This is a genomic window from Nitratireductor sp. PBL-C9, from assembly GCF_050877045.1.
GTDB lineage: Bacteria > Pseudomonadota > Alphaproteobacteria > Rhizobiales > Rhizobiaceae > Nitratireductor > Nitratireductor aquimarinus.
In genome coordinates this window covers 331,241-540,779 of the sequence record NZ_JBPAXW010000003.1, presented here as the reverse complement: position 1 = coordinate 540,779, position 209,539 = coordinate 331,241, and the positions used below count along the sequence as shown (strand labels likewise).

Below are 209,539 nucleotides of genomic sequence, written 5' to 3'. Positions count from 1 at the left end.
GGCTCATAACCTGAAGGTCGCAGGTTCAAATCCTGCCCCCGCAACCAAATCAACGAACAAACCCCGCTGCACACGCCGCGGGGTTTTTTGCGTTCTAACGCTCCAGAAAACCGACCAGATTCCCAGAAACCCAAAGGCACGGGCACAGCTGACATGCGTTGCCCCGTCGCTCAGAGACGCTCCCGGGACGCTGAACCGCGCCTGTCCTCACCAAGCCCCGGACCACCCCGGTAAAGACGCTGAAGCGTCGAAACCATCTCCTCGAAACTCTTGTCCAGCTCAACGCAGCTCCGGCGCGTCGGGACAAGATGCGTCGAACGCCCGCTGCGCACTCGCTCCAGAAATCCAGAAGCCTCAAGCTCAAGGATCTTCCGGTGCGTCGTCGAAAGCGGAAGACCCAACGTCATCGAAAGCGAAGATAGATCGTAAAATCGACCCTCAATCTTCCCCGTGATGATCGTACGAACAATCAAAGCATCCAAAGGACCGCCCCACAAACCAGTCTCAATCGCATAAAAACGGTAGCTGGTGTGCTTTATCTGTCCATCCTTTCGGGCGGGGCGCGTTGGCGCTCAGGGAAGGGGGCGGTTCCCCAGATCGGTTCCGGCGTTCTCAACCGCCGAAAATTGTAAGACAGCCGCACTTGATAGGTGTTCTTGGTCGATACGCATTGCTTCGTGATAGAGGTGAAACGGATATCTGCTCGAAGCGGTGCGGGGCGAAGCTCCGTTGTCCGCAGTAAACTGGTTTGGACAAGCCGCGTTCGGTTCGCCTGAGTTTGATGACGATGCGGGCGCTCTGATCTCCTTGCCGGTTTCCCGCGAGGACGTCGCCATCGTTATTTCGCCCGATCACCTTGCCGCCCTTGCCGAACAAGAGTGCAAAGGCGGGCGTCCGCATATCCGGCTCACAAAGGCCGCGTCTCCCGATCGTCGGGCCCTGCAGACGGCGCGCATGTTTCGGGTTGAGCTGGCGGGCGGCGATGGCGTTAACGACTCTATGTCGATGCACTGCTCACCATGTGCGGCGTCCACGTGTTGCGGAGATACGACGATGCCGCGCGCCCGAAGAAGAGCGCGACCGGCGGGCTTTCGTTTCGCAATGAGAAAAGGATACGGGAGCACCTGGCCGAGAATTTCAGACGCAAGCTCAGTGTAGCTGACCCGGCCGGCGTCTGCGACCTGTCACCGGGGCATTACATCGTCGCGTTCACAAACACGTCTGGTGAGCGCCCGCATCGGCACCTGATCAACCTTCGGCTCGATTATGCCCGGTGTCTTCTCACCGAAGGAGACATGCAGATACCCGGGCAGATACGCGAGATCGCCCGTCTTCCGGGTTTTCATGCCAGAAGCATCTGGCGACGTCGCTCAGAACACACCGGGGCGTGCCCCCCAGGAAACCCAGGTCCGAGCGGTAGCTGTCTTCAGGAACCGTCAGGGTCCTTGCCGGAAATTTTGCTGATGTCGGGCATGTAGCGTTCTGCCAGGCGGAGCTGAACGTCCGCGCCGTCCGTGCTCTGATTGGCGATTGCCGCCACGAGCGCGTCGACAAGCGCGAAGGCTGATGTGGCTGAGTTGGGGAGCAGGCGTCTCTTTGCCTCGGCGAACAGAACCACGTCTGCGTCGCGTGCGACCGGGCTGGTCGGGCTGTCGGTGATGCACAGAATGCGCGCGCCGCGGCGCTTGGCAACACCACACAGCTCCACCGTGTTGGGAGAATAGCGCGGGAACGAGATGAACACGGCGAGATCGTTTTCATTGCAGTGAACCAGCCGCCGATAGGCTGAATTGGCGCCGCCCGTTGCGCCCATCATCGTGACATTGCCGCGGCAGAAGGGCTCCAGCCCGTGTGTCAGCATGCCGGCGATGTAGTAGCTGATGCCGGAACCGAAGGTGAAAATGCGCTGCGCGTTGAGAATAAGCTCGACCGCGTGGCTGCAGCTGGCCTCATCGAGACCGTCGAGCGTGTTCTGCAGATTGTCCAGATCCTGCGTGAGCCCGTTGCGCATGATGTCGATATTGCTCGCATCATCGTCGATTTCTGTGCGCAGTTTCTCCACGGCTGCCATATCCATGCGCAGCGCGTCCATCTGGCTTGCGCGAAACTCGGGAAACCCCTTGAAACCTATGGCCTTGGCGAAGCGATTCGCGGTCGCGTTGGAGACATTGCAGCGCGATGCCAGTTCCACATTGGTCATCATCGCCGCTTCGGCCGGGGAGCGTAGGATAAAGTCCGCAATCCGGCGGTGGCCAAGGCTCAGATCCTGATACGCCCTGCCGATGCGACTGGCCACTTCCGAGTGGTACATCGTGTCCATGTCAGCCCCCTTGACCCTAATGAATTTTCATGTTTTTCATTTCGATGAAAATTTTCTTTCATCGTTTCAGCATATCAGATGCAGAAATTCAATGGAGCGCTTTTGCGCGCATGAACCGGGAGGGTGAACTGGTGAAAATGAAGTCGTTTCTCTTTGCAGGCACGGCAGCCATTCTGGCGTCGGCAACAATGTCGAGCCACGCTGAAGAACTGAAGATCGCGTTGTCCTCGGAGCCCACGGCTGCCGATCCGCACTACCACAATCTGTCGACCAACAACGCGTTCGTTCAGCACATTTTCGAAGCGCTGACGGCGACCGACGCCAACCAGAATGTCGGGCCTTCGCTCGCTGAATCCTGGGAAGGCGTGGACGACAACACCTGGGTTTTCAAGCTGCGTGAGGGTGTGAAGTTCTCCGATGGAAGCGACTTCAATGCCGATGACGTCCTCTTCACCTTCTGCCGCGTTCTGAACAATGAGAACAACGTTTCGGGCTCGTTTGCGCCGGACGTTGAAAACTTCGCCAGCGTCGAGGTCAGCGATCCCTACACGGTGAAGATCACCACCAAGCAGGTCGAGCCGCTTCTGCCGGAACTCCTGTCGCAGATCTACATTCTCAGCGACGGCATTCTCGAGCATGGCGACCTGTCCTTCGACCCGGCCAATGGCTGCGGCGTCACCGGCGAATGGCCGAGCGTCGACAGCTTCAACAATGGTTCCATGACCATCGGCACCGGCCCCTTCGTCCTTGATGATTTCACCAAGGGGTCGAAGATCAAGATGAGCCGCAACGACGCCTATTGGGGTGAGGCTCCGGCCTGGGAAAAGGTCGAGCTCGTGCCCGTTCCCTCCGCAGGTCCGCGTCTGGCAGGCCTTCTCGCCGGCGATTACGACTTCATCGAAAGCCCGGCTGCCCGCGACGTGAAGCAGCTTGGCGAAGAGTTCGGCTACACGGCCAAGCCGTCGAGCCGCGTCATCTTCCTGCAGATGGACGTTGCCCGCGATGACAGCCCGTTCATTGAGGCTGAAGGCGGCAAGAACCCGTTCCAGGACGAGCGCGTTCGCCGCGCCGTTGCGCACGCCATCAACCGCGAAGCGATCGTCGAGCGCATCATGGACGGTTTCGCAGAGCCGGCCAGCCAGTTTGTTCCGTCCGAAATGTTCGGCGCACAGACGGACCCGGTTCCGCTGACCTATGACCCGGAGAAGGCGAAGGCGCTGCTTGCAGAGGCCGGCTATCCCGATGGCTTCAAGGTCACGCTTTCTGCGACCAACGACCGCTACATCAACGACTCGCAGGTGGCTCAGGCCATCGCGCAGTTCCTGACGCGCGTTGGCATCGAGACCGACCTCGACGCGATGACCCGCTCAATCTTCTTCTCCCGCCGCAGCAAGCGTGAGTTCAGCTTCTCCATGGGCGGCTGGGGCTCCACCTCCGGCGGCGCGGCATCCTTCCTGCGCCAGTATGTGACGACCGGCGACAAGGAGCGTGGTGTTGGCGGTTCGAACTATGGCGGCTGGTCCGATCCCGAGTTCGATGCAGTCATTCTCGAAGCCATCGAGACCGTCGATGCCGGGAAGCGCGCAGAGATGCTGCAGCAGGCAGGCCAGATGGCGCTCGACAAGCTGGGCCTGATCCCCGTGCATTTCGAGAGCACGCTGTGGGCCTACCGCGATGGTCTGGCGTTCGATGGCCGCATGGACCAGTACACCATGGCCAAGGACATCCGCCTGGCCAAGTAGCCACTTCACACAGTCTGAACCATCCATCGGCGCGTCTTCGCGCCGATGGTCATTAACGGGCGGGAGCGCTTCCGGTGCTATTGTTTACCCTGCAAAGGATGCTGCAAAGCATCGCTGTTCTTCTTGCCGTGTCGGTTGCGGTGTTTCTTGCCGTCTACGCGGTCGGCGATCCCGTCGAGCTTCTGGTAAATCCCGAAGCCACGCAGCTTGAGCGTGAGGCGATGGTTTCCCGGCTGGGCCTCGATCAGCCCGTCTGGATGCAATATTTCACCTTTCTGTCCAACGCCGTTCAGGGCGATATGGGCACCTCCTTCGTGCATGCCGAACCAGCGCTTCAGCTCATTCTGAGCCGCATGCCGGCAACCTTCGAGCTGGTGTTTCTCGCCATGCTCGTCGCCAGCATCATCGGCATTCCGCTCGGTCTCTATGTGGGGCTGAAAGAGGAAAACCGCATCGCCCGCGCGATCATGACCGGCTCCATTTTCGGCTACTCGATCCCGAGTTTCTGGAAGGGCATGGTCCTCATTCTTTTCTTTGCCGTCTGGCTTCAGTGGCTGCCGGCTTCCGGTCGTGGCGAAACGGTTTCCGTCTTCGGCATTCCGTTCAGCTTCCTCACCGTTGACGGCCTGCGCCATCTGGCCATGCCGGTCATCAACCTGGCCATTCCCAACATCGCGCTGATCACAAGGCTGACGGCCGCCGGCGCTTCCGAAGCGCGCATGCAGGATTACGTGAAATTCGCCCGCGCCAAGGGCGTGCGCGAAAAGCGCATCGTGCGCCGTCACATCCTGCGCAACATTCTCATTCCCATCATCACGGTGCTGGGCGTCGAGTTCGGCTCGCTGATCGCCTTCTCCACGATCACGGAAACCGTGTTCGCATGGCCGGGCATGGGCAAGCTGCTCATCACCAGCATCTACCAGCTCGACCGCCCGGTCGTGGTTGCCTACGTGATGCTCGTCACCTTCATCTTCGTCGTCGTCAATCTGCTGGTCGACTTCACCTACGCGCTGCTCGATCCGCGCGTCAGCCTGTCGGAGCGCATGTCATGAGCGAGATGCAGAACATGTCTTCTCAAACGCGCCCGCCTCTGGCCGACACACCGCAGCGCGCGGCCAATCTGCGCCGCATCAAGCGCCGGCCGAGCGTCAGGAAGGCGCTCCTCCTTCTGGGCATCGTGGTGGCGACGGGGCTTCTCCTGCCCTTCTTCGCGCCGCAGAACCCTTATGACCTCGCGTCGTTCAGCGTCATGGACAACCGCCTGCCGCCCGGCAGCGAGGGCATGAATGGCGAGATCTTCTGGCTGGGCACCGATTCCCAGGGGCGCGACATGCTCTCGGCCATCTTCTATGGCCTGCGCATCAGTCTTCTGGTCGGTCTTGTCGCCACGGCCATCGCGCTCATCATCGGCGTCACGGTGGGTCTTGCGGCCGCTGTGTTCGGCGGTCGGGTCGAAACGCTGCTCATGCGGCTGGTCGACTTCATTCTCGGCTTTCCCACCATTCTGGTGGCGCTGGTGATGCTCGCTGTCATCGGGCGCGGCGTCGACAAGGTCATTCTGGCCATCGTCGTGGTGCAATGGGCGAACTACGCGCGCATCATGCGGTCAGCCGCGCTGGTCGAGCGCAAGAAGGAATATGTCGAGGCTGCCTACAATCTCGGCTATTCGCGCCTGCGCATCATGTTCCGCCACATCATGCCCAACAGCCTGAGCGCCGTGCTCGTCGTGGCGACCATTCAGGTTGCCTCCGCCATCACGCTTGAAGCGACGCTCTCCTTCCTGGGTGTCGGCGTGCCGGTCACCGAGCCTTCGCTCGGGCTTCTGGTCGCCAATGGCTTCGACTTCCTGATGAGCGGCGATTACTGGATCAGCTTCTTTCCGGGCCTTGCCCTTCTGGTGTTGATCTTTTCCCTCAACCTGGCCGGCGACCGCCTGCGCACGGCCCTCGATCCAAAGCGTTCATGATGTCTGATCAGTCTTCATCTCCGTTGCTCGCGGTCGAGAATCTGCGCACCGTGTTTCACTTCGCCGATGGCGCCTATCCCGCCATCGACAGTCTTTCCTTCGAACTCAGGGCCGGTGAGGTTCTGGGGCTTGTGGGCGAATCCGGCTCCGGCAAGTCCGTCGCCGGGTTCTCCCTGATCGGTCTGGTGGATGCGCCCGGCGAGATCGTCTCCGGCGAGGTCCGCTTCAAGGGACGTGATCTGCGCAAGCTGAGCGACGAGGAGCTGCGCCGCGTGCGTGGCAAATCCGTCTCCATGATCTTTCAGGATCCGCTGACCACGCTCAATCCCGTGCTCACCATCGGCGAGCAGATGATGGAGGCGATCAGCGAGCACGAAACCGTCGATCCGGCCGCCGCGCGCCAGCGCTGCATCGATACGCTCACCAAGGTGGGCATCACCTCGCCGCAAACGCGTGTCGACCAGTTTCCGCACGAGCTTTCCGGCGGCATGCGCCAGCGCGTCGCCATCGCCACGGCGTTGCTCAACCAGCCCGAACTGATCATCGCGGACGAGCCGACCACCGCGCTCGACGTCACCATTCAGGGCCAGATCCTGGCCGAGATGCAGACGCTGCAGAAGGAAACCGGGACGGCGCTCATCTGGATCACGCATGATCTGGGCGTGGTTTCGGAACTGGCTGACCGCATTGCCGTGATGTATGCGGGCGGCATTGTCGAGATCGGGCAGGTGGATGACGTGCTCGATACGCCCCGCCATCCCTATACGCTTGGCCTGCTCAACTCCGTTCCCGGCGACACGCCACGCGGCGAGGCGCTGCGCCAGATCGAGGGCGCGGCCCCGTCGCTCACGGCAAGGCCGCTCGGCTGTCCCTTCCATCCCCGCTGTTTCCGCGCCAGCGATCTGTGTCGCACCGAGGAGCCGCCGCTGGCGGAGGCCGGCGATCACAGCTGGCGCTGTCACCATCCGCTTGATCCGGAGAAGACGCCATGAGCCCGCGCAACGACATCACGAGCGCTCCGGACAGGGACGAAGACGCGATCCTCGAGGTTCGCAGGCTCTCCCGCCGCTTTTCGCGCAAGCCCGTACTGGCCGAGCAGCTTCTCGGTCTGGTTGGAAAAGCGCCGGAAATTCCGGTTCTCACGGCCGTCAAGTCGCTCGATCTGACCGTGCGGCGTGGTGAGGTTCTGGGCCTTGTCGGCGAGTCCGGCTGCGGCAAGTCCACGCTTGGCCGCATGATGACGGGCATCAACCCGCCATCGGAAGGCGAGATCCTCTACAATGGCAAGGGCACGGATGAGATGAGCCGTCAGGAACGGCTCGCCTATACGCTCGCCGTGCAGATGGTCTTTCAGGACCCGTATGCGTCGCTCAACCCGCGACAGACGGTCGGCGAGATCCTTTCCGAGCCGCTGCGCGTGCACAATCGATGCAAGAACCGGGCGGAAATCAGCGAACGTGTCGATGCGGCGCTCAATGAGGTTGGGCTCGACCCGTCCTATAGGGATCGCTATCCGCATCAGTTCTCCGGTGGTCAGCGTCAGCGCATCGGCATTGCACGCGCCCTGATTGTCGATCCCGAATTTCTGGTCTGCGACGAGCCCATTGCCGCGCTCGACGTGTCCATTCAGGCGCAGGTCATCAACCTGTTCCTGGAGCTGCGGGCGCAGCGTGCGCTGACCTATCTCTTCATCAGCCATGACCTGTCGGTCGTCTGGCACATCGCCGACCGGGTTGCGATCATGTATCTGGGCGAGATCGTCGAACTCGCGCCGACAACGGAGCTGTTCGACAGCCCGGCCCATCCCTACACACAGACGCTGCTAGCCGAGATCCCCTCGGTGAAGCGCCGTCGCCGCGCCTTCCAGCCGGTCAAGGGCGAGCTGCCTTCGCCGCTCAACCCGCCATCCGGCTGCACCTTCCATCCCCGCTGCCCCATGGCCACCGAACGGTGCCGCAGCGAACGCCCGATCAGCCGGACGATCGCGCCGGGCCGCACGGTCGCCTGTCATCTGCACGAACCTTCTTGAGGACTTCATGGAACTGCAACGCCTGCTCGACGGCAATGGCTCCAACGCCCTGCCTTTCATCTTCTCTGGTCAGCCGGAAAAGACCGTCATCCTGAACACCTACAAGGCTGCCGGATATGAGCCGGGAAAGCCGGTCGTGTTCGTCCAGCACGGCATGCTGCGCAATGGTGACGACTATCGCGATTTCTGGATTGCGGCTGCCGACAGGCATGATCTCCTGATCGTTGCTCCGACCTTCCCGAATGGCGATTTTCCCGAGCCGGAAAACTACAACAACGGCATGGTTCTCGATGCCGAGGGAAAGCCGACCCCGCGTGAAAGCTGGATCTACCGCGCTCCGGCGCTGATCGCCGAGGCCCTTGAAGAGGCCGGCGTCATGAAGGGCGTGAAGCCGAAGATTTTCGGTCACTCCGCCGGTGGTCAGTTCCTGCACCGCATGGTGTCTCTGTTCGGCATGGGGCCGTTCGAGGCCGTCGGCGCGGCCAATGCCGGCTGGTATTCTCTCCCCGATCTGGAAGCGAATTTCCCCGCCGGTCTTGGCGGTCTGGGCTACGGGCAGCAGGATCTGGTGGCGCTGCTCGCCACGCCGCTGCACATCATGGCCGGTCTGAACGACTGCGAGTCCAACGCCGACAACCTGCCGACCCAGCCCGAGGCCATCGCCCAGGGGCCGGGACGTCTTCACCGCGCCCGCAATTACTTTGCCAGGGGCAAGGCGAAGGCTGAAGAGCTGGGCGTCCCGTTCAACTGGCAGATGACCGAGGTTCCCGGCGTCGCTCACGATGGCTGCGCCATGTCGGTTGCCGCTGCCGGTCTCTGGTTCGAAGGCGCTCTGCCGGCCGGCGACCAGCTCGGCGCTGGCACCGGTGGCTTCAACGCCTGACGCATATGTGGCCCATCCCGGCCACGACCATCATTCGACGCACGATCATTCATCCCACAAGGAGAGCCAAAAATGAAGAACAGCGATGAGATCTGGGATCTCGTTGATGCAAAGAAGGCCGGTTTCGAGGCGTTGAGCGATCGTGTCTGGGGCATGCCGGAAATCGCCTACACCGAGTACCGCTCCTGCGCCGAGCACACCGCCATGCTGCGCGAGCAGGGGTTCCGGGTGGTTGAGGACGTTGCCGGCATTCCCACCGCCGTCATGGGCGAGGCAGGCGAGGGCGGTCCGGTCATCGCCATCCTCGGCGAATATGATGCGCTTCCGGGCCTGAGCCAGGAGGCCGGCATCGCCGAGCCGCGTCCCCTGCCGGGCAGTGGCCATGGCCACGGTTGTGGTCACAACCTGCTTGGCAGCGCCGCACTTCTGGCCGCCACGGCAATCAAGGACTGGCTGGAAGAGACCGGCCGTCCGGGCCGCGTGCGCTATTATGGCTGCCCGGCGGAAGAGGGGGGCGCTGCGAAGAGCTTCATGGCGCGCGCCGGCGCGTTCGAAGATGTCGATGCGGCCATCACCTGGCACCCGGCGTCCTTCACCCGTGTTGACGAGGCCATGTCGCTGGCCAACACGCGCATGGACTTCGCGTTCACGGGCCGTTCGTCCCACGCTGCCGCCGCACCGCATCTGGGCCGCAGCGCGCTCGATGCCGTCGAGCTCATGAGCGTCGGCGTCAATTACCTGCGTGAGCATGTGCCGGCCGACAGCCGCATCCACTACGCGCTGCTCGATGCCGGCGGCATCGCGCCCAACGTGGTGCAGGCAAAAGCCAAGGTTCGTTATGCGATCCGGTCCACCAGCCTGCCGGGCATGTTCGCTCTCAATGAGCGCGTGCAGAAGGTGGCGCGCGGCGCGGCGATGATGACCGAAACGAAGGTCGACATCTCCATCATGAGTGCGGTGGCCAATCTGCTTGGCAACACGCCGCTCGAAGAAGCCATGCAGCGTCAGATGGACCGTCTCGGGCCCGTCGCCTTTGACGATGAGGATCGCGCTTTTGCCGCCAAGATTCAGGACACGCTGTCGGACGAGGATATTCACAACGACTATCTTCGCATCGGCCTGCCGGTGAAAGAGAACACGCCGCTGTGCGATTGCGTGGTGCCGCGCGATCTCGAGGGCGTGCCGATGATCGGCTCCACCGATGTGGGCGATGTGAGCTGGGTGGTTCCCACCGTTCAGGCGCGTGTCGCGACCCATGCCATCGGCACGCCGGGGCACTCCTGGCAGATCACCGCGCAGGGCAAAATGCCCGCAGCCCACAAGGGCATGGTCTACGCCGCAAAGGTGATGGCGGGAACCGCGCTCGATTTGATCGGCGACGCCGATCTGCTGGCAAAGGCCAGGGAAGACCACGCCGCCCGCACGGCCGCGACGCCCTACACCTGTCCGATCCCGGAAGATGTGCAGCCGCCGCTGCAACCGCGCCCGGCGGATATCTGATCGTGAAACTGAAACGGGCGGCGCGAGCCGCCCGTTTTCATTTCCGGGTGTCTAACGGCTGAGTGGCGGAACGCTTGTCTGTCCGCTCAGGCGCTGCGAGGCGCGCTTGAGGCAGAGCAGATATTCTTCCCTGTTCTCGATCCCGTCTTCCCGTGGCGCGACAAGGCAGAGCGTCGCCACGCAGCGACGGTTCGCATCGAGAACGGGAACCGCGAAGCAGTGGGTGAAGCTGTCCACGATGCTGTCGAAGGTGAACTCGCCCTTGAGCCATGCTTCGCGCACTTCGCGAATGAAGACCGCCGGTTCCAGCCATTCGCCATTGGGCAGCTGAAAGTCCTGCGGCGGGATGAAGTCGATGATTTCCTGATCCGAAAGATGCGCGACCAGCAGGCGGCCGGACGCCGTCCACGGGATCGGCACCGACTGTCCAACATCCGATGAGATGCGGAACGGGCGCGCGCCCTCCTTCATGCGAACGACGATGTATTTGTTGCCGTCCAGCATGCAGAACTGCGAGGTCTCGCGCGTTTCATGCGCGATCATCTCAAGGGCGGCTTCGCACTCGCGGGTGAAATCGAACTGCTCCTCATAGGCCGCGCCCAGGAAATAGAGCTTGCGTCCGAGGAAAACCCGCCCGTCGCCGCCGGCGAGTTCAAGGATCTCGTTGCGCAGGAGGAGGTTCACCAGCTCGTAGACCGAAGAGCGCGGCGCGCCGATCTGGACCGCGATCTCGTTGGGGCGCATCGGGCTTTTCTGATCACGCAGAAAATCCAGAATCTCGAATGCGCGGTCGAGACCACGTGCGCGCTTGGCAGTGCTGGTCGGTGCGGCGGTATCCAACGGCCTCGTCTCCATCGCTTCTGGCTCTGTCCTTCTTCTGAACTCGTTGCAGCCTGTCAATGCTCTTGGCGTCACACCCGGAGTCGAAGGGCTGTTCGCCGTGATTTTTCGACCGCCACTTGCAGGGGCGTCAAAACCGGATAATATGCACTTCCACTATAAAGATCACTTGTACATTATAGCGGACATTGATTGGCGGCAAGCCTTTTGGGGCGCCGCATCTTGTTGAGGGAGGAAGACATGCATTTATCGGGTTCTGAAAATTCCAGGCGTCGTCGCGGCCTGCTCATGGGCGTTGCGGCGGCATCCATGCTGGTTGCCGGCAGCGGAGCGGCTTCGGCTGCGGCCAACTGCATCCAGGGAGACCGCGAAGCGCCCTATACGATCGGTTGGGCGAACATCTATTCCGTACCGACCTGGATGAAGCAGACCGAAGGCACCATCGCTGCCGAGGTCGAAGAGCTGAAGAAGGCCGGTCTGGTCGACGATCTCATGATCACCGACGCCCAGGGCAATGCCCAGACGCAGATCCAGCACATCCAGTCCATGATCGACGCCAATGTCGACGCCATCGTCGTCATCGCCGGTTCGTCCAACGCGCTCGACCGCGTGATCTCGGACGCCTGTGACAAGGGCATCGCCGTCGTCAACTTCGACAGCCTGGTCAACACCGACAAGGTGACCGCGAAGATCAACACCGATTCCGGTGAATGGGGTGCGGCTGCCGCACAGTGGATGGTCGATCAGCTCGGCGGTGAAGGCAAGATCATCGTCATGAACGGCCCGGCAGGTATTTCCGTCAGCGATGACCGCCGCAAGGGCGCGCAGCCGGTTCTGGACGCCAATCCCGGCATCGAGATCCTGACCGAGACCAACACCGAATACAATGTCGCGCCCGCGCAGGAGGCCATGACCAGCCTTCTGTTCGCCAACCCGGAAATCGACGGCGTTCTTTCGCTCGGCGGCGCGCTTTCGGCCGGTTCCGTTCTCGCCTTCGACCGTCAGGGCCGCGAGCAGGTTCCGACCACCGGTGAAAACGCACGTCAGTTCCTTGAGCTCTGGAAAGAGAAGGGTCTGGAAGGCTGGGCAACCATGCAGCCGAACTGGCTGGGCGCCCTGTCTGTCTACGCGGCGGTTCAGGCGCTTGAGGGCAAGGACGTTCCGGCTTTCATCAAGGTGCCGCTGCCGGTCATAGGCGACGACACGATCGACGGCTATCTCGCGCGCGCCGATCAGTTCCCGGCCGACGGATATATCTACTCCGACTACGACCGCGCGCTCTTCGACAAGCTGCTGGCGCAGTAAGACACGAAGACGAAAAGGCCGGTTCCTGATGACGAAAACCAAGCCCCTGCTCGAAGCCAGGCAGGTGTTCAAGGGGTTTTTCGGCAACCCGGTGCTCAAGGGCGTGGACATCGCCCTTGAGCCCGGACGCGTTCACGCTCTTCTGGGTGAGAACGGTGCTGGAAAATCGACACTGATCAATCTGCTCTCGGGCGCTTTGCAGCCCGACAAGGGCGACATTGTCGTGGACGGCAAGCCCGTCTCGCGTTTCAGCCCTGCTGCTGCGCGAGAGGCGGGCATTGCCGTCGTTCAACAGGAGCTGAGCCTTGCCGCCGAGCTGTCCATTGCCGAGAATATCGGCCTTGGCGCTCTGCCACGGCGCTTTGGTCTCATCGACTACAAGGCGCTTTCCGCCTCCGTCGCGGAGGTCTGCGAGCGGGTCGGCCTGACCGAACCGCTCGACATGCCCGTTGGCGATCTCTCGCTTGGCCGCCGGCAGATGGTGGAAATTGCCAAGGCGCTTTTCCGCAAGCCGCGTGTGCTTATTCTGGACGAGCCGACATCCTCCCTGTCCGCGCATGAGGCGGGCATTCTGGCAGGCCTCATCCGCAAGCTGCGTGATGAAGGCATCGCGCTTCTCTACATCTCCCATCGCCTCAACGAGGTTCAGGCGCTGTGCTCGCATGTCACGGTGCTGAAAGATGGCGTGGTGACCGCCGACCAGCCGCTGGCCGGCGTCGATGATGAAGGTCTCGTGCGCCTGATGGTGGGCCGCGATGCGGGCGACCTGTTCCCCGCCTGGCAGGACCATCCCGCCGGCGCCGAACTCATCCATCTGAAGAAATTTTCCGCAGGCATGGCCCTTGATGTCGATTTCCAGGCATCCGCCGGCGAGATTATTGGCATCGGCGGTCTGGTGGGGCAGGGACAGGAGGATTTCCTGCTCGGCCTGTACGGCGCAATTCCCGCTTCCGCAGAGAAGGCGGAAATCTCGGGAAGTCACCGCCCGCTGAAAAGCGTCGAGGCGGCCAATCAGGCCGGCCTCGCCTATGTGCCGGCTGACCGCAAGCATGAGGGGCTCGTTCTGCCGCATTCCATTGCGTCGAACCTCCTTCTGCCCTCGCTTGGCAATCTGGTGAAACATGGTCTGCGCGACCGCGCGGCCGAGCGCAATCTGGTTGCCGACCTCGCCAAGCGCCTGACGATCAAGGGCGATGTGACCCGTCCGGTTCAGGCGCTTTCCGGTGGCAATCAGCAGAAGGTGGCGCTGGCCAAATGGCTGCCGCTCGATCCTTCGGTACTGCTCCTCAACGACCCCACGCGCGGCGTCGATATCGAGACCAAGCGGGAAATCTATCTGATGCTGCAATCCTTCGCGCGCGAGGGAAAGCTGGTCATTCTTCTGAGTTCCGACACACCTGAACTCGTCCATCTTTGTGATCGTGTCGCCGTGTTCCGCGAGGGGCGCGTCGTGGCCACGCTGCCGCGCGCAGACATCTCCGAAGAAGCGATCGTCGGCGCCGCCATGGGCGTCTCAGCGAAGGGAGCTGCGGCATGAGTGCCACCACCGTTCCGGCAAATCTCTATGCCGCCGTCCAGAAGCGCCGCAATCGCGGCCTGACGGGCCTTTATCTGGTCGTCGCCGCGTTTCTCGTGGTCTACGCCATTCTGTTTCCGGGCCTTCTCAGCGTTGGCGGTTTTTCCAAGTTCACGCAGAACTGGTTCCCGTTGGCGCTCGTCACCATGGCGCAGGCCCTGATGATGCTGAATGGCGGCATCTCGCTTGCCATCGGTCCGATGGTCAGCCTCGGCGCGGTCATTGCCGCCGTCACCATGGGCGGTCCGCTGGGTGTTCTGGGCGGGCTGATCGCCGTCTCGGTCGCCGGCCTCTTCATCGGCGCGGTAACGGGCGGCATCGTCGCCTATCTGCGCCTGCCGGCCATCATCGTCACGCTGGCCGGATCGTTCATCATCACCGGCATCGCGCTCATTCTCCTGCCGCGTCCCGGCGGCTACATCCCCGACTGGTTTTCCGACCTGCTTGCCGGTCATACGCCGGTTGCCTTCGGCCTTCTGGTCCTGCTTCTGATCGGCTGGAAACTCTATCTGGCAACGCCGCACGGCCTTGGCATCTATGCCGCCGGAAACAATCCCGTCGGCGCGTTCCGCTCGGGCGTTCCCGTCGAGCGCGTCAAGGTGTTCGCCTTCGCGCTGTCGGGTCTGCTTGCAGCCCTTGCCGGCCTTTTCGTTGCAGCCCAGACCGGCTCTGGCGATCCGGTCATCGGCACGCCCTTCACGCTCAACTCCATCGCCGGCGCAGTGCTTGGCGGCGTCGCCTTTCTCGGCGGCAAGGGCACGATGCGCGGCGTCATCTGCGGCAGCCTGCTTCTCTCGGTCATGATCAACGTCATGTTCTTCCTCGGCTTCCCGCCGGTCGCTCAATATGTGGCGCAGGGCCTCATCATCGTCGGCGCCGTCGCGATCCCGCAATTGACCAGCCAGTGGAGGGCAAAGCCATGAACGCTCTCAAGTCGGCCTTCCGCAATCCGCCGCTTCTGACGCTGATCCTGGTGATCCTCGTCTGGATCGTCGCCAGCCTCACGCTGCGTGGCTTCGGGGCCTTTGGCCACCTGCGCTACCTGCTGGAACTCTCCGCAGTCATCGGCATCGTCGCCGCCGGCCAGACGCTCGTGATCCTGATGGGCGGCATCGACCTTTCGGTCGGCGCGGTCATCACGGTCACGGCCATTCTCCTGCCGCTCATCTCGCCCGACATCGATCCCACCGGCCTCGTGGGCATCGTGCTTGCGCTGGGCATCGCGTCCAGCATCGGCTTTCTCAATGGCGTTGGCGCGGCCTATCTCAGAGTGCCGCCCATCATCATGACGCTGGCCATGGCGACCTTCCTGCAGGGCATGCTGGTCATCGTTGCCGGCGGCAGCGCCGTCTCCGTGACGAACGCAACCGTCATCTGGCTCGGCCAGGCGCGGCCCTTCGGAATTCCCGCCGGGGTTCTCCTGTGGGTGGCCGTGTCGATCGTGGTGCTGCTCATCATTCACCGCATGCCGGCCGGCGCGCGTTTTCTGGCGCTGGGGGCCAACCCGCTGGCAACCGAGCTTTCGGGCGTCAGCGTCAAACGCAACACGCTGCTCCTGTTCACGCTTTCGGGCTTCTTTGCCGGTCTTGCCGGCATCCTGATCCTCGGCATGAACCGTCAGGGCTATGTGGGCATCGGCGATCCCTATCTTCTGACGTCCATCGCCGCCGTGGTTCTGGGGGGCACCTCCATTCTGGGCGGGCGCGGCACCTATGCCGGCACCATTCCCGGCGCGATCCTTCTCGTCACCACCACGGCGCTGATCACCGTGGTCAACGCGTCGCCCGGCTGGCGGTCCATTATGTTCGGATCGCTCATTCTGGCGCTGCTCCTGATCTCGGGGCGTGAGGCGCGACGATGAGTTTTGCCTATGTGGGTCCGGTCATCGACCCGCACCACCATCTGTGGGACCTGTCGCTTGGCAGGCACCCCTGGCTTGCGCCGCCTGAAGCCGCTGATGAGGAGATGGTGTTCGGCAGCATCGCGCCGATCCGTCGCGACTATGGCGTGGGCGAATATCTGTGGGACGCGGCCCGCCAGAACATCGTCGCCACCGTCCATGTCGAGGCCGGCTGGTCGGATGATTTCCCGCTGGAGGAAACGCGCTGGCTCGACAGTCTCGACAGGCGTTTTGGCGTTGCCGCGCGCTATGTGGCGCGCGTGCCGCTTGCCGGTGCGGATGCGCAGCGTCTCGTTGAGCGCGAGGCTGCAAATCCCGCTGTGGTCGGCATTCGCGATATCGTCAGCTGGCATCCCGACCCGGCAAAGAGCTTCGCCTCCCGCGAAGGCATGATGAGCGACCCGCGCTGGCGCGAGGGGCTTTCGCGCGCCACCGAACTCGGCCTCAGCTTCGATCTCATGCTCTTTCCCTGGCAGATGGGGGAGGCGGCGCGCCTTGTCGCCGATCATCCCGACACCCAGTTCGTGCTCAACCATTGCGGCAGCCCGGTTGACCGCAGCGAGGAAGGCTTGGCGCTTTGGCGCAACGGGCTTTCGGAGCTTTCCAGTGCGCCCAACATCGCCATCAAGATCTCCGATCCCGTGGCCTATGATCACCACTGGACAGTCGACAGTCTGCGCATGGTGATCGACCACTGCATCGCCTGTTTCGGGCCGCAGCGCGCCATGTTCGCCAGTGATTTTCCCGTTGCCGGTCTGCACGCGGATTTCGATGCGCTTTATGGCGCGTTCAGAACCATAGCCGCCAGCCATTCGCATGATGAGCAGGAGGCCCTGTTCTTCTCGACGGCGAACCGCATTTACCGCCTTGGCCTGTCGCCTTCGCAAACATCACAGGATGCTTCCCATGTCTGACGCCACGCTCACCACTGCGAGCGATCCCGTCATCGATGACCGCGTTCGCGGTTTTCCCGCAGGCCATGCAGCCCTTGGCCTCGGCGCCATTGGCGATCAGGGGTGGAAGCCCTTTGATGGCGCCATGTCCCTGCCATTGATCTCGCTCGATGAAACGGCGTTCGCCAACAATGTCGATCTGATGATGACCTATGTGCGCGAGCAGGGCGTCGAGATCGCACCACACGCCAAGACGCCGATGTCGCCGGCCATCGCCGCCCGTCTCGTCGAGGCCGGGGCATGGGGCGTCACGGTGGCCGACATTCGTCAGGCTTCCGTCATGCTGCGCGCGGGCTTCCGCCGCCTGATCCTCGCCAACGAGATCGGTGGCCCGGCGGCAGCGAGGCGGCTTGCCCGCCTGGTCTCCGCCTATCCCGATGCCGATCTCTCGATCTTCGTCGATTCACGCGAGATGATGGAGTCGCTCGCTTCCGCGTGGTCTGCTTCCGCTGATCTGCCGCCGCTCGGGCTTCTGGTCGAGCTTGGCGCTGCCCGTGGCGGGCTCCGCTCCGGTGAAGCCGCGTTACAGCTCGCCGACGCCATTCTTGAACGCGAGACCGACACTTTCCGGCTCGCCGGCGTCGCGGCTTACGAAGGTGCAGCCGCAACGCCCGATGCGGCTGAGACGGCGCTGCGCATTTCTGCTCTGGTCGAACGCACGGCAACGCTTTTCTCTGCGCTGCGCCAGCGGCTTGGGCCGGAGCGTCCGATGATCGTCACCGCCGGCGGTTCGGTTTATTTCGACATGGTGGTTCGCGGTCTGAAGGCGGTGGTCGCGGCAGATCAAAACGCGGTTCTGGTCCTGCGCAGCGGCGCGATCTTCTTTCATGATCACGGCATCTATGAGCGCGGTCTCACCGGCCTCGACAACCGTTCCGGTTTCGTGATCGGCGGCAAAGCGGTTTCGGCAGCCACCGGTTTCCGCCCCGCGCTTCGCGTCTGGGCCGAGGTTCTTTCGAGGCCGGAGCCGGGGCTTGCCGTTTGCGGCATGGGCCTGCGCGATGTGGCGGCCGATCAGGGCCTGCCGCGCCCACTGGCGTTCTATCGTGATGGCGTGCGCACCGCTCTTTCTAAGACGGTTCGCGTCACCGCGTTGAACGATCAGCATGCCTTCGTCTCACTGGGCGAGGGCGTCGATCTGCGCGTCGGCGATGTGGTGGAGTTCGGCATCTCGCACCCCTGCACCTGCCTCGACCGGCACGCGATCCTCTACGGTCTGGACGACGATCATCGCGTTGTCTCGGCCTATCTCACCAGCTTCGGCTGAAACTGTTCCAACCCCACCCCACCCCCTACCCAAGCAAAAGGAATTTTGGAAAATGATCATGCGCTACCAGAAAGGTTCCCGAATGAGCCAGGCCGTCGTCTATGGCGGTCTCGTCCACATTGCGGGGCAGGTTCCCGATGACCGCAAGGCGAGCATCGAGGATCAGACGGCAGATGTTCTGCGCAAGATCGACGCGCTCCTGGCCGAAGCCGGCACCGACCGCTCCAAGCTCGTGGCCGTCAACGTCTTCCTGCCGGCCATCATCGATTTCGACGCGATGAACAGCGTCTATGATGCCTGGATCGACCCGGAGAACCCGCCGGCCCGCGCCTGCGTCGAGGCGCGCCTTGCCGATCCGGACCTGCGCGTCGAAATGACGGCTGTTGCCGCAGTCTGACACCTGGCCGGTGCCCCGCGCACCGGCTCTTCTTCTGGCGACCGGAGTTCTGCCATGCATACGGGCATTGTTCATTCCATTGATTTCGAGGCCGGGGGCGTCCAGTCCGGCTTCCTGGCAATTCCCTATTCGGTGGACCGGTCGCCCTATTACCAGATCCGCATCCCCTGGCTGCGGGTCCGCAATGGCGAGGGGCCGAGCCTGCTTCTGATGGCAGGCAATCACGGCGACGAGTATGAGGGCGAACTTCAGCTTGCCCGGCTCATGCGCCGCCTGAAGACGCTCGACATCAGCGGAACGGTGACGGTTTTGCCCATCGTGAACCAGCCGGCAGTCATGGCGGCCCGCCGCTGCTCCCCCTTCGATGGTGGAAATCTCAACCGCGCCTTCCCCGGCAACCCTGCCGGAACGCCAACCGAGCGCATCGCGCATTTTCTGGAACATGAGCTGTTCCCGCGCCACGATGTGGTGCTCGACCTTCATTCCGGCGGCACCTCCATGGCGCATTTGCCCTGCACGCTGATCGAGCGGCAGGCGGATCCGGCGCGCTTCGAGCGCACACTTGATCTCATGCGCCAGATGGGCGCCGCCCACGCCTTCATCGCCGACAATGGGCCGGCAGCGCCGACCTCGATGGGCGCTGCCGGCCGCGCTGGCGCAATCGGTCTTTCCGGCGAGTTCGGTGGCGGCGGCATGGTCACGCCCGACAGCATGGCCTTCACGGCGGGCGCAATCGATCGCCTGCTTGTTGCGCTGGGCATCGTGTCCGCACCGGTGCTCTCCGCCGCGCTTGATGACAAGGCTCCGCCGCTCCAGCTTCTTTCGCTGTCGCGCCACAGTCAGGGCATCTACGCCACCCGGCGCGGCTGGTTCGAGCCCGCCGCCCGTCTGGGCGACCGCGTTGCCGCTGGCGATCTCGCCGGCTGGTATCACGATCTTGAACGCATCGACGCGCCCGAGGAAGCACTGCACTTCGCCGAGGGTGGCATCGTCATCTCGCATCGCCTTCATTGCGACAGCCAGTCCGGCGATTGCCTGATACAAGTGGCCGAGCCGATTGAAGCCTGAGAGGATCTGAATGACCGACACGCTCATCCGCGGGGCGCGCATCATCGATGGAACCGGTGCGCCCTGGTATCGCGGCGATATTCTCTTATCCGGCGGGCGCATCGCCCGCATCGGGCGCGATCTGCCCGTTTCCGGCGCGCATGTGGTGGATGCCGAAGAGCGCTACGCCGCACCCGGCTTCATCGATGCGCATTGTCATGATGACCTGATCTTCCTGCGCGAACGCGGACGTCCGGAAAAGGCGTTTCAGGGCGTCACCAGCATTGTTGTCGGAAACTGTTCTTTCTCGCTGTATCCCGCCACGCCCGGATCCCACGAGGATCTGCGCCGGCACTTTTCCGGCCTTCTCGGCGAAACGGCGCATGAAGAAATCTTCGCCGATCTCGATGGCTACCGTCACGCACTGTGCGGGGCAGAGGGCGCTGGCATCGCGCTCAATCTCGTGTCGCTCGTAGGGCATGCCGCACTTCGCCTTGCCGTCATGGGGCATGACGACCGCCCGGCCACGCCGGAAGAAACGCAGGCCATGTGCGACCTTCTGGAAGCCCAGCTTGTGCAGGGCGCCGCAGGCCTGTCGCTCGGCCTTGTCTATCCGCCAAGCGCCTTTGCCGACGAGGCGGAGCTGATTGCGCTCGGGCGTGTCGTCGGGCGTCACGGTCGGGTGCTCGCCGCGCATATCCGTTCCTATGAGGCAGGGCTGATCGACGCCACCGAGGAGTTCGGGCGTGTGCTTGGGGCGTCAGGTGCAGCAGGCCTGCTCTCGCATCTTCAGTCTGCCGGCCGTCCCAATTGGGGCCGCATTCCCGATGCCATCGCGCTTCTGGAGACGATGCGCCGGGACGGCATCGATGTCAGCTTCGACATGTACCCCTATCCCGCCGGCAGCACATGGATACTCCAGCTCCTGCCCGCCGCTGTCATGGAAGGCGGGCTTGCCGGGCTGCGCCGGCGTCTGGCCGATCCCGCCCAGCAGGCGCTCCTGCGTCGCTGGGTCAATGAGGGTGGCCCGGAATTCCCCGGCCAGAGCAAGGTGTCGCTCATCGGCTGGGAGAATGTTCGTCTCTCCGCCGTGGGCGTTGATGCGCTCAAGCATCTTGAAGGGCTCGACATGCAGGCCGCGGCAGCGAAACTGGCTGTCGATCCGTTCGATCTCATGCTGCGCTTCATTGAAGAAGATGACGGCCAGACCGGCATCATCCTGTTCCAGCTTGCAGAAGAAGATTTGCACGCCGCCTGTTGCAACCGCCTCTACATGGCCGGGTCCGATGGGCTTCCGCGACCGGGCTCCAAGCCGCATCCGCGCGCCTTCGGCACCTTTCCGCGCATCGCCGGACCGCTTGTCCGCGACCAGAACTGGTTCTCGCTGGAAGATGCCGTGCGCCGCATGACGTCCATGGCCGCGCAGCGCTTTTCGCTCACGGATCGCGGGCTTCTGCGCCCCGGCATGGCCGGCGATGTCGTGCTCTTCGAGGAGAGCATCACAGACCGCGCGACCTTCGACGATTCATCGCAACTGCCCTCCGGTGTCAGCCACCTGTTCGTCAATGGGGGCATGGTCATCGAGGATGGCCGCGAGACGGGCGCGCGTCCCGGTCGCGTTCTCTAGCCAATTCCGCCGCCCCCGGCGGCCCGATAATGTTCGAATTTAAAGGAGTGCCCGCCATGCATCTGTCGATGTGGACTTACCCCTGGGATGTTCAGGATCAGGGGCTGGAGCGGCTTGTCGCCGATCTGCGCGACCGCGCCGGGCTCAACACGGTCAGCCTTGCCACGTCCTATCACGCCGGTCGCTTTCTCCAGCCGCGCAGCCCGCATCAGAAAGCCTATTTCCCCGAGGATGGAACGGTCTATTTCGAGCCGGACGAAGCGCTCTGGGCGGATCGGGAGATCAAGCCGCTCAAGGCGCGCAATGTTGCCGAGCGTGGCGACATGCTGAAGGCGCTCACAGACGCGCGCGCACAGACCGGCATGAAAGTCTCCTGCTGGACCGTCTGCCTGCACAACACGCGTCTGGGTATGGAGCATCCAGACCACGTCACCCGCAACGCGTTCGGCAATCCGAACTATTACAATCTCTGCCCGTCCAGCCCGGCTGCCCGCGCCTATGTCACGACGCTCGTTCAGGATGTGAGCACCCGCTACCGGCCGGACATGATCGAGCTTGAAAGCCCCAACTTCATGGGGTTCGCGCACGAATATCACCACGAGAAGGACGGCGTCGGCCTCAATGCGGAGGATGATTTCCTCCTGTCGCTCTGCTTCTGCGACCATTGCATGGCGCGTGCCGGGGCGGCTGGCGTCAATGCAAAGGGCGCGCGCGAGACGGTTGGCCGCTTCATCGCAGAAATGTGCGCGCGTGAAATTCCGGAAAAGCAGTTCCCGGATTTCCCGGAAGCGGGCCTCGATGCGTTCAACGCTCATGAAGACCTGCGCGCCTACCTTGCCTGGCGCAGCGAGCCGGTCACGTCGCTGATTGCCGAGATCCGTGAGGCCGCACATCCTGAAACAAAGGTGGTCCTGATCGACCTTGCCGACGGATGGCTGGGCGGCGTCGAACTGGAAGAAGCGGCAGGGGCCTGCGATGGCGTGATCCTCTGCTGCTACTGCATGGAGCCGCAGGCCGTGAGTGCGCTTTTCCAAAAAGCGCGTGGCATCGTCGGACCAGAAAAATTCCTGGGCGTCGGGCTGCGCGTCTTCTACCCGGAGATGGAAAACGGCGACGACCTTGCCGAGCGGGCGCAGGCCGCCATCGCCGCCGGTGCTGATGGTGTGAATTTCTACAATTACGGCCTGATCCCGGAAAAGCGCCTCGACTGGGTGCGCACCGCCACCGACCGCCTGTCGTAAGACAGCGCCATTTCGCGAGGTGTCAGACGCCGCCACATGTCTGTGCGCGGCGCCCGCTGGCATGCGGGTTTTCCGCATTGCCCGGGCCTGTGCAGTTTCAAAAAAGCGCTGGCGGCATTCCTTGACAACAAGCCGGCTATACGGCTTGATGTGGAAATCCACTAATATGGATATGTGTCCATAATAGTGGAACTGACAAATTTGGGAAAGGGGAACTCAGCATGGCTATTCCGTTTCGCGCACATGCGCTTCTGCTCACCACCGCAATGATGGTCGCGGCCGCACCGGCGGTCGCGCAGGAGAAGAGCAAGCTCGACGAGGTTCTGGAACGCGGTCACCTCGTTCTTGGCACCGGCAGCACCAACGCGCCCTGGCACTTCAAGAGCGTCGACGACAAGCTTCAGGGCTTCGATGTCGACATGGGCCGCATCATTGCCAAGTCGCTGTTCGGTGATCCCGACAAGATCGAATATGTGACGCAGTCCTCGGATGCGCGCATTCCGAACATCACCACCGGCAAGGTCGATGTCACCTGCCAGTTCATGACCGTCACCGGTGAGCGCGCCCAGCAGGTTGCCTTCACCATTCCGTATTACCGCGAGGGCGTTGGCCTCATGCTGAAGGCCGATGGCGATTATGCGGATTACGAGGCGCTCAAGGAGGCTGGTTCCTCCGTCACCGTGTCCGTTCTGCAGAACGTCTATGCGGAAGACATGGTGCATGCGGCTCTGCCCGAGGCGAGCGTCGACCAGTACGAGTCTGTCGATCTCATCTATCAGGCGCTGGAATCCGGCCGCTCTGACGCCGTCGCCACCGACCAGTCGTCGCTTGCCTGGTACATGACGCAGAACCCCGACCGTTACCGCGATGCCGGTTATGGCTGGAACCCGCAGTCCTATTCCTGCGCCGTGGCGCGGGGCGATCAGGACTGGCTCAACTTCGTCAACACCGCCCTGCATGAGGCGATGACGGGCGTTGAGTTCAACTTCTATGCGGACTCGTTCAAGACCTGGTTCGGCAAGGATCTGCAGCCGCCGCAGATCGGCTTCCCGGTCGAATACAAGTAAGCATTGCATCTGCATGAGGGCGGCGGGTGACCGGGTGCGTCATCCGCCGGCCTTCCTGCATGGCTGGGACCCGATATGGGCTATACACTCAATTTTTCCGCCGTCTGGCGCAGCTTCGACCAGCTTCTCTGGGGGCTGCTGCTCAGCCTTGAACTGGCGATTGGCGCGATCCTGATCGGCGCCGTCATCGGCCTCGTAACCGCCTTTGGCCTCATCTCCAAAAGCGGCTGGGCGCGCCGTCCGGCAGCGCTTTACGTCACGGTGATCCGCAATCTGCCGATTCTCGTTCTGATCCTGTTTTCCTATTTCGCGCTGCCGCAGATGGGTGTCCGTCTGGGCAAGATCGAGAGCTTCGTGGCAACGCTCGCCATCTATTCCGGCGCCTATCTGGCGGAGGTGTTTCGCGCGGGCCTTCTGTCCATCCCCAACGGTCTGAAGGAGGCGGGCCTCGCCATCGGTCTGACGCCGATGCAGATCCGCACCTCCATCGTCATACCGCTGATGTTCAGAAACGTGCTGCCGTCGCTTTCTTCCACGCTGATCTCGCTTTTCAAGGACACGTCTCTGGCCGCAGCCATCGCCGTGCCGGAACTCACCTTCGAGGCGCGCAAGATCAATGTCGAAACCTTCCGTGTGGTCGAGACCTGGATCGTCGCTTCCTGTCTCTATGTCGCCACCTGCACGGTGCTGGCCGCGCTTATGCGCATGGTCGAGCGTCGTCTTGTGATTTCGAGGTGAGCCGATGAACGAGTTTCTCGCATTTCTCGATCAGGTCTGGCTTGCCCGTTTCGTGATCCTGCGCGGCCTTGGCCTGACCGTTTCAATCTCGCTTCTGGCCATCGCCCTGGGCTCCGTGCTGGGCGTTATGGTCGGGCTTGCGCTGACCTATGGAAACAGGCCGCTGCGTTTTGTCGTGCGCGCCTATACGGATTTCATTCGTGGCACGCCCGTGCTCGTTCTGGTGCTCGCCAGCTTCTACATCCTGTCCACGATCGGCATTGAGCTGAACGCGTTTCAGGCGGGTGTGTTTGCGCTGGCGGTCTTCTGCTCCTCGCATGTGGGTGAAATCGTGCGCGGCGCGCTGCAGGCCATTCCGCCCGGGCAGACAGAAGCGGCCAAGGCCATCGGCCTCACCTTCAGCCAGACCTTCACTTCGGTTCTGTGGCCGCAGGCGCTGCGCCAGATGCTGCCCACCTGGGTGAACACGGCTGCGGAGATGGTCAAGGCGTCCACGCTTCTGTCCGTCATCGGCGTGGCCGAGCTTCTGCTCCGCACGCAGGAGATCATCTCCCGCAATTTCATGAGCCTGGAGTTCTATTTCCTGGCCGGCCTTCTCTACTTCGCCATCAATTACGCCATCGAGCGCTTCGGCAAATATGTCGAGCGCAAGGTGTCTGTTCCATCCTGAGAGTACCCGACATGACGAAGAACCTTCTTGAAATTCAGGCCCTGCGCAAGCGCTACGGTTCGGTGGAGGTGCTCAAGGGCGTCGACTGCACCATGCAGCAGGGCGAGGTGATCTCGATCATCGGTTCGTCGGGCTCCGGCAAGACAACCATGCTGCGCTGCATAAACATGCTGGAGGATTTTCAGGGCGGCCGCATCCTCATCGATGGCGAACCCATCGGCTATGAAGAGCGCAACGGCGTGCGCGTTCGCAAGAGCGAGAAGGAAATCGCCCGCCAGCGCGCGCTGACGGGCATGGCCTTCCAGCAGTTCAACCTGTTCCCGCACATGACGGCTGCATCCAATGTCATGCTCGGCCTGATCAAGGTGAAGAAGATGGCGCGCGACGAGGCGCGCAGTGTCGCGGAAAAATGGCTCGAGCGCGTCGGTCTCGGCCAGCGCGCGGATCACTACCCCGGCCAGCTGTCCGGCGGTCAGCAGCAGCGCGTGGCCATCGCCCGCGCCATCGCCATGAACCCGCGCCTCATGCTCTTTGATGAGGTAACGTCTGCGCTTGATCCCGAACTGGTGGGCGAAGTGCTTCAGGTGATCAAGGATCTGGCTGCCGATGGCATGAGCATGCTTCTGGTCACCCACGAAATGCGCTTCGCTTTCGAGGTTTCCTCCCGCGTCATCTTCATGAACCAGGGGGTAATCGGCGAGGAGGGGGATCCGAAGGTGATGTTCCTGAAGCCGCAGACCGAACGCCTTGCCGAATTCCTCAAGACGTCGAGCTTCGCCTGAGATCTTGACCAACTGCCGCCGGCGCGCCTGAGCGCCCGGCGGAAAATCTGGCGCCTGCCACGCACAGAATGATGGCGGCAGTGACCGACGGGCTGGATGCGGCCACGCTTGCCCGCCATGCGCTTGAGAGGGACGTGGTGCTCGCGCCAGGAAACGCCTTCAGCCTGTCAGGCTCCGCCTGCGGGTTCCTGCGTTTCAACGTTGCTCAATGCGACGATGAACGGATTTTTTCCGTTCTGGAGGAGATCACACGCGCGCCGTAGAGCCATGCCCAAAGCGGCGTTGCGAATAATCCAGCAGTTTGTTTCTGCTTTCCCCGGAAACAATATATTGACTTCATATATCCAGAAGATACCAACTGTAGGGGTTATGGTTCTTTCGATTCCCCGCGGGATCGGAAGTGAAAAGGGAAGCCGGTGCGCCTCTGGGCAAGGCCGGCGCTGCCCCCGCAACTGTAAGCAGCGAGCCGCTTTCACTCTGTGTCACTGATGCCCCAGCGCATCGGGAAGGCCGGAAAGCGGTGATGACCTGCGAGCCAGGAGACCTGCCATGACGAAATAAACGTCCACGGGCGGGGTGTCCCGGTGGTGCGTGTGTCGCCACGGCAATGCCGTCGCGCCGCATGTCTCCGCGCCCCCGTCCAACCGCCACGGGGGTCTACATGCCGGCGACTGAAGCACAACACACCACTGAAGCACAAAACACCAACGGCACCGCCACGGTTCCGCATTCCACTGCCAACACCGAAACCGCATCGTCTGAACCGGGGTATCGCGTCATCCGCCGTAGTGGCGGCGTCACACCGTTCGATCCGGCAAAGATCGCGGTGGCGCTGACCAAGGCGTTTCTGGCGGTTGAGGGTTCCACCGCCGCTGGCTCGCGCCGTGTCCATGAAATTGTCGAGGAGCTTGCCGTACAGGTCGTGTCCGCGCTCACGCGCCGGGCCGATGCCGACCGTCTGTTCCACATCGAGGAAATTCAGGATCAGGTGGAACTCGCCCTCATGCGCGGCGAGCATCATCGGGTTGCCCGCGCCTATGTGCTCTATCGCGAGGAGCGCGCCCGCGAACGCGCCGCCGGGACGGCCAGTGTGGAAGCCCCGCAATCCGCCCTGCAGATGACGGCGGATGACGGAACGCTGGTTCCGCTGGACGAGGCGCGGCTTGCCGCAATCGTCGAGGAAGCCTGTGCCGGCCTCAAGACCGTTTCCGCCGAACCGATCCTCACGGAAACCCGCCGCAATCTCTATGACGGCATCCGTCAGGACGAGCTGTCGCTTGCGCCCATCCTTGCCGCCCGCACGCTGGTGGAGCAGGAGCCTGACTATGCGTTCGTCTCCGCGCGTCTTCTGCTCGACAAATTGCGGCGCGAGGCTTTGACCTTTGTGGCCGGCAGGTCCGAGCAGGCGACGCAGGCCGAAATGGCGGAGCGCTATGCAAGCTATTTCCCTGACTTTATCGCGAGCGGCATTGCCAGCGAGCTCATCGACCCCGAGCTTGCCCGTTTCGATCTGGCGCGCCTTGGCGCGGCGCTCAGGCCCGAGCGTGATCTGAACTTCCAGTTCCTTGGCCTCCAGACGCTCTACGACCGCTATTTCCTTCATGCCGGGGGCATTCGGTTCGAGTTGCCGCAGGCGTTCTTCATGCGTGTCGCCATGGGGCTTGCCGTGCGTGAGATCGATCGCGAGGCGCGCGCCATCGAATTCTACGACCTTCTGTCGTCCTTCGACTTCATGGCCTCCACGCCCACCCTGTTCAATTCCGGCACGCTGCGCCCGCAGCTTTCTTCCTGCTTCCTCACCACGGTGGCTGACGATCTCGACGGCATCTTCAAGGCGGTGAAGGACAATGCGCTGCTTGCCAAATATTCCGGCGGTCTCGGCAATGACTGGACGCCGGTGCGCGGTCTCGGCGCGCATATCAAGGGCACCAATGGCGAGAGCCAGGGCGTCGTGCCGTTCCTCAAGGTCGCCAATGACACGGCCATCGCCGTCAACCAGGGCGGCAAGCGCAAGGGGGCGGTCTGCGCCTATCTGGAGAGCTGGCACATCGACATCGAGGAGTTCCTCGACCTGCGCAAGAACACGGGCGACGACCGTCGCCGCACGCACGACATGAACACGGCCAACTGGGTGCCGGACCTGTTCATGGAACGCGTCGAGGCGGACGGTTCGTGGACGCTGTTTTCGCCTGACGAGACGCCCGACCTGCACGACCTTTATGGCAAGGCGTTTCGCGCTGCCTACGAGGCCTATGAGGCAAAGGCGGAAGCCGGTGAGCTGCGTGTCTTCAAGACCGTGCGCGCGGTCGATCTGTGGCGGCGCATGCTCACCATGCTGTTCGAGACCGGGCATCCCTGGGTCACCTTCAAGGACCCGTGCAACATCCGCTCGCCGCAGGGCCATGTGGGTGTCGTTCATTCGTCCAATCTGTGCACGGAAATCACGCTCAATACGTCCAGGGACGAGGTGGCCGTCTGCAATCTGGGTTCGGTGAACCTCGTCAATCACATTGCCGATGGCGCGCTCGATCTGGCGCGGCTGGCGCGCACTGTCGGCACCGCCATGCGCATGCTCGACAATGTCATCGACATCAATTTCTACACCATTCCCGAGGCTCGCCATTCCAATCTGCGCCATCGCCCGGTCGGTCTCGGCCTGATGGGCTTTCAGGATGCCCTGCAAAAGCTGCGCATTCCCTATCAGAGTGAACAGGCCGTGGCCTTTGCCGATATGAGCATGGAGGCAATCGGCTATCATGCGATTGCGGCTTCGGTGGAACTTGCCGCCGAGCGTGGGCGCTATGCCAGCTTTGACGGTTCGCTCTGGTCGAAGGGCGTTCTGCCGATCGATTCCATCCGGCTTCTGGAAGAGGCGCGACCGGGTGTTGAGATGGACAGTGCGGCAACGCTTGACTGGGAGAGCCTGCGCAAGCGGGTGAAGAAAACCGGCATGCGCAATTCCAACTGCATGGCCATCGCGCCCACCGCCACCATCTCAAACATCTGCGGCGTGTCCCAGTCCATCGAGCCCGCCTACCAGAACCTGTTCGTCAAATCGAACATGTCGGGCGATTTCACCGTGGTGAACGCGGCGCTGATCCACGATCTGAAAGAGCGCGGCCTGTGGGATGAGGTCATGATGTCGGATCTCAAATATTTCGATGGGTCCGTCGGTCAGATCGACCGCGTGCCGGATGATCTGAAGGCGCTTTACGCGACCGCTTTCGAGATCGCACCCGCCTGGCTGATCGAAGCCGCCTCGCGCCGCCAGAAATGGATCGATCAGGCCCAGTCGCTCAATCTCTACATCGCCAATCCGAGCGGAAAGAAGCTGGATGAACTCTACCGGCTGGCATGGCGTAAGGGCCTGAAGACGACCTATTACCTGCGCTCGCGCTCGGCCACCCATGTGGAGAAATCCACGCTCAAGGGAACCGACGGCAAGCTCAACGCCGTCTCCGCCACGAGCGTTCCTGCTGCGCCCATCGCCATCGATCCGAACGCCGCATGGGGCAGGGCCTGCGCCATCGACGATCCCGAGTGCGAAGCCTGCCAGTAGCCCGGCCTTCGTGCCCACCTTCATCCTGAGCCTGTCGAAGGACGAAGGTGGGTACGTAGCGCCCAAACCCAATCGGAAGACAAAAAAATGCTGAACTGGAACGAACAATCGCAGCCCGCCACTGCCGCGAACCCTGCCGCTGACGAGGCCGACGCCACGGGCCTCGGCGAGATCGAGCGCGGGGCGGCCCGCGTCTCGGTGGATGACAAGCGCATGATCAACGCGCGCGCCGACGTCAACCAGCTCCTGCCGCTCAAATATCGCTGGGCCTGGGAGAAATATCTCGCCGGCTGCAACAATCACTGGATGCCCACCGAGGTCTCCATGCAGGCCGACATTGCGCTCTGGAAATCGCGCGATGGCCTGACCGAAGACGAGCGGCGCATGATCAAGCGCAATCTCGGCTTCTTCGCCGCCTCCGAATCCCTTGTCGCCAACAACATCGTTCTGGCGATCTACCGGCACCTCACCAATCCCGAATGCCGGCAATATCTGCTGCGTCAGGCCTTCGAGGAGGCGATCCACACGCACACTTTCCAGTACATCGTGGAAAGCCTGTCGCTGGACGAGGGCGAGCTGTTCAACATGTATCGCGAAGTGCCCTCCATCACCGACAAGGCGGCGTGGGCGCTCGACTTCACGCAGCATCTGGACGATCCCGAATTCAGGACCGGCACGCCGGAGGCCGATCAGGCGTTCCTGCGTGACCTCGTGGCCTTCTATGTCATCTTCGAGGGCATGTGGTTCTACACCGGCTTCGCACAGATCCTGTCGCTTGGCCGCCGCAACAAGATGGTCGGCATCGCCGAGCAGTATCAATACATCCTGCGCGATGAATCGATCCATCTGAACTTCGGCATCGACGTCATCAACCAGATCCGCATCGAGAACCCGCATCTTTGGACGCCCGCCTTTCAGGACGAGGTGCGGGGCATGATCGCGCATGCCGCCGAGCTGGAAGCATCCTACGGGCGGGATACGATGCCGCGCGGCTTTCTCGGTCTCAACGCGGCGCTGTGCGAACAGTACATGCACTTCATCGCAAACCGCCGCTGCGCCCAGCTCGGTCTGGCTCCGGTCTTCGCCGAAACCGAAAACCCGTTCCCGTGGATGAGCGAGGCGATGGACCTGAAGAAGGAGAAGAACTTCTTCGAGACCCGCGTCATCGAATATCAGAACGGCGGCGCGCTGAGCTGGGACTGATTGATGGCGTATGACGCAACCAGAATGAAGCTGTTGCGCGCGGGTTCGATCCCCGCGCAGCAGCGCGCTTTCATGGAGTGGCTTTTGAGCCTCCCGCCCCATGCCGATATCGAATATGCGGCGCGCCGCCAGCTTGCCGAGATCGACCGGCGGCTGCCGAACCACCCGGAAGTGCAGTATCTGCGCCTGCTTCTGAGCGCCTTTTCCGGCTCCGACACGATGCAGTGATTTTCTCGCTTGACCTTCCATTGACTGGAAGGTTTAGAAGCGCAATCCTGAACAATAGTCATTCAGGGTGAAAGCGATGAATACCCTTCCTGCCGGCACGTCTTCGGCCAATGTAAAACGCTTCCGCATCGAGGGGCTGAGCTGCGCTTCCTGCGTCAAACGCGCGGAGAAGGCGATTGCCGCCGTCGATGGCGTTGAAAGCGCCTCGGTCAATCTGGCGACCGAGACGGCCGATGTGGCGGTGCAGCCCGGCGTTGATTTTTCCAGCATCGTCAGTGCGGTGGAACGTGCCGGCTATGGCGTGCCGGAGAGCCATCTCGATATCGGCATCGAGGGCATGACCTGCGCATCCTGCGTGCGGCGTGTGGAGCAGGCGATTGCCGCCGTGCCCGGCGTTTCAAAGGTCGCGGTGAACCTCGCCACCGAAAGCGCATCCGTCGAACTTCTGAACGATGAAGCGCGCCGCGGCGTTGAAGAGGCGATCCGCAAGTCCGGTTACACGCCGGTTGCCCGTTCCGATGGCGCTGCCGCCCGTGATGCGCATGAGGAGGCCAAGGCCGCCGAGTTTCGCTCGCTCAAGCGCGATTTCACGCTGGCTGCAATCTTCACCCTTCCGATCTTCATTCTCGAGATGGGCAGCCATTTCATACCGGGCATGCATGCCTGGCTGATGGGGATCGCCGACCGCAAGACGCTTTACCTCCTCTATTTCGTGCTGGCGACCATCGTGCAGTTCGGGCCGGGCCTGCGCTTTTATCGCAAGGGCTTCCCCGCGCTGATGCGCTTTGCGCCGGACATGAACTCGCTTGTCATGCTCGGTTCCACCGCCGCCTGGGCCTATTCGGTCGTGGCCACTTTCGCGCCCGGCGTTCTCCCGTCCGGCACGGTCAACGTCTATTTCGAGGCCTCCGCCGTCATCGTCACGCTCATCCTGCTCGGCCGGCTTCTGGAGGCGCGCGCCAAGGGCCGCACCGGCGAGGCCATCAAGCGGCTGATGGGCCTGCGCGCCAAGAGCGCGCGTGTTCTCCGCGATGATGCCTTTGTCGAGCTGCCGCTTGAGGACGTGGTTGTGGGCGACCGGCTTCAGGTGCGCCCCGGCGACAAGGTGCCGGTCGACGGTCTGGTCGAAAGCGGTTCTTCCTATGTCGATGAAGCCATGATCTCCGGCGAGCCGGTGCCTGTCTCCAAGGCCGAAGGCGACGAGGTGATCGGCGGAACGATCAACAAGACCGGCAGCTTCGTCTACCGCGCCACCAAGGTCGGCTCCGACACGGTGCTGGCGCAGATCATCCGCATGGTCGAAAACGCGCAAGGGGCCAAGCTGCCCATTCAGGCGGTGGTCGACCGGGTCACGGCCTGGTTTGTGCCGGCCGTGATGCTTGCCGCCGCACTCACCTTTGTTGTGTGGATGGTGTTCGGTCCCGATCCCGCATTCGCCTTCGCGCTGGTCAATGCGGTCGCGGTGCTCATCATCGCCTGCCCGTGCGCCATGGGGCTCGCCACGCCCACCTCCATCATGGTCGGCACCGGCCGCGCTGCACAGCTTGGCGTTCTGTTCCGCAATGGCGAGGCGCTGCAGAGCCTGCGCAACACAAGTGTCGTCGCCTTCGACAAGACCGGCACGCTGACGCTCGGTCGCCCCGCACTCACCGATTTCGTGATGCAGAATGGGTTCGAGCGCGCCGATATCCTTTCGCTCGTAGCATCGGCGGAAGCCATGTCCGAACACCCGGTGGCAGAAGCCATTGTCGAGGCCGCACGCGCCGAAGGGCTCACCCTCAAGCCGGTCGCCGCGTTCGATGCGGTTCCGGGCTTCGGCATCGCAGCCACCGTTGACGGCCGCAAACTCCACATCGGTGCGGACCGCTACATGCGCCAGCAGGGTGTCGAGATCGGCAGCGCATCCACCGATGCCGACAGGCTCGCAACCGACGCCAAGACGCCGCTTTATGCGGCGGTCGATGGCCGGCTTGCCGCCGTGGTCGCCGTTGCCGATCCGGTGAAGGAATCGACGCCGCGTGCCATCGCTGCACTGCATGCGCTGGGGCTCGAAGTGGCCATGATCACCGGCGACAACCGCCACACCGCCGAAGCCATTGCCGCAAAGCTGGGCATCGACCGGGTCGAGGCGGAGGTTCTTCCCGAGGGCAAGGTCGAGGCGCTCAAGCGCCTGCGCAGTCTGGCAGGTCCGGTCTCCTTCGTCGGTGACGGCATCAACGATGCTCCTGCACTGGCAGAAGCCGATGTCGGCATCGCCATCGGCACCGGAACGGATGTCGCCATCGAAAGCGCCGACGTGGTTCTCATGGCGGGCGATGTGACCGGTGTTGCCAATGCAATCGGCCTCTCGCAGGCGACCATGACCAACATCAGGCAGAACCTGTTCTGGGCCTTCGCCTACAATGTGAGTCTCATTCCGGTTGCTGCCGGCGTCCTCTATCCGGCCACGGGCACGCTCCTGTCGCCCATGCTCGCTGCCGGTGCGATGGCGCTCTCCAGTGTCTTCGTGCTGGGCAATGCCCTGCGCCTCAAGCGCTTTCAGGCGCCGCTTCCTGCCCGGTCCGCCGGGCAGGAGGGAGCGCAGGTCGGCGAGGCGAGGGCGGTCACGGCGTCCGCCTGATCGCCATAGCGGTCATGATACTGATATGTCCTGACCGCTATTTCTGGGGATTTTCAAAATCCGATTCGACATGATGGTTCTTGCCGGGCATAATGCTTAAACGCTTAACCTTCATTTGAATCGGGCTTTGATGGCTTCTCGCGCCAATCTATCCGATATTGCCAAAGCTCTTGGCGTATCGGTTGCGACCGTTTCAAACGCGATGTCCGGAAAGGGCCGCGTGTCGAAGGAGCTCGGCCGGGCGATCCGCGAAAAGGCAAAAGAGCTGGGCTATGTGCCCAGCCTCGCAGGCCGGGCGCTGAGCACCGGGCGCAGCCATGTGCTCGGCCTCGTTCTGGCCGATATCGGTCACCCGCTCTTTCCCCAGTTCGCGCAGGCCATCGAGCATGCCGCCTCCGAGGCCGGCTATGGCGTTCTCATCGGCGACAGTCGCGGCGATATCGAAGCCCAGTCCCGCGCCATCAACCGGCTGATCGAGCGCGGCGCGGATGGCATCGTCGTCGTCCCGCGCCACGGCACCTGCATTGCCGATATTGGCCGTCCCGTTGCGGTCATCGATTCCCCTTCCACGCCGGGCAACACGGTCGCCGCAGATCACCGCAATGGCGGCCTCGAAATGGGCCGGCATCTGCTGGAGCTCGGCCATCGCTCCGTGGCGATCATCGGCCTTCATTCCGATTCCAACGTTCAGAACGACCGCATTGCCGGCATTCGCGAAGCCTTCGCCGGCAAGGGCGAAGCCCGCCTGATCTGGATCGGCGAAATGGAGCGCAGCCATGGTTCCGGCTGCCCGCTCGGTCTTGTGGGTCTGGTGGAGGAGGGCGTTACGGCTTTCGCCGCCGTGTCCGATCTTCATGCCCTGCGCGCCATCACCGAGCTGCAGCAGGGCGGCGTCTCCATTCCCGACGATGTTAGCGTCACCGGTTTTGACGATCTCATCTGGGCCGGTGTCATCGCGCCGAGCCTCACCACCATGCGGATGGATATGGAGCGCATTGCCGAGATCGCCATTGCCGACCTCATTTCCCAGATCGACCAAGGCGGCGCGCGCGATGCGTCGTCCGATCTGCCGGCCCTCAAGGGCCAGAGTTCCATCCCGATGGAGCTCATCATACGCCAGTCAAGCGGCCCGGTGTTGGGTCGGGCCGCTCCTGGTGACAGGACGTCGGTCCATCGCTGGCCCGCGTCATCATCCGCCACGGACCCAGTCTAGAAAAGCACCACCAGAGAAGGAAGCGATTAGACATGTTCAAGAAACTCATGGCCTCCGGCGTTGCGCTGGCCGCACTCAGCGGCGCAGCACAGGCAGCCGACAAGACCCTCGTCATCTCCGTCTATGGTTTCGCCCAGGACGCCTTCAAGGAGATCGTCTACGATCCGTTCGAGGCCCAGTGCGGCTGTGAACTGGTGGTCGAGACCGGCAACTCCGTGGAGCGTCTCGCAAAGCTGGAAGCCCGCAAGGACGATCCGGAAATCGACATGGCCGTCATGTCCACGCACGACGCGCTTTCGGCATCGCGCAAGGGCATCACCCAGTCCATCGACGTCAGCCGCCTGTCGAACTACGACAAGCTCTATGACATCGCCAAGGACCCGCTCGGCGACAATCTGGCTGTCGGCTACACCTTCTACGCCACCTCCATCGCCTACCGCGCCGACGAGGTGACGATTGAAAGCTGGGCCGACCTGTTCCAGGACAAGCTGAAGGGCCGCGTTGCGTTCCCGAATGTCAGCACCAATCAGGGCCCGCCCGCGCTCTACATGGTCGGCAAGGCCATCGGTGACGATTCCGCAGACCTGAAGGCCGCCATTGCCGAAGTCGCCAAGAACAAGGACGACATCGTCACCTTCTACGAGCGTTCCTCGCAGGTCGCACAGCTCATGCAGCAGGAAGAGATCCTGGCAGCACCCATTGGCCGTTTTGCCTGGGGCGCATACGCCAAGATGGGCTTCGACATGGCCTGGGCCACCCCGAAGGAAGGCCAGACCGGCGGCATGAACGTCATGATCCTGACCAAGGGCGCGAAGAACGAAGATCTCGCCTATGAGTTCATGGATTTCTGGCTCTCCACCGAGGTCCAGACCAAGCTTGCCGAGGCGCTGGTGGACAGCCCCGCCAATTCGGAAGTGAAGGTCTCCGAGGAGATCGCCGAAAACCTCACCTATGGCGCCGAGACCGTTGAGAGCCTTCAGCTGCTCGACCCGGCTGTCATCCTCGACAACCGCGAGACCTGGCTCTCGGAGTGGAATGCTCAGATCGGCCAGTAAGCCGATACGCTGATGCGATGGTCCGGGGGCGGGTGGAGGACCCGCCCCTGAACCCAACACAAGGTTCCAACACATGTTTCAGAATCGGATGGAAGGACTGGCGCTGGCGTTGCCTGCGGCGGTCTTCGCGGCGATCGTTTTTCTCGTTCCCGTGGGCATCCTGCTTTCCGAGGGCTTTCGCGCCGAGGGAAGCTGGACCCTGGCGTCCTATGCCAGCTTCTTTGAAAGCGACCTGAACCGCACCGTCTTCTGGCGCACGCTGAAGCTCGGCGCGATCGTGACTGCCGTGTCGGCGGTCATCGGCTATGCCACGGCCTATTCCATCGTCACGCTGCCGCCCACCGCGCGTGGCCGCATGATCGGCCTCGTCGTCATGCCGCTGATGATTTCGCCCGTCGCCCGCACCTATGCCTGGATCGTCATTCTGGGCCGCACCGGCTTCGTCAACGAAACCATTGTCTGGCTCGGTCTTTCCGACACGCCCATCCGGTTCCTGTTCACCGAGACGGCCGTCTTCATCGGTCTTCTGCAGCTCTTCCTGCCGCTCATGATCCTGTCGCTCATCAGTGCGCTGGAAAACATGCCCAAGGATGCCGTGCCCGCCGCGCGCGTTCTGGGGGCAAACTGGCTGCAGGTCTTCGTCAAGGTCATCCTTCCGCTGACCAAGGAAGGGCTCGTCATCGGCGGCACGCTGGTCTTCACCGGCTCGCTCACGGCCTACATCACCCCCGCCATTCTCGGTGGCTCCAAGGTCTTGATGCTGGAAACGCTGCTCTATCAGCGCGTCACCGTCGCCAATGACTTCGCCTCGGCAAGCATCATCGCCATGATCCTCATGGTCATGAGCTTTTCCGCCAACCTGCTTCTGAAACGCCTGGCCACCGCGAGGAACAAGCGATGACCTCCCGCCTTCTGTCCTACGTCACGCTGACGCTCGTCCTCATCTTCCTGCTCGGGCCGTTCGTCATCATCGTCGCGGCGGCCCTTTCGGGCGGCGAAACGCTCGCCTTCCCGCCGCAGGGCCTGTCGCTCAAATGGGTGATGAAAGTGTTCGAGGTGGAGAGTTTCAGGGCAAGCTTTGCGCTTTCCATGTTCCTCGCCATCTTTGGCACGCTCGCTGCACTCGTGCTTGGCGTGCCGGTGGCCTATGCCGCCTCGCGCTATCGTCTGCCTTTCGGCGAGACCATCCGCACCATCGTCTCCGCGCCGATCATCGTGCCGGGCATCATCGTCGGTCTGGCGCTGCTGCGCTATCTGGTGATCCCGCTTGATGTCAGCGTCGGCGTGGCGCTGTTCATCGCCCACACGGCGCTGATCCTGCCCTATGCGGTGCGCGTGGTTTCGGCCTCGCTCGACAATCTGCGCAGCGACATCGAGGAGGCTGCGGTCATCCTCGGCTCTTCGCGGGTCGCCACTTTCTTCCGGATCGTGCTGCCCAACATTCAGAGCGGCATTCTGGCGGCCTTCATTCTGGGCTTCGTCACCAGCTTCAATCAGGTGCCGGTGTCGCTCTTCCTTTCAGGACCGGGCGTGCGCACGCTGCCCATCGACATGATCTGGTACATGGAAATCACCTATGATCCGTCGGTGGCCGCTCTTGCCGCGCTGCTCGCCTTCCTCTCCATTTCCATCGTTTTCCTCGCGGAACGTTTCCTGGGGTTCTCCCGCTATGTCTGATGAAACCTATCTCGATCTGAGCAATCTGACGCTCGCCTACGGCAAGACCGTCGCGGTCGAAAGCCTCAACCTGTCCATCCGCAAGGGCGAGCTGATTGCGCTGCTCGGCCCCTCCGGTTGCGGCAAGACCACCACCATGCGCGCCATCACCGGCCTTCTGCGTCCGGCGTCCGGCAAGATCACGCTGGATGGCGCGGACATCACCTATGTGCCGGCCAACAAGCGTCATGTCGGTCTGGTGTTCCAGTCCTACGCGCTGTTCCCGCACCTGACCGTGTTCGAGAACGTCGCCTTCGGCCTGCGCCTGAAAAAGCTTCCCACGGTGGAGATCAACCAGCGGGTCGAGGCCGGCCTCGCCATGGTCGGGCTTTCCAGGTTTCACAGCCGCAAGCCGGCGGAACTCTCAGGCGGTCAGCAGCAGCGCGTTGCGCTTGCCCGCTCGCTGGTCATGGAGCCCAAGGTTCTGCTGCTCGATGAGCCGCTGTCCAACCTTGATGCGCGTCTGCGTCTGGAAATGCGCACCGAGCTGCAGCGCGTTCAGCGCGAGAGCGGCGTCACCATGGTCTTCGTCACGCATGACCAGAACGAGGCGCTGGCGCTGGCCGACCGCATCGTCGTCATGAAGGAAGGCGCAATCGAGCAGGTCGGTTCGCCCGAGGATGTCTACAACCGGCCGCAGTCCCGCTTCGTCGCGGACTTCGTCGGCTTCGAGAACATCTTCCCGGTGGAAGGCGACGGCATTCGCACCGAAGCCGGCGCGATGCAGCTTTCCGCAAAGCCCGCCGCCGGCGCATCCGGTCTTGCCTGGCGTCCCAACATGGTGACCCTCGGCGAGGGGCGCTTTGAGGGCGAGGTGCTTGGCGCTGCCTTTGCCGGCGGCTCGCGCGAATACCTTCTGAAGAGCCCGCTCGGCCCCATCAAGGCCGAGATGGATGCCGCCGCACCCGCTTTCGAGCCGGGCAGCCGGGTCGCCTTCGACCTGCCGCCGGAACGCGCTGCCGTTCTCGAACGCATGTAGAAAGGGAGTGTCCGCCTTGGTCTGGATCGACACGGATATGGGCTTCGACGACATTCTGGCGGTGATGATGGTCGCCGCCTCGTCGAAGCCGGTCGCTGGCGTCTCGCTGGTGTTCGGCAACGCGCCGATGGACGCGGTGCGCGCCAATGCCGCCGGAGCCGCATCGCTGCTTGGCTGGCGGTTCCCGATCCACACCGGCGCGGAACGGGCGATCCTGGGCGGGGTGGAAACACCCGCCCATGTTCTCGGCCCCACCGGCATTCCCACCCGTGGGCGCAGCCTTCCTCAAGCCGACGCGCTGCCGCGCACCGATGCGCTTGCGGCCCTGACCGCATGGCTTGAAGGGCTTGATGCGCCGGGCGAAATCCTGGCGCTCGGGCCGCTCACCAACATCGCGATCCTGTCGCTCGCCCGCCCGGATCTGCTTTCAAAGATCGATAGCGTGACCTGGATGGGCGGTGGCGCAACCCGCGGCAATCACACGGCGTCCGCCGAGTTCAACGCCTTCGCTGATCCCGAGGCCGTCGCCATCGTTCTCGCAAGCGGCATTTCGCTGCGCGTCGCCGATCTCGACCTGTGCCGCCAGGTACTCGTCGGTCCCGAAGATGTCGATGTCGTGCGCGCCGCCGGCACGCCGCGCGGCGAAATTCTGGCCGATCTTCTGGGCGCTTATGTCGACATCGCGCTCACGCGCGGCCGTCCCGCCATGGCGCTTTACGATCCCACCGCCGCCGCCGCCTTTGTCGCGCCTGACGCCTTCGTCTTCGAAGAAGCGGAGGTGACGATGGAGCTTGCCGGCGCGCACACGCGCGGCCGCACCATTGTCGACCAGCGCCCGCATGTGAAACCCAACGCCCTGTGGGGCATGCGCGCCGATGCCGCCCGCGTTCGCGCGCTGGCGCTCGATGCCCTCGTGGAGGCTGCCCGCTCATGACCGTCGAACCCCGCGATCTCGACAATGCCGCCCTGCGCGACCGCGCCGTTGCAGCCGCACGCGGCGATGCGCGTTTTGATCTTCTCATTCGCGGCGGCACGCTGCTCGATGCGGTGACTGGCGAACTGCGCCCCGCCGATATCGGCATTGTCGGCGCGCTCATCGCCAGCGTCCACGAACGGGGCGCGCGCGAAGACGCAGCCGAGATCATCGAGGCGGAAGGGCTCACCATCACGCCCGGCCTGATCGACATGCACATGCATGTGGAAAGCTCCATGATCACGCCTGCCGCTTATGCAGAGGCCGTCCTGCCGCGCGGCGTCACCACCGTTCAGTGGGACCCGCACGAATTCGCCAATGTGCACGGGCTCGACGGCGTTTCATGGGCGCTGGAGGCGGCAGCCGGTCTGCCGCTGCGCATGATCGTGCTCGCGCCGTCCTGCGTTCCCGCAGCCCCCGGTCTTGAAATGTCCGCCGCCGATTTCGGCGGAGCCGAGCTTGCCGACATGCTGGCGCGTCCCGGCATTGGCGGCGTTGCCGAGGTCATGAACATGCGCGGCGTCATCGACCGCACCGCGCCCATGCGCGATGTGGTGCAGGCCGGCCTTGAAAGCGGCAAGCCCGTCTTCGGCCATGCCCGCAGCCTCGCAGGCGCAGACCTCAACGCCTTCATGGCCGCCGGCGTCAGCTCCGATCACGAACTCGTCTCCGGCGATGATCTGATGGCCAAGCTGCGTGCCGGCCTCGCCATCGAGATGCGCGGTTCGCACGACCACCTACTGCCGGAATTCGTCGAAGCGCTGAACGCGCTCGGGCGGCTGCCTTCCACGGTCACGCTGTGCACCGACGACGTTTTTCCCGACTCGCTTCTGAACGAAGGCGGGCTTGACGATGTGGTGCGCCGCCTGGTGCGCTACGGCATGCCGGCGAGCTGGGCCATTCAGGCCGCAACGCTCAATGCCGCGCACCGGCTCGCGCGCCCCGATCTTGGCCTTGTCGCCGCCGGTCGCCGCGCCGACATCGCGCTGTTTGACGATCTGGAGAATTTCCGCGCCGCCGCCGTCATCGCCAATGGCGTTGTGGTCGCGCGCGATGGCGCTTTGACCGCCCCGGTGAAGGCGCATTCCACCGCGCCGCTCAAAGGCTCGATCAAATGCCCCGCCTTCACGCCCGATGATTTTCGCGTCCGGGCGGAAGGGGAGCGTGTCCGCGTCGCCACCATTCACCGGCCCCGCTTCACCGAGTGGGGCGAGGCCGAAACAACGGTGCGCGATGGCTTCGTCGTGCCGCCCGAGGGCGCGACGCTGATCAGCGTCATCCACCGTCATGGCCGCGCGCCGGCCATTCCCCGTGTGGGCTATCTCACCGGCTGGGGCGCGTGGCGCGGCGCATTCTGCACCACGGTTTCCCATGACAGCCACAACGTCACGGTCTTCGGCGGCAATGAGGAAGATGTGGCGGCGGCGGCCAACTGGGTGATCGAGGCTGGCGGCGGCATGGCCGTTGCGCAGGGCGGTCGCATCGTCGCCTCTCTGGCGCTGCCCCTGTCGGGCCTCGTTTCCGATGAGCCGCTGGCCGATGTGGCGGCGGGCTTTGCGGCTCTGCGGTCCGCCATGGACGACATTGTCGACTGGGAGCCGCCCTATCTGGTGTTCAAGGCCTGTTTCGGCGCGACGCTCGCCTGCAATGCCGGCCCGCACCAGACCGATCTCGGCATTGCCGACAATGCCCGCCCCGCCGTTCTGGAAACACCGGTTCTCGAGGTTCTGGGATAGGTTTTAGAAGTCGGCGCTCGCCCCTCATCCTCACCTTCTCCCCGTTAACGGGGAGAAGGGGGCTTTGAAGTTGCATCTTGGTTTTTGAGCGAGAGAAAATCCGCGCTTTCCTTCTCCCCGCAGGCGGGGAGAAGGTGCCGGCAGGCGGATGAGGGGCGCGCGCCCCTCATCAAAAATCAGGCGGCCAGTTCCTGCTCCACCAGCGTCGTCCAGAACTTCACGCCGGTGCCGATTGCCCCGTCATTGAAGTCATAAGCCGTGTTGTGGTGCAGCGCGCCATCCACTGCCGGTCCATTGCCGAGCCACACATAGGCTCCCGGCACGTCCTGCGAGAAGAACGCGAAGTCGTCGCCCGCCGTCGAGGGCGGAAAGTCGGTGCGCACCTTGTCGCCGCACACGGCCTGCGCCGCCGCCAGCGCGCGCGCCGTCGCATCCGCATTGTTCACCACGGGCGGAATGCGGCGGATGAAGCGGTATTCGGCCTCGATGCCGAACATCGCAGCAACACCATTCGCCAGTCGGCCGATCTCTTCTTCCAGCTGGTCGCGCACACGCGGCGTGTAGGCGCGGGCGGTTCCTGCGATGTCGATGAAATCGGGGATCACGTTGAGCGCGTTGGGATCGCCCGCCTGCACCGAGCAGGCGCTCACCACGGCTGGCTGCAACGGGTCCACCACGCGGCCGACAATCGTCTGCAGGCTTGCGAGAAAATGTCCGCCCGCCGTCACCGGGTCCTTGCCCAGATGCGGTTTTGCGCCATGGGTGCCGACGCCGCGAAAACGCACCTGCCAGCTGTCGGAGGAGGCGAGCTGCGGGCCGGCCACCACGGCCATCTCGTCGGTGTCGAGGCCGGGCATGTTGTGCAGGCCATAGACCGCATCGCAGGGAAACATCTCGAACAGGCCGTCTTCCACCATGCGCTTTGCGCCACCACGGCCTTCTTCCGCCGGCTGAAAGATGAAGTGCACCGTGCCGGAGAAATTGCGTGTCCGCGCCAGTTCGCGCGCCGCGCCCAGAAGCAGCGTCGTGTGTCCGTCATGCCCGCAGGCATGCATCTTGCCGGGCACGGTCGATTTGTAGGGGCGGTCGGCGGTTTCGGGCATGGCGAGCGCGTCCATGTCCGCGCGCAGGCCGATCGTGCGCGGGCCATTGCCCACCGTCAGCGTGCCCACCACGCCGGTGCCGCCAAGGCCGCGATGCACCTTCATGCCGGTCTCTGTCAGATGCTCGGCGACAATCTGGCTGGTCCGCTCTTCCTCGAAGCCCAGCTCGGGATGTGCGTGCAGATCGCGCCGCAATGCGACGAGAAAATCCATCTCCGCGCGAACATCCTCGTTAACAGCCATCAATACGCCCTTTCCATTTATGCGTCTGCCCGGATAAAAGGTGCCTTCCGCAACAAGGCGGCCGGCGTGGAGATATACGCTCTGTCCGGGAACAGAAATCCAGGTGAAAACAGCTCATTCTTAACGCGGGGCCTTTCGGCAGACAATGACGCATTCCGATTTCCAGATCGATCCCCAGGCATTCTGGCAGGAGCTCGAACCGGCAGGAACCTACGAGCGCGCCCCGCGCGGCGGCCATAAGGGGTTCTTCCCCGCAGAGCTGCCCGATGGGCGTCAGCTCGGCCTCCCGATCCGCGTTCTTTCAGGCGGGGAGCGGGCGCTGGCTTCGCTCATCGTCAACCAGGCGAGCTTCTCCGTTTCCGACGCGCTGGCGAAGGCGCTCGCTGAAAAGGCGTCCGCCTTCAGACCGGATGTTGTCGTCGGTCTACCGACGCTGGGTCTGACGCTCGCCTCGCAGGTCGCCCGCGCGCTCGGTCACAGCCGCTATGTGCCGCTCAGCACGTCGCGCAAGTTCTGGTACGAGGAAGAGCGCTCGGTTCCGCTGCGCTCCGTCACCAGCCCCGATCAGCAGAAGCGCCTTTATGTGGACCCCCGCATGCTGCCCCTCATCGAAGGGCGCCGCGTGCTTCTGGTGGATGATGTCATCAGCACCGGCAGCTCCATTCTCGCCGGTCTGAAACTCCTCAAACTGTGCAATATCGAGCCCGTCGCCGTCGGTGCGGCCATGTTGCAGACGCGCCGCTGGCGCGAGGCGCTTTCGGCCGAGAGCGATGGCATCTGCGACCGCGTTGTCGGTGTGTTCGAAACGCCGGCCCTTGCGCCAACGCCCGAAGGCGGGTGGCTGCCGGAACAACCGGCTGCGACCGAATAGCGGGTTGATTTATTTCTGGACTGGTCGTTTGGTCCAGAAGCTTTTCGCGGTTGTATTATTCTCGTAGCGTTGTCCGAGGCGTTATGAGCCTCGCCGCTATTTGCCGTTTTCCAGTTCCCGAAAGGAAGAAATTCATGTCCGCTTTGCCTGTCATCGGCGTCATCGCCTGCACCCGCGCGGTGGAGGGAGAGAATGCCCAGATCGTCAAGGAGCGTTACCTGAACGCCGTGCGGCAGCACGCGGACGCGCTGCCTCTCATCCTTCCCAGCAATCTCGATGCGGATGATGTTGCAGCACTCCTGCCCAGAATGGATGCCCTGCTTCTGACTGGCAGCAATTCCAACATCTCGCCCGCACGCTATCGCTCGCCCCATGCGCAGCGCGGCATGCTGGATGCTGCGCGTGACAGCGCAACCGCGCGTCTCATCGATGCAGCGGTAGAAGGCGGCACGCCGCTGTTCGGCATCTGCCGTGGCCTTCAGGAAATCAATGTCGCTTTTGGCGGCACGCTTGTCGACGAGCGTGATGCCGGCACGCCGGAGTTCTCGCACCATGCGCCCGATGGCGTCGATCTCGATGCCATGTTCGCCTATGGGCATGACGCCGAGGTGGTTCCGGGTGCGGCCTATGAGAAGGCGCTCGCCGTCTCCGGTCCCCTGAAGATCAACAGCGTTCACTATCAGCGCATTGGCGAGCTGGGCGAGGGGCTTTCCGCCGCCGTTCGTTCACATGACGGTGTTGTCGAGGCTGTCGCAGCCGCCGGGACAAAGGCTCCGGTCTTCGCCGTGCAGTGGCATCCCGAGTGGGAAGCGGAAAAACGGCCGCATGACCTGGCGTTTTGGCGTTACGTCGGAGAGGCGGCGCGTCGTGCGGCGGGATTGTCACAGGCGTAAGCGCGCTCTGATCTGACTGGCGATAAAATTTCTTTATAGGCAGAATTCCGCATTGCGATTGGACATGCACCCGACCTTGCCTTGAAATATGGGCGTAACAAACGGGTTTAGGTTCATGACTGACAAGAATATCTATCTGAAATTCGTCGAGGCAGACGTAAAGGGTATCATTTCTCTTTATTGGGATACCGCGCCCAAGACCTGCGAAGCGATCTGGGGTGCACTGGAGAAGCCGATTCAGGTTCCTGCCAGCCATGCCATCTTCTCCGGCCCGGAAATCATGATGGGTCTGCCGGAAGAGGCCCGCAACTTCGATCCGACCAGCCTGCCGCCGGAAAACCAGACGGTTCTCCCGGAGCCTGGTGATATGCTTTGGTTCTATCAGCCGAAGAACTTCTTCAAGATCGATCCGGACGAGTTCTGGGAGATCGGCATGTTCTACGGTGTTGGTGGCCGCACGTTCGGCCCGACCGGCTGGATCCCGTGCACCTACTTCGGAAACATGTCCGAAGGGCTCGACGCAATCGCCGAGCAGTGCCGCCTGATCCGCAAGGAAGGCCTGAAGACGGTCGAGATCGGCCGCATCGTTTGATGATCCGGCAGCCGGCCCTTCTCGGGGCCGGCTGCCCAATTTCCAGAAGATCAAACATAAAGACAGCAAGGGAACAGCCATGAAGACGATTTCCAAGATCACGGTCGCCGGCGTTGGCGCTCTGATGGCAGGCACGGCGCTTGCCCAGGCCGAAACGCTCACGATCAACTCCTTCGGCGGTGCTTACGAAGAAGCGCATCGTGAGTGCATTCTCACCCCGTTCGAGAAAAAGACCGGCGCTCAGGTGCGCGTGGTGACGGCCTATTCCGCCGACGCTTTCGCCCAGCTTCGCGCGCAGAAGAACGCTCCGCAGTTCGATGTCATCCACTTCTCCGGTGGTCAGGAAATCGTGGCTGCCGAAGAAGGCCTCCTGTCGCCCATCGACGAAGCCAAGCTGACCAACGCCGCCGATGTCTATGACTTCGCGCGCGCCAACCTCGCCAAGGGTGAAGGTCCGGCCTACTCGATCGCTGCGATCGGCCTTCTCTACAACGACGAAGCTGCCGATCCCAAGCCGACTGCCTGGAAGGATCTTTCCAACGAGGCCTATGCCGACCACATCGTCCTGACCGACATTTCCAACGGTTACGGCATGCTCGGCTTCCTCATGATCAACCAGGTCAATGGTGGCGATCTCGACAACATTCAGCCGGGTCTCGATGCAGTCACCAAGCTGCTCGAAAATGGCGCAATCGTTGTTTCCACCTCGCCGGAAATCCAGCAGGAGTTTGCCCAGAACGACGCCTGGATCGCGGCCTACGCTTCCGATTACGCCTACACGCTGCGCAAGGCCGGTCTGCCGACCGCCTTCACCCAGGGTGCAGAAGGCACGCCGGCAAGCTTCATCACGGCAAACCTCGTAGCAGGCCGTCCGAACCAGGATCTCGCCGTCCAGCTGATCGACATGTCGATCTCGCCGGAGGCGCAGGCCTGCTTCGCAGAGAAGCTGCGCTACTCGCCGACCAACGCGAAGACCGAGCTTGCCGGTGAAGTCGCCGCCGACGTCGCCTATGGCGAAGAGGGCGTGAAGGGCCTCATCCGTTTTGACCCGGTCAAGATCGAGGCCAACCGTTCGGCCTGGGTCGATGCCTGGAACCGCACCATCGCCCGCTAAGGCGAAACCTTGAATTGCGGCGTCGCATCCCCTTGCGGCGCCGCGCCTTGCGCCTGCACATTCGCGCGGCCAAACCCGCTGGGCCTTCACCGGTCCAATGCAAGCTGAAACAAGGACGACCATGACAGACCGCGCGGAAAACTCGCTTCTGATCCTGCCGGGCCTCTTGCTCCTGGTGCTCGCCTTCTTCGTGCCGATTGCACAGATGCTGATGCTGTCTGTCTCGGGCGAGAACGGGCTGACCCTGGCCCATTTCACCCGCTTCCTGAGCGACCCCTATTATCTCAATGTGCTGTGGCGCACCGTGCGCCTGTCGGCGATCATCACGCTCATCTGCGCGCTGATCGGTTTCCCGATGGCCTATATCATGGCGCATGTCAGCCCGAAGCTGCGGCTCTGGCTGGTCATCATGGTGATCCTGCCGCTGATGACCTCCGTTGTCGTGCGTACCTTCGGCTGGATGGTGCTTCTGAGCCGCAGCGGCCTCGTGCCCGAGGTCCTGCGTGACCTTGGCCTCGTCGGGCGCAATTTCAGCCTGATGCAGACCGAGACCGCCATCGTCATCGGCATGGTGCAGGTGCTTCTGCCCTTCATGACCCTGTCGATCCTCGGCGTCATCACCCGCATCGACAGCCGGCTTGAAGAGGCGGCGCGCACCATGGGCTGTTCCTTCCTGAAGACCCTGCGCACGGTCGTCCTGCCGCTTTCGGTGCCGGGCATCGTCGCCGGTTCGCTTCTGGTTTTCACGCTTTCGGCAAGTTCGTTCGTCACGCCGAACCTTCTGGGCGGCGCCCGCATTCAGGTTCTGGCCGCGTCCATCTACCGTTCGGTCACGCAGACGCTCGACTGGCCCTTCGCCGCAGCCCAGGCTGTCATCCTGTTCCTCGGCATCATCGTTCTCCTGATGCCCTATGCCAGACTTTCGGGGCGCTCCAATGGTTAGAGCCGTTTCCACTCCGCTGCGCATCGGCGCTGTCGCCTTCGTCGTCCTGACGGGCATCTTCCTCCTCGCGCCGCTGGTCGTGATCGTTGGTGTGTCCGTTTCGGAAAGCCAGTTCATCTCGTTCCCGCCAACGGGCTTCTCGCTGCGCTGGTACGAGGCGGTTCTGTCGTCCGACGCCTATCTCAATGCGGCCTGGATCAGCATCCAGGTGGCACTTCTGGTCACCGTCACCTCCTGTCTCGTGGGCGGTGCGGCGGCCATCGCGCTCCACCGGCGCAAGCTGCCCTTCTCGGGCCTGCTTTCGACGCTGTTTCTGTCGCCGCTGGTTCTGCCCACCATCATCTACGCCATCGGCATGCTGATGCTGTGGAGCGCGATCTTCGGGCCGGTGTCGGTGCTTACCCTGTGGGTCAGCCACACGATCATCACCACGCCCTATGTCATCCGCACCACGCTGGCGGTTCTGTCGGAATCCAATCCCTTCCTCGAGGAAGCGGCGCAGACCATGGGCGCGAGCCGTTTCCAGCGGCTTCGGCTGGTGGTTCTTCCGCAGTGCCTTCCCGGCCTTGCGGCGGGCACCTTTTTCGCCTTCAACATCTCCTTCGATGAGGCCGTTCTGGCGCTGTTCCTGCGCAAGCCCGGCATGACCACGCTGCCCGTGCAGATCTACGGCCAGCTCGAATTCAGCCCCGACCCGTCGGTGGCTGCCGTTTCCTCCATCATGATCGGCCTGACCGTCCTTCTGATCTTCGTGATCGACCGGATGCTTGGCCTGCACCGTTTCGCGAGCACCTGATCCATGGCTGAAGTCCGTCTCAACGCCATCAAGAAATCCTTCGGCCCGGTCGAGGTTCTTCACGGCATCTCCATCGATATCGCATCCGGCGAGTTCGTCAGCCTTCTGGGCTCCTCTGGCTGCGGCAAGACCACGCTTCTGCGCATCGTTGCGGGTCTCGAAAGCGTCACTTCCGGCACTGTCGAGATCGGCGGGCGCGACGTCACCGACCTGCCGCCCGAGAAGCGCGACATCGCGATGATGTTTCAGTCCTACGCGCTTCTGCCGCATCTGAGCGTTGCCGAGAATGTCCGCTTCCCGCTGCGCATGCGCCGCATCGGCACGCTTGACGAGCAGCGCGACAAGGTGCGCGATGCGCTGGAGACCGTGCAGCTCGGCCATCTGGCCGACCGCCGGCCCAACCAGCTCTCCGGTGGCCAGCAGCAGCGCGTGGCGCTCGCCCGCGCCATCGTTTCGCGTCCGCAGATCCTGCTTCTCGACGAGCCGCTGTCCAATCTCGACGCGCGGCTTCGCGAAGACATGCAGGTCGAGCTCATCGAGATCCACAAGCGTCTCGGCCTCACCACCCTGTTCGTCACGCACGATCAGGAAGAGGCGCTCAGCCTCTCGGACCGCATCATTCTTCTGAACAAGGGCAAGATCGAACAGGAGGGGGCTCCCCGCGAGATCTACGCCCAACCCGCCACCGGCTACGCTTCGAGCTTCCTTGGTGCGGCCAACCTCGTGTCGGCCAACATTACCGAAGAAGCTGGCGGGCCGGTGGCAACACTTGCCGACGGGCAGACCCTGCCGGTCGGCAAGGACGAAACGCGCCGAGGTCCGGCCGTCGTCGCACTGCGTCAGGAAGATGTGGCCATCAAGCCGAAGGGCGAGGGCGTCATCGAGGGCAAGGTGCGCACCCGCGTCTATCTTGGCGCGCGCAATCGCTACGTGATCCAGATCGGCAAGGAAGAAATCCGCGTTCTGGCCCCGCACGATCTCGATTTCGAGCGCGGCGAGACGGTTGGCCTCGCCATCGATCCGGCGCGCCTGCGCGTTCTGTCCGAAGGGGAATAGCGGCTTCGGCCGCGTTCTGCCGGACGCATTCACATACAGTTTTGAAAACCGATCGCCCTTGAGCGAATGGAGACACGCATGAGCAGCCTTGAAACACGTCTTTTCATCGATGGTGAGTTCGTCGCCGGTGAGGGCGCGGAGGAAACCGCATTCGATCCCGCACGCGGGACCGAGCTCGCCCGTGTCGCCTCGGCCAGCGCAGGCCAGATCGACACCGCCGTGCAGTCCGCCTACCGCGCGTTCCAGCGCTGGCGCCGCACGACGCCGAAGGAACGCAGCCGCATGCTGTGGGCCGTCGCCGACAAGATCGAGGAAAACGCAGCCCGTCTCGCCGAGGTTGAATCGCTGAACGCCGGCAAGCCGCGCCGCTTCGTCGAGGCCGGCGAACTCGCCAATGTGGCGGACGTGTTCCGCTTCTATGCGACCGCCGTGCGCAACATGCCGGGCGTCGCCGCAGACGGCTATCGCGCCCACACCATGACAAGCATGCTGCGCCGTGATCCGCTCGGCGTCATCGCGTCCATCGCGCCGTGGAACTATCCGCTGCTCATGGCCGCATGGAAGCTTGCCCCGGCCATCGGCGCGGGCAACACCGTGGTCATCAAGCCATCGGAAAACACGCCGCTCAGCCTTCTGCGTCTGGCCGCGATCCTCAACGAGGTTCTGCCCGCCGGCGTCGTCAATGTCATCTGCGGCAACGGCCCGGATGTCGGCCAGCCGCTCATCACCCATCCGCTCGTGCGCATGATCTCGCTGACCGGCGATGTGCGCACCGGTCGCGCCATCCTCAAGGCGGCTGCCGGCGAGCAGATCAAGCGCACCCATCTCGAGCTTGGCGGCAAGGCTCCGGTCATCGTGATGAAGGACGCCGATCTCGACAGCGTTGTCGACACGATGCGCGAGGCCAGCTTCTACAATGCCGGTCAGGACTGCACCGCAGCCTGCCGCGTCTTCGCTGACAAGGCGATTGCCGATGAACTGACGGACAAGCTGTCCGCCATGATCGGCAGCCTCGTTTACGGCGCGCCGGAGCGTGAGGATGTTGAGTTTGGCCCGTTGATCAGCGCCGCCCAGCAGGAGCGCGTTGCCGGCTTCGTCGAGCGCGCCCGCGCATCGGGTGCGGACATTGTCGCTGGCGGCAACAAGCCGGATGGCGCAGGCTTCTTCCACGAGCCGACGCTTGTGCGTGCGCCCATCGGCGCCGAGATCGTGCAGAAAGAGGTGTTCGGCCCCGTCGTCACGCTCACCGAGTTTGATGAACCGGACACGGCGCTGAGCTGGGCGAACGCTTCGGAATACGGCCTTGCCTCGTCGGTCTGGTCGCGTGACACCGGCGCCGCGCTGCGTCTTGCCAACGATCTCGAATACGGCGTCACCTGGGTCAACACCCATGGCGTCTTCGCCACCGAGATGCCGCATGGCGGCATGAAGAACTCCGGCTATGGCTCGGATCTCTCCATGCAGTCACTGCTGGAATATACGCAGGCCCGCCACATCATGGTGGCCTGAGCCGCAACGGCACGGATATGAAAAAGCCCGGCAGCGATGCCGGGCTTTTTGTGTTTCCTGCCGGGATCAGTCGATCCAGGCCATGTCCGGTTCCACACTGGCGCAGAACCGCGCGGCGCTGATGCGCGCCTGGCTGATGACCTTGCGGATGAAGTCCTGATGGGTCGAGGCCTGATAGCTGGCCACGATGTGCATGGGCGGAAAGCGCTTCGACACCTGCACCTGATGCAGGAGCCCCATGCTCAACTCGCGCCTGATGGTCACGGCGGGGATAGCGCCCACGCCGAACCCGTCAATGATCAGGTTGATGATTGCATAGAGCGAATTGCAGGTGGTCAGCTTGGAGGCCAGTGCCTGCTCGTCGTGAAAATAGGGCGCGATCATCTGGTAGGGTGGCGAATTCTTCGGAAAGCTGATGATCGGCAGGCTCGCCAGCTCCGCCACACTATAGGTCCTGTTCGGGTCGATCAGCTTGGGCGAACCCGCCCACACCATCTGCAGCACGCAGGAAGTGAAGCTTCGGAAACCGTCATCCAGCACCGGGTGCAGCGAGAAGATCACGTCGAACTCGCCCTTGGTCATGCCCTGAACGAGATGTTTCGTGCCGTCGACCGTCAGTTCGATCTTCAGGTTCGGAAAGCTCCGGTGCAGCGAGTCGATCAGATGCGGCATCCAGGTGGATGACACGGAATCGATTGCCCCGATCCGCAGCGGCTCCAGCGCCGGCACGGCGTCGCCCTGAAGCGTGCCCCGCAACTGGTCGATATCGCCAAGGATCGCCTCAAAACTCTGGAGCACGCGCTCGCCATCGGCGGTCAGCGCAAAGCTGCCATCGCCGCGGTTGATCAGCCGGCTTTCCAGTTCGGCCTCAATGGCCGCAAGCCGGCTCGAAATCGCCGGCTGTGTCGTGTTCAGCTCTTCCGCCGTGCGGCCGAAATGCCGGTTGCGGGCGAGCGCCACGAATGTCTTGATATCGAGAATGCGCATGAGGCCATTCTATAAACGGCTTCAGCCGGTGGCGCATCCGCAATTGCAGTCGTTTCCCGTGCGGCCTCTTGTCATCGTCGCCGTCCCGCGTCATCATGCTGCAATGCAACATGGCCGGTTTAGCCCATGACTGTGAGAGAAGCAGCGCGCCAGCCCCGGGCGGCCGCGCCCGCCAGACTGCGAAACGGTCTGCGCCAGCTTCTCGCCTCCATCTATCCGGATCACGATCCCGTCGAACTGGCAACCAGCGCCGAAAGGGCTTTCTTCGGCGCGGCCAGTGCGCCGCGCAGGCGCGGCCGTCTTCCCGCAAACGCACTGTGGAGCGAGAAGGACAACTACGTCATCACCTATGGCAACACGCTCGTCGATGGCGAGCACAAGCCGCTCGATCTGCTCCACGATTTCTCCGACCGTTATCTGGCGGGCGTCTTCACCGGCATTCACATCCTGCCCTTCTTCCCTTTCACCTCCGATGATGGATTTGCCGTCACGGATTATCGTCAGGTGAACAGCCAGTTGGGCGACTGGGCGGACATCGCACGCATCGCCGGGCATTTCCGCCTCATGTCCGATCTGGTGATGAACCACTGTTCGAGCCAGGCCCGCATGTTTTCCGATTTTCTTCAGGGCCACGAGCCGTGGAACGGCTTCTTCAAGGAAGCGGGCCCCGACGACGACCTGAGCGCTGTGGTGCGGCCGCGCACGCATCCGCTGCTGCGTGAATTCAGGACCGAAAGCGGCAGCCGTTATGTCTGGTGCACGTTCAGTCACGATCAGGTGGATTTCGACTTTGCCAATCCGCGTGTCCTGCTGGAGTTTCTCGACATCATACGCGGGCATATCGAGCATGGCGTGCGCACCATCCGCCTCGATGCGGTGGCCTTTCTCTGGAAGGAGGTCGGCACGCCCTGCATCCATCTGCGCCAGACGCACGAGATCATCCGGCTGATCCGTCTCCTGTGCGATTACCGCGAAGAGCCGATCGTTCTCATCACCGAGACCAACGTCCCGAATGTCGAGAATCTCAGCTATTTCGGCAATCGCAACGAAGCGCACATGATCTACAATTTCGCGCTGCCGCCGCTTCTTTTGCATGCGCTTCTGGGCGGCACGTCGAAATATCTGAACGCCTGGCAGATGGCCATGCCACCGGCCCAGCTCGGCTGCACCTATTTCAATTTCTCCGCCTCGCATGACGGCATCGGCCTGCGCCCGGCAGAGGGGCTGATCCCGCAAGACGAGATCGCACGGGTCATCGAAACGGTGCAGGGCTTTGGCGGTCGCGTATCCTATTACGCAAGGCCGGATGGCGAGCGCCCCTACGAATTGAACGTGGCGCTGTTCGACGCGTTTGCCGGCACACATCAGGGCGTCGACGATCACCAGCTCGAGCGCTTCTTATGCAGCCAGGCGATTGTTATGGGGCTTGAGGGCGTTCCAGCCTTCTACATTCATGCGCTGCTCGCCACCCGCAACGATTATGACGGGGTCGAGAAGCTTGGTTACAACCGTGCGATCAACCGCAGACGACTCGACTATGCCGCGTTACGGGAGCAGTTGGACGATCCGCAGACCTTACCGGCGCGTGTCCTTTCGCGCCTCAGGGCCATGGTGTGCGTGCGCTCCGCGCAGCCGGCCTTCCATCCCAACGCCACCCAGTTCACCCTCCAGCTCGGCGACGCCTTCTTCGGCTTCTGGCGGCAGAGCCTCGACCGCTCGCAGAGCATTTTCGCCATTTCCAATCTCACCAATGAGGAGCGCAACGTGCCGTCCATGACGTTGAACCTGATCGAGGGCGATGACTGGCACGATCTCCTGACCGGCGATCCGGTCGCGCAGCTTGCCGGCGATATCGCCTTTGCCCCCTACCAGACGCGCTGGATCTCCAACCGGCGGCAGGTCTCATGAGCGCCCGGCGGTCCTTCATCGTCTTCAGCGATCTGGACGGAACGCTGCTCGACCACGAGACCTATGATTTCGATGCAGCCCGCCCGGCGCTTGCGCGGTTGCGGGCCGAAGGGCATTACCTCATCCTTGCATCCAGCAAGACCGCAGCCGAGGTCGCGCCGATCCGGCAGGCGGTCGGCTTTCCCGACTGTCCTGCAATCGTGGAAAACGGCGCTGGCATTCTGCCGCCGGAGCACGAGGCTGGTGACGAGCCCGTGGCGTCCGGACATAAGCGCCTCATGCGCACGCTGGATGCGCTTCCATCAGAATTGCGCCGGCATTTCACCGGCTTTTCCGACTGGAGCGCAGAAGAGGTTGCGGCCCGCACCGGCCTGAGTATGGAGGCTGCCGCGCGCGCGAAACAGCGCGCTTTTTCGGAACCCGGTCTCTGGAACGGCACGGATGAGGGCTACGCAGATTTCTGTGCCGCGTTGAAGGAGAACGGCGTCACCGTTCAAAAGGGCGGGCGCTTTGCCACGCTCTCCTTCGGCGGAACGAAGGGCGCGCGGGTGGACGAACTTGTTGCCCGCTACCGCAGGGAAGACGAAGCTCTGGTCAGCGTAGCGCTGGGCGATGCGCCCAATGATGTCGCCATGCTGCAGAGCGTCGATATCGGGATTGTCATACCCAATCCGGCCCATGCCGGTCTCGCCCCGTTCGCACCGGTAGAGGGTGGGGTGATACGATGGGCAAGGCTTCCCGGACCTGAAGGCTGGAACGAGGAAATCCTCGCACTGTTGAACGCACCGGAATAGGGAGGAGCGCCATGTCGGATTTCCAGCAGAGCGGCAGCGTGGCCACGCTGCACAATCTCGGCACGACCACGCCGGAAGAGATGGAGCGCCAGCTCAGGCTTTTCGCCGAACGGCGAAGGATCACACTCATCCTGCCATCGCTCTTCTCCGAGCTTGAAGCGCCGGCGCTGGGGCGGATCGTCGATGAACTCTGTGAGGTTGATTACATCAATCACATCGTCATCGGCCTCGACCGCGCCAGTGAAGAGCAGTTCCATTTCGCGCAGGAATATTTCGCCCGGCTGCCGCAGCGCCATTCGATCCTCTGGAATGACGGGCCGCGTCTGAAGGCGGTCCAGAAGCGTCTGTCCTCATTGGGGCTTGCGCCCGAGGAGCCTGGAAAGGGGCGCAATGTCTGGTACTGCATGGGCTATACGCTCGCCTGCCAGGACAGCGATGTGGTGGCCCTGCATGATTGCGACATCATCACCTACACGCGCGAAATGCTGATGCGGCTGGTCTATCCGCTGGCCAATCCGTCCTTCCCCTATCAGTTCTGCAAGGGCTACTATCCGCGCGTTGCGGACGGAAAGCTCAATGGCCGCGTGAGCCGGCTCCTCATTGCGCCGCTGCTGCTCGCCCTTCAGCGCACTTTCGGGCACAGCGACTATGTCGAATACCTGCAGGCGTTCCGCTACCCGCTGGCCGGTGAATTCGCCATGCGCACCTCCATTCTGCCGGATATCCGCATCCCCTCCGATTGGGGGCTGGAGATCGGTGTCCTGTCCGAGGCATGGCGCAATCTCGGCCGCCATGCGGTTTGCCAGGTGGATATCTGCGACGGTTACGACCACAAGCACCAGCCGCTTTCGGCGGAGGATGCCGCACGCGGTCTCTCGCGCATGTCCATCGACATTTCCAAGGCGATCTTCCGCAAGCTCGCCACCGATGGCGTCGTCTTCAGTCAGGAGCATTTCCGCACCCTGAAAGCCACCTATTACCGCCTCGCGCTCGACCTGATCGAGCGCTACTACAACGACGCGGTGATGAACGGGCTGCATGTGGATCGTCACAGGGAGGAAAAGGCTGTGGAGCTTTTTGCCGCGAACATCGTCGAGGCGGGCCATACCTTTCTCGAGCATCCCATGGAGACGCCCTTCATCCCCAACTGGAGCCGCGTCCAGTCGGCGGACCCGGATGTCTTGAGGACGCTGCGTGAGGGTGTCGAGGCGGATAATGCGTGAGCCGCCATTGAAAGCGTTACAGGCCGTCATCACATTTGAATCAGAGCTGTAAACTCCGGGTGTTCAGGGCGTAGCGCACACTTGAACAAGCCGGCGCACTCTGATTCCTTCAGGCGGACGCGCGGGCGGAGCGATTCGCTGTCGCCGCTTGCCCCCAGGAAGGACCAAGGCCCAATGACGGACGAGAAGAAGCCCGAAATTTCTGAAATGCGCCCCAAGATCACCATCATCGGTGTCGGCGGCGGTGGCGGCAATGCCGTCAACAACATGATCGCGCACAATCTGCAGGGCGTGGACTTCATCGGCGCCAACACCGATGCGCAGGCGCTGACCATGTCCAAGGCCGAACGGCTGATCCAGCTGGGCGCGAATTCGACCGAGGGTCTCGGCGCGGGCTCGCTGCCGGAGATCGGTCAGGCCGCTGCCGAAGAAACCATCGACGAGATCATGGATCATCTGTCGGGCACCCATATGTGCTTCGTCACCGCCGGCATGGGCGGCGGCACGGGCACGGGTGCAGCACCGGTCATCGCCGCTGCCGCGCGCAATGCCGGCATCCTGACCGTGGCTGTCGTCACGAAGCCGTTCACCTTCGAAGGCAATCGCCGCATGGCCATTGCCGAGCAGGGCATCGAACTTCTGCGTCAGGCCGCCGATACGGTCATCGTCATTCCCAACCAGAACCTGTTCCGCATTGCCGACGCCAAGACCACGTTTGCCGAGGCGTTCGAGCTGGCCGACAAGGTTCTCTATTCCGGCGTGCGCTGCATCACGGATCTGATCGTCAAGGAAGGCCTGATCAACCTCGACTTCGCCGACGTCCGCTCCGTCATGCGTGACATGGGCCGCGCGATGATGGGCACGGGCGAGGCGACGGGTGATGCGCGCGCGATGAAGGCTGCTGAAGCCGCCATCGCCAACCCGCTTCTGGACGAGGCCAACATGAAGGGCGCCCGCGGCGTTCTGGTCTCGATTTCCGGCGGCCGCGACATGACGCTGTTCGAGGTCGACGAAGCCGCGACCCGCATCCGCGAAGAGGTCGGCGACGACGCCGAAATCATCGTTGGCGCGATCTTTGACGACAAGCTGGAAGGCACGTTCCGTGTTTCGGTGGTTGCCGCCGGGCTTGCCAGTCAGGCCGAACAGGATGCCGCCAATGGCGGCCAGCCGGGTGACTTCCGGGCGCAGGCGATCCACTGATTTTGACGGGCGGCCACTGGCCGCCCAAATTCTTTCATTCGGTGATTTTTTCGGAAATTTGGTCCGGAATGACGAAATTCCAGACTGAAATTCCCGGAATTTCAGGCTGCCTTTGCAGTCTCTGCGCGCGCTGATGCGGCGTCTGGACGCTTTTGCGAAAACACCAGAAGATTGGTGCGCATCGGCGGCGGCATGATGGCCTGAAAGAAGGCGACCGCAGCAAAGCCGATCGCGGTGTTGCCGTGGTAGCGCGGCGTGCCATTGGCCGTGTAGCCGTGATGCGTCCACTTCTCCTCGCCGAAGGCGCGACGGACACTGCCCATCGTGTTCATGCGGTAGAAGGTGGGGAACACGTCCTCATGCGGCCGCTCCGGCCAGACAAGGCGCATCAGCCGGTCTTTCACGCTGTCGGGGATGATGCGGTTCGAGATGCCCACATAGCCATAGCTGTTTGGCGTCAGGGCGCAGAACCAGCCGCCGGGCTTCAGCACCCGGTGGATCTCGTCGGCGAATTCCTGCGGATGCTCGACATGCTCGATCACCCATTCGCACACGATGATGTCGACACTCGAATCCGCCAGCGGCAGCCTGCCGCCCGGCTCGATCACATGCGCCTCGTCCAGATGCGGGTGTTCCATGACCACCGGATCGACGTCGAGGCCGATCACGTGCTTCACCTTGCCCTGGAAATTGCAGAAATCTTTGCGGAAGGGAGAGGTGCCTTCATCGAAGCGCGAGCCGCGTCCCGCACCGAGGTCGACCAGCACCATGTCCGGGCGGACAAGGGCGTTGATGCGCGTGTAGAAAGCGATGTCTTCGTCATCGCGCGTAAATCCCCCGGCTGCCGTTTCAGGCCGCCATCGGTCAGTCACCGTCATCATCTTTCCCTTGCGCAAATGCGTTTTGCCGGTCGCAACCGGCGCGTGCACCGTATGCAAGCAAATCGCTATATTTCGTTAATCCGGGGCTGATACCCACTGGTATGCCGTGGGCGCTGACGCGCGCTCGGAAGGATCGGAGAGGGGAGCGCCGCCATGGCGGGCAGAACAATGCGGTTCAGGGGCTTTCTGGCGGCGGCAAGCCTTCTGGCCTTTTTCGCGGGACCGCTTGAGGCAGCGACGTTTGCGCCTGCCCGTGGCGTCAACCTCGACATCTGGGACACATGGCCCGATGAAGCGGAATGGACGCAGGAAGATGTGCTCCTGCCTTATCCCGAATGGCGTCGCAAGATCGACGCCGAAGATCTGGCGCTTCTGAAGGAGACGGGTTTCGACTTCGTGCGCATGCCGGTCGATCCGATCCCGTTCCTGTCGCCGAAATCGGCTGGCTTCCGCGACAGGCTGTTTGCTTCCGTTCTTGAAGGTGCGCGCGCGATCAATGCGGCGGGCCTCAAGGTCATCGTCGATCTGCATCCCATTCCGCGCGGCGCGGACCGCTTTGCCGGCGTTGAGGAAATTCTGCGCGACGAGGCCCTGTTCGAGCGCTATCTGGACCTGGTGCGCGAGATGGGGCGGACACTCGCCGCAGAAGATCCGGCCATGGTTGCATTCGAGCTTCTGAACGAGCCGGTGACGGGCTGCGAGGGTGCGGAAGGCGCTGCCTGGGACGAGCAGCTGGGCAGGCTCTTTGCCGCTGCGCGCTCGTCGGCTCCACGCACGACGCTGATACTGTCCGGCGCATGCTGGGGAACGGCGGAAGGGCTTGCCGCGCTCAACCCGAACACCATTCCCGACGACAACATTCTCTGGGGCTTTCACTCCTATGCGCCGTTTGTCCTGACCTCGCAGGGGGCGCTGTGGGCCGGCGATTTCATCCGCTATGTGACGCGCGTTCCCTATCCGCCGCATGCGCACCCGGAAGCACTGGCCGAAGCCATTGAGAAGGCGCGCGAACGCATTCGCAACGACGCGCCATTCCTGCGCCGCGCCGGCATGCTGGCCTATCTGGACGAGCTGATCGCCGGTGTCGACACGAAGGAGGAACTGGAAGCCGAAATGGCGGCCCCCTTCAACATCGTTGCCGACTGGGCGGCGAAGTACGGCGTCGATCCTGCGAACATCATTCTCGGTGAGTTCGGGATGATCCGTCAGGAATATCAGAACCCGGATGTAATGCCCGCCGAATGGAGAGCGGCCTATATGCGTGACATGATCGCGCAGGCCGAGGAGCGTGGCTTTTCCTGGTCTATCTGGGGCTATGGCGGAGCCTTTGGAATTGTTGAAGAATTCGGCGGACATCGGGCAGAAGATGATGTGCTGCGCATGATCGGGGAGCTGAAAAACTAGACTGGCGTCCTCTGGAAAACTTAGTCGAGTAATTGTAAGCCGTCTCAAATTGAGGCGCTCCCATGACAAAAATCGCATTCATCGGCACCGGTTTTGTTGCCGATTACTATATGACCACGCTGGCCAACCACCCCGGGCTTGAACTTGCCGGTGTTTGGGACCGCAAGGCTGAGCGGCTGGAGCGCTTTTGCGCCTTTCATGGTGTGCGCGCCTATGAGGATCAGCCCGCACTTCTGAGCGATCCTGATGTTGCGATTGTCGTCAATCTGACGAGCACGGAAAGCCATTACGAGATCAACCGCGCCTGTCTTGAAGCGGCAAAGCATGTCTATTGCGAGAAGCCGCTGGCGATGTCGCTGGATGAGGCCATGGAGCTTGCAGCGCTGGCCGAAAAGCGCGGCCTCATTCTCTGCACTGCGCCCGCCAACGGGTTGAGCTCGGCCTACCGGACATTCTCGCAGATCCTGGCGCGCGGTGACATTGGCGCGTCCCGGCTGGTCTATGCCGAGATGGAAGATGGTCCCGTGTTTCGCGCCGACTGGCGAAGCTGGCGCAGCCGCTCTGGCGCGCGCTGGCCGGGCGCCGAGGAGTTCAAGGTTGGGTGCACGCTGGAGCATGCCGGCTATGCAATGAGCTGGCTGGTCGGTCTGTTCGGCCCCGTTACGCATATGTCGGCGTCATCCGCCCTCTGCTTTGCCGAAAAGGGGCCGGAACTTGAAGGCGAGGCGCTGGCTCCGGATTTCTCCGTGGGCATCATGACCTTCGAGAACGGGGTCAAGGCACGGATCACCTGTGGGCTGGCAGCACCGCGCGACCGCTCGCTCACCGTGCTTGGCGACCGTGGAAGCATGATCCTGCGCGACCTGTGGGACGACAATTCCGCAATCCATCTTTCAGCACCGGGGCGTGAGCGCAGCCTTTTGCAGAAGGTTCTCGACGGGATCGAAAACCGCATCGGGCGCACCCTGCCTTTGCGCATCACGCCCGGCCGGCGCGTTGCGAGCACCGCGCCGAAGGGTGGCAAGGCCCTGCCTGCCTATCCCTCGCGGATCGATTTTGCCCGGGGCGTTGCAGAGCAGGCGAAGGCGCTCTCTGGCGGCAGCATGCCCTTCTATTCAGGAAAGGTGGCCCTGCACCTGACCGAGCTCGTTCTGGCGCTGAGCGCCGGCGAGCATGATTACACGCCGAAAACGCATTTTGCGTTCAAGCCGGAGGCGCAGAAGGACTGAGCGGTCCTCAACCCTTCCGGTTTTGCTCGGCAAGAACCGTTTCGATGATTTCCAGAGTGCGCGCCGTGTCGAGCGGGGCGCTGCGCCGGTCATGTGTATGGCCGGCGCGGAGAGCGTCGCCGACCGCCGCGATTTCATACTGAAGCCCGTATCCCGCGCGGGGAAAAGCGTGCCGGTGGATGCCCGGCAATGGCGCGCCTCGCGCGAATTTGCGAATGGCGCGGGACAGGGCCGACTGACCGGGAAAGGCGGCAAGGCGGGCTGCAAGCCGGTTGCGGCAATGCAGGACGGCGTTTGCGGCAATGAAGGGGGGCTGCAAAACCAGCGCCCCGTCGCTGCCCTCGATGATGAAGCAGTTGTCGCCCTCATGCTCGAAGGAGCAGGAGAGGTGCGCTTCGACATCCCGGTCGAACAGAAGCGTCACCGATGCGGATTTGTCGACGCCGCTTGGGGCCTGTCGCCATTCGCCATCAACTTCCAGCGGCTCGCCCATCAGGAAGCGGGCGAGCGAGATGCCGTAAATGCCGAGATCGAGCATGGCCCCGCCGCCATGGGCTCGGGAATAGAAGCGGCTTTCGGCATCATAGGGGTGGTGGAAGGCGAGGCTGCCGCGCAGGCGCGTGACCTCGCCGATTGCGCCTTCCCCGATCAGCGCCCTGGTTTTGGCGATGGCCGGCAGGAAGCGCGTCCACATGGCCTCCATCAGAAAGACACCGCGCTCCGAGGCAAGTGTCGCCAACCGGGCGGCATCCCGGCTGGTGGTCACCAGCGGCTTCTCGACCAGAACCGCCTTGCCGCTCTCGATGGCGGCGCGGGCGATTTCGAAATGCGTGTCATTGGGCGTGGCGATGTAGACCGCGTCCACTGAAGGGTCGCCAAGAAGTGCCTGACAAGCGGCATGCGCCGTGACATTGCCATGCCGCGCGGCAAAGGCTGCGGCCTTTTCAGGCGTGCGGGAGGAAACGGCGGTGAGTGCGGCTTTTTCCGTCAGTGCCAGATCGCTGGCGAACTGCTCGGCCATGACGCCGGCGCCGACGATGCCCCAGCGGATTGTTTCTGAGGGTCTTGAATGCATCGTCGCTTGCTCGCCGGTTCTGGAAAGGGGCAGGGAAGTGCAGGTTAGCTTTGCCGGGTTAACGCCCGAATAAGCCCGGTGCGGACAGGTGCAGGCAGGTGCTCAATCACAGCCGCGCGCGGGTGCTGTGGGGCGTGGCCAGAAGCAGGCTTGTTTCGCTGTTCATGATGCCGGGAATGAGGCGAATGCGGCGCAGCACCGCGTCGAGATCGGTCAGTGTGGACGCGCCGAGCTCCACGACGATGTCCCAGCGGCCATTGGTGGTGTGAACGGCGGAAACTTCCGGAAAACCCTCAAGCGCGTGGATCACCCGGTCGGCAGAGCGCCCTTCGATCTCCACCATGGTGATGCCGCGCACCGGCGCTTCCACCGTGTCGGCCCGCAGGATGACCGTGTATCCGACAATGTGACCGGCCTTTTCCAGCCGCTCCATACGGGCGCGCACCGTGGCGCGCGACACGCCCAGATCCATCGCCAGATCCGAGATGCTGCGGCGCGCATCATGGCGCAGAAGGGTGATCAGGCGTTCGTCGAGTTCATCCATGATTGTGCAAAATGAAATCCATAATTAGCAAAATGATAAATGCTTATGAAATTTTTGGCAATTTGGTTTGTTCATTCTGCCGACGATCCGGGGTCGAATAACGGGAACTGTTCGATGGGTCGGTGGCGCTATGCATTGCAAGATCTTGGGTATTCCGGTGCAGGATGGCGCCGGGCGCATGGGTTGCGAAATGGGACCGAGCGCCTTGCGCACGGCCGGTCTTGTGGCGGCGCTTGGCGAGCTTGGCCATCAGGTTTCCGATCTCGGAACCGTTGTTCCAAAACCGCAGAATGTGAAGCCGCATGGAAATCCTGCGCTGAAGGCGCTGCCGGAGATCGTCGCCTGGACGGATGCGATCAGTGAGGCCTCTTACGCCGCAGGCGAAGACGGCATGCCGATCTTTCTTGGCGGCGACCACAGCATGGCGGCCGGCACCCTTGCCGGGATGGCGCGCCGGGCGGCGGAGGCCGACAGGCCGCTTTTTGTTCTCTGGCTCGATGCGCATCCGGATTTCCACACGCTCGACACCACCGCCAGCGGCAATCTGCATGGCGTGCCGCTCGCCTATGCCAGCGGGCAGGCGGGTTTTGACGGCTTCTTTCCGCGCCTTCACACACCGATCGATCCCACCCGCATCTGCGCCCTTGGGCTGCGCAGCGTGGACCCGGCGGAGCACACCGCGCTGCGCGGGGCGGGCGTGACCGTTCATGACATGCGCGCCATTGATGAGCATGGGATTGCGCCGCTGCTGCGCGCTTTTCTGGAGCGGGTGGCCGCCGAGGGCGGACGCCTGCATGTGAGCCTCGACGTGGACTTTCTCGATCCCGCCATTGCGCCGGCGGTGGGCACCACCGTGCCCGGTGGCGCAACCTTCCGCGAGGCCCATCTGGCGATGGAGATGCTGCACGACAGCGGTCTCGTCACCAGCCTCGACCTCGTGGAACTCAACCCTTTTCTCGATGAGCGCGGTCGCACGGCGACCCTGCTTGTCGACCTCACAGCCAGTCTGCTTGGCCGGCGCATCATGGATCGGCCTACCAGGAGCCATTGACGATGACCTATACCCCTTCGATCGACAAGCTGAACCTCGTTCCCTTCGTCAGTGTGCATCACATGATGGAACTGGTGCTGGAAATCGGCGTGGAGCGCTTTCTGGCGGAACTGACGAATTACATTGAGGAAGATTTTCTCCGCTGGGAGGATTTTGACAAGACGCCGCGTGTGGCCGCGCACAGCCGCGAAGGCGTGATCGAGCTGATGCCGACGAGCGATGGCAAGCATTACGGCTTCAAATATGTGAACGGTCATCCCAAGAACACCCGCGAGGGGCGGCAGACGGTGACGGCATTCGGCGTCTATGCCGATGTGGGCAATGGCTATCCGCTTTTGATCACCGAAATGACGATCCTGACGGCGCTGCGCACGGCGGCGACATCTGCTCTGGCGGCGAAGTATCTTGCGCCTGAGGGCTCGCGTACCATGGCGCTTATCGGCAATGGCGCGCAATCCGAGTTTCAGGCGATGGCCTTCAAGGCGGCACTCGGCGTCGACCGGCTGCGGCTCTATGACGTTGATGGCGGCGCGACGGAAAAGTGCCTGCGCAATCTCTCAGGGCTGGGTTTCGAGCTGACCGCCTGCAAGACGCCGGAAGAAGCGGTGGAAGGCGCGGACATCATCACCACCGCGACCGCCGACAAGCAATATGCGACGATCCTGACCGACAACATGGTTGGCTCCGGCGTGCACATCAACGCGGTGGGCGGCGACTGCCCCGGCAAGACCGAACTGCATCGCGACATTCTCACCCGCTCCGACATTTTCGTGGAATATCCGCCGCAGACCCGCATCGAGGGCGAGATCCAGCAGCTTGCGGAGGATCACCCGGTGGAAGAGCTGTGGCAGGTGATTGCCGGAAAGGTGAAAGGGCGTCGCGAGCCGCGCCAGATCACGCTGTTCGATTCCGTCGGTTTCGCGACGGAGGATTTCTCGGCGCTGCGCTATGTCTATGACCGCGTGCGCGAGACCGATCACTTCATCGAGCTCGACCTTCTGGCCGACCCCGATGAGCCGCGCGATCTCTTCGGCATGCTTCTGCGTTTCCCCGGCTCTTCGCTGCTCGCGGCCAAAAAGGCTGGCTGATCAGGGGGCGTCGATCTCCTCGACCAACTGCGGCGGCAGGTGCAGATAGTGGGCGACCTTGCGTTTTGCGGCAATGTCGCGCCACACAAGCCCCACCTGCCGCTCGCTGAGGCCGGTGGCGCAGGCGACCTTCTTGGCCGGAATGGCGTGGTCGAGCCCGTAGAGGCACAGATCCATCTCGCGATAGGGGAGCGCGAAATAGAACTCCTCCTGTGACTGGGCGAGCGAATAGGTGTCTGTCGTCGGCATGCGACGGCGGATTTCGGCGGGCACGCCGAGATATTTCGCGAGCTGGTAGACCTGCGACTTGTAGAGGTGGGCGATGGGCTTCACATCGGCTGCGCCGTCACCGTTCTTCACGAAGAAACCCTGATCATATTCCAGCCGGTTGGGCGTGCCGATGACCGCATAGTTCAGCCGGTCGGCATGGTAATATTCGAGCTGTTTGCGGGTGCGCTGCTTCATGTTGGTGGCGGCGACGATGCCGAGATAGACTTCTGGCGGGAGCCGGTGCTTCTCGACCGTGCCGTCGGGCCGCCGCACCACCAGATAGGAGATGTTGTAGGCCTTGGTGGTGAGCGCATTGGCTATGGCGATCTTCATCGACCAGCCTGCGCCATAGTCCGGCACGACCTGGCGAATGAAGGCGTCGCGGCGCTCATAGCAGCCCATGGCAGCGAGCGACGGGCCGATATCCTCGATCACGCTGGAGAGACCGAACGTCGTTGCGACTTCCTGGCCGAGCCGCAGGCTCTCCGGGTCGGAATCATATTCCGGCATGAACAGGCAGAAGACGCGGTCTGGCCCGAGCGCACGTGCGGCAAGGGCCGCGCAGACGCTGGAATCGATGCCGCCGGACAGGCCGAGCACTAATCCCCGCTTGCGCAGTCTGCTGCGCAGCTGCGTGCGCAGCGCCGTGACGATGCGCTGGGCTTCAGCGGCGGGATCGATCTTCAGATCGTCGATGGAAAAGCTGATGTTCATGTCGTTCATGATGCTTTCAGGGCCTCCATGGCGGCGAGGCGGCGGCTGGGTTTTCCGTTTGCCGTTTTCGGCAGTTCCGCCGGGAAAATGAATGACTTCGGGACCATCGTGTCCGGTAAGCGGTGTTTGCAGTGCCGGGCGAGCATGCGTCCGGTGAGGCCGGGATCGTCGGCCACGATGAGCGCGTCGAGCCGGTGGCCGAAGACGGGGTCGGGCGTGGTGAAGGAAAGCGCCTCGCGCACGCCGGGACAGGCGGCCAGAACGGCGTCCACCTGTCTGGGCGAAACCTTTTCGCCGCGGATCTTCACCACCTCGTCCCGGCGGCCGACGAAATGGAGGAAGCCTTCCGCATCGCGTTTGAAGAGGTCGCCCGTGTGGAGCCTTCGACCGCTGCCATCGGGCGCATCGCGCAGCGCAAGCGCGGTTGCTTCCGGATTGTTCCAGTAGCCCTGCATGACATGCGGTCCGCGGATGACGAGTTCGCCCGTGACGTCCGCCTCGGCTTCGTTGCCGTCTTCATCGACGACAAGGGCCGAGGTGCCCGGCAGGGCCTTGCCGACGGAGGTGGGATGACGGTCGAGCTCTTCCGGTGCAAGGAAGCTTGCCCGCGCGCATTCGGTGAGACCGTACATGGAGTAGATGCGCGCTGCCGGGAAAAGGGCGCGCAGCGCCTGAATGTGGGCGGGCGGCAGGTGGGCTGCGGCATTGGTGATGTAGCGCAGCGGCGGTAGCCGGTCGGGCGTGAGCCCTTCGAGCGTGGCGAGCATGGCCGCCATGGTTGGCACGAGGGGAAACCCGGTAACGCCTTCGGCATGCGCCTTTTCCAGAACCGCATGGGGGAAGGCGAAGCTCTTTTCCAGAACGAGCGTCGCGCCGCTGCGCACGGCTACGAGAAGCTGATACAGCCCGTAGGTGAAGGAAAGCGGCAGTGCGGAAAGCACCACGTCCCTGTCGTCGTTTTCCAGATAATCGGCGATCATCGCCGCTGCCGCATCGACATTGCGGTGGCTCATCATCACGCCCTTCGGCCTGCCGGATGAGCCGGAGGTGTAGATCAGAAAGGCGAGATCCCGGTCGTTTTCCTGCCGGGCGGGTAAGGGCGCCTCTAAATCGAGGCAGGTGTCGAAGGCGATGGCGTCGCTGAGCGTGGCCCTGTCCGTCCGGGTGACGATGTCCGTCCGGGCGACGATGGAAAGGGGCGTGTGGCCCGCCGCAGCAATCGCCTCATTCACGAGGCCGCCATGCCTGGCCTCATGAATGAGGGCTTTTGGCGTGCAGTCCATTAAGATCTGGGCGAGGCCCTCGGCCCTGACGCCGGGGTTGACCGGAACGACCGTCGCGCCGGCCCTGAGACCGGCAAAGATGGCGATGGCCATCTCCCGGCTATTGTCCATGCAAAGCGCAACCCGGTCGCCGGGCTCGACCCCGTGGGCGCATAAGGCCCCGGCCAGACGGTCGGCCAGACGGTCGAAATCGGCGTAGCTTAACCGGTCCGGCCCCGTGACAAGCGCGGTGGCGGAGGGGGCAAGCCCTGCACGGTCTTTCAGTAAGGTCTCAACGCGCATTGCGTCGCTCCTATGCGCCGGCTGGCGCGGTCTCCCTGGCCTTCTTCTTGCCCGCGACAAAGGCGCTTAAGCGGGCAATCGTGTCGAAGTTTTCCGGCACGATCTCCGGGTCGGCGACATCGATGGCGAAGTGCTCCTCGAGAAACGAGACCATCTCCAGAATGCCGGTGGAATCGACAATGTCGTTCTCGATCAGAGATACATCGTCTTCCGGGGCGTCTGCTTCATCGCCGAACAGGAAGTTCTCGATAATGAAGGCGCGGATATCGGCATTGATGGACTGGGGCATGGTGCTTCCTTTCACGGTCAGGCACGAACCGCCAGAGGTTGATCCGTTATCCGAACCGGCCTGGCGAACTGCTGGGACCAAAGCTGTGTCGACAGAATGCCGACGAATGCTGCGTTGTCTCGAAAACCGGTGAAACTATTTAGCCGGCTTTTTTTATACAATCTGGCTGTTTTTTCAACGTGGAAGTTTCCGTTTTCTTCCAGCGCCGATTTCTCGAATGCTCCTTCCACATAGGCCTGCGCGTGATCGGTAAAGGCGCTGGCCTCTGGCGCGCGATAGGGCTGTTTGGGCCGGTCGGCGATCTGTGGCGGCACGACATCGCGCATTGCCTCGCGCAGAAGATGCTTCTCCCTGAGCCCTCTGAGCTTGACGCTCGCCGGTATCTGCGCGGCATGCATGACCAGCCGGTGGTCGAGGAAGGGGAAGCGTGTTTCGATCCCGTGCGCCATCGCCATGCGGTCGCCCTGGCTGGAGAGAATGTAGCCGGGCAGGAGAAAGCGGGTTTCCAGATACTGTGCCTGATGCAGCGGGTGCCATTCACTGAAGGCGTCAGGCAGTGTGGCGGCGAGTTCGTCTGCCGCATCATAGTCGCCGAGCGTCGCCTTGAGTGCATCGGAGAAGAAGAGCTTCGCACCTGCGGTGCTGCGGATGCGCGGGCGATGCGAGAACAGCGGGTCGTTCAGATCGTCGCCGGCAACGCCGAAAAAGGCGGCGAGATAATCCGGTGTCTGGCGCTTCAGATTGGAGAGATAGGGGTAGATGCGGCGGAACAGGTGCGGCCGCAATTGCGAGCCCGGCTGGCGCGCGCAGAAGCGCCGGATGCGCGCCTCCTTGAAAATGTCGTAACCGGCAAAGACCTCGTCTGCCCCTTCGCCGGAAAGGACCGCCTTGATGCCTTTCGAGCGCACCAGACCGGACAGCCGGTAGAGTGGTGCGGGACCGGTGCGCAGGATCGGCTGCTCCGTGTGGCGGATGACCTGCGGAAACACGGTGGCGATCTCGTCCATGTCGCAATCGACAGTGTGATGCTCAGTGCCGAGCGCACGCACCATCTCGTTCTGGAATGCGCTTTCGTCGAAGGCAGGATCGGAAAAGGTGACGGCGAAACTGGTCAGGCCGGCGGGCGCCATGCGCTTGGCGAGTGCGGCGATGATGGAGGAATCGAGCCCGCCCGACAGATAGGTTCCCACCTCCACATCGGCGCGCAGACGAATGCGCGTTGCGTCTTCCAGAAGGGCACGGGTCTCCCCCGCCAGCTCTGCCTCGGAAGAATTGTGCCGGACATCGGAGAAATTCAGATCCCAGTAGCGTTGCGTGCGGGTTGCGCCATTCTCGACGATCATCCAGTGCGCCGGCGGCAGTTCGCTGACGCCTTCAAACGCTGTGCGCGGTGGAATGGGAGCCCAGAGTGTAAAAATCTGGTCGAGCGCGAAGGGGTCGAGCCGCGCCTCCATGCCAGGAACGGTAAGGAGCGCCTTGATCTCGGACGCGAAATGGAACCGGCCCTGACGCCATGTGTAGTAAAGCGGGCGCACGCCCATGCGGTCGCGGGCGAGGAAAAGGCGCTTGCGGCGCGCATCATGGATCGCGAAGGCGAAATCGCCATTGAGTTGCTCAACGCAATCTGGCCCGAACGCCTCGTAGAGGTGCAGTATGACTTCGGTGTCGCTTGACGTGCGAAAGCGATGACCACGGCTTTCAAGGTCCCGGCGCAGTTCGACGTGATTGAAGATCTCGCCATTATAGGTGATGTGGAGCTGCCCGTCGGCACTCGTCATGGGCTGCTGGCCGTCCGCCAGATCGACAATGGAAAGGCGGCGATGGGCAAGGCCCACATCTTCTGTCACGTGGATGCCGGCTTCATCCGGGCCGCGATGGGCGATTGTGGCGGACATGGCCGCAAGAAGCCTTTCAGCTTCCTGCGGGTGAAGACCCGCTCCGCAATAACCCGCTATTCCGCACATTTACAAACCACCCCTGCGGGCCATTTGGCCCGGTTCCGCTGTCGCAGCTTTTTGTTGAATCGCGAAAGCGCTCCAGTTTTTTGCTTTTCCGCAATTCCGGACGGAAAACCGGTGCCCACTTTTCCTGGAATTGCTCTAGTCGAAACGGTCCCCAAGAAGCCGCGTCCAAGATTCTCCCGCAAAGCCGTTGAAAAAAGCCTGCCCCTTGATGAACGGTTCGAGCAGCGTCTTGTCTTTCGCATGAACAATGCTGGAGGACGCATGGATGAATGCGAAGCGGCGACCGAGCATGGCGTTGATCAGGGGCGGCTGTCCGCGCCCCCGCAGAGCCACCAGCCCGCGTTCGGTCGCGTCCGCCAGCATTGCGTCGATGACCGGGCCTTCCTGACCGGGCAGAGACAGGATCTGGATCACGCGTCCGATGCCGCCCGCATCGCCGTAATAGAGGAACAGGCCGACCGGCTTGCCGCCGCGCGAGAGCACCTTGCGGCGCACCATCGCGCCGTAATCCGCCTTGCGCTGCGATTCATGCACCATGCGTTGAAGCGCGTTCTCCGTCCATTGAGGATGCAGGGCGAAGGCAGAGACGAATTGCTGGAACAGCGACACCGTTTCAGCCGCATCGGCGTCCTCGGTGGCAAGTGTCTTGCCCGCAAATTCCGCATCCGACACATGGGTCCATTGGGGCGGTGCGCCCCGGCGCCGCAGCAGGGCGTCGAAGGGCCGTGCGAGCGGTTTTGCGATGGCGGCAGGCGCGAAGGCGGACGCGGCCATGGCGGCGATGAAGCCGGCCGGGCGCAGGATGCGCAGCCATTCGAGACTGTAATCCGGCAGGATCGTGCCGCGCAGCTTGCGCCACATGGTCGTGGAAACATCATTGGCGGTTTCGGTCAGTGAGAGATCCTGCGGGCCGGACTGGAAGGCGCGTAGAAGGCGCGCGCCGGCATAGGGATCCTGTTCGTGACCATCCACCATGAAGCTGCCGCCGATGGCGCTCTTCAGGGTTTTGCCCTGATAGACGAAGGGCATGGGAAGCACACCCATGAAACCATTGACCGTGCCGTCTTCGCGAAGATGCACAAGTGAATGGATGTCGTCGTCGTGGTAGGGCGGGTCGAGAAAGAGTGTCTCGAGATATTCGCGCGCGCCAAGCGGCGCGGGGCCGTGTCCCTTGCGCAATATGCGCTGGAACATCTCCGCAATGGCGGAAATGTCATCACGCTCCAATGGACGGATTTCACTCACGGACAATTACGCGCCCCGGTTGAATACAAATACACTCGGGACCAATGTGTGACCTAAAGTTGTTTATGAATTCTTTTGCGCCGGAAAGTTTTTGTGCATGGCATTCCGGCGAGCGTGTATGATTGCCGGCAAGCGCAGCCACAAGACTGCGGATGGGAACACGCAGAAGCAAATCGGGCTTAATGAATCTACGGCACATAGAGGTTTTTCACGCGATCCGTCTGGCCGGGTCGATCAATGCTGCGGCTGAAAGGCTGAATGTCTCGCAGCCGGCGCTCAGCCGGACGCTGAAGCACGCGGAATCGCTTCTCGGCTTCAAGCTGTTCGATCGCGTGAAGCAGCGGCTTGTGCCGACGCGCGAGGCGGAGCTTCTGTTTGCCGAGGCCGTGGATGTGCATGGCGCGCTTGAGCGTTTCCGCACGCTCGCGCGCAATCTGGGGCGCAATCCCGACGATGTGCTGCGGGTGGGCTTTCTGCCGAGTCTTGGTGTGGGGCTTGCGCCGAAAGTGATGTCGAACCTGCCCCGGCACTGGGAAGGCTTCAAGATCGAGCTGTTCACCCATCACTATGACGTGCTTTTGAAGCGCCTTCATGCGCTCGATCTCGATCTGGCGGTGGCCTTCAACATCGTTGAAACGCCGGGCATCAGCTCCACCACGGTGGGCACGATGAGCCTGACCTATCTGGAGACGGATGATCCCGCCAGGCCGTTCGATCCTTCGCCGGTGCATCTGAGCGAAATCGACATGCAATCCTTTGTCGGGCTTGAGAAGGAATCGCCCGTGGGCGTGTTCCTGAAGGCGGCCTTCGACGAGGAGGGCCTGCCCTATGAGCCGCGGATTTCGGTGCACACCTATTCGGTGGCGGCGGCCTGTGTCAGCCAGGGCGTGGGTTGCGCCATCGTGGACGAATTTTCAGCGCGCTACACGCGCGGCGTGCGGCTGCGCCCGCTGGTGCCCAACCTGCAATTCTCGATCACGGCCCTGACGTCGGAGAACCGTGCGATCTCCAACGCCGAGGAAATGTTCATCAGGATTCTGAAATCGGCCTGTCAGGAACTGCACCGGGAGGGGTGACGCTTTTCCTGCCGGTCAGGCCTCGCCACGCGCCACGAAACGCCCGCCGCGCGCGCCGGTGACCGCGCCATTGGCGAGCACCGCGACGCCATTGACGAAGACATGCTCGATGCCGGCCGACGGGCGGTCTGGCGTGTCGTAATCGGCAAGATCCAGAACCGTGTCGGCATCGAAGGCGACGAGATCGGCGTGGAAGCCTTCCTGCAGCCTTCCGCGCCGGGCGAAGCCGAAGATCTGGGCGGGCAGTGAGGTCATCTTGCGGATGGCTTCTTCGAGCGGCAGCACGCCATCTTCGCGCACATAGCGGCCAAGCACGCGGGGGAAGGTGCCCCAGAGGCGCGGATGGGCCTGCGGGCCGGGGATGCCGTCGGAGCCGATCATGGTGCGCGGGTGCTGCATGATGCGGTTGATGTCTTCCGGCGACATCTGGAAATAGATGCCGCGTGCGGGCGAAAGCCTGCGGGCCGCTTCTTCCTCATCACAGCCCATTTTCTCCGCGACTTTGGAAAGCTCCAGCCCGTTGAATTCGGGATGGGCGGTGGAATCGATGACCAGGATGCGCTCCGCATGACGGGTCAGCTCCGGCAGGAGCACGGTCGAGCTTGCCTCATAGGGATAGACATCCATGGCGATGTCCTGATGACGAAGCGCGCTGTCGATCATCGAGAGTGTTTTCTTCGAGCGCCCGTAATTGTGGCGGCCGATGCATTTGTGGTGCGAGATCACCACCGGGACGCCGGCGCGCCGACCGATGGCAATCGTCTCGCCGACGGATTCTTCCACCCGGTCGCGTTCATCGCGCATATGGGTGACGTAGAGCGCGCCGGGGAAGGCGGCGAGTGTCTGTGAGAGCGCCACGACCTCATCGGTCGGTGCGTGGCGGGCGACCGGATAGGCAAGGCCGGTGCTGAGGCCCAGCACACCTGCCTCCAGCGCTTCTTCGAGCAGGAGGCGCATGGCCACGATCTGGCCTTCGGAGGCGGGCGCATCCGTATCTTCGAGCGTCATGGCGCGCAGCGTGCCATGGCCGGCAAGGGCGGCCACATTGACGGCGACGCCGGCTGCATCCACCGCCTTGCGGTAGGCGGCAAAGGAACCGAAACGATAGTCTTCCGCCGTGCCGAGAAGGCCGAGCGGTGGGACCAGTTCGGCGGGCTTTGCGTATGGCGCGAGGCTGATGCCGCAATTGCCGACGATCACGCTGGTCACGCCCTGCGTGATCTTGGGCTCCATCGCGCTGTCGTTCAGGACAGCGAGATCGTCATGGGTGTGAACGTCGATGAAGCCGGGTGCGAGGCTGAGACCGTCGAGGTCGATTGTCTCTTTTGCCTGCCAGCCGGAAACGTCGCCGACCGCGGCGATGCGGCCATTGCAGAGTGCCACGCCGCCGCGGGTCGGTTGCCCCCCCAGGCCATCGAACAGCAAAGCGTTTGTCAAAAGCGTGTCGCAGGTGGATTGCGTCATCGGAAACTCCTTGCTGTCCGTAGAGAGTCAGCCTGCCGTGAGGTCCGGCAGCCGGTCTGTTGTCGAGATGCGCTGTTCAAGCGCTGCGCCGAGCGCAAGCAGCGGCTCCTCCGCGAAGGCTGCGCCCATGAGCTGCACCGAGAGCGGCAGGCCCGTTTCGGTGAAGCCTGCCGGCAGCGCCAGGCCGCATGCGCCGACATAGTTTGCCGGGCGGCCATAGGCGGCCATCGGAACCGCAGTTTCATCCACCTCCGAGACGGGGATGGCGGGGAAGGGCACCGTCGGCGTGAGCAGCGCGTCGAACGGCTTCATGAAGTCGGCATAGACCGCCTTCATGCGCCTGTGGCCGGCGAGCGTCTCGATATAGTCGTTGGCGCTGACATTGGCTCCGGCGAGCACGCGCTGGCGCACATAGGGGCCGATGGGAACGCTCTCGTCGTGGATGTAATCGCGGTGAACCGCATAGGCTTCTGCGGCGATGATGCGGCCGTTGCTCTCCGTCAGCTCGTTGAAGGCGAAGGGCAGGTCGGCGGGAACCAGCGTCACGCCGAGGCTGATGAGCGCTTCCTTTGCCTGATCGTAAGCGGCCTGGCTTTCGGCATCGAGCGGGATCGGGAAATCCTCTTCGCGCATGACCGCGACACGCATGCCCTGCGTGCGCAGGCCCTGCCATGCGCCCGGCTTGAGCGCCGGTGCAAGACGGGTGGCCGGGTCGCTGGCGTCCGGTCCGCAAAGCGCGTCGAGCAGAAGGGCCGCGTCGGCGACGGTGCGCGTCATCGGGCCGATGGAATCGAGAGTGCTGGAAAGCGGGAAGCAGCCTTTCAGGCTGATCCGTCCATAGGTGGGTTTCAGGCCCACAATGCCGTTGAGCGCGGCGGGAATGCGCACGGAGCCGCCCGTGTCGCTGCCGATGGCCGCCGGCGCAAGGCCGGCGGCAACGGCCACGCCCGAGCCGCTGGAGGAGCCTCCGGGAATGCGATGTGTCTGCATGTCCCAGGGGTTGCGCGGTGTTCCGCATATCGGATTCGTGCCCCAGCCTCCGAATGCGAATTCGACCATTGCTGCGCGGCCGATCGGAATCATGCCGGCGGCAAGCAGTTTGCGCATGACGGTGGCGTCGCTGGTTGAGCGCCGGTCTTTCCAGGCGGCGCTGCCCACCGTACAGGTTTCGTCCTGCCAGTCGACCAGGTCCTTCACGGCAATTGGCAGGCCGTGAAGGGGGCCGTAGACCACGCCAGACGCGCGCAGCTTGTCGAGCCCCTCCGCCATGGACATTGCCCGCTCGGCATCGACATGCACGAAGGCGCCGAGAGCCTTGTCATGCCTGGCGATGCGCTCCAGGAAATGCCGGGTGATGGTGCTGGACGTGAGCGAGCCTTCGCTCAGCGCTTTCGAGAGGTCCGCGAGGGACGCGAATGACGGATCCATGATATTCTTTTCTTGAGAAAATGCGCCCGACCCCGAGGGAGACGTTTCGGAAGCCGGGCGCAAGTTGGCTAGTCGCGTTGATCCCAACCGGGGATCGGGTACACAGGCTCGGCAACGGCGACTTCTTCAGGCCACACGGTCACGAGCCCCTTGCCCGGCTGCAACTGCACGACCGGGAAAGGCATTCTCAGCTGCTTGCCGGTTTCGTCGATCGCGTAAGGACCGGCGAGGACCGTCAGGTTGTCGCTGAGTTCCATGGCCGCCTTCTTCATGTCGGCGGCGTCGAAGCTGTCTGCGTTCTCGATGATTTCGCCGGCGATGACGGCGGCGCCATAGGCGAGAACGGTCTGGAAGTCCGGCTCATAGGAGACGTCCGGGAAGAGCTTTTCGTAAGCTGCCAGGAAGCCTTCACGGTCGAGGCCGGCATTGACCTCCCAGTTGATGGTCGGGTGGAAGTTGGTGTGGCTGTAGATGTACTGCGCATCGTCGCCGATCTCGATGAACTGCGGCGTCGAGGCGTAGACCATGAACGAGAACGGGAAGTTCACGTTCATCTGGTGCATCTGCCGCACCATGGAGATCAGATCGCCCTCATAGCTGGTGGGGAAGAACACGTCGGCGCCAGCCGCGCGCGCCTTCTGCAGGAGCAGGCTGAAATCCTTCGTGCCCTTCGGATAGTCTTCCTTCAGGACCACTTCCATGCCGAGCTTTTCGGCAATTGCTTCCGCGCCATCGGCGAGACCGGCCGGGAAGGGCTCGTCCACATTGACGATGGCGACCTTCTTGTTGCCAAGTGCTGCGGCGGCTTCGAGACCGGCCGACGGCATACGCGACACCGGCATCTGGGTTGCCGAGACGATGTTCTTGAAGCCCTGGTCATACAGCGCATCGGAGGCCGCGGACCAGATGACCATGAACTTGCCGAGACGCTCGGTCACGGTGGCGGCGGCTGCCGTCAGGGTGGAGCCGAACGGGGCCATCAGGACGTCGACATTCTCATTGGCGATCAGGTCTTCATAGACGCGCGCCACCATCTGCTTGTCGGAGCGGTCGTCGCGCTTGACGAGCTCGACGAGGCGCTTCTCGCCATTCACTTCCAGGCCGCCATTGGCGTTGACTTCATCGACCCAGATTTCCACGCCGCGCACACCCGACTGCGAGGCGAGCGCGAAGTTGCCGGACGACGAAACCGTCATGCCGATCCGGATCTTTTCCTGCGCCTGGCCGGTGACCGGCAGCGCAAAGCAGGCAAGCAGCGTGCCTGCCATGAAGCTTCGTTTGGTCATATTCCACATGGGCATTCCCCTTTTGTTGATCTTGGAAAAACGACGCCTCACACGTCGATCTTGTAGTTCATCCACTCGGCGACCATTTCCTTGAGCTGGCCATCGGTGGCGAAATCCTCCCTGGTGCCTTCCGCCTTGTTGCGGCCAAGCTCCAGAATGTAGAGGCGGTCCGAAATCGTGGCGCACTGGCGCACGTTCTGGTCCACCAGAATGATGGTGGCGCCCTGGTCTGCGAGATCGCGGGTAAGCGCGTAGATGTCCTTGGAAATCTTCGGCGCGATCATGGCCGTGGGCTCATCGAGCAGGATCACCTTCGGCTCGGTGACGAGCGCGCGGGCGATTTCCAGAAAGCGCTGCTGGCCGCCGCTCATGGAGCCGGCGAGTGTCGAGCGCTTTTCTTTGAGGATCGGGAACCGCTCGAAAATGCCGTCGATGGCGCGTTCGATGCGGGCCTTGTCCTTGCGGAAGGGCCAGCAACCCAGAAGCAGATTGTCGTAGACCGACAGGCCCGCAAAAGCGCTGCGGTTCTGCGGCACGAAGGACACGCCTTCGAGTGCGCGCTGGAACGCCTTCAGATTGGTGATGTCGCGACCGCCCATGGTGATGGTGCCGGTCTTGGTGGACAGAAGGCCGAAGATGGTCTTCAGCACGGTCGACTTGCCCGCGCCGTTCGGCCCGATGATGCCGGTGACCTCGCCGGGCTTTGCCCGCAATGCCACTTCCTTGAGAACCGTGATGTCTCCGTTATAGGCGACGGAGATGTTCTCCATGCTCAGTTCAACGCCATGCATGGTCAGGCTCCCAGGTATGCTTCGATGACGTCCGGATTCTTCTGGATCGCTTCGGCGTCGCCCTCAGCGAGGACACGGCCTTCATGCATGACCAGAATGTTGTCGGACAGTTCGTAGACGGAGGTGAGGTCGTGGCTGACGAGAAGCACCGAACAGCCCAGCTCCTTCGGCATTTCGCGGATGATGTTGATGAGCAGTAGTGCGAGGCTCGGATTGACGCCCGCGAACGGCTCGTCGAGCAGCACCAGCTTCGGATTGGCCACCATGATGCGGGCGAGTTCCAGAAGCTTCTGCTGGCCGCCGGAAAGCTCTTCCGCATAGTTGTGGCGCAGCCGGTAGAGCTCCACCTTTTGCAGCCAGTAGGCGCTGATTTCGGCGATCTCGGCGTTGCTCATCCCCTTGTTGAGGAGTGCGACCGAGAGATTTTCCAGGAGCGACATCTGCGGGAAGATGCGCGGCACCTGGAAGGTGCGGCCCACGCCTTCGGAGAAGACCGCATGCGGGGCCTTGCCGATGAGGCTGACGCCATCAAGCGTGATTTCACCGGCGGTCGCGTCATAGAGACCGTTGATGCAGTTGAGCATCGTGGTTTTGCCGGAGCCGTTCATGCCCAGAACGCCAAGGATCGACCGGTCGGGGAGGGTGAGGTTGACGCCGTCGAGCGCCGTCATGCCACCGAATTTCTTTACGAGCTTGTCGACTTTCAACATGACGTCACCGCGAGTTCTGCACGCCGAACAGGCCGGCGGGGCGAATGAGAATGACGGCGATCAGGAGCACGAAGCCGAGGAGCATCGCCACGGTTCCGCTGAAGAACACCATGGCCGTCTGCTCGGCGAGGCCGAACAGGATGCCGCCGGCGACTGCGCCGATCGGATGGCCGAGGCCGCCCAGAACGATCACGATGAAGCCGATCAGGGTGTAATCCTGGCCGATGAAGGGGGAGAAGGAGGGGAAGATCATCGACACGAGGATGCCGGTGATGCCCGCCAGACCAAGGCCGAGACCGAAGGTCAGGGCCGAAAGGTGGTTCAGGTCCACGCCGACGATCTGGATCGCGTCACGGTTCATGATGATGGCGCGCAGAGCCTTGCCCGGCAGTGTGCGGTAGAGGAAGAACGCCAGCGCACCGGTGACCACGACCGCAACCGCAAGGCCAAGCAGCTTGGTGGTCGGCAGGATGATGTTGCCGAACATCAGGAAGGGCGGGTCGAGCGTGAAGTTGAGCGAGCGTGCATCCGCCTCGAAGGCGAGCAGCATGAGCGCGCCCAGCACGAGCGACAGGCCGAACATGACCAGAAGCGAGGCGTGCTCGGGATCGTTGGAGCGCGCAAGACGCTTAACCAGCACGAAATAGAGGCCGTAGCCCATCATGCCGAAGACGATAAAGATCAGCGGCATTGCGAGTAGCGGGGACAGGCCGAGCCAGGCCTGGGCGAAATAGGCGCCATAGGCACCCAGCACGATGAATTCGCCATGGGCGAAGTTGACGACGCGCAGGACGCCGAAGATCACGTTGAGGCTGACGCCGATCAGCGCGTAGATCAGCCCGACGACGATGCCGTTGACGAGGCCTTGAAGCAGAAGTTCGTTCATCTTTGTTTCAATCCTGTACGTCTTACGGAATGAAGCGCCGGAAGCGCGAGAAGCGCTGGGCGAAGGCCCCGACGATGCCACGCGGCAGGAGCAGCATCAGTGCGATGATGACCACGCCGAGAATGAGCAGGTTGAGGGTCGGGAAATGCCGCCAGATCAGCTGGTCGATGCCGTAGAGCGTGGATGCGCCGATGATCGGGCCGACCAGGAAGCCGAGGCCGCCGGCCATCGCGTAGACGATGCTCTTTGCCGTCACCAGCAGGTTGAAGGAGGAATCGAGGTCGATGGCATTGGTGTACCAGGCCTCGACGCCGCCCACGAGGGCAGGGAACATGGTGGCCATGATCCAGGCCTTGAGGCGGGTGCCCACCACGTTGACGCCAACCACCTCTGCGGCCTCGCTGTCATCGCGGATGGCGCGCAGCGCCGTGCCGAGGCGCGACATGGTAAGCCAGGTGCCGGCTGCCAGAGCGCCCATCAGCACCACGAACATGGCGTAATAGGCGGCCACGGGATCGTTTGCAGCCGAAAGGATAAGGCCGAGGCTGCCGCCGGTGATGTCGCTCGGCATGAGCGAGATCACGAGCTTCATGGCCATGGCGAGCGCGAGGCTGACAATGCCGAAATAAACGCCCTTGAGCCGCAGCGTGGGCGCGACCAGAAGACCGATGGTGACACCGGCCAGCGCCGCACCGGCAAGCGCCACGGGAATGGGCAGGCCGAAGGTCTTGTACAGAACGCCGGTGGCGTAAGCGCCGATGCCGTAAAACGCCACATAACCAAAAGGCATATATCCGGCCAGGCCAGCGACGAAATTGAACGACGTCGCCATGGTGATCCACAGCATCATGTAGAAGAGGAAGGAGAGATTGCTGGCGAACAATGGAGCCGGCAAAAAGACGGCGACAATGGCCGCGACCACAATGCCCCATATCAAGAATTTGATATGGCTTGATTTTTCAGTATTTCCTTGGGGCGCGGACATCGGCACACCTGTACCCTCCCGCGTCTCCTGAATTTGATCTGTCACTGTTGGACCTCAATAGGGAACGCTTTCCGCGACCCTATAGCGCAGGAGGTGCGCTGTCCTATCGCAATTTCAGACTCAATTATAACTAAAAAACATAAGCCTGTTTTGCTGAGCGAAAACAGCCCGCAACCGGATGCGGCTGCGGGCTGCTTTGGGGCTGGAAAGCGCTGGTTTGCGGGGGTTAGCCGCCCCGTCGCGCGGCGATCTGCCGGCGCACAAGCAATGCGATGATGGCGAGTGCGATGGTGCCGACAATGAACAGGAAGGCTGCGGCGGCGATGGCCGGGCTGATGTTCTCGCGGATCGTGGCGAACATCTGCCGCGCCAGCGTGCGCTGGTTGGGGCCTGCCACGAAAAGCGTGAGAACCACCTCGTCCAGCGATGTGGCGAAGGCCAAGACCGCGCCGGACAGGATGCCGGGCATGGCGAGCGGCAGGGTCACGCGCCGGAACACGGTGACCGGGGATGCGCCGAGGCTGGCCGCTGCCAGTTCCACGCGCCGGTCAATGCCGCCGAGGCCGCCGATCACGCTCACCACCACGAAGGGGATGGCGACGATGGTGTGGGCGACGATGACGCCGAAATAGCTCGACGCGATGCCGAACTGCACGAACAGCACCTGCATGCCCACGCCCATGACCACGGCGGGAACCACCATGGGCAGAAGAAAGAGGGTGCGCACCGTGCCCTTGAACGGCAGGTTCCAGTTGCGCAGGCCGAGCGCGGCGAGCGTGCCGAGAACGGTGGCGAGCACCGTCGTCCCGCCGCCGATGACAAGGCTGTTGAAGATCGCCCGACGCCAGGCGGCGGCGGTGAACAGCTCGTCGAACCAGCGCAACGAGAATTCCGGGATCGGATAGGTGAGGAACTGGCTGGACGTGAACGCCAGCGGCAGGATGGCGATCAGCGGCGCGAGCAGGAAGATGACTGCCAGCGTGCCGAATGTGAGCCGGGCGCTTTTCAACAGCATGTCAGCTTCTCCTTTCTTCGGCCGCCGACAGACGACCGTAGACCGCGTAAAGCAGGAGGGTGACGACAAGCAGCACGATGCCGAGTGCGCCGGCCATGCCCCAGTTCGCCGAACCGGTTGCGTAGAAAGCGATGACGGAACTGATCATCTGGTCGCCCGCGCCGCCGATGAGCGCCGGCGTGATGTAGTAGCCGATGGCGGTCATGAACACGAGCAGCGAGCCGGAGGCGACGCCACGCAGGCTGAGCGGCAGAAGCACCCGTACGAAAGCGCGCAGCGGATTTGCGCCGAGCGAGGCGGCTGCCGGCATTAGGTTGCCCGGGATCGAGATCAGGACGCTGTAGATCGGCAGCACCATGAGCGGCAGAAGCACATGGGTCATGGCGATCACCACGCCGGTGCGGTTGAAGATCAGGGCAAGCGGTTCGCTGGAGATGCCAAGCCCGGTGATGACCGCATTTATGAGGCCGTTGTCCTGCAGGATGATGAACCACGCGGCGGTGCGCACCAGAAGCGAGGTCCACAGCGGCAGCAGAACCGCGCCAAGCAGGAGCTGGCGTTTCCACCCTTCCGTGGAGGCGATCAGCATCGCATAGGGAAAGCCGATGGCCAGGCAGGCAAGCGTGACCAGCGCGCCGATCCAGAAGGTTCGGATCATGATGTCGCGGTTGGCGGACGCCTCTTCGGGCATGGCGACAATGTTGCCGGAAACATCGCGCTCCAGATCGACGGCGGCGAGCAGATAACGGTCCGTGGTCGGTGAAAGCGCGCCGGTGATGGCCTGCCAGAAGCGGGGATCGTCCCAGCGCTCGTCAATCTCGGAAAGCGGTGGCGCGTCATCCTTGCGCAGCGCGCGCGTGGTGCGCGACATCAGCGTACGGAAGCCGGGCTGGGCGCTGTTGAGACGGCGCGTCATGTCGCCAACGGCCTGCCGGTCATCGGCGGCGCGAAGATCGGCGGCGAGCGCCTCCTTCATCTCTGCCGTCGGTGGCGTTTCCGGATCCCAGTTGGCTGCGACCTTCGCCGTCTGCGGGAGGATGCGCAGGACGGCGGTGTCGGAGACGGCCTGTGACATCATCGTGCCCAGCGGCCACAGGAAGAAAACCGCGATGAAGAGGAAGAGCGGTGCGACCAGCGCGATCGCGCTCAGATGCCCTTTTCCGCCCGTGCCGCTCATGGCCGGATCACCCAGCAGTCGTCCGGCTGGAAGCGGGCGGTGACATCTGCGCCGGGCGCATGCTGCTCGGCCTTGCGGTCGAGATGGATGACGAAGTCGTGCGCCTGCTCGTCAAGCTGGATGCGCAGGTGATTGCCCTGATAGACGCTGTCGGCAACTTTTGCAGTAAACTGGTTGTCGCCGCCATGCAGCGCGTCGAGGCGAATGCGCTCCGGCCGGATGGAGACGAGCACGTTTTCGCCCGGTGTGTAATTGTCGGAAGCCGAGGCCGTCAGTTCCGCGCCATTGGCGAGGCGGACGCGCAAACCGTCTGCGGACCTGCCCGCGACCGTGCCTTCCAGAAGATTGGTTTCGCCGATGAAATTGGCGACGAAGCGCGTCTGCGGATGGTCGTAGATCTCGCGCGGGGTGCCGATCTGCTCGATCTTGCCCTTGTTGAAGACGGCGATCCGGTCGGACATGGTGAGGGCTTCCGACTGGTCGTGCGTGACGAAGACGATGGTCAGGCCGAGCCGGTTGTGCAGTGCGCGGATGTCGAGCTGCATCTGCTCGCGCAGATTTTTGTCGAGCGCGCCAAGCGGCTCGTCCATCAGCACGACGCGGGGTTCGAAAACGAGGGCGCGGGCGAGCGCCACGCGCTGCTGCTGGCCGCCGGAGAGCTGGGCGGGCCACCGGTCTGCAAGTGCGCTGAGCTGCACCATGTCGAGCGCTCTGGCGACGCGTTCGGCGATTTCGGCCTTGCCGACGCCGCGCATCTGGAGCGGGAAGGCGATGTTGTCGCCGACACTCATATGCGGGAAGAGCGCGTAATTCTGGAAGACGACGCCCATGTCGCGCTTGTAGGTGGGGGACGTGTCCACCACCGCGCCATCGACCAGGATGCGGCCCTTGGTCGGGCGCTCGAAGCCGGCGAGCATCATCAAAAGCGTGGTCTTGCCGGAGCCGGACGGTCCAAGAAGGCTGACGAACTCGCCTTTCGCGATGTCCAGTTCAAGATCATCGACCACGCAAAGAGAACCAAAACACTTGGTCACGCGGTCAAATCGAATGCGTAGTTCGCTCAAGAGCCTCTCCCCCGGCTGGCTTGATGTCGCGCTGTCGGAAACGATGGATCGTTTCGATGAGAGCCGCACCGGTCAGGGCGGTGGACGCCTTGCCCGGTGCGGCTCTCGACTGGCTCTTATTGAGCCAGCCAGGCGTTGAAACGCTCGGTCAGGGCTTCTGAATTGTCGATCCAGAAATCGACATCGAGCGCGATTGCGTCGGTGAGGTTTTCCTCGGTGGTCGGCAGCTCTGCCTTCTGCGCGTCGCTCACCATTTTGGCGGCTTCGTTGTTGGGCAGGCCGTAGGCCACATAGTCCGGCAGCTTCTTCTGGTTTTCCGGTTCGCTGGCGAAGGCGATGAAATCCATGCCCGCATCGCGGTTCTCGGCGTCCTTCAGGATCACCCAGCTGTCGACGGCATAGATGCTGCCGGGCCAGACGACCTTGAAGTTGCGGTCTTCGGTGCGGTTGATGCCGGTGATGCGGCCATTATAGGCGGACGCCATGGCGACTTCGCCGGAGGCCAGGAACTGGAGCGGCTGCGCGCCGGCCTCCCACCAGACCACATCGTCGCGGATTTCTTCGAGCTTGGCGAAGGCGCGGTCGATGCCCTCGGGCGTGGCGAGCACGTCGTAGATCTCGTCCTTGTCGACGCCGTCGGCAAGGAGCGCGAACTCCAGCGTGTATTTCGGGCCCTTGCGCAGCGAGCGCTTGCCGGGGAACTTTTCGGTGTCCCAGAAATCGGACCATGAGGCCGGGCCGCCATCGGGCAGCTTGTCGGCGTCATAGGCGATTGCCGTGGACCAGACGATTGCGCCGACGCCGCAATCATGCACGGCGCTTTCCAGGAACTTGTCCTCGCCGCCGAGCCTGTCCCAGTCGATATACTCGAAGAGGCCGTCGCCGCAGCCCAGCTCAAGCTCTTCGGCTTCGACCTGAACGACATCCCAGTTGGGTGCGCCGGCCTTCACCTTGGCCTGAAGAACGCCGTAGCCGCCGTTCCATGCCTCGTCGAGAAGCGGTTTGCCGGCCTTTTCGGCAAACGGCTTGAAGTAGATCTCGCGCTGGGCGTCCTGATAGGTGCCGCCCCACGAGACGACCGTGAGGTCGCGTGCGTTTGCCGTGGTGGCGGAGAAACCCGCCACCGCAGCAAGTGCTGTCATTGCAAGCCAGTTCTTCATCTTCATAAGCATTCTCCTCCAATTGTGCTTTTCCGATTATGTGCTGGCGGTGCCCGTTATGCCGGCATTGCCTCCCTGGGCAGTTCGGCGAGCGCCTTGTCGAGGCCGGTCTTGAAGCGGGCGAGCAGGTCGTCGACCTCGCCCTCGGTAATGATGAGCGGCGGGCAGAAGGCGACGGCATCGGCCATGGCGCGGCTGATGAGGCCGGCTTCCTGGAGATGCGCGTTGACCAGTGCGCCAAGCGCGCCGGGCGTTTCGAGCGCCGTCTTGTTTGCCTTGTCGGTGACGAGCTCGACGGCGGCGATGAGGCCGACGCCGCGCACTTCGCCAACCAGCGGATGATCGGCCAGCGCGGCAAGGCCGTTGCGCAGGCGTTCGCCCATGCGTGCGGCATTGCCCACCAGATCGCGCTCCTCGATGATCTTGAGGTTTTCAAGCGCAACGGCTGCGACAACCGGATGGCCGCTTGCCGTGTAGCCATGGCCGAGCGTGCCGATGCGGCCGCTTTCTTCCATGATCGGCTCGAACACCCGGTCGTTGATCATCAGGGCCGAGGCCGGCAGGTAGGACGACGAAAGCTGCTTGGACATGACCATGATGTCCGGCTTGATGTCATAGGTGGTGGAGCCGAACATGGTGCCCGTGCGGCCGAAGCCGCAGATCACTTCGTCGGCGACCAGCAGGATGTCGTACTTGTTCAGAACGGCCTGTACCTTTTCCCAGTAGGTGGCCGGCGGGACGACCACGCCGCCGGCGCCCTGCACCGGCTCGCCGAAGAAGGCGGCAATCGTTTCCGGGCCTTCAGCCAGGATCGTGTCTTCCAGTTCCCTGGCGAGGCGGGTTGCGAATTCTTCTTCGCTCTCGCCCGGCATTGCCTCGCGCCAGTAATGCGGCGCGGTCATGCGCAGCACGTTCGGCACGATCAGGTCGAAGGATTTGTGGTTTGCCGGCAGGCTGGTCAGGCATGCGCCGGCGATGGTCACGCCGTGATAGGCGCGGTTGCGGACGATGATCTTCTTCTTTTCCGGCTTTCCAAGCGCGTTGGAGCGGTACCAGATCAGCTTCAGCGCCGTGTCGATGGCTTCCGAGCCGGAATTGGTGAAGAACGCCTTGCTCATCGGCACCGGGGCCATGCCGATCAGCTTTTCGGAAAGCTCGATCACCGGCCCGTGCGATTTGTGCGTGAAGGTGTGGTAGTAGGGCAGCTTTTCCATCTGCTCGGTCGCGGCCTTCACAAGGCGCTTCTCGTTGAAGCCGAGCGCGACGCTCCACAGGCCGGCCATGCCCTCGATATACTGCTTGCCATTGTTGTCGTAGACGAACACGCCTTCACCGCGGTCGATGATCAGCGGGCCGTCCTGCAGGTGTTTCTTGGCGTTCGTATAGGGGTGCAGGTGATAGGCGATATCGCGCGCTTCTGGGGAATTTGGCTTGTCGGTCATCGGCTTGTCCTGCGTCGAAATGAAGGTATTGTTGCGGGATGAGGCTGTCTCATCGCCTCTCTCCTCTTTTTCTAGCGGTAGCACTCATTTTGCAGCTAGGCAATTCTCTGTTCAATATTTTGAGCGATCATTCTCGGTGCGACTTCGAAGGCACTGAAAATTATGCGCATCTGCGCATTGTGAAATCGCTTCGAGGCTAATATCTTGAGCGTGTGAAAAGGCGTTTGCGCGGTTTTGGCCCTGCGAGCGCGATGATGGAAACCAGAACGGGCAAAGGTTGCGGCGAAGGATTTATGGACGATTTCGACATTGGCTCCCGTCTGAAGGCCATGCGTACGGCCGGCAATCTCTCGCAGCGGCAGCTCGCCGAGCAGGCGGGCGTGCCCCATGCACAGATTTCCAACATCGAGAAGAACAAGATCAGCCCGTCCATCTCCACCCTGCGCAAGGTGCTTGGGGGAATGGGCGTCAGCATGGCGGATTTCTTCGAGCCGGAGCGGGAGGACAATCCCGGTCCCTTTTTCGGCAGGGATGAGCTGATCGACCTGACGTCGCGTGTGGCGATCAATGCGGGCGCGCCGGAGAGCGGGCTTCTGGTCCTGCGGCAGATCGGCGATGCGCGCCTGCACAATCTCCAGATCCTGCACGAGGTCTATGAGCCGGGGGCGGACACGGGCGAGACCATGCTGCAGCACGCCTCAAGCGAGGGCGGCTATGTGGTGGAGGGTGAGCTCGCCCTCACCGTGGGGGATGAGATGCGCATTCTGAAGGCCGGCGAAGCCTATCTGTTCGACAGCCGCCAGCCGCACCGTTTCCAAAATCTGTCCGACACGCGCACCATCGTCGTTTCCGCCTGCACGCCGCCTTATCTCTGAGGCGATCATCTTCAACAGGCTGGACCAACGCAACGCATTCATGGCCCTGTTCGTGCAAGGCGCTGCTTCTAAACTTCGCGCATGACGTTTTCGGGGAACCTGATCCGCCCGGAAATGGTTGGCTCGTAAAACGAGGGTTTCCGATGGCCGGTCTTTTGATCTCGAGACGCAATCTTCTTCTTGGCGCGGGGGCGCTGGCGGCGGCCGGCTGGCCGCTGCGCATGGCATGGGCAGAAGACACGCCACGCGGCGGGCGGCTGGTTGTGGCGGCTGATTCCGAGCCGCGCACGCTGAACCCGGCAATTGTCGCGTCGAATGGGGTGTTTTTCATCGCCAGCAAGGTCATCGAGCCGCTGGCCGAAGCCATGATGGATGGCGAGGGCGGACTTGCGCCACGCCTGGCCAAAAGCTGGGAAGGCTCAGAAGACGGGCTTTCCATCACCTTCAAACTGCGCGAGGGCGTGACCTGGCACGATGGCGAGCCGTTCACCTCTGCGGATGTGGCCTTCTCCGCGATGGAGGTCTGGAAGCCGCTGCAAAATCTTGGCCGCGTTGTGTTCGCCAATCTCGACACGGTGGAAACGCCCGATGCGCACACCGCCATTTTCCGCTTTTCCGCACCCACGCCGATCCAGCTCATTCGCAATGCGCTGCCGGTGGTGACGAGCGTTTTGCCAAAGCATCTCTATGAGGGCACGGACATTGCCACCAACCCGGCCAACAAGGCACCGGTGGGAACGGGGCCGTTCAAATTCGCCGAGCACAGGCCCGGCGAATATTACCGCCTTACCCGCAATGACGCCTATTGGGGCGAGGGGCTGCCGAAGCTGGACGAGATCATCTTCCGCGTTCTGCCCGACCGGGCGGCGGCGGCTTCGGCGCTGGAGGCCGGCGAAATCCAGCTTGCCGCCTTCTCGCAGGTGCCGCTGGTGGATCTGGAACGCATCGCCAGCGTGCCGGGGCTGAAAGTGGTGACGGAAGGCTATGAGGCGCTGACCTATCAGCTTGTGGTGGAGATCAACCATCGCAACGAGATCCTCGCCGACCAGAAGGTGCGGCAGGCCATCTCGCACGCCATCGACCGGGATTTCGTGGTCGATACGGTGTTTCTTGGCTATGCGCAGGCGGCCACCGGCCCGGTGCCGCAGAACGCGCCGCAATTCTACAATCCCGATGTGAAACCCTACTCCTTCGACATCGAGCGGGCGAACAGGCTGCTCGACGAGGCGGGCTATCCGCGTGGCGAGGATGGCAAGCGCTTTTCGCTGCGCCTCCTGCCCGCGCCCTTCTTCAGCGAAACGCGCCAGTTCGGCGACTATCTGCGTCAGGCGCTTGGCAAGGTGGGCATCGACGTGACGCTGGTGAACAACGACACGCCGGCGCATCTGAAGGCCGTCTACACGGATCATGATTTCGACATTGCCGTTGGCTCGCCCGTGTTCCGCGGCGATCCGGCCATCTCGACCACCATCCTCGTGCAGTCGGGCATTCCTGACGGCGTGCCGTTTTCCAATCAGGGTGGTTATGCCAATGCCGAGCTCGACACGATCATCGATCAGGCGGCCGAGACCATTGATACGGAAGCGCGCACCGCGCTCTACAACGATTTCCAGCGCATCGTGGTGGAAGACCTGCCGCTGATCAATGTGGCCGAGTGGGGCTTTACCACGGTTGCCAGTGACACCGTTCTCAATGTGGGCAACAATCCGCGCTGGCCGGTTTCGAGCTGGACTGATACTGCACTCGCTTCCTGAGAACGCAAGGAACACGCACTGGCATGCACCGGGCCCTGACTTTGACGCGGCGGCGTATCGTCAGCAGCATCCCGGTGCTGCTGATCGTCATTGTGGGCACGTTTCTGCTTCTGGAAGCAGCACCCGGCGATGCGGTGGACGCCTATCTGCTTTCACTGGGCGGCGGCGATGCGGGCCTCGTGGCGGAGCTTCGCCAGAGCTACGGGCTTGATCAATCGCTGTTGAAACGTCTGACGCTTTATGTCGGGGCCTTGCTGCGGTTCGATCTCGGCTGGTCGGTGACGTTCGAGCGGCCGGTTCTCGATCTGATCGCGGAGCGGTTGCCCAACACGCTCTGGCTCATGGGGGCGGCGACGGCGCTTGCCTTCTCGCTTGGCTCGTTTCTGGGCATTGTTGCCGGCGCGCGGCCGGGAAGCCTGACGGACCGGGCGCTTTCCATCGGGTCCCTGGCGCTTTACGCGGTTCCGAGCTTCTGGCTTGGCCTTGTTCTGGTTCTGGTGTTTGCGGTCGATCTGCGCTGGTTTCCCACGGCCGGCATCGAAACCATCGCTTCCGGCAAAACCGGACTGGCGCGCGTGGCCGACATCGCCTGGCATCTGGTGCTGCCGGTTTCCGCGCTCGGCTTCATTTACCTGGCTCTTTTTCTGCGCATGATGCGAACCGGCATGGCGGAAGCCTGGCGGCAGGATTTTGTGCTTTTTGCGCGCGCCAAGGGGTTGGCGCGGCGGCGCATCGTGCTGCGCCACGTGGCGCGCAATGCGCTTCTGCCGTTGGTCACCATGCTTGGCCTGCAGGTGGCGGCCATGCTGGGCGGCAGTGTGGTGGTGGAAAGCGTGTTCGCCATTCCGGGTTTCGGGCGGCTTGCGCATGAAGCGGTTTCAGGCCGCGATGCGCCGCTTTTGACCGGCATCATCATCGTCAGTGCGGTGCTCGTGATCGTCGTCAATCTTCTGGTGGACATTGCCTATGCGGCTCTCGACCCGCGCGTGGGCAGCGGGGAGGCGTCGTCGTGAACCGCGTTGCAGGGCGTCTCCTGCACTCGCCCGAAGGGGTGGCGGGGCTTTGTCTTCTGGTGCTGCTTGCCGCCATGGCGCTTGCTGCGCCGCTTCTTTTTCCGGGCGATCCGCTGACGATTGTCGGGCGACCGATGACCGCGCCTTTCACCGATCCGGCGCTTCCGCTTGGCACGGACCGGTTGGGCCGGGATGTGGCTGCGGGCCTGATGCATGGCGCGCAGACATCGCTTCTGGTCGGGCTCGCCACGGCGCTGGTCGCACTTGCCGCCGGGGCGCTTGTCGGCACGGTTGCCGGGCTTGCCGGCGGGCTGGTGGACGAGGCGCTGATGCGGGTGGTCGATGCGTTTCAGATCGTGCCGGGCTTTCTTCTGGCGCTGGCTTTTGTCAGCGTCACCGGGGCGTCGCTTCCGGTGATCATTTTCGCCATTGCCCTTGGCGCGTGGACCGGGCCGGCGCGGCTGGTGCGGGCGGAAGTCCTGTCGATCCGCGAGCGCGACTATGTGGCGGCGGCGCGGGTGATCGGCATGCATCCGGCCGAGATTGCTTTGCGCGAAGTCCTGCCCAATGCGCTGCCGCCGGTTCTGGCGCTGACGGCGGTGATTGTCGCCACGGCGGTTCTGGTGGAGGCCGCACTTTCGTTTCTCGGGCTTGGCGATCCCAATGTGGTGACCTGGGGCTCAATGATCGCCGAAGGGCGCAATGTGCTGCGCACCGCGCCGCACCTTTCCATCGTGCCGGGGTTGGGCCTCGTGGCCACCGTGCTCGGCGTCTATCTTCTGGGCGAGGGGCTTGCGGATGCGATGGCGGGCCGTGAGGCGCGCGGATGAGCGCGCCGCTGGCCGAAATCCGGGGCCTTTCCGTTTCCTACTTGCGTGAGGAAGCGCGAAGCTTCGCGCTTCGTGACGTCGATCTCGATATTGCGAAAGGCCGCCGGCTGGCGGTGATCGGCGAGAGCGGATCGGGCAAGAGCACGCTGGCGCTGGCGCTCGCCGGGCTGCTGCCGCCGCAGGCGTGGATTGAAGGCGCTGTCCGCTGGCCCGGCCTTGCGAAACCGCCGGTTGCGGGGCGCGATGTCGGCATGGTGTTTCAGGATCCCGGCGGCAGCCTCAACCCCGTTCTGACCATTGGCGAACAGGTGGCGGAAGGCGCGGTGCGTCATCTGGGGCTCGACTGGCGCGCGGCGCGGTCGCATGCGCTGACCCTGCTTGAGCGGGTGCGCATTCCAGATCCGCAGGCTGCGCTTCGTGCCTATCCGCATCAGTTTTCCGGCGGGCAGCGCCAGCGCATCGCCATTGCCGCCGCCATTGCGGCGCGGCCGGGGCTGCTGATCGCCGACGAGCCCACAAGCGCGCTCGACATGGTGGTGCAGGCCGAGATCGTGGCGCTGCTCGACGAACTGGTGCGCGAGGCGGGCATGACGCTGGTTTTCATCACGCATGACATTGCGCTCGCCTCCGGCTTTGCCGACGACATTGCCGTGTTTCAACGGGCGCAGCTGGTGGAAAAGGGTGCGGCGCAGGCGGTTCTCGCACAGCCGGCGCACGCCTGTACGAAGCGGCTTCTTGCCGCGCAGATCGACTTTTCAACACCGCGCCTGATCGACGGGGTGGCCGATGTCTGAGCCGCTTCTCGTTGCGCAGAACCTCTGCAAGACCTTCACCAGCCGGGGGCGCAGGGTGACCGCACTTGATGATGTCAGCCTGACGCTTGCTCCGGGCGAGACGCTGGGGCTGGTGGGCGCGTCGGGCAGCGGCAAGTCGACGCTCGCGCGGGTGCTGCTCAGGCTTTTGCCGGCCGATGCGGGAGCGGTGCGGCTTCTCGGCGAGGACTGGCTTGAGCTTCGCGGGCGGGCGCTACGCACGCGCCGCCGCGCGATCCAGATGGTGTTTCAGGATCCGCTTGCGGCCTTCAATCCGCGCGCGACCATCGGCGGTGTGCTGGCGGATCCGTTGCGCATCCATGGCCTTGCGGATCGTGCGGCGCGCCCGGTGCGGGTGGGCGCACTGCTGGAGCGGGTCGGGCTTCCCGCAGGCTATGCCGCGCGCGGCGTTCACGAAGTGTCGGGCGGCGAGCGCCAGCGGGTCGCCATCGCCCGTGCGCTGGCGGCGCGCCCCGCGCTGATCGTGTTCGACGAGCCTGTCTCCGCGCTCGACCAGTCGGTGCGCGGCCATATTCTCGAACTCATCGCTGATTTGCAGAAAAGCGACGGTCTCTCCTACCTCTTCATCGCGCATGATCTGGCGGTCGTGCGTCTCATCGCGCATCGGGTGGCGATCATGGAGGCAGGCCGCATTGTCGAAACGGGAGCGACACCGCAGATTATTGCAGATCCGCAGTCGCAGGCGGGCCGGGCGCTCGTGGCCGCCGCACCACGGCTTGTGCGTTAGGGCATTTGACCGAAATAGGCTGAGGGGAACCGCCCGTGGCGGGTTGCATTTCCGTTGCCGGATGCCGCTATAGTGACCCTGAAAATTTCCGCACTGAAAAACCCGGAGTCATCGCCCATGACGATCCGCAATCTCGAATTCGCCGCCCGCCCGCGCTCCGTGGCCGTGATCGGCGCATCGGGCAGGCCCGGCGCTGTCGGCCACATCGTGATGCAGAACCTGAAGGAAGGCGGGTTTGCCGGCGAGGTCTGGGCGGTCAATCCGAAATACAGCGAGATCGACGGCCGCCCCTGTTACAGGAGCGCGGCAGACATTCCCGGTGTGCCCGACATCGCCGTGATCGTGACGCCGCCGGAAGCCGTGCCCGGCATCATCACCGAGCTTGGCGAAAAGGGAACGCGTGCGGCGGTTGTCATCACCGCCGGGCTGACGCGTGAGAACGGTCTGCGGCAGGCCATGCTCGACGCGGCGCGGCCCTATCTCTTCCGCATCATCGGGCCGAACACGGTGGGGCTGATGGTGCCGCCGATGAATTTCAACGCCAGTTTCGCGCATATGCAGGCAAAGCCCGGTGGGCTGGCGCTCCTGTCGCAGTCGGGCGCGATCGCCACATCGCTGGTCGACTGGGCTGCGGCGGAGGGTGTGGGCTTCTCGCACATCGTGTCGCTGGGCGACATGGCCGACGTGGATGTGGGCGACTATCTGGAAATGCTTGCGGGCGACGGCCGCACGCGCGGCATTCTCATGTATCTCGAGACGATCCCGAGCCCGCGCAAATTCATGACGGCTGCGCGCGCGGCCGCACGGCTGAAGCCGGTGATCGCCATCAAGGCGGGGCGCCATGCGCAGGCGGCGCAGGCGGCGGCAACCCACACCGGCGCGCTTTCAGGCGCGGACCGCGTGGTCGAGGCGGCGCTGCGCCGCGCCGGCATTCTGCGGGTTCTGGATCTGGGCGAACTGTTCGACGCAGCCGAGGTTCTGGCGCGCTTTCGCCCGTTGCAGCGCGCGCAGGTGGGCATTGTCAGCAATGGCGGCGGCGCGGGTGTTCTGGCGGTCGACCGGCTCAACGATCTGGGCGGCACGATGGCCGAGTTCTCGCCCGAAACGATTGCCCGCATGGACCGGGCGCTGCCGCCCAACTGGTCGCATTCGAACCCCGCCGACATTATCGGTGATGCGCCGCCGGAGCGTTACAGCGAGGCGGTTCTGGCGGTCGCCGATGATGCAGACACGGACGCCGTTCTCGTCTTCAACTGCCCGACGGGGCTTGCCTCGCCCTCCGATGCCGCCCGTGCGGTTGCGGCCCTTGCCGACCGAGGCAAGATCAACGGCAAGCCGCTGATCACCTGCTGGCTGGGTGAGGAGACCGCGCGCGAGGGACGGCGCATTTTGCAGGAATCCGGCATTGCCAATTTCAGCACACCGTCCAGCGCCACGGCGGCGCTGTCTTATCTCGGCGAGTGGTCGCGGGCGCAAAAGGCGCTGACCCGTGTGCCTTCGAGCCGCAGCGAGGATGTGCAGGGCGACCGTGAGGGCCTGCGCGCCATTCTCGAAAAAGTGGCTGCCGAAGGCCGGCGCATGCTGACGGAACCGGAGGCCAAGGCGGCCATTGCGGCCTACGGCATTCGCGTGCCGGAGACGCTGATCGTGGAGACGCCGCAGGATGTGGGCGAGGCGGCCGCGCGGCTTTTCGCGAAATTCGAGAAGGTGGTCGTCAAGCTTCTCTCCAAGACCATCACGCACAAATCCGATGTCGGCGGCGTGGTGCTGGGCCTGAAAACGCGAGAGGCTGCTGAAAAGGCTGCCGAAAACATCATCAAGCGGCTGGAGGATGCCGGCACGCGCGAGGAACTCGAAGGGTTCGTCGTTCAGCCCATGGTGGAGCGCAAGCATGCCCACGAGCTGATCCTCGGTGTCAGCCAGGACCCGATTTTCGGGCCGGTCGTGCTGTTCGGCGCGGGCGGCACGGCTGTCGAGGTGATGGAGGACACGGCAATCGCGCTGCCGCCGCTCGACGATGTGCTGGCCGGCGACCTGATGGCCTCGACGCGCATCGGCAAGCTGCTCGCCGGCTATCGCGACCGCGCCCCCGCAGACCGCGAGGCGATTGCCGGCGCGCTCAACGCGGTGTCGCAGATGATCGTCGACTTTCCCTGCATCAAGGGCATGGACATCAACCCGCTGCTGGCCGATGCCGACGGCGTGGTGGCGCTCGATGCGCGCATCGAGATCGAGCCGGCGGAGATCAACCGCAGGGGACCGAACCCCGACCTTGCCATCCGGCCCTATCCGGACGGGTGGGAAAAGGATGTGAACCTGGAGGGGCATCACTATCATTTACGCCCCATCAAGCCGGCGGATGTGGCGCTTTTCCCTGATTTTCTCGCACGCGTTTCGCCCGAAGACATCAGGTTCCGTTTCCTTGCCCCGCGCAAGCATTTCCCGGACGAGATGCTGGAGCGGCTGAGCCAGCTCGATTACGAGCGCGACATGGCCTTCATCGCGCTGCGCGAGGAGGATGGCGAGATGGCGGGCATTGGCCGTCTTTCCTCTGATCCGGACAAGGAGATCGCCGAATACGGTCTTCTGGTGCGCACCGATCTTCAGGGCCACGGGCTTGGCTTTGCGCTTCTGAAGCAGCTCATCGATTACGGCAAGGAAGAGGGCATCGGGGCCATCGAGGGCATTGTCCTGAGCGACAACATCAAGATGCTCAAAATGTGCCGCGATTTCGGTTTCGTGGTGAAGGACAGCGGCGAGGCGGGGATCGTCACCATGTTGCTGAAGCTCTAGGCGGGCGGCGGTGGCGGTGGTCGTGCGTGCCCTTTCCCTCGCCCTTCGACAAGCTCAGGATGAGGGAAAGGCAAGGCAACGCGGTCGAAGTGGCAGTGAGCAAAGGGTGAGCCGTATCGCTCTTCGTTATTGGCGAAGGTAGGACGTTTCTGGGGGGCAGCTGGGATCTGCTGGAGAGTTCCTGATTATGGGAGAGGCCAGACATACGCGGCATAGTTTGCTGTTGGCCAGCACAACCACAGCCCTCATCCTGAGCTTCTTGAGCTTGCCGAAAGGCGAAGGGCGGGGTCGGGATGGAGGGCGCAAACTTGTAGCGTTGGCGCAGGCCCCTCATCCGCCTGCCGGCACCTTCTCCCCGCGCGCGGGGAGAAGGAGGAAGTTTTGTTGTTAGCGCCCTTCACTGCAGCGGTGAAATGGCGCCGCCGTCACTGCCGCGCTGACCTTCTCCCCGTTCACGGGGAGAGGGTGCCGGCAGGCGGATGAGAGGCGCGTGCGCCGAACCTCAGATGCAGGCTTCGAACAGCGCTTTCGTGTTGGCGGCGGTCATCTTGACCGGGTTGCCGCCGGCGCTGGGGTCTTCCAGCGCCATCGCCACCATCTCGTCGATGCGATCCGTGCCGACGCCCATGTCGCCCAGCCGGTCGGGAATGCCGAGATCGGCCCGAAGCTGCATCACGAAATCGAAGAAACCGTCGAACCCGCCCGCAATGCTCAGATAAGCGGCAGCGGCGGCGATGCGGTCCTCGATTTCCGGGCGATTGAGCTTCAGCACCGCTGGCATGACAACGGCATTGGTGGTGCCGTGATGGGTGTTGTAGATCGCGCCGACCGGATGCGACAGCGCGTGGATCGCGCCGAGCCCCTTCTGGAAGGCGACCGCGCCCATGGCGGCAGCGCTCATCATGTGCGCGCGGGCTTCCAGATCACTGCCATTTTCATAGACACGCGGCAGGTTTTCCTTCACGAGCCGAAGCCCCTCCAGCGCAATGCCCTGGCTCATCGGGTGATAGAAGGGCGATGAATAGGCTTCCAGACAGTGGGCAAAGGCGTCCATGCCGGTGCCCGCGGTGATCGCCTTCGGCATGCCGACGGTCAGTTCGGGATCGCAGATCACCACCGAGGGCAGAATTTTCGGATGGAAGATGATCTTCTTTACATGGGTCTGCGAATTGGTGAGAACGCCCGCGCGGCCCATTTCCGAGCCGGTGCCTGCCGTGGTAGGCACGGCCACATTGGGGGCGATCTTCGAGGCGTCGGCGCGGGTCCACCAGTCGCCAATATCCTCGAAATCCCACACGGGCCGCGTCTGACCGGCCATGAAGGCGATCAGCTTGCCCAGATCAAGGCCCGAGCCGCCGCCAAAGGCGACGACGCCATCATGCCCGCCATCCACGAACGCCCTGATGCCGGCTTCGAGGTTCTTCTCATTGGGATTGGGGTCGACCTCGGAGAAGAGCGCGCGGCCAAGGCCGGCTTCTTCCAGAATGCCGAGGGCATTCTTTGTGATCTCCATGCCGGCGAGGCCCCGGTCGGTGACGAGCAGCGGCCTCGTGATGCCGGCCGCTTTGCAGGCCTCGGCCAGTTCCCGGATGCGGCCCGCGCCGAACCGCACGGAGGTGGGATAGGACCAGTTTCCTTCGAGCTTCATGCCTGTTTCTTTCTCAGATGGTAGGATTTCGGACGGGTCAGATTGTGGTAGCCGATTTCCGACAGCGCGCCGCCGCGCCCGGTGTTCTTGCAGCCGGTCCAGCACAGGGCGGGATCGAGATAATCGGCGCGGTTCATGAACACGGTGCCCGTGTCGATTTCGGCTCCGAGTGACGCCGCACGGTCCGGATCGGCGGTCCAGAGCGAGGCGGTGAGGCCGAATTCGCAATCGTTCATGAGGTCGAGGGCTTCGGCGTCGTTCTTCACCGGCATGATGCCGACGACCGGGCCAAAACTCTCCTCGCGCATCACCCGCATCTGGTGGTTCACGTTCACAAGGATCTGCGGCATGAGATAGGTGCCACCATCATCCTCGGGGAAGTTTTTCGGATCGACCAGCGCTTTCGCGCCCTGCGCCAGCGCGTCTTCGGTCTGGCTGCGCACTTCGGCTGCAAACCGGCGGTTGGCCATGGGGCCGATGGTGGTTTCTGCATCGAAGGGGTTGCCGAGCTTCAGCTTGCCAACCCATTCGGCGGATTTCTCGACGAAACTGTCGAAATGCCGCTCGGCCACATAGATGCGCTCAATGCCGCAGCAGCACTGGCCGGCATTGAACATCGCGCCGTCCATCAGGCCATCGACCGCCCAGTCGATATCCGCATCGTCCATCACATAGGCGGGATCCTTGCCGCCGAGTTCAAGCCCGAGCCCGGTGAAGGTGCCGGCAGCTGCCCGCTCGATGGCGCGCCCGCCGCCGACGGAGCCTGTGAAGTTGATGAAGTCGAAAGAGCGTTCGCCGATCAGTTTTTCCGTTCCGGCATGGTCGAGGAAGAGGTTGACGAACAGCTCTTCGGGAATGCCCGCCTCATGGAAGGCGCGCACGATGCGCTCACCCACCAGCAGCGTCTGCGTGGCGTGTTTGACGGCGACGGCATTGCCCGCGATGAGGGCGGGAACGATGGTGTTCATGGCCGTCATGTAGGGATAGTTCCACGGCGCGATGACGCCGACCAGCCCGTGGGGTACGCGTTCGATGCGGCGGTCGAAATTCTCTGAATCCTCCAGAACGATGGGGGCGAGGCCGCGTGCGGCGACCCCGGCCATATAGGAGGAGCGCTCGTTCATCCCGCCGAACTCGCCGCCATAGCGCACCGGGCGGCCCATCATGTGGGCAAGCTCGGGCACCACCTCGTCTTTCATCTCGTTGAGGCGGGCGACGCCGGCGTTCACCATCGCGACGCGTTCGTCGAGGGGACGCGCGGCCCAGGCCTTTTGCGCCTGGCGCGCGCGCGCCAGAAGGGCAGAAGCCATGTCGGGGTCCATCACGGCGCGCTCGGCATAGACCGAGCCGTCGATGGGGGAAATGCATTGCAGTGTCTTGGTCATGTCATGCTCTCTCAAAACCGCGCCTGACCTCCCAGTCGGTCACGCGACGATCATACTCGGATTGTTCCCACCGGGCTGCGTGGACGTAATGATCCACCACCGCGTCGCCAAAGGCTTCACGCAGCATGGCCGAACCGTCCAGTGCGGTGGTGGCGTCGCGCAGGGTTTTCGGTATTTCGCGCACGCCCTGGCCTTCATAGGCATCGCCAACGAAGGCCGGCTCCAGCTCGGTCCTGCTCTCGATGCCGTGAATGCCCGCCGCAATCAGCGCGGCGAAGGCCAGATAGGGGTTCAGGTCGGCGCCGCCGACCCGGCATTCCACGCGCACCGCCTTCGTGTCCGACCCGCAGACGCGGTAGCCCGCCGTGCGGTTGTCGAACGACCAGATCGCCTTGGTGGGGGCGAAGGTTCCGGCTGCAAAGCGCTTGTATGAATTGATACAGGGCGCGAGGAAACAGGTGATCTCGCCGGCATGGGCGAGAAGACCGGCCATGTAGTGCCGCATGAGCGGGGACATGCCGTGTTCGCCCGCCGGATCGAAGAAAAGCGGCTTGCCGTCGAGCGTCCACAGAGACTGGTGGACATGGGAGGAATTGCCGGCGGCGCTGTCGTCCCACTTGGCCATGAAGCTGACGGCCCGCCCGGCCTTCCAGGCGATCTCCTTGCAGCCATTCTTCACGATTGAATGGCGGTCGGCCATGGTCAGCGCGTCGGTGTAGCGGACGTTGATTTCTTCCTGTCCGGCATCGGCCTCGCCCTTGGAGTTCTCCACCGGCACATCCGCGCCATGGAGGCCGTTGCGGATCGCCCGCATCACATCCTCCTCCTTGGTGGTCTGGAAGATGTGATAATCCTCGTTGTAGGCGCTGATGCGCTCCAGCCCGCGATAGCCCTTTGCGGCGGCTTCCTCAAACGTGTCGCGGAACAGGTGGAACTCCAGTTCCGAGGCCATCATCGCCTTCATGCCCATGGCTTCCAGCCGCGCGACCTGTTTTTTTAGAATGGCGCGGGGCGAGTGTGGCACGTCCTCATGGGTGTGGTGGTCGAGCACGTCGCACAGAACCAGCGCCGTGCCTTCCAGCCAGGGAATGCGGCGCATGGTCGAGAGGTCCGGCTTCATCGTGTAATCGCCATAGCCCGCCGACCAGCTCGTCGCGTGGTAGCCCTCGACGGTGAACATCTCCATGTCGGTGGCGAGCAGATAGTTGCAGCTATGGGTTTCCTCAAAGGCGCTTTCCAAAAAATATTCCACATGGAAGCGTTTGCCCATCAGACGCCCCTGCATGTCGACCAGCGCCACGAGCACGGTGTCGATCTCGCCGGCCTCTGCCGCTGCTCTGAGGCTTTCCAGTGTCAGTTTGCCCGCCATTCAATTCGTCCTGTCGGTGGTTCCCGATCGCCGCGCGTCATCCGGACGCTCAAACGGTGATCTGACTTGCGGATTGAGCACCGGGACAAAGGAAAACCGCTTTCGCGGTTCTGTCCGATGCTTCGGGATATGGCCCCGGCGCGAACGCCCCGGGGCCATGAAGTCGCGTTGCGCTCAGCCGTAGCGATAGGGCGGACCGGCCTTCTGCATGAGGGTACGGTAGTTGCGCAGGATCTCGACCACGCGCTCTTTGCGACCGCCTTCGGCAGCGATCTCGTCCCAGAAGTTTTCGGCCTCGGCTTCCACCGTCGCCCATTCGGCATCGGGGATGGTGGTGAGTTCCATCTTGCCGCCATTGACGCGCAGATCTGCTTCGCCCGCCCAGTACCAGTGCAGGCGGTAATAGTGCGACGAGTCCATGGCGAGCCGGAAGAGTTGCTTGAGATGGTCCGGCACTTCGTTCCAGCGGTCGGAATTGGCGAAGAAGGAGCCAACCCACGCGCCGCAGATATTGTTGGTGAGCAGGTAGGGCGTGACGTCGGCCCAGCCCACCGTGTAGTCCTCGGTGATGCCCGACCAGGCGATGCCGTCGAGCTCGCCCGTCTGCACCGCCACTTCCACGTCTTCCCAGGGCAGGGTGACGGGCACGACGCCGAAGCGGGAAAGGAACTTGCCGGCTGTTGGGAAGGTGAAGACACGTTTGCCCTTCAGGTCTTCCAGGCTCTTGATCGGTTCCTTGGTGTTGAAGTGGCACGGATCCCAGGAGCCGGCGGAAAGCCAGGTCACGCCTTCCACCTCGCCATAGGCCTCTTCCCAGATCTCGGCCAGGCCATGCTTGTAGAACAGCGCCTGCACGTCCAGCGAGTAGCGCGTGGCGAAGGGGAAGTAGCCGCCGAACACCGACACATCGACCGGAGCGGCCATGGAATCGTCATCCGACTGCACGGCATCGATCGTGCCGTTCTGCATGGCGCGGAAAAGCTCGCCCGTCGGAACCAGCTGGTCGGCGTGGTAGAGCTCGATCACCATCTCGCCATTGGCCGCCTTGTTGAAAGCGTCGATGGCGGGTTTGACGACATGCTCTGCGAGCGCCGGTCCGGCATAGGTCTGCAGCCGCCAGCGGATCGGGCTCTGCGCGCGAACATAAGGCGTTGCCAGGGCCGTGGTGCCAGCGGCCGCCGCCGATGCCATGCCCGCTTTCTTCAGAAAGTCGCGTCTGTTTTGCATCTCTGTTCACTCCTCTGGTTGTTGTCCCGGTCGTTGATGCCGGGCATTGGCGCAGGCTTTTCTGGTCGTGACCTCCTTGGGTTTTTGGCGTGTCAGCGAAGGTAGACGTGCTGGGGAAGCCACAGCGCGATCTGCGGGAAGACCATGACGATGATGAGCGCGAACACCATCACCGCCACGAAGGGCACAATGGATCGGTAGATGTCTCCGAGCTTGATTTCCGGCGGCGCCATGGCGCGCATCAGGAACAGATTGTAGCCGAAGGGCGGGGTCATGTAGGCGATCTGGCAGGTGATCGTGTAGAGCACGCCGTACCAGATGAGGTCGAAGCCGAGCAGCTTGACCAGCGGCACGTAGAGCGGCGCCACGATGACCAGCATGGCCGTGTCGTCCAGGAACATGCCCATGATGAGATAGGAGAGCTGCATCAGGATCAGCACCTCCCAGGGCGACAGGCCTAGCTGGTCGAGGAAGAAGCCTTCGATGGCCTTGACCGCGCCGAGCCCGTCGAACACCGCGCCGAAGCAGAGCGCGGCCAGGATGATCCACATGAACATGCACGAGACGGAGAGCGTCTTGCGCACCGTGTCGTGCACCACTTTCAGCGTCAGCCGGCCACGGATGGCGGCAGCCGCCGTTGCCGAAACCGCGCCGATGGCGGAGCTTTCCACGAGGCTGGTGATGCCCATGACGAAGAGCCCGGTCATCAGGAAGAAGATCATGAAGGGCAGGATGCCGGCCGACAGGAGCTTGATCTTTTCCGACATCGGAATGCGCCGCTCTTCCGCCGGAAGGACGGGGCCGAGATTGGGCTGCAGCCAGCAGCGCACGGCGATGTAGACGATGAACAGGCCGGCCATCAGGAGACCCGGAAACACGCCGGCGAGCCAGAGCTGGCCGACCGGCTGGCGCGCGATCATCGCGTAGAGCACGAGCACCACGCTGGGCGGCACGAGAATGCCCAGTGACGAGCCTGCCTGGATGACGCCGGTCACCATGATCTTGTCATAGCCGCGCCGGAGCAGCTCGGGCAGCGCGATGGTCGCGCCGATGGCCATGCCGGCGACCGACAGGCCGTTCATGGCCGAGATCACGACCATCAGGGCGATGGTGCCGATGGCAAGCCCGCCGCGCACCGGCCCGAACCAGACATGGAACATCTTGTAGAGATCGTCGGCGATGCCCGATTCCGACAGCATGTAGCCCATGTAGATGAACAGCGGCAGCGTCAAAAGCGCGTACCATTTCATCAGCTTCATGGCGGCCGAGAAGGCAATCTCGGAGCCGCCCGTGCCCCACAGAAGAAGCGCGAACACCACGGCGATGAAGCCGATGGCGCCAAACACGCGCTGGCCGGTCAGGAGCAGGCCCATCATGCCCGTGAACATGAGGATGGCGGTGAGTTCGTAGCTCAAGTGAGTTCCTCCCCGCGCACCCGCGCCAGATCCTTGAAGAGCTGGGCCACCGCCTGAAGCAGCGTCAGCGCGATGCCGATGCACATGATGATCTTGATGGGCGCCATGTAGGGCGACCAGGACGAGTAGCTGGTTTCGCCGTATTTCAGCGCGTAGGACGTGGAGGAAAAGCCGCCGTAAAGGAGCAGCGACAGGTAGAAGATCAGGAACAGGATGGTGATGGAATCGACGATGGCCTTGGTGCGCGGCGACCACCGCGCATAGATCAGGTCCATCCGCACGTGGGAATCGTTCTGCAGCGCCCATCCGCCGCCGACCATGTAGTAGGCGACCATGGCGAACTGCGCCATTTCCAGCGTCCACAGCGGCGGAATGGACACGGTCTTCATGATCGACGAGTACAGCAGGATGCCGATCATCAGGAAGATCATGTACATGACCACCAGACCGACATAATGGTTCGTCCGGTCGATCAGGCGCACATAGCGCCTTATGGCGTTTGGCATCGGCTCCTGTCTCCCATTCCTCTCTCCCTCGTTCCCCGTTCTGGTTTCGCCGCCAGCCCTGTTTTTGTTGTCAGTTCTGCTTTGGGCCGGCTGCGTGTATGTCGATGTGAAAGCGCTCCAGCGCTGCTTCGAGCAGCCGCGCAGTGCGCTCCGCCCATTCCTGTTGCCCCGCCTCGTCGGCAATCAGGTCGCTGCAATATTCGATCATGACATTCAGGAGGCCGTGCTGGATGGCGTGGAGGCGCAGCGTGTGCGTGACGCCATCATCCGGCCCGTAGGGATAGTTGCGCATCGCATTGGCGACGCCTTCCTCCTCCGCGTGCTGAAGCATGGCGTCGGCCAGCCGCCGGTCGCGGTCATGCAGAATGCCGACGGCGCGATGGCGGGCGATGCCGAAATAGACGCGCGTGAAGGAGTGGATCGTGACGATGACCGGCAGTTTCTCCGGGCCGGTGCGGCTGGCGATCAGCTCCGCCAGCGCATCGCGAAACGGTTCGTAGATTGCCGCGACGCGCTCGCGGCGGGCATCGTCGGAAAGGTTGCGGTTGCCTGGAATGGCGTGGACTTCGCTCATTTCCGGGATTGCATCCATCGCCTCCGGCGGGCGATTGCAGTCATAGACGAGTCGCGAAAAACGCTGATGGATCAGTGGCGCGTCGAGCAGGGCCGAGAGCCTGCGCGCGGTGGCCAGCGCACCGATGTCCCAGGCCGCGTGGCTTGCCAGCGTTTCCGGCTTTGCGCCAAGCGTTGAAAGCGCGCGCGGGATGGCGCGCGAAGCGTGCTCGCAGACGAGAATGACCGGCGACTGCCCGTCTGCGCGCTCGATCTCGAATGGCTGTCCCTCGGATTGAGCAAGCAATGCCCTGACCATCAAACCTCCACACAAGCCGTCCGCTCCCTTGTTGTTTTTTGAGTGGAACGATCCCCTGAAACGGCTCTGTAATATTGATTAGCATTGCCGCTCATTTGTCAATCGTGTAATTTTTGTTACGGAATGTGGCAGCGCCTTTTGGAGAAACGCGTTTGGGAATGAAAGAACAGGTTCACGCAGCGCTCGGCCAGATGACGGGCGCAGAGCGCAAAGTGGCGCATGCGTTTCTCGCCAACTATCCGAGCAGCGGCCTGTCGACGGTTGCCGAGTTTGCAGCCCTTGCCGGAACCAGCGCGCCGACCGTGCTGCGCTTCGTCTCGCGGCTGGGTTTCTCCGGGTATCCGGAGTTTCAGCGCCTGCTGCGCACGGAAATCCAGGCGGAGCTTCTCTCGCCGCTGGAAAAAGGCGACACCTCGCCGGCGCGCAGCGCGGATGGCTCTGCGCTCGGGTCATACTTCGCACGGGCGACCGCCAACATTCAGGCGACGCTCGACGCCATTCCCGAAAGCGAGTTCGAGGCTGCCTGCGCGCTGCTTTCAGATCACAAATCGGCCTGCTACATGCTTGGCGGGCGCTTCAGCGATGCCATTGCGCGCTACATGGCGGCGCATCTGCGCATCGTGCGCCCCAATGTGCGCCGCTTTCAGGACCAGACCTCCACCTGGGACGATCAGTTGCTGGATGTGAGGGCAGGGGACGTGGTGGTGCTGTTCGACATCCGCCGCTACCAGCGCGACCTCGTGCATCTGAGCGAGCTTCTTTGCGAGCGCAAGGCGCGCATTGTGCTCATCACCGACACCTGGCTTTCGCCGATCTCGCATTACGCGCGGGTGGTTCTGCCCTGCGCCATCGATTCCGGCCGAACCTGGGATTCCGGGGTCGTGCTGATGGCGCTGGCGGAAGCCATTGTCGATCGCGTGACGCACCGGGACTGGGACGCCGCGCGCAGCCGCATTCAGGCGCTGGAGCACATTCACTGGAACAAGCCGCCTGCCAGCGAGTAGGCGGGGGTGTCAGCCGGTTGTGCCGAGCGCCCTCGTGGTTCGACAGGCTCACCATGAGGGCTACTGGAAGTCGGCCTCAGCACCTCAACAGCCCTCATGGTGAGCCTGTCGAACCACGAGGGCGCTTGGCGCAAAGCGGATCGCACCTCACTTGCAGAGCGGACGCAGCAGGGCCTGTGTTGCGCCGATGTCGGCATTGATGGCCTGGCGCAGGCCAGTGCCGTCCTGTCTGCGCAGGGCGGCGATGGCGTCGTGATGATGGCGGGTGAAGTTCCTGCCTTCCGGCGAGCGCAGGATTTGCTCCAGGTGGCGTGAGAGCAGGCGCATGTAAGGGCCGAAACGGAGCCATAAGGTTTCCGCGATTTGCAGCAGCACGTCCGAACCGGAACAGCGATAAAGCGTGAAATGGAAATCACGGTTTTTCACGAGCATCTCGTAGATGCTCTCCTCGCCGCTTGAGGCGTCATGTGCGGTGGTGAGGCGCTCGAGCGTGCCGATGGCCTCGTCCGTCGCCTGGGTGGAGGCGAGCTCTGCGGCAAGTCCTTCCACTGCGACACGGGCGCGGCACAGATCATCGAGCCTTGCGATGCTGATGCCGGGGATGCGGGCGGAGCCGTTTGAGGCGATTTCGAGCGCGTTCTCGGCAGCAAGCCGGCGCAGGGCTTCGCGCACCGGCATGTGGCTGGTGCCGAACGTTTCTGCGAGCGATGCGATCGTGAGTGTCTGGCCGGGATCGAAACGACCGACCATGAGCGCATGACGAAGCTGCTGGTAGACGCCGTCCTGAATGGTGACGCGTCGGGAGACCGGGACAAATCCGCTATCCATGGCCAATCCAACCTCCTGTCCGTATCAAACGCACGATAACAGCTTCCGGTGGACGGGTTAAGGATAGACTAAGCAATGGTTGCGGCGCGTTTTGGCGCAGGGGGAACAGGGAGGGCAGGAGTGGGCAGGGAGGGGCGCAGACATGAACCACGCCCGCGTCCCCCATATATCTGAGTTGGAGCCTGTTCAGCCGTTCCGGCGGATGGCCTTGCCCTCGTCGTCGAAGCGGAAGACGCGGTTCTCGTCGAACTTTGCCTGCTGCGTGCTGTCGATCTCGAAGTTCTGCTCGCCGAACAGGCGCGCGCAGACGAGGCCGGATTCGCCGCAGTCCAGATAGACATTGGTGTCTGCACCCAGATGCTCGATGTGAGAGACACGGCCTTCGATATCGCCGCCTTCGGCAACGATGGAGATGTGTTCGGGACGAATGCCGATGGTTTTCGCATCGTCGCGGCCAAGCCGTGCAGCCTCGATGAAGTTCATCTGCGGCGACCCGATGAAGCCGGCGACAAACAGATTGGCCGGATCGTTGTAGAGTTCCATCGGCGTGCCGACCTGCTCGATCCTGCCGGCATTCAGAACGACGATGCGGTCGGCCAGCGTCATGGCTTCGGTCTGGTCATGGGTGACGTAGACCATGGTCGCGCCCAGTTCGCGGTGGAGACGCGCGATCTCCAGACGCGTGTTGACGCGCAGCGCCGCATCGAGGTTTGAAAGCGGTTCATCGAACAGGAAGAGCTTGGGCTTGCGCACCACCGCGCGACCAATGGCGACGCGCTGGCGCTGGCCGCCCGAAAGCTCTGCCGGCCGGCGGTCGAGATAGGGCTCGAGCGACAGCATTTTCGAGGCGAAATCGACACGTTCGGCAATGTGCGCGGCCGGGTGTTTCGCCTGTTTCAGGCCGAGGCTCATATTGTCGCGCACGGTGAGGTGCGGATAGAGCGCGTAGGTCTGGAACACCATGGCGATGCCGCGCTTGGAGGGCGGCGTTGTGTTGACTTCGGCGCCGTCGATTTCGACATGGCCGCCGCTGGCGTCTTCCAGCCCGGCGACGATGCGCAGAAGGGTGGATTTTCCGCAGCCCGACGGGCCGACGAAGATGACGAGTTCGCCGTCCTGAACCTCCAGGTCCACGCCCTTGATGACGTCTACCTGGCCGAACGACTTGGTGATGTTCTTGAGTGCGAGTGAGCCCACGGTTTCGTCCTACAGTTCTACTTCTTTGCCGCTTCGCACGCTTTCGTCGGCGGCGAGGCAGATGTTGAGAGATTGCACGGCATCGTTCATGTGCCGCGAGAGATCGATGTCTTCGCGGATGGCTTTGAGAACGAAGGCCTGTTCGCGGTCGCACAGCTCCTGATGGCCCGGCTCGCCTTCCATGGAGAGGAGCGTGTCCTCATTGGCAAAGCGGCCCTGGGCATTGGTTTCGGCCCTGTGGATGCGGATGCGTGAGGTTTTCGTGTGGGCGTCGATGTCGTCCGATTTCGCGCCCTCGTCCATGACGATGGAGACGCAGCCATTCGGCGACACGATGTCCTTCACGAAGAAGGCGGTTTCCGACATCATCGGCCCCCAGCCGGCCTCATACCAGCCGACGGAACCGTCTTCGAACATCACCTGGAAATGTCCGTAATTGTACATGTCCTGGGCGATTTCGTCTGACAGCCGGACCCCCATGCCGCGCACCTTCACCGGTTTGGCGTCGGTGATCTGGCACATCACGTCCACATAGTGCACGCCGCAGTCGACGATGGGCGGCGTGGTCTCCATCAGCTGCTTGTGTGTGTGCCAGCTCGGACCGGAGGACTGCTGGTTCAGGTTCAGCCGGAACACGTAAGGCCCGCCGAGCCCGCGCGCTTCCTCGATCAGCCGCACCCAGGAGGGGTGGTGACGCAGGATGTAGCCGACGACCAGCTTGCGGCCATGGGCCTTTGCCGTTTCCACCACGCGCCTTGCATCGGCGACATTGGTGGCCAGCGGCTTTTCCACGAACACATGCGCGCCGGCTTCCATCGCGGCGATGGCGTAGGCCGCATGGCTGTCGGAATAGGTGTTGACGGAGGCGAGATCCGGCCGGGTTTCGGCCAGCGCTTCCTCATAGCCGGTGAAGTGCGGATAGGCTTTCAGCGCATCCGGCAGGTCCGGCTTCGAGCGGCTGACAAGGCCGACGATCTCGAAACCGGGATTGGCGTGATAGGCGAGCGCGTGGCTCATTCCCATATTGCCGAGGCCTGCGACCAGCACCCGCACGGGCGTCTCCTGCGCACTCATTTCACTGCTCCCGAGGTGATGCCGCGGATGAGCTGGCGCGAGAAGATCAGGTAGAGGATCAGCACCGGCAGGATGGCGAGCGACAGGGCCGCCAGAACCGCGTTCCAGTTGGTGACGAACTGGCCGATGAAGACCTGTGCGCCAAGCGTGATGGTTTTCGTTTCCTCGGCAGGGGCGAGGATCAGCGGGAACCACAGATCGTTCCAGATCGGGATCATGGTGAAGACCGCGACCGTGGCCATGGCCGGCCGTACGAGCGGCAGGACGAGGCGGAAGAAGATGCGGTATTCGCTGAGCCCGTCGATGCGGCCGGCGTTCTTCAGGTCGTCGGATACCTGTCGCATGAACTCCGACAGGATGAAGACGGCCAGTGGCAGGCCCTGCGCCGTGTAGACGAGGATCAGCGAGGTCAGTGTGTTGACGAGGCCGGAGGCGGCCATCATCTGCAGGATCGCCACGGTGCCGAGCCGGATCGGGATCATGATGCCGAGCGCCAGGTAAAGGCCCATCAGCGAATTGCCCTTGAAGCGGTATTCGGCAAGCGCGAAGGCGGCCATGGCGCCGAACAGCAGCACCATGAACAGCGACACGACGGTGACGATGAAGCTGTTCTGGAAATAGAGCAGGAAGTCGCCCTGTTTCAGAACGGTTTCGAAGCCGACCAGGCTGAAGCTTTCCGCATTGGGCAGCTCCAGCGGCGTGCGGAAGATGGCCTTGCGCGACTTGAAGGCGTTGATGACGATCACGAACACCGGGAACAGTGCGATGATCGTGTAGGTGGCCAGCACCGCATGGGCGGCGATGGAGCGGGCGGGGGAGTGTCTTGCCATGCTCATGTCTGTGTCCTCCCGCTCAGAACTGGTAGCGGCGCAGCCGCCGCTGGATGCCGAACAGATAGATCGACACGCCGATGAGAATGATGACGAACATGGCGGTGGCGATGGCCGCGCCCAGGTTCGGGTCACCCAGCTGAAGCTGGAAGCCGAAGAAGGTGCGGAACATGAACGTGCCCAGAATGTCGGTCGAGAAATCCGGTCCCGCCAGCGCGCCCTGCGTGGCGTAAATCAGGTCAAAGGCGTTGAAATTGCCGACAAAGGTGAGGATCGAGATGATGCCGATGGCGGGCAGGATAAGCGGCAGTTTGACCTTCCAGAACTGGGACATGCCGGTGATGCCGTCGCATTCGGCGGCTTCCAGAAGCTCGTCCGGGATGGAGAGCAGCGCGGCATAGATCAGCATCATCGGAATGCCGACGAACTGCCACACCGAAATCAGCGCCAGCGTCGTCAGCGCGTAGGCTTCCTTGCCGAGCCAGGGCTGGAAAAGGCTTTTCAGGCCGACCATGTCGAGCAGGTTGGGGGCCACGCCCCATAACGGGCTCAGGATGAGTTTCCACGCAAAGCCTGCGATGACGAAGGAGAGGATCGTCGGGATGAAGATGGCCGTGCGATAGAAGGAGCGCATGCGCAGGCGCGGGCTTGAAAGCAGCGCAGCCAGAAGAATGCCGATCGGGTTCTGAACGATCATGTGAACGATGAAGAACCAGGTGTTGTTCTTGAGCGCGTTCCAGAACTGATCCGACCATTGCGGATCGCCGAACAGGGCGCGGAAGTTTTGCAGGCCCACATAGACCTGGCTGTTTTCCACGTCGCTGTACATGGCCAGCTGCAGTGTGCTGAACAGCGGGATGATCATGATGGCCGTGTAGATCAGCACGGCGGGCGCCAGAAACACGGCGATATGCCAGCGTATGGGCTTCTTGGTGGCTTGGGCCATGGAACGTCTCTCTGGAGCATTTCCCGTTCGGAATGAACCAATGCGAATGAAAAGGAATTGCTCAACTTATTGAATCTGGAGCCATTTCTTGCCGATCAGGTGATTTCATCTGATCGGAAAAGGCTCTATGGCGCCGGGCCCGCGCAGGTGGCGGACCCGGCTTCCTGTTCAAAGGATCAGGATTTACTGCTGCGGCTCGTACCAGCCTGCCAGGCCGTCCTGAAGCTGCTTCGCGCCATCCTCGGGCGACTGTGCGCCGCGCAGAACATTGGCCGAGACGTTCCACATCTCGTTCCAGAGGTTCGGCGTGCCGCGCGAGATGATCTGATGCGCGGGACGGATGGTGGATTTGCAGTTTTCGCGCCAGGAAACGAATTCCTGCGCCAGCGGATCTTCCATCTCGACCGTTTCGCTGGAGAGCGAGAAGAAGCCCGGCAGCGAGTTGGCGTAGAGCGAGGCGAACTCAGCCGAACCGACCCAGTTCAGGAAGGTGCGGGCGGCTTCCGCATTCTCGGTCTTGGCGTTCATGCCGATGCCGATATCCGTGTGATCGGAGATGTAGCACTCGTCGCCGGCGTTCTGCACCGGCGGTGCGAATGCGCCCAGCTTGAAGTCGGCCTGGTCATTGAAGATCGAGATTTCCCACGAACCGGCGGGGAAGATCGCCGCGCGGCCGAGCGTGAACAGGTTCTGGCTGTCGGGATAGGCCTGCGCCTCATAGCCGTCGCCCAGATAGGGCGCCCATGCGGCGAGCTGGCGGAAGGGCTCGACCCACTGGTCGTCAGTGAGCTTCTGCTCGCCGCTGATCAGCGCCAGACGGCCTTCTTCGCCTTTCCAGTAGTTCGGGCCGATATTGGTGTAGCCCATCGTGGCGGCTTCCCACTGGTCCTTGGCGCCCATGGCCATGGGAATGTAGGTGCCGTCTTCCTTGATCTTCTCGAGAACGGCGAAGAACTCTTCATTGGTCTTCGGCGGCTCGATGCCCAGCTCTTCGAAAGCGTCGGCATTGTAGATGAAGCCGTGGATCACGGACGCCATCGGCACGCAGAAGGTTTCCGCGCCGTCATCCGTGCTCCATGCGGCCTTCGCCACGTCGGAGAAGTTCGCCATGTTCTCCAGATCCTGGATCGCCGACAGGTGACCCTTCTGGTAGAGGCTGAGCGATGCGTCGAACGGACGGCAGGTGATCAGGTCGCCAGCCGTGCCGGCGTCCAGCTTGGAATTGAGGACCGCGTTGTACTCGGTCGGCGCGCTCGGCGCGAACTTGACCTTGATGCCGGGATTCTTGGCTTCGAAAGCCGGGATGAGCTTTTCCTGCCAGATGGTCAGGTCGTCATTGCGCCAGCTTTCGATGGTGAGCTCGGCATCCTGCGCCATCGCCACGCCGGACGCGCCGAGCATGGTTGCGGCGAGTAACGCCAGTTTGGTGGATTTCATCATGGTCTTCTCCCTGGTTTGCCCCGGGGCATCGCAGCCGCGCCTGCACGACAGGTCGCAACGGCGCCCGGAGCGCTGCTGAACTGTTCCTATGGAGGTTCTTTTTGGTAGCCGGCTCTTGAGCCCGGCCGGCATTTCCGGTTTTCTGGTCACGCACTGGCGCTTCTTTGTGTGCCTTGTGCGCTCCGCTCCCCGGACCCCTCTGCTCCTCCAATGGAGAAATTAAAGGCCAAAAAAATACCATTTGTCCAGAGGTGAATCTTTCATCTTCGAACGGTTTTTTGAGTGGCGCAGATTTTTATGAAGCAAAAACAGATGGATGCGTTAAATTTTCGGCGCTCTGTTTTTTCTTGTTTCCTAGAGGTATCTTTTTGGTATCATGATTGCGAGGAGTGATCATGAGCGAATTTGTCATTGCAATCGATGGTGGGGGAACGAGCTGCCGGGCCGCATTGGCCGACCGGCATGGCAATGTTCTCGGGCGCGGAAAACGCGGCTCCGCCAATATTTTTACCGCGTCGGACGCTATTGGCGAGAACATCGTGATGGCCGCCCGCGAGGCGCTCCACGATGCAGGGCTCGATGCGCTCGATCTTTCCGGCATTCCGGCCTATCTGGGGCTTGCGGGCATCAATGTGGGTGAGCGGCAACGGGTGCTTGCCCGGGCGCTGCCATTTGCCGACACACAATTCGTGCATGACGGTCTGATCGCGCTTCAGGGCGCGCTGGGCGACAATGACGGCGTCATGGCCATTTTGGGCACCGGCTCCGCCTATGTGTCGCGCTCCGGCGGCGTGTTGCGCAATGTGGGCGGCTGGGGTTTCGCCATCGGCGATCAGGGCAGTGGCGCGGTTCTTGGCCGTACACTGCTGCAGCAGGCCCTGCTCGCCCATGACGGCATTCGCGAACACACGCCGCTCAGCCGCGCCGTGATGGCGCATTTCCAGAACAATCCGGAAGCGATGGTGGAGTTCGCGCAGCAGAATGCGCGGCCGGCCGATTATGGCTCCTTCGCGCCGATGGTTTTCGAGTACGACGATCAGGGCGACCCTCTGGCCGGACGCATTCTGCGCGACACGGTGCGCGATATCACCGAGACGCTCGACACTGTCGTTTTCGAGGGGTGCGAACGCCTCTGTCTCCTGGGTGGTCTCGGGGCGCTCTATGCCGGGCGGCTTGAGCCGCGGCATCAGGCGATCCTGAAAGAGCCACTGGCCGACGCTCTGGGTGGTGCGGTGCAGCTTGCGCTGCGCGCGTTCCCGCCGGCCATGGAAGGGGAGGTGCGACGATGAGCGTATCGAAACTCTTCACCGAAGAGAGCGTTGCGGCCATGGGGTCCGGCCCGCTTTATGTGCGCCTGCGTCGCCTTCTTGAAGATGCGATCAGCGGCGGCGTGCTGGGCGAGGGCGCGGCCCTGCCGACCGAGCGCGACATTGCCGAACTGACGGGCTTGAGCCGGGTCACGGTGCGCCGCGCGGTCGATGATCTGGTGAAGCAGGGGCGTCTCATTCGCCGCCACGGTTCCGGCACGTTCGTTGCGCCCTCGGTGTCGCGCGTCGAGCAGTCTCTCTCGCTGCTGACCTCGTTCACCGAGGACATGGCGCGGCGCGGACTGTCTGCCCGCTCCGAGTGGCTGGAGCGGGTGGTTGTCGCGCCGTCTCCTGACGAAATGATGGTGCTGGGGCTTTCGGTGGGGGATACGGTCTCCCGCCTGGAGCGCCTGCGCATCGCAGACGATGTGCCCATGGCCATCGAGCGGGCATCCATCATCGGCAGCTTCCTTCCCGATCCGGCATCGGTCACGGATTCGCTCTATGATGCGCTGGACATGCGTTCTGCCCGGCCGTGCCGCGCCACGCAGCGCATTTCCGCGCGCAATGTGGATGAGCGCGAGGCCAAGCTTCTCAAGGTCGCGCCCGGCGAGGCCGCGCTTTATATCGAGCGCGTTTCCTACCTGCCCAATGGCCGGGTCATTGAATTCACCCGTTCGATCTATCGCGGCGACGCCTATGATTTCGTCGCCGAGCTGAAGATCCCGGAACGTTGATGTAATCCAGAAAATCGGAACCGAGACATGTCTTCTTTCGCACTCGTCGGCGCGCGCATCTTTGATGGAGACGCCTGGCAGGATAACCGGGCGCTGATCGTCGAGAACGGCCGGATTGCCGGGGTCGAGCCGCTGGACGCGCTTGCTCCCGACTGCGAACGACGCGAGGCGGGCGGTGCGATGGTCGTGCCGGGCTTCATCGATCTGCAGGTCAATGGCGGCGGCGGCGTGATGTTCGACGGCGATTGCGGGGTCGGGGGACTGCAGAAAATCTGCAGCGCGCATGCGAAATTCGGCACGACCGGGCTTCTGCCGACGCTGATCACCGATACGCGTGAATCGACCGCAGCGTCGATTGCCGCCGGTGTTGAAGCGGCGCGGATGAAGATGCCCGGCTTTCTCGGCCTGCATCTGGAAGGACCGCACCTTTCCATCGCGCGCAAGGGCGCGCATGACCCGGCGCTGATCCGTCCGCTGGAGGATGGCGATCTCGCCGCCATGATCGAGGCGCGCCGGGAGCTGCCGGCGCTGATGGTGACGCTGGCGCCCGAAAATGCGACGGCTGAACAGGTGAAGGCGCTGGTCGGGGGCGGTGTGAAGGTGAGCCTCGGGCACACGGACACGACCTACCGCACGGCGCTGGCCTATGCCGAGGCGGGGGCATCGCTGGTAACCCATCTCTTCAATGCCATGAGCCCGCTTGCCCATCGCGAGCCGGGTGTCGTGGGCGCTGCGCTCGACAGTGGCCGTCTGTGGGTTGGCATCATTGCCGATGGTGTTCACGTCGATCCGGTGGCGATTGGCGTTGCCCTGCGCGGCAAGAATGGCCCGGCCCGCATTTTCGCAGTGACGGACGCCATGTCGACCATCGGCACCGATCTGAAATCCTTTACGCTGAACGGCCGCACGATCATGCGTGAGAATGGCCGGCTGACGCTGGAGGACGGGACGCTGGCCGGTGCGGATATCGACATGATTGCGACGGTTGCCTATCTGCACCGCACGGTCGGGCTACCGCTCGAAGAGGCCCTTCGCATGGTAAGCGTCTATCCGGCGCAGGCCATCGGGCTCGATCACGCCAAGGGCCGCCTTGGCGCTGGCAGGGACGCCGATTTCGTGGTTCTGAACGATGATCTCGGCGTTGTCTCCACCTGGATCGGCGGCGAACCCGTGCATCAGGCCGGTTGATCGAATTCGCGCATTTTTCCTCTTGAAGCTCTAGTGACTAGAGATCCTATCCTTGCAGGCGTTGAAAGTCTGTAAGGAGAATCATCGTGTCCTTGAAACAGGATGATAGCGCCGCAAACCCCTATTCCTGGAAGGTGGGCGGCATGGATTGTGGAAGCTGTGCGAACAAGATCCGCACAGCCGTGGAGCGTTTTCCCGGTGTGAGTGATGTCAGTGTTTCGGTGATGTCCGAGACGCTGGCCCTGTCGCTGGATGAAAACAAGACCGGGCGCGACAAGGTGGAGCGTGCGGTCAAGAAACTCGGCTATTCGATTGCGCCGCGTCAGCGCGGGGAAGCGGCCGAAACGGGCGCGGTTACGCAGAGCTCCTGTTGTAGTGGGCATGACCACACGCATGGGCAGGGTTCTAAAGTTGAGCGCGCCGATCCGGGACATGGCGTTGCCGGTCATGTGCACGGCGCGGATGATGGCGACCGCAGCTGGTATCAGACCGGCAAGGGGCGTCTGGTGATCCTGACCGGACTTCTTCTGGTCGCCGCCTGGGGTGCGGAATTCCTGCTGCCGGGTGAAATCGGCATGTGGGCCTTTGTTGCGGCCTGTCTGATCGGCGTTGCGCCCATCGCCCGCCGGGCCTTTGCCGCGTTGAGTGCAGGCATGCCCTTCACCATTGAAATGCTGATGACGGTGGCCGCCGCCGGTGCCCTGTTCATTGGCGCTGCCGAGGAGGCGGCGCTTGTCGTCTTCCTGTTCGCCGTGGGCGAAGTGCTGGAAGGTGTGGCGGCCAACCGCGCGCGCGCCGGCATCCGGGCGCTGGGCGATCTGGTGCCCAAGACCGCGCTGCTTGAGGAAAACGGCAAGACCCGCAAGGTGCAGGCCGCAGAGCTGAAGATCGGCCAGATCGTCATGGTGCGGCCGGGCGACCGGATTCCCGCCGATGGCGAGATCGTCGACGGCATTGCCGGCATCGACGAAGCGCCGGTGACGGGCGAATCCGTGCCGCGCACGAAGGGTGAGGGCGAAGACGTCTTTGCCGGTTCGATCAGCACCGATGCGGCGATCCGTGTGCGCGTGACGCGCGCGCCGGAGGACAACACCATTGCGCGCATCATTCGTCTGGTCGAGGAAGCGCAGGATGCGCGTGCGCCAACGGAGCGTTTCATCGACCGGTTCAGCCGTTACTACATGCCGGCAGTGGTGGGGTTCGCCCTGCTGGTCGCCATCGTGCCGCCGCTTGCGGCGGGGGCTGCCTGGGATGTCTGGATCTATCGTGCGCTGGCGCTGCTCCTGATCGGCTGCCCCTGTGCGCTGGTGATCTCCGTTCCTGCTTCCATCGCCTCCGCACTCTCCACCGGTGCGCGGCGCGGCCTGCTTTTGAAAGGCGGGGCCGTTATCGAGGCTGCTGCCCGGACCGATCTCGTGACCTTCGACAAGACCGGCACGCTCACGGTCGGCCGTCCGGCGGTGACGGATGTGTGGGCGGCCGATGGCGATGAGGCGCGTGTTCTGGCGCTGGCTGCCGGCGTTGAAGCCGGTTCCAGCCATCCGCTGGCCGAAGCCGTTCTGGCCCATGCCGAGAGCCTTGGTGTTTCCTATGAGGCGGGCAGGGATGCGCGCGCCATTCCCGGTCGCGGTGTGGAAGCGCGCGTAGGTGGTGAGACCGTGTTCGTCGGTTCGCCGCGCCATGCCGAGGAAGAAGGCGCGATGACCGCGCTGGCAAGGAGCCGCATTGAGGCTCTCGAGGCCGAGGGCAAGACGGTTGCCGCCGTTTTCCGCGCCGGTGCGCTTTCAGGCGTGATCGCCCTGCGCGACGAGCCGCGCGAGGATGCCGCCGCCGCCATGCAGGAGCTCAAGGCGCTCGGCGTGCGCACCATGATGCTCACCGGTGACAATGCGCGCACGGCGGAAGCCATCGCCGGACGTCTTTCGATGGAGTATCGCGCCGAGCTTCTGCCCGACGACAAGGTGTCCGCGATCCGTGAGCTGACCGGTCGGCACACGGTGATGATGGTTGGCGACGGCATCAACGACGCGCCGGCGCTGGCCACCGCCAATGTTGGCGTGGCCATGGGCTCGGGCACCGATGTGGCGCTCGAATCGGCCGATGGCGCGCTTCTGCGCAACCGTGTGGGCGATGTCGCCGGCATGGTGCGGCTGGCGCGTGCGACGATGGCCAATATCCATCAGAATATCGCCATCGCGCTGGGGCTCAAGGCGGTGTTCCTGGTCACCACGGTGCTGGGCGTCACGGGGCTCTGGATCGCAATCCTTGCAGACACCGGCGCGACCGTTCTGGTGACGCTGAATGCGCTGAGGCTTCTGGGCTTCCGCATGGAGCGTTAGATCGTCCTGCGAGCGACCGGATGCTCAAGAGGCGGTCTGGAATATTGGTGGAGCAGCCGTCGGTTTCGACGCTTTTTCGCTCCCTTCAGAATCGGCAAAAGCCGGCCCTCGTGGCCGGCTTTTTTACGGGGTTGTATACGCATAATTATACGTGGAATTTAGCGTATAAGTTGTATTTCTTGTTTATCACTTATCGATGTTGATAACCGAGTATCCTTATGAAAAATATGGATTTTCCCGATATTGATTCCCCAAAGGTTGCATAGATATCCACATAATCCATTACAGGTTGTATATGTAATCTGAATCCGATATCGTTCAGAAGTTGTATCGAGCAGGGTACGTCGGAATTCCGGGGGTACTTATGTTTCAGCGGACATGTTTGTAGCGCCGCTTTGATCGGTTTTCCGGGTCATTCGTGTCCGGGCTGATGAGTTGGCGTCGCATCGGCAGCGCTTGGCGTGGCTGATGCAGAACGGTGCAGAGCGCATCGTGAAACTGCATCGCGCGGGTGAACCGTGTGATGCGGACGGACGGTTATCGCCGTCTTGCAGAAGCGTTGTGTGCCGCGTTCGCGGCAGCGTCTTTCGGGTCAGATTCCCACCTCTTATGAAGCGAGGCGTAGAGCATATGGGCATGCACAGACAGGATGGACTTTCATTTGCAACTTTGCGGGCCGCCGAAGCGGTCATCGACACGCGCAGCCTGACCGGCGCGGCGCAGAAGCTGGGCATCAGCCAGCCGGCAGTGAGTATGCATCTGGGGCGTCTTGAGAAGGCGATCGGCACGCCGCTGATCAAGAAACTCGGCAACCGGATCATCGTGAAGGAAGAGATTTCCCGGCTTATCCGCCAGATGCTCGATCTTGAGCGGCGGCTGCGCACGGTGGGCTATGAAAAGAATGTTTCCAAGCTGAAGGTCGGTATCTGCACCTACACCGCGCCGCTGCTGCTTGCCGGGCTCGGGCGGCTTGGCAAGATCAAGGAAAGCGTGAGCTGGCGCATCGCCGATTCCAGGCGGCTTGAAGAGATGTACGATCTGGGGCAGGTGGATGCCGTTTTCCGCGCGCTCTACCCGAATGAAATGGGGCCGGATCTGATCAGCGAATATGCGATGCGGTGGATGGGCTCGCGCGAGCTGGCCGAACAGACCAAGCGAAACAGCGGCTCCATACCGGTGGTGCTGACCAATCCGCAGTCACCGCTCGGCATTGTCGCCCGCGAATGGCTCCGCCATCGCCGCGTTTCCTATGACGTGATCGGCGAGGTGGATGACATCACCAACGCCATGAAGCTGGTCGCCAACGGGGCTGCGGTCTCACCGTTGCCGGGTTTCGTTTTCGATGGCAATCCGGCGCTGCATGAAGACTGTGTCGAGGTCATTCCGGGCGGGCTCGAGATCCGCTACGGCATGTTCTTCGACGACAAGCGTTTCAACCTGCGGCTCGCAATGGACATTTTCGAGCTTCTGCAGGGTGAGTTGCATCGCATGACACCCCCGCCTTCTGCCTATCAGGGGCAGGGCCTGGCCCATCAATAGATAGCGCCCGCCAAGTCGGCATGCCGCCGCGCAGGTCTCTGCGCGGCGCTGTTATGCCTAGAAACTGTCGTCAAAATTTCACCCAGCCGCCGCTTTGCCGTCAGGTTCGGCGCGCAAGATTCCAAATTATGAGAAGACTGATTCAAAACGCCCGTTCGGACGCGCAGACTGATGCGCAAATCGATGCCCTCCTGTCTCCGCAGGACGAGGTGTCCATCGTGGATTCGCTTTTCACCATGTCAAAGGGGCATGGCCATGCCGGCGCGCGCGACGTGCTGGAGCGTGTGCTGGAGGCGCGGCTCGAAGCGCGCCTTGCACGCCGTATGCGCCAGACCATCGAGCAATCTCCAGGCAATGACGACAAACGTCCAAGGAGTGCCGCATGAACCGCTGTGTCATACCGCTTGAGGGCGGCCGCCTATTGCAGGGCGAGAAAGTCTTCGATTTCGCGCGCGGCAGCCAGCAGGGTGGGCAGGATGGACTGCTCCATCTCGGCGCAGGTGAAGCGCGCCGACTGCGTGGAGACGTTGAGGGCGGCGGTGATGCGCCCCGCCTTGTTGCGTATCGGCACCGCAATCGAGCGCAGTCCGAGCTCCAGCTCCTGGTCGACGATGGCGTAACCGCGCGCGCCGGCCAGGGTCACCGTTTCGGCGAGTTCGGCCCGGTCCGTCACCGTTCGTTCAGTCTTGGCGCTGATCGACGCCTTCGCGAGAAAACCGGTGAGTTCGGACGCTTCCAGATCTGACAGAAGAACCCGGCCCATCGACGTGCAATAGGCCGGAAGCCGCGTGCCGACATTGAGCCTCACGGACACGATGCGCCGGCCGGCCACACGGGCCACATAGACGACATCCTCGCCCTCCAGAACGGCTGCGGAGCAGGATTCGCCAAGCGTTGCGGACACACGTCGCATGACGGGCTCTGCATAGCGCCAAAGCGCGGCGTCGCCCATCCATGTCCGGGCGAGCCCCAGCAGTTTCGCGGAAAGCAGGAAGCGCCGGTCCGTCTGGCGCGCATAGCCGCTCGCCACCAGTGTGAGGAGCAGCCGCCGCGCGCCTGCGCGTGTCAGCCCCGCCTCCGTCGCCACTTCCGTCAGCGTCATGCCGTCCGGCGCATTTGCCAGAATCTCCAGAACGCCAAGCCCCTTCTGCAGCGATCCCACGAGATCGCGCGAAGCCTGGGCTTCAGCTGTGGCAGGGGCATTTGACTCGGTTTCATTCTCCATCTAGAAAGTATCGCATATAAAACTTTTGTTCGCAATACGAACTTACGAGGAGTGCCATGGCGCGTTTCGTCCCGCTGCCCCAGGCGGTTGCGGAGAACCTGAACAATGGCGACAGCGTCGCTTTTGAAGGCTTCACCCATCTCATCCCCACCGCCGCCGCCCATGAGGCGATCCGCCAGGGTTTCCGTGATCTCACGCTGATCCGCATGACCCCCGATGTGGTCTACGACCAGATGATCGGCATGGGCCTCGCCCGCAAACTGGTCTTTTCCTATGCCGGCAATCCGGGGGTGGGGCTTCTGCGCCGCCTGCGCGATGCGGTGGAAAACGGCTTTCCGCACAAGCTCGAGATCGAGGAACACTCCCACGCCGCCATGGCCAATGCCTATGAGGCGGGTGCGGCCGGGCTTCCCTGCGCGATTTTCCGTGGCTATCGCGGCGCGGAGCTTGCCCGTGTGAACCCGAACATCAAGTTCATCGAGTGCCCCTTCACGGGCGAGAGCCTGGCCGCCGTGCCGGCACTGCGGCCCGATGTCGTCTTCATTCATGCGCAGAAGGCGGACCGGAAGGGCAATGTTCTGGTCGAGGGCATTGTCGGCATTCAGAAAGAGGCGGTGCTTGCAGCGAAACGCGCTGTCGTGACCGTCGAAGAAGTCGTCGACGATTTCTCCGACCTGCACCCCAATCTGACCATTCTGCCCCACTGGACGGTGACCGACATCGCCGTGGTGCCGGGTGGCGCACACCCCTCCTACACGCATGGCTATTACGCGCGTGACAACGCCGAATATCTGAAATGGGACAAGGTCGCCGCAGACCGCGACCTGTTCCGCGACTGGATGCAGAAGAATGTGCTTGATGCGACGCCCGAGGATTTCGCAGGCCGCGTTGAGAAGCTGAGGGACGCAGGATGAGCAAGCCCGAATTCACTCCCAATGAAATGATGACGATTGCGGCCTCACGCGCGCTGAAGAATGACGATGTGTGTTTCGTCGGCATCGGCGCGCCCTCGGCTGCGTGCAACATTGCGCGCCTGACGCATGCGCCCGACATCACGCTGATCTACGAATCCGGCACCATCGGCACCGCGCCGGACGTTCTGCCGCTCTCGATTGGCGATGGCGAGCTGTGCGACACCGCGCTGACCACGGTGCCGGTGCCGGAAATGTTCCGCTACTGGCTGCAGGGCGGGCGCATCACCATCGGCTTTCTGGGCGCGGCCCAGATCGACAAATACGGCAACATCAACACCACCGTCATCGGTGACTATGACAGCCCGAAGACGCGGCTTCCCGGTGGCGGTGGCGCTCCGGAAATCGCTACCTCCTCGCAGGAAGTCTACATCACGCTCGCCCAGTCGAAGCGGGGCATGGTGGAGAAGATCGACTTCTACACCTCCTTTGGACATGGCGATGGCGGCGACCACCGCCAGAAGCTCGGCATCGACACCAAGGGGCCGACGCTGCTCATCACCGATCTTGCGATCTGGAAGCCGGATCCGGTGACGAAGGAGTTCACCGTCGTGTCGCTGCATCCCGGCGTTACGCGCGATCAGGTGCAGGAAACCTGCGGCTGGACCGTGACGTTTGCTGACGGTGTCGAAGAGACGCCGCCGCCCACCGAACTCGAGCTTGCGACATTGCGCGACTTGAAAGCCCGCACCGAAGCGGCCCATAAGGGCGCATGATCTTTCCGTCGCGTGGCGCACGCGGCGGCCGGGCGCTGCCCGGCATTGATGGTTAGGAGACCTCACTCATGGCTGAAGCTTTCATCTGCGACTACATCCGCACGCCGATCGGCCGTTTCGGCGGCGCGCTTTCCTCCGTTCGCGCCGACGATCTGGCTGCCCTGCCGATCAAGGCGCTGATGGAGCGCAACCCGAAGGTCGACTGGGCGGCGCTGGACGATGTGTTCTATGGCTGCGCCAACCAGGCCGGTGAGGACAACCGCAACGTGGCGCGCATGGCCGTGCTTCTTGCGGGCCTGCCCATCGAGGTGCCGGGCTCCACGGTGAACCGCCTGTGCGGTTCGGGCATGGATGCGATCACCATTGCCGCGCGCGCCATCAAGGCGGGTGAGGCGGAGATCATGATCGCCGGCGGCGTGGAATCCATGAGCCGTGCGCCCTTCGTCATGCCGAAGGCCGAAACGGCCTTCTCGCGTCATGCGGAAATCTACGACACCACCATTGGCTGGCGCTTCGTCAACAAGCTGCTCAAGAAGCAGTATGGCGTCGATTCCATGCCGGAGACGGGTGAGAACGTGGCGGCTGATTTCTCTGTCAGCCGCGCCGATCAGGACGCCTTTGCCGTGCGCAGCCAGAACAAGGCTGTTGCCGCGCAGGAAAACGGGCGTCTCGCCAGGGAAATCATCCCCGTCACCATTCCCCAGCGCAAGGGCGACCCGGTGGTGGTCGACAGGGACGAGCATCCGCGTCCGGGCACCACGGTTGAAAAGCTCGGCAAGCTGCCGACGCCTTTCCGCGAGGGCGGCACCGTGACCGCCGGCAATGCCTCTGGCGTCAATGACGGTGCGGCTGCGCTCATCATCGCTTCGGAAGCAGCGGCGAAGAAATACGGCCTGACGCCGATCGCCCGCATTCTCGGCGGCGCGACGGCTGGCGTTCCGCCGCGCATCATGGGCATCGGCCCGGCTCCGGCAACGCAGCGCCTTTGTGCCCGGCTTGGCCTGAAACCTTCGGATTTCGACGTCATCGAGCTCAACGAGGCCTTCGCCTCGCAGGGCATCGCCGTGCTGCGCGAACTGGGGCTTGCCGAGGATGCGCCGCAGGTGAATCCGAATGGCGGCGCAATCGCGCTTGGCCATCCGCTCGGCATGTCGGGCGCCCGCATCTCCGGCACCGCTGCGCTTGAGTTGCAGGCCGGCGGCGGCAAGCGCGCGCTCGCCACCATGTGCATCGGCGTTGGCCAGGGCATCGCGCTGGCGATGGAACGCGTTTAATCACGATGGCGATGGGGCGGGGTAACCCGCCCTTTTGTTATTGGGCGCGCTCATTGCGGTGGGGGCCTTTATCCTCGCAGGGTGACAACATGAGCCCTCACAGCACAGTAGCGCCAACACAGCCCTCATCCTGAGCCTGTCGAAGGGCGAGGGCGGTTTGACGCGCTCAGGCGGTGACGTTGGCGCGTGCCTTCACCCCGCCCTTCGACAGGCTCAGGATGAGGTGAAAGCAGGGAGATGTGAGGCGCTTGCCTTGCCTTGCCTTGCGTTGTCTTGTCTCGCGTTGCGTTGCCCCGCCTTGGGTTGCCTCGCCTTGGGTTGCGTTGCAGTGCTTTGCGATGCCGTGATGTGCTTGTTCGCCTCTCCCACATCACCGGCGCTTCCGCATTGTCTTGGTTTTTGAAGCGCTCAGAGCATCGTCTCGCGCGGCGGCTTCGCCAACACAGCCCTCATCCTGAGCCTGTCGAAGGGCGAGGGCGGCATGACGGGCTCAGGTGGTGACGTTGGCGCGTGCCTTCACCCCGGCCATCCCCGTCAGTTCAGCGGAATGTCGTTCTCTGCCTTGCTGTCCTGATAGCGTTCGGAAAGGGCGGCATAGGCTGTGGAGAGCTTTGCGATCCGCGCTTTCACGGCTTCCACATCAGCCGCAGGCAGTGCGGTTGCCAGAGCGGGCAGGGCGTAGCTTTTCCAGAAGGCGTTTTCGGCATTGTAGCCGCCGGGCTCCAGCGTGAAGACTTCCTTGAGAATCTTCAGATCGTGCGGGATCGCGAAGGCGTCGCGCGAATCTTCGTGGCTGAACAGATAGTAGAAATTGTCGAAGCCGGTCCAGGTGATCGCCGAAAGACACAGCGAGCAGGGCTCGTGCGTGGACAGGAAAATGCAGTCTTTCGTGTCCGGGCGCGCATCCTTCGGCAGTTCGTAGAACCGCTTCAGCGTATGAACCTCACCATGCCAGAGCGGGTTTTCCAGCTCATTGTTGGTTTCGGCAAGCACCAGCGACAGGTCGCTTTTCTTCAGGATGGCCGCGCCGAAGAGCTTGTTGCCATGGGCGACGCCCGCGGCGGTCTTCGGCAGGATGTCCTGTTCGATCACGTCGAGCAGCCGGTTGATGAGGTGAAGGTCGGGAGCGGTCATGGGAGGGATGGCACCGTGATTTCAAAAAGTTCCTGAAAGTGGAACTCTTCCAGATTGTTGCCGTCTCCGCCACGGTCCACCACCAGGAAATCCTGGGGTGCGGCAATGGGCGTCAAAACGCCATGCCAGGTGCCGCGCGCATAGTTCACGCCCTGTCCGGGATGCGTGATGAAGGCGCGGGGGGTGCCGGGCCGCCCGTCTTCATCCGGGCACACGATCACCAGAAAGGGGGCCGGTGAAAGCGGCATGAAGGCCTGGCTTCCAAGCGGGTGCCGCTCCACCATGGAAAGCCGCAGCGGCAGCGCATAGGGCGTGCCGCGAAAGATGTTGATCAGAACACGCGCATTCTCACCCGCCGTTTCGACCGTCGCCAAATCGTGAAAGCGGCGGCACTTGTCGGCATTGATGAGGAAGCTTTCCGCGCCTTCGGTTTCGATCACGTCGCCGAAGGGCGCGAAGGCTGCGCGTGTGAGCTTCTCGGCTTCGATTCGCTTCATCGCGCGAAGCTGCCACCCAGCCGGGCGTGCCGGTTGACGTCCTTGTAGAGCAGGTAGCGGAAATTGCCCGGCCCGCCCGCATAACAGGCCTGTGGACAGAAGGCGCGCAGCCACATGAAGTCGCCGGCTTCCACCTCCACCCAGTCCTGGTTGAGCCGGTAGACGGCCTTGCCTTCCAGCACATAGAGACCGTGCTCCATGACATGCGTTTCGGCGAAGGGGATCACCGCGCCGGGCTGCAGCGTGACGATGGTCACATGCATGTCGTGGCGCAGATCGGCCGGATCGACAAAGCGCGTCGTTGCCCATTTGCCATCCGTTCCCGGCATGGGAGAGGGCGCGACATCGGCCTCGTTCAGAAACAGCGCATCGGGCGTGTCGAGGCCGGCAACGGGTTCATAGGCCTTGCGCACCCAGTGGAAGCGAGCGGGCGCGTCGCCCCGATTGTGTGCGGTCCAGCCGCTCGATGGCGGCAGATAGGCGTAGCCGCCGGGCGTCATCTTGTGCGTCTCGCCTGCGATCTCGACGGTCAGCTCGCCCTCGACGATGAAAAGCACGCCTTCCGCGGTCTCATCGAGTTCGGCCCGGTCGCTGCCGCCGCCGGGCTCCACTTCCATGATGTATTGCGAAAAGGTCTCGGCAAAGCCGGAAAGGGGGCGCGCAATGATCCAGCAGCGGGTTTTTTCCCAGAACGGCAGCAGGCTGGTGACGATGTCCTGCATGACGCCTTTCGGCATCAGCGCATAGGCGTCCGTCAGAACCGCGCGGTCGGTCAGGAGCTGGGTCTGCGGCGGATGCCCGCCATGCGGGGCGTAATAGGTGCGGGCGTTCATCTGGTCTCGTCCTGATTTCACACGGGGAGGATGTCGTTGAGCCGCAGCCGGGCGATCCGCTCCACCTGCCGGCAGGCGGTGGCGAATTCCTCGTTGCGGCTGTTCTCCAAGCGGGCTTCGAAGGCCTTCAGAATGCTGTCCCTGGTGTTGTCCTTGACGGCGATGATGAAGGGAAACCCGAATTTTTGCGTATAGGCGGTGTTGAGTTCGGTAAAGCGTGCGCGTTCGCTGTCGGTCAGCGCATCGAGCCCTGCCGAAGCCTGCTCTTTGCTCGATTCCTCGGTCAGCCTTTTGGCTGCCGCCAGCTTGCCCGCAAGGTCCGGGTGGGCTTTCAGAACGCCAAGGCGTTCGTCTTCGCTGGCCGAACGGAAGGCGCGGGCGAGCGCATTGGCGAGGCCCCCGGCCGTGTCATGTGCGGGGCCGAGTTCCAGCTTTGCCGCGCGTTCGGCGATCCATGGCGAATGCTCATAGATGCTGCCGAACCGTTCGATGAACTCCGGTTCGCTCATGCGGCTCGGGCGCAGCGCCGGCGCTTCATAGGGGTGCTTTTCGCGCCAGTGCCGGGCGATCTCGCCACGTGTCGCAAGCCACACATGGTCGTGGCTCTTCACATAGTCGATGAAGCGCTGGAGGGCTGCAGCGCGTCCCGGCCGGCCGATGAGACGGCAATGAAGGCCGATGCTCATCATGGCCGGCCGCCCCGAGCCCCCCTCGGTATAGAGTGTGTCGAAAGCGTCTTTCAGATAGCTGAAGAACTGATCGCCGGAATTGAAGCCCTGCGCCGTGGCAAAGCGCATGTCGTTTGCATCAAGCGTGTAGGGGACGACCAGTTGCGCGCGCGTGCCGTGCCCGTGGCCGTCATGGTCGATCCAGTAGGGCAGGTCGTCGTCATAGGTGTCGGAAATCCAGTCGAACCCGCCTTCCTCGATGGCCAGTTTCACCGAATTGACCGAGGTGCGTCCGAGATACAGGCCGCGCGGGCGTTCGCCCACCACTTCGGTGTGCAGCCGGATGGCTTCCAGAAGGTCGGCGCGCTCGCTTTCTTCCGAATGGGCGCGGTAGTCGATCCATTTCAGGCCGTGCGACGCGATTTCCCAGCCGGCATCCTGCATGGCGGCAAGCTGGTCGGGGCTTCGGGCAAGCGCCGAAGCGACGCCGAAAACGGTGACCGGCACGCCGGCTGCCGTGAACATGCGGTGGAGCCGCCAGAACCCGGCGCGCGAGCCGTACTCATAAATGGATTCCATGTTCCAGTGGCGCATGCCCTGCCAGGGCGCTGCGCCCACCACTTCCGACAGGAAGGCTTCGGAGGCCTCGTCGCCATGCAGAATGCAGTTTTCGCCGCCTTCCTCGTAATTGACGACGAACTGCACGGCTACGCGCGCGCCATCGGGCCAGTCGGCATTCGGCGGGTTCTGGCCGTAGCCGGTCATGTTTCTGAGGTAGCGGGTCATGCAAACTTTCCGATATTCTTTATTGGCAAGGATAATCGATGGAATGGGGTGTGAACTTTCCCGAAAAATTTGAAAGAGTTTAGTTGTCGATCCTTCGCCGGGGCTCTTATGCTGGCTGCGGATTTGTCCCACAATCAACCCTATATATAGGGCAAGTGGCTTTAGTGAATTTAAAGGGAGGCCGCATGAGCAATGCGGGTGAGGGCCGTCTGACGACCCATGTGCTGGACACGGCCAGCGGAAAACCGGCCGGAGGACTGGAGATTGCGCTCTATCGCCTGGAGGGGGAGGCGCGCACTCATGTGAAGACGGTCACGACCAACAGCGATGGCCGCTGCGATGCGCCGCTGCTTGCTGGCGATGCGTTTCGCACCGGCTTCTATGAACTGGTGTTTGAAGCCGGCGCCTATCTGCGTGCGCAGGGCGTTGATCTGCCGGCTCCGGCCTTTCTCGATCAGGTGCCGATCCGCTTCGGCATGGCTGAAAACACGCATTATCACGTGCCGCTCCTCATCTCGCCCTATGGCTATTCCACCTACAGGGGGAGCTGATGGGCGCGCGCGGTGAAATCCGTTTTCTTTTGAACGGCGCGCCGGTGGCGCTGGGCAATGTCCGCCCGGACGAAACCCTGCTTGACTATCTGCGCCTGCGGCAGCGCCTGACCGGCACCAAGGAAGGCTGCGCGGAAGGCGATTGCGGCGCGTGCACCGTGCTCGTCGGTCGGTTGCGCAATGGCGCGCTTTCCTATGAGAGCGTCAATGCCTGCATCCGCTTCCTGGGATCGCTGGATGCCTGTCACGTGGTGACGGTGGAGCATTTGAAGCGGGCCGATGGCAGCCTGCATCCGGTTCAGCAGGCGATGGTCGATTATCACGGCTCGCAATGCGGCTTCTGCACGCCGGGCTTCGTCATGTCGCTTTACGCGCTCTGGATGCGCGAGGCGCAGCCCTCCGACAGGGCCATTGAGAAGGCATTGCAGGGCAATCTGTGTCGCTGCACCGGCTATGAACCCATCGTGCGGGCTGCGCGCGCGGTCTCCGACTATGGCAATGCCGCGTCTGATCCGCTGGCGACGGAGCGCGCTGCGGTCATCGCCGCGCTGCAAGGCATGAAGGATGGCGCGCGGGTGGAGATCGGCTCGGGCCGCGAGCGTCTGCTGATCCCGGCGGATGTCGATGATTTTGCCGGGATCCTTGAAGCCGAGCCCGAGGCCACAATCGTCGCCGGTGCAACGGATGTGGGCTTATGGGTCACCAAATTCATGCGCGACATCGCGCCGGTGGTCTTCATCGGCGGGCTCGATGGCCTGCAGGAAATCCGTGAGCAGGATGGCGTCATCAGCATTGGCGCGGGCGTGAGCTACACCGGAGCATTTGAACTTGTGGCGAAACGCATTCCCGCGCTGGGCGCACTGATCGACCGCATTGGCGGCGAGCAGGTGCGCAATATGGGCACGATTGGCGGCAACATCGCCAATGGCTCGCCCATCGGTGACACGCCGCCGCCACTGATCGCGCTTGGCGCAACGCTCACACTGCGCAGGGGCAGCGCGCGCCGCACCATTCCGCTGGAAGATTTCTTCATCGACTATGGCAAGCAGGATCGCGCGCCCGGCGAGTTCGTCGAGGCGGTGCATGTTCCGGTGCCCGATGCGGCCTCCCGTTTCGCGGTCTGGAAAATCTCCAAGCGTCGGGATGAAGATATCACGGCGGTTCTCGGCGCGTTCGATCTGCGGATCGCCGATGGCCGGGTCGAAGCCGCCCGCATCGCCTATGGCGGCATGGCCGCGACGCCGAAACGCGCAAAATCCGTCGAGGCGGCGCTGACCGGCAAGGCATGGACGCAGGAAACCGTCGAGGCAGCACTTTCGGCCTATGACGGGGACTTCCAGCCCATCTCCGATATGCGCGCATCCGCCGACTATCGCATGATGGCGGCGAAGAACCTGCTGCGCCGCTATTTCCTTGAAAGCACCGGCGCCGGCGCGGTGGACCTCTCCAGACATGAGGCGGCCTGACCATGACGCGGCATGAACCACGCACGCAGGGCAAGGCGAAGATTGATGGCGGCGTCGCCAGCGACGAGAAGCACGATTCCGCCCGCAAACATGTAAGCGGCGAGGCCATCTATATCGATGATATGGCCGAACCCGCCGGCACGCTGCATGCCTGTCTCGGTCTTTCCGAGGTGGCGCATGGCGCGATCACCGGCTTTGACCTTTCCGATGTGCGGGCAGCGCCCGGCGTTGTCGCCGTTCTGACGGCGAACGATGTGCCCGGCGACAACGATATGAGCCCGACCGGGCTGCATGACGAGCCCATTCTGGCAGACGGGCGTGTGCAGTTTTTCGGCCAGCCGGTTTTCGCGGTCATTGCCGAAACGCGCGAAGTGGCGCGGCGCGCCTGCCGTCTGGCGAAGATCGACTATGCGGAAGAACCCGCACTGATCGATGTCGCCGATGCCGCGGATGACGCGAAGCTCGTTACCGCACCGCTGAAGCTCGAGCGCGGTGACAGCGCTGCGGCGATTGCCGCTGCGCCGCACACGATCCGCGGTCAGATGCGGGTTGGCGGGCAGGACCATTTCTATCTTGAAGGCCAGATCGCTTTCGCGCTTCCGGGCGAAGACGGCGATGTGACCGTGTTTTCCTCCACCCAGCACCCAAGCGAGGTGCAGCACATGGTGGCGCATGCGCTGGGCGTTCCCTCCCACGCCGTCACCATCGAGGTGCGGCGCATGGGTGGCGGCTTCGGCGGCAAGGAAACACAGGCCAATCTGTTCGCCACCATTGCGGCCATTGCCGCCAAGAAGCTGAACCGGCCGGTCAAGCTGCGTCCCGACCGGGATGACGACATGACCGCGACCGGCAAGCGTCACGACTTCCTGATCGATTACACGGTCGGTTTCGATGATGAGGGCGGCATTCTCGGCGTCGATTTCACCTATGCCGCGCGCTGCGGCTATGCGGCGGATCTCTCCGGTCCGGTGACAGACCGGGCGCTGTTTCACTGCGACAACACCTATTTCTACCCGGCTGCGCGGGCCGTCTCGCGCCCGCTCTACACGAACACCGTTTCCAACACCGCGTTTCGCGGTTTCGGTGGGCCGCAGGGCATGGTTGGCGCAGAGCGCATCATCGATGAGGTGGCCTTCGCGCTGGGCAGGGACCCGCTCGAAATCCGCAAGAAAAACCTCTACGGCACGGACGACCGCAACGTCACGCCCTATCACCAGACGGTCGAGGACAATGTTGCAGAACGGGTCATCGCCGAACTGGAGGCAAGTGCGGATTATGCCGCGCGGCGGCGTGAAATCGCGGCCTTCAACGCAAAAAGCCCGGTCATCAAGCGTGGTCTGGCGCTGACGCCGGTCAAGTTCGGCATCTCCTTCACGGCCACGCATTTCAATCAGGCCGGCGCGCTGGTGCATGTCTACACGGATGGTTCGGTGCATCTGAACCATGGCGGCACCGAAATGGGGCAGGGGCTGCACACCAAGGTGGCGCAGATCGTTGCCGAGGAATTCCAGATCGACATTGATCAGGTGAAGATCACCGCCACGACCACGGGCAAGGTGCCCAACACCTCCGCAACGGCGGCTTCCTCCGGCACGGATTTGAACGGCATGGCCGCGCAGGACGCGGCGCGCCAGATCAAGAACCGGCTGATCGCCTTTGCCGCCGAGGCGCATGACGTGCCGAAGGATCAGGTGGTGTTCCTCCCGGGCCGGGTGCGCATCGGCAACCGTGAAATTCCCTTCGCCGAGCTGATCGGCGAGGCCTATATGGCCCGCATCCAGCTTTCCGCAGCCGGTTTCTACAAGACGCCGAAGATCCACTGGGATCGCGACAAGGGGCAGGGGCGGCCGTTCTACTACTTCGCCTATGGCGCAGCCTGCGCCGAGGTCTCCGTGGACACGCTGACCGGCGAATACATGGTCGAGCGCGTTGATATTCTGCACGAGACGGGCCGCTCGCTGAACCGCGCCATCGACATTGGCCAGATCGAGGGCGGCTTCATTCAGGGCATGGGCTGGCTGACGACGGAAGAGCTGGTCTGGGACGGCAAGGGGCGGCTTCGGACGCATGCGCCTTCCACCTACAAGATCCCGCTCGCGTCCGACCGGCCAAAAGTGTTCAACGTGGCGCTTGCCGACTGGGCGGAAAACGCCGAGCCGACGGTGCATCGTTCCAAGGCCGTGGGCGAGCCGCCCTTCATGCTGGCCATGTGCGTGCTGCACGCACTGTCCGATGCAGTGGCGAGCGTTGCCGGTCACACGGTCTGCCCGCGTCTCGATGCGCCGGCCACGCCGGAGCGTGTGCTGATGGCGGTGGAACGCATGAAGGTTGAAGGCGCGCGCTAGGGGCAGGACCCATTAATATGGCCGCAATGGCGTTCGATAGACCAAGAGATGCCAGGAAAAGCCCGCAGAGCGGGGTTTCCCTCCCGGTCAAGGGGGTTGACGCAGCAGGTCGCCGGTCTATCGAGCGTCCTTCGGATCAGCCTGATTTGCACGGGCTACTTTCTCGCAAAGCCTTGAAAGACATTAAGTCTTCCTGCCGTTATCGTTCTGACATGCTTCTGCTTTTTCGCACTGGTCTCTGGGTCGCGTCTTCTCACCGTCACGCATGGGTGCGGCAATGAACCATCCAACTGAAACCCTTCGGACATTTCTGGATGCCGCGCCGTCCGCCGCTCTCGTCGAGGTGCGCGAGGCGAAAGGCTCCACCCCGCGCGAAGAGGGCGCGTGGATGCTGGTTTCGCCCGAGGCGATTTTTGGAACCATCGGTGGCGGCCAGCTTGAATTCATGGCGATTGCCAGGGCGCGCGAACTGATCTCGGACAATCTAGCAAACGGTGCTCTCGACATTCCGCTCGGGCCGGAAATCGGCCAGTGCTGCGGCGGCCGGGTGGCGCTCGACATTCGCCTTCTCGATGAGGCGGAGCGCAGGGCGCTGGTGAAGCGCGTCCGCGATGAGGCAGGCGCGTTCCCGCAGGTGATCCTGTTTGGCGGTGGCCATGTCGGCCATGCGCTGGCGGCAGCGTTGACCCCGCTGCCCGTGCGGGTGCTGGTGGTCGAGACCCGTGAGGAAGCGCTGGAGGATTTTCCAAGCGATGTGGAGACGCGCCTTACGGCCCTGCCGGAAGAGGCGGTGCGTTCAGCCTCCGCCGGGACGGCCTTCGTGGTCCTGACCCATGATCATGCGCTCGATTTCCTGCTGGTTGCCGAGGCGCTGGCGCGCGATGACGCGGCCTATGTCGGCATGATCGGCTCCAGAACCAAACGCGCGACCTTCCGGAGCTGGTATCTGAAGAATGGCGGCGATGAACGCCGTTTCGCGCAGCTGACCACCCCCATTGGCGGGAACGCCGTCCACGACAAGCGCCCCGCCGTCATCGCAGCCATGGCGGCTGCGGAGATACTGACGGCTTTGCAGTCGTGATGTTGACATTTGTGTGTACAAACTTACATACTTCATGAATGAAGATCGCAGGCTTTGACTGGGACACCGGAAACTGGCCGAAATGTGCAAAGCATGGTGTCTCGAAGGACGAGATCGAACATGCGCTTCTTCATGACCCGTTGATTGCGCCTGATCCAGCACACTCTGGGCCCGAAGATCGCTACATCGTCATCGGACGCAACCGGCGGGGCCGCCCCATGTTCATGGGCGTGACCTTTCGCATGGTTGACGGGAAGCGTCTTATTCGTCCGATCACAGCGCGCTATATGCATGCCAAGGAGTTGAAACGCTATGAAACGCAGCGTTCCCAAACTGAAAACTGATAAGGATGCGGAAGACTTCCTCGATCAGGATCTTTCCGATCTGGATTTTGGTGCATTCAAACCCGCCGGGTTCGAGTTCGAGAACAAGGCGGCAAGGGTGAATATGCGCATGCCGCAAAGCCAGTTGGATGCCGTGAAGGCTGAGGCGAAGAAGCGTGGTGTTCCCTATCAGCGGCTCATGCGCGAGCTTGTTCAGCGCGGTCTGGAAAGCCTGCGTGCAGGCTGACCATTATTGCTCTGACAGGGTCGCGCCAATCATCCGCTGGCAGCGGCCTGCCATGAAGTCGACCAGGAGCCGCACTTTGGGGTCCTGAAACTTCTTGTGCGGGTAGAGCGCGGCAAGCTTGACCGGCACTGGCGGGGTTTCGGGCAGGACCACCTGGAGCCGCCCGTCGCGCAGGAATGGTTCGATCTCGAAGCGGGGCTTGTTGACGATGCCGCGCCCGGCAAGCGCCCAGTCGGTGATCACGTCGCCATCGTCGGAATCGAACGGTCCCCCGACCTCGAACTTTCGCGCGCCCTCCGGCGTTTGCAGCATCCAGAAATGCTCGCGTGCGCCGGGAAAGCGCAACATCAGGCAGTCGTGCCGCTCATCGATCAGCGCTTCGGGCGTTTTCGGTTCGCCGCGCCGGTTCAGATAATCAGGGGCCGCCGCCAGAACACGCTCGCAATCCATGATGCCGCGCATGCGGAAAGAGGAATTCTCCAGAATGCCGAGCTTGAAGGCGACGTCGATGCCCTCGCGCATCATGTCGACCTCATGGTCGGAGAGTCGTAAGCGAACCTCGATTTCGGGATACTGGTCGCGGAATTCGGGAATGCCGCTGGCGATCAGACGCTTGCCGATGCCGAGCGGCGCGGTGACGCGGATCGTGCCGCGCGGCTGGCCGGAAAGATCTGCGACCGAGGCTTCGGCTTCCGCCACCGCTTCGAGAACCTTGCGCGCGCCCTCATAGAAGACGCGGCCCTGCTCGGTGGGGGTGAGCTGGCGCGTGGTGCGGTTGAAGAGCCGCACGCCAAGATGCTTTTCGAGCTCCTTCACCCGGTTCGAGGCAACGGCCGGAGAAAGCCGCATGTCGCGGCCTGCTGAAGACAGATTGCCGAGTTCCACGACGCGGACAAAAACGGCGATATTGTCGAGATAGGCCATGCGGTTCCCCCAAGATTCGCGCGCATTATTTTCCATATTTTTTTGAAAGTCATCGTGATCTTCCCCGCTTTCCGTTTATACCGGGTTCCGTCACCTTGGGCCGCCAGAGCAATTCCAGGAAAAGTGGTTACCGGTTTTCCGTCTGGAATTGCGCAGGAACAATGAATGAGCAATTCCAGGAAAAGTGGTCACCGGTTTTCCGTCCGAAGTTGGGCAAAAGGAAGCGCGCAGGAACAAGGCTGGCTATTGGGGCAGGGCTGACGGGAGTTGAGGGAACGGGCATGAACGATTACGCGGTTTTGTGGGACTGGCTGTCCTTTGGCGTGCGCTGGCTGCATGTGGTCACGGCCATCGCCTGGATTGGCTCATCCTTCTATTTCATCGCGCTGGATCTGGGGCTGGTGAAGCGGCCGGGTCTGCCCGAGGGCGTGCATGGCGAGGAATGGCAGGTCCATGGCGGCGGTTTCTACCATATCCAGAAATACATGGTCGCGCCGGCCTCCATGCCCGAGCACCTGACCTGGTTCAAATGGGAATCCTACTCCACCTGGCTGTCCGGTTTCGCGCTGCTCGCCATCGTCTATTATGCGGGCGCGGATCTCTATCTGGTCGACCGCAATGTGCTTGATGTGCCGGCCTGGGGCGGCATCCTGATCTCGCTCGCTTCAATCGGGCTTGGCTGGCTGCTCTACGACCTTCTGTGCAAATCGCCGCTCGGCAAGAACGATACGGCGCTGATGCTGGTGCTTTATGTGATCCTTGTTGCGATGGCGTGGGGCTATACGCAGCTCTTCACCGGTCGCGCGGCCTTCCTGCATCTGGGCGCGTTCACCGCGACGATCATGACGGCGAATGTCTTCCTGATCATCATCCCCAATCAGAAGATCGTGGTGGCCGATCTGAAGTCGGGGCGCACGCCCGACCCGAAACTTGGCCTGCAGGCGAAGCAGCGTTCACTGCACAACAATTACCTGACGCTGCCCGTCGTCTTCCTGATGCTGTCGAACCATTATCCGCTGGCCTTCGGCACCCAGTTCAACTGGATCATCGCATCGCTCATCTTCATCATCGGCGTGCTGATCCGGCACTATTTCAACACCGTGCACGCCCGCAAGGGCACCCCGCACTGGACCTGGGGGCTGGCCGGCGTTCTCTTCATCATCATCATGTGGCTCTCCACCGTGCCGCAGGTGCTGACGGGTGAGACGAAGCTTTCGGCGACGGGGCAGACGTTCGTCGCCTCGACCCATTTTCCAGCCGTGCGCGACACGGTGATGGGGCGTTGCGCCATGTGCCATGCGGTGGTGCCGGGCTATGAGGGCATTCCTTACCCACCGAAGAATGTTGTGCTCGACACGGATGCGGCTATTGCCGAGCACGCGCGTGAAATCTATCTGCAGGCAGGCCGCAGCCACGCCATGCCGCCCGGCAATGTTTCGGGCATCACGGACGAGGAGCGGCAACTGATCGTTACCTGGTTCGAGGAGGCGCGCTAGCGCATGGCACAGAAACTCATCCGCGGGCGGCTCCTGTCGTTCAAAGCCGAACCGCGGAGCATCGACGACCACGACGCCTATCTGTTTGAAGAGGATGGCGCGGTTCTGGTCGAAGATGGCGTTATCCTTGCATCCGGCAGTTTTGCCGAGGTCGCAGCAGGCGCAGAAGCGGGGCACGCGGTGGTGGATCACCGCCCGCACCTCATCCTGCCGGGCTTCATCGACGCCCATGCGCATTTCCCGCAGATGCAGGTGATCGCGAGCTATGGCGCCGAGCTTCTGGACTGGCTGAACAACTACACTTTCCCTGAAGAAACCAGGTTCTCCGACATTCAGCACGGCCGTCACATCGCCCGTCTGTTCTTCGATGAGCTGCTGCGCAACGGCACGACCACGGTTGCCGCCTATTGCTCCGTTCACAAGGAAAGCGCGGAGGCGTTTTTCGGTGAGGCGCTGGCGCGCAACATGTGCGTTGTGGGCGGCAAGGTGATGATGGACCGCAACGCGCCGGCCGCACTCACCGATACGCCGCAATCCTCTTACGACGACACGAAGGCGCTGATCGGCGAATGGCACGGCAGGGGCCGGCTCAATTATGCCGTCACGCCGCGTTTCGCCATCACCTCCAGCCCCGGGCAGCTGGAGATAGCCGCAGCGCTGATGCGCGAATTCCCCGACCTCCACATGCAGACGCATCTCTCCGAAAATCACGACGAGATCGCGCTGACGGCGGAGCTTTATCCCGACGCGCCGGACTATACCGGCATCTACGAGCAGTACGGTCTGCTTGGCCCCAGGGCACTGCTCGGCCATTGCATTCATCTTTCCGAGCGCGAGGCGGATGTGCTTTCGGACACGGGCTCGGTCGCCGTGTTCTGCCCCACCTCCAACCTCTTCCTCGGTTCCGGCCTGTTCGACTATCTGCGTTATCGCAAGCGTGAGAAGCCGCTGCGTCTGGCCTCGGCGACGGATGTGGGCGGCGGCACCAATTACTCCATGCTGCGCACCATGGATGAAGGCTACAAGGTCATCGCGCTCAATGGCGAGAAGCTGAACCCGCTGGCCTCCTTCTGGCAGATCACGCGCGGCAATGCCGAGGCGCTCTCCCTGTCGGAGCGCGTGGGCACGCTGGAACCGGGCACCGACGCCGATATCGTGGTTCTGAACGCGCGCGCAACGCCGGTGATGGCGCTGCGCATGGAGCGCATCGAAACGCTGGCCGAGGAGCTTTTCCTGCTCCAGACGCTTGCCGACGACCGCGCCATCGTGGAAACCTATGTCGCAGGAGAGGCTGCCAAAAGCGCCTTGTAAATTCCGGGGGTAAATCCAGGGGGGCGCATGTGACCGGCAGCATCGATCCGAAGGCGTTTTTCACAAGACTGTTCGACGCTGCCGTCGCCGCCGCCGACCCGGCCAAGACCATTCGCGCATTCCTGCCGGAAAAGGCCCGGGGCCGCACAATCGTGGTCGGGGCCGGCAAGGGAGCGGCCCAGATGGCGGCGGCGCTGGAAGATGCCTGGGAGGGGCCTCTGGAAGGCGTGGTCGTCACCCGCTACGGCTATGGCGCGCCGACCCGCATGATCGAGGTACTGGAGGCGGCGCACCCGGTGCCGGATGAGGCCGGCCTTTCCGGCGCAAAGCGTCTCATGGAGAGCGTGAGCGGGCTCGGCCCGGATGATCTGGTGATCGCGCTCGTCTGCGGCGGCGGATCGGCGCTGCTGCCCGCCCCCGCAGGTTCCCTTACGCTCGCCGATGAGATTGCCGTCAACGAGGCGCTTCTGGCGTCCGGCGCGCCGATCTCGGCCATGAACACGGTGCGCAAGCACATCTCCGCAATCAAGGGCGGCAGGCTGGCCGCCGCGGCCCATCCCGCGCGCGTCGTCTCGCTGATCGTTTCGGATATTCCCGGCGATGACCCGGCGCTTGTTTCATCCGGTCCGACCGTGCCCGACATGGCCAGCCGCGCGGACGCGCTTGCCGTGATCGAGACCTATGGCATGCAGCTGCCCGAGGCGGTGATGCAGCATCTCGCATCACCGGCGGCAGACGCACCAAAGCCGGATGATCCGCGTTTTGCAGGTCATGAGGTCCATGTCATCGCCTCGGCCGCGCGTTCGCTGGAAGCGGCTTCCGCCGCCGCCGAAGCGCAGGGCGTGCCTGCCGTCATCCTGTCGGATGCGATTGAGGGCGAAGCGCGTGAGGTGGGCCGCGTTCATGCGGCGATTGCCCGCGAGGTTGCGTTGCGCGACCGGCCTTTCAGAAAGCCGGTCGTGCTGCTTTCGGGCGGCGAAACCACGGTGACGCTGCGCCGAAGCGGCGGGCGCGGCGGGCGCAACACCGAATTCCTTCTGGCGCTTGCGCTTGGCATCGAGGGTATTTCCGGCATCTCGGCTTTCGCCGCCGATACGGATGGCATCGACGGGTCTGAGGAGAATGCCGGCGCCTTTGCCGATCACGGCACCGTCGCGCGGCTGCGCTCTGCCGGCCACGACCCGAAGGCGCTTCTTGCCGCGCATGACGCCTGGGGCGCGTTTGATGCTCTGGGCGATCTGTTCGCGCCGGGGCCAACCGGCACGAATGTCAACGATCTGCGAGCGGTTCTGGTGCGGTGATGGTTACGCGCTTCTGCGCGGGCGCTCTTCCGACTGATAAACGGACAGGACATGCCCGTCCGGATCTGCGAATTCGGCAGACCAGCCGCCGGGAGCATGGCTGACGGGCGTCACAATGGTCGCGCCTTTCTCGGCAAGGCCTTCCACGACATTGTCGATGCCACCTTCTGGGAGGTCGAACACCACAATGGGCGTGTTTCCGGGGCGGGATTCCATCTTGAAGAAGATGAGTTCGATATTGTTCTCGGTGCTGGCCAGCAGCCAGTCGCCCGTCTCCTCGTCCCCTTCCATCCTCTGGACATTCAGCCCGGCCACGTCGCGGTAGAACGCTTCCGTGCGGTCAATGTCGTTGACGTAGTAGCAGATGGTGCCGATGCGGACGTTGGAAAGCATGTGTGTCTCCTGATGTTACAATGTTGGTTCTGCTTCTTGATTGCCGCAGGAGCCAGGTTTGTGAGCTTTGGGGTTAGAAAAACTTACCGCAAAGAGGTGCCCGTCCGGATCGTGGCTTGCAAGGAATGCAGAATTGCGACCGGTCAGCGGAAGAAGGTTCTGCCGGATCGTGCCGAAGGCGAGCGTGCCCGCCAGCAACTTTCCGGGAAGGGGAGCTGCATCGGGCGGGGCATCGCGCCAACGCTTGCGAAGGCCGGCAATGCGCTGACGCAGGCTCGCATCGGAAATGCGCAGAAGGTGCCGGATTTCACTGCGCGTATGACCGCCGAGCGCGAGGAGCGCAACAATTCTCTGGCCCCTTGGCAGGCCGGCGAGAAACGCGCTCGGGACATCCCCGTCGTCTGCAGGCTCGAAAAGGCTTGCAGCGTTCTCACGCCTTGTCCGGCGATAGGCGGACCGACGTTTCGTCGCCGCCACGTTGCGCATGACGCCCTGAAGCCAGGCGCGGTTCTCCACGCATGGCCGGTTGCCGGCATTCAGCGCTGCGATCAGCGTTTCATGCAGCAGGTCTTCCGCTTCAATCTGGTGCGATGCGTGGCGATGCGCCGTTTTCAGAAGATGGCGATAGGTCGCGGGGGTGAGTTCAAGCCGGGCAGGCATCTCCTGCACTGTGCGCCTGCTATCCACCGCTCGCTCCCCCATGCTTCCAGTCAGGTGAGGAAGCTACAGGACGCAGTGCGCGCTGCAAGCAAAGACTGAGGCACAGGGCGTGAAATTCAACCCGCGATATCCACCACGCCGCTTTCACCGGTCTCGGAGCCAAAGGCAAGGCGGCGGCCATCATCGTCCCAGGCCATGGCGGTGATCGCGCCCTTGCCCTGCCGGCGCAGAAGCACCTCCTTCTGGTCGGCGAAGCGCCCGGCGAGGATCATGCCGTCGGCATAGCCGATGGCGACGATTTCCTCGGTCGGATGGCAGCAAACCTGCGTCACCATCGTGTCGCCGCGTGTTCCCAGCTCAAGTGGCGCCTTGCCCATCGGGCCGTCCTTTGCCTGGAAGGGCCAGACAATGGCTGCCGGGGCGCCGGAAGTGGCGAGCCACTTGCCCTTCGCGCTCCAGGAAAAGCTCTTCACCTTGCCCGGATAGCCGGCCATGCGCATGTGCTTGCCATCCGCGAGTTTCCAGCCGTGCAGGGCGTTTTCCTGCATGGTGGTGACAAGGAACTTGCCGTCCGGGGAGAAGGTGATGCCGGTGTGCGCCCCCGCCCATTCCAGCTCTGTCGGCTTGCCGTCGGTAGCCGGAAAATGCAACGTCGCGCCATTGTAGCGGGCAACCGCAAGCCGCATTCCCTTCGGCGCGAAGGCGATGCCTTCCACCGAGCGCGGGTGCTGGAATTCGCGCTGTTTTCCATCGGCAAAGCGCACATAGGCGTTGCGCCCGACCGCAAAGCCGACCGTGCCCTGCGGACCGGCTGCAACGCTGGTCACCCATTTGCGGCCGATCTCGGCCAGCGTTTCCACCGTGCCGTCAGCCGCGAGTGCTGCGACCCGCCCATCCTCGCCGCCGGTGATAAGGCGTGCATGATCGACGTCGGGGCAGGCGGCCAGCAGCCCGTCATGAACCTCTGTCCATTTGTGGCCATTGTCGAGACGATGCACCACGCCATCGGCCAGCGCGAAATGCGGAATGTCGTTCAGCCAGGCAGTGGCAATGCAATGGCTTTCGAGGTCGAGCGGGGCGACTGTGGGCATGTGGGCTGGTCCTGGGCGAGGCCGGTCTGTGGGAGTTCGTGGGGTGTGGCGCGGATGGCTCTGTCAGGCGTTATGCCTGACAGGCCTCGAACGTGCGCTGCAGACGCTCGGTGTCGAGGTCGCGGCCAATGAAGACGAGCCGCGTCTCACGCTTTTCGTCGTCGCGCCAGGGGCGCTGGTGATCGCCCTCGATGATCATGTGTACGCCCTGCACCACGAACCGGTCCGGATCGTCCGGGAACGCGATGATGCCCTTGAGGCGCAGAATGCTCGGCCCGTCCATCTGGGTGGTCTTCTCGATCCACGGGAAGAACTTTTTCGGGTCCATCTCGCCACCGCGCAGCGACAGTGATTTCACACCCGCATCGTGGATCGGCGAGGCAGCGCCATGGTCATGCGCATGATCGTGGTGCCCATGCCCATGGTCGTGATCATGCCCGTGGTCATGATGATGATGATGATCGTGGTCGCAGTCGGGGCCGCACACATGGTCCGGATCGTCGTGATCGAGGAAGTGCGGATCATTGTCGAGCACGCGCTTCAGATCGAACGCGCCACGGTCCAGAACCTCGGTCAGCGAAACGCCGGCGCGTTCGGCGCGGTGAATGCGGGCCATCGGGTTGATCGCGCGGATCGTTGCCTCGACCGCTGCCAGTTCTTCCGGGGTCACGAGATCGGTCTTGTTGACGATCACGACATCGGCGAACGCGATCTGGTCTTCGGCCTCGTTGGAATCCTTCAGGCGCAGCGGCAGGTGCTTGGCGTCGACCAGTGCGACCACCGCATCCAGCCGCGTCTTGGCGCGCACATCGTCATCCATGAAAAAGGTCTGCGCCACGGGGGCGGGGTCGGCCAGGCCCGTGGTCTCGACCACGATGGCGTCGAACCGGCCCGGACGCCGGGTCAGCCCTTCGACCACGCGCACCAGGTCGCCGCGCACCGTGCAGCACACGCAGCCATTGTTCATCTCGTAGATTTCCTCGTCGGATTCCACGATCAGATCATTGTCGATGCCGATCTCGCCAAACTCGTTGACGATCACCGCATAACGCTTGCCGTGGTCTTCGGTGAGGATGCGGTTCAGAAGTGTCGTCTTGCCGGATCCGAGATAGCCGGTCAGCACCGTGACCGGGATCTGGTTCGGGGTGGTTTCGCTGAGCGTCTCGGTCTGCGCGTCGGACATGGTTTCTCGCATAACTTGAAAGGTTTCTCGACTATATAAGACGGCGTTTTGCCGATTGCACGGTCAGTCTTCGAAATGGGACAGGTCAAACCGGTCGACATCGACAAGCAGCTCGACGAAGCCTGTGACTGCGTTGTCGATGATGCGTTCGCCCGCTTCTGCGCTGGAAGCCGCTGCATTGCCGGTCACGCCCTCCGGCGAGAGATCGCGCATCATCCAGCCGAAAGCGTGTGGCCCGTAGGCGCGCAGATGCTTGAAGTCGCGGCGGAAAGCGGCCTGCGCGGACTGAAAGTCGGCGGCCTTCTCCATGTCGACGAGATCCGGTCGCAGCGCCAGCATGACCGATGTTTCGATGAAGCCGCCATGAATGCCCAGCGCGCGCTCCTCATCGGAGACCAGATCCTGCGGATAGCCGAAGCGCGTCCAGCTCGTGGCGACCGCCAGCATGCCGAATCGAACGCGCAATTCCGTCGCCACGATGGTCAAAAGCGGTGAGTTTCCGCCGTGAGCGTTCAAAAGGACCAGTTTTTTTGCGCCGGCTTTGTTCTGCGCTTCACCGATGCCGACCCAGCGTTCAACGGCTTCATCGAAAGAAAGGCTGCGCGTTTTCGGCGAGTCCGAGTGTTCGATAGAATAGCCTATCTTCTCAACCGGAAGACACGTGATGTCGAGATTTGCGGGGCAGGCGCTTTTTGCTTTTGAAGCAATGGCTTGGGCGATGATCCAGTCGGTTTCGGGCGGCAGGTGCGGGCCATGCTGCTCTGTTGCGCCCAGAGGCAAAATGGAAATCTTTTTGCCTTGAGCGGAGGGAACTTCTTGTGTGGTCATTGCTTAATACCGACTGCCTCAAGACGAGATAACGTTGTATGCTTAGCCAAAAGTAGACCATCCCCATTGGTATGAAACTGGTCAATCTTAGGTTGCATTGAGCTTCGTTACGGCTATTTTGACCGCAGGGGCGTTCTAACTCATTCTCGAGGATGTCTAAAGGGGACTAAATATATGGCCAAAGCTGTAAGGGGCGCGACGATAGGGTTGTTGCAGTCGGCCGCCAGGCTTTCACGTACCGCTCTGGCCGAGCGGCTTCTGGCACACGGCTTCTATGCCGGCCAGGACAAGATCATGTTAGCCTTATCCATTGAAAACGGGCAAGCGCCAAGTCAGCTTGCCGGACTGTTAGGCGTCAGGCCGCCAACCATTACGAAAACAATCAATCGACTTGCCAATCAGGGGTTTTTGGAAAAGCGATTATCGGACGAAGACGGACGACGTGCCCATATTTTTCTGACCGAACAGGGCGAGCAGGCCATCAAGGCAATCGAAAAATCGGTTCGCAAAACCGAGAAGCTCGCACTGAAGGGGTTCGATAAAAAAGATCAAAAGGCCCTCGCCACGCTCCTCTTGAAAATCGAAGCCAATCTGAATGGCGAAAGCCACGACATGATTGACGAGGACGAAGATGCGGAGGTCGATGCGTAGTTAGGATCTTCGGCGTTTCCAGCGACGCCCGAGGATCGGCTTGATCAAGCTTTCTACGCAGAATGCGTAACTAGATTGACCTTTTCCCCAGCCATGGCATAAGCAACCTTAAACAGTTTAAGGTGGCTTAATCTGTCACGACCTGATTTTGGGTTGGATACGACGCATCTGTCGTTGTCCGACACCAGATGCGGGTTGGTATTGCGGGTAGGGGAGAGGTCGACTGGCGCAGAAGATCAAGCTTTCAACAATCGCCGAAGCGCTTGGTGTTTCAACGGCGACCGTGTCTCTCGCGCTTCGCGACAGCCCGCTGGTGGCAGATGCCACGCGCCAGCGCATCAAGGAGCATGCGCGGGAGATCGGTTACATCTACAACAGGCGCGCAGCCAGCCTGCGCACCTCGCGATCCGGCATTATCGGGGTTGTGGTGCACGACATCATGAACCCGTTCTTTGCCGAGATTCTCCGCTCCATCGAAAGCGAGCTGGACCGGTCGCGCCAGACCTTTCTGCTGTCGAACCATTACGACCAGTTGGAGAAGCAGCGCACCTTCATCGACACGCTTCTGCAGCTTGGCGCAGACGGGGTGATCATGTCACCGGCCATTGGCACGCCGCCGCAGGACATTCGTCTTGTGGAGGAGAACGGTCTGCCGACGGTGCTCATTGCACGTTCGGTAGAGGGCGCGCGCGTGCCCGTGTTCCGGGGTGACGACGCCTATGGCACGGGGCTTGCCACCAACCATCTGATCTCGCTCGGTCACACGCGCATCGCCATGATCGGTGGCACGGATCAGACCTCTACGGGTCGCGACCGTTATCAGGGCTATGTCGACGCCATGCAGAAGGCGGGGCTGGAGATCAAGCCGCAATGGCGTTTTCCGGGGCCGCGCACCAAGCAGGCGGGCTTCGAGATCGCCGGTGCTTTCCTCGCGCTCAAGGACAAGCCGACGGCTGCCGTCTGCTGGAACGACCTCGTTGCCATCGGCCTGATGAACGGCATTGCGCGCGCTGGCCTCGTGCCGGGTGTGGATGTCTCCGTCACCGGCTATGACGATCTGGAGGAAGCCGCCATCGCCACGCCGGCGCTGACGACGGTCTGGAACGGTCAGCGTGAAGTCGGCCGCCGCGCTGCGCGGGTTCTTCTGGACCGGCTGAACGGCGCCGATGTGAACCTTGCTCAGGAGCTGATCAAGCCGGAGCTGCACATACGCCAGTCGACGGGGAAACCGGTCGAGCGCTGACCGGTTTCGTCCTGGCCTTTACTGTTGATCTTATTGGGAGAGTGGATTTGTCGGAAACGCAGGGGACCGCCATTCTGGTGCCGGGGCGATTGCACCCGCACGCGCTGGAACGCATTGATGCAGAATTTGAACTCCTGACGCTGGAGCAGGCCGACGCCACTCTGGTCACGGAAGAGATGGCCGCGAAAGTGCGTGGCATTGCTTCAATGACGGTGGTGGACGCCGCCTTTATCGATGCGCTGCCCAATCTTGAGATCATCGCGAATTTTGGCGTGGGTTATGATGCGGTCGATGCCGCGCATGCTGCCCGCAGGGGTGTGATGGTGACCAACACGCCCGACGTGCTGACTGACGAAGTTGCCGACACGGCCGTCGGGCTCCTTCTCAACACGGTGCGCGAGTTGCCGCGCGCCGAAGCATGGCTGCGCGAGGGCCGCTGGGTGCGCGAGGGCGCTTACCCATTCTCACGCGGGTCGCTTCGCGGGCGCACGGTCGGCATTTTCGGCATGGGCCGCATCGGCCGCGCCATTGCACAGCGTCTTGCAGCCTTTGGCCTGCCGATTGCCTATCACAACCGCCGAGCGGTCGATGATGTGCCCTATGCCTATCACGACACGCTTCTGGGGCTCGCTTCTGCCGTCGATACGCTGATCTGCGTCGCGCCCGGCGGCGAGGAAACCAGCAAGGCCATCAATGAAGCGGTGTTGAAGGCGCTGGGCTCCAATGGTGTTTTCGTGAATATCGGTCGCGGCAGCACGGTTGATGAGGCAGCTCTCATCAGGGCGCTTGAGGATGGCACGATCTTCGCTGCCGGGCTTGATGTGTTTGAGGATGAGCCCAACGTGCCCGAGGCGCTGCTTGCCGTGGAGAACGCATCCCTGCTGCCGCATGTCGGCTCTGCCTCGGTGGCCACGCGGCAGGGGATGGCCGATCTGGTGGTGGATAATCTCGTCTCCTGGTTCGTCAAAGGGCAGCCGATTACGCCGGTGCCGGAAACGGCTTCCGTCACGCGCTGAAAGGCGCTTCGTTAGCGATTTGTTAACCGGGAAAGCGGAACTTCCGATTCTACTTTGAGTTGGGGGTTCCGCCTATATGAAACTGTTTGTGTCGGGTGCATTGCTGGCCACGCTTTTGGCCTCGGGCGGCTATTTCTCAGATGCGGTTTCGGCCAGGGATGGCTCCGAAACCCCGCTGACGCAGGATGCGCTGGCAGGGACGAACGCCTCCGAATTCACCCTGATGCGCATCGGTTTTGAAGATGTGTGCAAGCTGCGCCGCGCGGACACATCCGGCGAGGCGCAACTGACCCTCGACAGCGCCTGCGCGCAGCTTGTGCCCGCCCTTGCCGGTGCGCGGGTCTGGCAGGAACGCGCCGATGGCACGGTCGCGTTCCTCTCTGCTTCCGGTGAAACGCTGGTCGAGTTCTTCCCCGGCGACGGGGTGACTTATGAGTCCCTGCGACCCAGCTCGCCCCTTCTCAGCCTCTACCGCGAAGACTGAGCTTATTCCGCCGCAATCCGCGCGCTGATGCGGGCGTTTGCGTGCCGGTGAACGGCCTCGCCGAAAGCCTTGAAGATTCGTGCCGACGCATTGTCATTGTGCGCCCAGTATTCCGGGTGCCATTGCACGCCGAGCGCAAATCCCGGCGCATCCTTCACCGAAACGGCTTCAACGGTTCCGTCATCGGCCATGGCTTCCACCTGAAGGCGCGGCGCGACAGTCGATGCCGCCTGCCGGTGCACCGAGTTCACCGCGATCTCTGACGTGTCGAACAGTCCCGCCAGGCACCCGCCCGGCGTGATCTTCACCGACTGGCGGATGGCGAAACGCGCATCGAAGGCGGCTTCCTCGTCGCCGCGATGGTCGAACGCGCCGTCGCGCTCGTGGACCTCCATGGCCAGCGTTCCGCCAAGCGCCACGTTGAGCTCCTGAATGCCGCGGCAGATCGCCAGAAGCGGCACGCCCTTTTCGATGGCCCGGCGAATGAGCGGCAGTGTCGTCGCATCGCGCGCATGATCGTAGGGGCCGTTCTCGTCCGTGGCGTCTCCGCCATAGAGCGCCGGATAGACGTTGGATGCCGATCCCGTCACCAGAACGCCGTTGACCGTCTCGAGCAGGCTGTCGAGGTCGTATTTGTCGCCGAGCGAGGGCACGAGAACCGGCAGCACGCCGGCGGTCGAGATCGCCGCGTCAAGATAGGGCTGCGGCGTTGCGTGCCAGGTGTATTTCTCAAGATCCTTTGCGTCCGTCGTGACGGCGATGAGGGGCGTGGGCATTTGAATTTCCGTAGGTTGGCGGCTGTGTGTGTTGAAGCCGAATGTAGAGATTGCCGAAGCGTTTCCAAAGGGGGCGTTTGAGGCTTTTCTTGGGTCTTCGACATTGGTCGTAAACGGGGGGCTCGGCGCTGGACTTAAAAACCCCTGCGTGCATTGATGCGCAAGGCTTTCGGCGCTCAAGAAAAGCAAACATATGGAGCGACGAAACCATAAACGGGTCGAAGTGCATGCGTGCTTCGGCAGACGGTTCCAGAATGGGAGGAAAACATATGGACCGCAGAACCTTCATCAAGAAGGCGGGCATGGCCGGCACGGGTGTCGCTGCCGCTTCAGCCCTGGCAACGCCGGCAATCGCCCAGTCAATGCCAAAGATCACCTGGCGCTGCACCTCGTCTTTTCCCAAGGCGCTCGACACGATTTACGGCGCAGCCGAGACCATGGCCGATTTCGTGAAAGGCGCGACGGACGGGAATTTCGAAATTCAGGTCTTTGCCGCCGGCGAGATCGTGCCCGGTCTGCAGGCAGCCGATGCAGCCGCCACCGGAACGGTCGAGATGGCGCACACGGCCTCCTATTATTACTGGGGCAAGGACCCGACATACGCGCTCGGCACCGCCATCCCTTTCGGCCTCAATTACCGTCAGCAGAATGCCTGGTTCTATTATGGCGACGGCAACACGCTGATGAACGAGTTCTACAATGAGCAGGGTCTCCATGCCCTGCCATGCGGCAACACCGGCGCACAGATGGGCGGCTGGTTCCGCAAGGAGATCAACACGGTCGAGGACCTCAAGGGCCTCAAGATGCGCATTGGCGGCATGGGCGGCAAGATCATCGAGAAACTCGGTGTCGTTCCCCAGCAGATCGCCGGCGGCGACATCTATCCGGCGCTGGAGAAGGGCACGATCGACGCGACGGAGTGGGTCGGCCCCTATGACGATCAGAAGCTCGGCTTCAACAAGGTCGCCCAGTATTATTACTATCCCGGCTGGTGGGAAGGCGGCCCGGTTCTCCACGCCATGTTCAACAAGCAGAAGTGGGACGAACTGCCGGACGCCTACAAGACCGTTGTCGATGCTGCCTGCCGCGCGGCCAATGCCGACATGATGGCGCGCTACGATTACAAGAACCCGGCAGCCCTGCGTCAGCTGGTGGCGGATGGCGCGCAGCTGCGGCCGTTCAGCCAGGAAATCCTGGAAGCGTGCTACAACGCCGCGATGGACACCTATGGCGAGATCAACGGCTCGAACGCGACCTTCAAGAAGATCTACGACAATCAGCAGGCCTTCAAGAAGGACGCCTATCTGTGGGCGCAGCTTTCCGAGTACACGTTCGATACCTTCATGATGATCCAGCAGCGGGCCGGCAAGCTCTAGCCTTCTGATTGGATGCAGACAGTGAAAACCCCGGAGCGGTCGCTCCGGGGTTTTCTTTTGGCTGTCGGTTCGGTCAGTCGAAGCTTGGCGGCTGGCTGAGATCCGGGGGCGCCGGCTTCTGCTCCTGCTCCTGCGGCGCGGCTTCCGGCGCACCGGCGGGTGCGCCGATCGGGGGCAGGCCGCCAAGGCCCGGCAATTGCAGCCCGTTGTTCTGCGCGCCGCCATCGCTGCTGCCGGACTGGCCGGGTGGCGCGCCGAAGGGCGAACTGCCGAGCCCGCCGGGCAGCCCAAATCCGGGTCCGCCATCATTGCCGCTGCCGAAGGAGGGAATGTTGATCTCCACCTCGCTGGGATTGACCGTGCTTTCCTTCTTGTAGTGGGTCACGAGGCCGGGGAAGCTGATCACAAGGTTGATCATCAGGAACTGGATGATGATGAACGGGATCGCCCCCTTGTAGATCTCCGTCGTCTTCACCGCCGGCAATATCCGCCCGGACACCTCGTCCTTCCACTCCTTCATCGGCGCAATGGAGCGCAGATAGAAGAGCGAGAAGCCGAAGGGCGGCGTCAGGAACGATGTCTGGAGATTGATGCCGAGGATGACGCCGAACCAGATCAGGTCGATGCCCAGCGTTTCCGCTGCCGGCACCAGAAGCGGCACCATGATGAAGGCGATCTCGAAGAAGTCGAGGAAGCAGCCGAGAATGAACACGATCACCGTGACGGTGAGCAGGAAGCCGATCTCGCCGCCAGGCAGCGCCAGAAGAAGCTCCTCGATCCAGACATTGCCGTTGATGCCGTAGAAGGTCAGGCCGAAGACGCGCGCGCCGATCAGGATGAACATGACGAATGCCGAGAGCTTCGTCGTTGCGTCGAGAGCCTGTTTGAGAACGGTGAAGGTGAGCCTTCTTTTGACGATGGCGAGGAGCAGCGCTCCGGCGGCCCCCATCGCGCCGCCCTCGGTCGGCGTGGCGATGCCCAGGAAGATGGTGCCGAGCACGAGGAAGATCAGCGCCAGCGGCGGGATCAGCACGATCACCACCTGTTCGGCCAGCCGCGAGAGGATGTTCAGTTTGAGATAGCGATTGGCGAGGCTGAACAGCAGCGCGAAGATCGTCGCCGTGGTGGCCGCCCAGACGAGACGCACCTCGCCGCGCATTTCGGCGAAGACGGTGTGATAGGTGGCGAAATAGATCGCCACGGATGCGGCGATCAGAAGGATGAGAGACATGACGCCGCCGCCGAGCTTGCGTGTCTCCGGCGGCAGTGCGGGCGCCCATTCCGGCTTGAAGATGGTGACCGCGAAAACCAGCAGGCAATAGGCCGCGATGATGACCAGTGCCGGCAGTAACGCGCCCACATACATGTCGCCGACCGAACGGCCGAGCTGATCGGCCATGACGATCAGTACCAGCGACGGCGGCACGATCTGCGCCAGTGTTCCGGACGCCGCAATGGTGCCGGTCGCAAAGCCGCGATTGTAATTGTAGCGCATCATGATCGGCAGCGAGATCAGCCCCATCGCGATCACCGATGCGGCGACCACGCCGGTCGTTGCCGCCAGAAGCGCGCCGACCAGAACCGCCGCATAGGCAAGCCCGCCGCGCACCGGCCCGAAGAGCTGGCCGATCGTGTCGAGCAGGTCTTCGGCCATGCGCGAGCGTTCGAGGATCAGTCCCATGAAGGTGAAGAACGGGATCGCCAGCAGCGTGTCATTGTACATGATCCCGTAAATGCGCTCGGGATGCGATTGCAGGAGCGGCCAGAAGAGGCGGATCTCGCTCGAAATGTGCGAGAGCTCGACACCGATGACGAAGAACAGCAGACCGCCCGCGGCCAGCGTGAACGCGACCGGGTAGCCGATCAGCAGCATCGCCATGACGGTGACGAACATGATGGGCGCGAGGTTGTGGGCGATAAAATCAATCATCGCGCTTTTCCTCCATCTCGATGGCGGCTTCCGCTGCCGGGTGGAGTTCATGCTGCGGATTTGGCTCGTCGATCATGCCGCTCAGAACCGCACAGCGCTTGATGATTTCGGAAACCGCCTGCGCGGTCAGAAGCACGAAGCCGGCGAGCACCATGAATTTCGCCGGCCAGATGATCAGTCCGCTCGCATTGGCCGAAATCTCGCCCGACACGAAGGAGCGCTGAAACCATGGCCAGCTCAGCCAGACGATCAGCGTGACGAAGGGCAGCAGAAAGAAGATGTGGCAGAACAGGTCTATCCAGTCGCGCGTGCGCTTGGAAAACAGGCTCGAGACGATATCGATGCGGATGTGTTCATTGCGCTGCAGCGTGTAGGCGGACGCCAGCAGGAACACGGTTCCGTAGAGATACCACTGAAGTTCCAGAAGACTGTTGGAGGCGCGGGGGATCGGCAGATAGGCGGGCAGCCCGTCGCCGAGAAAGCGCACGATGGCGTTGTAGGCGGAGACCAGCACCGCGAACAGGATGAGCCAGGAAACCTGTTTCCCGATGAAACGATTAATAGCGTCTATGAGGCGCGAAAGGCCAAGGAGCCCCGCCATGCTTTCCTCCCAGCAATGTGTTCCCCCCGGATCGTTTTTTTATGATTCTCGGGTGTTTGCTTTGTGTTGCATATGCAGCGTGGCTTCAAGTGAGCCAAAAGTCGACATTGCGCGGGCCGCCCTGCGTGTGCGTGGACGTTTTCCTGTTGAAAATGAGGGGTAAGGGGGCGTTTTGAGGCGTTTGGGGAAGATTCACCCGGGTTCGAAAAGGGGTATTTTCTTTGAAAGCCGGCTTTTTCTGCGGTTTTCGCTGGCTAGAGGCACTCACAAAATTTCATCGGGCCAGATTCCGTTCGCGCTAGACACCCACGCGGCTGCGTGTATTGATAACAGTTCGGAACGGGATGATTGTGTTTACACGCGTCACTGTTCAGTAGAAGAGGCCGTTTAACGGCCATTTTTTTCGCTTTTTGAATACTTGGGAGGTATTTCATGGATCGTCGTTCATTTCTCCGGAAGGCCAGCCTTGCCGGCGCCGGCGCAGGCGCTGCAGCACTGGCCACGCCGGCGATTGCGCAGGGCAACCAGACCTGGCGCATGGTTACGACCTGGCCGAAGAATTTTCCGGGACTGGGTGTTGGCGCGCAGCGTCTCGCCGACCGCATTACCGCCGCATCCGACGGTCGCCTGACCGTACAGGTTTACTCCGCCGGTGAACTCGTGCCGCCGCTTCAGTCGCTCGACGCCGTCATTGACGGTTCGGCCGAGATGAGCCACGGCGCGGCCTATTACTGGCAGAACAAGAGCCCCGCGCTCTCCTTCTTCACCGGCGTTCCCTATGGCATGACCTCGCGCGAGATGGCTGCCTGGGTGCGTTACATGGGCGGTCAGGAAATCTGGGATGAGATTTACGATCAGTTCGGCGTTCAGGGCTTCCTGTCGGGCGACACCGGCACGCAGGCCGGTGGCTGGTTCCGCGATGAGCTTACGGGTCTTGATTCCGTAAAGGGTCTGCGCTTCCGCACCCCTGGCCTCGGTGGCCGCGTGTGGGAGAAGCTTGGCGCAACGGTCACCAACATGGCCGCCGGCGAGATCTTCCAGGCGCTGCAGTCCGGCACGCTGGACGCCGCCGAGTTCGTCGGTCCCTACAACGATCTGGCGCTGGGCTTCTACCAGGTTGCCAAGAACTACTACTTCCCGAGCTTCGTGGAGCCGGGTCTGGCAACCGAGCTGGTGGTCAACAAGGCGAAGTATCAGGAGCTGCCGTCCGACCTTCAGGCAATCGTCCGTGACGTCTGTCAGGCCGAGTACGACCAGGTGGCTTCGGACTTCTATGCCAACGATCCGCGCGCGCTGAAGACGCTCGTCGAAGAGCATGGCGTGAATGTGCGTCAGTTCCCCGATGATATCATCGAGGCCGGTGCGGTGGCCGCTGCCGAGATCATGGGCGAGCTGCGCGATTCCGGTGATGCGCTCACCAAGAAGACGACCGAGAGCTTCATCGAGTCGCTCAACATCCTGCGCACCCGCACCGAAGGCACGGATGGTCCCTTCATCGAGGCGCGCAAGAAGTACTTCTCGATCTGACCGGTTTCGGCTGAAATGAAAAAGCCCGGGCATTGGCCCGGGCTTTTTTGTTGCCGTCAGACTGTCGCCTCTCGAGCGGCAGTCCTTGCATGCGGCAGCCGGAGGAGATCACCCGGTTGCCGGACGCCTTAATTGTAGATCGCCCTTGGCAGCCATGTCGCGATCTCCGGGAACATGAACATGATCGCGATTGCGAGCACCTGCAGTCCCACGAAGGGCAGCACGCCCTTGTAGATCATTGATGTCTTCACATTGGGCGGTGCGACGCCGCGCAGATAGAACAGCGCAAAGCCGAAGGGCGGCGTCAGGAAGCTCGTCTGCAGGTTCACGCCCACCAGAACGCCGAGCCACACCGGGTCCACGTCGAGAGCCAGCAGGATCGGTGCGGTGATCGGGATCACGATGAAGATGATCTCGAACGTATCCAGGATGAAGCCCAGAAGGAACATGATCAGCATCACCACGGCCACGGCCGCCAGCGTGCCGCCCGGCAGGTTGGCGAGGAACTCGTGCACCAGATTGTCGCCGCCCATCAGGCGGAAGACAATGGAGAACACCGACGCGCCGAACAGGATGATGAACACCATGCAGGTGATGGAGGCCGTGGCGATGGCCGTCTCGCGCAGAACCGCGAAGGAAAGCCGCCAGCGGAGCCCCGCCAGCACCATTGCGCCCACCGCGCCCACGGAGGCTGCTTCTGTCGGCGTTGCGATGCCGCCCAGAATGGAGCCCAGAACGGCCATGATCAGAAGCAGCGGCGGCACGAGCGCCACCGCGACTTCGCCAAGCAGCTCTTTCTTCTCTTCAGGCGGCACCGGCGTTGCCGGGCAGGAGGCGGGATCGAAGATGGCCTTGAAGATCGTCCAACCGAGATAGAGCGCCACCAGCATGACGCCGGGCAGAAGCGCGCCGGCGAACAGATCGCCGACGGAGACGGGCACCGGGGCGAAATTGCCCTTGGCCATCTGCACCTGCGCGTTGATGCCCGAAAGCATGTCGCCCATGAAGATGAGCACGGTGGATGGCGGGATGATCTGGCCGAGCGTGCCCGACGCGCAGATGACGCCGGTCGCCAGCTTCGGATCGTAATTCGCGCGCAGCATGGCCGGCAGCGAAATCAGGCCCATCGTGACGACCGTTGCGCCCACCACGCCGGTGGAAGCGGCAAGAAGCGCGCCGACAATGATGACCGACATGCCAAGGCCGCCGCGCAGATTGCCGAACAGCTTGCCCATCGTAAGCAGCAATTGCTCGGCGATCTTGGAGCGTTCGAGCATCACGCCCATGAAGATGAAGAGCGGCACGGCCACCAGCACTTCATTGGTCATGTAGCCGATATAGCGGTTGGCCAGACTGCCGAAATTGGACGGGTCGAACACGCCGAACCACATGCCGACAAGGCCGAACATGAGCGATACGCCGGCCAGCGTGAAAGCCACGGGGAAGCCCAGGAGCAGAAAGCCGATAATGCCGAAGAACATGAGCCCCGAAAGGAGCTCGCCAATAAGAACCGGATCCATCAGACGCTTGCCTCCGGCTGCTCTTCTTCATCGTTGGTGTAACGGAGTTTCGGGGGCAGGAGGTCTTCTGCGTCATTGAGGACGACAATGGACCGCAGCGCCATGGCGATGCCCTGCAACGCCAAAAGCACCGCGAAAGCAAGGATGAACCCCTTGAGTATGAAAAGCCCCGGCATGCCGCCCACATTGGCGGACGCTTCGCCCAGCCGCCATGACCGGCTGACAAAGCTCCAGCCGTAATAGACGACGATCCAGCAGAAAGGCAGCAGGAACAGGAACACGCCGATCAGGTCGACCACGGCCTTCCGCCTTGTGCTGGCGGGCCGGTAGAAGATGTCGACGCGGACATGGTCGTTTCTCAACAGCGCAAAGCCGGCCACCGCCGTGAACATTGCGCCGTTCAGCCAGATGTAGAGATCCTGCATCCACACGAAACTGACGGAGAAGACATAACGCTGCACCACGACGGTGAAGCAGACCAGAACGATGGCCAGCGAAAGCCAGGAAAAGACGTTTCCGATAAAGGCGTTCAATCCGCTTATGGCGCGGACGAGAGAAGCGATTGCGCGCACGGGGTCACAAACCTCCGCCGTTTGCGCGCACGGCGAGTTGCGCGGTGTGATCTGCCATATGGGCCCTCTTGCATTTCCCCTTTGGTTGGGCGGCAGTTGTTCCCTGTCCTGCCCTTCCTGCCCGTAAAACGGGTATCGAGTGATTAGCAGCTTTGTTGCGGCTGCAAAAGTAATGGCGCAAGAAAAGTCGCCTTTTTGCGCTGCCCACCTAAATTAATGGATGTGGCTGTTGCACTCGTCGCACGGAACGGGAGAAGTGTAAGTGCGGCGCCGTTAGATTCGTTCGTCGCACGCGTTGCAGGGCTAATAAAATGTCCTTTCAAATCGCTGCTTTGCTGCGGTGTTGCGCATTGTGGCCCGAGCGGCAAATTCGTTTGACGGGATGCCGGCCGAATACAAAACTACCCTTGCGGAAACGTTTCCAACACGTGGTCCGCGGAGGAGGAAATAATTCATGACGCTTCATGACGTTGCGCTCGACGACAAGTATGATCTGACCAAGGAACGCATCTTCGTTTCCGGCGCGCAGGCGGTTGTCCGCATGCTCCTGATGCAGCGCGAGCGTGATCGACGCGCAGGGCTCAACACGGCAGGCTTCGTTTCCGGCTATCGCGGATCGCCCATTGGCGGTCTCGATCTCCAGCTGTGGAAGGCCAAGAAGCAGCTTGAAGCGTCCAATGTGATTTTTCAGCCGGGCCTCAATGAGGAACTGGCCGCCACCGCCTGCTGGGGTTCGCAGCAGACCGAGCTTCTGGGCGAGGGCAAATATGACGGCGTTTTCGGCGTCTGGTACGGCAAGGGGCCGGGCGTCGACCGGTCCGGCGACGTGTTCCGCCACGCCAATCAGGCCGGTTCCTCCAGGCATGGCGGCGTTCTGGCGCTGATGGGCGACGACCACACGGCCGAGTCCTCCACCGTCGCCAACGCCAGCGAATTCGCCTTCGTGGATGCGATGATCCCCATCCTGAACCCGGCCGGCGTTCAGGAGCTCATCGATTACGGGCTTTACGGTTACGCGCTCTCCCGGTTCGCCGGCACCTGGACGGCGATCAAATGCGTGAAGGACAACATCGAGTCGACCGCAGCCGTGGATGTCTCGCTTGAACGGTTGAACATCGTTCGCCCGGAATTCGACATGCCGCCCGGCGGGCTGAACATCCGCAACGAGATCAACATGCTTGGTCAGGAGGCGCGGCTTTACGATTACAAGCGCGCTGCCGCCGCCGCCTTCGTGCAGGCCAACAACCTCAACCGCATCATCTATTCCGGCGGTTCGAGGGCGAAGATCGGCATTGTCACGCTCGGCAAGAGCTATCTCGATACGCGTCAGGCGCTTGATGATCTGGGCATTGACGAAGCGCGCGCCAACCAGCTTGGCATCCGTCTCTTCAAGGTGGCCTGTCCCTGGCCGTTCGACGTGGAGCATATGCGCGACTTCGCGCGCGGTCTCGACATGGTCATCGTCGTTGAGGAGAAACGCTCGCTCATCGAGGTGCAGCTGCGCGAAAACCTGTACGGCACGGCCAACCAGCCGGAGATCATCGGCAAGGTGAACGAGAGGGGCGAGCGCCTGTTTGCGCCCACTGCGGCACTCGATCCCAACGAGATCGCCATCGCCATCGGCGAGCGCATCTTGCGGGTAATCGGCCCGTCCGAAGAGATCGCGGCGCATGTGTCGCGCCTGCGCCAGTTTCAGGCGATGCTTGCCGACACCAAGGATGTCTCCGGTCGCGCACCCTATTTTTGCTCCGGCTGCCCGCACAACACTTCCACCAATGTGCCCGAGGGCTCCATCGCCGGCGGCGGCATTGGCTGCCATTTCATGGCCACCTGGATGGACCGCTCCAATATCGGCTTCACGGCCATGGGCGGGGAGGGCGCGCAGTTCATCGGTCAGGCGCCCTTCTCGAAACGCGAGCATTTCTTCCAGAATCTGGGTGACGGCACCTACAATCATTCCGGCTCCATGGCGATCCGCTTCGCCATCGCGTCCGGTGCGAACATCACCTACAAGATCCTTTACAATGACGCCGTGGCCATGACCGGCGGCCAGCCGCATGAGGGCGGTCTCACCGTCGACATGATTGCCGATCAGGTGCGCGCCGAGGGCGTGGAACGCATCGCCGTGGTCAGCGATGAGCCGGAAAAATATGCCGGCGTGGTGGCGTTCCCGCAGGGCACGACCATCAACCACCGCGACGATCTCGATCAGGTGCAGCGCGATCTGCGCGAGGTGAAGGGCGTTTCGGTCCTGCTTTACGATCAGACCTGCGCCGCCGAAAAACGCCGCCGTCGCAAGCGCGGCACGTTCCCCGATCCCGACAAGCGCGTGTTCATCAATGAACTCGTCTGCGAGGGCTGTGGCGATTGCGGCGTCAAGTCGAACTGCGTTTCGGTGCAGCCGCAGGAAACCGAATTCGGCCGCAAGCGCCGCATCGACCAGTCCAGCTGCAACAAGGATTTCTCCTGCGTCAACGGCTTCTGCCCCTCCTTCGTCACCGTTCACGGGGCGAAGCTGAAGAAGGCGAAGGGCGTCACCGGTGCGAACGATCCGCTGGAAGGCGTGCCGGAGCCTGCGCTTTACCAGATGGAGCGCGGCTGGTCGGCCGTGGTGGATGGCATCGGCGGCACCGGCGTCGTCACCATCGGCGCAATCCTCGGCATGGCCGCGCATCTGGAAGGCAAGGGCGCTGGCATCATCGATATGGCCGGCCTCGCGCAGAAGGGCGGGGCGGTGTTCACGCATCTGCGCATCGCGCCGACGCCTGAAGACATTTACGCCATCCGCGTTTCCGCAGGTGAGGCCGATCTGGTTCTGGGCTGCGATCTCGTCGTTTCCGGCGCGAAGAAGGTTCTGGCGTCCGCACGCCACGGGCACACGCTGTTCATGGCCAACACGGCGGAAGTCATGCCGGGCGATTTCGCCCGCTCCGCTGATTTCTCGCTGCCCATCGAACGGCTGAAACAGGCCATTCGCGCTGCGGCAGGCGAGGAGAAGGGGCATTTCTTCGACGCCACGCGCACGGCCAGCGTGCTGTTTGGCAATTCCGTCGGCGCAAACATGTTCATGCTCGGCATGGCCTATCAGTACGGCGGGTTACCCGTATCGGCGGAAGCCATCGAGAAGGCCATCGCGCTCAACGGGCAGGCCGTGTCCATGAATGTCTCGGCCTTCCGCTGGGGCCGCCGCGCCGCGCATGATCCCGAGCATGTGCGCCGGCTTGTCGCCAAATCGTCCAATGGCAATGTGCGCCAGCCCCTGTCGCAGACGCTGGACGAGGTCATCGAGCGGCGTGCGACGTTCCTCACCGGCTATCAGAATGCGGCCTATGCGGAACGCTATCGCGCCCGCATCGCCCGTCTGCGCGCCGCCGAGGAAAAGGCGTTACCGGGTTCGACGGCTGTGACGGAGGCTGCCGCCCGCAACCTCTTCAAGCTCATGGCCATCAAGGATGAGTACGAGGTTGCCCGGCTCTACACGGATGGCGCTTTCAAGCGTCAGCTCGCTGCCGAGTTCGAGAGCTACGACCATCTGGAATTCCATCTGGCGCCACCGATCCTCGGTCGTCACGATGCGCAGGGGCATCCAAGGAAGTCGGCTTTCGGTCCGTGGATGATGACCGCTTTCCGCCTGCTTGCGGGCCTGAAGGGCCTGCGCGGAACCGCTCTGGATTTCTTCGGTCGCACCGAAGAACGCCGCATGGAGCGCAGGCTGCTTGCCGAGTATGAAAGCGATCTGGATCGCATCGAGGCGCTTCTGTCGCCCGAGCGTGCTGAGGCCGCTGTTGCTCTGGCTTCGGTGCCTTCTCTCATTCGCGGTTTCGGCTACATCAAGGAAGGCAACGCCGAAAAGGCTGCCGGCGAGCGGGCGCGGCTCAGGCAGCGTCTTGAGGATGGCGATGAGCCGGGGACGCTTCTGAAGGCTGCGGAATAGCTGGATTTTGCCGGCTGGCATGGTGAAAAGCCGGATAAACTTTTCTTAATGCTGTTGTGTCACAAATGGGCCCGTCAATCGGGCTCATGCAGTGAAAAACTCTAAGAACAGCATACCGGAAGACGTCTACGTTGGGTACATCCGTTCGTTGTTTCAGGACGTCGGAGTACTGCCCGTCGGCGCGGCTTGCTATGGCCTGATTGCGCTTCTTCTCTACTATAAGACCGGCCAGGCCGCGCATCTGTTCTTCGGGCCGGCCATGTTTGCCGCCGGCCTGTGGCGTTATTTCAAGATCACGCGCGTCGATCACGATCTGATCTCTGATTACCCCTCGGCGCTCGCCTGGGAAAACCGCTATCTGTGGTGGGGCAGCCTGCACGGCCTTGTGGTCGGTGCGTTCGGCTTCTTTGCAATCGTCTGGTCGAGCGACAATTTCAGTGAACTCGCCGCCGTTTCCGCCATTCTGAGCGGCACAATCACCATTGCCGGGCGCAATTACGGCTCCCACAAAATGGTGTCGATCCTGACGCTCACCATCGTCTTCCCGATGGCGCTCGGCCTGATGCTGAAGGGCGATTTCTATCATTTCGCGCTTGGCCTTTTCATCGCGCCCTTCATGCTGGTGGTCACCAAGATGGCGGATCTGGTGCGCACCGTGCTGTTCACGGCGATCAGCGAGGAAAAGCGCTCCACGCGTCTGGCGCAGCGCTTCGACCGGGCGCTGAACACCATGCACCACGGCCTTCTCATGCTCAACAATGAGGAGCGGGTGGTGGTCAGCAACACCCAGGCCGCCGAAATGCTGGGCTTCAAATCACCGGAGCAGATGCTTGGCCGCACGCTCAAATCGCTGCTGATGCGCGGCGTGGCGAGCGGTCTCCTGTCCCAGCGTGATTACGACTATGCAGAAGAGCACCTTTCGAAGGCCCTGCGCGAGGGCCGTAACCGGAAGGTCCTGCTGCGGATGACCAATGGCCGCCACTTCGAGTTCGCCGCGCGCGAAGGCCATGACGAGGTCGGTGTGCTCACCTTTGAAGAGGTGACAAGCCGTGTGGAGGCGGAAGAGAAGATCCGCTTCATGGCGCGGTATGACAGCCTCACCAGCCTGCCCAACCGGGCCTATTTCCATGAAAAGGTTTCCGAGGCCATGGCTGCGGGCGATCAGGATCGCCTGTGCGGTCTGGCCGTTCTCGACCTCGACGATTTCAAGACGGTGAACGACACGCTGGGTCATCCGGTCGGCGACGGGCTGATCTACGCCATGGCGGAGCGGCTTTCCGCTTTTGAGAGCGCCAATGTGCGCATCAGCCGCTTTGGCGGCGATGAGTTCATGCTCTATTTCAATCAGGTGGAAGACGAGGCGGAGTTCGCCCGTCAGTTCGAGCAGATCTTCTCGTCGCTCAGTGGTGAAGTGGATGTTGCCGGCCACGCGATGCGCATCCAGTCGAGCGGTGGCGCCGTGGTTGTTCCTGTTCGCTCCAGCGATGTGGATTCCATGATCGTCAAGGCCGACCTTGCGCTCTACAAGGCCAAGGAGCTCGGCAAGAACGGCTGGAGCCTGTTCGAGACGGAAATGGATGTCGCCTTCCGCAACCGCCAGGTGATGAAGGCCGACCTCAGAAGCGCCATTGAGGCCCGCAGCCTGCGGGTTGTCTACCAGCCGATCGTGGACGCCCACACGATGCGGATCGCAAGCTGCGAGGCGCTGTGCCGCTGGGACCACCCGGATCTTGGTCTCGTGTCGCCGGCCATCTTCATTCCGCTTGCCGAGGAAATGGGGCTGATCTCCGAAATCAGCACCATCGTGCTGGAAGCGGCCTGCAAGGAATGCGTGACATGGCCCGAACATGTGGGCGTTTCGGTCAACCTGTCGGCCAAGGATTTTCGTTCCAGTGACGTGATCGGCAAGGTGGAGCGCGCGCTCGAGAGGGCAGGGCTGCATCCGGCGCGCCTCGAAATCGAGGTGACCGAGACCGCGCTTCTGAACGACACCGAAGCCACGGTGCGCTACATCAACACGCTTAAGAAACTTGGCGTGCGGATTGCGCTTGATGATTTCGGCACCGGCTATTCTTCACTCAGCTATTTGCACACCTTACCGCTCGACAAGGTCAAGATCGACGGCAGCTTCGTTGCCAATCTGAAGGAGGGCGAGCGTTCGCTTCACCTGCTTCAGGGCGTTGTGGACCTGTCGCGCAAGCTCGGCCTTGATGTGACCGTCGAAGGTGTCGAGCGTTTCGACCAGCTCCGCCTGCTCGAAAGCCATGTGAAACCCGATCTTTTACAGGGGTTCCTCTTCGGCGCAGCGCTCACGGCTTCCGGCATCGAGACCATGGCGGAAGTGAAGCAGTCCTTCCCCGCCCATTCCCCTTCCGGCACCAACCGCGCATCTGTCTGACAAGGCGTGATTCTTTGCTTTGCAATGGCGTTTGACCGAAAACCTTTTGTTAAGGTTAATAAAACCTAAATATAATTCGTACGAATTTCAGCTTTACATAAACCGTGAGGGGTTTACGCTTGAAATGTACGAGAGGTTGTAAAAGTCGACGTGGGGCATGCGGCAATGGTCACGAGTACCGGCCTGGTCGGCCTAAAACCGGGGGCGGAGCGTTTCGCCCGTGAACCGGAAAGAAAATCCTCAAGCTTCATCGATGGCGTGATGGCGCTTCTGGAGCGCACGGAGTATCGCCGTTGCGATACGAGCGAAGATCGGGAAGAGATCTTTCACCTTCGCTATCGCTCCTATCATGCGCATGGTTTCGTGCCGGAATCGGAGCGGCAGATCGTGAAGGATGATCTGGACGATCTGCCCAACTGCTATAATTTCGCGGTTTACATAGACAAGCGTCTGGTCAGCACGGTGCGTCTGCACCAGATCGACCATGACAATCCGCTTGGCCCCGTCACCAAGGGGTTTGGCGATATCATGTTGCCGCATATCGATGACGGCGAAACCTGCATCAATCCGAGCATGCTTGCGGCCGATCCGGACATCGCGCGCGAATACCGGGCGTTACCCTATGTGTCGCTGCGTCTGGTCATTGCTGCCTATGAGTATTTTCATTCAACCTATTGCGCCTGTCTGATCCGGCAGGAACACACGGCTTTCTACCGCCGCATCTTTGGCGCGCGTCAGATGAGCCCGGAGCGCGCATACCCGCCGATCAGCATCCCCCTGATGCTCTTTGGCGGCATCTGTTCCAAGGAATTCGGCCCGATTGTCGAGCGTTTTCCCTTCTTCCTGTCGACGAAATCCGAACAGCGGCTCCTTTTTGAGCGCCCGGCGCCCGGCCAAGTGGCGCCGCTGACCGTTCTCCCGACCGCGAAATATCTGCTCGACGCTGCCTGATCTATTTGCCATTCGCCGGGATCGCTTCTTGTCGCTCGCCGGCAGGCGGGTTATCGAAAAGACATGAGCATCAAAAAGGACATTGCAGCGGATGCCATCTGGTCTGTCGAACTGAGCGACGACGAGCTGGAGCGTGCGCGGCGCGGCCTGACGGAACGCCTGTTTTCCAAGGGAAGCTATATCTGTCACCGCGGTGACCGGCTGGACCACTGGACCGGCGTCGCCGAGGGGCTCATCAAGATCAGCGCGATTTCGGCTGCCGGCAAGGCAATGACCTTTGCCGGCGTGACCGATGGCGGCTGGTTCGGCGAAGGGTCGGTGCTCAAGGGCGAACCGCGCCAGTATGACGTGGTCGCCATCCGCGACACGCGGCTCACCATGCTGTCGCGCCCGACCTTCATGTGGCTGTTTGAAAACAGCACCGGCTTCAATCGCTTCCTCGTGCGCCAGCTCAACGAGCGTATGGGCCAGTTCATCGCCACCATCGAATATGACCGTATTCTCGGGCCGAACGCCCGTGTGGCGCGCAATCTTTCGTGGTTCTTCAATCGAACGCTCTATCCGCGTGCCGGCAACGCCATCGAGATCAGCCAGGAGGAACTTGGCCTTCTGGCCGGCGTTTCGCGCCAGGTGGTCAATCGCGCCCTGCACGAGCTGGAAGACGAGGGGCTTCTCAAGGCCGAGCACGGGCGCATCACGGTTGTCGATGCCGAGGCGCTGAGCCGCTACGATTCCTGACGGGAAAGCGCCGGACGGGAAGACGCTGATCGGCCGATGTGCAGCAACGTTCGGGCCTGTTCGGCAGGCGCAAAGGCGCGCGCCGTCCGGCTCCAAGATCAGCTTTAGACTTTGGTCTGAAAGATGCTTTTCGCGCTTCGGAAATACTGCCGCCTGCGCATAGACTTCCTCCAGTATAAAGACAAACTGGTGCGGTGTCTGTCAAGGGGCGTGTTGAATGGCTGCGGGTTTCGTGGAACCCTCAACCCAATCAATAGTCCGGTTCGGGGAGGAACCGGAACAACAGCGGATCTACCGCTGACAGTGGGAGGTAAGCGACTTGGCGCATACAGACGCGTCTAAGGATACGTTCGCCAAATATCTGCTCTTGAACGCCGAGCGGTTCCGCGACCGGCCGTCCATGCGTTTCAAGGACTATGGCATCTGGCAGAGCTGGACCTGGGCAGAACAGCTTGAGGAGGTGCGGGCTTTCGCGCTCGGCCTTCAGAAAATCGGCCTGAAGCGCGGCGACAAGATCGCCGTCATCGGCTCCAACCGGCCAAGGCTCTACTGGACCTTTGCCGCCGCCCAGTCTCTGGGCGCGGTTCCCGTGCCGGTCTATGCCGATTCCGTGGCGGAAGAGATGGCCTATGTGCTCAACCATGCCGAGGTCACCTTCGCCGTGGTCGAGGATCAGGAGCAGGTCGACAAGGTTCTCTCCATCTCGGACGAGGTGCCGCTGCTGACCGAGATCGTCTATGACGAGGAGCGCGGCCTCAGGGATTACGACCACACCCATCTTCATGCCTATGACGATGTGCGCGAAACGGGCATGCGCCGCTTCGCCGGGGAACCAGAGGCAAATGCCGGCTGGCTGGCCGAGATCGGGAAGGGGCGCGGGGATGACCTGTCGGTCATTCTCTACACCTCCGGCACCACCGGCCGTCCCAAGGGCGTGATGCTGTCGAACGACAATTTCGTGCGCTCGGCCATCAACGGCAACGCCTTCGACAATCTGACCGAGAACGAGACGATCATCGCCTATCTGCCGCTGGCATGGGTGGGCGATCACCTGTTCTCCTACGCCCAGTCTTATACGGCGGGCTTCTGCGTTGCCTGTCCCGAAAGCCCGGAAACGGTGAACGAGGACCGACGCGAGATCGCGCCGACCTATTTCTTCGCGCCGCCGCGCGTCTTCGAGGCCATGCTGACCTCGATCATGGTGCGGATGGAAGATGCCGGAAAGCTCAAAAAGGGCATGTTCGACTATTTCCTCGCCCATGCCGCTAAGGTCGGTGAGCGCATTCTGAATGGTGAGCAGGTCGGGTTCTTGGACCGGCTGAAATACCGGCTCGGCGAATTCATGGTCTATGGCCCGCTGAAAAACCGCATGGGCTTTTCGAACATGCGGGTCGGCTATACGGCCGGTGAGGCCATCGGTCCGGAGCTTTTCTCCTTCTACCGCTCGCTCGGGCTGAACCTGAAACAGCTCTACGGCCAGACGGAAGCCACCGTCTACATCACCGCGCAGGAAGACGGAAAGATCCGTCCTGACACGGTGGGGCTGCCATCGCCCGAGGTGGAAATCCGCATCGCCGAGAGCGGCGAGGTGATGTATCGCTCGCCGGGCGTTTTCGTCGGCTACTACAAAAACGACGAGGCAACCCGCGAAACCAAGACCGAGGATGGCTGGGTGCACACCGGCGATGCCGGCTTCTTCGACACCGACGGTCAGCTCAAGATCATCGACCGGGCCAAGGATGTCGGCAAGCTCGCCTCGGGCGCGCTGTTTGCGCCGAAATACATCGAGAACACGCTAAAATTCTTCCCCGACATTCAGGAAGCGGTGGCGTTCGGCCATGGGCGCGAATTCTGCGCGGCCTTCATCAACATTGACCTGCAGGCGGTCGGCAACTGGGCCGAACGCAACAACATCGCCTACGCGTCCTATCAGGAACTGGCCGGGCATCCGCGCGTCTATGAGACCATCGCCGCGCATGTGAACGAGGCCAATCGCAGGCTCGCCCGCGAGCCCCTGATGGCGGCCTCGCAAGTCAAGCGCTTCCTCGTCCTGCACAAGGAGCTGGATGCCGATGACGGCGAGCTGACCCGCACCCAGAAAGTGCGCCGCAAGTTCATCGCCGAGCGTTACGGCGAGCTGATCGAGGCGCTCTACGATGGCTCGACGGAGAAGTTCGTGGAAACCCAGGTCACTTACGAGGATGGCCGCAAGGGCGTCATCCGCGCGACGGTCAAGATCGTCGATGCCGAGATCCATGAGGTTCCGGCCGAAAATGTCCGGGAGGCTGCCGAATGAACCCGCGCCCCGATCCCAATGAGCTCACTGCGCCCGATGACGGCATTGCCAGGGGCGGTGTGCTTCTCGACGTGAAGAACGTCTCGCTTTCCTTCGGCGGCGTGAAGGCGATCACCGACATTTCGCTGAACGTTCTGAAGGGCGAGATCCGCGCCATCATCGGTCCCAATGGCGCCGGCAAGACCTCGATGCTCAACGTCATCAACGGTTTCTACACGCCGCAGGAAGGCACCATCATCTTTCGTGGCAAGGAGCGCCGCTCCATGAAGCCGCATCAGGCGGTGGGGCAAGGCATCGCCCGCACATTCCAGAACGTGGCTCTCTTCAAGGGCATGTCGACGCTCGACAACATCATGGCCGGGCGTTCGGTCAGGATGAAGCGCAACATTGGCTGGCAGATGCTCTGGCATGGGCCTGCGCTGCGCGAAGAGATCGAGCATCGCGAGAAGGTCGAGGAAATCATCGACTTTCTGGAGATCCAGCACATTCGCCGCACACCGGTGGGCAAATTGCCCTATGGCCTGCAAAAGCGCGTCGAGCTCGGCCGCGCACTCGCCATGGAGCCGACCCTTCTTCTCCTCGACGAGCCCATGGCGGGCATGAACCTCGAGGAAAAGGAAGACATGAGCCGGTTCATCATCGACGTGAACCAGCAGCGCGGCACCACGATTGCGCTGATCGAGCACGATATGGGCGTGGTCATGGATCTGTCCGACCGCGTGGTGGTGCTCGATTACGGCAAGAAGATCGCCGACGGCCCGCCTGACGAGGTGAAAAACAATCAGAACGTGATCGACGCCTATCTGGGCGTCCCGCACTAGGCGGCGAGGGGAGGAACGTATGGAATTCTTGAACGATGTTCTGGTGCAGCCCTTCGCCGATATGGCTGCGGCTCCCGATTTCCTGCTTCAGGTGCTCTGGGAAGGGCTCGTCGGCGGGGTGCTTTACGCGCTGATCGCGCTCGGCTTCGTGCTGATCTACAAATCCTCGCGCATCTTCAATTTTGCGCAGGGCATCATGGTGGTGTTCGCCGCGCTGACGCTGGTGGGCCTCTATGAAAAGGGCGTTCCCGCCCTGTTGGCGCTGCCGCTCACGCTCGTCGTCATGCTGATCCTGGCGATGACCATCGAGCGCGTGGTGCTGCGCCCGCTGGTCAACCAGCCCGACATCATCCTGTTCATGGCGACCATCGGCATCACCCTGTTTCTGATCGGCTTCGGCGAACTGATCTTCGGCGGCGAGAACAAGGTGATGATCACCGAGCAGCTCTTCATCCCGACCGGCAGCATCGTGTTCGAGCCGTTTGGCGGCTTCGTCTCCATCGAGGAAAAGGATCTCACGGCGGTCATCGGAGCCATGGTTCTCGTGGCAGCTCTTCTGGTCTTCCTCAACAAATCCAAGATCGGCCGGGCCATCCGCGCGCTTGGCGATGACCATCAGGCCGCGCTGTCCGTCGGCATTTCGCTCTCCACCATCTGGGTGATCGTCTGGTTCATCGCCGGTGTCATCGCGCTCGCCACCGGCATTGTCTGGGGCGCGCGGGCCGGTGTGTCCTTCGCGCTGGAGGTCATCGCCTTCAAGGCGCTGCCGGTGCTCATGCTGGGCGGTCTGGAAAGCGTGATGGGCGCGATCATCGGCGGGCTGGCCATCGGCATTCTGGAAAAGGTCTTCGAGATCTACTGGGGCCAGCCGCTGCTCGGCGGCAACACCGAAGCGTGGTTCGCCTACATGCTGGCGCTGCTCGTGCTTCTCTTCCGCCCGCAGGGGCTGTTTGGCGAAAAAATCATCGAGCGGGTGTAATCCATGTTTTACCGCACAGCAGGCCAGTTCAAGACCAGCTATGAAGCCGATCACGCGCTGTTTCCGGTGCGTCAGGATGCGATCCTGCTCGGCGTCATCCTGATCTTCGCCTTCGTCATCTTTCCGTTCACCGCAAGCGAGTTCGCCTTTCGCGCACTCCTGATCCCGGTGCTCATCTATTCGCTGGCAGCCCTCGGCCTCAACATCCTCACCGGCTATGCGGGGCAGCTGTCGCTCGGCACCGGCGCATTCATGGGCGTGGGCGCCTATGCCTGCTACAAGCTCGTCTCAATCTTTCCGGAGATGAACATCGTCGTGGCGATCGCGCTGTCGGGCTTCTTCTCGGCGGCCATTGGCGTGCTGTTCGGCCTGCCATCGCTGCGCATCAAGGGCTTCTATCTGGCCATCGCCACGCTGGCGGCGCAGTTCTTCCTCGTCTGGCTGTTCCAGAAATGGGCCTGGCTCTACAATTACAACGCCTCCGGCGCGATCCAGGTGCCCAATATCGATCTGTTCGGCATCACGGTCGCGGGGCCGCGCGCCACGGCCATGGCGCAGTATTATTTCGTTCTGTGCGTGGTCTGTGCGATCACCTTCTTCGCCATCAACATCACGCGCGGCCGCATCGGGCGCATGTGGAAGGCGGTGCGCGACATGGACATCGCCGCCGAGCTCGTGGGCATCAACCTGATGCGCACCAAGCTGATGGCCTTCTTCGTGTCGTCCTATGTGGTGGGCATTGCCGGGGCGCTGTTCGTGTTCCTGTGGCGCGGCGCGGCGGAAGCGAACCTGTTCGACATTCCGCTCTCGTTCCGTGTGCTGTTCATCGCCATCATTGGCGGGCTTGGCTCGATCCTCGGCAATTTCCTCGGGGCGATCCTGATCGTGGCGCTGCCGGTCATCATCAGCAGCGTGCCGGGGGCCTTCGGCATCCCGGTCGATTCCGCCATGGTCGAGCACCTGAACATCATGATCATCGGCGCGCTCATCATCGCCTTCCTGATCATCGAACCGCACGGTCTGGCGCGTTTCTGGGCCATGATCCGCGAAAAGTTCATTCTTTGGCCCTTCCCGCATTAGGCGGGCAGGGGGCATCAAACGGGGATTGTTCGCCCCTTCCTTTTGAAGAACGGAACAAGTGGAGGAGACAGTATGAAGAGAATGCTCAAAACTGCGATCCTGTCGTCGGCGCTCATGATGGGCGTTGGCATTGCCGGGCCTGCCATGGCGCAGGACGATAGCATCTACATTCCGAACCTGGCCTACCGCACAGGCCCGTTTGCGGCCACCGGCACGCCGCTGATGAACGGGCAGCGCGATTACATCACCCTGCTCAACGAACGTGATGGCGGGCTGAACGGCGTCAAACTCGACTATGACGAGTGCGAGACCGGCTACAACACCGAAAAGGGCGTCGAGTGCTACGAAAAGACCAAGGCGCGGGCCGTGGTCACGCAGCCCTGGTCCACGGGCATTACGCTTCAGGTTCTGCCGAAATCGAATGTCGACAAGATCCCGATTCTGGCTCCCGGCTACGGCTTCTCGCCGATGGCCGACGGCAAGGTGTTCCAGTGGGCCTATAACCCGCCATCGTCCTACTGGGATGGCGCGTCGATGATCCTGAAGAACATTTCCGACGGCAATCTCGACAGTCTCAAGGACAAGAAGATCGCCTTCCTGCACCTCGATCACCCCTTCGGCAAGGAGCCCATTCCGCTGCTTGAAGTGCTGGCCGAGAAGCATGGCTTCGAACTGGTGCCGATCCCGGTCGGTCTGACCGAGATGCAGAACCAGTCGGCGCAGTGGCTGCAGATCCGCCGTGAGCGTCCGGATTTCGTGGTCATGTGGGGCTGGGGCGCGATGAACGCCGGCGCCATCACCGAAGCCGTGAAGACGAAATATCCGATGGATCAGTTCGTTGGCGTCTGGTGGTCCGGCCATGATGGCGACCTGAAACTGGTTGGCGAACAGGGAAAGGGTTATCGCTCCATCTCGTGGAGTGTGCCGAATTCCGAAGCCCCGCTGATGGCCGACATCAAGAAATATGTCGTCGATGCCGGCAAGTCGCAGATCAACCAGTCCGAGGGCGAGTTCGACTCCGTGTTCTATCAGCGCGGTCTGATGATCTCCGTGATCCTGGTCGAAGGCATCAAGGCCGCTCAGGAAGAGTTCGACGTTCGCACGCCGAGCCCGGAGCAGCTGCGCTGGGGGCTGGAGAACATCAATCTGGATGAAGCCCGCCTGAAAGAGCTGGGCGCGGATGGCATGCTCGTGCCCTTCAGCACCTCCTGCTCCAACCACACGGGCCATGGCGGCGGCTGGATGCTGCAGTGGGACGGCGCAAAGTTCGTCAAGGCGTCCGACCTCCTGACGCCCGACCGCGCCGAGATCGAGCCGCTCGAGCTTGAAAAGGCCAAGGAGTATGCCGAGGCGAACGCGCCCTGGCCGGTCAATGAAGAGTGCAAGATGTAGCACCTTCTGCCGCCGCTCCCCTTCAATGCCCCGACGGGGAGCGGCGATCCGCTCAAACAGGACATGCAAGCATGACGACCACAGCGCCAGCATCACCGGCAGAAGCCGCAGAGCAGATCCTTGAAGTCAACAATATCGAGGTGATCTACGATCACGTCATTCTGGTTTTGAAGGGCGTTTCGCTCTCGGTGCCGCGCGGCGGCATCACGGCCCTTCTGGGGGCCAATGGCGCCGGCAAGACCACGACGCTGAAGGCGATCTCCAACCTGCTTCACGCAGAGCGTGGCGAGGTGACCAAGGGGTCCATCCTGTTCGGTGGCGATGAGGTGCAGAACCTCTCGCCCAACGATCTGGTGCGCCGGGGCTGCATTCAGGTCATGGAAGGGCGGCACTGTTTCGGCCATCTCTCGGTCGAGGACAATCTCCTGACGGGCGCTTTCACCCGTCGCGACGGGCAGGCCGCGATCCGCGAGGATCTCGAACTCGTCTACACTTATTTCCCGCGCCTCAGGGAGCGGCGCAACTCGCAGGCCGGTTACACATCGGGCGGCGAGCAACAGATGACGGCGATTGGCCGGGCGCTGATGTCGCGCCCGAAGATGATCCTGCTTGACGAGCCTTCCATGGGGCTCGCGCCGCAGCTGGTCGAAGAGATTTTCGAGATCGTCAAACAGCTCAATGAAGAGCAGGGCGTGTCGTTCCTGCTGGCCGAGCAGAACACCAATGTGGCGCTGCGCTATGCAAAATACGGTTACATTCTGGAATCGGGACGCGTGGTGCTGGATGGCGAGGCCAGGGCCCTGCGCGAAAACGAAGACGTGAAGGAGTTCTACCTTGGCGTCGGCGGCGAGGGACGGCGCTCCTTCCGCAATGTGAAGCACTACAAGCGGCGCAAGCGCTGGCTTTCCTGATGCCCGGGCCGGCTTTTCTCATCTGGCAGTGAGATTGCGCGCCTCCATTGCGGCGGTGTGCCGACGATTTGTTCCAAAAAGCGTACCGATTGGGCCAAAACGGTTCTCCCAAACCGTTTGAAAGCGCATCTGGCTGTTTATCGGGCAATCCTCCCATTGCCCTTGCGCCATCTTTTCGCTATCTCCCAAGACCAATTCTATTCCGATGGGGTTTTTGTGATGGCAGAGAATATGCCGGCCGGACCGGCCGAAACGGGCGCAGAAATGGACTACGCCGAGCACGAGAAGACCTACAATCTCTTCCTGGCCGTCATCAAATATTCAAGCCTGGTGATCGTCGCCATTCTGGTGGCCATGGCTTTTGGTTTCTTCACCCCTGCTGGCTTTTTCTCCAGCACCGTTCTCTTCATCCTCATCACTGCGCTGGGTGTCTGGCTGCTGCCCTGAAGCAGTCATCCGCTACAACAAACGGGGCTGCCGCCGCAGCTCCGTGACCGGGAGGACGGTCCAACCGAAAGGATATGACGGTGGGACAAAGCATATTTGTGCCTAAAGAAGTTGACGTTACGGAAGGTCGCGTTGCGATCTCTCCCGAAACGGTCAAACGGCTTGCTGGACTGGGTTTCGACATTGTCGTCGAGAAGAACGCAGGCGAGCAGTCGCGTATTGTCGATAGTGAATTTGAAAAAGCCGGAGCGAAAATCGGCAAGGCATCCGATGCCTCGAAAGCCGATGTCGTTCTGAAGCTGCGGCGTCCGACGCCGGCCGAAGTCAAAACCTACAAAAAAGGCGCGCTGGTTCTCGCCAGCATGGATCCTTACGGCAATGAGGGCGACGTTGCGGCCATGGCGGCTGCGGGCGTCACCGCCTTTGCCATGGAGTTCATGCCGCGCATCACGCGCGCCCAGTCCATGGACGTCCTGTCCTCGCAGGCCAACCTTGCCGGTTACCGCGCGGTGATCGACGCAGCCGCCGAGTATGATCGCGCGCTGCCGATGATGATGACCGCCGCCGGCACCGTTCCGGCGGCCAAGGTGTTCGTCATGGGTGCTGGTGTTGCCGGCCTTCAGGCGATCGCAACCGCGCGCCGTCTGGGCGCTGTCGTCACCGCCACCGACGTTCGTGCGGCTGCGGGCGAGCAGGTCCAGTCGCTCGGCGCGAAGTTCATCATGACCGAGGCGCTGAAGGATGCTTCCGGCGATGGCGGTTATGCCCGCGAGCTGACGGATGAAGAGAAGAAGGCCCAGGCCGAACTCGTCGCCGAGCACATCGCCAAGCAGGACATCGTCATCACCACGGCGCTCATTCCGGGCCGGCCCGCGCCGCGCCTCGTCAGCACCGACATGGTCAAGTCCATGAAGCCGGGCTCCATCATCGTCGATCTGGCGGTCGAGCGTGGCGGCAATGTGGAAGGCGCGAAGGCGGGTGAGGTCGTCACCACGGCCAATGGCGTGAAGATCGTCGGCCACCTCAACGTGCCGGGCCGTGTGGCCGCTTCCGCCTCGCTGCTCTACGCGAAGAACCTCTACACCTTCCTTGAGACCATGGTCGACAAGGAGAAGAAGGAACTCGCCGTCGACATGGAAGACGAGCTGGTGAAGGCCACCATGCTCACCCATGACGGCAAGGTGGTTCATCCCAATTTCGTCGACACCGTGAAGCCGGTGGCCAAGGCGGCCGCGCCCAGGAAGGCCCCGGCCCGCAAGGCGCCTGCGCGCAAGCCCGCAGCCAAGGCTGCAGCAGGCGCGGCGACGAAGAAAACAGCGGCCCAGAAAACGGCAGCAAAGCCTGCTGGCGCGTCCAGCGCTGCCGACAAGCCTGCCGCAGCCAAATCGGGGGGAGAATCCTGATGGAACCAACCGCACTAGAAAAGGCGCTCGACCAGCTCGACAGCGCCGGGGCGAGCGTTCGCGCCGCCGTTGAAAGCATGCAGTCGGCCGAAGTCGCCGATGCAGCCAGCGCACTCGCGCATGCCGCATCCGGCGGGGCGATCGACCCGTTCGTCTTCCGCTTCGCGATCTTCGTGCTGGCGATTTTCGTCGGCTATTACGTGGTCTGGTCGGTGACGCCGGCGCTGCACACGCCGCTGATGTCGGTCACCAACGCGATCTCCTCGGTGATCGTGGTCGGCGCGCTGCTCGCCGTGGGCATCTCCGCTTCCGGGCTTGCCACGGGCTTTGGTTTCATCGCGCTCATCCTGGCGTCGGTGAACATCTTTGGCGGCTTCCTCGTGACCAGCCGCATGCTGGCCATGTACAAGAAGAAGGACAAGTGACGTGAGCGCCAATCTTGCATCCTTCCTCTACCTCGTTTCCGGCATTCTCTTCATCCTCGCGCTGAGGGGCCTGTCGCATCCCACCACCAGCCGTCAGGGCAATGTCTACGGCATGGTCGGCATGGCCATCGCCATCGGCACCACGCTGCTCTACGCAACGCCCTCCTTCGGCGGGTTCGTGCTCATCGTGCTCGGCCTCGCCATCGGCGGCGGCATCGGCGCGGTGATTGCAAAGCGCATCGCCATGACCGCGATGCCGCAGCTCGTGGCCGCCTTCCACTCGCTGGTCGGTCTGGCCGCCGTGATGGTTGCCGCCGCGGCGCTCTATGCGCCGGAAAGCTTCGGCATCGGCACGCTGGGCGCGATCCACGCGCAGGCGCTGGTCGAGATGTCGCTGGGCGTTGCCATTGGCGCGATCACCTTCACCGGCTCCATCATCGCCTTCCTGAAGCTCGATGGCCGCATGTCCGGCAAGCCGATCCTCCTGCCCATGCGCCATGTGGTGAATGCAGGTCTGGCAATCGCGCTGGTCGTTCTGATCGTGCTGCTCGTCACCACGCAGAGCACCTCGATCTTCTGGCTGATCGTGATCGCCTCGCTCGTGCTCGGTGTGCTCATCATCATCCCGATCGGCGGCGCAGACATGCCGGTCGTCGTGTCCATGCTCAACTCCTATTCGGGTTGGGCCGCAGCCGGCATCGGCTTCACGCTCGGCAACCTCGCGCTCATCATCACCGGCGCGCTGGTTGGCTCTTCCGGCGCGATCCTGTCCTACATCATGTGCAAGGGCATGAACCGCTCCTTCATCTCGGTCATTCTCGGCGGCTTCGGCGGCGAGACGGCAGCGGCTGCAGACGATGGCATCGAGCGCACGGTCAAGCAGGGTTCGGCAGACGATGCCGCCTACCTGATGGCCAATGCGCAGAAGGTCATCATCGTGCCCGGTTACGGCATGGCCGTCGCCCAGGCGCAGCATGCGCTGCGTGAGCTGGCCGACAAGCTGAAGGAAGCCGGTGTCGAGGTGAAATACGCCATTCACCCGGTTGCAGGCCGCATGCCCGGTCACATGAACGTTCTGCTCGCAGAGGCCCAGGTGCCTTATGACGAGGTGTTCGAGCTCGAAGACATCAACTCCGAGTTCGCTCAGGCAGACGTTGCCTATGTCATCGGCGCGAACGACGTGACCAACCCGGCCGCGCGTGACGACAAGACCTCGCCGATCTACGGCATGCCGATCCTCGATGTGGACAAGGCGCGCACCTGTCTCTTCGTCAAGCGTTCGCTCGGCTCCGGCTATGCCGGCATCGACAACACGCTGTTCTACAAGGACGGCACGATGATGCTTCTGGGCGACGCCAAGAAGATGACCGAAGACATCGTCAAGGCGATGGATCACTAGAGCAGTTCCAGGAAAAGTGGGAACCGGTTTCCCACCCGGAATTGCGCAAAGACAGTGAATGAGAGCGCTTCCGCGATTCAACGAACAGCGGAGGCGCTCTGGACAAAAGAAAGCCCGGCTTGAAGCCGGGCTTTTTTTATTGGTGCCGGGTGGGGCAGGGAGGTCTCACTCGGCAGCAGAGGTCGAACGCAGCTGGAACTCGCTGACGCCAAGGGCGACGTTGAGCCCGGTCTTGCCCTCAAGGCTCACCGGCTGCAGCATCAGGCTCTCGCTCTCCTTGGTGACAAGGATGTTTGCACCCGCACCCAGGCCCGCTGCGATCTCCGCGCTCACGCCGGCATAGTCGCCCTCAAGCGCGCCCGGCGCATAGGCGTCCGCCGTCGGGGCCAGAACCAGCCACTGCATCTGCGTGGCGTCCTTCACGCCCACATCAATGCCGAACTTGTTCACCACGCCCACATAGGTCTCCGGCGGGCGCTCGTCACCGGCGGGCTCGAAGGTGCAGGCCAGTTCCTGGGAAGAGGCGATCACAACGCCCGCGCCGCCTTCGATCACGCAGTCCAGAACGCCGACTTCGACGCGCTCCTGCGCAAAGGCAGGCGCTGCGGCTGCGGCGGTCAGGGCGGAAGCGAGAATGATTGCTTTTTTCATCACTGGAACTCCTTTTTCGTCCGGCCTCACAACCCGTCACGAAAGAGAAGGTTCCAGATTAAATTTGGTGACCATACGTCAACGGCCCGCGCGATGGCGGGCCGTTGAAAGAAGATCAGCAGTCTGCGAGTGGGTGAGAATCAGGCGCGGGTGCGCGCCAGACCATCGCGTGCGGGAATGTAGTCCGGATCGAGCTGAAGGGCGCGCGAATAGGACTTGGCAGCCTTCGCCCTGTCGCCGCGTTTCTCGTAGACAAGCGCCTGGTTTGCCCAGCTCTCCGCCACGTCCTTGTCGAGCCGGATGGCCGTGTTGAAGTCGGAGAATGCGTTCTCGTCGTCGCCCTGGGCGAGATAGGAGAGGCCGCGGCCGTTATAGCCATAGGGCTGATCGGGCGCGAGCGAGATCGCCTTGGCGAAATCCTCGATGGCGAACGGATGCTGGCCCGTAGCCTGATAGAGAAGGCCGCGACGGTAATAGGCGCGCGGGTCCGTCGTATCGAGCTGGATCGCACGCTCCAGATCCGCCAGCGCATCCGTGCTGCGGCCGGCCAGGCGATAGATTTCCGCGCGGCCGATATAGGCGGTGTCGTAATTGGGATCGAGCGAGATCGCCTGATTATAGTCCGCCAGCGCCTGCTGGTCGTTGCCCATATAGCGGTGGATCAGCGCGCGATTGGCATAGGCGTTTGGCGAGCGCGGATTAAGCGAGATCGCCTTGTCGAAATCCTTCAGCGCCTCCTGATAGCGCCCTGCACGTCCGTAAGCCGCGCCACGCATATTGTAGGCTTCGGGCTCGTTGGGTGTGCGGTCGATGACCGAGCTGAGCGACCCGATGTTCTGCGCAGAACCCTGAGCCGTATCCACACGGCTGATGTCCGTCGCCGGATTGGAGCCGGACTGGCAGGCGGCCAGCGGTAACAGGGCCGCCAGCGCGAGGCCGGCAAGTCCATGGCTGAGGGGGCGGGAACGCATGCGGCTGGGCCTCATGTCAGGGGGGCTCATGTTACGGGGGCTCATGTCACGAGGGCTCTGGGGGCTGGGCGAAGGCGCTGGGAAAAAAGTCATGGCTTTTAATGCCATAACCGAAGTGTCAAACCAAGCCATTGCCGTCCTCATGCAGAACTCCCATCCTCGTGCAGAGATATATGTAAGCAAAAACGCGGCGCGACCACAGGGTCGAACCGCGTTCGATACAGACAGAAATCGTCGAAAGATGGGCGCTGTTAGCGTGCGCCCGGACGACCGCCGACCAGACCTTCGCGCTGGGCGCGCTTGCGGGCCAGCTTGCGGGCGCGGCGAACGGCTTCAGCCTTTTCGCGGGCGCGCTTTTCCGACGGCTTTTCGTAATGCCCACGCATCTTCATCTCGCGGAAGATGCCTTCGCGCTGCATTTTCTTCTTCAGCGCGCGAAGCGCCTGATCAACATTGTTGTCGCGGACGAGTACCTGCACGTGGGTTTCCTGTCAGAACGTTGGTCTTCTAATTTTCAAAAGTGAATTCTGGTTTCCTCCGCCCATGGGCAGAGGTTTCCGCAGCCATATTCTGCCACGAATAGCGCTGGCTCATACCAGAACGGTATATTTCTGTCGAGCGCTTTCTTTCGCATTTTTTCCGGAAGCGCTCAACTGGCAGTTCCCGTTAACGTAGAGAAAAGGAAAGAGCACTACACAGGCGTGTCTTGTATATTGGAGTATATCGACATGTCGGAGAAGTATGGGCGGGCCGGCACTGGCTTAAAAACCAGCGTGATGAGGCTCGGTTTCGGCATGGCCGCTTTCGCATTGGTTGTTGGCTCGGCCGTCTATGGCGAACTCATCCATGGATATGGCCTGCTGCGCAAGGGGGATCCGGATTTCACGCCCTTCGGTCGCGCCCGGATTGGCATTTCCTTTCTGGCTGCACTTTTTCTTTTCATCGCGTTGAAGCCTGTCATGCGCACCCTGGAGGTGGTTCGGGGCGAGCGGGCGCAGGCGTTCTGGGGCATTGGTGTCGCTGGTGGGTTCCTTCTGGCGGTCGCCGCCGCCGTTCATTTCGTTCCCACCTCGTTGAATGATTTTGTGCGCGAGATGCAGCCGCTGGGCATGGCGACCGAGGTTCTGCTCATTGCCGCAGTCATCAGCTTCCTCGTTGCGGCCTGGCGGTCGCGCAGCCTGCGCGGCGCGCGCCTTCTCGGCGTTTTTCCGCCATGTCTCGTGCTGGCCGGCATGGCCGGCGTGGTATTTCTCATTCTGATGGAGGAGATGTCCTGGGGGCAGCATTGGCTCGGCTGGGCCACGCCCGATCTCTTCAGCAAGAACATCCAGAATGAAACCAACATCCACAATTTCTACACCTACCAGTTCGAGGCCATCTACTACACGAGCGCGATCTTCTGCTTCGTGGTCCTGCCCTGGTGCTGGCCGCGTGGTGCGGGCGGTCTCTTCGGTCAGGTGGAGCCCTATATCCCGCCGCGCATCTTCGCGCTTTTCGGGCTGCCCGTGGCGTCGCTGATGTTTGAATCCTGGAACATCGTGCCCTATCAGGTCTGGTTCTTCCTCGGGCTGCTGATCTGTCTCGACATCGTGCGCCAGTTCAACTCCTCCGAGCTGCGCCTTGCCGCCATCGCCCTTGCCGCCATTTATGTGTTCTCCAAGCTGGTGTTCATCATTCGCGGCGTCGACATGGTGGATGGATATGAGCTCTCCGAGGTGCGCGAGCTCTATATCTCGCTTCTTTTCCTGGCCTATGGCTGTCTGCTGGCGAAGCGTGTTCGCCGGCAGGCAGAGGGCCAGTATCTGACCGCATGATAACGGGTCTTCTTCGGCGCAAAATTTGACGCAAAACGGCAAGCGCCGTCGCAATCAGCGCAAGCCATTGCGCGGGATTTCGTTACTGCTAGGCTGTGTCTGAACGCGCCCGGCTGCGGCGCGCTGCCTGCATTGCGGAGAGGCCCATGCGCAAATATTCCGTCTTCGCCATCGCCCGCGAGGCCATGCGTGGCCACAAGGGCTGGCCGGAACAGTGGTCCTCTCCCGAACCGAAGAAGAACTACGACGTCATCATTGTCGGAGCCGGCGGCCATGGGCTCGGAACAGCCTATTATCTCGCAAAGGAGCACGGCATCACCAATGTCGCCGTGCTGGAAAAGGGCTGGCTCGGCGGCGGCAACACGGGCCGCAACACCACCATCATCCGCTCCAATTATCTCTATGACGAAAGCGCGGGCATCTACGATCATTCCGTGAAGCTCTGGGACGGGCTTTCGCAGGATCTGAACTACAACGTCATGTATTCGCCGCGCGGCGTGATGATGCTGGCGCACAATGTGCACGATGTGCAGGTGTTCAAGCGCCATATCCACGCCAACCGGCTGAACGGCGTGGACAATGAGTGGCTGACGCCTGAAGAGGCGAAGGCCTATTGCCCGCCGCTGAATATTTCGCGTGAGGCGCGCTATCCGGTCATGGGTGCAGCGCTGCAGCGGCGCGGCGGCACGGCCCGCCATGATGCGGTTGCCTGGGGCTATGCGCGGGCAGCCGCCGCGCGCGGCGTCGACATCATCCAGAACTGCGAGGTCACCGGCATCAATCGCGGGCCAGACGGGGCCGTCACCGGCGTGGAGACCACGCGTGGAACCATCGGCGCGAAGAAGGTGGGCGTCGTCGCCGCCGGTCATTCCTCGGTGCTGATGCAGATGGCGGGCGTTCAGGTGCCGCTGGAATCCTACCCGCTTCAGGCGCTGGTGTCGGAGCCGGTCAAGCCGGTCTTCCCCTGCGTGGTCATGTCCAACACGGTCCACGCCTATATCTCCCAGTCCGACAAGGGCGAACTGGTCATCGGGGCGGGCACCGATCAATACACCTCCTACTCACAGACCGGCGGGCTGCACATCATTCAGCACACGCTCGACGCCATCTGCGAGATGTTCCCGATCTTCACCCGCATGAAGATGCTGCGGTCCTGGGGCGGCATTGTCGATGTCACGCCCGACCGTTCGCCCATTCTCGCAAAAACGCCGGTCAGCGGGCTCTATGTGAATTGCGGCTGGGGCACGGGTGGCTTCAAGGCGACGCCGGGCTCGGCGCATGTCTTTGCCCACACCGTCGCGCGCGACGAGCCGCATCCGGTCAACGCGCCCTTCACACTGGAGCGGTTCCGCAAGGGCCGGCTCATCGATGAGGCGGCTGCTGCCGCCGTGGCGCACTAGCGCATCGGCCCGAAAATCGGAAACGATCTTCGGAAGGCACGATGCGCAGGTTCAACAGGTCAGAGCGACCTTTGTGCGTCCGAATGGACGTCCGGCGCTCTAAACAAGGGGATCACATGCTTCTCATTCACTGCCCCTATTGCCAGGAAGACCGGCCGGAACTGGAGTTCCGCCATGCCGGCGAGGCGCATATCGCCCGTCCAGAAAACATGGCCGAAATGTCTGACGAAGATTTCGAGCGGTTCTTCTTCATTCGCTCAAACCCCAAGGGCATCGTCTATGAACGCTGGCGGCACATCCATGGCTGCGCCCGGTTCTTCAACGCCGCGCGCGACACCGTATCGGACCGGTTCCTGACGACTTATAAGGCAGGCGAGCCTAAGCCCGGTATCGGCGGGGAGGGCAAGTGATGACCCAGCCTTTCCGCATCGCCACCGCTGGCCGGCTCGGCAAGGCCGATCCCGTTCGTTTCACCTTCGATGGCAAGTCCTTCGAGGGGCTGCATGGCGACACGCTTGCATCGGCCCTGCTTGCCAATGGCGTGCATCTTGTCGGTCGCTCCTTCAAATATCATCGCCCGCGCGGCATGGTCTCCGCCGGTGCGGAAGAACCCAATGCGCTGGTCGGCGTTCACCGTGATGCAGCACGCAGGGCGCCCAATGTGCGGGCCACGGTTCAGGAAATCCATGAGGGGCTCAACGCGGTGTCACAGAACCGCTGGCCCTCGCTCTCCTTCGATGTCGGTGCGCTCAACGATCTGGCGTCGCCCTTCTTCTCCGCCGGGTTCTACTACAAGACCTTCATGTGGCCGAAGGCTGCCTGGGAGCGGGTGTATGAACCCTTCATCCGGCGCGCCGCCGGTCTTGGCGAAGCGCCCGACCGGCCCGATCCGGATTGTTATGCAAACCGTTTCGCCCATTGCGACGTTCTTGTCATCGGCGGTGGGGCTGCCGGGCTTTCGGCAGCGCTTGCTGCCGCCAATGCCGGTGCGCGCGTCATTCTGGCCGACGAACAGGCGGAAACGGGCGGTGCTCTGCGCTATGAGACCGGCGCGATGATCGACGGCATGCCCGGCTGGAACTGGGCGCAGGCCGTGACGGCGGATCTCGCCGCGCGCGACAATGTCCGGCTTCTCACCCGCACCACGGGTTTCGGCTATTACGCGCAGAACATGGTGGGGCTCGTCGAGCGGCTGACCGATCATCTGGTCAGCCCGGCCACCGATCAGCCGCGCGAACGGCTCTGGCAGGTGCGGGCGAAGCGGGTCGTGCTCGCCACCGGTGCCATCGAGCGGCACATGGTGTTTCCCGACAATGACAGGCCGGGCATCATGCTGGCGTCCGCCGCCCGCACCTATCTGAACCATTTCGGCGTCACGGTGGGGCGCAATGTGGCGATCTACACGGCCGGGGACAGTGCCTGGCAGGCTGCTCTGGACCTGAAGCGTTCCGGCGTGAGCATTGCCGCCATCGTCGACTGCCGGCCCGATCCGCAGGGGCCGCATGTGGAAGAGGCCCGCCGGCTTGGCATCGAGTGCCTGACGGGGCATGCCGTCACCGGCACGGGCGGGCGGCTCAGGGTTTCATCCATAAAGGTACGACCGGTTTCCGGCGGCGCGGAGCGCACGATCGCCTGCGATGCGCTTCTGACCTCGTCTGGCTGGACGCCGGCCGTCCACCTCTTCTCGCAGTCGCGCGGCAAGCTGGCCTTCGATGCGGAAACACAGCGTTTCCTGCCGGGCAATGCCGTGCAGGAACTGGTCTCGGTCGGCGCGTGTGCGGGCAGCATCGATCTTGGCGAAACCGTCGCCGAGGCCCTGAAGGCCGGGCATGAGGCCGCCGGCGGGGCGGCCCGCAAGCTGCCAAAACTTGCCGCCGACAGCACCGAGCGCTGGTCCGGCGGCATGCTGGGTGCGGGCGAGGGGGCCGGAGCCGAAAGCACGGCCAAGGCTTTTGTCGATTTCCAGAACGATGTGACCGCGAAGGACATCCGCCAGGCGGTGCGCGAGGGCATGCGCTCCATCGAGCACGTCAAGCGTTTCACCACCACCGGCATGGCGACCGATCAGGGCAAGACGTCCAACATGCACGGGCTCGCCATCGCCGCCGAGATGCTGGACCGGCCGATCCCCGAAGTGGGGCTCACCACGTTCCGCGCGCCCTACACGCCCGTCACCTTCGGTGCGCTTGTGGGGCACGGCAAGGGCCGTCTGTTCGAGCCGGTGCGGCGCACGCCCATGCATGACTGGGCGGAGGCGCACGGGGCCGTGTTCGAGGATGTCGGCCAGTGGAAACGCGCATGGTATTTTCCGCAAGCCGGTGAAGACATGCATGCAGCGGTTGCCCGCGAGTGCCGCACGGTGCGCCAGAGTGCGGGCATTTTCGACGCCACCACGCTTGGCAAGATCGAGGTCGTCGGGCCGGATGCCGCGCGCTTCATGGAGCTGATGTACACCAACCCGTGGCAGAAGCTCGGCGTCGGGCGCTGCCGCTATGGCGTCATGCTGCGCGAGGACGGGTTCATCTATGATGACGGCGTGGTGGGACGGCTCGCCGAAGACCGCTTCCACGTGACCACCACGACCGGCGGCGCGCCGCGCGTGCTCAACCACATGGAAGACTATCTCCAGACCGAGTTCCCGGATCTGAAGGTCTATCTGACCTCCACCTCGGAGCAATGGGCGGTGATCGCCGTTCAGGGGCCGAAAAGCCGCGACATCATCGCTCCGCTGGTGGAAGGCATCGACCTCTCCGACGATGCGATGCCGCACATGTCGGTGCGCGAGGGGATGATCTGCGGCGTTCCCACGAGGCTTTTCCGCATGTCGTTCACCGGCGAGCGCGGTTTCGAGATCAACGTCCCGGCCGACTATGGCCGCGCCGTGTGGGAGGCCGTCTGGGCGGAAGGCGAAAAGCAGGGGGCCTGCGCCTACGGCACCGAAACCATGCATGTGCTGCGCGCCGAAAAAGGCTTCATCATTGTCGGGCAGGAGACCGATGGCACCGTAACGCCCCACGATGCGGGGCTTTCATGGGCCATTGGCAAGAAGAAGACGGATTTCGTCGGCATGCGCGGCCTTGCCCGGCCGGATCTCGTGGCTCCCGGCCGCAAACAGCTCGTGGGCCTCAGGACGCGCGACCCGAAAACCGTTCTGGAAGAGGGTGCGCAGATCGTCGCCGATCCGGACGCCCCGGTTCCCGTGCCCATGCTCGGCCATGTCACCTCCTCCTACTGGTCGGAGAATTGCGGCCATTCCATCGCGCTGGCGCTGGTGGCAGGCGGACATGAACGCATGGGCGAAACCCTCTATGTGCCGATGCCCGATGGCGCGATCGCGGTGGAAGTCACCTCCACGGTTTTCTTTGACGAGCAGGGAGCGCGCACCAATGGCTGACACAATCGCCCGCACAGGCGCGCTCGAAGGGCGCTTTCTCAATGATGAAGGCATCACGCTGGTGCGTGCGGAGCCGGCCACGCGGCTTTTGCTTCGCGCACCCGAAACGGCGCTAAAACCGCTGTCGAAGGCGCTCGGGCTCGACCTGCCGCAGCGCCCCAAAGCGTCGGTTTCAGGCGGCAAACGCGCAGCGCTTTGGCTCGGTCCCGACGAATGGCTGGTGATCGATGACAATGGCGGCGACCTGATGGAGGACTGCGCCTCTGTCAGCGCGTTCCACTCCGCCGTCGATGTCTCGCACCGCAACACGGCGGTGCTTGTCTCCGGCCCGCGTGTCGAGGCCGTGCTCAATGCCGGTTGCCCGCAGGATCTCTCGCTTGACGTCTTTCCCGTTGGCGCATGTTCACGCACGGTGTTCGGCAAGGCAGAGGTCATTCTGTGGCGCACGGAGAGGGACGCTTTCCGTGTGGAATGCTGGCGCTCCTTTTCCGACTATGTCTTCATGCTTCTGGAGGCAGCCTCGCGCGACCGGTAATCGCTGAAGGATTGGAACCGGACGGGCTGTCTCGTCATTGACCCTGAAAAGGGATGATTTCGATGCAGCCTGACCCCAAGAAGCCAAAACCTGAAACCGAAAGCGAACGCGCGGCCAGGGAAGAAGCCCTTGAAGAAGCCCTGGAAGAAGGGCTTGAGGATAGTTTTCCGGCAAGCGATCCGGTCTCCGTCACACGCACGACCCGCACCGGCGCACCTGCCGAATTCGCCACAAAGCCGGCGCGCAGAAAGCTGGATGACGAGGAACTGGAAGAGGAGCTTGAGGAAGGTCTCGAAGACACCTTCCCGGCCAGTGATCCCGTTTCCGTCACCTCGACCACCCATACGGGCCGTCCGAGGCGGGATGACTAATCTCCTGCCCCAACCTCGCGGGCGAGCCGCCAGGCAGCAGCAGCGCCAAGCATGGCCAGCGGCAGGAAGCTGATGAACACCCAGATGGCCACCGGCTGCATGGCTGCCGGCGTTTGCGCCTCTGCGAAGCCCGCCAAGTTGGCGATGATGCCGGAAAGGGCTGCCCCCAGCGCGAAGGCGATCTGCTGCGTGGTCGGCATGGCGGCCGATGCGCTGTCGCGCTCGTCTCCGGGCGCTGCCGCGACCACACGGCGGATCAGAAAGCCCCACATCATGCCGAAGCCCGCGCCCTGCGCGATCGACAGAAGCACGATGGCTGAGAGCGGTCCCTCCGCCATCAGCGGACCGAGCAGGGCAATCGCCAGCACGATCAGCAATGCGCCACCCTTGATGACTCGCACTTCGCCCTTTGCGCCCACGCCGGCAAACACCATCGCCATCGTGCTCCAGGCCACCGCTTCGGCCGCCATCACATAGCCCGCGCCCAGTGCCGACATGCCGTGAATGCGCTGCAGGAAGAATGGCCCGTAAACGGTGAAGGACATGATGGCCGTTCCGAGCGCCAGATTGGCGATGAAGCCGCAGCCAACCACCGTGCGCGGGTCGAAGGCGCGGGTGGGGAACATCTTGTCCGTCGCGCGGCTGCCGTCACGCTTCAGGAACAGATAGAAGAGCAGCGCGCCCGCCGCCACCAGCGGCAGCGAGACGCCGGGCGTCACATAAATGCCGGCGGTCGCAACCGCCAGAACGGCGAGTGACAGGAGCGCGAGCCGCACCACCGGAAAGCGCTGCGCCGTTTCCGAGGCCCCTTTGGTCGGGCGCATGAACAACGGCACCAGAACCGCCAGTAGAACCGCCTGTATCGCGAAGGTCCAGAAGCCCCAGCGCCACAGGCCCATATCGGCGAAGAAACCACCGATCATCGGCCCGCAAAAGGCGGATGCGCCCCATATGGCCGACATCAGGGCGATCAGCCGCGGCCACATCTCTTCCGGGAAAAGGCGCTGGGTCGCCACATAGGTGAGCGCCACCAGAAGACCGCCGCCCACGCCCTGGCCAAAACGGCCAAGCAGCATGGCTGGCATGTTCGGGGCGAGCGCGCTGATCACGCAGCCCACCGTGTAGATGAGCGCTGCGATCACGAAAGCGCGGCGCAGGCCCGCCGCCGAGGCGATGAGTGCGGCAGCCGCCGCCGAGATGATGGAGCCCAAAAGGTAGAGCGACAGCGTCCAGCTCACCAGCCGGTCGCCGCCGATTTCCGCCACCGCAGCCGGCATCGCCGTCGCCACCAGAAGCGTGTCGGCGGCGTGTAGCCAGATGCCGAGACATAAGAGGGCGAACTGCCCCAGTTGGCCGGTTTGCGAGATGGCAGCCCAGCCGGAATTGCCGGGCTGTTGCCCGGTGTCTGTCGTGCTCATGATGTGCCTCGTCTGGTGCGCCGGGCCGAAAAGCGGCATCCGGCTTTCAAATGTTCAGTCGTCTGAACGGGCTTCTATGCGGTAGGCGCAGCGCCGCGCGCCCGCCAGAATGTGGTCCGTGCGCTCCACCCGCGTCTGCGGGCCGAGCACGGTTCTGAAAACGCTGAGTTCGGAGCGGCAGAAACCCTGGCAGGCCGTCGCCGCAGCGCAGATCGGGCAGTGGTTCTCGATCAGGAGAAAGGCCCCGTCTTCGAGCGCCTCCACCTCCGCCATATAGCCTTCGCGGGCGCGAATGCGGGCCAGTGCGGCCACCCGGTCCTTCAGGCCGTCCTGTGTCTCCAGCGCGCTCTCATAGGAATGCTGCATGATCTGCTCGCGCTGGCCGATCAGGCGGTCGAGACCTTCCTCGCCAAACAGGCGACGGATCGAGCCGATCAACTCCAGCGTCAGGTCGGAATGGCTGTCGGGAAAGCGGCCATGGCCCTTTGCCGTCAGCCGCCACACGCGCTCCGGGCGGCCCGGTCCGCGCGCTTCCTCCTGAAACTGCACCAGCGCTGCATCCACCAGCCGGGCGAGCTGTTTGCGCGCGGCAACCGGCGAGATTGCGAGATGATGTGCAAGACGCTGCGCGGTCATGGCCCCTTTGGTCTTCAGGGCAAAAAGAACGCGTTCATCCGCCGTTTCCGGGGCGGCTTCAGGCTGGGCGGGCAGGATCGAGGCAGTCATGGCGAGTCTCCAGTCGACAATTAAATAACCTAATGGTTTCTTTATTGTCAATTCCAGCTTGTCACTTTTTGCGATGCGTGGCATCCATCGCCACGTGGGGGCGCAGAACTTGATTCTTCGCCGTGAACCAGATTACGCGCTTGTCCAGAACCAGTCTCCCGAGCGACGACGCTCACCTTTCCGATGAACAGCGCCATGCGCTTCTTCAGCGGCACGGAAATTTCGTGCTGGCCTATTCCGTCGCGCATCAGCCCGACATGCGTTATTTCGGCAGTGAGCATGGCGCCATCGCCTATCGCATGGTGGGCCGTACGGCCTATGTGCTGGCAGACCCGCTTGCCCCGCGTGCGCTCTGGTCCGATCTGATCGATGCGTTTGTCGCGGTCCGGCCGGACGTCACCTTCTGGCAGATTTCGCGCCCCATGGCTGAACTGCTTTCGACCAAGGGTTTTTTCGTCAACGCTCTCGGCATCGAAAGCCTGATCGACCTCGATACCTACAGTTTCACCGGTCCCAGCCGACGCAGTTTCCGCACCGCGACCAACCGCTTCGAGCGCATGGGGCATCGCGTTGCCGAAGTGCCGGTGGCCTCGCTGGACCCGAAACGCGTGGAGGCCATTTCGCTGGGCTGGCGGCGCACCCGCACCACCAAGCGGCGCGAACTCTCTTTTCTCGTGCGACCGATCCAGCTTCGCGACGAACCGGATGTGCGAAAGTTCTTTATCCTCGACGAGAACGACCAGCCGGTCGCCTTCGCTTTCTTCGACCCGCTTTATGAAGATGGCAGGCTGATCGGCTATTTGTCAGCCACGCGCCGCTGGCTGCCCGATACCGATCCGCTGGCGGCCTATTTCCTCGTTCGCCGTGCGGTGGAAACCTTTCAGGCCGAAGTCGTGCCGAAGCTCTATCTGGGCCTCATGCCATTTCACAAGATCGAGGATCAGGAGTTCCAGAAGGACTGGCTCACGCGCCGCGCCTTCCGGTTCATCTACACAAACCCGATCGCCCAGAAACTGGTTTACCCGACCCAGTCGCTTGCCCGGCACAAGGAAAGCTATGGCGGTGAGGCGCGTGAAACCTGGTGCGCGCTAAACACGCCGCCATCCCTGCCGCGTCTGCTCAAGCTTGTTCGGGCGTGCGGGGTCGTTTGATCCCGCAAGGCCACGTGCGATCCTGAATGGTTCTGTTCTCTGGGTTTTTAGAGAAAAACACAGGATAATTGCCGTTCAGCAAAGTCATTTCGTGTCTTGTCGTGAGCCTGACGTGTCTATCATTGACAAGTTAGCCGGCGGCAAGCAGAAACGGGAGGCCTGCCGCCGGTGCTCGATTTCAGCTTTTTTTGCCTTGTACAGGCTGTCAGCTTCTGTCGGGAGCTTTTATCGCGAGCGCCATCTGCCAGTTTCACAAACGGGAGCGCAAAGTAATTCCCCATGTTTAGTCGTTTTGTCATCAACCCGCCGGTCTTTTTCGGCTCGGTGATTATTATCGCCGTGTTTCTCCTGATCGGCGTTATCTTCCCCGGCCGGGCCGGCGATGTTTTTTCCGCCCTGCAAAGCAATATCCTGTCCGCATTCGGCTGGCTGTACCTGCTTTCCGTCGGTATTTTCCTTGCTTCCGTTCTTCTGTTTTCCATCGGCCGTTTCGGCAGGCTGAAGCTGGGACCGGACGATTCCGAGCCTGACTTCAAATACCATTCCTGGGTTGCCATGCTCTTTGCCGCCGGCATGGGCATCGGCCTGATGTTCTATGCCGTGGGCGAGCCCATGACGCATTTCCTCGCACCGCCCACTGCGGAGCCGGGCAGCATCGCCGCCATGCGCGAGTCCATGTCGGTCACCTTCTTCCACTGGGGCATTCACGCCTGGGCCATCTATGCGGTGGTCGGTCTGTCGCTCGCCTATTTCGGCTATCGCTACAACCTGCCGCTCACCATTCGTTCGGGCCTTTATCCGCTTCTGAAAGACCGCATCAATGGTCCCATTGGCCACGCGGTGGACATCTTCGCGATCGTCGGCACCATGTTCGGCATCGCCACGTCGCTCGGTCTTGGCGTGACGCAGATCAATGCCGGCCTCAACTATCTGGTCGGCGTTCCCATCGCCCCCTGGGTGCAGGTGCCGCTCATTGCGGTCATCACCGCGCTTGCCACCATTTCGGTCGTCACCGGCCTCGACAAGGGCGTGCGCATCCTCTCCGAGACCAACCTGATCGTCGCCGTTCTGTTGATGGTTTTCGTGCTGGTTGTCGGTCCGACATCGGCGCTGTTCCGCGATTTCGTGCAGAACATCGGTCTCTATCTCGACACGCTGGTGTTACGCACCTTCAACATCTACGCCTATGAGCCGACCCCGTGGATCGACGGCTGGACGCTGTTCTACTGGGCCTGGTGGATTTCCTGGTCGCCTTTCGTGGGCATGTTCATCGCCCGCATCTCGCGCGGCCGTACGGTGCGCCAGTTCGTGACGGCGGTTCTGTTCATCCCCGCCGGCTTCACCTTCTTCTGGATGACCGTGTTCGGCAACACCGCGATCTTCATCGACACCGGCGTTGCCGCCGGCGAGCTTGGCGCTGCGGTCGCGGCCGATGTTTCGGTCGGCCTGTTCCAGTTTTTCACCTACCTGCCGCTGACGGCGATCACCTCGACGCTGGCCGTCCTTCTGGTGGCGATCTTCTTTATAACCTCCTCGGATTCCGGCTCGCTGGTCATCGACACAATCGCCGCCGGTGGCGAAACCGAAACCACCACCCTGCAGCGCGTGTTCTGGTGCGGCATGGAAGGGCTGGTTGCGGCAAGCCTGCTTCTGGCAGGCGGGCTTGGCGCGTTGCAGTCTGCAACCGTCGCCAGTGCGCTGCCGTTCACCTTTGTCATGCTGGCGCTTGTCTGGGCGCTCTTCGTGGGCATGCGGGCAGACCTTGCCCAGCGTGAGGCGCATGCCGGAATTCCGCAGGTTGCGCCGGCGCATCCGGCTTCGGGCATCACCTGGCAGCGCCGGCTGAGCCTGATGATGCATGCGCCCAGCGAGAAGGAAATTCACACCTTCATTCAGAGCAATGTGAAGCCCGCGCTGGAGCAGGTTGCCAAGGAACTGACGGATCGCGGTCGCGAGGCCTTTGTCGAGGATGGAGAGGCGGGCGCCATCGCTCTGACCTCACCGGCTGAAGACATGCGCGACTTCGTCTATGGCGTTGCGCCCGTTTCTCAGAAACTGCCTGCATTCTCGGCGTTCGAGGCTGCGCGCTCGGGCCTGCGCTATGAGGCGCGGACGCAGTTCTCCAGCGGCAGCAAGGGCTATGACATCATGGGCATGACGCGCGATCAGATCATCCACGATGTTCTGATCCAGTATGAGCGTTATCTCTTGCTCGTGCAGTCGCCGGCCTCGGAGCTGGTTTCGGCTGCGCCGGAGCATGATGTTCAGGCTCTGACGGAAGAATAGGGGACCGGGCCGGTGGCGCACGCGCTGCCGGCCCGCCTCATGACTGCGCGGTTCATCGCCGGTCTTTATTGCAGGTGACGCTGTCGCCTGATCTCCCGCCGCTTCATTGCGTCAGGGGAGGCTCTTTATCAGTGATTGGCGGTTAGCCCGCCCGGATCGCCATGATCGATTTGTTGAGGAATGCGAGTTTCTCGAACAGGATCTCGCCATCGTCGAACAGACGCCGCATCTGGCGGGCCGAAATGAGCTTGTTGTGCTCGACCAGATCGCGCGCTTCCTCAAGGTCCGGGGTGCGCGGGAAAAAGCCCAGCTGAAAGCGCCTGACAAGGCCAACCTTCACACTGTTTGGCAGATACTGAAATCCCGGTGTCCGGAAGTGCGGCTCGAAGGGAAACCAGTAATTCGGCGTCTGCACGAAATAGCGCTTCGAAAGCCGCTTGGTGTTCTCGGCAAACTGGATCATCCGTTCCCAGCTTCCGACATGCTCGACCACGGAATTGGAATGCACCAGGTCGAAGCTCTCTCCCGCCAGGAGCTGCGGATCGGCAGCGTCACCGGCAAGTGAATCAAACAGTCCGGTGTTCCTGACGCGCTCGGCTTCGAGGTTGACGAGCGTAATTTTCAGATTCTGACGGTGTTTTTCAAGAAAATCGGATCCGATTTTCCAGTATTCCTCGGTTCCACCGAGGTCGAGAATACGAATCTGGGTTTTCTCTGAAAGAGCGTCCTCGATCAGTGTCCGTACATTTTGAAAACGCTTTGCCCGGAAATTGAACTCGATGCTTTTGGGATTGTCGTATGGAGTTTTCTTTGCTGGCTCATCAGTCAGAACTTTAAAGTCTGTAGTCATGAAAATATTCTTTTCGCGCCCGTCGCTCTGCGTTTCAGGCCTTATGATTTGATATTTGCGAAAGATAAAGAATAATTCTCTTATTCTGTCTCTTTCTGCAAAAAAACAGGTCGCTGAACAGTTGATTATGCAGCGCGCTTATGTCGTGTGCGAAAGCCACCGACTGTTGCAAGTCGCATCAGCCAGTGTTCGCCTGCTTCCTGCTTTGCGAAACTAGTCCTCGCGCGAGCGGTCCGGCATGGCAAGCGTCAGCCAGTGCGCGGTGAGGGCGGGTTTGATCGAGTTCTCGATCTCCACCGTCACATCGTAATTGACCTCTGCAATGCCCGAGGGGCGCAGCTTGATGTTGGCGAGCACGAAGCGTGCGCGAATGCGTGCGCCGCTGCGGATAGGAGCCAGAAAGCGGATGCGCTCAAAGCCGAAATTCACGCCCATCGCCGAACCGTCGAGACGGGGCACGGCCTCGAAAACCATGGTCGAGAGCAGCGAGAGCGACAGGAAACCATGTGCGATGGTTCCGCCATAGGGCGTCTCGCGTGCGGCGCGCTCTGGATCGGTGTGAATGAACTGGTGATCGTCCGTCGCCGCAGCGAACTGGTCGATCATCTCCTGGGTGACAACACGCCAGTCGGACAGGCCGACTTCCTGTCCCACCAGTTTCTGCGCTTCTTCAATGCTGATTGTCCCGGTGGTCAACGGGGCACTCCGTGGCTGTTGAGCTGGTCAGGCGGGCGGGATGGATCCCGCCTGCGCGCCGCGAACAGATACAGTTTTGTTTTGCGATTGTCACCCGCCTGGCGCCGCGCGATTGCGCGGCGCGCCCATTCAGGTGGTTTTGTCCCCAAGTCGGGTCGCATGATCGAGCTCGCGCACCAGCCGCGCCTCCTCTTCCGCCTTGGGCGTGATGAACCGGCCGAGCAGCAGATAGGCGACCGGCGTGAGGAAGAGGGTGGAGACGGTGGCAAGGCCGAGACCACCCACCATCACCCAGCCGAGCGCGATGCGCGCTTCTGCGCCTGCACCGCTTGCCATCACCAGCGGCACCCCGCCCACGATCGTGCAGATCATGGTCATCGCCACGGGCCGCAGGCGGATGAGGGACGCCTGTTCGATGGCTTCGCGCACCCCGAGCCCGCGGTCACGAAGCTGATTGGCGAACTCCACGATGAGGATGCCGTTCTTGGCCATGATGCCGACCAGAAGCACAAGGCCGATCTGGCTGTAGACGTTGAGGCTCGTGCCCGTCAGCAGCATGGCGAACACCGCGCAGGCCAGCCCCAGCGGCACCGTTGCCATGATGATCAGCGCACTGATGAAGCTCTCAAACTGCGCCGCCAGCACCAGAAGGATGATCACCAGCGCAAAGCCGAAGATGATCTGCATCGAATTGGCGGTTTCGCCAAGGGCCGCAGCCTCGCCAAGCGGGACAAGCCGCATGCCGGGTTCGAGCAGGGGCTCCGCGATCTCCTGCGCCCGCTGATAGGCTTCGCCCAGCGCAACACCCGGCGCAAGCGACGCGCTGACGCCCACGGCGCGCAGCTGGTTTTCGCGCGAGAGCGATGGCGGCACGGCCTGTTCTTCGAGCCGCGCGATCACCGAAAGCGGCACGAAACGCCCGTCACCGGCCTTCACATAGGTGTTTTCGAGGTCGGTCGGGTCATCGACCGGATTGGTGGTCGAGACGAGTTTCACGTCGACGCTGCGGTCGTTGATGAACACCGAGCCGATCCTGCGGCCGTCGAGCATGGCCTGGATCGTGTTGCCGAGTCCGTCAATGTCGATCCCCAGATCGAAGGCGCGGTCGCGGTCGATGGCGATGGAGAGCTGCGGCTGCGTGGAATCGCTGGAAAGCCGCGCCTGCCGGAAACTCGGATCTTCGCCCATGGCCTCCACGATGGTGGCGGCGGTGGCCGATAACTTTGTGAAATTGTTGCCCGCAACCGCGAAGCTCAGCCCGTTGCCCGCGCCACGGATGCCGAGGCTGTTGGGCTGGAAGACAAAGGCGCGCACACCCGGCTCATTGCGGACCCGTTCGGAGATGTCGGCGACGATTTCCTGCTGGCTGCGGTCGCGCTCGTCCCACGGGGCAAGCCGCAGTACCAGAAAGCCGCTATTGCCAGCACCCTGTCCGGCAATCGAGAAGGTGCTGACGATCTCGCCACTGTCGCGCAGCGGCTCGATCAGCGCTTCGATGCGGCGCAGGCGCTCTGCGAAATAATCGAGGCTCACACCCTGCGGTGCCGAGACCCGCATGAACGCCATGGAGCGGTCTTCGCTCGGCGTGATTTCGGATTTGATGAAGCCGAACGCGCCATAGGATGCGCCCGCAAACAGCACCGAAATGAGCAGGATCAGCGCCGGTGCATCGAGGCAGAAGCGCAGAAGTTTCCGATAGAGCGTCGTCATCGCGCCGCCCACCCTGGCGATGACGCCGGTGTCTTCGCGCGCTTCGCCTTCCGGATGCGCGATCAGCATGCGTGAGGCGAGCATCGGGCAGAGCGAAAGCGCGACCAGCGAAGACAGGAACACCGCCATCGCCAGCACGAAGCCGAATTCCTTGAACAGGCCGCCGGCCTGTCCCGGCAGGAAGGAGATCGGCACGAACACCGCGATCAGCGTTGCCGTGGTCGCAAGCACGGCGAAAAACACCTCCTGCGTGCCCAGAACGGCGGCTGCCCGCGCGCCCATGCCCTCATTGCGGCGGCGCACGATGTTCTCCAGAACCACGATGGCGTCGTCCACCACGAGGCCGGTGGCGAGCACCAGCGCCAGAAGGGTGAGAATGTTGATGGAGAAGCCCGCCAGATAGATCGTCGCCAGCGTGCCGATCAGGGCCACCGGAATGGCAAGCCCCGGAATGAGCGTCGCGCGGAAGTCGCGCAGGAACAGGAAGATCACCAGAAGCACGACCGTCACGGCGATCACCAGCGCGATTTCCACCTCATGGATTGCGCCATTGATGAAGGTCGCATCATCGCTGGTTACCTCAATGTCCACCCCGTCGGGCAGGGTGGTGCTCAGCTGCTCCACTGCGGCACGCACGCCGGACGAGATTTCCAGCGTGTTCGACTGGGCCTGACGCACGATGCCGATGCCGATGCCCGTGCGGCCATTGGCGCGTAACTGGCTTTCGCCGATGTCGCCGCCCAGCGTCACCGTAGCCACGTCGCCGAGCCGCACATGGTCTTTCAGATAGATCGCTTCGAACTGCCCGGGCGTCGAAATGGCCGCCGTCGCCCGCACCGTCAGGTTCTGCGTCGTGTTGCTCAGAGAGCCCGCCGGCGTGTCGAACGCGACCGTGCCAAGAGCTCTGGAGACATCGGCCACCGTCAGCCCAAGGCTCGAAAGCCTCGTCTGGTTGATGTCGATGCGGAAAATCTCCGTGCGGTCGCCATAGACCTGCACATCGGCAACGCCGGGCACGGCGGACAAGACGTCCACCACCTCGTCTTCCACCAGCGTCGTCATGTCCTGGATCGGCATGGTGGTGGAGGTGAGCGCAATGCGCATCACGGCCTGCGCGTCATTGTCGGCCTTGATGATGCGTGGTGCATCGGCGTCGTCGGGCAGGCTGTTCTGGATGCGGCTCACCGCGTCGCGAAGGTCGGAGGCGGCGGTGTCGAGGTTGACGCTGTCGCTGAACTCCACCGTCACGCGGCTGCGCCCGTAATAGGAATCCGACGAGATCGCCTGCACGCCCGGCACGCGGGCGACGGCGCCTTCGATGATCGCGGTCACTTCGCGATCCATGGTTTCGGCTGCCGCGCCGGAGAAATTGGTCGAGACGGTGATCACCGGGCGGTCCACGTCCGGCAGTTCGCGCACCTCGATGCCGAACAGCGCCGCCAGACCCGCAACGGCGATCAGCGTGTTGAAGACGAAGGCCAGAACGGGTCGCCTTACGAAAAGGGCGGTAATGCCCGTCTGGGCGTTGTGGAGCGCTTCCCTCACGTCGCTGACCCTTCCGCGGTGGCAAGGCGCGATCCGGCGCTGGCCGGGTTCCCGGCCGTGTTCACCGGCGCGCCTTCACGCATGTTGTGAATGCCCTGCGTCACCACCAGATCCCCTTCGGCGAACTCGGCGTCGACCAGCACGCTGTCTGCATTACGCTGGATGATCCGCACCGGCTTCTGGCGAGCCTTCCCGCTCTCCACGATCCACACAAACGGCCCGTCCGCGCTCCACTGCACGGCCAGCGGATCGATTGCCGGATAGGTTTCGCCAGGGAAGCGCATGGTGATGGTGAAGGCCATGCCCGCGCGCAGCCGGTCGTCCGGGTTCTCGATGCGGCCTTCCACGCGCAGCGTGCGGCTGTCGGGGTCGATGCGGTTGTCGAGCGCGCTGATTTCGCCCTCATGAACGGAAGAGCTGCGCGCGACCGAAGCTGCGGTCAGCGGCGCGCCGATCTCGATCAGGTCGGCATAGCGCTCGGGAATCCAGAAATCGACGAGGATCTGCGAGCGGTCGTCAATGGTCGCGATCTCGGTGCTGTTGGTTACATAGCTGCCGGCGGAAATCGGCAGAATGCCGACCGTGCCGTCGATGGGGGCGGTGATGGAGCGGCGGTCGAGCGCCAGCTGCGCTTCCCGCTTGGCAAGCTCGGCATTGCGTAACGCCAGCTCCGCTTCGTTCTGTTGCACCACGCTCACCGTGTTCGAGGCGCGCAGCGCCATGATGCGCTCAAGCTTCGTCGTGGCGTCGTCGAGCGCGATGACGGCGCGGTCGAGCGCAATCTCTTCGGAATCCGAATCCAGCTTTGCGATCAAATCGCCGGCCTGAACCTCCGCGCCCGATGCGACGGCAAGCTCGGTCAGCGTGCCGGAGGTGAGCGGGTTCACCGAAACCGACCGCAGCGCGCGGCCGGTGCCGATGGCGTTCAGCCTGTCATTGATCGTGGCATAGGCCACCGGTGCGGTGACCACGGGACCGGGCGCGCCGCCACCCGGGCCGCGCTGCCCATTGCCTGAAGCGGCTCCACTCGTGGCTGCAGGCGCCTCATCCATCAGGCCCGCACGGGCCAGAATGTTCTGCGCGCCGGGATAATACCAGAACCACGCCAGCGCGGCGGCAACGAGAATGAGGAGGCAGAGAACTGCCTGTTTCCAGAAAGACATGCACGCTCCGGCTGTTATCTTGTGGCGGTGGAGGTGGCATTCATCAGCCGGTATACCGGTCGCTTCAGGCCACTTGTCTTATGCCAGCTTCCGGGCGGCTTTTCATCTGTTCTAGTATTAAATTCTCGTAAGGCTAGGGCAGGGCACGCGGGCCGAAATGGCCGCGGTTCAGGTCACCTTGGCGCGTTTGCGGTAGATTTCCTGATCCCACAGCCGCTCCCGCATGACCCGTTCCAGGATCTCTGCCGCCGTGACGATATCCGCATGGCTGAGATAGAGCGGCGTCATGCCGAAGCGCAGAATGTCGGGCGCGCGGAAGTCGCCGATCACGCCATTGGCGATCAGCGCCTGCATCACCGCATAGCCTTCCGGATGGCGGAAGGAAACCTGGCTGCCGCGCTGGTCATGGTCGCGCGGGGTCGCCAGTTCCAGCTCCGGGCAGCGCTGCTCAACCTCGGCGATGAACCGGTCGCAAAGCTGCTGCGACTTCTCGCGCACCAGCGCCATGTCGACGCCGTCGAAGGCGTCCAGCGCCCTGTCGAGCGATGACATGGAAAGGATTGGCGGCGTGCCGACCATCATGCGCGCAATGCCGTCTGCCGGCGTGTAGTTCTCGGTGAAGGCGAAGGGCGTCTGATGCCCCATCCAGCCCGAAAGCGCCGGGGCCACATGCGCCACGTGGCGCTCTGCAATGTAGAGGAAAGCGGGCGCGCCGGGGCCGCCATTCAGATATTTGTAGCCGCAGCCAATGGCAAAATCTGCGCCCGCTGCGTCCAGATGAACCGGAAAAGCACCGGCGCTGTGGCAAAGATCCCAGATCGCAAGCGCGCCCTTGTCGTGGATGTGCTTCGTCATCGCCGCCATGTCGTAGCGCCGGCCCGTGCGGTAATCGACCTCGGTCAAAAGCACCGCCGCCACGTTTTCGTCGACGGCTTCTTCCATATCGTCGGCGGTCGCCAGTTTCAGCTCGTAACCCTGGCCCAGAAGACGCGCGAGCCCGTCCGCAACATAGAGATCGGTCGGGAAATTGTTGCGGTCGGAAAGGATCACGCGGCGGTCAGGTCTGAGCGAAAGGGCTGCCGAAAGGACCTTGAACACGTTGATCGTCGTGGAATCGCCAACCGCGACACTGTCTTTCTTTGCGCCCACCAGCCGGGCGATCTTGCCCGCGACGCGCGCCGGCAGGTCGATCCAGCCGGCATCGTTCCAGCCGCGCACGAGCCGCTCGCCCCATTGCTGTTCCACCACGCCCTTCATGTGCGCGCTGAGGCCGGCCGGCAGAACGCCCAGGCTGTTGCCGTCCAGATAGATCACGCCTTCGGGCAGGGCAAAGCGCTCGCGAAACGCCTTCAGCGGGTCCAGCCGGTCGGCCTCATCGGCCCGCGCCATCGTCTGTGTGTCCTGATTGTCCGCCCGTGCATTCATTGGTCGCTATCCCACTGGATCGAATTATTATATATAATATGATTGATTATATGGGATTTCAGGTCAAGACAATGCTTCAGACCAAAACTCCGGAAGGCGAGGGCGGCGTTGCAGCGCTGAAGCGCGACATTGTGAGCGGCGTTCTCGCACCGGGGGAGCCGCTGCGCCTGATGGCGCTCTCGAAGCGCTATGGCGTTGGCTACACGCCGCTGCGTGAGGCGCTGTCGCGGTTCGGGGAGGCGGGGCTTGTGGTGCTGAGCCCCAACAGGGGTTACCGGGTGGCTCCCGTTTCGTTTGCGGAGCTGGAGGACCTTGAGCAGTCGCGTGCTTTGATCGAGGTGGCGCTTCTGGAAGACGCCATCGCCCATGGCGACCTTGCGTGGGAGGCTGCCATCGTTGCCGCGCATCATCGTCTTGCGCGCGCCTCGGCCGCGCTGGATGACGGTGCGCAGGCCTATTCGGAGTGGATGGAGGCGCATGACGCCTTTCACGCCGCGCTTCTTGCAGCTGCACGCTCTGTCTGGCTGAAATCGTTTCAGCGGCAGCTTTCCGAGCAATTGCGCCGCCACCACCACGCGCTTCTCTTTCCCCCTGCCGATGCGGGCGGGGAGGTCATCACCCATGACCCGGCAACGCGGGCGCTTCTTGAGGAGGCGCTTGCTCTTGAAGGGCACACACGTCTGATGGATGCAGCACTTGCCCGCGATGCGGGCAAAGCCGCCACGCTGCTGCGCGCCCATGTGCAGTTCACGCTGGCCGTGCACCGCGCGGCATCCGGTGGCGAGGGGGCGTGAAGGGCTTGCCCGTCGGCGCAGAAGGTTGTTCCGCTGCCGACAGGCTCTTCGCTATGCTTTGTTGTCGCGATCCCAGGCAGCGCTTGCCGCTTCAAGGGCGTCAATGTCCGCCGCACATATGGCGTCCCGCAGGGAGGTAAACTTCTCTTCTGGCCACTGGTAAAGGCCCAGTGCAAGCAGCTTTTCGATGGTCGCGTCGTCGAAGCGCTTGCGCAGCTCCACGGCGGGGTTTCCACCGACGATCGCATAGGGTGCCACGTCTTTCGTGACGATCGCGCCCGAGGCGATCACCGCGCCTTCGCCGATCACGACGCCGGGCATGATCATGGCGCGCATGCCGATCCATGCGCCGTCATGGATATGTGTGTCGCCCTTGCCGACATAGGCGTCGCCGATTTTGTCAGCGAACGGATAGAGGCTGAACCAGTCCATGCGGTGCGTGTGGTTGCCGCCCATCAGGATCACGGCTTCCGCGCCGATACAGACATAGTCGCCGATATAGAGCTGATCGACTGGCCATTGCGAGGTCCATGCCGAGCGGCTGTATTCGTCCCCGTAGAGGTAGCGAACGACGCTCTCCTCGAAACTGCCGGTCCACGCATCGCTGTAATAGCTATGCGTTCCACGCAGATGGATGTTCGGATTGGAAACGGTTTCGTGAAGGTGTTCGACCCGTGACCAGTGCTTGTTCATCGTTCTTCTCCTTGACCGGTCGCCGATGCCTGTGGGCCAAAGCCAGCGCGCGCCGCAAATCGCAGCGGTTGCGGTGCTCACATGGAGATCGAAAAGCGCTTCTTGGAAAAGAAGTGCCGAACCCGGGAGCGGTCCGAAATCATCAGCTGATTGCTTGATGTAAGGGGGGGGGATGGTGGGCGTGACTGGGATTGAACCAGTGACCCCTACGATGTCAACGTAGTGCTCTCCCGCTGAGCTACACGCCCATCCGACGCCGCGCATAGATCACACAAATCAGGCCGGCGTCAATAGGTAGTTTGAGTGTTTTTACCGCAATGTGACGATCACTCTGCCGGCTCTCGCCGAACGCCTTGAAAACCGCGGTCAGGCGGCCTGCAAAAGTTTCTCCACCTCGTTCACGAGGTCACGCAGATGGAAGGGCTTGGAGAGAACTTTCGCGTCCTGCGGTGCGTTCGAATCGGGATTGAGCGCGACAGCCGCGAATCCCGTGATGAACATCACCTTCAGATCCGGATCGATCTCGGTGGCGCGGCGAGCCAGCTCGATGCCGTCCATCTCGGGCATCACGATGTCGGTCAACAGAAGGGAGAAGGGTTCTTCGCGCAGCCTGTCATAAGCGCCGGCGCCATTGTCGAAGTCGACGACCTCGTAACCAGCCCGCTCCAGCGCCTTCACCAGAAAGCGCCGCATATCATTGTCGTCTTCCGCCAGGAGAATCCGTGCCATTTTGCCGTCCAGATAGTGCGAGAGCGATTGACCCGCAAACGCTTGCCCAAAAATCGCTTGCCCACAATTCACTTGAATGAGACCAGCTATATGATTCCAGCGTGGTAAATATCAAGTGAAACCTGCTGATCCAGCTTGTGGACTGGCTGGACAGGCGTGCGCACGAATGGCAGATTTTATACCGAAATAGTATGCCGGAGGCGTGAAAATCGTATGACTGCCGCAGCGGATTTTGCGAAAATCCCCGCTTTCGAGGTGCGTTCTCCTGCGTTCCAGACTGCTCCCTTCGTTTTCAACTCGCCGCATAGCGGACGACATTATCCCCAGCGCTTCCTCGACATGAGTCGTCTGGATGCGACCATGATCAGGCGCTCCGAAGACTGCTATGTGGATGAGCTCTTCTCCGGCGTGGTCGCCTGTGGCGCGCCGCTTCTCACCGCCAATTTTCCGCGCGCCTATCTGGATGTGAACCGCGAGCCGTGGGAACTCGACCCGCGCATGTTCTCCGAGCCGGTGCCGCCTTACGCCAATATCCGCTCGCCGCGTGTGGCCGGTGGGCTCGGCACCGTGCCCAAGCTGGTGGGCGAGGGGATGAACATCTATCAGGGCCGCCTGCCGCTGGCCGAGGCCGTGTCGCGCATCGAGACCATCTACGTGCCCTATCACGAGCGCCTGAAGCGCCTTTTGATCGACACGCACTGCACCTTCGGCCACGGCATTCTGATCGATTGCCACTCCATGCCGGCGGGTGTGCGTTCCGGCGATGGCGCGCTGCGGCCCGATTTCATCATCGGTGACCGCTTCGGCGTTTCCGCCGCTTCGGCACTCACCGAATGCGTGATCGGTCTCCTGGCGGCGCGCGGCTATTGCGTGGTGCACAACAAGCCCTATGCCGGTGGTTTCATCACCGAGCATTACGGCCGCCCCGCACAGGGGCTTCACGCGCTGCAGATCGAAATCAACCGCAGCCTCTATATGGATGAGCGCACACTGGAGAAGAGGCCGGGCTTCAACGCGCTGATGGACGATCTCACCGGCTTCGTGCGTGAGCTGATGGCGATCGCCGGGCAGTATTTCACCGACTATCCGCTCGCCGCCGAGTGAAATCACGGTTTGCTGCGGTGCAGCAAATTTGCTCTGGACGGGGACAAAAAAAGACCGCATCGCCCTGGCGATACGGCCAAAAGTCTAGGGAGGAAACGCCCAATAAGGGCATCCGGCAGATCAACTGCCTGAACAAAGTCTATGTTGCGATGCACAATTGTCAAGCGTTAACCGTAACGCGCCCATTGCAAACCGCGCCAAACGCGGCAAAGATCGCCGCTCTTAACAGCCCTTTCAGGCAGCGAATCCGTAAATTCAGGAGAGTTCCATGACCGTGTCGCCGGCTTTGATGCGCCGCATTGCCGAGGCCGCTGCAGCCCAGACCCTGCCGCGCTTCCGTCAGCCGGTGTTGATCGACAACAAGCTCGAAAGCGGTTTCGATCCGGTCACGGAGGCTGACCGCGAGGCCGAGCGCGCCATTCGCGGGCTGATCAGCGAGGCGTTTCCCGATCACGGCATTCTGGGTGAGGAGTTCGGCCTTGAAGGCGAGGCGAGCGATCACCGCTGGATCATCGATCCCATCGATGGCACGCGCGCCTTCATTTCCGGCCTGCCGCTCTGGGGCACGCTGGTGGGGCTCACCGTATCGGGCCGCGCCGTTGCCGGCATGATGTCCCAGCCCTTTACCGGCGAGCTCTTCTATACGGTTGGCGATGGCGCGCATTACGAGGGGCCGGGCGGCCCACGCCGTCTCAAGACGCGCGACACGACCGAGCTGTCCGACGCTACGCTGTGCACCACCACGCCGGCGCTGTTCGATCCGCTGCACCGCGCCGCCTATGACCGGGTGGAAAATTCGGTCTGCCTCGCCCGCTACGGCACCGATTGCTACGCCTACGCCATGCTGGCAGCGGGCCAGATCGATCTGGTCATCGAGACCGGTCTTCAGACTTACGACATCGCTGCGCTTGTCCCGATCATCGAGCAGGCGGGCGGCGTGATCACCAGCTGGGCCGGCGGCCGTCCTGAGAGCGGAGGCGACATCATCGCCGCCGCCACGCCCGAACTGCACAAGAAGGCGATGGCGCTTCTGCGCTAGAACACTGCGGCAGAGAACCCGCTCTGGCGTTCAGAAATTGATGTCGCCGGTGCCTTCCACGAAGGCGAAGAAGGCGGCCATCACCTGTTCCCGGTAAAGGTCTGCCTCCTGCAGCAATTCGTGCCGCGCGCCATCAATGGTCAGGAGCGATGTGCTGCGTAACTGCCGGGAAAAGCGCTCGATTGCCGGGTTGGAGACCACGCGGTCCGCACCGGCCGAAAGGATGAGCGAGGGAATGTGGATCCGCGCGGCAAAGGCCGGGTCCGTCACCCGTTCGATGGCCAGAAACATGGCGCGCGTCCAGGCGACCGTCGGCCCGTTGATGGCAAGTCCGGGCCAGGCGCTGACCGTCGCCCGGTTGCGGGCAAAGCGCTGCGGGTCGGAACTCAGCGCCGCCGGCGAAAATTCAGGCATTTTCATCCGGTTGCGGCGGCCCGGCATATACATTCGGCCAAGTCCCAAAGCGTAGAGAAGCTGCGCGAAGTGCGACACCCAGCGTGTCGTTCTGGGCGAGACCGGAAGTCCCAGAAGCGGCGTGCAAAGCACCATGCGGCGCACCCGGTTGGCCATCATGGGTGCGGCCAGAAGCGCAATCAGAACGCCGGTGGAATGGGCGAGAATGTAGTAGGGGCCGCGGCAGTCGGGCAGCACCACCTGTTCGAAGAACGCATCCAGGTCGCGCACATAATCGTCGAAGCTCTCAACATAGCCCCGATTGGCGTCCGGCAGCAGTCTCTGCGAGCGCCCCTGTCCGCGCCAGTCCAGTATCGCCGCGCCATAGCCGCGTTCGGTCAGGTCGTTCGCGGTCTCGAAATATTTCTCGATATACTCGTTGCGGCCGGGCAGGATCACCACCGTGCCGTGTTTCTCGGCTCCGCGTTCCGGCGCGCGCGCAAAGCGGATCGAAACCCCGTCCTTCGTCTGGAACAGGTCCGCCTTCATCCCCTCGGGCGGGGGATTTTCCGGAACGACGATAAGCAGGTCATTCATGCAGGATCGTGGACCTCAAGAGCGGCTTTGAGGGGTGTGGAAGATGATATTCCTAAGAAGGAATAGAGCCGGGATGCGTGAATGGCAAGAAACAGAACGGTTGCGACTGAAACTGAAAGCCGGAAGTGGCCTGAACCACTTCCGGCATTCCGCACCGGCTGGAAGGGACGTTACATCCGGTACGTTCCGCAGGGCAGCGTCATAAGTCCGCCGCCGATCCATTGCGCTAACGCTAGCAGCGTGAAGCTGAACGGTATCCGAGCGGCCCGTTCATCCGCCGTTCATCTGAAATCGACGGGCTCTTGAACCCGATTTTTGGGGTTCCCATATATCTTCTGCGGCCGCCAGAACGGGGTCGCTGGCCAGCGGGAAACGCCCGAAGCGGGTTTCCGAAAATGGCCATAACGCAATGTTGCTCAACTGGAGAACAGACCATGCGTCACGTTGATTTTTCGCCTCTCTATCGTTCCACCGTCGGCTTCGACCGGCTCTTTGGCATGCTCGATACGCTGGCCCAGCCCGAGGGCGGCCAGACCTATCCGCCCTACAATATCGAGCGCACGGGCGATGATTCCTACCGCATCTCGATGGCTGTCGCCGGCTTTGGCGATGAGGACATCTCCATTGAGGCCCATCGCAATGTGCTCACCGTCAAGGGTGAGAAGAACGCCGAGCAGAAAAGCGAAGGCGAACTGCTTTATCGCGGCATCGCCGCACGCAGCTTCGAGCGCCGCTTCCAGCTCGCCGACCACGTCGAAGTGACGGGCGCCAACCTTGAAAACGGGCTCCTTCACATCGATCTCACGCGCAACATCCCCGAGGAGATGAAGCCGCGCCGTATTCCCATCGCTTCGGCGAAGGAAACGAAGGAGATCGAGGCCAGGACCCACTAAGGCTTCGGCCTGAGGGAATCCCCGATTTGCTAGAAGCAGACGGATAAGAGTTTGAATGATGGCGGCGCCCGTGTGGCGCCGCTTTTGTGTTTTCAGGCAGTGCTCGCGCTTTTGCGGCCAAGAAGGGCATCCAGCGAGATGCGTCCCGCACCCTTCACCACAAGATAAAGCAGCAGAAACACCCAGAGCGTCCGCTGGTCCCAGATCAGCCCGTCGGAGAAGCGGTCGAACCACGCGCCTGCGGTCTCCGCGCCCACCTTGTGTACGGCAATGTCCACATAGGACTGCACCAGCACGAAACCGATCATGCCGAGTGCGGCAATCCGGGTGAAAAGACCGATCACGATCAGGAGCGGAAGGACAAACTCCGCATAGGTGCCGGCCCAGACGATTGCGCCCCATGGGATGAAGGGCACGGCTGAAACATCGCCGCCCGCAGCCTCCACCGCCGGCAGCGCGATCTGGTAATAGGCCCCGTCTGCGACGCTGAAGAAGCCGAGCAGGCCTTCGCCCACCTTCGTGCGGGCCGAATTCAGGAAGTAGAAATAGAGAACGGCGAAGAAGGCGAAGCGCGCGGCAAGGCCCGGAAACCAGCCATCGAGCATCCGCTCAAGGGTGGAGAAAACGCGCGCATGAAGCATCTGGATTGCGTGGATCACGGGCTTTCATCCTTGTTCTGACTGTCATTGCCTGCCTGGCATGTCTCGAATGCGCCGCTTTCGAGCATCAGGGCGATGGCGGCGGAAAGATCGAAGCCGGGATCGGCTTCAAGCGCCGCCCCGGCCGCCTGTTGCAGCGCTGCGCCATTGGCGAGCGCCTTCAGAAAGGCGAATTGGCCCCGGTCGAGCTCGCGCACCTGCACATCAAGTGCGGGCCGGGTCACCAGCGCTGCCTCGGCAATGCCCGCGTCGATGCGATCAGGCATCGGCCCGGTGCGGTGCGCCGTGGAGATCGTATGCACCGCATAGTCCGAACGCGTGAGATGCATGGCCGGGTGCGGCGTGAAACGGGCTGTTGCCAGCGCTTCCGGCGGCAGGGCTGCGAGATCGGCGGGCGCAAGTGGTGTGCGGTCGGCTGCGTGAAAGGCGTCAAGCCAGGCGCGTTCCAGCCGGGCCACGTCGGGCAGATATTTCAGATGCCGTATCGGCTCGAACCCGGCCAGAAAATCGCCGAACCCGTGCCCGTATTCGAAGACGAGGCGTGAGCGCGGTGGATGCACGCGCAGAAACTCCCGCGCGATCATGCGGAAATTCTCATCCCCCAGGATCATGGCGACCGCCGGAAAGATTTCTGAAAGCGCGGTTACGAGACTATGGGTGACATTGTTGCGATAGACGTTGAAGCGCTTGATCGCCGCCTTGCCATGCGGGCCGCTCACGCCCTGCGGCGTGGCGCGATCCGGGTTGAGCAGAACGGCGCCAAAGGCGTCGTCATAGGGCTGCGCCGGGTCCTGTCTCATGGCGTCAGGAATGGAGCGCATGGCGTTTTTCTTCCGGCTCGAGGGTGCGATGACGGTCTAGAATGCGTTCAGCCGCCGCCGCCTCGGATTGGAGGATCGGCCAGTCGGGAATGTCCGCATCCCATTCGATCAGCGTGTCGACGGGGCCGCATGCGGCGATCACCGTTTCATAAAGGCTCCACACCGGGTCGGCGACCGGTCGGTCATGGCTGTCGATCAGCAGCGGCGCACCCTCGTCGTCTTCCTGTTCGTCATGGCCGGCAAGGTGGATTTCTCCCACATGCGCCAGCGGGAAATCGGCGAGATACTCCGTGGCGCTGAAGCCGTGATTGGTCGCAGAAACGAACACATTGTTGATGTCGAGCAGCAGGCCGCAGCCCGTGCGCTTCACGATTTCACGCAGGAAATCCGTTTCCCGCCATTCGGATTCGGAGAAAAGGACGTAGGTGGACGGGTTTTCCAAAAACATCGGCCTGCCGATGGCTTCCTGCACCTGATCGATGTGCTCGCACACCCGTGCAAGCGTCTCATCGGTGTAGGGCAGGGGCAGGAGGTCGTTGAAAAACACATCGTCATGGGTCGACCAAGCCAGGTGCTCCGACACTTTGAAGGGTTCGTAGCGCTCCACCAGCCCGGCAAAGCGTTGAAGATGTTCGGGGTCGAGCGGGTCGAGGCCGCCAATCGACATGCACACGCCGTGTAACGAGACGGGCAGCATGTTGCGGATTGCGGTCAGCGCGGCGTGCGGCGGGCCGCCCGCGCCCATATAGTTTTCTGCGTGTACTTCCACGAAACCCACTGACGCAGGGTTTTCAGCGATTGCGTCGAAATGCTGCGGCTTGAAACTCGCACCGGCCCGGCCAGCGGGGGCACCAGTGGGGGCATCAGCGGGGTGAAATGCCGGAAAGCGGCTCTGGATGGCGGAAAGGGGTTTTGCTTCGCGTGCCATGAGGTCGCCTCCCGGCATTTGGTGTCAGGTCAGATCATGCTGGCTGGATCAGGAGGGCATGTCGCGCTCAAGCGGCTCAAGCGAACCCATGCGCTCGCCGGGCAGTTCCATCGTGGCGCAGGTGCCTGCATCGACATATTTCCAGGCATTGCCCTGGTAATCGACCTTGGAGGTGCCGGCGCAGGTGGTGCCGGGCCCGGCCGCGCAATCGTTCTTGCCGGCCATGGACACGCCATAGCACTTTTCTTTTTCCTGGGCCTGGGCGGCCGTGGTGGTGGCCAGCGTGCCGACCGAAAGGGCGGCTGCGACCGTTCCGGCGATATAGGCAGCGGTGAGTGCGGTTTTGGTGGACATGAATGATCTCCTCTCGGGTCCTGTCGAAACCGGGGTTCCGTCCCGGCAGGACCCGTTTTTTCAGAGGGATCGTTCACTTGGAAATCAAGCGCGCGCGAGCCGGCATCACTTGCGTGTGAGGCTTTGTTTATCGCGAAGGTTGTTGTCGTGCCGCGCGCGCCGTGTTGCTCAGGCCTTCAATGCTTCCGCGCACCTCTGGATGTCGGCGGCCTCGGTGGCGAAACTTGTCACGAAACGATAGAGCGTGTTGCCCGCCGTCATTTCGCCTGCGAATGAGAGCGGTGGCTTCCACGGATAGAACTGCGCGCCAGCGGCCTGAAGCGCCTGGGCCTTCTCATCCTTCATGAGCGCAAACACCTCGTTGGCCTGCGGCTGCCAGGCAAGGCGTGCCCCATCGGCATTGGAGATCGCGGTTGCGAGCTCTGCTGCCATCGCGTTGGCGTGGCGCGCATTCTTCAGCCAGAGGTCGTCACGGAAATAGGCCTCGAACTGCGCCGCGATGAAACGCGACTTGGAGAAGAGCTGTGCGGCGCGCTTGCGCAGGAAGTGCATCTGGCCGATCTTCGCCGGATCGAACACGATGATCGCTTCCGCGCACCAGCAGCCATTCTTCGTGCCGCCGAAGGAGGCAATCTCCACGCCGCGCTTCCAGGTCATCTCGGCCGGCGTCGTGTCCAGCGACACGAGCGCATTTGCGAAACGCGCGCCGTCCAGATGCAGCGGAATGCCCGCTTCGCGGCAGATGCCGGCGATCTCTTCGATCTGTTCGAGTGAATAGAGTGTGCCGATCTCGGTCGCCTGGGTGATCGAGGCGGCCATGGGCTGCCCGGCATGCACGAACTGGGCCGGGTGTTCGCGGATCGCCGCGTCGAGCGCGTTCGGGTCCATGCGGCCAAGCTGACCCGCCACGCCCTTCAGGCGCGCACCGCCGGTCAGATATTCCGGTGCGCCACCCTCATCATCGATGGCGTGCGCTTCCGAATGGCAGAAGGCGACCCCGCCGGGTTTCGAGGCCCAGGTGAGCGACAGGCTGTTTGCCGCCGTTCCCGTTCCGACGAAAAACACCGCCACCTCGCGTTCGAAGATGTCGCTGAACATCTTCTCCACCCGTTTGTCCAGCTCGCTGGTTCCATAGGCCGGCGCAAAGCCGCCTGCATTGGTGACGAGCGCTTCGGCGATTTGCGGGTGGGCGCCGGCCCAGTTGTCGGAGGCGAAATTCATGCGGCAGATCTCTCTTTTGACCCCAAAATAAGCAGTGGCGGCGGGAGATTGCGCGCTTCGATGCTCCGGTTCAAGCCCTTCGGATGAGATGTTGCGGTGATTTTTGCGCCTGACAGGATATTCTGCGGCGGTTTATCAAAATGTCATCAATACTTGCAGTTTAGGTATTTTATTTCGTGTTTTGCGCAAAAAATTTGCATTTCCGTCTTGTCTGGTGTTGGTATTTCTGGCATTTCAGCGAATAAGACAGCAGTGCTGTCCTATTGTTGTGCAGTTCGGTTGCCAGCGCCTCAGCGTGGCTTTTGCGCTCGTGATAGTGTTGCGAACGACCGGTGCAACAAAGGCGGTCCGGCAATGACCGGAGCACAGGCAGGGATGCCCGCCCAAGAACAAGAACACGCGCCGGAGCATATCGGTAGCGTTGCTCCGGCTTCTAAATGGAAATGCCGTGCATACACCCCGGAAGGCCGCAAGGGCTTTCTGGCGACTGAACGACCGCCCAGGGAGGCTTGCCCCGGGCTCTAGAATGTGAGGATTTGCGATGACGGAAATGACGCCCTCTTTTTCGACCGGGTTCGGGCCGGCCAACGAGGCCGAAACGGCCGCCGTCAAACGCACCGTGAAGATGTCCGCGCCGGGCGTGCCCGCTGCGCAGGGGCTTTACGATCCCCGCAATGAGCGCGATGCCTGCGGCGTCGGCTTCGTCGCGCATATGAAGGGCAGTCGCTCGCATGATATCGTGCGCGATGGCCTGGCCATGCTCGAAAACCTGACCCATCGCGGCGCGGTGGGTGCTGATCCGCTGGTCGGCGATGGCGCGGGCATGCTGATGCAGATCCCCGACCGCCTCTATCGGGAGGAATGGGCGGAGCGCGGCGTCGAACTGCCGGAGCCCGGCCATTATGGCGTCGGTCACTTCTTCATGCCGCGCGATGCGGAGCTGCGCAAACAGATCTACGACATCATCGCCGATGTGGTGCGCTCGGAAGGCCAGGAGCTGATCGGCTTCCGTGATGTGCCGGTCGACAATGCCTGTCTTTCCAAGGCGCCCGACATTGCCGCTTCCGAGCCCGTCCACCGCCAGATTTTCGTCAGCCGTGGCGCGGGCATTCATGACGAGGAGGATTTCGAGCGTCGTCTCTATATTCTGCGCAAGGTCATTTCGGGCCGCGTGCGCGAGGAGCTCGAGGGCGGCATCAAAGGTTTCTACACCGTGTCGCTGTCGGCGCGCACCATTGTCTACAAGGGCATGTTCCTCGCCTATCAGCTCGGCGCTTATTACAGCGACCTGAAAGACCCGCGTTTTGAAACGGCGCTGGCGCTCGTTCACCAGCGCTTTTCGACCAACACGTTCCCCTCCTGGGAACTCGCGCACCCCTATCGCATGGTCGCCCACAATGGCGAGATCAACACGGTGCGTGGCAACGTTAACTGGATGGCCGCGCGTCAGGCCTCGGTGGATTCGGAGCTGTTCGGCAACGACATTTCCAAGCTCTGGCCCATTTCCTATGAGGGCCAGTCCGACACGGCCTGCTTCGACAACGCGCTCGAATTCCTGTTCCAGGGCGGTTATTCGCTCGTTCATTCGATGATGATGCTGATCCCGGAAGCCTGGGCCGGCAACCGTCTGATGAGCGACGAGCGCAAGGCGTTCTACGAATACCACGCCGCGTTAATGGAGCCGTGGGATGGCCCGGCTGCCGTGGCCTTTACCGACGGCATTCAGATCGGCGCAACGCTTGACCGCAACGGCCTTCGCCCGGCCCGCTATGTGGTCACGGATGACGACCGCGTCATCATGGCTTCGGAAGCCGGCGCGCTCGTGGTTCCCGAAGACAAGATCGTCAGCAAGTGGCGTCTCCAGCCCGGCCGCATGCTTCTGATCGACATGAAGGAAGGCCGCATCATTTCCGACGAGGATGTGAAGGCGGCCATCGCCACCAGGCATCCTTTCAAGAAGTGGCTCGACAACACCCAGCTCATCCTCGAAGACCTGAAGCCGGTCGAACCGCGCGCCCTGCGCAAGGATGTGGCCCAGCTCGATCTCCAGCAGGCTTTTGGCTACACGCAGGAAGACACGAAGATGCTGATGGCGCCCATGGCCACGACCGGGCAGGAAGGCATCGGCTCCATGGGCACCGACACGCCGATCTCGGCCATGTCCGACAAGCCCAAGCTGCTCTACACCTATTTCAAGCAGAACTTTGCGCAGGTCACCAACCCGCCGATCGATCCGATCCGCGAAGAACTGGTGATGAGCCTTGTCTCCTTCATCGGCCCGCGCCCCAACATTTTCGATCTGGTCGGCTCTTCGCGCCGCAAGCGGCTTGAGGTGCGCCAGCCCATCCTCACCAATGGCGATCTGGAGAAGATCCGCTCCATCGGCCACACCGAGGACCGGTTCGACACCAAGACCATCGACGTCACCTATGCGGCGGGCGAGGGTGCTGCCGGCATGCGCGGCGCGCTGGAGCGCGTGTGCGACCGCGCCGAGGCTGCGGTTGCCGGCGGCTACAACATCATCATCCTGTCCGACCGCCAGATCGGCCCGGACCGCATCGCCATCCCGATGCTTCTGGCAACGGCCGCCGTTCACCACCACCTGATCCGCAAGGGTCTGCGCACGGCGGTTGGCCTCGTGGTCGAATCCGGCGAGCCGCGCGAAGTGCACCACTTCTGCTGCCTGGCGGGCTACGGCGCGGAGGCGATCAACCCCTACCTCGCCTTCGACACGCTTCTGTCCATGCACAAGGCCGGCGATTTCCCGCCGGAGGTCGACACGCAGGAGGTGGTTCAGCGCTACATCAAGGCCATCGGCAAGGGCATCCTCAAGGTGATGTCCAAGATGGGCATCTCCACCTACCAGTCCTATTGCGGTGCGCAGATCTTTGACGCCGTGGGTCTGGAAAGCGACTTCATCGAGCACTTCTTCACCAACACCGCCACCACCATCGAAGGTGTCGGTCTGGACGAGATTTCCGCCGAGACGGTCGGCCGCCATGCCGCCGCCTTCGGCGCGGACCCGGTGCTGAAGAGCGCGCTGGAAGTGGGCGGTGAATACAATTTCCGCATGCGCGGCGAATCCCACATCTGGTCGCCCGACGCCGTCGCCTCCCTGCAGCATGCCGTGCGCGGCAAGTCCTGGGAGACCTATCGTGAGTTTGCGAAAATGGTCGACGGGCAGGCAGCCGACGCCAAGTCCATTCGCGGCCTGTTCGCTGTCAGGAAGGCCAAGGATACAGGCCGCAAGCCGGTCTCGCTGGATGAGGTCGAGCCCGCAGCCGAAATCGTCAAGCGGTTCTCCACCGGTGCCATGTCCTTCGGCTCCATCAGCCGCGAGGCGCACACCACGCTGGCGCGCGCCATGAACGCGCTGGGCGGCAAGTCGAACACGGGCGAGGGCGGCGAGGAGCCTGATCGCTATCTGCCGATGCCCGACGGTTCGATGAACCCGGAGCGCTCCTCCATCAAGCAGATCGCCAGCGGCCGTTTCGGCGTCACCACCGAATATCTCGTCAATTCCGACATGATGCAGATCAAGGTGGCGCAGGGCGCAAAGCCGGGCGAGGGCGGTCAGCTTCCCGGCCACAAGGTCGACGCCACCATCGCCAAGGTGCGCCACTCCACGCCGGGCGTCGGCCTCATTTCGCCGCCGCCACACCACGACATCTATTCCATTGAGGATCTGGCGCAGCTCATCTTCGACCTGAAGAACGTCAATCCGGATGCGGATGTGTCCGTCAAGCTCGTCTCCGAGGTTGGCGTGGGCACGGTGGCTGCCGGCGTCGCCAAGGCGCGCGCCGACCACATCACCATTTCCGGCTATGATGGCGGCACCGGCGCTTCGCCGCTCACTTCCATCAAGCATGCGGGCAGCCCGTGGGAGATGGGCCTCGCCGAAACGCACCAGACCCTGGTGCTGAACGGTCTGCGCTCGCGCGTCGCGCTGCAGGTCGATGGCGGGCTGAAGACCGGTCGCGATGTCATCATCGGCGCGCTGCTGGGCGCCGACGAATATGGCTTCTCCACCGCACCGCTGATCGCCGCCGGCTGCATCATGATGCGCAAGTGCCACCTGAACACCTGCCCCGTTGGCGTCGCCACGCAGGACCCGGTTCTGCGCAAGCGCTTCAAGGGCACGCCCGAGCATGTGATCAACTACTTCTTCTACGTCGCGGAAGAGGTGCGCCAGTATCTCGCCGAGATGGGCTACACGAAGCTCGACGATATCGTCGGCCAGTCCGACCTTCTCGAAAAGGATGGCATGATCGCGCACTGGAAGGCGCGTGGCCTCGATTTCACGAAGATCTTCTACAAGCCCGATGCCCCGCGCGAGGCGATCCACTGGACCGAGCGTCAGGAGCATCCCATCGATGATGTGCTCGACCGCAAGCTCATCGAGGCGGCAAGGCCGGCCCTTGAAAACCGTGAGCCCGTGTCGCTCGACTTCCCGATCTGCAACACCGACCGGTCGGCCGGCGCGATGCTGTCGGGCGCGGTCGCCAAGCGCTACGGCCACAAGGGCCTGAAGGAAAACACCATCGACGTGCGCCTCACGGGCACGGCCGGTCAGTCCTTCGGCGCGTTTCTGGCGCGCGGCGTCTCGTTCAGGCTTGAGGGCGACGCCAACGATTATGTCGGCAAGGGCCTTTCCGGCGGCCGCATCGTCATCCGCCCGACGGACGATTCCCGCATTGTCGCGGAAGACTCCATCATTGTCGGCAACACGGTGCTTTACGGCGCAACCGAGGGTGAATGCTATTTCCGCGGCGTTGCGGGCGAGCGTTTTGCCGTGCGCAATTCGGGCGCGGTCGCCGTTGTCGAGGGCGTCGGCGATCATGGCTGCGAGTACATGACGGGCGGCGTGGTGGTCGTGCTCGGTCAGACGGGCCGCAACTTCGCGGCCGGCATGTCCGGCGGCGTTGCCTATGTGCTGGATGAGGCGGGCGACTTCGCCGAGCGCTGCAACATGGCCATGGTCGAGCTGGAGCCGGTGCCGGAGGAGGACGACATCCTCGAAAAGCTGCACCACCATGGCGGCGACCTCATGCACAAGGGCCGTGTCGACGTTACCGGCGACATGACCCGGCATGATGAAGAGCGTCTGGCGCAGCTTATCTCCAACCATCTCCACTACACGGGCTCCGAGCGGGCGCGCGCCATTCTGGATCATTGGGCGGAATACCGTCCCAAATTCCGCAAGGTGATGCCGGTCGAGTACCGCCGTGCACTGGAAGAAATGGAGCGCATGAAGCTCGGTCTGGCGGCGGAATAGCCGTGGGTTCTGGAGATCTGTTGCTCATGGATGTTTTTGGTGACCGGAATTCGGGCAATTGCCTGAAGGTCAGATACACGGCGGACCATCTCGGTCTGCCCTATCGCTGGCATGAGCTCGACCTCATGGCTGGCGAGAGCCGCACGGACGCGTTTCTCGCCATGTCGCCCTTTGGGCAGGTGCCGGTCGTGCGGTTCGATGACGGGCGCACGCTTGGCCAGTCGGGCGCAATCATCCGCTATCTGGCGCGCGGTTCGGCGCTTTTGCCCGAAGACGCGTTTGCCCAGGCGGAAATCGATCAGTGGATGTTCTGGGAGCAGAACTTCCATGAGCCCAATGTGGCCGGTGCGCGCTTTCAGGTGTTCTACCGCAAGGAGCCGGTTGAAGCGCGCGATCCGTTGAAGGTGGAGCGGGGCGAGGCTGCGCTCGATTTCATGGACGAGACGCTGAAGACGCGCGATTTCTTTGTCGGTGACGGGCTCACCATCGCCGATATCGCGCTCCTCGGCTACACGCGGCTTGCCCCCCAGGGGGGCTTTGAACTCGACGGGCGCAGGGCGCTCACCCGCTGGATTGCACGGTGCGAGGATGTTCTCGGACTTCCGGCACTTCACTAGATCGCCATGCGTCCACCGGGGCGCACAATGGACGATCTGAATTATTGATGGGGCATCGGAACAACCGGAAAACGGTATCCGCTTTTCGGTCTGAAGCTCTAAAATAACGGGGTTTACTCGATGGGTAAGGTTACAGGTTTTCTCGAAATCGACCGTCAGGTGCACAAGTACCAGCCGGCGTCCGACCGCATTCGTCATTTCCGCGAATTCACGCTGCCCATGTCGGACAGGGAAGTCGAGAAACAGGCCGCGCGCTGCATGGATTGCGGCATTCCCTATTGCCACGGCCCGACAGGCTGTCCGGTCCACAACCAGATCCCTGACTGGAACGACCTCGTCTATAATGGTGACTGGGAGGAGGCGATCCGCAATCTGCACTCCACCAACAACTTCCCGGAGTGGACTGGCCGCATTTGCCCTGCACCCTGCGAGGAAGCCTGCACGCTCAATCTCGAAGATATTCCCGTCGCCATCAAGACGGTCGAACAGGCCATTGCCGACAAGGCCTATGAGGCGGGTTTCGTGCGGCCCTATCCGGCCGACCACACGACCGGCAAGAAGGTCGCCATCATCGGCTCCGGCCCGGCCGGCATGGCTGCCGCCCAGCAGCTCGGGCGTGCCGGTCATCAGGTCCATGTCTATGAGCGCGAAAGCAGGCCCGGCGGCCTGATGCGCTACGGCATTCCCGATTTCAAGATCGAAAAACACTATATCGACCGCCGCATCGAGCAGATGCAGGGCGAAGGCGTGACCTTCCATTGCGGTGTCAATGTCGGCGTGGACAAGCCGGTGGAAGAGCTTCTGGCCGAGCACGACGCCGTTCTCTACTGCGGTGGCTCGGAGCGCCCGCGCCCGGCTGGTATCCCCGGCGGCGAATTCCACGGCGTTCATGACGCCATGCCCTATCTGGTTCAGCAGAACCGGCGTGTGGGCGGTGAGGATATTCAGTCCGTCGCATGGGCGGCGGAGCCCATCCTTGCCGGCGGCAAGCATGTGGTTGTCGTTGGTGGTGGTGACACCGCATCGGATTGCGTCGGCACGGCCTTCCGTCAGGGCGCGGTGCGCGTCACCCAGCTCGACATCCGCCCGCGTCCGCCGGAGAAGGAAGACAAGCTTGCCGTCTGGCCCTATTGGGCGACGAAGATGCGCACCTCCTCTTCACAGGCCGAAGGCGCCGATCGTGAATTCCAGGTGGCGACGCTTGAATTCGTTGGTGAGGATGGCGTTCTGACCGGTGTGAAATGCTGTCAGGTGGACGAGAAGCGCAAGCCCGTTCCGGGCACGGAATTCGTCATTCGCG

At 62.7% G+C, this 209,539-nt stretch carries 181 protein-coding genes, 1 tRNA gene, 1 pseudogene and 1 riboswitch (1 of these 184 only partly in view); of the genes and pseudogenes, 111 read left to right on the top strand and 72 right to left on the bottom strand.

Annotated features, from left to right (window positions below; genetic code table 11):
• Window positions 1–1,426: 1,426 nt before the first annotated feature.
• On the bottom strand, window positions 1,427–2,320 hold the full coding sequence (locus tag ACRTG1_RS10025) for a MurR/RpiR family transcriptional regulator (protein ID WP_432516197.1): 894 nt from the start codon (window positions 2,318–2,320) through the stop codon (window positions 1,427–1,429).
• A gap of 110 nt (window positions 2,321–2,430) precedes the next feature.
• Between ACRTG1_RS10025 and ACRTG1_RS10020 the strand changes: the two genes are divergently transcribed.
• From ACRTG1_RS10020 to ACRTG1_RS09990, 7 genes are all read left to right on the top strand, one after another.
• A complete protein-coding gene (locus tag ACRTG1_RS10020; protein WP_432516196.1) occupies window positions 2,431–4,062 on the top strand; it encodes an ABC transporter substrate-binding protein in 1,632 nt (543 codons plus the stop codon).
• A gap of 74 nt (window positions 4,063–4,136) precedes the next feature.
• Window positions 4,137–5,114 (top strand): ABC transporter permease, encoded by a 978-nt coding sequence (locus tag ACRTG1_RS10015; protein ID WP_113153095.1) that lies wholly within the window; start codon window positions 4,137–4,139, stop codon window positions 5,112–5,114.
• 5 nt (window positions 5,115–5,119) lie between these two features.
• Entirely contained in the window at window positions 5,120–6,028 is a 909-nt protein-coding gene (locus ACRTG1_RS10010) for an ABC transporter permease (protein ID WP_394374065.1), read from the top strand.
• On the top strand, window positions 6,028–7,020 hold the full coding sequence (locus tag ACRTG1_RS10005) for an ABC transporter ATP-binding protein (RefSeq protein ID WP_317088726.1): 993 nt from the start codon (window positions 6,028–6,030) through the stop codon (window positions 7,018–7,020). Before ACRTG1_RS10010 ends, ACRTG1_RS10005 begins: the two co-directional genes overlap by 1 nt.
• Window positions 7,017–8,057: an ABC transporter ATP-binding protein gene (locus tag ACRTG1_RS10000; RefSeq protein ID WP_206544298.1), complete on the top strand. Its 1,041-nt coding sequence runs from the start codon at window positions 7,017–7,019 to the stop codon at window positions 8,055–8,057. The genes ACRTG1_RS10005 and ACRTG1_RS10000 overlap by 4 nt, the downstream gene beginning before the upstream one ends.
• A gap of 7 nt (window positions 8,058–8,064) precedes the next feature.
• Window positions 8,065–8,940 (top strand): alpha/beta hydrolase, encoded by an 876-nt coding sequence (locus tag ACRTG1_RS09995; RefSeq protein WP_224873341.1) that lies wholly within the window; start codon window positions 8,065–8,067, stop codon window positions 8,938–8,940.
• Between the two features lie 72 nt (window positions 8,941–9,012).
• On the top strand, window positions 9,013–10,440 hold the full coding sequence (locus ACRTG1_RS09990) for a M20 family metallopeptidase (protein ID WP_432516195.1): 1,428 nt from the start codon (window positions 9,013–9,015) through the stop codon (window positions 10,438–10,440).
• A gap of 51 nt (window positions 10,441–10,491) precedes the next feature.
• Here ACRTG1_RS09990 and ACRTG1_RS09985 read toward each other — a convergent pair whose 3' ends face one another.
• Window positions 10,492–11,280, bottom strand: coding sequence for an IclR family transcriptional regulator (locus tag ACRTG1_RS09985; RefSeq protein WP_222473977.1), 789 nt, complete (start codon window positions 11,278–11,280; stop codon window positions 10,492–10,494).
• 240 nt (window positions 11,281–11,520) lie between these two features.
• On the opposite strand from ACRTG1_RS09985, the gene ACRTG1_RS09980 reads away from it, so the two are divergent.
• The 26 genes and pseudogenes from ACRTG1_RS09980 to ACRTG1_RS09855 all read left to right on the top strand — a co-directional run bounded on the left by ACRTG1_RS09980 (window position 11,521) and on the right by ACRTG1_RS09855 (window position 41,132).
• Window positions 11,521–12,585, top strand: a complete 1,065-nt coding sequence (locus tag ACRTG1_RS09980; protein ID WP_113153089.1) for an ABC transporter substrate-binding protein — start codon at window positions 11,521–11,523, stop codon at window positions 12,583–12,585.
• A 28-nt stretch (window positions 12,586–12,613) separates the two neighbouring features.
• The gene (locus ACRTG1_RS09975) at window positions 12,614–14,122 is read left to right on the top strand and encodes a sugar ABC transporter ATP-binding protein (protein ID WP_432516194.1); all 1,509 of its coding nucleotides are present in this window, start codon (window positions 12,614–12,616) and stop codon (window positions 14,120–14,122) included.
• Entirely contained in the window at window positions 14,119–15,084 is a 966-nt protein-coding gene (locus ACRTG1_RS09970) for an ABC transporter permease (RefSeq protein WP_432516193.1), read from the top strand. Before ACRTG1_RS09975 ends, ACRTG1_RS09970 begins: the two co-directional genes overlap by 4 nt.
• Window positions 15,081–16,022: an ABC transporter permease gene (locus ACRTG1_RS09965; protein WP_206547908.1), complete on the top strand. Its 942-nt coding sequence runs from the start codon at window positions 15,081–15,083 to the stop codon at window positions 16,020–16,022. Before ACRTG1_RS09970 ends, ACRTG1_RS09965 begins: the two co-directional genes overlap by 4 nt.
• Complete coding sequence (locus ACRTG1_RS09960) at window positions 16,019–16,975, top strand: amidohydrolase family protein (protein WP_432516192.1); 957 nt, start codon at window positions 16,019–16,021, stop codon at window positions 16,973–16,975. The genes ACRTG1_RS09965 and ACRTG1_RS09960 overlap by 4 nt, the downstream gene beginning before the upstream one ends.
• A complete protein-coding gene (locus tag ACRTG1_RS09955; protein ID WP_432516191.1) occupies window positions 16,968–18,281 on the top strand; it encodes an alanine racemase in 1,314 nt (437 codons plus the stop codon). The genes ACRTG1_RS09960 and ACRTG1_RS09955 overlap by 8 nt, the downstream gene beginning before the upstream one ends.
• A 52-nt stretch (window positions 18,282–18,333) precedes the next feature.
• Complete coding sequence (locus ACRTG1_RS09950) at window positions 18,334–18,678, top strand: RidA family protein (RefSeq protein WP_113153084.1); 345 nt, start codon at window positions 18,334–18,336, stop codon at window positions 18,676–18,678.
• Between the two features lie 54 nt (window positions 18,679–18,732).
• Window positions 18,733–19,746, top strand: coding sequence for a deacylase (locus ACRTG1_RS09945; RefSeq protein ID WP_432516190.1), 1,014 nt, complete (start codon window positions 18,733–18,735; stop codon window positions 19,744–19,746).
• A 10-nt stretch (window positions 19,747–19,756) separates the two neighbouring features.
• The gene (locus ACRTG1_RS09940) at window positions 19,757–21,352 is read left to right on the top strand and encodes an N-acyl-D-amino-acid deacylase family protein (protein ID WP_432516189.1); all 1,596 of its coding nucleotides are present in this window, start codon (window positions 19,757–19,759) and stop codon (window positions 21,350–21,352) included.
• Window positions 21,353–21,408: 56 nt separating this feature from the next.
• A complete protein-coding gene (locus ACRTG1_RS09935; protein ID WP_432516188.1) occupies window positions 21,409–22,593 on the top strand; it encodes a hypothetical protein in 1,185 nt (394 codons plus the stop codon).
• A gap of 221 nt (window positions 22,594–22,814) precedes the next feature.
• Window positions 22,815–23,660: a transporter substrate-binding domain-containing protein gene (locus ACRTG1_RS09930; protein WP_432516187.1), complete on the top strand. Its 846-nt coding sequence runs from the start codon at window positions 22,815–22,817 to the stop codon at window positions 23,658–23,660.
• A gap of 75 nt (window positions 23,661–23,735) precedes the next feature.
• On the top strand, window positions 23,736–24,398 hold the full coding sequence (locus tag ACRTG1_RS09925; protein WP_025031477.1) for an amino acid ABC transporter permease: 663 nt from the start codon (window positions 23,736–23,738) through the stop codon (window positions 24,396–24,398).
• Between the two features lie 4 nt (window positions 24,399–24,402).
• The gene (locus ACRTG1_RS09920) at window positions 24,403–25,068 is read left to right on the top strand and encodes an amino acid ABC transporter permease (protein ID WP_206994717.1); all 666 of its coding nucleotides are present in this window, start codon (window positions 24,403–24,405) and stop codon (window positions 25,066–25,068) included.
• Window positions 25,069–25,079: 11 nt separating this feature from the next.
• Complete coding sequence (locus tag ACRTG1_RS09915; RefSeq protein WP_113153077.1) at window positions 25,080–25,850, top strand: amino acid ABC transporter ATP-binding protein; 771 nt, start codon at window positions 25,080–25,082, stop codon at window positions 25,848–25,850.
• Window positions 25,851–25,936: 86 nt separating this feature from the next.
• Window positions 25,937–26,113: pseudogene (locus ACRTG1_RS09910) on the top strand (PLP-dependent aminotransferase family protein); the annotation flags it as partial.
• 90 nt (window positions 26,114–26,203) lie between these two features.
• A riboswitch (cobalamin riboswitch) is annotated at window positions 26,204–26,416 on the top strand.
• A gap of 95 nt (window positions 26,417–26,511) precedes the next feature.
• Window positions 26,512–29,409 (top strand): ribonucleoside-diphosphate reductase subunit alpha, encoded by a 2,898-nt coding sequence (locus ACRTG1_RS09905; RefSeq protein WP_432516185.1) that lies wholly within the window; start codon window positions 26,512–26,514, stop codon window positions 29,407–29,409.
• 87 nt (window positions 29,410–29,496) lie between these two features.
• On the top strand, window positions 29,497–30,612 hold the full coding sequence (locus tag ACRTG1_RS09900; protein ID WP_113153075.1) for a ribonucleotide-diphosphate reductase subunit beta: 1,116 nt from the start codon (window positions 29,497–29,499) through the stop codon (window positions 30,610–30,612).
• A 3-nt stretch (window positions 30,613–30,615) separates the two neighbouring features.
• Window positions 30,616–30,840 carry a hypothetical protein gene (locus tag ACRTG1_RS09895; RefSeq protein WP_299937637.1) on the top strand — a complete coding sequence of 75 codons (225 nt, stop codon included), beginning with the start codon at window positions 30,616–30,618 and terminating at the stop codon, window positions 30,838–30,840.
• Window positions 30,841–30,916: 76 nt separating this feature from the next.
• Complete coding sequence (locus ACRTG1_RS09890; RefSeq protein ID WP_317088738.1) at window positions 30,917–33,460, top strand: heavy metal translocating P-type ATPase; 2,544 nt, start codon at window positions 30,917–30,919, stop codon at window positions 33,458–33,460.
• 130 nt (window positions 33,461–33,590) lie between these two features.
• Window positions 33,591–34,673, top strand: a complete 1,083-nt coding sequence (locus tag ACRTG1_RS09885; protein ID WP_206544283.1) for a LacI family DNA-binding transcriptional regulator — start codon at window positions 33,591–33,593, stop codon at window positions 34,671–34,673.
• Window positions 34,674–34,705: 32 nt separating this feature from the next.
• Window positions 34,706–35,728, top strand: a complete 1,023-nt coding sequence (locus ACRTG1_RS09880) for a polyamine ABC transporter substrate-binding protein (RefSeq protein ID WP_206544282.1) — start codon at window positions 34,706–34,708, stop codon at window positions 35,726–35,728.
• 73 nt (window positions 35,729–35,801) lie between these two features.
• Window positions 35,802–36,629, top strand: coding sequence for an ABC transporter permease (locus ACRTG1_RS09875; RefSeq protein ID WP_113153071.1), 828 nt, complete (start codon window positions 35,802–35,804; stop codon window positions 36,627–36,629).
• Entirely contained in the window at window positions 36,626–37,405 is a 780-nt protein-coding gene (locus ACRTG1_RS09870) for an ABC transporter permease (protein ID WP_025030355.1), read from the top strand. Before ACRTG1_RS09875 ends, ACRTG1_RS09870 begins: the two co-directional genes overlap by 4 nt.
• The gene (locus ACRTG1_RS09865; RefSeq protein ID WP_113153070.1) at window positions 37,398–38,423 is read left to right on the top strand and encodes an ABC transporter ATP-binding protein; all 1,026 of its coding nucleotides are present in this window, start codon (window positions 37,398–37,400) and stop codon (window positions 38,421–38,423) included. Before ACRTG1_RS09870 ends, ACRTG1_RS09865 begins: the two co-directional genes overlap by 8 nt.
• 16 nt (window positions 38,424–38,439) lie before the next feature.
• Entirely contained in the window at window positions 38,440–39,357 is a 918-nt protein-coding gene (locus ACRTG1_RS09860) for a nucleoside hydrolase (protein WP_432516184.1), read from the top strand.
• The gene (locus ACRTG1_RS09855) at window positions 39,354–41,132 is read left to right on the top strand and encodes an adenine deaminase (protein WP_432516183.1); all 1,779 of its coding nucleotides are present in this window, start codon (window positions 39,354–39,356) and stop codon (window positions 41,130–41,132) included. Before ACRTG1_RS09860 ends, ACRTG1_RS09855 begins: the two co-directional genes overlap by 4 nt.
• Before the next feature lie 176 nt (window positions 41,133–41,308).
• Here the strand turns inward: ACRTG1_RS09855 and ACRTG1_RS09850 are convergent, their stop codons facing one another.
• Window positions 41,309–42,478 (bottom strand): M20 aminoacylase family protein, encoded by a 1,170-nt coding sequence (locus ACRTG1_RS09850; RefSeq protein ID WP_113153068.1) that lies wholly within the window; start codon window positions 42,476–42,478, stop codon window positions 41,309–41,311.
• A 145-nt stretch (window positions 42,479–42,623) separates the two neighbouring features.
• Here ACRTG1_RS09850 and ACRTG1_RS09845 point away from each other — a divergent pair, with 145 nt between their 5' ends.
• From ACRTG1_RS09845 to ACRTG1_RS09810, 8 genes are all read left to right on the top strand, one after another.
• Window positions 42,624–43,349: a phosphoribosyltransferase gene (locus ACRTG1_RS09845; protein ID WP_206547893.1), complete on the top strand. Its 726-nt coding sequence runs from the start codon at window positions 42,624–42,626 to the stop codon at window positions 43,347–43,349.
• A 134-nt stretch (window positions 43,350–43,483) separates the two neighbouring features.
• Window positions 43,484–44,242 carry a gamma-glutamyl-gamma-aminobutyrate hydrolase family protein gene (locus tag ACRTG1_RS09840; protein WP_283799757.1) on the top strand — a complete coding sequence of 253 codons (759 nt, stop codon included), beginning with the start codon at window positions 43,484–43,486 and terminating at the stop codon, window positions 44,240–44,242.
• 115 nt (window positions 44,243–44,357) lie between these two features.
• Window positions 44,358–44,834 (top strand): DUF3830 family protein, encoded by a 477-nt coding sequence (locus ACRTG1_RS09835; RefSeq protein ID WP_113153066.1) that lies wholly within the window; start codon window positions 44,358–44,360, stop codon window positions 44,832–44,834.
• A 79-nt stretch (window positions 44,835–44,913) separates the two neighbouring features.
• Window positions 44,914–45,948: an ABC transporter substrate-binding protein gene (locus tag ACRTG1_RS09830; RefSeq protein ID WP_113153065.1), complete on the top strand. Its 1,035-nt coding sequence runs from the start codon at window positions 44,914–44,916 to the stop codon at window positions 45,946–45,948.
• A gap of 121 nt (window positions 45,949–46,069) precedes the next feature.
• Window positions 46,070–46,891, top strand: a complete 822-nt coding sequence (locus ACRTG1_RS09825) for an ABC transporter permease (protein ID WP_113153064.1) — start codon at window positions 46,070–46,072, stop codon at window positions 46,889–46,891.
• Window positions 46,884–47,687, top strand: coding sequence for an ABC transporter permease (locus ACRTG1_RS09820; protein ID WP_113153063.1), 804 nt, complete (start codon window positions 46,884–46,886; stop codon window positions 47,685–47,687). The genes ACRTG1_RS09825 and ACRTG1_RS09820 overlap by 8 nt, the downstream gene beginning before the upstream one ends.
• A gap of 3 nt (window positions 47,688–47,690) precedes the next feature.
• On the top strand, window positions 47,691–48,743 hold the full coding sequence (locus ACRTG1_RS09815; RefSeq protein WP_113153062.1) for an ABC transporter ATP-binding protein: 1,053 nt from the start codon (window positions 47,691–47,693) through the stop codon (window positions 48,741–48,743).
• A gap of 78 nt (window positions 48,744–48,821) precedes the next feature.
• Window positions 48,822–50,252 carry an aminobutyraldehyde dehydrogenase gene (locus ACRTG1_RS09810; protein ID WP_206547891.1) on the top strand — a complete coding sequence of 477 codons (1,431 nt, stop codon included), beginning with the start codon at window positions 48,822–48,824 and terminating at the stop codon, window positions 50,250–50,252.
• A 66-nt stretch (window positions 50,253–50,318) separates the two neighbouring features.
• Here the strand turns inward: ACRTG1_RS09810 and ACRTG1_RS09805 are convergent, their stop codons facing one another.
• Complete coding sequence (locus ACRTG1_RS09805) at window positions 50,319–51,239, bottom strand: LysR family transcriptional regulator (RefSeq protein ID WP_113153060.1); 921 nt, start codon at window positions 51,237–51,239, stop codon at window positions 50,319–50,321.
• A gap of 126 nt (window positions 51,240–51,365) precedes the next feature.
• Between ACRTG1_RS09805 and ACRTG1_RS09800 the strand changes: the two genes are divergently transcribed.
• The 4 genes from ACRTG1_RS09800 (at window position 51,366) to ftsZ (ending at window position 56,364) form a co-directional block, all read left to right on the top strand.
• Entirely contained in the window at window positions 51,366–53,147 is a 1,782-nt protein-coding gene (locus ACRTG1_RS09800; protein ID WP_432516182.1) for a sugar phosphorylase, read from the top strand.
• A complete protein-coding gene (locus tag ACRTG1_RS09795; RefSeq protein WP_432516181.1) occupies window positions 53,144–53,941 on the top strand; it encodes an HAD-IIB family hydrolase in 798 nt (265 codons plus the stop codon). Before ACRTG1_RS09800 ends, ACRTG1_RS09795 begins: the two co-directional genes overlap by 4 nt.
• Window positions 53,942–53,952: 11 nt before the next feature.
• Window positions 53,953–55,164: a glycosyl transferase gene (locus ACRTG1_RS09790; protein ID WP_206994728.1), complete on the top strand. Its 1,212-nt coding sequence runs from the start codon at window positions 53,953–53,955 to the stop codon at window positions 55,162–55,164.
• Between the two features lie 174 nt (window positions 55,165–55,338).
• Entirely contained in the window at window positions 55,339–56,364 is a 1,026-nt protein-coding gene (ftsZ, locus tag ACRTG1_RS09785) for a cell division protein FtsZ (protein ID WP_206544271.1), read from the top strand.
• 101 nt (window positions 56,365–56,465) lie between these two features.
• Here the strand turns inward: ftsZ and ACRTG1_RS09780 are convergent, their stop codons facing one another.
• Window positions 56,466–57,242, bottom strand: coding sequence for a class I SAM-dependent methyltransferase (locus ACRTG1_RS09780; RefSeq protein ID WP_206544340.1), 777 nt, complete (start codon window positions 57,240–57,242; stop codon window positions 56,466–56,468).
• 156 nt (window positions 57,243–57,398) lie between these two features.
• Between ACRTG1_RS09780 and ACRTG1_RS09775 the strand changes: the two genes are divergently transcribed.
• Window positions 57,399–58,649 (top strand): glycoside hydrolase family 5 protein, encoded by a 1,251-nt coding sequence (locus ACRTG1_RS09775; RefSeq protein WP_432516180.1) that lies wholly within the window; start codon window positions 57,399–57,401, stop codon window positions 58,647–58,649.
• A gap of 62 nt (window positions 58,650–58,711) precedes the next feature.
• Window positions 58,712–59,878 carry a Gfo/Idh/MocA family protein gene (locus ACRTG1_RS09770; protein WP_432516179.1) on the top strand — a complete coding sequence of 389 codons (1,167 nt, stop codon included), beginning with the start codon at window positions 58,712–58,714 and terminating at the stop codon, window positions 59,876–59,878.
• 7 nt (window positions 59,879–59,885) lie between these two features.
• Here ACRTG1_RS09770 and ACRTG1_RS09765 read toward each other — a convergent pair whose 3' ends face one another.
• Window positions 59,886–60,953 carry a Gfo/Idh/MocA family protein gene (locus ACRTG1_RS09765; protein ID WP_283799774.1) on the bottom strand — a complete coding sequence of 356 codons (1,068 nt, stop codon included), beginning with the start codon at window positions 60,951–60,953 and terminating at the stop codon, window positions 59,886–59,888.
• A 106-nt stretch (window positions 60,954–61,059) separates the two neighbouring features.
• Window positions 61,060–61,497: an Lrp/AsnC family transcriptional regulator gene (locus ACRTG1_RS09760; protein WP_113153052.1), complete on the bottom strand. Its 438-nt coding sequence runs from the start codon at window positions 61,495–61,497 to the stop codon at window positions 61,060–61,062.
• Between the two features lie 130 nt (window positions 61,498–61,627).
• Here ACRTG1_RS09760 and rocF point away from each other — a divergent pair, with 130 nt between their 5' ends.
• Both rocF and ACRTG1_RS09750 read left to right on the top strand, forming a co-directional pair.
• A complete protein-coding gene (gene rocF, locus ACRTG1_RS09755) occupies window positions 61,628–62,548 on the top strand; it encodes an arginase (protein ID WP_113153051.1) in 921 nt (306 codons plus the stop codon).
• 2 nt (window positions 62,549–62,550) lie between these two features.
• Window positions 62,551–63,636 carry an ornithine cyclodeaminase gene (locus ACRTG1_RS09750; RefSeq protein WP_113153050.1) on the top strand — a complete coding sequence of 362 codons (1,086 nt, stop codon included), beginning with the start codon at window positions 62,551–62,553 and terminating at the stop codon, window positions 63,634–63,636.
• Here the strand turns inward: ACRTG1_RS09750 and nadE are convergent, their stop codons facing one another.
• The 5 genes from nadE to ACRTG1_RS09725 form a co-directional block, all read right to left on the bottom strand.
• Window positions 63,637–64,629, bottom strand: coding sequence for an NAD(+) synthase (gene nadE / locus ACRTG1_RS09745; protein ID WP_317088748.1), 993 nt, complete (start codon window positions 64,627–64,629; stop codon window positions 63,637–63,639).
• Window positions 64,626–66,185, bottom strand: a complete 1,560-nt coding sequence (locus tag ACRTG1_RS09740) for a class I adenylate-forming enzyme family protein (protein ID WP_432516178.1) — start codon at window positions 66,183–66,185, stop codon at window positions 64,626–64,628. The genes nadE and ACRTG1_RS09740 overlap by 4 nt, the downstream gene beginning before the upstream one ends.
• A 10-nt stretch (window positions 66,186–66,195) precedes the next feature.
• The gene (locus ACRTG1_RS09735) at window positions 66,196–66,474 is read right to left on the bottom strand and encodes an acyl carrier protein (RefSeq protein WP_113153047.1); all 279 of its coding nucleotides are present in this window, start codon (window positions 66,472–66,474) and stop codon (window positions 66,196–66,198) included.
• Between the two features lie 17 nt (window positions 66,475–66,491).
• Window positions 66,492–68,438 (bottom strand): asparagine synthase (glutamine-hydrolyzing), encoded by a 1,947-nt coding sequence (gene asnB, locus ACRTG1_RS09730; protein WP_432516177.1) that lies wholly within the window; start codon window positions 68,436–68,438, stop codon window positions 66,492–66,494.
• Between the two features lie 135 nt (window positions 68,439–68,573).
• Window positions 68,574–69,683 carry a hypothetical protein gene (locus tag ACRTG1_RS09725; RefSeq protein WP_432516176.1) on the bottom strand — a complete coding sequence of 370 codons (1,110 nt, stop codon included), beginning with the start codon at window positions 69,681–69,683 and terminating at the stop codon, window positions 68,574–68,576.
• Between the two features lie 182 nt (window positions 69,684–69,865).
• Between ACRTG1_RS09725 and ACRTG1_RS09720 the strand changes: the two genes are divergently transcribed.
• Window positions 69,866–70,759: a LysR family transcriptional regulator gene (locus ACRTG1_RS09720; RefSeq protein ID WP_206544264.1), complete on the top strand. Its 894-nt coding sequence runs from the start codon at window positions 69,866–69,868 to the stop codon at window positions 70,757–70,759.
• A 15-nt stretch (window positions 70,760–70,774) separates the two neighbouring features.
• Here the strand turns inward: ACRTG1_RS09720 and ACRTG1_RS09715 are convergent, their stop codons facing one another.
• The 12 genes from ACRTG1_RS09715 to ACRTG1_RS09660 all read right to left on the bottom strand — a co-directional run bounded on the left by ACRTG1_RS09715 (window position 70,775) and on the right by ACRTG1_RS09660 (window position 84,167).
• A complete protein-coding gene (locus ACRTG1_RS09715; protein WP_432516175.1) occupies window positions 70,775–72,223 on the bottom strand; it encodes an N-acyl-D-amino-acid deacylase family protein in 1,449 nt (482 codons plus the stop codon).
• Between the two features lie 27 nt (window positions 72,224–72,250).
• Window positions 72,251–73,651, bottom strand: coding sequence for an amidase (locus ACRTG1_RS09710; RefSeq protein WP_206547878.1), 1,401 nt, complete (start codon window positions 73,649–73,651; stop codon window positions 72,251–72,253).
• A 68-nt stretch (window positions 73,652–73,719) separates the two neighbouring features.
• The gene (locus ACRTG1_RS09705; protein WP_432516174.1) at window positions 73,720–74,946 is read right to left on the bottom strand and encodes an amino acid ABC transporter substrate-binding protein; all 1,227 of its coding nucleotides are present in this window, start codon (window positions 74,944–74,946) and stop codon (window positions 73,720–73,722) included.
• 38 nt (window positions 74,947–74,984) lie between these two features.
• Complete coding sequence (locus tag ACRTG1_RS09700) at window positions 74,985–75,728, bottom strand: ABC transporter ATP-binding protein (RefSeq protein WP_065815876.1); 744 nt, start codon at window positions 75,726–75,728, stop codon at window positions 74,985–74,987.
• Between the two features lie 2 nt (window positions 75,729–75,730).
• Window positions 75,731–76,438 carry an ABC transporter ATP-binding protein gene (locus ACRTG1_RS09695; RefSeq protein WP_432516173.1) on the bottom strand — a complete coding sequence of 236 codons (708 nt, stop codon included), beginning with the start codon at window positions 76,436–76,438 and terminating at the stop codon, window positions 75,731–75,733.
• A 4-nt stretch (window positions 76,439–76,442) separates the two neighbouring features.
• Window positions 76,443–77,324 (bottom strand): branched-chain amino acid ABC transporter permease, encoded by an 882-nt coding sequence (locus tag ACRTG1_RS09690; RefSeq protein WP_113153040.1) that lies wholly within the window; start codon window positions 77,322–77,324, stop codon window positions 76,443–76,445.
• Window positions 77,325–77,346: 22 nt separating this feature from the next.
• On the bottom strand, window positions 77,347–78,261 hold the full coding sequence (locus tag ACRTG1_RS09685) for a branched-chain amino acid ABC transporter permease (protein WP_222473983.1): 915 nt from the start codon (window positions 78,259–78,261) through the stop codon (window positions 77,347–77,349).
• Window positions 78,262–78,535: 274 nt separating this feature from the next.
• Window positions 78,536–79,324, bottom strand: coding sequence for an ABC transporter permease (locus ACRTG1_RS09680; RefSeq protein ID WP_113153038.1), 789 nt, complete (start codon window positions 79,322–79,324; stop codon window positions 78,536–78,538).
• Window position 79,325: 1 nt separating this feature from the next.
• The gene (locus ACRTG1_RS09675; protein ID WP_297564500.1) at window positions 79,326–80,501 is read right to left on the bottom strand and encodes an ABC transporter permease; all 1,176 of its coding nucleotides are present in this window, start codon (window positions 80,499–80,501) and stop codon (window positions 79,326–79,328) included.
• The gene (locus ACRTG1_RS09670; RefSeq protein ID WP_432516172.1) at window positions 80,498–81,565 is read right to left on the bottom strand and encodes an ABC transporter ATP-binding protein; all 1,068 of its coding nucleotides are present in this window, start codon (window positions 81,563–81,565) and stop codon (window positions 80,498–80,500) included. The genes ACRTG1_RS09675 and ACRTG1_RS09670 overlap by 4 nt, the downstream gene beginning before the upstream one ends.
• 116 nt (window positions 81,566–81,681) lie before the next feature.
• Window positions 81,682–82,725 carry an ABC transporter substrate-binding protein gene (locus tag ACRTG1_RS09665; protein ID WP_432516212.1) on the bottom strand — a complete coding sequence of 348 codons (1,044 nt, stop codon included), beginning with the start codon at window positions 82,723–82,725 and terminating at the stop codon, window positions 81,682–81,684.
• Between the two features lie 56 nt (window positions 82,726–82,781).
• Window positions 82,782–84,167, bottom strand: coding sequence for an aspartate aminotransferase family protein (locus ACRTG1_RS09660; protein ID WP_113153034.1), 1,386 nt, complete (start codon window positions 84,165–84,167; stop codon window positions 82,782–82,784).
• 293 nt (window positions 84,168–84,460) lie between these two features.
• On the opposite strand from ACRTG1_RS09660, the gene ACRTG1_RS09655 reads away from it, so the two are divergent.
• From ACRTG1_RS09655 to ACRTG1_RS09625, 7 genes are all read left to right on the top strand, one after another.
• Entirely contained in the window at window positions 84,461–85,042 is a 582-nt protein-coding gene (locus ACRTG1_RS09655; RefSeq protein WP_113156016.1) for a cupin domain-containing protein, read from the top strand.
• A 143-nt stretch (window positions 85,043–85,185) separates the two neighbouring features.
• A complete protein-coding gene (locus ACRTG1_RS09650) occupies window positions 85,186–86,796 on the top strand; it encodes an ABC transporter substrate-binding protein (RefSeq protein WP_432516171.1) in 1,611 nt (536 codons plus the stop codon).
• A 23-nt stretch (window positions 86,797–86,819) separates the two neighbouring features.
• The gene (locus ACRTG1_RS09645) at window positions 86,820–87,809 is read left to right on the top strand and encodes an ABC transporter permease (RefSeq protein WP_432516170.1); all 990 of its coding nucleotides are present in this window, start codon (window positions 86,820–86,822) and stop codon (window positions 87,807–87,809) included.
• Window positions 87,806–88,639, top strand: a complete 834-nt coding sequence (locus ACRTG1_RS09640; protein WP_432516169.1) for an ABC transporter permease — start codon at window positions 87,806–87,808, stop codon at window positions 88,637–88,639. The genes ACRTG1_RS09645 and ACRTG1_RS09640 overlap by 4 nt, the downstream gene beginning before the upstream one ends.
• A complete protein-coding gene (locus ACRTG1_RS09635) occupies window positions 88,636–89,433 on the top strand; it encodes an ATP-binding cassette domain-containing protein (protein WP_432516168.1) in 798 nt (265 codons plus the stop codon). Before ACRTG1_RS09640 ends, ACRTG1_RS09635 begins: the two co-directional genes overlap by 4 nt.
• Entirely contained in the window at window positions 89,426–90,199 is a 774-nt protein-coding gene (locus tag ACRTG1_RS09630) for an ABC transporter ATP-binding protein (RefSeq protein WP_206994742.1), read from the top strand. Before ACRTG1_RS09635 ends, ACRTG1_RS09630 begins: the two co-directional genes overlap by 8 nt.
• Before the next feature lie 117 nt (window positions 90,200–90,316).
• A complete protein-coding gene (locus tag ACRTG1_RS09625; protein ID WP_432516167.1) occupies window positions 90,317–92,992 on the top strand; it encodes a GNAT family N-acetyltransferase in 2,676 nt (891 codons plus the stop codon).
• A 502-nt stretch (window positions 92,993–93,494) separates the two neighbouring features.
• Here ACRTG1_RS09625 and ACRTG1_RS09620 read toward each other — a convergent pair.
• From ACRTG1_RS09620 to ACRTG1_RS09590, 7 genes are all read right to left on the bottom strand, one after another.
• Window positions 93,495–94,640 carry an iron-containing alcohol dehydrogenase gene (locus ACRTG1_RS09620; protein WP_206553775.1) on the bottom strand — a complete coding sequence of 382 codons (1,146 nt, stop codon included), beginning with the start codon at window positions 94,638–94,640 and terminating at the stop codon, window positions 93,495–93,497.
• Window positions 94,637–96,025 (bottom strand): aldehyde dehydrogenase family protein, encoded by a 1,389-nt coding sequence (locus tag ACRTG1_RS09615; RefSeq protein WP_432516166.1) that lies wholly within the window; start codon window positions 96,023–96,025, stop codon window positions 94,637–94,639. The genes ACRTG1_RS09620 and ACRTG1_RS09615 overlap by 4 nt, the downstream gene beginning before the upstream one ends.
• Before the next feature lies 1 nt (window position 96,026).
• Window positions 96,027–97,394 carry a glutamine synthetase family protein gene (locus ACRTG1_RS09610; RefSeq protein WP_432516165.1) on the bottom strand — a complete coding sequence of 456 codons (1,368 nt, stop codon included), beginning with the start codon at window positions 97,392–97,394 and terminating at the stop codon, window positions 96,027–96,029.
• Window positions 97,395–97,568: 174 nt separating this feature from the next.
• A complete protein-coding gene (locus ACRTG1_RS09605) occupies window positions 97,569–98,621 on the bottom strand; it encodes a TRAP transporter substrate-binding protein (RefSeq protein ID WP_432516164.1) in 1,053 nt (350 codons plus the stop codon).
• Between the two features lie 92 nt (window positions 98,622–98,713).
• A complete protein-coding gene (locus ACRTG1_RS09600; RefSeq protein ID WP_283799802.1) occupies window positions 98,714–100,036 on the bottom strand; it encodes a TRAP transporter large permease in 1,323 nt (440 codons plus the stop codon).
• Window positions 100,033–100,542, bottom strand: a complete 510-nt coding sequence (locus ACRTG1_RS09595; RefSeq protein ID WP_113153022.1) for a TRAP transporter small permease subunit — start codon at window positions 100,540–100,542, stop codon at window positions 100,033–100,035. Before ACRTG1_RS09595 ends, ACRTG1_RS09600 begins: the two co-directional genes overlap by 4 nt.
• 70 nt (window positions 100,543–100,612) lie before the next feature.
• Window positions 100,613–101,413, bottom strand: a complete 801-nt coding sequence (locus tag ACRTG1_RS09590; RefSeq protein ID WP_432516163.1) for an N-formylglutamate amidohydrolase — start codon at window positions 101,411–101,413, stop codon at window positions 100,613–100,615.
• Window positions 101,414–101,571: 158 nt separating this feature from the next.
• On the opposite strand from ACRTG1_RS09590, the gene ACRTG1_RS09585 reads away from it, so the two are divergent.
• Window positions 101,572–102,417, top strand: a complete 846-nt coding sequence (locus ACRTG1_RS09585; RefSeq protein WP_432516162.1) for a MurR/RpiR family transcriptional regulator — start codon at window positions 101,572–101,574, stop codon at window positions 102,415–102,417.
• A 147-nt stretch (window positions 102,418–102,564) separates the two neighbouring features.
• Here ACRTG1_RS09585 and ACRTG1_RS09580 read toward each other — a convergent pair whose 3' ends face one another.
• The 6 genes from ACRTG1_RS09580 to ACRTG1_RS09555 all read right to left on the bottom strand — a co-directional run bounded on the left by ACRTG1_RS09580 (window position 102,565) and on the right by ACRTG1_RS09555 (window position 108,732).
• Window positions 102,565–103,245: a GntR family transcriptional regulator gene (locus ACRTG1_RS09580; protein ID WP_432516161.1), complete on the bottom strand. Its 681-nt coding sequence runs from the start codon at window positions 103,243–103,245 to the stop codon at window positions 102,565–102,567.
• Between the two features lie 186 nt (window positions 103,246–103,431).
• A complete protein-coding gene (locus ACRTG1_RS09575) occupies window positions 103,432–104,442 on the bottom strand; it encodes an ABC transporter ATP-binding protein (protein WP_432516160.1) in 1,011 nt (336 codons plus the stop codon).
• 9 nt (window positions 104,443–104,451) lie between these two features.
• Window positions 104,452–105,516 carry a Gfo/Idh/MocA family protein gene (locus ACRTG1_RS09570; protein WP_299937749.1) on the bottom strand — a complete coding sequence of 355 codons (1,065 nt, stop codon included), beginning with the start codon at window positions 105,514–105,516 and terminating at the stop codon, window positions 104,452–104,454.
• Window positions 105,513–106,352, bottom strand: coding sequence for a carbohydrate ABC transporter permease (locus tag ACRTG1_RS09565; RefSeq protein WP_113153017.1), 840 nt, complete (start codon window positions 106,350–106,352; stop codon window positions 105,513–105,515). Before ACRTG1_RS09565 ends, ACRTG1_RS09570 begins: the two co-directional genes overlap by 4 nt.
• A 16-nt stretch (window positions 106,353–106,368) precedes the next feature.
• Window positions 106,369–107,292, bottom strand: coding sequence for a carbohydrate ABC transporter permease (locus tag ACRTG1_RS09560; protein ID WP_206544242.1), 924 nt, complete (start codon window positions 107,290–107,292; stop codon window positions 106,369–106,371).
• A gap of 183 nt (window positions 107,293–107,475) precedes the next feature.
• Window positions 107,476–108,732 (bottom strand): ABC transporter substrate-binding protein, encoded by a 1,257-nt coding sequence (locus tag ACRTG1_RS09555; RefSeq protein ID WP_113153015.1) that lies wholly within the window; start codon window positions 108,730–108,732, stop codon window positions 107,476–107,478.
• A 395-nt stretch (window positions 108,733–109,127) separates the two neighbouring features.
• Here ACRTG1_RS09555 and ACRTG1_RS09550 point away from each other — a divergent pair, with 395 nt between their 5' ends.
• From ACRTG1_RS09550 to ACRTG1_RS09525, 6 genes are all read left to right on the top strand, one after another.
• Complete coding sequence (locus ACRTG1_RS09550) at window positions 109,128–110,021, top strand: BadF/BadG/BcrA/BcrD ATPase family protein (RefSeq protein WP_432516159.1); 894 nt, start codon at window positions 109,128–109,130, stop codon at window positions 110,019–110,021.
• Entirely contained in the window at window positions 110,018–110,776 is a 759-nt protein-coding gene (locus ACRTG1_RS09545; protein WP_206547859.1) for a GntR family transcriptional regulator, read from the top strand. Before ACRTG1_RS09550 ends, ACRTG1_RS09545 begins: the two co-directional genes overlap by 4 nt.
• Before the next feature lie 27 nt (window positions 110,777–110,803).
• A complete protein-coding gene (gene nagA, locus ACRTG1_RS09540; protein WP_432516158.1) occupies window positions 110,804–111,964 on the top strand; it encodes an N-acetylglucosamine-6-phosphate deacetylase in 1,161 nt (386 codons plus the stop codon).
• Window positions 111,965–112,107: 143 nt separating this feature from the next.
• On the top strand, window positions 112,108–114,303 hold the full coding sequence (locus ACRTG1_RS09535) for a heavy metal translocating P-type ATPase (RefSeq protein ID WP_432516211.1): 2,196 nt from the start codon (window positions 112,108–112,110) through the stop codon (window positions 114,301–114,303).
• 636 nt (window positions 114,304–114,939) lie between these two features.
• The gene (locus ACRTG1_RS09530) at window positions 114,940–115,842 is read left to right on the top strand and encodes a LysR family transcriptional regulator (protein WP_222473985.1); all 903 of its coding nucleotides are present in this window, start codon (window positions 114,940–114,942) and stop codon (window positions 115,840–115,842) included.
• 128 nt (window positions 115,843–115,970) lie between these two features.
• Window positions 115,971–116,228, top strand: coding sequence for a hypothetical protein (locus ACRTG1_RS09525; RefSeq protein WP_113153011.1), 258 nt, complete (start codon window positions 115,971–115,973; stop codon window positions 116,226–116,228).
• 32 nt (window positions 116,229–116,260) lie between these two features.
• On the opposite strand, the gene ACRTG1_RS09520 is transcribed toward ACRTG1_RS09525, so the two are convergent.
• Window positions 116,261–117,067, bottom strand: coding sequence for an IclR family transcriptional regulator domain-containing protein (locus ACRTG1_RS09520; protein WP_432516157.1), 807 nt, complete (start codon window positions 117,065–117,067; stop codon window positions 116,261–116,263).
• 56 nt (window positions 117,068–117,123) lie between these two features.
• Between ACRTG1_RS09520 and ACRTG1_RS09515 the strand changes: the two genes are divergently transcribed.
• From ACRTG1_RS09515 to pcaF, 3 genes are all read left to right on the top strand, one after another.
• Complete coding sequence (locus tag ACRTG1_RS09515) at window positions 117,124–117,981, top strand: CoA transferase subunit A (protein WP_317088778.1); 858 nt, start codon at window positions 117,124–117,126, stop codon at window positions 117,979–117,981.
• Window positions 117,978–118,754: a CoA-transferase subunit beta gene (locus tag ACRTG1_RS09510; protein WP_113153008.1), complete on the top strand. Its 777-nt coding sequence runs from the start codon at window positions 117,978–117,980 to the stop codon at window positions 118,752–118,754. Before ACRTG1_RS09515 ends, ACRTG1_RS09510 begins: the two co-directional genes overlap by 4 nt.
• A 68-nt stretch (window positions 118,755–118,822) precedes the next feature.
• Window positions 118,823–120,028 (top strand): 3-oxoadipyl-CoA thiolase, encoded by a 1,206-nt coding sequence (gene pcaF / locus ACRTG1_RS09505; protein ID WP_206544236.1) that lies wholly within the window; start codon window positions 118,823–118,825, stop codon window positions 120,026–120,028.
• 534 nt (window positions 120,029–120,562) lie between these two features.
• Here the strand turns inward: pcaF and ACRTG1_RS09500 are convergent.
• From ACRTG1_RS09500 to puuE, 4 genes are read right to left on the bottom strand one after another with little or no spacing between them, the layout of a single operon-like run.
• On the bottom strand, window positions 120,563–121,162 hold the full coding sequence (locus ACRTG1_RS09500) for a nucleoside deaminase (protein WP_432516156.1): 600 nt from the start codon (window positions 121,160–121,162) through the stop codon (window positions 120,563–120,565).
• Entirely contained in the window at window positions 121,159–121,659 is a 501-nt protein-coding gene (locus ACRTG1_RS09495; RefSeq protein WP_432516155.1) for an ureidoglycolate lyase, read from the bottom strand. Before ACRTG1_RS09495 ends, ACRTG1_RS09500 begins: the two co-directional genes overlap by 4 nt.
• Window positions 121,656–122,492, bottom strand: coding sequence for a bifunctional allantoicase/(S)-ureidoglycine aminohydrolase (locus ACRTG1_RS09490; protein ID WP_283799817.1), 837 nt, complete (start codon window positions 122,490–122,492; stop codon window positions 121,656–121,658). The genes ACRTG1_RS09495 and ACRTG1_RS09490 overlap by 4 nt, the downstream gene beginning before the upstream one ends.
• A gap of 17 nt (window positions 122,493–122,509) precedes the next feature.
• Window positions 122,510–123,946 carry an allantoinase PuuE gene (gene puuE, locus ACRTG1_RS09485; protein ID WP_432516154.1) on the bottom strand — a complete coding sequence of 479 codons (1,437 nt, stop codon included), beginning with the start codon at window positions 123,944–123,946 and terminating at the stop codon, window positions 122,510–122,512.
• Window positions 123,947–124,131: 185 nt separating this feature from the next.
• Here puuE and uraH point away from each other — a divergent pair, with 185 nt between their 5' ends.
• The 6 genes from uraH (at window position 124,132) to ACRTG1_RS09455 (ending at window position 129,959) form a co-directional block, all read left to right on the top strand.
• Entirely contained in the window at window positions 124,132–124,497 is a 366-nt protein-coding gene (gene uraH / locus ACRTG1_RS09480) for a hydroxyisourate hydrolase (protein ID WP_206544231.1), read from the top strand.
• Window positions 124,497–125,963 (top strand): xanthine dehydrogenase small subunit, encoded by a 1,467-nt coding sequence (gene xdhA / locus ACRTG1_RS09475; RefSeq protein ID WP_432516153.1) that lies wholly within the window; start codon window positions 124,497–124,499, stop codon window positions 125,961–125,963. Before uraH ends, xdhA begins: the two co-directional genes overlap by 1 nt.
• 2 nt (window positions 125,964–125,965) lie before the next feature.
• Complete coding sequence (xdhB, locus tag ACRTG1_RS09470) at window positions 125,966–128,308, top strand: xanthine dehydrogenase molybdopterin binding subunit (RefSeq protein ID WP_432516152.1); 2,343 nt, start codon at window positions 125,966–125,968, stop codon at window positions 128,306–128,308.
• A 277-nt stretch (window positions 128,309–128,585) separates the two neighbouring features.
• Complete coding sequence (gene xdhC / locus ACRTG1_RS09465) at window positions 128,586–129,389, top strand: xanthine dehydrogenase accessory protein XdhC (protein ID WP_432516151.1); 804 nt, start codon at window positions 128,586–128,588, stop codon at window positions 129,387–129,389.
• Window positions 129,390–129,427: 38 nt separating this feature from the next.
• The gene (locus tag ACRTG1_RS09460) at window positions 129,428–129,733 is read left to right on the top strand and encodes a BrnT family toxin (RefSeq protein ID WP_432516150.1); all 306 of its coding nucleotides are present in this window, start codon (window positions 129,428–129,430) and stop codon (window positions 129,731–129,733) included.
• The gene (locus tag ACRTG1_RS09455) at window positions 129,702–129,959 is read left to right on the top strand and encodes a CopG family antitoxin (protein ID WP_065815836.1); all 258 of its coding nucleotides are present in this window, start codon (window positions 129,702–129,704) and stop codon (window positions 129,957–129,959) included. Before ACRTG1_RS09460 ends, ACRTG1_RS09455 begins: the two co-directional genes overlap by 32 nt.
• A 3-nt stretch (window positions 129,960–129,962) precedes the next feature.
• On the opposite strand, the gene ACRTG1_RS09450 is transcribed toward ACRTG1_RS09455, so the two are convergent.
• On the bottom strand, window positions 129,963–130,883 hold the full coding sequence (locus ACRTG1_RS09450; protein WP_432516149.1) for a LysR substrate-binding domain-containing protein: 921 nt from the start codon (window positions 130,881–130,883) through the stop codon (window positions 129,963–129,965).
• 281 nt (window positions 130,884–131,164) lie between these two features.
• Here ACRTG1_RS09450 and ACRTG1_RS09445 point away from each other — a divergent pair, with 281 nt between their 5' ends.
• Genes ACRTG1_RS09445 through ACRTG1_RS09435 form a run of 3 tightly spaced genes read left to right on the top strand, consistent with a single transcriptional unit; the run spans window position 131,165 to window position 134,991 of the window.
• Window positions 131,165–132,379, top strand: coding sequence for a urate hydroxylase PuuD (locus ACRTG1_RS09445; RefSeq protein ID WP_432516148.1), 1,215 nt, complete (start codon window positions 131,165–131,167; stop codon window positions 132,377–132,379).
• A gap of 3 nt (window positions 132,380–132,382) precedes the next feature.
• The gene (gene guaD, locus ACRTG1_RS09440) at window positions 132,383–133,690 is read left to right on the top strand and encodes a guanine deaminase (RefSeq protein WP_206994765.1); all 1,308 of its coding nucleotides are present in this window, start codon (window positions 132,383–132,385) and stop codon (window positions 133,688–133,690) included.
• 29 nt (window positions 133,691–133,719) lie between these two features.
• Window positions 133,720–134,991 carry a glycerate kinase type-2 family protein gene (locus ACRTG1_RS09435; RefSeq protein ID WP_432516147.1) on the top strand — a complete coding sequence of 424 codons (1,272 nt, stop codon included), beginning with the start codon at window positions 133,720–133,722 and terminating at the stop codon, window positions 134,989–134,991.
• A 3-nt stretch (window positions 134,992–134,994) separates the two neighbouring features.
• On the opposite strand, the gene ACRTG1_RS09430 is transcribed toward ACRTG1_RS09435, so the two are convergent.
• The 5 genes from ACRTG1_RS09430 to ACRTG1_RS09410 form a co-directional block, all read right to left on the bottom strand.
• Window positions 134,995–135,384 carry a VOC family protein gene (locus tag ACRTG1_RS09430; protein WP_432516146.1) on the bottom strand — a complete coding sequence of 130 codons (390 nt, stop codon included), beginning with the start codon at window positions 135,382–135,384 and terminating at the stop codon, window positions 134,995–134,997.
• Window positions 135,385–135,399: 15 nt separating this feature from the next.
• Window positions 135,400–136,071, bottom strand: a complete 672-nt coding sequence (locus tag ACRTG1_RS09425; RefSeq protein WP_432516145.1) for an RNA polymerase sigma factor — start codon at window positions 136,069–136,071, stop codon at window positions 135,400–135,402.
• A gap of 89 nt (window positions 136,072–136,160) precedes the next feature.
• Window positions 136,161–137,135, bottom strand: coding sequence for a WD40 repeat domain-containing protein (locus ACRTG1_RS09420; protein WP_432516144.1), 975 nt, complete (start codon window positions 137,133–137,135; stop codon window positions 136,161–136,163).
• A gap of 70 nt (window positions 137,136–137,205) precedes the next feature.
• Window positions 137,206–138,318: a CobW family GTP-binding protein gene (locus tag ACRTG1_RS09415; RefSeq protein WP_432516143.1), complete on the bottom strand. Its 1,113-nt coding sequence runs from the start codon at window positions 138,316–138,318 to the stop codon at window positions 137,206–137,208.
• 63 nt (window positions 138,319–138,381) lie between these two features.
• Complete coding sequence (locus ACRTG1_RS09410; RefSeq protein WP_206547840.1) at window positions 138,382–139,146, bottom strand: creatininase family protein; 765 nt, start codon at window positions 139,144–139,146, stop codon at window positions 138,382–138,384.
• A 174-nt stretch (window positions 139,147–139,320) separates the two neighbouring features.
• On the opposite strand from ACRTG1_RS09410, the gene ACRTG1_RS09405 reads away from it, so the two are divergent.
• From ACRTG1_RS09405 to ACRTG1_RS09390, 4 genes are all read left to right on the top strand, one after another.
• Entirely contained in the window at window positions 139,321–139,797 is a 477-nt protein-coding gene (locus ACRTG1_RS09405; protein WP_113152988.1) for a MarR family winged helix-turn-helix transcriptional regulator, read from the top strand.
• Window positions 139,798–140,020: 223 nt separating this feature from the next.
• Complete coding sequence (locus ACRTG1_RS09400) at window positions 140,021–141,040, top strand: LacI family DNA-binding transcriptional regulator (protein WP_113152987.1); 1,020 nt, start codon at window positions 140,021–140,023, stop codon at window positions 141,038–141,040.
• A 47-nt stretch (window positions 141,041–141,087) separates the two neighbouring features.
• On the top strand, window positions 141,088–142,056 hold the full coding sequence (locus ACRTG1_RS09395) for a 2-hydroxyacid dehydrogenase (RefSeq protein WP_432516142.1): 969 nt from the start codon (window positions 141,088–141,090) through the stop codon (window positions 142,054–142,056).
• A gap of 76 nt (window positions 142,057–142,132) precedes the next feature.
• A complete protein-coding gene (locus tag ACRTG1_RS09390; RefSeq protein WP_432516141.1) occupies window positions 142,133–142,540 on the top strand; it encodes a hypothetical protein in 408 nt (135 codons plus the stop codon).
• Window positions 142,541–142,542: 2 nt separating this feature from the next.
• On the opposite strand, the gene ACRTG1_RS09385 is transcribed toward ACRTG1_RS09390, so the two are convergent.
• Window positions 142,543–143,316 carry a gamma-glutamyl-gamma-aminobutyrate hydrolase family protein gene (locus ACRTG1_RS09385; RefSeq protein WP_113152984.1) on the bottom strand — a complete coding sequence of 258 codons (774 nt, stop codon included), beginning with the start codon at window positions 143,314–143,316 and terminating at the stop codon, window positions 142,543–142,545.
• A 269-nt stretch (window positions 143,317–143,585) separates the two neighbouring features.
• Here ACRTG1_RS09385 and ACRTG1_RS09380 point away from each other — a divergent pair, with 269 nt between their 5' ends.
• Window positions 143,586–144,692: a TRAP transporter substrate-binding protein gene (locus tag ACRTG1_RS09380; protein ID WP_206544218.1), complete on the top strand. Its 1,107-nt coding sequence runs from the start codon at window positions 143,586–143,588 to the stop codon at window positions 144,690–144,692.
• Between the two features lie 73 nt (window positions 144,693–144,765).
• On the opposite strand, the gene ACRTG1_RS09375 is transcribed toward ACRTG1_RS09380, so the two are convergent.
• Window positions 144,766–146,622, bottom strand: a complete 1,857-nt coding sequence (locus ACRTG1_RS09375) for a TRAP transporter large permease (RefSeq protein ID WP_432516140.1) — start codon at window positions 146,620–146,622, stop codon at window positions 144,766–144,768.
• On the bottom strand, window positions 146,615–147,223 hold the full coding sequence (locus tag ACRTG1_RS09370) for a TRAP transporter small permease subunit (RefSeq protein WP_206547836.1): 609 nt from the start codon (window positions 147,221–147,223) through the stop codon (window positions 146,615–146,617). Before ACRTG1_RS09370 ends, ACRTG1_RS09375 begins: the two co-directional genes overlap by 8 nt.
• A gap of 432 nt (window positions 147,224–147,655) precedes the next feature.
• Between ACRTG1_RS09370 and ACRTG1_RS09365 the strand changes: the two genes are divergently transcribed.
• Entirely contained in the window at window positions 147,656–148,750 is a 1,095-nt protein-coding gene (locus ACRTG1_RS09365) for a TRAP transporter substrate-binding protein (RefSeq protein ID WP_206547835.1), read from the top strand.
• A gap of 128 nt (window positions 148,751–148,878) precedes the next feature.
• Here the strand turns inward: ACRTG1_RS09365 and ACRTG1_RS09360 are convergent, their stop codons facing one another.
• Both ACRTG1_RS09360 and ACRTG1_RS09355 read right to left on the bottom strand, forming a co-directional pair.
• Window positions 148,879–150,270 carry a TRAP transporter large permease gene (locus ACRTG1_RS09360; RefSeq protein ID WP_113152979.1) on the bottom strand — a complete coding sequence of 464 codons (1,392 nt, stop codon included), beginning with the start codon at window positions 150,268–150,270 and terminating at the stop codon, window positions 148,879–148,881.
• Window positions 150,270–150,842 (bottom strand): TRAP transporter small permease subunit, encoded by a 573-nt coding sequence (locus ACRTG1_RS09355; RefSeq protein ID WP_432516139.1) that lies wholly within the window; start codon window positions 150,840–150,842, stop codon window positions 150,270–150,272. The genes ACRTG1_RS09360 and ACRTG1_RS09355 overlap by 1 nt, the downstream gene beginning before the upstream one ends.
• Window positions 150,843–151,296: 454 nt before the next feature.
• Between ACRTG1_RS09355 and ACRTG1_RS09350 the strand changes: the two genes are divergently transcribed.
• From ACRTG1_RS09350 to ACRTG1_RS09285, 14 genes are all read left to right on the top strand, one after another.
• On the top strand, window positions 151,297–154,776 hold the full coding sequence (locus ACRTG1_RS09350) for an indolepyruvate ferredoxin oxidoreductase family protein (protein WP_432516138.1): 3,480 nt from the start codon (window positions 151,297–151,299) through the stop codon (window positions 154,774–154,776).
• 91 nt (window positions 154,777–154,867) lie between these two features.
• Window positions 154,868–157,174 (top strand): putative bifunctional diguanylate cyclase/phosphodiesterase, encoded by a 2,307-nt coding sequence (locus tag ACRTG1_RS09345; protein WP_206544214.1) that lies wholly within the window; start codon window positions 154,868–154,870, stop codon window positions 157,172–157,174.
• A 165-nt stretch (window positions 157,175–157,339) separates the two neighbouring features.
• A complete protein-coding gene (locus tag ACRTG1_RS09340; protein WP_206994776.1) occupies window positions 157,340–158,125 on the top strand; it encodes an N-acyl amino acid synthase FeeM domain-containing protein in 786 nt (261 codons plus the stop codon).
• Window positions 158,126–158,188: 63 nt separating this feature from the next.
• Window positions 158,189–158,863: a Crp/Fnr family transcriptional regulator gene (locus ACRTG1_RS09335; protein ID WP_113152975.1), complete on the top strand. Its 675-nt coding sequence runs from the start codon at window positions 158,189–158,191 to the stop codon at window positions 158,861–158,863.
• A 319-nt stretch (window positions 158,864–159,182) separates the two neighbouring features.
• Complete coding sequence (locus ACRTG1_RS09330) at window positions 159,183–161,159, top strand: AMP-dependent synthetase/ligase (RefSeq protein ID WP_432516137.1); 1,977 nt, start codon at window positions 159,183–159,185, stop codon at window positions 161,157–161,159.
• Entirely contained in the window at window positions 161,156–161,980 is an 825-nt protein-coding gene (locus ACRTG1_RS09325; RefSeq protein WP_113152973.1) for an ABC transporter ATP-binding protein, read from the top strand. Before ACRTG1_RS09330 ends, ACRTG1_RS09325 begins: the two co-directional genes overlap by 4 nt.
• Window positions 161,981–161,999: 19 nt before the next feature.
• Window positions 162,000–162,959 carry a branched-chain amino acid ABC transporter permease gene (locus ACRTG1_RS09320; RefSeq protein WP_206544211.1) on the top strand — a complete coding sequence of 320 codons (960 nt, stop codon included), beginning with the start codon at window positions 162,000–162,002 and terminating at the stop codon, window positions 162,957–162,959.
• 3 nt (window positions 162,960–162,962) lie between these two features.
• Window positions 162,963–164,039 (top strand): branched-chain amino acid ABC transporter permease, encoded by a 1,077-nt coding sequence (locus ACRTG1_RS09315; protein ID WP_113152971.1) that lies wholly within the window; start codon window positions 162,963–162,965, stop codon window positions 164,037–164,039.
• A gap of 72 nt (window positions 164,040–164,111) precedes the next feature.
• Window positions 164,112–165,431: an ABC transporter substrate-binding protein gene (locus tag ACRTG1_RS09310; protein ID WP_206547831.1), complete on the top strand. Its 1,320-nt coding sequence runs from the start codon at window positions 164,112–164,114 to the stop codon at window positions 165,429–165,431.
• A gap of 71 nt (window positions 165,432–165,502) precedes the next feature.
• The gene (locus ACRTG1_RS09305; RefSeq protein ID WP_113152969.1) at window positions 165,503–166,342 is read left to right on the top strand and encodes an ABC transporter ATP-binding protein; all 840 of its coding nucleotides are present in this window, start codon (window positions 165,503–165,505) and stop codon (window positions 166,340–166,342) included.
• A gap of 219 nt (window positions 166,343–166,561) precedes the next feature.
• Window positions 166,562–166,789 (top strand): aa3-type cytochrome c oxidase subunit IV, encoded by a 228-nt coding sequence (locus tag ACRTG1_RS09300; RefSeq protein ID WP_113156012.1) that lies wholly within the window; start codon window positions 166,562–166,564, stop codon window positions 166,787–166,789.
• An 80-nt stretch (window positions 166,790–166,869) separates the two neighbouring features.
• Window positions 166,870–168,192 (top strand): Re/Si-specific NAD(P)(+) transhydrogenase subunit alpha, encoded by a 1,323-nt coding sequence (locus ACRTG1_RS09295; RefSeq protein ID WP_317560531.1) that lies wholly within the window; start codon window positions 166,870–166,872, stop codon window positions 168,190–168,192.
• Entirely contained in the window at window positions 168,192–168,617 is a 426-nt protein-coding gene (locus ACRTG1_RS09290; RefSeq protein WP_113152968.1) for a proton-translocating transhydrogenase family protein, read from the top strand. Before ACRTG1_RS09295 ends, ACRTG1_RS09290 begins: the two co-directional genes overlap by 1 nt.
• Before the next feature lies 1 nt (window position 168,618).
• The gene (locus tag ACRTG1_RS09285; RefSeq protein ID WP_113152967.1) at window positions 168,619–170,016 is read left to right on the top strand and encodes an NAD(P)(+) transhydrogenase (Re/Si-specific) subunit beta; all 1,398 of its coding nucleotides are present in this window, start codon (window positions 168,619–168,621) and stop codon (window positions 170,014–170,016) included.
• A gap of 165 nt (window positions 170,017–170,181) precedes the next feature.
• On the opposite strand, the gene ACRTG1_RS09280 is transcribed toward ACRTG1_RS09285, so the two are convergent.
• From ACRTG1_RS09280 to rpsU, 3 genes are all read right to left on the bottom strand, one after another.
• Window positions 170,182–170,667 (bottom strand): DUF992 domain-containing protein, encoded by a 486-nt coding sequence (locus ACRTG1_RS09280; RefSeq protein WP_113152966.1) that lies wholly within the window; start codon window positions 170,665–170,667, stop codon window positions 170,182–170,184.
• A 140-nt stretch (window positions 170,668–170,807) separates the two neighbouring features.
• Window positions 170,808–171,638, bottom strand: a complete 831-nt coding sequence (locus ACRTG1_RS09275) for a tetratricopeptide repeat protein (protein ID WP_162742200.1) — start codon at window positions 171,636–171,638, stop codon at window positions 170,808–170,810.
• 251 nt (window positions 171,639–171,889) lie between these two features.
• Complete coding sequence (gene rpsU / locus ACRTG1_RS09270; protein WP_007008828.1) at window positions 171,890–172,117, bottom strand: 30S ribosomal protein S21; 228 nt, start codon at window positions 172,115–172,117, stop codon at window positions 171,890–171,892.
• 249 nt (window positions 172,118–172,366) lie between these two features.
• Between rpsU and ACRTG1_RS09265 the strand changes: the two genes are divergently transcribed.
• The 6 genes from ACRTG1_RS09265 to ACRTG1_RS09240 all read left to right on the top strand — a co-directional run bounded on the left by ACRTG1_RS09265 (window position 172,367) and on the right by ACRTG1_RS09240 (window position 179,152).
• A complete protein-coding gene (locus ACRTG1_RS09265; protein WP_432516136.1) occupies window positions 172,367–173,452 on the top strand; it encodes a hypothetical protein in 1,086 nt (361 codons plus the stop codon).
• A 146-nt stretch (window positions 173,453–173,598) separates the two neighbouring features.
• A complete protein-coding gene (locus ACRTG1_RS09260) occupies window positions 173,599–174,852 on the top strand; it encodes a sarcosine oxidase subunit beta (RefSeq protein ID WP_299937858.1) in 1,254 nt (417 codons plus the stop codon).
• A 116-nt stretch (window positions 174,853–174,968) separates the two neighbouring features.
• Window positions 174,969–175,262: a sarcosine oxidase subunit delta gene (locus tag ACRTG1_RS09255; RefSeq protein WP_206553738.1), complete on the top strand. Its 294-nt coding sequence runs from the start codon at window positions 174,969–174,971 to the stop codon at window positions 175,260–175,262.
• Window positions 175,262–178,246, top strand: coding sequence for a sarcosine oxidase subunit alpha (locus ACRTG1_RS09250; protein ID WP_432516135.1), 2,985 nt, complete (start codon window positions 175,262–175,264; stop codon window positions 178,244–178,246). The genes ACRTG1_RS09255 and ACRTG1_RS09250 overlap by 1 nt, the downstream gene beginning before the upstream one ends.
• The gene (locus ACRTG1_RS09245; RefSeq protein ID WP_432516134.1) at window positions 178,239–178,781 is read left to right on the top strand and encodes a sarcosine oxidase subunit gamma; all 543 of its coding nucleotides are present in this window, start codon (window positions 178,239–178,241) and stop codon (window positions 178,779–178,781) included. Before ACRTG1_RS09250 ends, ACRTG1_RS09245 begins: the two co-directional genes overlap by 8 nt.
• 62 nt (window positions 178,782–178,843) lie before the next feature.
• Entirely contained in the window at window positions 178,844–179,152 is a 309-nt protein-coding gene (locus tag ACRTG1_RS09240) for a hypothetical protein (protein ID WP_283799836.1), read from the top strand.
• Here the strand turns inward: ACRTG1_RS09240 and ACRTG1_RS09235 are convergent.
• Window positions 179,149–180,570, bottom strand: coding sequence for an MFS transporter (locus tag ACRTG1_RS09235; protein ID WP_432516133.1), 1,422 nt, complete (start codon window positions 180,568–180,570; stop codon window positions 179,149–179,151). The genes ACRTG1_RS09240 and ACRTG1_RS09235 overlap by 4 nt on opposite strands.
• Window positions 180,571–180,624: 54 nt before the next feature.
• Window positions 180,625–181,296 carry a helix-turn-helix transcriptional regulator gene (locus ACRTG1_RS09230; protein WP_432516132.1) on the bottom strand — a complete coding sequence of 224 codons (672 nt, stop codon included), beginning with the start codon at window positions 181,294–181,296 and terminating at the stop codon, window positions 180,625–180,627.
• 140 nt (window positions 181,297–181,436) lie between these two features.
• Between ACRTG1_RS09230 and ACRTG1_RS09225 the strand changes: the two genes are divergently transcribed.
• Both ACRTG1_RS09225 and ACRTG1_RS09220 read left to right on the top strand, forming a co-directional pair.
• Window positions 181,437–182,447 (top strand): DUF2156 domain-containing protein, encoded by a 1,011-nt coding sequence (locus tag ACRTG1_RS09225; RefSeq protein ID WP_432516131.1) that lies wholly within the window; start codon window positions 181,437–181,439, stop codon window positions 182,445–182,447.
• Between the two features lie 279 nt (window positions 182,448–182,726).
• Window positions 182,727–184,733: a BCCT family transporter gene (locus ACRTG1_RS09220; RefSeq protein ID WP_206544199.1), complete on the top strand. Its 2,007-nt coding sequence runs from the start codon at window positions 182,727–182,729 to the stop codon at window positions 184,731–184,733.
• A 142-nt stretch (window positions 184,734–184,875) separates the two neighbouring features.
• On the opposite strand, the gene ACRTG1_RS09215 is transcribed toward ACRTG1_RS09220, so the two are convergent.
• From ACRTG1_RS09215 to kynU, 5 genes are all read right to left on the bottom strand, one after another.
• Window positions 184,876–185,583, bottom strand: a complete 708-nt coding sequence (locus ACRTG1_RS09215; RefSeq protein ID WP_432516130.1) for a class I SAM-dependent methyltransferase — start codon at window positions 185,581–185,583, stop codon at window positions 184,876–184,878.
• Between the two features lie 213 nt (window positions 185,584–185,796).
• Window positions 185,797–186,279, bottom strand: coding sequence for a MaoC family dehydratase (locus tag ACRTG1_RS09210; protein ID WP_113152956.1), 483 nt, complete (start codon window positions 186,277–186,279; stop codon window positions 185,797–185,799).
• A 129-nt stretch (window positions 186,280–186,408) separates the two neighbouring features.
• Window positions 186,409–189,534 (bottom strand): efflux RND transporter permease subunit, encoded by a 3,126-nt coding sequence (locus ACRTG1_RS09205; RefSeq protein WP_206544197.1) that lies wholly within the window; start codon window positions 189,532–189,534, stop codon window positions 186,409–186,411.
• A complete protein-coding gene (locus tag ACRTG1_RS09200; RefSeq protein WP_432516129.1) occupies window positions 189,531–190,697 on the bottom strand; it encodes an efflux RND transporter periplasmic adaptor subunit in 1,167 nt (388 codons plus the stop codon). Before ACRTG1_RS09200 ends, ACRTG1_RS09205 begins: the two co-directional genes overlap by 4 nt.
• A gap of 168 nt (window positions 190,698–190,865) precedes the next feature.
• The gene (kynU, locus tag ACRTG1_RS09195) at window positions 190,866–192,086 is read right to left on the bottom strand and encodes a kynureninase (protein WP_432516210.1); all 1,221 of its coding nucleotides are present in this window, start codon (window positions 192,084–192,086) and stop codon (window positions 190,866–190,868) included.
• 107 nt (window positions 192,087–192,193) lie between these two features.
• Here kynU and ACRTG1_RS09190 point away from each other — a divergent pair, with 107 nt between their 5' ends.
• The gene (locus ACRTG1_RS09190) at window positions 192,194–192,916 is read left to right on the top strand and encodes a GntR family transcriptional regulator (protein ID WP_432516128.1); all 723 of its coding nucleotides are present in this window, start codon (window positions 192,194–192,196) and stop codon (window positions 192,914–192,916) included.
• A gap of 51 nt (window positions 192,917–192,967) precedes the next feature.
• On the opposite strand, the gene ACRTG1_RS09185 is transcribed toward ACRTG1_RS09190, so the two are convergent.
• The 3 genes from ACRTG1_RS09185 to cpdR form a co-directional block, all read right to left on the bottom strand.
• The gene (locus ACRTG1_RS09185; RefSeq protein ID WP_432516127.1) at window positions 192,968–193,609 is read right to left on the bottom strand and encodes a CatB-related O-acetyltransferase; all 642 of its coding nucleotides are present in this window, start codon (window positions 193,607–193,609) and stop codon (window positions 192,968–192,970) included.
• 173 nt (window positions 193,610–193,782) lie between these two features.
• Window positions 193,783–193,857: transfer RNA gene (locus ACRTG1_RS09180), tRNA-Val, on the bottom strand.
• A 118-nt stretch (window positions 193,858–193,975) separates the two neighbouring features.
• A complete protein-coding gene (gene cpdR / locus ACRTG1_RS09175) occupies window positions 193,976–194,338 on the bottom strand; it encodes a cell cycle two-component system response regulator CpdR (protein ID WP_007008549.1) in 363 nt (120 codons plus the stop codon).
• A 213-nt stretch (window positions 194,339–194,551) separates the two neighbouring features.
• Here cpdR and ACRTG1_RS09170 point away from each other — a divergent pair, with 213 nt between their 5' ends.
• Complete coding sequence (locus ACRTG1_RS09170) at window positions 194,552–195,442, top strand: N-formylglutamate amidohydrolase (RefSeq protein ID WP_432516126.1); 891 nt, start codon at window positions 194,552–194,554, stop codon at window positions 195,440–195,442.
• A gap of 268 nt (window positions 195,443–195,710) precedes the next feature.
• Entirely contained in the window at window positions 195,711–196,481 is a 771-nt protein-coding gene (gene hisN / locus ACRTG1_RS09165; RefSeq protein ID WP_206544194.1) for a histidinol-phosphatase, read from the top strand.
• A 30-nt stretch (window positions 196,482–196,511) separates the two neighbouring features.
• Here the strand turns inward: hisN and ACRTG1_RS09160 are convergent, their stop codons facing one another.
• Entirely contained in the window at window positions 196,512–197,471 is a 960-nt protein-coding gene (locus tag ACRTG1_RS09160; protein ID WP_432516125.1) for a lysophospholipase, read from the bottom strand.
• A 434-nt stretch (window positions 197,472–197,905) separates the two neighbouring features.
• Here ACRTG1_RS09160 and ACRTG1_RS09155 point away from each other — a divergent pair, with 434 nt between their 5' ends.
• Window positions 197,906–198,364, top strand: a complete 459-nt coding sequence (locus ACRTG1_RS09155) for an Hsp20 family protein (protein WP_206544192.1) — start codon at window positions 197,906–197,908, stop codon at window positions 198,362–198,364.
• Between the two features lie 92 nt (window positions 198,365–198,456).
• On the opposite strand, the gene ACRTG1_RS09150 is transcribed toward ACRTG1_RS09155, so the two are convergent.
• The 5 genes from ACRTG1_RS09150 to ACRTG1_RS09130 form a co-directional block, all read right to left on the bottom strand.
• Window positions 198,457–199,005 carry a DoxX family protein gene (locus ACRTG1_RS09150; RefSeq protein ID WP_432516209.1) on the bottom strand — a complete coding sequence of 183 codons (549 nt, stop codon included), beginning with the start codon at window positions 199,003–199,005 and terminating at the stop codon, window positions 198,457–198,459.
• A gap of 14 nt (window positions 199,006–199,019) precedes the next feature.
• The gene (locus tag ACRTG1_RS09145; RefSeq protein ID WP_432516124.1) at window positions 199,020–199,844 is read right to left on the bottom strand and encodes an HvfC/BufC N-terminal domain-containing protein; all 825 of its coding nucleotides are present in this window, start codon (window positions 199,842–199,844) and stop codon (window positions 199,020–199,022) included.
• Complete coding sequence (gene bufB, locus ACRTG1_RS09140; protein ID WP_432516123.1) at window positions 199,828–200,772, bottom strand: MNIO family bufferin maturase; 945 nt, start codon at window positions 200,770–200,772, stop codon at window positions 199,828–199,830. The genes ACRTG1_RS09145 and bufB overlap by 17 nt, the downstream gene beginning before the upstream one ends.
• A gap of 48 nt (window positions 200,773–200,820) precedes the next feature.
• Window positions 200,821–201,126 (bottom strand): BufA1 family periplasmic bufferin-type metallophore, encoded by a 306-nt coding sequence (locus tag ACRTG1_RS09135; RefSeq protein WP_113152937.1) that lies wholly within the window; start codon window positions 201,124–201,126, stop codon window positions 200,821–200,823.
• 168 nt (window positions 201,127–201,294) lie between these two features.
• Complete coding sequence (locus tag ACRTG1_RS09130; protein ID WP_432516122.1) at window positions 201,295–202,347, bottom strand: threonine aldolase family protein; 1,053 nt, start codon at window positions 202,345–202,347, stop codon at window positions 201,295–201,297.
• Window positions 202,348–202,888: 541 nt separating this feature from the next.
• On the opposite strand from ACRTG1_RS09130, the gene gltB reads away from it, so the two are divergent.
• The 3 genes from gltB to ACRTG1_RS09115 form a co-directional block, all read left to right on the top strand.
• On the top strand, window positions 202,889–207,622 hold the full coding sequence (gene gltB, locus ACRTG1_RS09125) for a glutamate synthase large subunit (protein WP_113152935.1): 4,734 nt from the start codon (window positions 202,889–202,891) through the stop codon (window positions 207,620–207,622).
• A 26-nt stretch (window positions 207,623–207,648) separates the two neighbouring features.
• Window positions 207,649–208,239, top strand: coding sequence for a glutathione S-transferase family protein (locus tag ACRTG1_RS09120; protein ID WP_317088827.1), 591 nt, complete (start codon window positions 207,649–207,651; stop codon window positions 208,237–208,239).
• Window positions 208,240–208,359: 120 nt separating this feature from the next.
• Window positions 208,360–209,539 carry the 5' portion of a glutamate synthase subunit beta gene (locus tag ACRTG1_RS09115; RefSeq protein WP_206553722.1) on the top strand. 275 nt of this gene lie beyond the right edge of the window, so only the first 1,180 of its 1,455 coding nucleotides appear in the window; it begins with the start codon at window positions 208,360–208,362; the stop codon falls past the right edge of the window.

What these genes read in the sequence shown, in the direction of transcription:
- ACRTG1_RS10025 (WP_432516197.1), bottom strand. Translation starts at nt 2,320, where the DNA reads ATGGACACGATGTACCACTCGGAAGTGGCCAGTCGCATCGGCAGGGCG.
- ACRTG1_RS10020 (WP_432516196.1), top strand. Translation starts at nt 2,431, where the DNA reads ATGAACCGGGAGGGTGAACTGGTGAAAATGAAGTCGTTTCTCTTTGCA.
- ACRTG1_RS10010 (WP_394374065.1), top strand. Translation starts at nt 5,120, where the DNA reads ATGCAGAACATGTCTTCTCAAACGCGCCCGCCTCTGGCCGACACACCG.
- ACRTG1_RS10005 (WP_317088726.1), top strand. Translation starts at nt 6,028, where the DNA reads ATGTCTGATCAGTCTTCATCTCCGTTGCTCGCGGTCGAGAATCTGCGC.
- ACRTG1_RS10000 (WP_206544298.1), top strand. Translation starts at nt 7,017, where the DNA reads ATGAGCCCGCGCAACGACATCACGAGCGCTCCGGACAGGGACGAAGAC.
- ACRTG1_RS09995 (WP_224873341.1), top strand. Translation starts at nt 8,065, where the DNA reads ATGGAACTGCAACGCCTGCTCGACGGCAATGGCTCCAACGCCCTGCCT.
- ACRTG1_RS09990 (WP_432516195.1), top strand. Translation starts at nt 9,013, where the DNA reads ATGAAGAACAGCGATGAGATCTGGGATCTCGTTGATGCAAAGAAGGCC.
- ACRTG1_RS09980 (WP_113153089.1), top strand. Translation starts at nt 11,521, where the DNA reads ATGCATTTATCGGGTTCTGAAAATTCCAGGCGTCGTCGCGGCCTGCTC.
- ACRTG1_RS09975 (WP_432516194.1), top strand. Translation starts at nt 12,614, where the DNA reads ATGACGAAAACCAAGCCCCTGCTCGAAGCCAGGCAGGTGTTCAAGGGG.
- ACRTG1_RS09970 (WP_432516193.1), top strand. Translation starts at nt 14,119, where the DNA reads ATGAGTGCCACCACCGTTCCGGCAAATCTCTATGCCGCCGTCCAGAAG.
- ACRTG1_RS09965 (WP_206547908.1), top strand. Translation starts at nt 15,081, where the DNA reads ATGAACGCTCTCAAGTCGGCCTTCCGCAATCCGCCGCTTCTGACGCTG.
- ACRTG1_RS09960 (WP_432516192.1), top strand. Translation starts at nt 16,019, where the DNA reads ATGAGTTTTGCCTATGTGGGTCCGGTCATCGACCCGCACCACCATCTG.
- ACRTG1_RS09955 (WP_432516191.1), top strand. Translation starts at nt 16,968, where the DNA reads ATGTCTGACGCCACGCTCACCACTGCGAGCGATCCCGTCATCGATGAC.
- ACRTG1_RS09950 (WP_113153084.1), top strand. Translation starts at nt 18,334, where the DNA reads ATGATCATGCGCTACCAGAAAGGTTCCCGAATGAGCCAGGCCGTCGTC.
- ACRTG1_RS09945 (WP_432516190.1), top strand. Translation starts at nt 18,733, where the DNA reads ATGCATACGGGCATTGTTCATTCCATTGATTTCGAGGCCGGGGGCGTC.
- ACRTG1_RS09940 (WP_432516189.1), top strand. Translation starts at nt 19,757, where the DNA reads ATGACCGACACGCTCATCCGCGGGGCGCGCATCATCGATGGAACCGGT.
- ACRTG1_RS09935 (WP_432516188.1), top strand. Translation starts at nt 21,409, where the DNA reads ATGCATCTGTCGATGTGGACTTACCCCTGGGATGTTCAGGATCAGGGG.
- ACRTG1_RS09930 (WP_432516187.1), top strand. Translation starts at nt 22,815, where the DNA reads ATGGCTATTCCGTTTCGCGCACATGCGCTTCTGCTCACCACCGCAATG.
- ACRTG1_RS09925 (WP_025031477.1), top strand. Translation starts at nt 23,736, where the DNA reads ATGGGCTATACACTCAATTTTTCCGCCGTCTGGCGCAGCTTCGACCAG.
- ACRTG1_RS09920 (WP_206994717.1), top strand. Translation starts at nt 24,403, where the DNA reads ATGAACGAGTTTCTCGCATTTCTCGATCAGGTCTGGCTTGCCCGTTTC.
- ACRTG1_RS09915 (WP_113153077.1), top strand. Translation starts at nt 25,080, where the DNA reads ATGACGAAGAACCTTCTTGAAATTCAGGCCCTGCGCAAGCGCTACGGT.
- ACRTG1_RS09905 (WP_432516185.1), top strand. Translation starts at nt 26,512, where the DNA reads ATGCCGGCGACTGAAGCACAACACACCACTGAAGCACAAAACACCAAC.
- ACRTG1_RS09900 (WP_113153075.1), top strand. Translation starts at nt 29,497, where the DNA reads ATGCTGAACTGGAACGAACAATCGCAGCCCGCCACTGCCGCGAACCCT.
- ACRTG1_RS09895 (WP_299937637.1), top strand. Translation starts at nt 30,616, where the DNA reads ATGGCGTATGACGCAACCAGAATGAAGCTGTTGCGCGCGGGTTCGATC.
- ACRTG1_RS09890 (WP_317088738.1), top strand. Translation starts at nt 30,917, where the DNA reads ATGAATACCCTTCCTGCCGGCACGTCTTCGGCCAATGTAAAACGCTTC.
- ACRTG1_RS09885 (WP_206544283.1), top strand. Translation starts at nt 33,591, where the DNA reads ATGGCTTCTCGCGCCAATCTATCCGATATTGCCAAAGCTCTTGGCGTA.
- ACRTG1_RS09880 (WP_206544282.1), top strand. Translation starts at nt 34,706, where the DNA reads ATGTTCAAGAAACTCATGGCCTCCGGCGTTGCGCTGGCCGCACTCAGC.
- ACRTG1_RS09875 (WP_113153071.1), top strand. Translation starts at nt 35,802, where the DNA reads ATGTTTCAGAATCGGATGGAAGGACTGGCGCTGGCGTTGCCTGCGGCG.
- ACRTG1_RS09870 (WP_025030355.1), top strand. Translation starts at nt 36,626, where the DNA reads ATGACCTCCCGCCTTCTGTCCTACGTCACGCTGACGCTCGTCCTCATC.
- ACRTG1_RS09865 (WP_113153070.1), top strand. Translation starts at nt 37,398, where the DNA reads ATGTCTGATGAAACCTATCTCGATCTGAGCAATCTGACGCTCGCCTAC.
- ACRTG1_RS09855 (WP_432516183.1), top strand. Translation starts at nt 39,354, where the DNA reads ATGACCGTCGAACCCCGCGATCTCGACAATGCCGCCCTGCGCGACCGC.
- ACRTG1_RS09850 (WP_113153068.1), bottom strand. Translation starts at nt 42,478, where the DNA reads ATGGCTGTTAACGAGGATGTTCGCGCGGAGATGGATTTTCTCGTCGCA.
- ACRTG1_RS09845 (WP_206547893.1), top strand. Translation starts at nt 42,624, where the DNA reads ATGACGCATTCCGATTTCCAGATCGATCCCCAGGCATTCTGGCAGGAG.
- ACRTG1_RS09840 (WP_283799757.1), top strand. Translation starts at nt 43,484, where the DNA reads ATGTCCGCTTTGCCTGTCATCGGCGTCATCGCCTGCACCCGCGCGGTG.
- ACRTG1_RS09835 (WP_113153066.1), top strand. Translation starts at nt 44,358, where the DNA reads ATGACTGACAAGAATATCTATCTGAAATTCGTCGAGGCAGACGTAAAG.
- ACRTG1_RS09830 (WP_113153065.1), top strand. Translation starts at nt 44,914, where the DNA reads ATGAAGACGATTTCCAAGATCACGGTCGCCGGCGTTGGCGCTCTGATG.
- ACRTG1_RS09825 (WP_113153064.1), top strand. Translation starts at nt 46,070, where the DNA reads ATGACAGACCGCGCGGAAAACTCGCTTCTGATCCTGCCGGGCCTCTTG.
- ACRTG1_RS09820 (WP_113153063.1), top strand. Translation starts at nt 46,884, where the DNA reads ATGGTTAGAGCCGTTTCCACTCCGCTGCGCATCGGCGCTGTCGCCTTC.
- ACRTG1_RS09815 (WP_113153062.1), top strand. Translation starts at nt 47,691, where the DNA reads ATGGCTGAAGTCCGTCTCAACGCCATCAAGAAATCCTTCGGCCCGGTC.
- ACRTG1_RS09810 (WP_206547891.1), top strand. Translation starts at nt 48,822, where the DNA reads ATGAGCAGCCTTGAAACACGTCTTTTCATCGATGGTGAGTTCGTCGCC.
- ACRTG1_RS09805 (WP_113153060.1), bottom strand. Translation starts at nt 51,239, where the DNA reads ATGCGCATTCTCGATATCAAGACATTCGTGGCGCTCGCCCGCAACCGG.
- ACRTG1_RS09800 (WP_432516182.1), top strand. Translation starts at nt 51,366, where the DNA reads ATGACTGTGAGAGAAGCAGCGCGCCAGCCCCGGGCGGCCGCGCCCGCC.
- ACRTG1_RS09795 (WP_432516181.1), top strand. Translation starts at nt 53,144, where the DNA reads ATGAGCGCCCGGCGGTCCTTCATCGTCTTCAGCGATCTGGACGGAACG.
- ACRTG1_RS09790 (WP_206994728.1), top strand. Translation starts at nt 53,953, where the DNA reads ATGTCGGATTTCCAGCAGAGCGGCAGCGTGGCCACGCTGCACAATCTC.
- ftsZ (WP_206544271.1), top strand. Translation starts at nt 55,339, where the DNA reads ATGACGGACGAGAAGAAGCCCGAAATTTCTGAAATGCGCCCCAAGATC.
- ACRTG1_RS09780 (WP_206544340.1), bottom strand. Translation starts at nt 57,242, where the DNA reads ATGACGGTGACTGACCGATGGCGGCCTGAAACGGCAGCCGGGGGATTT.
- ACRTG1_RS09775 (WP_432516180.1), top strand. Translation starts at nt 57,399, where the DNA reads ATGGCGGGCAGAACAATGCGGTTCAGGGGCTTTCTGGCGGCGGCAAGC.
- ACRTG1_RS09770 (WP_432516179.1), top strand. Translation starts at nt 58,712, where the DNA reads ATGACAAAAATCGCATTCATCGGCACCGGTTTTGTTGCCGATTACTAT.
- ACRTG1_RS09765 (WP_283799774.1), bottom strand. Translation starts at nt 60,953, where the DNA reads ATGCATTCAAGACCCTCAGAAACAATCCGCTGGGGCATCGTCGGCGCC.
- ACRTG1_RS09760 (WP_113153052.1), bottom strand. Translation starts at nt 61,497, where the DNA reads ATGGATGAACTCGACGAACGCCTGATCACCCTTCTGCGCCATGATGCG.
- rocF (WP_113153051.1), top strand. Translation starts at nt 61,628, where the DNA reads ATGCATTGCAAGATCTTGGGTATTCCGGTGCAGGATGGCGCCGGGCGC.
- ACRTG1_RS09750 (WP_113153050.1), top strand. Translation starts at nt 62,551, where the DNA reads ATGACCTATACCCCTTCGATCGACAAGCTGAACCTCGTTCCCTTCGTC.
- nadE (WP_317088748.1), bottom strand. Translation starts at nt 64,629, where the DNA reads ATGAACGACATGAACATCAGCTTTTCCATCGACGATCTGAAGATCGAT.
- ACRTG1_RS09740 (WP_432516178.1), bottom strand. Translation starts at nt 66,185, where the DNA reads ATGCGCGTTGAGACCTTACTGAAAGACCGTGCAGGGCTTGCCCCCTCC.
- ACRTG1_RS09735 (WP_113153047.1), bottom strand. Translation starts at nt 66,474, where the DNA reads ATGCCCCAGTCCATCAATGCCGATATCCGCGCCTTCATTATCGAGAAC.
- asnB (WP_432516177.1), bottom strand. Translation starts at nt 68,438, where the DNA reads ATGTGCGGAATAGCGGGTTATTGCGGAGCGGGTCTTCACCCGCAGGAA.
- ACRTG1_RS09720 (WP_206544264.1), top strand. Translation starts at nt 69,866, where the DNA reads ATGAATCTACGGCACATAGAGGTTTTTCACGCGATCCGTCTGGCCGGG.
- ACRTG1_RS09715 (WP_432516175.1), bottom strand. Translation starts at nt 72,223, where the DNA reads ATGACGCAATCCACCTGCGACACGCTTTTGACAAACGCTTTGCTGTTC.
- ACRTG1_RS09710 (WP_206547878.1), bottom strand. Translation starts at nt 73,651, where the DNA reads ATGGATCCGTCATTCGCGTCCCTCGCGGACCTCTCGAAAGCGCTGAGC.
- ACRTG1_RS09705 (WP_432516174.1), bottom strand. Translation starts at nt 74,946, where the DNA reads ATGTGGAATATGACCAAACGAAGCTTCATGGCAGGCACGCTGCTTGCC.
- ACRTG1_RS09700 (WP_065815876.1), bottom strand. Translation starts at nt 75,728, where the DNA reads ATGCATGGCGTTGAACTGAGCATGGAGAACATCTCCGTCGCCTATAAC.
- ACRTG1_RS09695 (WP_432516173.1), bottom strand. Translation starts at nt 76,438, where the DNA reads ATGTTGAAAGTCGACAAGCTCGTAAAGAAATTCGGTGGCATGACGGCG.
- ACRTG1_RS09690 (WP_113153040.1), bottom strand. Translation starts at nt 77,324, where the DNA reads ATGAACGAACTTCTGCTTCAAGGCCTCGTCAACGGCATCGTCGTCGGG.
- ACRTG1_RS09680 (WP_113153038.1), bottom strand. Translation starts at nt 79,324, where the DNA reads ATGCTGTTGAAAAGCGCCCGGCTCACATTCGGCACGCTGGCAGTCATC.
- ACRTG1_RS09675 (WP_297564500.1), bottom strand. Translation starts at nt 80,501, where the DNA reads ATGAGCGGCACGGGCGGAAAAGGGCATCTGAGCGCGATCGCGCTGGTC.
- ACRTG1_RS09665 (WP_432516212.1), bottom strand. Translation starts at nt 82,725, where the DNA reads ATGAAGAACTGGCTTGCAATGACAGCACTTGCTGCGGTGGCGGGTTTC.
- ACRTG1_RS09660 (WP_113153034.1), bottom strand. Translation starts at nt 84,167, where the DNA reads ATGACCGACAAGCCAAATTCCCCAGAAGCGCGCGATATCGCCTATCAC.
- ACRTG1_RS09655 (WP_113156016.1), top strand. Translation starts at nt 84,461, where the DNA reads ATGGACGATTTCGACATTGGCTCCCGTCTGAAGGCCATGCGTACGGCC.
- ACRTG1_RS09650 (WP_432516171.1), top strand. Translation starts at nt 85,186, where the DNA reads ATGGCCGGTCTTTTGATCTCGAGACGCAATCTTCTTCTTGGCGCGGGG.
- ACRTG1_RS09645 (WP_432516170.1), top strand. Translation starts at nt 86,820, where the DNA reads ATGCACCGGGCCCTGACTTTGACGCGGCGGCGTATCGTCAGCAGCATC.
- ACRTG1_RS09635 (WP_432516168.1), top strand. Translation starts at nt 88,636, where the DNA reads ATGAGCGCGCCGCTGGCCGAAATCCGGGGCCTTTCCGTTTCCTACTTG.
- ACRTG1_RS09630 (WP_206994742.1), top strand. Translation starts at nt 89,426, where the DNA reads ATGTCTGAGCCGCTTCTCGTTGCGCAGAACCTCTGCAAGACCTTCACC.
- ACRTG1_RS09625 (WP_432516167.1), top strand. Translation starts at nt 90,317, where the DNA reads ATGACGATCCGCAATCTCGAATTCGCCGCCCGCCCGCGCTCCGTGGCC.
- ACRTG1_RS09620 (WP_206553775.1), bottom strand. Translation starts at nt 94,640, where the DNA reads ATGAAGCTCGAAGGAAACTGGTCCTATCCCACCTCCGTGCGGTTCGGC.
- ACRTG1_RS09615 (WP_432516166.1), bottom strand. Translation starts at nt 96,025, where the DNA reads ATGACCAAGACACTGCAATGCATTTCCCCCATCGACGGCTCGGTCTAT.
- ACRTG1_RS09610 (WP_432516165.1), bottom strand. Translation starts at nt 97,394, where the DNA reads ATGGCGGGCAAACTGACACTGGAAAGCCTCAGAGCAGCGGCAGAGGCC.
- ACRTG1_RS09605 (WP_432516164.1), bottom strand. Translation starts at nt 98,621, where the DNA reads ATGCAAAACAGACGCGACTTTCTGAAGAAAGCGGGCATGGCATCGGCG.
- ACRTG1_RS09595 (WP_113153022.1), bottom strand. Translation starts at nt 100,542, where the DNA reads ATGCCAAACGCCATAAGGCGCTATGTGCGCCTGATCGACCGGACGAAC.
- ACRTG1_RS09590 (WP_432516163.1), bottom strand. Translation starts at nt 101,413, where the DNA reads ATGGTCAGGGCATTGCTTGCTCAATCCGAGGGACAGCCATTCGAGATC.
- ACRTG1_RS09585 (WP_432516162.1), top strand. Translation starts at nt 101,572, where the DNA reads ATGAAAGAACAGGTTCACGCAGCGCTCGGCCAGATGACGGGCGCAGAG.
- ACRTG1_RS09580 (WP_432516161.1), bottom strand. Translation starts at nt 103,245, where the DNA reads ATGGATAGCGGATTTGTCCCGGTCTCCCGACGCGTCACCATTCAGGAC.
- ACRTG1_RS09570 (WP_299937749.1), bottom strand. Translation starts at nt 105,516, where the DNA reads ATGAGTGCGCAGGAGACGCCCGTGCGGGTGCTGGTCGCAGGCCTCGGC.
- ACRTG1_RS09565 (WP_113153017.1), bottom strand. Translation starts at nt 106,352, where the DNA reads ATGAGCATGGCAAGACACTCCCCCGCCCGCTCCATCGCCGCCCATGCG.
- ACRTG1_RS09560 (WP_206544242.1), bottom strand. Translation starts at nt 107,292, where the DNA reads ATGGCCCAAGCCACCAAGAAGCCCATACGCTGGCATATCGCCGTGTTT.
- ACRTG1_RS09555 (WP_113153015.1), bottom strand. Translation starts at nt 108,732, where the DNA reads ATGATGAAATCCACCAAACTGGCGTTACTCGCCGCAACCATGCTCGGC.
- ACRTG1_RS09550 (WP_432516159.1), top strand. Translation starts at nt 109,128, where the DNA reads ATGAGCGAATTTGTCATTGCAATCGATGGTGGGGGAACGAGCTGCCGG.
- ACRTG1_RS09545 (WP_206547859.1), top strand. Translation starts at nt 110,018, where the DNA reads ATGAGCGTATCGAAACTCTTCACCGAAGAGAGCGTTGCGGCCATGGGG.
- nagA (WP_432516158.1), top strand. Translation starts at nt 110,804, where the DNA reads ATGTCTTCTTTCGCACTCGTCGGCGCGCGCATCTTTGATGGAGACGCC.
- ACRTG1_RS09535 (WP_432516211.1), top strand. Translation starts at nt 112,108, where the DNA reads ATGGATTGTGGAAGCTGTGCGAACAAGATCCGCACAGCCGTGGAGCGT.
- ACRTG1_RS09530 (WP_222473985.1), top strand. Translation starts at nt 114,940, where the DNA reads ATGCACAGACAGGATGGACTTTCATTTGCAACTTTGCGGGCCGCCGAA.
- ACRTG1_RS09525 (WP_113153011.1), top strand. Translation starts at nt 115,971, where the DNA reads ATGAGAAGACTGATTCAAAACGCCCGTTCGGACGCGCAGACTGATGCG.
- ACRTG1_RS09520 (WP_432516157.1), bottom strand. Translation starts at nt 117,067, where the DNA reads ATGGAGAATGAAACCGAGTCAAATGCCCCTGCCACAGCTGAAGCCCAG.
- ACRTG1_RS09515 (WP_317088778.1), top strand. Translation starts at nt 117,124, where the DNA reads ATGGCGCGTTTCGTCCCGCTGCCCCAGGCGGTTGCGGAGAACCTGAAC.
- ACRTG1_RS09510 (WP_113153008.1), top strand. Translation starts at nt 117,978, where the DNA reads ATGAGCAAGCCCGAATTCACTCCCAATGAAATGATGACGATTGCGGCC.
- pcaF (WP_206544236.1), top strand. Translation starts at nt 118,823, where the DNA reads ATGGCTGAAGCTTTCATCTGCGACTACATCCGCACGCCGATCGGCCGT.
- ACRTG1_RS09500 (WP_432516156.1), bottom strand. Translation starts at nt 121,162, where the DNA reads ATGACCGCTCCCGACCTTCACCTCATCAACCGGCTGCTCGACGTGATC.
- ACRTG1_RS09495 (WP_432516155.1), bottom strand. Translation starts at nt 121,659, where the DNA reads ATGAAGCGAATCGAAGCCGAGAAGCTCACACGCGCAGCCTTCGCGCCC.
- ACRTG1_RS09490 (WP_283799817.1), bottom strand. Translation starts at nt 122,492, where the DNA reads ATGAACGCCCGCACCTATTACGCCCCGCATGGCGGGCATCCGCCGCAG.
- puuE (WP_432516154.1), bottom strand. Translation starts at nt 123,946, where the DNA reads ATGACCCGCTACCTCAGAAACATGACCGGCTACGGCCAGAACCCGCCG.
- uraH (WP_206544231.1), top strand. Translation starts at nt 124,132, where the DNA reads ATGAGCAATGCGGGTGAGGGCCGTCTGACGACCCATGTGCTGGACACG.
- xdhA (WP_432516153.1), top strand. Translation starts at nt 124,497, where the DNA reads ATGGGCGCGCGCGGTGAAATCCGTTTTCTTTTGAACGGCGCGCCGGTG.
- xdhB (WP_432516152.1), top strand. Translation starts at nt 125,966, where the DNA reads ATGACGCGGCATGAACCACGCACGCAGGGCAAGGCGAAGATTGATGGC.
- xdhC (WP_432516151.1), top strand. Translation starts at nt 128,586, where the DNA reads ATGAACCATCCAACTGAAACCCTTCGGACATTTCTGGATGCCGCGCCG.
- ACRTG1_RS09460 (WP_432516150.1), top strand. Translation starts at nt 129,428, where the DNA reads ATGAAGATCGCAGGCTTTGACTGGGACACCGGAAACTGGCCGAAATGT.
- ACRTG1_RS09455 (WP_065815836.1), top strand. Translation starts at nt 129,702, where the DNA reads ATGAAACGCAGCGTTCCCAAACTGAAAACTGATAAGGATGCGGAAGAC.
- ACRTG1_RS09450 (WP_432516149.1), bottom strand. Translation starts at nt 130,883, where the DNA reads ATGGCCTATCTCGACAATATCGCCGTTTTTGTCCGCGTCGTGGAACTC.
- ACRTG1_RS09445 (WP_432516148.1), top strand. Translation starts at nt 131,165, where the DNA reads ATGAACGATTACGCGGTTTTGTGGGACTGGCTGTCCTTTGGCGTGCGC.
- guaD (WP_206994765.1), top strand. Translation starts at nt 132,383, where the DNA reads ATGGCACAGAAACTCATCCGCGGGCGGCTCCTGTCGTTCAAAGCCGAA.
- ACRTG1_RS09430 (WP_432516146.1), bottom strand. Translation starts at nt 135,384, where the DNA reads ATGCTTTCCAACGTCCGCATCGGCACCATCTGCTACTACGTCAACGAC.
- ACRTG1_RS09420 (WP_432516144.1), bottom strand. Translation starts at nt 137,135, where the DNA reads ATGCCCACAGTCGCCCCGCTCGACCTCGAAAGCCATTGCATTGCCACT.
- ACRTG1_RS09415 (WP_432516143.1), bottom strand. Translation starts at nt 138,318, where the DNA reads ATGTCCGACGCGCAGACCGAGACGCTCAGCGAAACCACCCCGAACCAG.
- ACRTG1_RS09410 (WP_206547840.1), bottom strand. Translation starts at nt 139,146, where the DNA reads ATGACCACACAAGAAGTTCCCTCCGCTCAAGGCAAAAAGATTTCCATT.
- ACRTG1_RS09405 (WP_113152988.1), top strand. Translation starts at nt 139,321, where the DNA reads ATGGCCAAAGCTGTAAGGGGCGCGACGATAGGGTTGTTGCAGTCGGCC.
- ACRTG1_RS09390 (WP_432516141.1), top strand. Translation starts at nt 142,133, where the DNA reads ATGAAACTGTTTGTGTCGGGTGCATTGCTGGCCACGCTTTTGGCCTCG.
- ACRTG1_RS09385 (WP_113152984.1), bottom strand. Translation starts at nt 143,316, where the DNA reads ATGCCCACGCCCCTCATCGCCGTCACGACGGACGCAAAGGATCTTGAG.
- ACRTG1_RS09380 (WP_206544218.1), top strand. Translation starts at nt 143,586, where the DNA reads ATGGACCGCAGAACCTTCATCAAGAAGGCGGGCATGGCCGGCACGGGT.
- ACRTG1_RS09375 (WP_432516140.1), bottom strand. Translation starts at nt 146,622, where the DNA reads ATGATTGATTTTATCGCCCACAACCTCGCGCCCATCATGTTCGTCACC.
- ACRTG1_RS09370 (WP_206547836.1), bottom strand. Translation starts at nt 147,223, where the DNA reads ATGGCGGGGCTCCTTGGCCTTTCGCGCCTCATAGACGCTATTAATCGT.
- ACRTG1_RS09365 (WP_206547835.1), top strand. Translation starts at nt 147,656, where the DNA reads ATGGATCGTCGTTCATTTCTCCGGAAGGCCAGCCTTGCCGGCGCCGGC.
- ACRTG1_RS09360 (WP_113152979.1), bottom strand. Translation starts at nt 150,270, where the DNA reads ATGGATCCGGTTCTTATTGGCGAGCTCCTTTCGGGGCTCATGTTCTTC.
- ACRTG1_RS09350 (WP_432516138.1), top strand. Translation starts at nt 151,297, where the DNA reads ATGACGCTTCATGACGTTGCGCTCGACGACAAGTATGATCTGACCAAG.
- ACRTG1_RS09340 (WP_206994776.1), top strand. Translation starts at nt 157,340, where the DNA reads ATGGTCACGAGTACCGGCCTGGTCGGCCTAAAACCGGGGGCGGAGCGT.
- ACRTG1_RS09335 (WP_113152975.1), top strand. Translation starts at nt 158,189, where the DNA reads ATGAGCATCAAAAAGGACATTGCAGCGGATGCCATCTGGTCTGTCGAA.
- ACRTG1_RS09325 (WP_113152973.1), top strand. Translation starts at nt 161,156, where the DNA reads ATGAACCCGCGCCCCGATCCCAATGAGCTCACTGCGCCCGATGACGGC.
- ACRTG1_RS09320 (WP_206544211.1), top strand. Translation starts at nt 162,000, where the DNA reads ATGGAATTCTTGAACGATGTTCTGGTGCAGCCCTTCGCCGATATGGCT.
- ACRTG1_RS09315 (WP_113152971.1), top strand. Translation starts at nt 162,963, where the DNA reads ATGTTTTACCGCACAGCAGGCCAGTTCAAGACCAGCTATGAAGCCGAT.
- ACRTG1_RS09310 (WP_206547831.1), top strand. Translation starts at nt 164,112, where the DNA reads ATGAAGAGAATGCTCAAAACTGCGATCCTGTCGTCGGCGCTCATGATG.
- ACRTG1_RS09305 (WP_113152969.1), top strand. Translation starts at nt 165,503, where the DNA reads ATGACGACCACAGCGCCAGCATCACCGGCAGAAGCCGCAGAGCAGATC.
- ACRTG1_RS09300 (WP_113156012.1), top strand. Translation starts at nt 166,562, where the DNA reads ATGGCAGAGAATATGCCGGCCGGACCGGCCGAAACGGGCGCAGAAATG.
- ACRTG1_RS09290 (WP_113152968.1), top strand. Translation starts at nt 168,192, where the DNA reads ATGGAACCAACCGCACTAGAAAAGGCGCTCGACCAGCTCGACAGCGCC.
- ACRTG1_RS09280 (WP_113152966.1), bottom strand. Translation starts at nt 170,667, where the DNA reads ATGAAAAAAGCAATCATTCTCGCTTCCGCCCTGACCGCCGCAGCCGCA.
- ACRTG1_RS09275 (WP_162742200.1), bottom strand. Translation starts at nt 171,638, where the DNA reads ATGCGTTCCCGCCCCCTCAGCCATGGACTTGCCGGCCTCGCGCTGGCG.
- ACRTG1_RS09265 (WP_432516136.1), top strand. Translation starts at nt 172,367, where the DNA reads ATGTCGGAGAAGTATGGGCGGGCCGGCACTGGCTTAAAAACCAGCGTG.
- ACRTG1_RS09260 (WP_299937858.1), top strand. Translation starts at nt 173,599, where the DNA reads ATGCGCAAATATTCCGTCTTCGCCATCGCCCGCGAGGCCATGCGTGGC.
- ACRTG1_RS09255 (WP_206553738.1), top strand. Translation starts at nt 174,969, where the DNA reads ATGCTTCTCATTCACTGCCCCTATTGCCAGGAAGACCGGCCGGAACTG.
- ACRTG1_RS09250 (WP_432516135.1), top strand. Translation starts at nt 175,262, where the DNA reads ATGACCCAGCCTTTCCGCATCGCCACCGCTGGCCGGCTCGGCAAGGCC.
- ACRTG1_RS09245 (WP_432516134.1), top strand. Translation starts at nt 178,239, where the DNA reads ATGGCTGACACAATCGCCCGCACAGGCGCGCTCGAAGGGCGCTTTCTC.
- ACRTG1_RS09240 (WP_283799836.1), top strand. Translation starts at nt 178,844, where the DNA reads ATGCAGCCTGACCCCAAGAAGCCAAAACCTGAAACCGAAAGCGAACGC.
- ACRTG1_RS09235 (WP_432516133.1), bottom strand. Translation starts at nt 180,570, where the DNA reads ATGAGCACGACAGACACCGGGCAACAGCCCGGCAATTCCGGCTGGGCT.
- ACRTG1_RS09230 (WP_432516132.1), bottom strand. Translation starts at nt 181,296, where the DNA reads ATGACTGCCTCGATCCTGCCCGCCCAGCCTGAAGCCGCCCCGGAAACG.
- ACRTG1_RS09220 (WP_206544199.1), top strand. Translation starts at nt 182,727, where the DNA reads ATGTTTAGTCGTTTTGTCATCAACCCGCCGGTCTTTTTCGGCTCGGTG.
- ACRTG1_RS09215 (WP_432516130.1), bottom strand. Translation starts at nt 185,583, where the DNA reads ATGACTACAGACTTTAAAGTTCTGACTGATGAGCCAGCAAAGAAAACT.
- ACRTG1_RS09200 (WP_432516129.1), bottom strand. Translation starts at nt 190,697, where the DNA reads ATGTCTTTCTGGAAACAGGCAGTTCTCTGCCTCCTCATTCTCGTTGCC.
- kynU (WP_432516210.1), bottom strand. Translation starts at nt 192,086, where the DNA reads ATGGCGCGGGCCGATGAGGCCGACCGGCTGGACCCGCTGAAGGCGTTT.
- ACRTG1_RS09190 (WP_432516128.1), top strand. Translation starts at nt 192,194, where the DNA reads ATGCTTCAGACCAAAACTCCGGAAGGCGAGGGCGGCGTTGCAGCGCTG.
- ACRTG1_RS09185 (WP_432516127.1), bottom strand. Translation starts at nt 193,609, where the DNA reads ATGAACAAGCACTGGTCACGGGTCGAACACCTTCACGAAACCGTTTCC.
- cpdR (WP_007008549.1), bottom strand. Translation starts at nt 194,338, where the DNA reads ATGGCACGGATTCTCCTGGCGGAAGACGACAATGATATGCGGCGCTTT.
- ACRTG1_RS09170 (WP_432516126.1), top strand. Translation starts at nt 194,552, where the DNA reads ATGACTGCCGCAGCGGATTTTGCGAAAATCCCCGCTTTCGAGGTGCGT.
- hisN (WP_206544194.1), top strand. Translation starts at nt 195,711, where the DNA reads ATGACCGTGTCGCCGGCTTTGATGCGCCGCATTGCCGAGGCCGCTGCA.
- ACRTG1_RS09160 (WP_432516125.1), bottom strand. Translation starts at nt 197,471, where the DNA reads ATGAATGACCTGCTTATCGTCGTTCCGGAAAATCCCCCGCCCGAGGGG.
- ACRTG1_RS09155 (WP_206544192.1), top strand. Translation starts at nt 197,906, where the DNA reads ATGCGTCACGTTGATTTTTCGCCTCTCTATCGTTCCACCGTCGGCTTC.
- ACRTG1_RS09150 (WP_432516209.1), bottom strand. Translation starts at nt 199,005, where the DNA reads ATGCTTCATGCGCGCGTTTTCTCCACCCTTGAGCGGATGCTCGATGGC.
- ACRTG1_RS09145 (WP_432516124.1), bottom strand. Translation starts at nt 199,844, where the DNA reads ATGCGCTCCATTCCTGACGCCATGAGACAGGACCCGGCGCAGCCCTAT.
- bufB (WP_432516123.1), bottom strand. Translation starts at nt 200,772, where the DNA reads ATGGCACGCGAAGCAAAACCCCTTTCCGCCATCCAGAGCCGCTTTCCG.
- ACRTG1_RS09135 (WP_113152937.1), bottom strand. Translation starts at nt 201,126, where the DNA reads ATGTCCACCAAAACCGCACTCACCGCTGCCTATATCGCCGGAACGGTC.
- ACRTG1_RS09130 (WP_432516122.1), bottom strand. Translation starts at nt 202,347, where the DNA reads ATGAATTTCGCCTCCGACAACTGGGCCGGCGCCCACCCGCAAATCGCC.
- gltB (WP_113152935.1), top strand. Translation starts at nt 202,889, where the DNA reads ATGACGGAAATGACGCCCTCTTTTTCGACCGGGTTCGGGCCGGCCAAC.
- ACRTG1_RS09120 (WP_317088827.1), top strand. Translation starts at nt 207,649, where the DNA reads ATGGATGTTTTTGGTGACCGGAATTCGGGCAATTGCCTGAAGGTCAGA.